The sequence below is a fragment of the Photobacterium aquae genome, assembly GCF_001029445.1.
GTDB lineage: Bacteria > Pseudomonadota > Gammaproteobacteria > Enterobacterales > Vibrionaceae > Photobacterium > Photobacterium aquae.
On the sequence record NZ_LDOT01000002.1, the window covers coordinates 1 to 230,686 of the forward strand.

At 47.0% G+C, this 230,686-nt stretch carries 168 protein-coding genes, 5 tRNA genes and 2 pseudogenes (1 of these 175 cut by a window edge); 68 read left to right on the forward strand and 107 right to left on the reverse strand.

Annotated elements, in window-relative coordinates:
* The first annotated feature begins 13 nt into the window (after positions 1 to 13).
* Positions 14 to 89, forward strand: a tRNA-Val gene (locus ABT56_RS00830).
* 64 nt (positions 90 to 153) lie between these two features.
* Here the strand turns inward: ABT56_RS00830 and ABT56_RS00835 are convergent.
* The gene (locus tag ABT56_RS00835; protein ID WP_047876968.1) at positions 154 to 2,700 is read right to left on the reverse strand and encodes an Ig-like domain-containing protein; all 2,547 of its coding nucleotides are present in this window, start codon (positions 2,698 to 2,700) and stop codon (positions 154 to 156) included.
* A 521-nt stretch (positions 2,701 to 3,221) separates the two neighbouring features.
* Here ABT56_RS00835 and ABT56_RS00840 point away from each other — a divergent pair.
* Positions 3,222 to 4,304 carry a hypothetical protein gene (locus ABT56_RS00840; RefSeq protein WP_047876969.1) on the forward strand — a complete coding sequence of 361 codons (1,083 nt, stop codon included), beginning with the start codon at positions 3,222 to 3,224 and terminating at the stop codon, positions 4,302 to 4,304.
* Positions 4,305 to 4,341: 37 nt separating this feature from the next.
* Entirely contained in the window at positions 4,342 to 6,987 is a 2,646-nt protein-coding gene (locus tag ABT56_RS00845) for an ExeM/NucH family extracellular endonuclease (protein WP_053062344.1), read from the forward strand.
* 31 nt (positions 6,988 to 7,018) lie between these two features.
* Here ABT56_RS00845 and deoR read toward each other — a convergent pair whose 3' ends face one another.
* Positions 7,019 to 7,768: a DNA-binding transcriptional repressor DeoR gene (gene deoR / locus ABT56_RS00850; protein WP_047876970.1), complete on the reverse strand. Its 750-nt coding sequence runs from the start codon at positions 7,766 to 7,768 to the stop codon at positions 7,019 to 7,021.
* A gap of 277 nt (positions 7,769 to 8,045) precedes the next feature.
* On the opposite strand from deoR, the gene ABT56_RS00855 reads away from it, so the two are divergent.
* From ABT56_RS00855 to ABT56_RS00865, 3 genes and pseudogenes are all read left to right on the forward strand, one after another.
* The gene (locus tag ABT56_RS00855) at positions 8,046 to 9,155 is read left to right on the forward strand and encodes an efflux RND transporter periplasmic adaptor subunit (RefSeq protein WP_047876971.1); all 1,110 of its coding nucleotides are present in this window, start codon (positions 8,046 to 8,048) and stop codon (positions 9,153 to 9,155) included.
* A pseudogene (locus ABT56_RS00860) lies at positions 9,155 to 12,235 on the forward strand (efflux RND transporter permease subunit); the annotation flags it as partial. The gene ABT56_RS00855 and the pseudogene ABT56_RS00860, both read left to right, overlap by 1 nt.
* Positions 12,236 to 12,648: 413 nt before the next feature.
* Complete coding sequence (locus ABT56_RS00865) at positions 12,649 to 13,896, forward strand: NADH:ubiquinone reductase (Na(+)-transporting) subunit B (protein ID WP_047876972.1); 1,248 nt, start codon at positions 12,649 to 12,651, stop codon at positions 13,894 to 13,896.
* 98 nt (positions 13,897 to 13,994) lie between these two features.
* Here ABT56_RS00865 and ABT56_RS00870 read toward each other — a convergent pair whose 3' ends face one another.
* Both ABT56_RS00870 and ABT56_RS00875 read right to left on the reverse strand, forming a co-directional pair.
* Positions 13,995 to 14,876 carry a GNAT family N-acetyltransferase gene (locus tag ABT56_RS00870; protein ID WP_047876973.1) on the reverse strand — a complete coding sequence of 294 codons (882 nt, stop codon included), beginning with the start codon at positions 14,874 to 14,876 and terminating at the stop codon, positions 13,995 to 13,997.
* 165 nt (positions 14,877 to 15,041) lie between these two features.
* Positions 15,042 to 16,928 carry a tetratricopeptide repeat-containing diguanylate cyclase gene (locus tag ABT56_RS00875; protein ID WP_169753869.1) on the reverse strand — a complete coding sequence of 629 codons (1,887 nt, stop codon included), beginning with the start codon at positions 16,926 to 16,928 and terminating at the stop codon, positions 15,042 to 15,044.
* A 931-nt stretch (positions 16,929 to 17,859) separates the two neighbouring features.
* Between ABT56_RS00875 and ABT56_RS00880 the strand changes: the two genes are divergently transcribed.
* Positions 17,860 to 18,789 (forward strand): carbamate kinase, encoded by a 930-nt coding sequence (locus tag ABT56_RS00880; protein WP_047876975.1) that lies wholly within the window; start codon positions 17,860 to 17,862, stop codon positions 18,787 to 18,789.
* 89 nt (positions 18,790 to 18,878) lie between these two features.
* On the opposite strand, the gene ABT56_RS00885 is transcribed toward ABT56_RS00880, so the two are convergent.
* On the reverse strand, positions 18,879 to 21,239 hold the full coding sequence (locus tag ABT56_RS00885; RefSeq protein ID WP_047876976.1) for an ATP-dependent helicase: 2,361 nt from the start codon (positions 21,237 to 21,239) through the stop codon (positions 18,879 to 18,881).
* 269 nt (positions 21,240 to 21,508) lie between these two features.
* Here ABT56_RS00885 and ABT56_RS00890 point away from each other — a divergent pair, with 269 nt between their 5' ends.
* Positions 21,509 to 22,612 carry a phosphoribosylaminoimidazolesuccinocarboxamide synthase gene (locus ABT56_RS00890; protein WP_047876977.1) on the forward strand — a complete coding sequence of 368 codons (1,104 nt, stop codon included), beginning with the start codon at positions 21,509 to 21,511 and terminating at the stop codon, positions 22,610 to 22,612.
* 78 nt (positions 22,613 to 22,690) lie between these two features.
* Here the strand turns inward: ABT56_RS00890 and ABT56_RS00895 are convergent, their stop codons facing one another.
* Both ABT56_RS00895 and katG (ABT56_RS00900) read right to left on the reverse strand, forming a co-directional pair.
* Positions 22,691 to 23,080, reverse strand: coding sequence for a hypothetical protein (locus ABT56_RS00895; protein ID WP_047876978.1), 390 nt, complete (start codon positions 23,078 to 23,080; stop codon positions 22,691 to 22,693).
* A 357-nt stretch (positions 23,081 to 23,437) separates the two neighbouring features.
* Positions 23,438 to 25,612 carry a catalase/peroxidase HPI gene (katG, locus tag ABT56_RS00900; RefSeq protein WP_047876979.1) on the reverse strand — a complete coding sequence of 725 codons (2,175 nt, stop codon included), beginning with the start codon at positions 25,610 to 25,612 and terminating at the stop codon, positions 23,438 to 23,440.
* 618 nt (positions 25,613 to 26,230) lie between these two features.
* On the opposite strand from katG (ABT56_RS00900), the gene ABT56_RS00905 reads away from it, so the two are divergent.
* The gene (locus tag ABT56_RS00905) at positions 26,231 to 26,833 is read left to right on the forward strand and encodes a hypothetical protein (RefSeq protein ID WP_047876980.1); all 603 of its coding nucleotides are present in this window, start codon (positions 26,231 to 26,233) and stop codon (positions 26,831 to 26,833) included.
* A 248-nt stretch (positions 26,834 to 27,081) separates the two neighbouring features.
* On the opposite strand, the gene ABT56_RS00910 is transcribed toward ABT56_RS00905, so the two are convergent.
* The 3 genes from ABT56_RS00910 to ABT56_RS00920 all read right to left on the reverse strand — a co-directional run bounded on the left by ABT56_RS00910 (position 27,082) and on the right by ABT56_RS00920 (position 31,797).
* Complete coding sequence (locus ABT56_RS00910) at positions 27,082 to 27,480, reverse strand: NUDIX hydrolase (protein WP_047876981.1); 399 nt, start codon at positions 27,478 to 27,480, stop codon at positions 27,082 to 27,084.
* Between the two features lie 82 nt (positions 27,481 to 27,562).
* Positions 27,563 to 28,660, reverse strand: a complete 1,098-nt coding sequence (locus tag ABT56_RS00915) for an efflux RND transporter periplasmic adaptor subunit (RefSeq protein WP_053062345.1) — start codon at positions 28,658 to 28,660, stop codon at positions 27,563 to 27,565.
* A 92-nt stretch (positions 28,661 to 28,752) separates the two neighbouring features.
* Positions 28,753 to 31,797: an efflux RND transporter permease subunit gene (locus ABT56_RS00920; RefSeq protein WP_047876982.1), complete on the reverse strand. Its 3,045-nt coding sequence runs from the start codon at positions 31,795 to 31,797 to the stop codon at positions 28,753 to 28,755.
* Positions 31,798 to 32,298: 501 nt separating this feature from the next.
* On the opposite strand from ABT56_RS00920, the gene ABT56_RS00925 reads away from it, so the two are divergent.
* A complete protein-coding gene (locus tag ABT56_RS00925; protein WP_047876983.1) occupies positions 32,299 to 34,752 on the forward strand; it encodes a hybrid sensor histidine kinase/response regulator in 2,454 nt (817 codons plus the stop codon).
* 90 nt (positions 34,753 to 34,842) lie between these two features.
* Here the strand turns inward: ABT56_RS00925 and gnd are convergent, their stop codons facing one another.
* The 7 genes from gnd to ABT56_RS00960 form a co-directional block, all read right to left on the reverse strand.
* Positions 34,843 to 36,291 (reverse strand): decarboxylating NADP(+)-dependent phosphogluconate dehydrogenase, encoded by a 1,449-nt coding sequence (gnd, locus tag ABT56_RS00930; RefSeq protein ID WP_047876984.1) that lies wholly within the window; start codon positions 36,289 to 36,291, stop codon positions 34,843 to 34,845.
* Between the two features lie 10 nt (positions 36,292 to 36,301).
* Positions 36,302 to 37,024, reverse strand: coding sequence for a 6-phosphogluconolactonase (gene pgl, locus ABT56_RS00935; RefSeq protein WP_047876985.1), 723 nt, complete (start codon positions 37,022 to 37,024; stop codon positions 36,302 to 36,304).
* A complete protein-coding gene (gene zwf, locus ABT56_RS00940; protein ID WP_047877475.1) occupies positions 37,021 to 38,520 on the reverse strand; it encodes a glucose-6-phosphate dehydrogenase in 1,500 nt (499 codons plus the stop codon). Before zwf ends, pgl begins: the two co-directional genes overlap by 4 nt.
* A gap of 329 nt (positions 38,521 to 38,849) precedes the next feature.
* Positions 38,850 to 40,442 carry an ABC transporter ATP-binding protein gene (locus ABT56_RS00945; RefSeq protein ID WP_047876986.1) on the reverse strand — a complete coding sequence of 531 codons (1,593 nt, stop codon included), beginning with the start codon at positions 40,440 to 40,442 and terminating at the stop codon, positions 38,850 to 38,852.
* A 30-nt stretch (positions 40,443 to 40,472) separates the two neighbouring features.
* A complete protein-coding gene (locus tag ABT56_RS00950; protein WP_047876987.1) occupies positions 40,473 to 41,489 on the reverse strand; it encodes an ABC transporter permease in 1,017 nt (338 codons plus the stop codon).
* A gap of 2 nt (positions 41,490 to 41,491) precedes the next feature.
* Positions 41,492 to 42,577, reverse strand: a complete 1,086-nt coding sequence (locus tag ABT56_RS00955) for a microcin C ABC transporter permease YejB (protein ID WP_047876988.1) — start codon at positions 42,575 to 42,577, stop codon at positions 41,492 to 41,494.
* A gap of 2 nt (positions 42,578 to 42,579) precedes the next feature.
* Positions 42,580 to 44,514 (reverse strand): extracellular solute-binding protein, encoded by a 1,935-nt coding sequence (locus tag ABT56_RS00960; RefSeq protein ID WP_084722123.1) that lies wholly within the window; start codon positions 44,512 to 44,514, stop codon positions 42,580 to 42,582.
* 161 nt (positions 44,515 to 44,675) lie between these two features.
* Between ABT56_RS00960 and ABT56_RS00965 the strand changes: the two genes are divergently transcribed.
* Both ABT56_RS00965 and fusA read left to right on the forward strand, forming a co-directional pair.
* Positions 44,676 to 44,993 carry a c-type cytochrome gene (locus ABT56_RS00965; protein WP_047876989.1) on the forward strand — a complete coding sequence of 106 codons (318 nt, stop codon included), beginning with the start codon at positions 44,676 to 44,678 and terminating at the stop codon, positions 44,991 to 44,993.
* A 623-nt stretch (positions 44,994 to 45,616) separates the two neighbouring features.
* Positions 45,617 to 47,704 carry an elongation factor G gene (gene fusA / locus ABT56_RS00970; RefSeq protein ID WP_047876990.1) on the forward strand — a complete coding sequence of 696 codons (2,088 nt, stop codon included), beginning with the start codon at positions 45,617 to 45,619 and terminating at the stop codon, positions 47,702 to 47,704.
* Positions 47,705 to 47,815: 111 nt separating this feature from the next.
* Here the strand turns inward: fusA and ABT56_RS00975 are convergent, their stop codons facing one another.
* The 4 genes from ABT56_RS00975 to ABT56_RS00990 all read right to left on the reverse strand — a co-directional run bounded on the left by ABT56_RS00975 (position 47,816) and on the right by ABT56_RS00990 (position 51,435).
* Positions 47,816 to 48,598: a DUF4922 domain-containing protein gene (locus ABT56_RS00975; protein ID WP_047876991.1), complete on the reverse strand. Its 783-nt coding sequence runs from the start codon at positions 48,596 to 48,598 to the stop codon at positions 47,816 to 47,818.
* Positions 48,599 to 48,932: 334 nt separating this feature from the next.
* Positions 48,933 to 50,108 carry an amino acid permease gene (locus ABT56_RS00980; protein ID WP_047876992.1) on the reverse strand — a complete coding sequence of 392 codons (1,176 nt, stop codon included), beginning with the start codon at positions 50,106 to 50,108 and terminating at the stop codon, positions 48,933 to 48,935.
* A gap of 450 nt (positions 50,109 to 50,558) precedes the next feature.
* A complete protein-coding gene (locus ABT56_RS00985; protein ID WP_047876993.1) occupies positions 50,559 to 50,999 on the reverse strand; it encodes a YeeE/YedE family protein in 441 nt (146 codons plus the stop codon).
* Between the two features lie 10 nt (positions 51,000 to 51,009).
* The gene (locus ABT56_RS00990; RefSeq protein WP_047876994.1) at positions 51,010 to 51,435 is read right to left on the reverse strand and encodes a YeeE/YedE family protein; all 426 of its coding nucleotides are present in this window, start codon (positions 51,433 to 51,435) and stop codon (positions 51,010 to 51,012) included.
* 224 nt (positions 51,436 to 51,659) lie between these two features.
* Between ABT56_RS00990 and ABT56_RS00995 the strand changes: the two genes are divergently transcribed.
* On the forward strand, positions 51,660 to 53,333 hold the full coding sequence (locus tag ABT56_RS00995) for an FAD-dependent oxidoreductase (RefSeq protein ID WP_047876995.1): 1,674 nt from the start codon (positions 51,660 to 51,662) through the stop codon (positions 53,331 to 53,333).
* 73 nt (positions 53,334 to 53,406) lie between these two features.
* On the opposite strand, the gene ABT56_RS23820 is transcribed toward ABT56_RS00995, so the two are convergent.
* Together ABT56_RS23820 and ABT56_RS01005 are read right to left on the reverse strand one after the other, a co-directional pair.
* Positions 53,407 to 54,303 carry a hypothetical protein gene (locus ABT56_RS23820; protein WP_157037757.1) on the reverse strand — a complete coding sequence of 299 codons (897 nt, stop codon included), beginning with the start codon at positions 54,301 to 54,303 and terminating at the stop codon, positions 53,407 to 53,409.
* 289 nt (positions 54,304 to 54,592) lie between these two features.
* A complete protein-coding gene (locus ABT56_RS01005) occupies positions 54,593 to 54,994 on the reverse strand; it encodes a DUF805 domain-containing protein (RefSeq protein ID WP_047876996.1) in 402 nt (133 codons plus the stop codon).
* Positions 54,995 to 55,174: 180 nt separating this feature from the next.
* Between ABT56_RS01005 and ABT56_RS01010 the strand changes: the two genes are divergently transcribed.
* Positions 55,175 to 55,549 (forward strand): YcgJ family protein, encoded by a 375-nt coding sequence (locus ABT56_RS01010; RefSeq protein ID WP_240478228.1) that lies wholly within the window; start codon positions 55,175 to 55,177, stop codon positions 55,547 to 55,549.
* A 48-nt stretch (positions 55,550 to 55,597) separates the two neighbouring features.
* Here the strand turns inward: ABT56_RS01010 and ABT56_RS01015 are convergent, their stop codons facing one another.
* From ABT56_RS01015 to ABT56_RS01070, 12 genes are all read right to left on the reverse strand, one after another.
* Positions 55,598 to 56,875: a glycosyltransferase family protein gene (locus tag ABT56_RS01015; RefSeq protein ID WP_047876997.1), complete on the reverse strand. Its 1,278-nt coding sequence runs from the start codon at positions 56,873 to 56,875 to the stop codon at positions 55,598 to 55,600.
* A gap of 183 nt (positions 56,876 to 57,058) precedes the next feature.
* The gene (locus ABT56_RS01020) at positions 57,059 to 58,240 is read right to left on the reverse strand and encodes a hypothetical protein (RefSeq protein WP_157037758.1); all 1,182 of its coding nucleotides are present in this window, start codon (positions 58,238 to 58,240) and stop codon (positions 57,059 to 57,061) included.
* On the reverse strand, positions 58,237 to 59,631 hold the full coding sequence (locus ABT56_RS01025) for a DUF3131 domain-containing protein (RefSeq protein WP_240478229.1): 1,395 nt from the start codon (positions 59,629 to 59,631) through the stop codon (positions 58,237 to 58,239). Before ABT56_RS01025 ends, ABT56_RS01020 begins: the two co-directional genes overlap by 4 nt.
* A gap of 24 nt (positions 59,632 to 59,655) precedes the next feature.
* Positions 59,656 to 61,053 carry a DUF3131 domain-containing protein gene (locus tag ABT56_RS01030; RefSeq protein ID WP_047876999.1) on the reverse strand — a complete coding sequence of 466 codons (1,398 nt, stop codon included), beginning with the start codon at positions 61,051 to 61,053 and terminating at the stop codon, positions 59,656 to 59,658.
* A gap of 26 nt (positions 61,054 to 61,079) precedes the next feature.
* Entirely contained in the window at positions 61,080 to 62,399 is a 1,320-nt protein-coding gene (locus ABT56_RS01035; RefSeq protein ID WP_047877000.1) for a DUF3131 domain-containing protein, read from the reverse strand.
* Positions 62,389 to 64,254, reverse strand: coding sequence for a glycosyltransferase family 2 protein (locus ABT56_RS01040; RefSeq protein WP_047877001.1), 1,866 nt, complete (start codon positions 64,252 to 64,254; stop codon positions 62,389 to 62,391). The genes ABT56_RS01035 and ABT56_RS01040 overlap by 11 nt, the downstream gene beginning before the upstream one ends.
* A 14-nt stretch (positions 64,255 to 64,268) precedes the next feature.
* Positions 64,269 to 65,966 carry a glycoside hydrolase family 9 protein gene (locus ABT56_RS01045; protein WP_240478230.1) on the reverse strand — a complete coding sequence of 566 codons (1,698 nt, stop codon included), beginning with the start codon at positions 65,964 to 65,966 and terminating at the stop codon, positions 64,269 to 64,271.
* Positions 65,967 to 65,976: 10 nt separating this feature from the next.
* Positions 65,977 to 68,115: a glycoside hydrolase family 2 protein gene (locus tag ABT56_RS01050; protein WP_053062347.1), complete on the reverse strand. Its 2,139-nt coding sequence runs from the start codon at positions 68,113 to 68,115 to the stop codon at positions 65,977 to 65,979.
* A gap of 77 nt (positions 68,116 to 68,192) precedes the next feature.
* A complete protein-coding gene (locus tag ABT56_RS01055; protein ID WP_047877003.1) occupies positions 68,193 to 68,639 on the reverse strand; it encodes an ATP-binding protein in 447 nt (148 codons plus the stop codon).
* A 14-nt stretch (positions 68,640 to 68,653) separates the two neighbouring features.
* The gene (locus tag ABT56_RS01060; protein WP_047877004.1) at positions 68,654 to 69,841 is read right to left on the reverse strand and encodes a nucleotidyltransferase family protein; all 1,188 of its coding nucleotides are present in this window, start codon (positions 69,839 to 69,841) and stop codon (positions 68,654 to 68,656) included.
* Positions 69,842 to 69,854: 13 nt separating this feature from the next.
* A complete protein-coding gene (locus ABT56_RS01065; RefSeq protein ID WP_047877005.1) occupies positions 69,855 to 70,187 on the reverse strand; it encodes an STAS domain-containing protein in 333 nt (110 codons plus the stop codon).
* The gene (locus ABT56_RS01070; RefSeq protein ID WP_047877480.1) at positions 70,139 to 71,398 is read right to left on the reverse strand and encodes a PP2C family protein-serine/threonine phosphatase; all 1,260 of its coding nucleotides are present in this window, start codon (positions 71,396 to 71,398) and stop codon (positions 70,139 to 70,141) included. Before ABT56_RS01070 ends, ABT56_RS01065 begins: the two co-directional genes overlap by 49 nt.
* Before the next feature lie 244 nt (positions 71,399 to 71,642).
* On the opposite strand from ABT56_RS01070, the gene ABT56_RS01075 reads away from it, so the two are divergent.
* Positions 71,643 to 72,647 (forward strand): hypothetical protein, encoded by a 1,005-nt coding sequence (locus tag ABT56_RS01075; protein ID WP_047877006.1) that lies wholly within the window; start codon positions 71,643 to 71,645, stop codon positions 72,645 to 72,647.
* A 238-nt stretch (positions 72,648 to 72,885) separates the two neighbouring features.
* Positions 72,886 to 78,228: a beta strand repeat-containing protein gene (locus ABT56_RS01080; RefSeq protein WP_047877007.1), complete on the forward strand. Its 5,343-nt coding sequence runs from the start codon at positions 72,886 to 72,888 to the stop codon at positions 78,226 to 78,228.
* 162 nt (positions 78,229 to 78,390) lie between these two features.
* Here ABT56_RS01080 and ABT56_RS23170 read toward each other — a convergent pair whose 3' ends face one another.
* The 3 genes from ABT56_RS23170 to ABT56_RS01095 all read right to left on the reverse strand — a co-directional run bounded on the left by ABT56_RS23170 (position 78,391) and on the right by ABT56_RS01095 (position 82,465).
* On the reverse strand, positions 78,391 to 79,167 hold the full coding sequence (locus ABT56_RS23170) for a hypothetical protein (RefSeq protein ID WP_053062348.1): 777 nt from the start codon (positions 79,165 to 79,167) through the stop codon (positions 78,391 to 78,393).
* A gap of 291 nt (positions 79,168 to 79,458) precedes the next feature.
* A complete protein-coding gene (locus tag ABT56_RS01090) occupies positions 79,459 to 80,757 on the reverse strand; it encodes an HlyD family type I secretion periplasmic adaptor subunit (RefSeq protein ID WP_047877008.1) in 1,299 nt (432 codons plus the stop codon).
* Positions 80,750 to 82,465 carry a type I secretion system permease/ATPase gene (locus tag ABT56_RS01095; RefSeq protein WP_157037759.1) on the reverse strand — a complete coding sequence of 572 codons (1,716 nt, stop codon included), beginning with the start codon at positions 82,463 to 82,465 and terminating at the stop codon, positions 80,750 to 80,752. Before ABT56_RS01095 ends, ABT56_RS01090 begins: the two co-directional genes overlap by 8 nt.
* A gap of 165 nt (positions 82,466 to 82,630) precedes the next feature.
* Here ABT56_RS01095 and ABT56_RS01100 point away from each other — a divergent pair, with 165 nt between their 5' ends.
* Both ABT56_RS01100 and ABT56_RS01105 read left to right on the forward strand, forming a co-directional pair.
* The gene (locus ABT56_RS01100) at positions 82,631 to 84,079 is read left to right on the forward strand and encodes a DUF3131 domain-containing protein (protein ID WP_047877010.1); all 1,449 of its coding nucleotides are present in this window, start codon (positions 82,631 to 82,633) and stop codon (positions 84,077 to 84,079) included.
* A gap of 193 nt (positions 84,080 to 84,272) precedes the next feature.
* On the forward strand, positions 84,273 to 85,067 hold the full coding sequence (locus ABT56_RS01105) for a family 16 glycosylhydrolase (protein WP_053062349.1): 795 nt from the start codon (positions 84,273 to 84,275) through the stop codon (positions 85,065 to 85,067).
* A gap of 157 nt (positions 85,068 to 85,224) precedes the next feature.
* On the opposite strand, the gene ABT56_RS01110 is transcribed toward ABT56_RS01105, so the two are convergent.
* From ABT56_RS01110 to ABT56_RS01140, 7 genes are all read right to left on the reverse strand, one after another.
* Positions 85,225 to 86,442 (reverse strand): NupC/NupG family nucleoside CNT transporter, encoded by a 1,218-nt coding sequence (locus ABT56_RS01110; protein WP_047877011.1) that lies wholly within the window; start codon positions 86,440 to 86,442, stop codon positions 85,225 to 85,227.
* A 253-nt stretch (positions 86,443 to 86,695) separates the two neighbouring features.
* Entirely contained in the window at positions 86,696 to 87,616 is a 921-nt protein-coding gene (locus ABT56_RS01115) for a LysR family transcriptional regulator (RefSeq protein WP_047877483.1), read from the reverse strand.
* Between the two features lie 117 nt (positions 87,617 to 87,733).
* Complete coding sequence (locus tag ABT56_RS01120) at positions 87,734 to 89,362, reverse strand: methyl-accepting chemotaxis protein (RefSeq protein WP_047877012.1); 1,629 nt, start codon at positions 89,360 to 89,362, stop codon at positions 87,734 to 87,736.
* A gap of 346 nt (positions 89,363 to 89,708) precedes the next feature.
* Complete coding sequence (locus ABT56_RS01125; protein ID WP_047877013.1) at positions 89,709 to 91,337, reverse strand: methyl-accepting chemotaxis protein; 1,629 nt, start codon at positions 91,335 to 91,337, stop codon at positions 89,709 to 89,711.
* A gap of 702 nt (positions 91,338 to 92,039) precedes the next feature.
* Positions 92,040 to 93,668: a methyl-accepting chemotaxis protein gene (locus ABT56_RS01130; protein WP_047877014.1), complete on the reverse strand. Its 1,629-nt coding sequence runs from the start codon at positions 93,666 to 93,668 to the stop codon at positions 92,040 to 92,042.
* 545 nt (positions 93,669 to 94,213) lie between these two features.
* Positions 94,214 to 95,842: a methyl-accepting chemotaxis protein gene (locus ABT56_RS01135; RefSeq protein WP_047877015.1), complete on the reverse strand. Its 1,629-nt coding sequence runs from the start codon at positions 95,840 to 95,842 to the stop codon at positions 94,214 to 94,216.
* Positions 95,843 to 96,599: 757 nt separating this feature from the next.
* Positions 96,600 to 98,228, reverse strand: coding sequence for a methyl-accepting chemotaxis protein (locus tag ABT56_RS01140; RefSeq protein ID WP_047877016.1), 1,629 nt, complete (start codon positions 98,226 to 98,228; stop codon positions 96,600 to 96,602).
* 368 nt (positions 98,229 to 98,596) lie between these two features.
* On the opposite strand from ABT56_RS01140, the gene ABT56_RS01145 reads away from it, so the two are divergent.
* From ABT56_RS01145 to ABT56_RS01170, 6 genes are all read left to right on the forward strand, one after another.
* Positions 98,597 to 99,415, forward strand: a complete 819-nt coding sequence (locus ABT56_RS01145; protein WP_047877017.1) for a phosphate ABC transporter substrate-binding protein — start codon at positions 98,597 to 98,599, stop codon at positions 99,413 to 99,415.
* 100 nt (positions 99,416 to 99,515) lie between these two features.
* Complete coding sequence (pstC, locus tag ABT56_RS01150) at positions 99,516 to 100,427, forward strand: phosphate ABC transporter permease subunit PstC (protein ID WP_047877018.1); 912 nt, start codon at positions 99,516 to 99,518, stop codon at positions 100,425 to 100,427.
* Between the two features lie 5 nt (positions 100,428 to 100,432).
* Entirely contained in the window at positions 100,433 to 101,299 is an 867-nt protein-coding gene (gene pstA / locus ABT56_RS01155) for a phosphate ABC transporter permease PstA (protein WP_047877019.1), read from the forward strand.
* A gap of 16 nt (positions 101,300 to 101,315) precedes the next feature.
* Positions 101,316 to 102,065 (forward strand): phosphate ABC transporter ATP-binding protein PstB, encoded by a 750-nt coding sequence (gene pstB / locus ABT56_RS01160; RefSeq protein ID WP_047877020.1) that lies wholly within the window; start codon positions 101,316 to 101,318, stop codon positions 102,063 to 102,065.
* A gap of 227 nt (positions 102,066 to 102,292) precedes the next feature.
* Positions 102,293 to 103,984: a mechanosensitive ion channel family protein gene (locus ABT56_RS01165; protein WP_047877021.1), complete on the forward strand. Its 1,692-nt coding sequence runs from the start codon at positions 102,293 to 102,295 to the stop codon at positions 103,982 to 103,984.
* A 261-nt stretch (positions 103,985 to 104,245) separates the two neighbouring features.
* The gene (locus tag ABT56_RS01170; RefSeq protein ID WP_047877484.1) at positions 104,246 to 104,689 is read left to right on the forward strand and encodes an META domain-containing protein; all 444 of its coding nucleotides are present in this window, start codon (positions 104,246 to 104,248) and stop codon (positions 104,687 to 104,689) included.
* Between the two features lie 73 nt (positions 104,690 to 104,762).
* Here ABT56_RS01170 and metE read toward each other — a convergent pair whose 3' ends face one another.
* Positions 104,763 to 107,054: a 5-methyltetrahydropteroyltriglutamate--homocysteine S-methyltransferase gene (metE, locus tag ABT56_RS01175; protein WP_047877022.1), complete on the reverse strand. Its 2,292-nt coding sequence runs from the start codon at positions 107,052 to 107,054 to the stop codon at positions 104,763 to 104,765.
* A gap of 213 nt (positions 107,055 to 107,267) precedes the next feature.
* Between metE and metR the strand changes: the two genes are divergently transcribed.
* Positions 107,268 to 108,179, forward strand: a complete 912-nt coding sequence (gene metR / locus ABT56_RS01180) for an HTH-type transcriptional regulator MetR (protein ID WP_047877023.1) — start codon at positions 107,268 to 107,270, stop codon at positions 108,177 to 108,179.
* Between the two features lie 48 nt (positions 108,180 to 108,227).
* On the opposite strand, the gene ABT56_RS01185 is transcribed toward metR, so the two are convergent.
* Both ABT56_RS01185 and ABT56_RS01190 read right to left on the reverse strand, forming a co-directional pair.
* The gene (locus ABT56_RS01185; RefSeq protein ID WP_047877024.1) at positions 108,228 to 108,416 is read right to left on the reverse strand and encodes a DUF4250 domain-containing protein; all 189 of its coding nucleotides are present in this window, start codon (positions 108,414 to 108,416) and stop codon (positions 108,228 to 108,230) included.
* A gap of 223 nt (positions 108,417 to 108,639) precedes the next feature.
* A complete protein-coding gene (locus tag ABT56_RS01190) occupies positions 108,640 to 109,308 on the reverse strand; it encodes a hypothetical protein (RefSeq protein WP_047877025.1) in 669 nt (222 codons plus the stop codon).
* Between the two features lie 192 nt (positions 109,309 to 109,500).
* Here ABT56_RS01190 and ABT56_RS01195 point away from each other — a divergent pair, with 192 nt between their 5' ends.
* The 4 genes from ABT56_RS01195 to glpC all read left to right on the forward strand — a co-directional run bounded on the left by ABT56_RS01195 (position 109,501) and on the right by glpC (position 115,204).
* A complete protein-coding gene (locus tag ABT56_RS01195) occupies positions 109,501 to 110,670 on the forward strand; it encodes a GGDEF domain-containing protein (protein ID WP_047877026.1) in 1,170 nt (389 codons plus the stop codon).
* Between the two features lie 316 nt (positions 110,671 to 110,986).
* Complete coding sequence (glpA, locus tag ABT56_RS01200) at positions 110,987 to 112,645, forward strand: anaerobic glycerol-3-phosphate dehydrogenase subunit A (RefSeq protein ID WP_047877027.1); 1,659 nt, start codon at positions 110,987 to 110,989, stop codon at positions 112,643 to 112,645.
* Entirely contained in the window at positions 112,642 to 113,979 is a 1,338-nt protein-coding gene (gene glpB / locus ABT56_RS01205) for a glycerol-3-phosphate dehydrogenase subunit GlpB (RefSeq protein WP_047877028.1), read from the forward strand. Before glpA ends, glpB begins: the two co-directional genes overlap by 4 nt.
* A gap of 13 nt (positions 113,980 to 113,992) precedes the next feature.
* The gene (gene glpC / locus ABT56_RS01210) at positions 113,993 to 115,204 is read left to right on the forward strand and encodes an anaerobic glycerol-3-phosphate dehydrogenase subunit GlpC (protein WP_047877029.1); all 1,212 of its coding nucleotides are present in this window, start codon (positions 113,993 to 113,995) and stop codon (positions 115,202 to 115,204) included.
* Between the two features lie 77 nt (positions 115,205 to 115,281).
* Here glpC and ABT56_RS01215 read toward each other — a convergent pair whose 3' ends face one another.
* The 4 genes from ABT56_RS01215 to ABT56_RS01230 form a co-directional block, all read right to left on the reverse strand.
* Entirely contained in the window at positions 115,282 to 116,484 is a 1,203-nt protein-coding gene (locus ABT56_RS01215; protein WP_047877030.1) for an MFS transporter, read from the reverse strand.
* Positions 116,485 to 116,551: 67 nt separating this feature from the next.
* A complete protein-coding gene (locus ABT56_RS01220; RefSeq protein ID WP_047877031.1) occupies positions 116,552 to 117,196 on the reverse strand; it encodes a lysophospholipid acyltransferase family protein in 645 nt (214 codons plus the stop codon).
* Between the two features lie 9 nt (positions 117,197 to 117,205).
* Positions 117,206 to 118,138 carry a phosphatidate cytidylyltransferase gene (locus tag ABT56_RS01225; protein WP_047877485.1) on the reverse strand — a complete coding sequence of 311 codons (933 nt, stop codon included), beginning with the start codon at positions 118,136 to 118,138 and terminating at the stop codon, positions 117,206 to 117,208.
* A complete protein-coding gene (locus ABT56_RS01230; protein WP_047877032.1) occupies positions 118,135 to 118,821 on the reverse strand; it encodes a CDP-alcohol phosphatidyltransferase family protein in 687 nt (228 codons plus the stop codon). Before ABT56_RS01230 ends, ABT56_RS01225 begins: the two co-directional genes overlap by 4 nt.
* Positions 118,822 to 119,146: 325 nt before the next feature.
* Here ABT56_RS01230 and ABT56_RS01235 point away from each other — a divergent pair, with 325 nt between their 5' ends.
* Positions 119,147 to 119,848 carry a hypothetical protein gene (locus ABT56_RS01235; RefSeq protein WP_047877033.1) on the forward strand — a complete coding sequence of 234 codons (702 nt, stop codon included), beginning with the start codon at positions 119,147 to 119,149 and terminating at the stop codon, positions 119,846 to 119,848.
* Positions 119,849 to 120,314: 466 nt separating this feature from the next.
* On the forward strand, positions 120,315 to 121,682 hold the full coding sequence (dcuC, locus tag ABT56_RS01240) for an anaerobic C4-dicarboxylate transporter DcuC (protein ID WP_047877034.1): 1,368 nt from the start codon (positions 120,315 to 120,317) through the stop codon (positions 121,680 to 121,682).
* Positions 121,683 to 122,347: 665 nt separating this feature from the next.
* Here dcuC and ABT56_RS01250 read toward each other — a convergent pair.
* The gene (locus ABT56_RS01250; RefSeq protein WP_047877036.1) at positions 122,348 to 122,803 is read right to left on the reverse strand and encodes a putative periplasmic lipoprotein; all 456 of its coding nucleotides are present in this window, start codon (positions 122,801 to 122,803) and stop codon (positions 122,348 to 122,350) included.
* A 617-nt stretch (positions 122,804 to 123,420) separates the two neighbouring features.
* On the opposite strand from ABT56_RS01250, the gene ABT56_RS01255 reads away from it, so the two are divergent.
* Positions 123,421 to 125,772: a YgiQ family radical SAM protein gene (locus ABT56_RS01255; protein ID WP_047877037.1), complete on the forward strand. Its 2,352-nt coding sequence runs from the start codon at positions 123,421 to 123,423 to the stop codon at positions 125,770 to 125,772.
* Between the two features lie 54 nt (positions 125,773 to 125,826).
* Here the strand turns inward: ABT56_RS01255 and ABT56_RS23825 are convergent, their stop codons facing one another.
* The 3 genes from ABT56_RS23825 to ABT56_RS01265 all read right to left on the reverse strand — a co-directional run bounded on the left by ABT56_RS23825 (position 125,827) and on the right by ABT56_RS01265 (position 129,253).
* Entirely contained in the window at positions 125,827 to 125,982 is a 156-nt protein-coding gene (locus ABT56_RS23825; protein WP_157037761.1) for a hypothetical protein, read from the reverse strand.
* Positions 125,983 to 126,049: 67 nt separating this feature from the next.
* Positions 126,050 to 127,852, reverse strand: coding sequence for a diguanylate cyclase (locus ABT56_RS01260; protein ID WP_047877038.1), 1,803 nt, complete (start codon positions 127,850 to 127,852; stop codon positions 126,050 to 126,052).
* 639 nt (positions 127,853 to 128,491) lie between these two features.
* Positions 128,492 to 129,253: a DUF2884 family protein gene (locus tag ABT56_RS01265; protein ID WP_047877039.1), complete on the reverse strand. Its 762-nt coding sequence runs from the start codon at positions 129,251 to 129,253 to the stop codon at positions 128,492 to 128,494.
* Positions 129,254 to 129,439: 186 nt separating this feature from the next.
* Here ABT56_RS01265 and ABT56_RS01270 point away from each other — a divergent pair, with 186 nt between their 5' ends.
* Positions 129,440 to 129,919 carry a LabA-like NYN domain-containing protein gene (locus tag ABT56_RS01270; protein WP_047877486.1) on the forward strand — a complete coding sequence of 160 codons (480 nt, stop codon included), beginning with the start codon at positions 129,440 to 129,442 and terminating at the stop codon, positions 129,917 to 129,919.
* Positions 129,920 to 130,001: 82 nt separating this feature from the next.
* Here the strand turns inward: ABT56_RS01270 and ABT56_RS01275 are convergent, their stop codons facing one another.
* The gene (locus ABT56_RS01275) at positions 130,002 to 130,664 is read right to left on the reverse strand and encodes a cation efflux transmembrane domain-containing protein (protein WP_047877040.1); all 663 of its coding nucleotides are present in this window, start codon (positions 130,662 to 130,664) and stop codon (positions 130,002 to 130,004) included.
* Between the two features lie 183 nt (positions 130,665 to 130,847).
* Between ABT56_RS01275 and ABT56_RS01280 the strand changes: the two genes are divergently transcribed.
* Together ABT56_RS01280 and aqpZ are read left to right on the forward strand one after the other, a co-directional pair.
* Positions 130,848 to 131,732, forward strand: coding sequence for a LysR family transcriptional regulator (locus tag ABT56_RS01280; protein ID WP_047877041.1), 885 nt, complete (start codon positions 130,848 to 130,850; stop codon positions 131,730 to 131,732).
* Positions 131,733 to 131,884: 152 nt separating this feature from the next.
* Positions 131,885 to 132,577, forward strand: a complete 693-nt coding sequence (gene aqpZ, locus ABT56_RS01285; RefSeq protein ID WP_047877042.1) for an aquaporin Z — start codon at positions 131,885 to 131,887, stop codon at positions 132,575 to 132,577.
* 108 nt (positions 132,578 to 132,685) lie between these two features.
* On the opposite strand, the gene ydiJ is transcribed toward aqpZ, so the two are convergent.
* Together ydiJ and ABT56_RS01295 are read right to left on the reverse strand one after the other, a co-directional pair.
* Complete coding sequence (ydiJ, locus tag ABT56_RS01290) at positions 132,686 to 135,766, reverse strand: D-2-hydroxyglutarate dehydrogenase YdiJ (protein ID WP_047877043.1); 3,081 nt, start codon at positions 135,764 to 135,766, stop codon at positions 132,686 to 132,688.
* Positions 135,767 to 135,870: 104 nt separating this feature from the next.
* Entirely contained in the window at positions 135,871 to 137,337 is a 1,467-nt protein-coding gene (locus ABT56_RS01295; protein ID WP_053062350.1) for a phosphatase PAP2 family protein, read from the reverse strand.
* A gap of 165 nt (positions 137,338 to 137,502) precedes the next feature.
* Between ABT56_RS01295 and ABT56_RS01300 the strand changes: the two genes are divergently transcribed.
* The 5 genes from ABT56_RS01300 (at position 137,503) to ABT56_RS01320 (ending at position 145,220) form a co-directional block, all read left to right on the forward strand.
* Entirely contained in the window at positions 137,503 to 139,182 is a 1,680-nt protein-coding gene (locus ABT56_RS01300; RefSeq protein WP_047877044.1) for a VRR-NUC domain-containing protein, read from the forward strand.
* A gap of 158 nt (positions 139,183 to 139,340) precedes the next feature.
* Positions 139,341 to 140,183, forward strand: a complete 843-nt coding sequence (locus ABT56_RS01305) for a pirin family protein (protein WP_240478231.1) — start codon at positions 139,341 to 139,343, stop codon at positions 140,181 to 140,183.
* Between the two features lie 411 nt (positions 140,184 to 140,594).
* Positions 140,595 to 142,646: a TonB-dependent receptor plug domain-containing protein gene (locus ABT56_RS01310; RefSeq protein ID WP_240478232.1), complete on the forward strand. Its 2,052-nt coding sequence runs from the start codon at positions 140,595 to 140,597 to the stop codon at positions 142,644 to 142,646.
* Positions 142,646 to 143,212, forward strand: coding sequence for a YfiR family protein (locus ABT56_RS01315; protein ID WP_047877045.1), 567 nt, complete (start codon positions 142,646 to 142,648; stop codon positions 143,210 to 143,212). Before ABT56_RS01310 ends, ABT56_RS01315 begins: the two co-directional genes overlap by 1 nt.
* Positions 143,205 to 145,220: a sensor domain-containing diguanylate cyclase gene (locus ABT56_RS01320; RefSeq protein WP_053062351.1), complete on the forward strand. Its 2,016-nt coding sequence runs from the start codon at positions 143,205 to 143,207 to the stop codon at positions 145,218 to 145,220. Before ABT56_RS01315 ends, ABT56_RS01320 begins: the two co-directional genes overlap by 8 nt.
* 63 nt (positions 145,221 to 145,283) lie before the next feature.
* On the opposite strand, the gene ABT56_RS01325 is transcribed toward ABT56_RS01320, so the two are convergent.
* The gene (locus ABT56_RS01325) at positions 145,284 to 145,757 is read right to left on the reverse strand and encodes a DUF2947 domain-containing protein (protein ID WP_047877047.1); all 474 of its coding nucleotides are present in this window, start codon (positions 145,755 to 145,757) and stop codon (positions 145,284 to 145,286) included.
* A gap of 136 nt (positions 145,758 to 145,893) precedes the next feature.
* Positions 145,894 to 146,112 (reverse strand): hypothetical protein, encoded by a 219-nt coding sequence (locus ABT56_RS23475; RefSeq protein ID WP_084722126.1) that lies wholly within the window; start codon positions 146,110 to 146,112, stop codon positions 145,894 to 145,896.
* A gap of 307 nt (positions 146,113 to 146,419) precedes the next feature.
* Between ABT56_RS23475 and ABT56_RS01330 the strand changes: the two genes are divergently transcribed.
* Both ABT56_RS01330 and ABT56_RS01335 read left to right on the forward strand, forming a co-directional pair.
* The gene (locus tag ABT56_RS01330; protein WP_047877048.1) at positions 146,420 to 147,964 is read left to right on the forward strand and encodes a long-chain-fatty-acid--CoA ligase; all 1,545 of its coding nucleotides are present in this window, start codon (positions 146,420 to 146,422) and stop codon (positions 147,962 to 147,964) included.
* Positions 147,965 to 148,117: 153 nt separating this feature from the next.
* On the forward strand, positions 148,118 to 148,828 hold the full coding sequence (locus ABT56_RS01335; protein WP_047877490.1) for a DUF3108 domain-containing protein: 711 nt from the start codon (positions 148,118 to 148,120) through the stop codon (positions 148,826 to 148,828).
* Positions 148,829 to 148,866: 38 nt separating this feature from the next.
* On the opposite strand, the gene ABT56_RS01340 is transcribed toward ABT56_RS01335, so the two are convergent.
* The 11 genes from ABT56_RS01340 to ABT56_RS01390 all read right to left on the reverse strand — a co-directional run bounded on the left by ABT56_RS01340 (position 148,867) and on the right by ABT56_RS01390 (position 156,767).
* A complete protein-coding gene (locus ABT56_RS01340) occupies positions 148,867 to 149,466 on the reverse strand; it encodes a gamma-glutamylcyclotransferase family protein (RefSeq protein ID WP_047877049.1) in 600 nt (199 codons plus the stop codon).
* Between the two features lie 93 nt (positions 149,467 to 149,559).
* Positions 149,560 to 150,495 carry a 5-oxoprolinase subunit C family protein gene (locus tag ABT56_RS01345; protein ID WP_047877050.1) on the reverse strand — a complete coding sequence of 312 codons (936 nt, stop codon included), beginning with the start codon at positions 150,493 to 150,495 and terminating at the stop codon, positions 149,560 to 149,562.
* Positions 150,477 to 151,166 carry a 5-oxoprolinase subunit PxpB gene (gene pxpB, locus ABT56_RS01350; RefSeq protein ID WP_047877051.1) on the reverse strand — a complete coding sequence of 230 codons (690 nt, stop codon included), beginning with the start codon at positions 151,164 to 151,166 and terminating at the stop codon, positions 150,477 to 150,479. Before pxpB ends, ABT56_RS01345 begins: the two co-directional genes overlap by 19 nt.
* Positions 151,163 to 151,903: a 5-oxoprolinase subunit PxpA gene (locus tag ABT56_RS01355; protein WP_047877052.1), complete on the reverse strand. Its 741-nt coding sequence runs from the start codon at positions 151,901 to 151,903 to the stop codon at positions 151,163 to 151,165. Before ABT56_RS01355 ends, pxpB begins: the two co-directional genes overlap by 4 nt.
* A 115-nt stretch (positions 151,904 to 152,018) precedes the next feature.
* On the reverse strand, positions 152,019 to 154,064 hold the full coding sequence (locus ABT56_RS01360) for an EAL domain-containing protein (protein ID WP_047877053.1): 2,046 nt from the start codon (positions 154,062 to 154,064) through the stop codon (positions 152,019 to 152,021).
* 461 nt (positions 154,065 to 154,525) lie between these two features.
* Entirely contained in the window at positions 154,526 to 155,110 is a 585-nt protein-coding gene (locus tag ABT56_RS01365; protein ID WP_047877054.1) for an HdeD family acid-resistance protein, read from the reverse strand.
* Positions 155,111 to 155,263: 153 nt separating this feature from the next.
* Positions 155,264 to 155,339: transfer RNA gene (locus ABT56_RS01370), tRNA-Gly, on the reverse strand.
* Between the two features lie 3 nt (positions 155,340 to 155,342).
* Positions 155,343 to 155,429, reverse strand: a tRNA-Leu gene (locus tag ABT56_RS01375).
* 72 nt (positions 155,430 to 155,501) lie between these two features.
* Positions 155,502 to 155,577, reverse strand: a tRNA-Gly gene (locus ABT56_RS01380).
* Between the two features lie 3 nt (positions 155,578 to 155,580).
* A tRNA-Cys gene (locus ABT56_RS01385) sits at positions 155,581 to 155,654 on the reverse strand.
* Positions 155,655 to 155,825: 171 nt separating this feature from the next.
* Entirely contained in the window at positions 155,826 to 156,767 is a 942-nt protein-coding gene (locus ABT56_RS01390) for a sugar kinase (protein WP_205626046.1), read from the reverse strand.
* Between the two features lie 326 nt (positions 156,768 to 157,093).
* Here ABT56_RS01390 and ABT56_RS01395 point away from each other — a divergent pair, with 326 nt between their 5' ends.
* Positions 157,094 to 157,294 (forward strand): hypothetical protein, encoded by a 201-nt coding sequence (locus tag ABT56_RS01395; RefSeq protein WP_047877055.1) that lies wholly within the window; start codon positions 157,094 to 157,096, stop codon positions 157,292 to 157,294.
* Positions 157,295 to 157,307: 13 nt separating this feature from the next.
* Here the strand turns inward: ABT56_RS01395 and gloA2 are convergent, their stop codons facing one another.
* Positions 157,308 to 157,697 (reverse strand): SMU1112c/YaeR family gloxylase I-like metalloprotein, encoded by a 390-nt coding sequence (gene gloA2 / locus ABT56_RS01400; RefSeq protein ID WP_047877056.1) that lies wholly within the window; start codon positions 157,695 to 157,697, stop codon positions 157,308 to 157,310.
* 390 nt (positions 157,698 to 158,087) lie between these two features.
* Between gloA2 and brnQ (ABT56_RS01405) the strand changes: the two genes are divergently transcribed.
* The 3 genes from brnQ (ABT56_RS01405) to brnQ (ABT56_RS01410) all read left to right on the forward strand — a co-directional run bounded on the left by brnQ (ABT56_RS01405) (position 158,088) and on the right by brnQ (ABT56_RS01410) (position 161,130).
* Positions 158,088 to 159,416, forward strand: a complete 1,329-nt coding sequence (brnQ, locus tag ABT56_RS01405; RefSeq protein ID WP_084722127.1) for a branched-chain amino acid transport system II carrier protein — start codon at positions 158,088 to 158,090, stop codon at positions 159,414 to 159,416.
* Between the two features lie 178 nt (positions 159,417 to 159,594).
* Positions 159,595 to 159,717, forward strand: coding sequence for a hypothetical protein (locus ABT56_RS24565; RefSeq protein ID WP_276203175.1), 123 nt, complete (start codon positions 159,595 to 159,597; stop codon positions 159,715 to 159,717).
* A 117-nt stretch (positions 159,718 to 159,834) separates the two neighbouring features.
* Positions 159,835 to 161,130: a branched-chain amino acid transport system II carrier protein gene (gene brnQ, locus ABT56_RS01410; protein WP_047877057.1), complete on the forward strand. Its 1,296-nt coding sequence runs from the start codon at positions 159,835 to 159,837 to the stop codon at positions 161,128 to 161,130.
* Positions 161,131 to 161,229: 99 nt separating this feature from the next.
* On the opposite strand, the gene ABT56_RS23175 is transcribed toward brnQ (ABT56_RS01410), so the two are convergent.
* The 4 genes from ABT56_RS23175 to ABT56_RS01435 all read right to left on the reverse strand — a co-directional run bounded on the left by ABT56_RS23175 (position 161,230) and on the right by ABT56_RS01435 (position 169,828).
* Positions 161,230 to 163,014 (reverse strand): methyl-accepting chemotaxis protein, encoded by a 1,785-nt coding sequence (locus ABT56_RS23175; protein WP_240478233.1) that lies wholly within the window; start codon positions 163,012 to 163,014, stop codon positions 161,230 to 161,232.
* A gap of 527 nt (positions 163,015 to 163,541) precedes the next feature.
* Entirely contained in the window at positions 163,542 to 165,476 is a 1,935-nt protein-coding gene (locus ABT56_RS01425; protein ID WP_240478234.1) for a methyl-accepting chemotaxis protein, read from the reverse strand.
* Positions 165,477 to 165,646: 170 nt separating this feature from the next.
* Positions 165,647 to 168,700, reverse strand: coding sequence for an efflux RND transporter permease subunit (locus tag ABT56_RS01430; protein ID WP_047877059.1), 3,054 nt, complete (start codon positions 168,698 to 168,700; stop codon positions 165,647 to 165,649).
* Positions 168,701 to 168,703: 3 nt separating this feature from the next.
* Complete coding sequence (locus tag ABT56_RS01435; protein WP_047877495.1) at positions 168,704 to 169,828, reverse strand: efflux RND transporter periplasmic adaptor subunit; 1,125 nt, start codon at positions 169,826 to 169,828, stop codon at positions 168,704 to 168,706.
* Between the two features lie 200 nt (positions 169,829 to 170,028).
* Here ABT56_RS01435 and ABT56_RS01440 point away from each other — a divergent pair, with 200 nt between their 5' ends.
* Complete coding sequence (locus ABT56_RS01440; RefSeq protein WP_047877060.1) at positions 170,029 to 170,640, forward strand: TetR/AcrR family transcriptional regulator; 612 nt, start codon at positions 170,029 to 170,031, stop codon at positions 170,638 to 170,640.
* A 118-nt stretch (positions 170,641 to 170,758) separates the two neighbouring features.
* Here the strand turns inward: ABT56_RS01440 and ABT56_RS01445 are convergent, their stop codons facing one another.
* Positions 170,759 to 171,067 carry a glutaredoxin domain-containing protein gene (locus ABT56_RS01445; protein ID WP_047877061.1) on the reverse strand — a complete coding sequence of 103 codons (309 nt, stop codon included), beginning with the start codon at positions 171,065 to 171,067 and terminating at the stop codon, positions 170,759 to 170,761.
* Positions 171,068 to 171,167: 100 nt separating this feature from the next.
* Positions 171,168 to 172,253 carry an AmmeMemoRadiSam system radical SAM enzyme gene (amrS, locus tag ABT56_RS01450; RefSeq protein WP_047877062.1) on the reverse strand — a complete coding sequence of 362 codons (1,086 nt, stop codon included), beginning with the start codon at positions 172,251 to 172,253 and terminating at the stop codon, positions 171,168 to 171,170.
* 93 nt (positions 172,254 to 172,346) lie between these two features.
* On the opposite strand from amrS, the gene amrB reads away from it, so the two are divergent.
* Positions 172,347 to 173,141, forward strand: a complete 795-nt coding sequence (gene amrB, locus ABT56_RS01455) for an AmmeMemoRadiSam system protein B (protein WP_047877063.1) — start codon at positions 172,347 to 172,349, stop codon at positions 173,139 to 173,141.
* A complete protein-coding gene (gene amrA / locus ABT56_RS01460; RefSeq protein ID WP_047877064.1) occupies positions 173,110 to 173,700 on the forward strand; it encodes an AmmeMemoRadiSam system protein A in 591 nt (196 codons plus the stop codon). Before amrB ends, amrA begins: the two co-directional genes overlap by 32 nt.
* 70 nt (positions 173,701 to 173,770) lie before the next feature.
* On the opposite strand, the gene ABT56_RS01465 is transcribed toward amrA, so the two are convergent.
* Complete coding sequence (locus tag ABT56_RS01465; RefSeq protein ID WP_047877065.1) at positions 173,771 to 174,061, reverse strand: putative quinol monooxygenase; 291 nt, start codon at positions 174,059 to 174,061, stop codon at positions 173,771 to 173,773.
* 361 nt (positions 174,062 to 174,422) lie between these two features.
* On the opposite strand from ABT56_RS01465, the gene katG (ABT56_RS01470) reads away from it, so the two are divergent.
* Entirely contained in the window at positions 174,423 to 176,630 is a 2,208-nt protein-coding gene (gene katG / locus ABT56_RS01470; RefSeq protein WP_047877066.1) for a catalase/peroxidase HPI, read from the forward strand.
* A gap of 178 nt (positions 176,631 to 176,808) precedes the next feature.
* On the forward strand, positions 176,809 to 177,462 hold the full coding sequence (gene nfsB / locus ABT56_RS01475) for an oxygen-insensitive NAD(P)H nitroreductase (protein ID WP_047877067.1): 654 nt from the start codon (positions 176,809 to 176,811) through the stop codon (positions 177,460 to 177,462).
* Between the two features lie 59 nt (positions 177,463 to 177,521).
* On the opposite strand, the gene ABT56_RS01480 is transcribed toward nfsB, so the two are convergent.
* The 5 genes from ABT56_RS01480 to ABT56_RS01500 all read right to left on the reverse strand — a co-directional run bounded on the left by ABT56_RS01480 (position 177,522) and on the right by ABT56_RS01500 (position 182,404).
* Positions 177,522 to 178,667 carry a DUF3541 domain-containing protein gene (locus ABT56_RS01480; RefSeq protein WP_047877068.1) on the reverse strand — a complete coding sequence of 382 codons (1,146 nt, stop codon included), beginning with the start codon at positions 178,665 to 178,667 and terminating at the stop codon, positions 177,522 to 177,524.
* 155 nt (positions 178,668 to 178,822) lie between these two features.
* On the reverse strand, positions 178,823 to 179,443 hold the full coding sequence (locus ABT56_RS01485) for an alpha-ketoglutarate-dependent dioxygenase AlkB family protein (RefSeq protein ID WP_047877069.1): 621 nt from the start codon (positions 179,441 to 179,443) through the stop codon (positions 178,823 to 178,825).
* Complete coding sequence (gene prpC, locus ABT56_RS01490; protein WP_047877496.1) at positions 179,433 to 180,605, reverse strand: bifunctional 2-methylcitrate synthase/citrate synthase; 1,173 nt, start codon at positions 180,603 to 180,605, stop codon at positions 179,433 to 179,435. The genes ABT56_RS01485 and prpC overlap by 11 nt, the downstream gene beginning before the upstream one ends.
* A 76-nt stretch (positions 180,606 to 180,681) precedes the next feature.
* Positions 180,682 to 181,809, reverse strand: coding sequence for an endonuclease/exonuclease/phosphatase family protein (locus tag ABT56_RS01495; protein ID WP_338048454.1), 1,128 nt, complete (start codon positions 181,807 to 181,809; stop codon positions 180,682 to 180,684).
* Positions 181,810 to 181,918: 109 nt separating this feature from the next.
* Positions 181,919 to 182,404, reverse strand: a complete 486-nt coding sequence (locus ABT56_RS01500; protein WP_047877071.1) for a hypothetical protein — start codon at positions 182,402 to 182,404, stop codon at positions 181,919 to 181,921.
* A gap of 298 nt (positions 182,405 to 182,702) precedes the next feature.
* On the opposite strand from ABT56_RS01500, the gene mobB reads away from it, so the two are divergent.
* Positions 182,703 to 183,233, forward strand: a complete 531-nt coding sequence (gene mobB / locus ABT56_RS01505; protein WP_047877072.1) for a molybdopterin-guanine dinucleotide biosynthesis protein B — start codon at positions 182,703 to 182,705, stop codon at positions 183,231 to 183,233.
* A 178-nt stretch (positions 183,234 to 183,411) separates the two neighbouring features.
* Positions 183,412 to 183,891: a hypothetical protein gene (locus tag ABT56_RS01510; protein ID WP_047877073.1), complete on the forward strand. Its 480-nt coding sequence runs from the start codon at positions 183,412 to 183,414 to the stop codon at positions 183,889 to 183,891.
* Positions 183,892 to 183,905: 14 nt separating this feature from the next.
* On the opposite strand, the gene ABT56_RS01515 is transcribed toward ABT56_RS01510, so the two are convergent.
* The 4 genes from ABT56_RS01515 to ABT56_RS01530 form a co-directional block, all read right to left on the reverse strand.
* The gene (locus tag ABT56_RS01515) at positions 183,906 to 184,562 is read right to left on the reverse strand and encodes a DUF3157 family protein (protein ID WP_047877074.1); all 657 of its coding nucleotides are present in this window, start codon (positions 184,560 to 184,562) and stop codon (positions 183,906 to 183,908) included.
* Between the two features lie 161 nt (positions 184,563 to 184,723).
* Positions 184,724 to 185,308, reverse strand: coding sequence for an MliC family protein (locus ABT56_RS01520; protein ID WP_047877075.1), 585 nt, complete (start codon positions 185,306 to 185,308; stop codon positions 184,724 to 184,726).
* A 176-nt stretch (positions 185,309 to 185,484) separates the two neighbouring features.
* Complete coding sequence (locus ABT56_RS01525; RefSeq protein WP_053062353.1) at positions 185,485 to 186,471, reverse strand: arginase family protein; 987 nt, start codon at positions 186,469 to 186,471, stop codon at positions 185,485 to 185,487.
* Between the two features lie 22 nt (positions 186,472 to 186,493).
* Positions 186,494 to 187,228, reverse strand: a complete 735-nt coding sequence (locus ABT56_RS01530) for an IclR family transcriptional regulator (protein ID WP_047877076.1) — start codon at positions 187,226 to 187,228, stop codon at positions 186,494 to 186,496.
* 710 nt (positions 187,229 to 187,938) lie between these two features.
* Between ABT56_RS01530 and ABT56_RS01535 the strand changes: the two genes are divergently transcribed.
* Both ABT56_RS01535 and ABT56_RS01540 read left to right on the forward strand, forming a co-directional pair.
* On the forward strand, positions 187,939 to 189,567 hold the full coding sequence (locus ABT56_RS01535; protein ID WP_047877077.1) for a methyl-accepting chemotaxis protein: 1,629 nt from the start codon (positions 187,939 to 187,941) through the stop codon (positions 189,565 to 189,567).
* A gap of 231 nt (positions 189,568 to 189,798) precedes the next feature.
* Complete coding sequence (locus ABT56_RS01540; protein ID WP_047877078.1) at positions 189,799 to 190,926, forward strand: M28 family metallopeptidase; 1,128 nt, start codon at positions 189,799 to 189,801, stop codon at positions 190,924 to 190,926.
* Positions 190,927 to 191,017: 91 nt separating this feature from the next.
* Here the strand turns inward: ABT56_RS01540 and ABT56_RS01545 are convergent, their stop codons facing one another.
* Together ABT56_RS01545 and ABT56_RS01550 are read right to left on the reverse strand one after the other, a co-directional pair.
* Positions 191,018 to 193,114, reverse strand: a complete 2,097-nt coding sequence (locus tag ABT56_RS01545; RefSeq protein WP_047877079.1) for a methyl-accepting chemotaxis protein — start codon at positions 193,112 to 193,114, stop codon at positions 191,018 to 191,020.
* Positions 193,115 to 193,708: 594 nt separating this feature from the next.
* The gene (locus ABT56_RS01550; protein WP_047877080.1) at positions 193,709 to 194,185 is read right to left on the reverse strand and encodes an RNA-binding S4 domain-containing protein; all 477 of its coding nucleotides are present in this window, start codon (positions 194,183 to 194,185) and stop codon (positions 193,709 to 193,711) included.
* Between the two features lie 167 nt (positions 194,186 to 194,352).
* Here ABT56_RS01550 and ABT56_RS01555 point away from each other — a divergent pair, with 167 nt between their 5' ends.
* The 4 genes from ABT56_RS01555 to ABT56_RS01565 all read left to right on the forward strand — a co-directional run bounded on the left by ABT56_RS01555 (position 194,353) and on the right by ABT56_RS01565 (position 197,673).
* A complete protein-coding gene (locus ABT56_RS01555) occupies positions 194,353 to 194,850 on the forward strand; it encodes an NUDIX hydrolase (RefSeq protein WP_047877081.1) in 498 nt (165 codons plus the stop codon).
* A gap of 205 nt (positions 194,851 to 195,055) precedes the next feature.
* Positions 195,056 to 195,217 (forward strand): hypothetical protein, encoded by a 162-nt coding sequence (locus tag ABT56_RS23830; RefSeq protein WP_157037763.1) that lies wholly within the window; start codon positions 195,056 to 195,058, stop codon positions 195,215 to 195,217.
* 220 nt (positions 195,218 to 195,437) lie between these two features.
* Positions 195,438 to 196,286, forward strand: coding sequence for a TPR end-of-group domain-containing protein (locus ABT56_RS01560; protein ID WP_047877082.1), 849 nt, complete (start codon positions 195,438 to 195,440; stop codon positions 196,284 to 196,286).
* A gap of 79 nt (positions 196,287 to 196,365) precedes the next feature.
* The gene (locus tag ABT56_RS01565) at positions 196,366 to 197,673 is read left to right on the forward strand and encodes a rhodanese-like domain-containing protein (protein WP_047877083.1); all 1,308 of its coding nucleotides are present in this window, start codon (positions 196,366 to 196,368) and stop codon (positions 197,671 to 197,673) included.
* Between the two features lie 90 nt (positions 197,674 to 197,763).
* Here the strand turns inward: ABT56_RS01565 and torS are convergent, their stop codons facing one another.
* Positions 197,764 to 200,712, reverse strand: coding sequence for a TMAO reductase system sensor histidine kinase/response regulator TorS (gene torS / locus ABT56_RS01570; protein ID WP_047877084.1), 2,949 nt, complete (start codon positions 200,710 to 200,712; stop codon positions 197,764 to 197,766).
* 132 nt (positions 200,713 to 200,844) lie between these two features.
* On the opposite strand from torS, the gene torT reads away from it, so the two are divergent.
* From torT to ABT56_RS01585, 3 genes are all read left to right on the forward strand, one after another.
* The gene (torT, locus tag ABT56_RS01575; RefSeq protein WP_047877085.1) at positions 200,845 to 201,912 is read left to right on the forward strand and encodes a TMAO reductase system periplasmic protein TorT; all 1,068 of its coding nucleotides are present in this window, start codon (positions 200,845 to 200,847) and stop codon (positions 201,910 to 201,912) included.
* Positions 201,913 to 202,055: 143 nt separating this feature from the next.
* A complete protein-coding gene (locus ABT56_RS01580; protein ID WP_047877086.1) occupies positions 202,056 to 202,514 on the forward strand; it encodes a methylglyoxal synthase in 459 nt (152 codons plus the stop codon).
* 152 nt (positions 202,515 to 202,666) lie between these two features.
* Positions 202,667 to 203,653: a zinc-binding dehydrogenase gene (locus ABT56_RS01585; RefSeq protein ID WP_047877087.1), complete on the forward strand. Its 987-nt coding sequence runs from the start codon at positions 202,667 to 202,669 to the stop codon at positions 203,651 to 203,653.
* A gap of 55 nt (positions 203,654 to 203,708) precedes the next feature.
* On the opposite strand, the gene helD is transcribed toward ABT56_RS01585, so the two are convergent.
* The gene (gene helD, locus ABT56_RS01590; RefSeq protein ID WP_047877088.1) at positions 203,709 to 205,802 is read right to left on the reverse strand and encodes a DNA helicase IV; all 2,094 of its coding nucleotides are present in this window, start codon (positions 205,800 to 205,802) and stop codon (positions 203,709 to 203,711) included.
* A 357-nt stretch (positions 205,803 to 206,159) separates the two neighbouring features.
* Between helD and yccS the strand changes: the two genes are divergently transcribed.
* From yccS to ABT56_RS01605, 3 genes are all read left to right on the forward strand, one after another.
* Positions 206,160 to 208,337: a YccS family putative transporter gene (yccS, locus tag ABT56_RS01595; RefSeq protein ID WP_047877089.1), complete on the forward strand. Its 2,178-nt coding sequence runs from the start codon at positions 206,160 to 206,162 to the stop codon at positions 208,335 to 208,337.
* Positions 208,338 to 208,634: 297 nt separating this feature from the next.
* Complete coding sequence (locus tag ABT56_RS01600; RefSeq protein ID WP_047877090.1) at positions 208,635 to 210,248, forward strand: methyl-accepting chemotaxis protein; 1,614 nt, start codon at positions 208,635 to 208,637, stop codon at positions 210,246 to 210,248.
* A gap of 92 nt (positions 210,249 to 210,340) precedes the next feature.
* Entirely contained in the window at positions 210,341 to 211,117 is a 777-nt protein-coding gene (locus ABT56_RS01605) for a hypothetical protein (protein ID WP_047877091.1), read from the forward strand.
* Positions 211,118 to 211,186: 69 nt separating this feature from the next.
* Here ABT56_RS01605 and ABT56_RS01610 read toward each other — a convergent pair whose 3' ends face one another.
* The gene (locus ABT56_RS01610) at positions 211,187 to 212,248 is read right to left on the reverse strand and encodes a succinylglutamate desuccinylase/aspartoacylase family protein (RefSeq protein ID WP_047877092.1); all 1,062 of its coding nucleotides are present in this window, start codon (positions 212,246 to 212,248) and stop codon (positions 211,187 to 211,189) included.
* 281 nt (positions 212,249 to 212,529) lie between these two features.
* On the opposite strand from ABT56_RS01610, the gene mltC reads away from it, so the two are divergent.
* Both mltC and ABT56_RS01620 read left to right on the forward strand, forming a co-directional pair.
* On the forward strand, positions 212,530 to 213,687 hold the full coding sequence (gene mltC / locus ABT56_RS01615) for a membrane-bound lytic murein transglycosylase MltC (protein ID WP_047877498.1): 1,158 nt from the start codon (positions 212,530 to 212,532) through the stop codon (positions 213,685 to 213,687).
* Between the two features lie 264 nt (positions 213,688 to 213,951).
* Complete coding sequence (locus ABT56_RS01620; RefSeq protein ID WP_047877093.1) at positions 213,952 to 214,593, forward strand: LysE family translocator; 642 nt, start codon at positions 213,952 to 213,954, stop codon at positions 214,591 to 214,593.
* A 100-nt stretch (positions 214,594 to 214,693) separates the two neighbouring features.
* On the opposite strand, the gene ABT56_RS01625 is transcribed toward ABT56_RS01620, so the two are convergent.
* The 6 genes and pseudogenes from ABT56_RS01625 to ABT56_RS01645 form a co-directional block, all read right to left on the reverse strand.
* A complete protein-coding gene (locus tag ABT56_RS01625) occupies positions 214,694 to 215,755 on the reverse strand; it encodes a toxic anion resistance protein (protein WP_047877499.1) in 1,062 nt (353 codons plus the stop codon).
* A 29-nt stretch (positions 215,756 to 215,784) separates the two neighbouring features.
* Positions 215,785 to 216,510 (reverse strand): phospholipase D-like domain-containing protein, encoded by a 726-nt coding sequence (locus tag ABT56_RS01630; protein ID WP_047877094.1) that lies wholly within the window; start codon positions 216,508 to 216,510, stop codon positions 215,785 to 215,787.
* The gene (locus ABT56_RS24630) at positions 216,491 to 218,371 is read right to left on the reverse strand and encodes an AAA family ATPase (protein ID WP_420835116.1); all 1,881 of its coding nucleotides are present in this window, start codon (positions 218,369 to 218,371) and stop codon (positions 216,491 to 216,493) included. The genes ABT56_RS01630 and ABT56_RS24630 overlap by 20 nt, the downstream gene beginning before the upstream one ends.
* A gap of 1,065 nt (positions 218,372 to 219,436) precedes the next feature.
* A pseudogene (locus tag ABT56_RS24635) lies at positions 219,437 to 221,473 on the reverse strand (DNA repair ATPase); the annotation flags it as partial.
* Positions 221,474 to 221,546: 73 nt separating this feature from the next.
* Positions 221,547 to 223,643 (reverse strand): flotillin family protein, encoded by a 2,097-nt coding sequence (locus tag ABT56_RS01640; RefSeq protein ID WP_047877095.1) that lies wholly within the window; start codon positions 223,641 to 223,643, stop codon positions 221,547 to 221,549.
* A 79-nt stretch (positions 223,644 to 223,722) separates the two neighbouring features.
* Complete coding sequence (locus tag ABT56_RS01645; protein ID WP_047877096.1) at positions 223,723 to 224,334, reverse strand: hypothetical protein; 612 nt, start codon at positions 224,332 to 224,334, stop codon at positions 223,723 to 223,725.
* Positions 224,335 to 224,904: 570 nt separating this feature from the next.
* On the opposite strand from ABT56_RS01645, the gene ABT56_RS01650 reads away from it, so the two are divergent.
* On the forward strand, positions 224,905 to 226,071 hold the full coding sequence (locus ABT56_RS01650) for a Card1-like endonuclease domain-containing protein (protein ID WP_047877097.1): 1,167 nt from the start codon (positions 224,905 to 224,907) through the stop codon (positions 226,069 to 226,071).
* Between the two features lie 643 nt (positions 226,072 to 226,714).
* On the opposite strand, the gene ABT56_RS01660 is transcribed toward ABT56_RS01650, so the two are convergent.
* From ABT56_RS01660 to ABT56_RS01690, 7 genes are all read right to left on the reverse strand, one after another.
* Complete coding sequence (locus ABT56_RS01660) at positions 226,715 to 227,362, reverse strand: OmpA family protein (protein WP_047877099.1); 648 nt, start codon at positions 227,360 to 227,362, stop codon at positions 226,715 to 226,717.
* A gap of 57 nt (positions 227,363 to 227,419) precedes the next feature.
* Positions 227,420 to 227,791 carry a hypothetical protein gene (locus ABT56_RS01665; RefSeq protein WP_169753871.1) on the reverse strand — a complete coding sequence of 124 codons (372 nt, stop codon included), beginning with the start codon at positions 227,789 to 227,791 and terminating at the stop codon, positions 227,420 to 227,422.
* Between the two features lie 100 nt (positions 227,792 to 227,891).
* Positions 227,892 to 228,440 carry a tight adherence pilus pseudopilin TadF gene (gene tadF / locus ABT56_RS01670; RefSeq protein ID WP_047877101.1) on the reverse strand — a complete coding sequence of 183 codons (549 nt, stop codon included), beginning with the start codon at positions 228,438 to 228,440 and terminating at the stop codon, positions 227,892 to 227,894.
* A complete protein-coding gene (locus ABT56_RS01675; RefSeq protein WP_047877102.1) occupies positions 228,440 to 228,940 on the reverse strand; it encodes a TadE/TadG family type IV pilus assembly protein in 501 nt (166 codons plus the stop codon). The genes tadF and ABT56_RS01675 overlap by 1 nt, the downstream gene beginning before the upstream one ends.
* A gap of 36 nt (positions 228,941 to 228,976) precedes the next feature.
* Positions 228,977 to 229,687: a tetratricopeptide repeat protein gene (locus ABT56_RS01680; protein WP_047877103.1), complete on the reverse strand. Its 711-nt coding sequence runs from the start codon at positions 229,685 to 229,687 to the stop codon at positions 228,977 to 228,979.
* A 3-nt stretch (positions 229,688 to 229,690) separates the two neighbouring features.
* Positions 229,691 to 230,539, reverse strand: a complete 849-nt coding sequence (locus ABT56_RS01685; RefSeq protein WP_047877104.1) for a type II secretion system F family protein — start codon at positions 230,537 to 230,539, stop codon at positions 229,691 to 229,693.
* Positions 230,539 to 230,686, reverse strand: partial view of a type II secretion system F family protein gene (locus ABT56_RS01690; RefSeq protein ID WP_047877105.1) — the final stretch only. Its footprint extends 764 nt past the window's final position; the window shows 148 of its 912 coding nt (coding positions 765-912); its start codon lies off the right edge, out of view; the stop codon is at positions 230,539 to 230,541. Before ABT56_RS01690 ends, ABT56_RS01685 begins: the two co-directional genes overlap by 1 nt.

The window sequence follows — 230,686 nt, forward strand, 5'->3', positions numbered from 1 at the left end:
CGTGACGGTTTTAGGGCGATTAGCTCAGTTGGGAGAGCACCTGCCTTACAAGCAGGGGGTCACTGGTTCGAGCCCGGTATCGCCCACCATTTTCTTCTGAAAAGAAATAAAAAAGCCTGCACTTAGTGCAGGCTTTTTTGTTATCGACCAATATTACTGGCCAGCATTCATCGCCTTCAACTTGTCCCCAACTGGACCAGAGAAGTTATAACCGTCATGCTTATCCCAGTTGATAGACCAAGTCATTACCCCACCGTAATTCGGGTAATTAAACGCCGGTTTTACCGCCCCACACTTCGTCCCTTTTGTCAGGCAGTCCAATGCATCCAAAATATTCTGAGTTGGAGCCTGTCCAGAGTTAGCAGAGCTAGGGCCTGAAGGCAAACCAATCGCAACCTGATCATCACGCAATGGTGCGAAGCGCTGGCCATTTGCAAGCTCAAAGCCCTCGATCAGCATTTTCGATTGAGCAACCATCATATCCACAGATCCTTCCGGAGCAGAACCTGGCAGGTATGGGTTAGGCAAGCCCCCGTTGTTATATAGCTGTACGTGTAACAGATCCAATGTATCGCGCAGCTCGTCAATCAACGGAATGTACGCCCCCCAAATGCCGCTGTAGGCAATCATACCACCGTGTACATAAGGGTGCTCAGGAGCCATAGTCAGGTACATGTCCCCGCCCATGTTCGCTTCAATCTTCTTCAGGGCTCGCGGCAAACGAGCTTGGATCTGAGTGCCGTGCAATAAGTTTGAACCGCTCTCAAGGTCGATATCCAACCCATCGAAGCCCCACTCTTTCACGATATCCGTCAAGCTGCTTACAAAGTTCGCTTCATCCGTATCGGTATTTAGCGTGATTGTACCTTCCGCACCGCCCAGAGACAGAACGAACACTTTGCCTTCTGCTTGAAGCGCAGCCATATCTTGCTTGAACGTCTGAGGATCCAACGCCGGACAGTCGCTGTAGATATCACCGCTGTACAGGTTGAAATGTACCGTACCATCACTATTACGGTCATTTTCTGCAAACGCAATATCAATGATGTCCCATGCTTTGGACATTTCGCTCAAGTTGATCGGGCATCCAGCACCATTGACAAAGTTATGCCAGTAACCAATCAATTTGTGCTTCACTGCCGATTGCTCGAATACCTTAACAGTCGCCCCGGCTGTCGTTGCCGTCAAACCGCTGCTGTCAGTTGCCATCGCAGAAACGGTATAGCTGCCCACAGCACCCGGCGTCCAGCTGACACTATATGGCGCTGTCGTATCGGTAGCCTGTACCGCACCATTGACCAAGAAATCAACTTTGCTGACACTGCCGTTCAACGACGAAGCTTCGGCTGCCAGAGTAACCGCCTTACCTAAACCGACCGTCGTACCACTTGACGGTGATGTTAGCGAAGCAACAAGTGGCTGATCGCTCACTTTGACCAAGACACCAGCATCACCGGTATTGCCTTCATTGTCAGTCGCAACCGCAGTTAGGCTTACAGAGCCTGCCCCAGCAGCCAACCAGTTCATACTGTACGGTGCCTGAGTATCCGTCCCCAAACTCTGCCCAGAGGCAAAGAATTCGACCCCAGCAATCGAACCGTCGGCATCAGTAGCATTGACAGCCAAAGCAACAGTCTCACCAGCCAGAACCGTGGCATTATCAGCTGGCGACGTGAAGTTAACTACGGGAACAATGGCGCAAATACCCAATTCGGTCCATGCATCGCTCCAATACAATCCCGTATTAGGCTCATAAGCCCAGGCTGCATCAGACGAACACCAACCGGCCACGTCACACTCATATTTGTAATTACCGTTTTGAACAATGTCACCGACACCATATTTCGTACCGGCTACATACTGTGGAACACCGGCACAACCGCCACCAACAGAAGCCCCCGTAACGGCAACGCTCACTTCCTGAGACCAGACTTCAAGATTGTCATTATCTTTGGCTTTTACTTTGAAGGTATGGTTGCCTTCAGCTGCAAGCCATTGACTTGTATAAGGGGCGGTATCGTCCGTACCGACCAAGGTATTATCAACATAGAATTCCACCAATGCCACGTTGCCGTCTTTGTCTGAGGCATCGGCCTTCAATGTGACTTGATCGCCTTCTTTAAGTTGAGCGGTCGCGGTTGGGTATACCAGATCCACCACCGGAGGAAGCGCCCCACCAGCAGCTACCACTTTTACAACGACGCTATTCTGGCTTGCCGCACCTTGATTATCGGTAACAACCGCTTTGATCGTGTGTTGACCAGCGACAGCCGTCCACGAGATTTGATACGGAGTCTTTGTCACCACCCCTTCGCTCACACCGTCGACAAAAAATTCGACATCGGCAACTGTGCCATCGCTATCCGTAGCCTGAGCCGAAAGCGTAATCACATCACCATCATTAAACTGGGCATTATTCAACGGAGAGGTAACCGTAACTGCAGGAGGTTCATTGCCACCAGCGGTATCACATACGCCAAGTCTCTCCCACTCTTGCCATTGGCCTGAATGTGCTTCTGGCGCATTGCCCGTTGTCCACCAGTTCGCCTTAAATGCCTCGCCATTCTGTTGGACTTTAGAACCGGTGTTATAAACTGCATCACCTTGCCATTGCGGTAATGACGAGCAATCAACAGCCAACGCCGGATACGCATAAGCAATACTTAGCGCTATCGCTGATCGCAAAAAGATTTTATGCATCATGAATTTCCTTACTCATAGGTAAAAGTACAGAGGATTTTTGCTTTTTTCTCTCGGCAAAATATCCAACTGATATCATGAGCAATAATTCTCAAAGCAGCCATAAAATCACAGCTGTATCTATAAAGTCTTAATAGAGCTTCGCAATGTTCATCCCGCTGTTACTTTCTATTCATTACGAGTGGTATTGCTATCACTTTTTACGCCCCTCATTGCAGGATCCTTCCTCTTCGACTCTCACCGAAGAAGTCATCAAACATCCCCCATTGATACACACTGCGCACCACGAAATAACGCTATTCAGCGCACAGCTGTTCACTCAAATGCTTTGTTTCGATTCTAACATTGGGTCACTTGTAACCCATGACATCTTTGATATTTCACATTTTTAACGAGTAGCCCCCTCGATAATTGATAGGTGTCTCATTAGTAAAAGACAATATTTGCTCATATAAGCTCTTAAATGTGACCATTTGAACAAATCTACATCAGTATGTTTCAATACTAACAAAGGTCGCATAATGGACGTTGCAACTCCTAACAAAACAGTTTTAGCTTCTCTCGTAGCAGCCCTTTTACTTGCTCCCGCAGCACACGCCGCTTCCGTTTACAAACATGAAAATGGTGACTACCTCGATCTCTACGGTGAGGTCGGTGTCGGTGGCCATTTCGGTGCAAATTACAACTCAGGCGAGTTCTACAAAGACCAATACTACATTGACGACTCTTTTGCGACGATGGGTGTAAAAGGCCGCAACGGTGGTTTGCTTTACCGTTTGGAGCTTGACTACGAACGCGAAAACTGGAAATACGGCTCTGGGGATATGGTCCTGAGCATCGATAAAGTCTATCTTGGCTATGAGTTCAACGATCACCATTATGTTGAAGTCGGCTTAACCGACACGGCCTTTGACGACTATGACAAATACGGTGACTTCACCTTCGACACAACCGTAGAAACCGGAGAGGCTGGCGACCAAGATGGTACCGTCAAGTACGAAGGCCGCTATGGTGATTTCAAAGCTGGTGTTTCTTACAGCTACGATACACAGTCAAGTTCTGGTGCCGTACTGGGTAACATCGTCAACGGCTACACCGGCTACTTCGGCAAGCGTTTCTCCGTTGTTGTAGGTCTGGAAGGCCGTAGCGGCTCGGAAGGTGAATCTAAATACGGTGAACAACGCCTATTGGGGCTAGGTATGCGCCTGGCTGTGACGGATCAACTAACTCTTGGTTTCAACGGTTTCCTTGAGCACGAAGATATTGCCCAAGATAAAACAACTGTTGATGTGACTGACCCGAACAACAAACAATACGTCTATAACAATTACCAAACTCTTGAACATGAAGGCGCCTTGCTTTCTGCCAAGTACGCACTGACTCCGCAGTGGGAAATTGTTGGCTCAGCAAACTACGAAGCCTACGAGCACTGGGATAGCGAAAGTGAATTCTGGGATGAGAAAGATACTGAATGGGGCAGCAGCCGCACATGGGGAACATTAGGCATTAACTACAAGCCAACCCGCTCATCGGTAATCGCCGTCGAAGGCAGTATTGGCGAAGCGGCCCAAGATTTCTACGTCTACTCTCGCGTTTACTTCTAAACCACCAGAAGAACTTATTTAGATTTAAGGATATAGAATGAATAACACACTTTCTCTGGTGGCCGTTGCTATCGCGGCCGCCTTGTCAGCCCCTGTCATGGCGGGCACTACCGATACCCTCGCTTCTAACAATAACGATGCTGTCGTATCTGCATCCATTATTGATACCACGGTAGGCCAAATCCAAGGCGAAGGATTCCGCTCGCCGCTACTGGCCAACGGGGAATACCTATCATCTGAAAGCTACCGTGTCAGCGGTGTAGTGACCGCTGTCACCACCAGTTTGGTTAAGGGCTTCTATATTCATGATGCCGACGGCAACGAGAAAACATCTGATGGCCTGTTCATCAAAACAAATGATAAGCCAGCTGCCGATCTCGTTGGTAAAGAAGTCACGGTTACCGGTAAAATCAAAGAAGATTACGGTCTGACTCTACTGATGGCTGACAATATTGAGATTGGCGCTCACGTCGGCACACCTGCTGCAACACCACTACACAAAATCGCAACCGATGGCGACAACTTTGATCTGACCCTAGAGCGCCATGAAGGTATGCTTGTTGCCCTGCCTGCCGATATTGACCCAGCAACACCGACAGTCAGCGAAAGCATGCGCGTAGCCCGTACGTTCAGCTACGATTACGCCGCACGTCGTAATAACATGGTATTGGCGTACAAGCGCCCTAATATGCAACCAAACCAAGAGCATATTGCCGGCAGTGAAGCCTCTTTGGCCCAATCCAAGCAAAATGCTAATTACCGTTTGGTTGTTGAAAGCGATAACAAGCCAGATAACGGTGAGATCCCTTACTACCCGGCATTTAAGACAGATCCACAAAACAACTATATTCGAATTAATGACAGCATTATCGGCCTAGAAGGTGTGATTCACTACTCGTATGGTGAATACCGTTTTATCCCAACCAACCAGATCGATGATTCTAACGTCATTCACAATACCGATCGAACCAAATCACCAGCACTAAACGACAAGGCGGCCGATGGTCATTTTGCCATTCGCCTGGCTACCCAGAACGTGCTGAACTACTTCAACTCACCTTATGGTGGCTCGGCCAACCAGCACGGCGACAACCGTGGTGCAGAAAGCCAAATTGAGTTCGAACAGCAGCAAGCCAAGATCGTCAAAGCGATCTACGGCCTGAACGCTGACATCATCGGCTTGATGGAAATTGAAAATAACGGTTTTGGCGATTTCGGTGCAATCAAACAGCTTCTGAACGCAATCAACAGCGAATACTACGACGAAGACTACGCTGACCGTAACAAGGAGCGTTCAATTCACAACCGTTATGTCTTCGTCGGCTTTGACTCCAATGGCGATGTCGTCATCAATGAGCACGACAGCATTGGCGGCGATGCTATTACTTCAGGCATGCTCTACCGTCCAAGCAAAGTATCTCTAGAATCATCGCGCATCATCGAAATGCCGCGCCAAGACGCGCCAACAATTACCGATGAGAGCGGCGCCGCCATTGTCGACAACAAAGGGGAAGTGCGAGAAAGCGGCAAGAACTACCAACGTAATACCGTTATGGCAACCTTCCGCCTTAACAATACAGGTAAATCACTCTCTGTTGCGGTTAACCACTTCAAATCAAAAGGCTCAACCTGTTGGGAAGACTGGCAAGGCTGGGAAGAGTGGAAAGGTTTTGACCCAGTTAAAGACCGTGTAAAAGATCTTGATTTCCAAGGTTCATGCGAAAACTTCCGCGTTGCCGCTGCCGTTCAACTTGGCGAGCAAATGGGCAAAGTTGGCGGTGACCAAGTGCTGATGGGCGACTTCAACTCTTATGCGCAAGAAGACCCTATGCTGGTGTTGACCGACATCCCAGCGACATTGCCTGAAAACAAAACTATCCGTGCGGCACGCGATACCTTTATCGGCAAGAAGCAACAATTTGGGTCAAGTGGTGCGGAAATCACCCAATCATTCGGCTATATCAATGCCGTTAGCTTGAAAGATGCTGAAAAGCAACAGTCTAGCTGGAGCTATTCATATAATGATGAAATCGGCTCGCTGGACCATATGCTGATCACCCCATCGCTGAAATCACGCCTTCTTGATGCCGGTGACTGGCATATCAATGCGGCAGAATCACCACTGTTTGACTACAGCAACAAGTACAAAGACACGGTTTGGGGCAACAACCCATTCTATGCTGAAACCGCGTACCGTTCTTCCGACCATGATTCTGCAATCATCGCTCTGAACTATGGCTACGGTGAAACAGACGGCAACCGCGTACTGCTCTCATCAAAGAGCAACCGATTTGAAGTCGCCTACCCAATCACGTTCGCCGGTGCGAAAAAAGGCGACATCGCCTCGATCCAATTCTCGCCGATGCCTGAAGACCTAAGCCAGATCGCACTGCCGAAAGTCACGTTGGAAAAAGACGGCACCCAGACCGTATTCTTCGATGTAAACGGTATTCCTGAAGGCCGTTACACCGTCAAGATGTCACTGACCCAAGCCGATACATCAGTAAAAGCAACAACCATGTTCAGTGATTCTGTGGTGAAAATGGATGTTACAGTCCAAAAACGCGACGGTGTGAAAACAGAAGTTACCGTTCCACCGTATGATGGCAGCGGCGGCTCTACCGGCCTATGGGGACTCCTTTCCCTACTAGGTTTGGGGTTCATTCGTCGAAACCGTAAGTAAACAAACAGCCACCGCCCAAGGGCGGTGGCTGTTATTTTTTCCTACCGATTAGCGCATACCACTCTTGCGGTAGTTCTTCATCACAAAGCACATCATCCACCCCTTCCAATCCACATATTGCCGCCCGCCTTACACGCCCCAATTTACTGCTATCAACCACAAGAACTCGATGCCGCGATTGCCGCAAGGCGCGATGTTTATATGGTAATTCAGTTAATTCATGGCATGTTAGGCCCTGTATTGCATCAACTCCAGCAGCAGAACAAAACATCAGGTCAAAGCGAATGTGGTCTAAATCTGTTTGTGCCGACAGCGGATAAAAATGGTTAGTTCTTGGCTCAAACTGACCGCCGCATAATATCGCTTGGCAGTTACTTTTATTTCTCAATGCCGTCAACACATTCAAAGAAAAACACACCCCTGTAAACGGCATATCATCAGGAATAGCATGAATGATATGGACTATCGTGGTGCCGTTATCAAAAAAAACCGTATCATTAGGCTTAACCAGCTTCGCGGCTTGCTTACCTATGAAACTCTTCTCCCTAACGTTATTCTCACTCTGAACATACAGCTCATATTCAGTATCATTACGCGACTGCTTATTAATGATATAGCCACCAATAACAGCCAACGTCGGATGCGGGGAATATAAATCACGCCGTAATGTCATCTCTGACACTTCCAGGGAATCGGCAGCCTGACGAAGATGCACTTTATCAATTCCCTGCATCAATTCTACCAATTGTCTAAGGCGTTTTTCTTGTTTCGTTTCCGTCATCGAAATCCTATCGAAATGGCTAATACAACAATCAATTATAAACTAAGCCCATTCGCAACGGCTTTTGTTCGACAATCTCTGTGATATTAATCATTCGAATAATCAAAGATATATAGTAGTACGTATGGTCTTGAAACATATAGACAAAGCACCACTATAATTTAACGATAGATGTCATGACAAAAAACCTTAAGACAATCATGTGTTAACATCCATTTTCAACACTGTTACACTCACCATATATATTCAGTGATTAACTGTCACAAGGATCGTGGTAATGGTTAAATTCAAAAACCCTTTTTCGCGCAGACCGTGGATTCTATCGGTAATAATATTTATTGCCATCGGGCTCTGGCTGCTCAGTGGCATATCCAAACCCGATCCTTCAATAAATGACAATACCGACACCCCTTCTCAAGATCTCGCTCCCAACACTCCCCCATTAGCCAAAGTTGTCGTTACCTCATTTACCACCCAACCAATTACCCGCACCATTTCACTCTATGGGCGAACAGCCCCGAGTAGAACGACAACCCTAGGGGCAGAAGTCGCAGGCAAAGTTGAGAGTCTCTTGATTAAAAAAGGACAACATGTCAAAGCAGGGATGCCGTTGATCCAACTGGATAAAGCAGATAGAGAGCTACAGCTAGCCCGAGCAAATGCTCTTCTGAAAGTAAGAAACCAAGAATTCAACGCAGCTAAATCACTCAAGAAAAAAGGCCTCCAAGGCGAAGTCGCTTTCACTCGGGCAGAAGCTGCTCTGATTGAAGCCAAAGCCTCGGTTAGAAGTCTACAAATAGCCCTCGACAACACGGTAATCAACGCCCCCTTCGATGGTATTATTGATACACTTCATGTCGAAAAAGGGGATTATCTAGGCATCGGCGACCCGATACTCTCCGTTGTCGATCTTGACCCCTTGGTGATTGCAGCAGATGTCAGCGAACGCCATATTGGTAAGGTATACCAAGACCAACCTGCAAATATAGATTTGGTCACAGGGTTTAAGACCACGGGTAAGCTGACCTTCCGTGGCTCAGTCGCAGACCCCGCTACCAACACCTACCCCATTGAAGTTGAAATCAATAACCCCGACATGACCTTACCCGCAGGGACAAGCGCCAACCTTGATCTCATATTGGCGACCGAGCCCGCCATCAAAATAACCCCCTCGATGCTCGCCCTGGACGAACTAGGCAACCTCGGCATCAAAACGCTTGATAATGCAGACAAGGTCAAGTTCATCCCCATCTCTATCGTCAAAGTCGAACCTGATGGTGTATGGCTGGGCGGAACCAATGACAAGGTTGAAGTGATCACGGTCGGCCAAGGATTTGTCCGCAATGGCGATACCGTTATTCCTGTACGGCTTGATGAGGAGCAATAATGTTTGCCTTAATTGATGCCGCAATCCATCGCTCTCGTACCATACTGACATTGTTGGTGCTCATTCTCGCTGCAGGACTTATCACCTACAAGTTAATCCCAAAAGAATCGAACCCCGATATTACGATTCCTATTATTTATGTATCTGTCAGCCATCAGGGCATCAGCCCCAGTGATGCCGAACGTTTGCTCGTCCGTCCGCTTGAAAAAGAACTGCGGTCGATAGAAAACGTAAAAGAAATGACGTCAACAGCATCCGAAGGACACGCCTCGGTGACGCTTGAGTTCAATGCGGGTTCGGATATCAATATTGCCCTTACCGATGTCAGAGAAGCCGTCGATTTAGCCAAAAGCCGTTTGCCCGAAGACTCAGACGAACCAACCGTCAATGAGGTCTCTCTGGCCAGTGTCTCACCTGTCCTTTCGATGGTGCTCTACGGTACAGTCCCTGAACGCACAACGATTCAAATTGCCCGTGAACTCAAAGACCAGCTCGAAGCCTTCAAACAAATCCTGGAAGTTGATATTGCCGGCGACCGTACCGATGTCGTCGAGGTTATCGTCGAGCCGCTCCTTATGGAAAGCTATGGTCTCGACCAACAGGATGTGTTCAATTTGGTCGCCCGCAATAACCGGGTTGTTGCAGCAGGGTTTATCGATACAGGTTATGGGCGTTTTTCCGTTAAAGTGCCGTCTGTTTTCGAATCGCTCAAAGATATTCTTGAGCTTCCGATTAAAGTAGAAGGCAGCACGGTGGTCACTTTCGGTGATGTTGCAACAATCCGAAGGGCTTACCGTGATCCCGACTCTTTTGCTCGGCTCAACGGTGAAACAGCGGTCGTACTCGATATCAAAAAACGAGCTGGCGAAAACATTATTGAAACCGTCGATATCGTGAAAAAAGTGGTTGCCGAAGCCCAGAAACTCAACCAATGGCCCGCCAACCTGCTGGTTGAATACACCTGGGACGAATCAAAAGATGTCAACACCATGCTCAACGACCTGCAGAATAATATTCTGTCAGCCGTGATTTTAGTTGTTATCGTGATATTGGCCATACTCGGCACACGTACAGCCTTTCTGGTCGGCGTATCGATACCCGGCGCTTTTCTTACCGGCCTGTTAATGCTGGCCGTCGGCGGGATAACGATAAACATGATCGTGCTTTTCGCGCTGATCATGGCTGTCGGTATGTTGGTTGACGGGGCCATCGTCGTTACCGAATATGCCGATAGGAAAATGCAAGAAGGCATCGAACGCAAACGGGCTTACCAAGAAGCAGCCAAACGGATGGCTTGCCCCATAACGGCCTCTACAGCTACCACCCTTGCTGCCTTCGCCCCAATGTTATTCTGGCCTGATACCACGGGCGAATTCATGCGATACCTGCCCTTAACCCTTATTGCGACCCTCTCAGCATCGTTAATTATGGCGCTAATATTTGTACCTGTCCTTGGCAGCGTTATAGGCAAACCCCAATACCTCACAGATAAAAAGAAAGCCCAGATAACCGCGCTGGAAAAAGGCGACTTTAGCCAGACCAACGGGATAACCAAGATTTATCTTGCCAGTTTGGCGGGCGCAATCAAACACCCACTCAAAATCCTTTTTGCCGCTCTGATCTTTTCGGTTTTCGTGGCTTTTGCCTATGCCCAAGCCGGCCTTGGGGTCGTATTTTTCCCGGACGTTGATCCCCCACAATTTACGATCAAAGCGCGCTCACACGGTGACTTGTCTATTTATGAAAAAGACCAACTGATGCAAGAGATCGAACAACGGGTTATAGACACTCCGGGGATCAAAAGCGTTTACACCCGGACTGGCGGAGACGATCAAATCGGCCAAATACAAATTAACCCGCTAGATTGGCAAGAGCGGCAACCCGTCAAAGAGATCATCGCTCAAATGCGGGAAAAGACCGCTGATATTGCCGGTGTTGAACTGGAGTTCAAAGCCCCCAATGCTGGCCCCCCTAGCGAACACGATCTCATTATTGAAATATCAGGCAAAAGCAGTTCGGATATGAATGATGCCGTAGATAAACTTCGGGCATGGATGGAAAGCCAAGCGGCGTTTACCAATATTTCAGACTCAGCTAACAAGCAAGGAATTGATTGGAAAATCAATATTAACCGTGACGACGCAGCACGATTCGGCGGTGATGCCACCTTGGTAGGAAATACCGTCCAGTTCGTTACCAACGGTTTGAAAATCGGTGATTTCCTACCTGACGATACCGATGACGAAGTGGACATTCTGGTTCGTTACCCAGAAGACAAACGTGATATCGGCCGTTTTGACGAACTACGCGTGAAAACACTCTATGGCATGGTGCCAATCACCAATTTCGCCAGTATCACGCCCTCCCCCAAACAGGACACCATCAACAGAATCAACGGCAAACGTGTTCTTGAAGTTATGGCTGATATGGCAACGGGGTATAACCTTAGTCTCCAACTGCCCATTGTCGAAAATGCTATTGCTAACTTGGATTTTGCCGATGGCATCAATGTCAAAGTAAGGGGGCAAAATGAAGATCAAAACAAATCCTCGGCTTTCCTCCAGCTGGCATTTCTCGTGGCATTGGCAGTAATGGGGCTGATCCTTATTACTCAGTTCAACAGTTTTTATCAGGCATTGTTAATATTGAGTGCGGTGCTGTTCTCTACAGTTGGGGTGTTTCTCGGCCTGTTAATTTTCCAACGCCCATTCGGCATCATCATGTCTGGTATTGGCGTCATTTCGCTTGCCGGTATTGTGGTTAATAACAATATCGTGTTAATCGATACCTATAACCAGCTCCGCCAAAATGGTTTAGACAAAATAACGGCAATTATGCACACCGGCGCGCAACGACTGCGACCCGTGATGCTCACAACCATCACAACAATCCTCGGGCTCATGCCGATGGTTCTGGAAATGAACGTTGACTTAATCAACCGCAACGTCGAGTTTGGTGCGCCAAGCACCCAGTGGTGGTCCCAACTAGCAACAGCTGTAGCTGGTGGCTTGGCATTTGCCACATTATTAACACTGATCCTTACTCCTTGCCTGCTGATGCTAGGTCGCGACAAAATATCTTATCAACCGGAGATCCCTCAACAAAAGCCACGATTTGATAATCACGATAATATCTCCGACATACAGCGTGAATATTGGTCAAACTACAACAGCGATTATGGCGCACACCCCGACGATCCTGCCGTAGTCGCACGCAAAGAGATAGCCAGAGTCATGGGTAACCAGCCCGATGATACTGTTTCCTCCTCCGATTCTGAACATAAGCCTTGACCGAACTTCCATACTCCAACCCTTCCCTCTCCCTAAATGAGCCCCATTAAAAGAGACCAAATAAATACTTGCGGTTTTTGGGGAGAGGTACTCCATCGCTCGCTCATATCGACTATATTTAACGTACAACCACTCAGCCGTCACCAAGCATATTGGCGCACACTGTTGCCAGTAGGTATCCATGCGATCGTGAGGGCACAAGCATGAGTTTAAAATCGACACTGGAAAAGTTGGAACCCGCCTTCGAACCTGGCGGAAAATACCAAAAATGGCACGCACTCTACGAAGCCATCGCAACCTTGCTCTATACACCCGGCCAAGTAACCCGCACCCATACCCATGTCCGCGATAGTATTGATCTGAAACGTATCATGATCATGGTATGGCTGGCTGTCTTTCCGGCGCTTTTTTGGGGTATGTACAATGTTGGCCATCAAGCTATCCCCGCCCTTCATTCACTTTATGATATTTCTCAAATCAATCAATTAGCGAGTGAGAACTGGCGCTACAGTACGGTCTTAACTCTAGGTGGAAGCCTGGCTGAAGATGCAGGCTGGGGCAGTAAAATGTTACTAGGGGCAACGTACTTCCTACCCATCTACCTTACCGTATTTATTGTGGGGGGCTTCTGGGAGGTGCTCTTTGCGATGGTAAGGAAACACGAAATCAATGAAGGCTTTTTCGTTTCCTCTATGCTTTTTGCTCTGATCGTTCCCCCAACTCTTCCCCTGTGGCAAGCTGCGTTAGGGATCACATTCGGTGTGGTCGTCGCCAAGGAAATTTTCGGGGGGACAGGGCGTAACTTCCTCAACCCGGCTCTGGCTGGCCGGGCATTTCTCTACTTTGCCTACCCAGCCCAAATATCCGGCGCACAAGTATGGACAGCCGCTGACGGCTATAGCGGAGCTACCCCGCTTAGCCAATGGGCTGAAAATGGGCAAAGTGCAATGGCACACAACCTTACGGGGCAACCCATTAGCTGGATGGACGCTTTTATCGGCAATATTCCCGGCTCTATTGGTGAAGTCTCCACAGCCTTCCTCTTGCTTGGCGGATTCGCCATTATCTTTATGAAAATTGCGTCGTGGCGAATTGTTACCGGGGTAATGGTAGGGATGATGCTGACATCCACCATGCTGAATGTCATCGGCTCTGAGACCAACCCAATGTTCTCCATGCCATTCTGGTGGCACTTGGTACTTGGCGGTTTTGCGTTCGGGATGTTATTTATGGCTACAGACCCCGTCTCAGCCGCCTTCACCAATAAAGGGAAATGGGCTTACGGAATACTGATCGGCGTCATGACCGTCTTTATCAGGGTCGTCAACCCCGCCTACCCTGAAGGGATCATGCTGGCGATTCTCTTTGCCAACCTATTTGCCCCGCTATTCGACAACCTAGTCACCAGAGGAAACATAAAACGCCGCCAAAATCGGGCGGCTTCGCCGTAGCCTCTCGCCAGCCTGTTGTCATAAAAAAGAACGCCCCAAGCAAAATACATTGCTTGGGGCGACTATCTGAACAGTATCAAATTGCTTAAGGGATAACGTCAATAAGCCGTATCGACCGCAATCATCGGTTCGTTATAAGAAACTGCAACGCCGTCATCGATCAGAATATCGACCAAATCATCGTTCATGTCGACAATCGCCTCACTCATGGCATCACATAGCGCCTCGCCGCCAAGAGAAATGGCCAGAGCCGAAAACCATATCTTCAAATTGATCCCGTATTCGGACAAACTACGATATAAACTCTCGCAATCTCTTTGCACAATCTCCACGATCACCTGAGTCAGCAACGTGGCAATCCCCAATCCTCGATACTCGGGGATGACATACACCGTATGAAGCGACAATTCATAATAGAGGTCGCCTTGCTTTAGCGGAAACCGGTGATCCTCCAAATGACGACTGAATGTCGCCACCGCGATAGCTTCTCCCTCGGAATATAGCTGCAAAGCCAGATCATATTCGCCATCATGAGAGCGCTTGCCTCCCAAGAAAGCGGGCAGTACCTGCTTTTCAATCACTTGAAGATCTTTTCTTTCACCAAAATCACAGTGACTATAGTCAGCCAGTGGTTTGGCTATCAAATTAACGCACCCCAATGCCAACGTTTCCGCGAGCTGGGATTGGAAGTCCACCAGCAACGGGTCAAAGGCCAGCTGGCTTGCTGATATCAGGCGTAATGAATCAAGCTGCTTGCAGGCCCTATGGCTCGTGGCGACCCATTGGCCCATCGTATCGATCTTATAAACATCTGGCTCGCCTTCACTCGCCTGCTGATCGTAGATCCAAAGTTTCTCTTTATAAGAACGGGTTCCGATAAAACGTCCGCATTCCAACTGTTGCCGGACTTCAACCCAGCTTGAATAGCATTCTTGTTGAAATATGCCATCGTCTTTTTTTACAAATACTTGAAAGCGCAATGACCTCACCCTGTCCATGTCATAACGGAGGTGCGGTCAGTGTAGCAAAGGGATGCCGGACACTATACTGATAACAACAATAATGTGATAAGCATGACATTATGTAGGTGTAGCAAGCAGCATTAACTGCCTAAATGGCCTATTCATGCCTAATTGCGGTCAAAGTCACACCTCTTGATAGTATGAAAAATCAACATTGTTACGCCCGGATGATTTGACGCGATACAACGCTTTATCCGCCTCGCGAAAAACAAGCCGCCAGTTCTCGCTAAACGTCTCGGCATCCGCCACACTCACCCCACCAACAGAAATCGTTGCCCGTAACGGACGTTTGGCTAATTGAAAAGCATCACGGCAAATAACGTCGCAAAAACACCGTAATCGCTCTTCGCATTGAGTCCCAGATAGGATGGCGACAAACTCTTCCCCTCCCCAGCGGATCAAATGCTCATCTTCACCAAGAACCTGTCTCAGTCTATTCGCCAGTATCTTCAATACCTCATCCCCAGTATCATGGCCAAAGTGATCATTGATCTTCTTGAAATGGTCTACGTCAATAACCGCCAATGTCAGTCCATCCGGGTATATCTCCTGCAATGGCAACGATAACCACCATTCAAAATAACGACGGTTATTCAAGCCGGTCAGAGGATCTTGTGTAGACTGATTAACCAGCATCTTATTCGATGTAAGCAGCCATGCCTGTTCTTTCTTCAGTTTGTTATAGCGCCGAAACAAAAAATATAGCATGACAACAGAAAGCAGCCCCAAAAGACGAACCGTATTTTCCATCGCCTTACGTTCGGCTAATCTGGCACGGGCCAGCGCATTTTCTGCTTTCAATAACTTAATTTCTTTTTCATTTACGCTATTATCAAATACTTCTTGGATATCAATAAGCTTCTGACTACGCACATCAAAAAGAAGATCCCGGCCCTCTTCAGTAAAGCGCTTATAATACTGGAGTGCCTTTTCATAGAGATGCTTCGCTTCATAGATTTTGGCCATCAACTCATACATATATACGACACGAGCCTTTTCCTTCGTTTCCTGATAAATCCCCATCGCTTTATCAGCATGCTCAAGTGCACCATCAATCCACCCGGAACCCAAATATGCCTCGGACAGACTCTCGTGACAGCTCGCGACACTATGACCATTGATCCCACCAAACTGCTTTGCTATGACCAAACACTGGTTTGCCGCATCCACCGCCTTATCTTCTTTTCCAACATCAAGGTAATAAGCAGACAAGTTAACTAAAGCCGCTATTTTTACCCTGAGCACACTCGACTGCTTGGCCAATGCCATCGCGGTTGTAATATGTTTTTCACGCTCTTCACGGTTACCGATATATTTTGCAATAACCGCCGCATTGATATGAATATAAGACTCGATATAGGGATTATTCAATTTATACTTGCTATATAAATCTAATGCCTCGCGACTGTAGTGCAGAGCTATATTCCACTCTTGCATATCAATATAAACAGAAGCAATATTGGACATGACCCTAACCAACTGTTGATAATTATTACACTTAGCAAAAATATCATACGACTGGTTATACTTGTTCAAAGCAGCTTTATATTCAGAACGGTCGGCATCTAAGTTTCCTAACCATTTCAGCGTACGTCCAAGCAACATATTGTAATCCATCTCCTCGGCTTGCTCTTTCAAATTCTCCAGTTGAAATTGAGCCAAGGCGTACTCCCGTTGATCCATCAACTCAAAGGCTTCAATAAATTTGATCTCTGCAGATAGCCACACTGATTTATGTTCCTTGGCTATTTGCTTCATTTTCTCAAGGTACGGGCGAGCACGGCCAACATTTCGCCCCTGCCCTATCTGTATATAATACTGTGCAAGATATACTAATGCCTGCTCATCAACAGAGAGCATATTTGATTGTGACTCCAAGACATTCACTATATCCCTCTTCGCTGTAAAAGGATCACTAAGTGCCTGAAGATACAAATTGAAATAACGATCTGTGCCAGGATCTAATGAATTACCATGATATTCACTACAAGAAAGTGACTTAAATGCCATATCTTTCTCAGATGCATTAGCACTAGAATAAAAAAAGATATTTAAAATAAAAAATATCAACAAATACAAAAATCGGTTATGTCGAGCTAGCAGCATTTTACTCTTAATTACATGTAATATGCTTCCATGCACTTACTCGTTTCCCAATATAAATTCTGTCAATACTAAATGATCGACAACGACACTCTCTGGCTATCATCCGCAAGAATAAACAGGTTTAATATAATTAAAACAATAATATATATAATTATACTATTATATTTCAGTCATCAAACCAGGCATTACCATGGTTATAGACCACCATCATTCGAAACATCGCACTATCGATAGCATGTATAGCTAGGAGTAAGTCTCCTATTTTCCCAGAGTCATCCTCAGAAATACAGCACTATTGCGTTCTCATCGACCGCTCTAGCCCTGTGGGGCGAGACTCAGCCGCGATGATGTGAGTGTATAGGTTTGGTCACACAACCTTCTGTCACCCAGCGACTCTCCAACTGCAGGCCCCATATGGCCACCTCTAAAATAAAAACTGTGATCTACCATGAATTATTTATATTCTAAACACGTGGAACTCTATTCACTTTTATAGAATCGCTATCTAAATAGTTCATTGATTCCTGATAAAATCATTACAATTTTCGCTATTAGCAAGCATCCATCTAACGTCTGACAGCCCCCGTCATCCTGTTTTTCATTATCAATAATCTAATATGGAAACCGAGAATAATAATCTAAAAATGACACGCTATATTCACGCTGCGAATTAAGCAATTAGTATTATGATTTGAATAATGTCACATTTATTAATGTATTTTTCCCCTAATCTAGCGCCACCTAATAATAGTGAACATATAGACCCAAGAAACTTTATAAAGCTCGTTTCAACGAGCATGTAACTTGGGCATAAAAATATAATGGAGATACGATCATGCGCATAGTACTAGCTCTAGGCGGGAATGCCTTATTAGCTCGCGGACAAGCCCTAACTGCAGAAAACCAACGCGAAAATATTGTAAAAGCAGCAGCAAGCATTGCCGCTATTGCCCAAAAACACGAAATCGTGATTGTACACGGCAACGGCCCACAGGTTGGCCTGCTAATGGAACAGAATGCGGCTTACCAAGAGTACTCACCACAGACTACACCATACCCAATGGATGTACTGGGTTCTCAAACCTGCGGCATGGTTGGCTACATGCTTCAGCAAGAGCTACGCAACATTGACCCTACACTATCAATCGCAACACTGGTAACCCAAACAGAAGTCAGCACCGATGACCCTGCATTTGCCAACCCAACGAAATTTGTAGGCCCTGTTTATACTAAAGAGCGCGCTGAAGAGATCATGGCTGAAAGCGACAAGATCTTCAAAGCAGATGGTGAGTACTACCGTCGTGTTGTACCGTCACCACTACCAAAATCCATCATTGAAAAACAGCAGATCGAAACCTTGCTTGATGCCGGTGATGTGGTTATTGCTTGCGGTGGTGGCGGCGTACCTGTATGCAAGAACGGCAATCATCTAACTGGCGTTGAGTGTGTGATCGACAAAGATCTTACTGCCGAACTTCTGTCTGAAGTGATCGACGCGGATCTATTCATCATCCTGACTGACGGATCAATCTACCGCAACTACGGCAAACCGGATCAGGCAGAAATGAAGGTAGCAACACCAGCAGGTCTGTCACAGTTCCAGTTCCCTGCGGGCTCTATGGGACCGAAGATCGACGCTGTATGCAAATTCGTGAACTCTGGTCGCGGCAATGCTGCTATCGGCTCCCTATTTGATCTAGACCGTATCATCACTAACGAAGCGGGTACGCTAATCAAAGAAGGCGAAGGGATCGAGTACTACTGATTTCCAGGTCTTGAATAACACCTCTTGCTAACACCACAAAGCCCCTTTACGGGGCTTTGTTCATTCTCGACACAATATAACGGGATACTTTATCGCCTGACTTGGCTTCTGGCATACGAGGTGGCGATTAAGCGGTTGACCAACACCGACTGCTTAGCCTTATCCGCTGTTTTTAGCTCACGCAAAATACGGCTGATTTCCCCATCGAGATATTTCGCCGTTTTGCTACGGGTCATTGCTTGAACGACCTTCAGGCCATTTTCCGGCAAGGGTTGCCGCAGTGCCCACTGGTAACTGTATTCATCAGGCTCATCACCTGTTTGCCCAACACCGCGCTTGGCGCTTTTCCGCTCACCCTTATCGACCCTTGTCTTTTTCGCCAATGGCGAACGTTCATCTATTTTGATATCCCCTTCCCGTCCCAGGTGGCGACAATATGCTTCGGCGACAGGGCTTGAATAAGAGGGCAAGTCCCCTACCTGATACAAGGCAGGCCCCAACTCGGCGGCAATTGCCAACTTGGTTTCAGCAACAAAGCGGCTCGCATTCGTCGCCTTGCCGGCAGGCCTCTCGGGTTCAGTGTGGTAAATAACCGCTTGCCTCTTGGCGCGCGTCAACGCCACGTAAGCCAAACGCCTTTCTTCTTCGATATCGGCACCGACACTGTTACCCCCCATTCTGATATAGGGGAAAGCATCCTTATCCCAAAACGGTAAATGAACATGCTCATACTCACATCCCTTTGCTAGAAATATGGTTGTCAGCTGCACGCCATTTTGCCGCTGCGTGTCATCCTGCTGAGCCGAATGCACCCCTGACTGATAGGTATAATACTCAAAATATTGCAGTGCCTGTTTACAGTTCTGATCCATATTGTCGAGCACCGTTTCAACGCTATCCAACCGCTCGATGGCTTCTTCTATCTCACTGGCCGTCGCTTCGGTTTTCCAGATCCAACTATCTAGGCCGCTTTCGTTCCTGTACTGACGGAAAACCTCATGGGCCTTGAAACTGCCTTTTTTCTTGAGCCTCAACAACAAATCCAAACGCTCTACAAACGTTTCCAATTTCAATGAGGGGTTGGCTTTCTCATAACGACGGATAAACGTCAGCCACTGGCCAGGCTCCATGCCAGCCAACTGCTCACATAGCGGTTTCAGGGTCTTGTTCGGCACATAGCAATGAGGGTAACTATTGAAATTGAATAACATGACGGAACGCTTACCCGAATCGGCTTCGTCATAGCCCCCCGTCGCCCACGACATCAATGCCATAAGCATCGACACTTCTTTACTATGGGCCAGCACGGATGGCACCGGCATATGATAAGGCAACTGCTTGCTGAGGAAGGCCAGTTCGAACAACAGCGTCTGCGACCAGCGACGAACCAGTATCGCAATCTCCGACGGATTACCACCTTGATCGATATAGTCTTTGACTGACTGAAGAATCTCGCCAACCTGACGAGACGAGCCACAGCCAACCACTTTGGTATCACGGCTTTCAGGTGTCGCGGTGGTTATAAAATCACTGAATCGTTGCTTATTATTGGCAATAAGGTGGCTGGCAGCCAATGCCAGACTATGGCCAAAGCGAAAAGTCTGCGACAAGGTATAAACCGTTGCCGGCGCAAAATCCTGCTCAAAATTAAGCATGAACTGCGGGGCACTTCCCCGCCACTTGTAGATACACTGATCCACATCACCCACGGCCAATATCTGAGCCTGAGGGCCTAATAATTGTTTTAGCAACCGGTATTGGGCAGTATTGATATCCTGAAACTCATCCACCACGATTAATTTGCATCGTTGGTGCAGGCGCGCGCGAATAGCCTCGTTGCTTTCGAGCAACTTCACGCTCTCCACCAGCCAGTCATCAAAGAACAATAATTTGAGTTCCTTTCGGCGACGCTCGAACTCCTCGTAACAATCGATAATAAACAGGTAGTCCCGATTGATATCAGCCAGTTTGAAAACCTCGTAAGGCGGCAACATATAGGCCTTTACCAAACCGATGAAGCTAAGCAGCAACTCAATGGTCTTTGGATCTTTGATCATTTGCTGGCGGGTATAGGTCGTTTCCTTGCCGGAAAATTCGCGCAAGATCAACTTAACCAGCGACTTGTCACTTTCCCCGCTCTGAAAATCAACCCTGAAACCCGTTTCCCTGAAAAATCCCGATTGATTGAGAAACTTCAGGCAAAAACTATGGAACGTGTGTACTGACACCGGTTGGTTGATCCCGCTACTGCGGAGTTTTTCCTGAAAATCCCCGCGGATATCCCGGTTGAACATCAAGACCAGCATCTCTTGTGCAGGAAGTTGCTGTAGCTTCTGGCCAATTAAGCCCACCAGGGTTGTCGTCTTACCCGTTCCAGCACCAGCAATGCAAAGTGCATTACCGGCCCCGTGGTGAATAAATTCGGTTTGTTCAGGTGTATAGCGGGTCATTGTTTGCCAATCACTGTCAAAGAGCCGTTTATTTTGCCATAAACCCACAGCGCTCACCGAATAGAAAATAGCCTTTTGAACATTCCGCTGGAGCCATTATCCCGAACTTGGAAAATAAATTTACGCAAACGTTTGCTTTTCTGGCTGCAAGCCGAATTAGCTTCTGATATTATCGCAGGCATCGAAAGGCTGCGGAGCAACACTTCCGCATGAATAAGCCCGACTGACACCGGTTTACCTTCGTCCACTTACCGAAATAGGAATTCGCCATGAGCCTTGCTGATCAAGTTCTCGCCGTTAATGATGACCTGCCAATCCGTACCGACAAACCCGTTCATAGCGGCAAAGTGCGCTCTGTGTACTGGCTGACAGAAAAAGACAGTCGTCGTCTGATCAAAGAAAAAGGCTACAACGTCCAACCGGATGCCCCTCTCGCTATCATGGTCATCAGCGATCGTATATCAGCATTCGACTGTATCTGGCATGCCGAGGGCGGCTTAAATGGCGTTCCGGGCAAAGGAGCCGCGCTCAACGCAATCTCCAACCACTGGTTCAAACTGTTCCGAGACAATAACCTAGCTGATAGCCATATTCTGGATATCCCCCACCCGTTTGTATGGATTGTTCAAAAAGCCAAGCCGGTGATGGTTGAAGCCATCTGCCGTCAATACATCACCGGCTCCATGTGGCGTGCATACAGCCAAGGTGAACGCCATTTCTGCGGCATCGAACTACCGGATGGCTTGAAAAAAGATCAAAAACTCCCATCGCTTTTGATGACCCCCTCTACAAAAGGGATCCTCAAAAATATCCCGGGCGTCCCGGAAGTTGACGATGTCAACGTATCCCGACAAGATCTAGAAAACAACTTCAGCGCCTTCAATTTCAGCCACCCAGACGATATCAGCCATTACGAGAAACTCCTGCAAGATGGCTTCGAGGTGATCAGCAATGCGCTGTCCCAAATTGACCAGATTTTTGTTGATACAAAATTCGAATTTGGCTACGTGACCGATGCAGCCGGGCAGGAAAAACTCATTTATATGGATGAAGTCGGCACGCCAGATTCATCGCGTATTTGGGATGGCGCGGCCTATCGTGATGGTGAGATTGTTGAGAACTCCAAAGAAGATTTCCGCCAGTTCCTACTCAACTACTTCCCTGACCCTGATATCCTATTAAACAAAGACCGTATGGATGAGCGATTTGCCCTCGCTCGTGACAATGACTTACCAGTCAGCGCACTTATGGATATTTCTAAAACATATACTGCAATAGCCGAAAAGATCACTGGGCAAAAAATCGAACTTAGTGATAATCCCAAAGCTGAAATCATTGCCATATTACGTGATGAATACTCGCTGATCGACTAACTATTGCCCCCCATTGGCTTAGGTTATTGCTTTCAACCAAGCGGCGCCTAAGCCAATCAGAGCTATGCCCAAATAAACCTATCCGCGACGGAGGCTTTCTATTTTGGCAGGCAGCATTTTAAACCCTTCAAAATGCGTAGAAATAGAAAACAATAATTCCATCGCCTGAGTCTTCTGCTCTAAATCATAGAGTCCCTCGCGCTGCTTGAGCCTAAACTGCTTCGTTGTAGTCTCAAGGTGCTCACGCAAAACAGCCCCTTCTTTAGTTGCCATTTCTTTGTAGTTTTCACATGCTGGCGTTTCCCAACCATCTTGCTTGAGTAACGTCATTTGAACATAACACTTAACAGCCGTTATACGCAGTTCCGATGATCGTTGTTCCAAACTCACTAAATTATCTAATACAGCATCAGCACGAGCGGGCATGGATAACATCATCAATACCAGGGGAATAATATACAGCTTCATTCAATAGCTCCAAAATATAGAAGACTCTCTACAGCCAATATTATTCAACCCCTTTAATATGTCATAATTCAAAATCAATCTTTTCAATTAACTCATTGACTTAGTAACACTTTTTCGATGGCCTTCACAGCTAAGCCCTTACATTTCATGCCATTACATATTATTCAGAAGCATCTCATTCATGAAGCAAAGCACTTCAAACTCACCTCAGATCAATAAAGACAACCCTATGATGTAATTTCACAAATAGTCTTTTGACAACCGATTAATACGCGCTGATTGACAGACAGGTCATAGCATAAAACATAAAAAAACCCCGCAATGGCTCAGCCATTACGGGGTTTTTTATTGGGATGATTATACTAGATCGAATCGGTCTGCATTCATCACTTTGGTCCAAGCGGCAACAAAGTCTTTCACGAATTTTTCTTTGTTGTCATCTTGTGCATACACTTCGGCGTAAGCACGCAAGATAGAGTTAGAACCGAACACCAAGTCAACACGGGTTGCCGTCCATTTTACGTCACCGGTTTGACGAGAAACGATGTCGTAAGAATTACGGCCAGTTGGCTTCCAGTTGTAATTCATGTCTGTCAGGTTAACGAAGAAGTCATTCGTCAATGCACCGACACGGTCAGTGAACACACCATGAGTGCTATTGCCATAGTTGGCACCGATAACGCGCATACCACCTAGCAGTACTGTCATTTCAGGCGCAGTTAGACCCATCAATTGCGCGCGGTCTAGCAGCATTTCTTCTGGTGCTGATGCGTAGTGCTGTTTCTGCCAGTTACGGAAACCATCTGCTAGTGGTTCAAGTACCGCAAATGACTCAACATCGGTTTGCTCTGCCGTTGCATCACCACGACCAGGTGCAAACGGTACCTCGATATCAAAACCAGCTTCTTTCGCCGCCAATTCAACGCCTAGGTTACCGGCCAGTACAATCACATCGGCAACGCTTACGTTGCTTTCAGCGGCAATACCTTCAAGAACAGACAATACATTGGCCAGTTTTTCTGGTTCGTTACCTGCCCACTCGTTTTGTGGCGCTAGGCGAATACGCGCACCGTTGGCACCACCACGTTTGTCAGAACCACGGAATGTACGTGCACTATCCCAAGCAGTCGATACCAAATCGCTAATGCTCAAATCAGTTGATGCAATTTTCGCTTTCACAGCAGCCACATCGTAATCGGTACGACCAGCAGGAACAGGATCTTGCCAGATTAGCTCTTCAGCCGGTACATCTGGACCTAGGTAACGAGCCTTAGGCCCCATATCACGGTGTGTCAGTTTGAACCAAGCACGAGCGAACACATCAGAGAAATGCTCAGGATCATTGTAAAAACGCTCTGAAATCACACGGTAGTCTGGGTCCATTTTCAGGGCCATATCCGCATCAGTCATCATTGGGTTACAACGCAGGCTGGCATCTTCTACGTCAGCTGGCTTGTCTTGCTCTTCGATAGACACAGGTTCCCACTGCCATGCACCCGCTGGACTCTTGGTCAGCTGCCAGTCGTGGTTCAGTAGCATCTCAAAGAAACCGTTATCCCATTGTGTTGGGTTGGTTGTCCATGCGCCTTCAATACCACTGGTTACCGTATCACGACCAATACCGCGAGAGGTGTGGTTGTTCCAGCCAAGGCCCTGCTCAGTCACGTCTGCACCTTCTGGATCTTTACCTAGGTGCGCCGCATTACCGTTACCGTGTGCCTTACCCACTGTATGGCCACCGGCAGTCAATGCCACGGTCTCTTCGTCATCCATACCCATACGGGCAAATGTTACGCGCATGTCTTCGGCTGTTTTTAGCGGATCTGGGTTGCCGTCAACACCTTCTGGGTTCACATAGATAAGGCCCATCATTACCGCGGCCAATGGATCTTCAAGATCACGGCCATTTGAATAACGGCTGTTTTCTGCATCACTAGTGGCTAGCCATTGTTTTTCAGAACCCCAGTACACGTCTTTTTCTGGCGCCCAGATATCTTCACGACCAAAGCCGAAACCGAACGTTTTCAGGCCCATTGACTCGTAAGCCATAGTACCGGCAAGCACGATCAAGTCAGCCCAGCTGATTTTGTTACCGTATTTTTGCTTGATAGGCCAAAGCAGACGACGAGCCTTATCAAGGTTCGCGTTATCTGGCCATGAGTTAAGCGGCGCAAAACGTTGGTTACCAGTATTAGCACCACCACGGCCATCGTAAGTACGGTAAGAACCGGCTGAGTGCCATGCCATACGCACCATCAAACCGCCGTAATGACCCCAGTCTGCAGGCCACCACTCTTGGCTGTTTGTCATTAGCGCTTTCACATCATTTTTAAGCGCTTCTACATCCAGTTTCTGTACTTCTTCGCGATAGTTAAAATCAGCACCTAGTGGATTGGTTTTTGTATCATGCTGATGAAGAATGTCGAGATTCAGAGCATTGGGCCACCATGCAACATTGGATGCTTCAGATGATGTCATTGCGCCGTGCATTACAGGACATTTGCCGCCTGTGTGGTTGTCATGTTGATTCATGTTCACTCCATTCCCTATGTGGGTTTTATTCAGCGAAATACAAACAAAGTAAAAATTCGCTTATTATTTTGATTAGATTTATCGAAGATTCTTGCATTCTTGGTAGCGTCTATGCGGGGCACTATCCACCACACGCTATAGCTACCTGAACTTATGGAATGAACAATACGCCTACTTTTACCCATCAGAAACGTGCTAGTACCTATTAATTTGATAGTTATAATTGATTAGTCACACAAATTAATCGCTGTATAGTAGTCTAGCCATACCTTGTAGGGACATGATGACGATTTTTTACTCACAAACAACAAATGGGATTGCTTCCATCATGAAGAGTTGCCTCTGTCCTCTTTCCACAACATAACTCTCGTAACTGGAGAATAAAATTCAGAACCATCTGAACATTCGCTTTGATTTCACCAGTCAATCCGGCGGTATAATCATCGAGATCAATGATGACTCTTAGTTGATTCATTAGATTTTCCCTGATCTATTTTAACGATTTGAGTCTCTAGCATGTTTCGTATTTTCACATGAAAGTAGTACAAACATAAGAATTTAAATGATAAAATTTTAACAAATAAAAAGCTTAAACAAATAAATACTCTAGAGATTTTCATGGCCCCACAAGAGTTTGTAGAAAAATACCAAAATAAACAAATCGAGAGTAACATTACATACAACCACTCATCAATTGTTTATTCTATTTTCAATCGTGAGCGTTTAAAGCCTATCCCTTTTATATTTTCAGCATCTACAATAGTATATCTACTTATTACGATCGCTATATTTATTGATAGCGGATTTAAACTTAATTTTGATACCACATTCATGGCATTACTTTTTGCATCTAATTACTTACCAGCAATATTCGCCGCCTATCTCCAATACAGATATACCCTACCTATCATCATCAACTTTCAAAATAACACCATCCGGCAAGGAAAAAAGCCAAAGCTATTTCGTAACATTGTCTATATAGAAGTAGAGCGAGACAACATTAAAAGTAAATTAAGTAAGAGTTATGTAAAAAGACATCCTGACGAGGATTTACCCAAGATAACTGTTAATATTCATATGGGTATGTTTCGTCATTATTGCGTAGGAAGCTTTAAGTCAACGGAACTTGCCTATGAATATGCGACTGATTTAGCCTTGCTATTAGAACACAAATCTAGCGTCACAATTAGCAACCCATATATTCCATACACACAACTATGAATATTAATTTCATATTCAGCATATAGACTGATACCCTTTTGTTATGGAGGAGGATGGCTTTTGGACACATCATCCTCCTCTCAATGGTCGGGTTCTCTTCTTGATGCAGTTACCACTCACCAATGTGTTTAACTTAAGAGCTTCCAACGCTTTTTAATGCCGCTGCTTCGTTGTATCACATTTACGCAATATGCATATTAATCACATCACTCATATTGCAAAAAACAAGCAGTACATACGAATAAGTATTAAATAAGTTGTTTTTGGTTCAATTCCACAAAGAGTTTTTGAACAACCACGGAACACTTTTCAATATCATCAAAACCAAGCCATGCTAACTCTTCAATTTCAGAATCAGGTGCCAGATCTCCGATATAATCCGCTTGATAACAACGTACCTGTACTACCGTTCCTTCAGGTTTGCCATCAGCAGGAGCAACAAATTCACCATAGAATGCCAATGACTCTGGATTAAGCTCAACGGTCAGTTCTTCCTTGATTTCTCTCACCAATGCCTGCGCATCTGTCTCGCCCGGATCACGCTTGCCGCCAGGAATATAATAGGTCGATTTGCCTTTTGAGCGAGCACATAACACCTTGCCATTTTCAATCTGAAGCCATGCCAATTTATCAATAACTGTTTTCATTACTATTCCAATACATAGTTTGCTAATCGAGCATAACGTATAGTCAACGCCCTAATATGGCAAGGTTACATTAACCAATATATTATGACCGTGTCGCTGTCACTTCTACTTTCTGTCCATCTGACAGGCCCGTCGCACCACGTATCACAATCTCCTTACCGATAGCCACATCGGCCTTGACTACGACATGGCCGTCTACGCCGTATAATATTTCAACCGGGATAGCCTTAACCCTGGCTTGCTCTGATTCATCACGGTTTACGACAAACATCACCTTTCCTTGAGCATTAGTCACTATCGCGTCATGGGGAACCATTACCCCCTCCACGGTATAGCGTTCAGGGATTGCCACTCTTACAGGCTGGCCAATAACCAACGTCTGCCCTTGCGGCAGCAACCTAAGTTCGAGCAAACGCGATTTAACATCTGCACTGGCCCCGACTGTCGATAACGTCGCTTCAAATTCCAATGCACCGGCGGTGATCACAAAACTTGAATTTCTCTCCAATTTCGCCGCAATGCTAATGGGGGCTTGCAACCGGATCTCCTGCTGACGGGTATTAACCAAATGCAGCATAGCCTCACCACGACTTACATATTCCCCTTCGCGCAGGTAGACTGTATTGACCGTTCCATCAAACGGTGCTCTCAATGTCGTTCTTGCTAATTGATCTTTTAACAAGCTGACCTGCAATCTGGCATTTTCCAATTCATACCGACGTACCGCCAATTCATGGCTGGCCTTGTCGCGGTCAGTCTCCGATACATTCATGTTGCGTCCGAGTTGTTCCAGACGATTTAGCTCCACAGCATAGTGCTCAACGTATGCCTTGGCTTTTTTTAGCTTCAACTGTTCAATTTTCAGCTGCAGTACCAACGCCTCGGCATCGACTTTCGCCAATACATCCCCTTTTTTAACCACTTGACCAAAATCAGCGACGGTTATTAGACGCCCCGTCGCTTCCATACTCAATTTGGCTTGCTGCGGACTATGCACTGTGCCGCTGTACCAACTTACCGGTGCCGTTGTTACCTGCTCGACAATACCCAGCGTCACCGGTTTTGCCGCCATAGCAGGAAAAGCGAGCCATATAATGGCCGCGCCCCATATCCTCAGCCATGATGAAGATATCCCTTTCTTTGCCCATAGACTTGTAAAAGTCATTGTCTTTTCAGTCATTTCGTCATCCTTTATCGCTCTACCGGCAGTGTAGTTTCCGCCAGTGCATCTGATTTCGGAATGTGCGGCTCATCTTTTTCTACGGTACAGGATCATCGCTGGCCCATCCGCAATAGTGCTGGCAGCAAAATAAGCGAGAACAATGTGCTTACTAGCATGCCTCCAACAATAACGGCGGCAAGGCCACGGTATATTTCACTGCCCGTTGCCGGACTCAACAATAGCGGCAACATACCGAAGACACTGGTAAATGTTGTCATGAATATCGGTCGTATCCGTTGCGCTAACGCACTGCTCACAGCATCATCACGCGCCATCCCCTCACGCTCGTTACTCCGGGTTTGATGAACCAACAATATGGCGTTGTTCACCACTAACCCCAACAGGATCACAAAACCGATCATGGTCAGCAAATCCACTGGCTGCCCGACAAATCGGTGCATAATTTGAATCGCGATAATTCCACCTACCGTCGCCAGAGGCAGCGTCAATATAACGAGCAACGCATCTCGAAGCCTACCGAATACCCCCCATAACAACAGCAGCAAAATCATCAAGGCAAAACCAAAGATCGACAGCATATTGCTAATTGCCTGCTTTAAGCTATCCGCATTACCAAATAGCTGTACCGTACCACCAGCCGGCATGATTCCCTCAAGATCTTCCAATACGTGAGATTGCAAATGCTCCATCGCTTCTTCAAGCGTCATGTCATCGCTGGGCTGAACAGAAATCACAAACGAACGTTTGCCATCTGTCCTCTCTATTTCCTTGGGGCCAAGTACCGTTTCAACCGTCAGCAATTCCCCCAACGGGACAATCGCCCCCGATGGGGTTGCCAATGGCACCGAACGAAGTTCGTCAGCAGAACGAGCCCCTGTCGTCATCAGCATCATGTCTAACTGCTGATTGCCATCAAAGAAATTCCCCAGATACCGCCCTGACCCCAACGCACTGATCACTGACGGCAACTCGCCTCTGCTCCAGCCAACTTCGGCCAAGCGTCGGTCATTGGGGATCAAACGTAACTCAGGGGCGGTAAATTCCAATGAACCATTCGGCCATACTTGCGCATCCGGCAGAGCCTCTTCCACCATCGCCTTGGCCTTCTTCGCACTCTCGAACAGACTGGGCAAATCATTGGCTTTGAGCATGATCGAAATTTCTTTCCCTGTACCCAAACTGCCAAACAAAGAGCCCTGCCGAGCGAACGCTGTCACATCCGGTAAACCGACCGCAATTTCATCTCGGACAATGGCCTCTAGTTCCTTGATTTTACTTTGATCCTTAGCCCTAACTCCCATCGTGGCACCACCCGGCCACATAATAAAATAATAGTTACGCAACGCAGGCTCGCGCTCGCCATCCATATAGGGCTGCAAACGATCAACCATGGTCTCCATCACTTCATCGCGAACCGTATCAATACCTATCCCCGGCGCAATACGAAACCACACATCGACAGCATCACGCTTTACGTCAGGCAGGTAATCCATATTTGGAAATCCCATGCGTGTCACACCGAGCGGCAAGGCCAACAACACAATGATCACTATCAGTCGCCGTAGCGACGTAGCCGACAATGCCATGCTCATTCGGGTAATGCGCGGCCATAATCCGGCATGCTTATCTTGCAGCTTTTCATCTTTTAGCCAGCGAGATGCCGCCACCGGCAATACGGTAATGGCGACAATTAACGACATGGTTACCGCAACCGCAATCGTGATCGCCAAGTCAGCAAACAGCTGGCCTTCTACATCATTGAGCATCAAAATCGGTAAAAAAATAGCCACCGTCGTCATGGTCGATGCCAGCAAGGCGCTCCATACCTGAGCCGTTCCTTTCTCGGCCAACAGGGCTGATGTTGCAGGCCTATCGCTGCTACCCTTCTGCTCTTTGAGCCGGATAATATTCTCCAGAACCACAATAGCAGCATCCAACACCATGCCCACCGCGAACGCGAGACCCGCCAGTGAAATCACATTCAATGTGCGGCCCGTCAGTTTCAGTACGCAGATAGTGAGCAAGATACTGATCGGAATCGACATGGCGATAATTAACGTGGCCCGTGCTTTTCGGATGAAACACCAGAGCACAGCCACCGCCAGCAACACGCCAAATAAGAGGTTACCGGTCACCATATTGAGCGCACGCATGATGAAGACCGAAGCATCATAGGACATTTCCAAATGCACCCCATTTCGGGCTAATACACTGCTATTCAGTTGCTCAATGGTTTCTTTAACCGAAAGGAGGGATTCCAGTGCATTCGCACCGCTTTCTTTCATCACACTGATATTGATGGCGGGATTTCCATTTTGCACCCGCAATGTACGAGGTACTGCACGTTGTACGCCCACTTCGGCCAAATCGCGCAAGTAAACAGGTAAGCCATCACGCCACGCAACCACCATGTCACCAAACTCATTCAGCTCATAACGTCCCGCATAACGCAGCTTGTATTCTTTACGACCGATATCTAATCGCCCCGCTGACGCATCACGCCCCGCAGAAATACGCCCCACCAGTTCAGGAATGGTGATCCCCAACTCCGCCAACCGGTAAGGGTCAAAGCGAATTTCAACTTGACGATCGCTTTCCCCACGCACATTAATTCGGGAGACCCCATCCACGGCAGTTAACGCCGGTTCAATTTGCGCTTCCACCAGATCCTGATAGGCCTGAATCGGCGTATCATTGCCCGGTAGCTGTTGCAAAAACAAGGAAGTCAGTTGATCGTTATTGGAACCACGGTGAATAAAAGGCCCATCAATATCGGAAGGTAAGTTCGTCGCCTGATTCACCCGGCTAATCACCTCCAACATGGCTTTTTCCATATCAGTCCCGATTTCGAACTCGAGATCAATCTCTGCCCGTCCATTACCCGCTTCGGTGTATATGGCCTTCGTGCCAGAGATCCCTTGTAAAACCTGCTCCAACGGTTCAGCCACTTCCGATTCCATCTCTTCGGCTGCCGCCGCACGCCAATGCACAGTGAGTGACAAACTCGGTCGGGTAATGTCTGGAAACAATTGAATCGGAAGGGTTTTGATACTGAGCAGCCCAAACAAAGCCGTCAGTGCAACAGCCACCGCAATCACAGCGGGACGAGAAATGGCATAGCGTGTAAGAAACATAACATCCTTTGTCTTTGTGCTTCGTGTACTGCGCGTGTCTACAGCCTACCGCTGCCGACGGGTGCTAATGAAAGCACCTCCTTCGCTTTCATCAGGCGAACAATTGTCGTCTTCCTCAGCGCGATAAGTTGGCACACCCGCCTCCACAAAGAGCCGACAACAATTTAGCAACACACCTTAGCAAAATCGACTGGTTTTTACAGAGCCTTGTTATATTTTAGTTACAAATCCATCTCTCACGCAGTCTATCTCGCCGTAGCATCTGTATTTTGGGTCAGAAACGTAAACTTCCCGGAAAACATAAAGATTGATTGACCAGTTCAATGTATATGAAAAGACTGACTCCGAGCGTCACCACCCTCATCTTTTCACTCACCCGCGAAAGATGTCCAACATCGCATATTTGAAAAATACTCTATCTAAACAGGCACTAAGTCTCACTAAATCGGAATAGTTTAGTACGTTAAAAGATAGGATATTTTATGTTCAAGGATGACATCAATGAGCACGAAAAAAACGCACTCCATACAAACGCTCCTCTACTGGGGGACGGGCATTATCATGTCTTTTCTTCTCATTTTCTTTTATGCCGACAACCAAGTAGATAAAAAAGAAAATGCGCTTCACCTTTTGCAACTCGACATCGCCCTCTCCTCTCAGCAAATGCTCATGATGCGCAGGCATGAAAAAGATTTTCTTGCTCGCCACGATAATAAATACATAGAAAAAATGATGGATGAAGCAAACGCCATCAAAGCACGTTTGAACACAATCAATGACAATATGACCGTGTATGGACTCGCCACCGATTTTGATTACAAAGAGACGGTTTCTGCCATTGATGCTTACCTTGCACAATTCAACCGCTTAACCAAGACCGTTTATCTTATCCATGGCGACAGCCAAAACAAAGGCGCGATTGATGACCTAAAACAATCGACACTGGGCTTTGAACGCGTCGCTTTTGTCGCCAATGATGCGCAGTTAACGAACCAGTTAATCGACCTACAATCGTTACTGATCTCGTTTTTCAAAGATTTTGATACCGCGCTTATCCCACAGATAAATACCGCCTTAGATGCACTTCAACAACAAGTGAATACCCATTCAGAGAACACACTGCTCGCCACACAGTTCACACGTTTTTCTGATCATTACTCTGCCCTCAAAAATGACTTTGAAAAACTGGGCTATAGCCATAATGAAGGACAATTGGGGCTGTTACGTTCCACCATCCATCGTGTTGAAACGAGCTTAAAAACACTCTACGACGATATGCCTACATTAATAGAAAGCAAGCTATCTGCGTATATGTTTTATCACAACCTGTTAGCGGGTTTGCTTGGCGCATCTATTCTTGCCGTCCTCTTTTTTGTGATTCGCTCCGTCTCAAGTTTGGAAGCGGCGCTGCTTGCTTCCAAAGAAAAAGCCACCCGCGCTAACCGTGCGAAAAGTTCGTTTTTGGCCAATATGTCACATGAAATCCGTACCCCACTAAATGGCATTATCGGGATGACGGAAATACTGGCTGACTCTAAATTATCAGCCATTCAGAAAGACTATCTCACCACCATCAATTCATCATCGCAGACATTGCTGATGTTGATTAATGATGTCCTCGATTTGTCTAAGATTGAATCCGGTCACTTGGAAGTGAACGCCCATACCTGTGATATTCGTGAAATCATATACGACACCGCCGCGCTTATAGCCCCGAAAGCACAGCAAAAGAACGTTGATTTACGCATTAACATGGATGCAAACATTCCTGATTATGTACGTGCTGATGAACAAAAAATCCGCCAAGTCATGATGAATCTTGCCTCCAATGCCATCAAATTCACGCAAACGGGCTCTGTCACTTTTACCCTTCATCTTGTTCAACAAGACGATCAGAGTTGTGATTTCTACTTTGCGGTGAAAGACACCGGGATCGGTATTGATAGCAGCAAGCATGACCAAGTGTTTGAAGAGTTTAAACAGGAAAGTAATAGCACCTCGACAACGTATGGCGGTACCGGACTTGGGTTGGCGATTTCATCCAAAATGATAAAAATGATGGGGGGTGAGATTCAAATTACGTCCGAGAAAGGGCAAGGCTGTGAGTTCTACTTTACGATTCGCCTAGCTCAAGACCCAGAACAAAGAGTGCGTAAAGGTGAGCCGAAATCTGTCATTTATTGCACTCCCAAACCAGATAGCTTGTTGCTTCAAAATCTAGCGGCAATGCACTACCCCGTTTCACATATCGCCTCACCGGAGGAAATCGCTAGAACCTTGGATAATCCTAGCGCGAGCAACCCACACGCTGTGCTGATTCTGGATGTACCCTGTTTTGATAGCCAGGTTGAGACGGTCCATCAACAATATCCTCACCTGCCACTTCTACTGTCACGCCCTAACAATGCTGATAAAGTGGATTATGGTGACATCATTGCTGGTTACATCACGCTACCACTACTGGGCAGCCGATTAGATGCGTTGATTAAATCCGCCAAAGCCCACAATGCGGACACAAAAGAAGGTGATGAGGCATCAGCAGCAGACGCAACTGAAGATTCAGCCACAAACGGTATGGTATTGGTGGTCGAAGACAACACCGTGAATCAGAAAGTGGTTTCCATTAACCTGAAGAAACTCGGCTTCCAATATGAAATTGCCAATAACGGTGCTGAAGCCCTTGAACTCTTCAAGCAACATCATGATAAAACACGTTTAATACTCATGGACTGTATGATGCCGATTATGGATGGCTTTGAAGCCACCACAGAAATTCGGAAATTTGAACACCAAGAGAAACTCAATGAGACGCACATTATTGCCCTTACTGCGTCCATTCTCGATGACGATATTCAGCGTTGTTTTGATTCAGGGATGAATGATTACCTACCCAAGCCGTTTCGCCGGGAAGTGTTAATCGAAAAGCTGGAAAAACATGCGGTATGTGAAAGCTAGCATACCGTTTATAGCGAGTACGCCTCTCTAGCAAACATAAAAAACGCGGGTCAAAGCCCGCGTTTTTCTGTTCAGCAACGGTAAGTGAATTTACACATCGTAAGTGGTCGATGAAATGTCGCCACCTTTACCTGTCCAGTTTGTATGGAAGAACTCGCCACGAGGCTTGTCAGTACGCTCGTAAGTGTGCGCACCAAAGTAGTCACGCTGTGCTTGCAGCATGTTTGCAGGCAGACGAGCTGTGGTGTAACCGTTCAGGAATGTCAGTGCAGAAGACATACATGGCATTGGTAGACCTGTCTCGAACGACTTCGCTACCACTTTACGCCATGCAGGCAAGCAGCTTTGCAGAATATCTTTGAAGTAGTTATCCAAACCTAGGAACGCTAGCTCTGGGTTGGCTTCAAACGCATCACGGATGTTGCCTAGGAACGCACTACGGATGATACAACCACCACGCCACATTAGCGCTACGTTACCGTAGTTCAGTGACCAATCGTTCTCTTCAGACGCTTCACGGATCAACATGAAGCCTTGTGCGTAAGAGATGATTTTAGACGCTAGCAGTGCCTGACGCAGTGCATCAACCCACTGTGCCTTGTCGCCCTCAATCGCTAGGATTGGGTTGTTGAAGGCTTTTTCTGCTTCAACGCGCTGATCTTTCAGAGAAGACAGGCAACGAGCAAATACAGAGTCAGTGATCAGGGTCAGCGGAATACCATGATCCAGCGCATTGATACCGGTCCACTTACCTGTACCTTTCTGGCCTGCGGTATCAAGGATTTTCTCAACCAGAGCTTCACCGTCTTCATCTTTATAACCCAAGATGTCAGCAGTAATCTCCACTAGGTAGCTATCCAACTCTGTTTTGTTCCACTCGGTGAAAATCGCCTGCATCTCATCGGCAGACAAACCCAAGCCTTCTTTCATGAAGTGGTATGCTTCGCTGATCAGCTGCATGTCACCGTATTCGATACCGTTGTGTACCATCTTAACGAAGTGACCTGCACCTTCTTTACCTACCCAGTCGCAGCACGCTTCACCTTGCTCGGTTTTCGCGGCAATGCCTTGGAAGATAGGCTTCACAAATGGCCATGCTTCTGGATCGCCACCTGGCATGATTGAAGGCCCGAAACGCGCCCCTTCTTCACCGCCAGACACGCCAGCACCGATAAAACGGATGCCTTTTTCACGCAGTGACGCGTAACGACGGTTGGTGTCTGGGTAGTTTGTGTTACCACCATCAATGATGATGTCGCCTTCTTCTAGTAGCGGAACCAAGCTGTCAATAAACTGATCAACAACATCACCGGCGCGTACCATCAGCATCACTTTGCGTGGCGTCGCCAATTTGCTGACCAAATCTTCAAGAGAAGTTGCACCGACAATGTTAGTGCCTTTAGCCGGGCCTTCTAGGAACTCGTCCACTTTGGCAACAGTACGGTTAAAAGCGACTACTTTGAATCCGTTATCGTTCATGTTAAGGATCAGGTTCTGACCCATTACTGCCAATCCGATAACACCAATATCAGCTTTCATTTTCTTCTCCTTATACCAGCTCTTTGGCTGCTTCTAAATCTAGATACCACTCGGTTGTGCCAGCAACTGCGCTAACATTAGCAGCAGGATATGCCTGTGCCGCAGGGGCACTATCAGCAATCTCTTTCAAGACCGAAGCCTTGCTTGCACCCAATACCAAGTAAGTAATACGTTTTGCGTGTGCCAATAGATGGGCGGTTTTAGACACCCGGATCTGACGCGTTTCAGGATGGGCGGCGATCACGGCCAACTCAGTTGTCTGGTAATCAGTTTGCCCCGGGAACAAGGAAGCCGTATGGCCATCAGTCCCCATGCCCAGCAAAATCCAGTCGAATACCGGCGTGCCATCCTGTTCAGGAATCTCTGTTCGCATATCTTCAGTGAAGCGAATCACTTCCATTGCTGCGAATTCTTCACCACGGATACGGTGAATGTTCTCGGCCGGGATATTGATATGGTCAAACAACAGTGCCTTAGCCTGGCCGTAGTTGCTCTGCTCATCGTCCGGTGCAACGCAACGCTCATCACCCCACCAGAAATGCAGGTTTTGCCACTGAATGCGCGTGGCATAATCTGAACCGGCCAAGAAAGAAAAGAGTTGCGAAGGCGTGCTCCCGCCAGATAGCGAGATATGAACCGGACGCCCTAGCTCACTATACTCAAGCATACTGTTCGCCAACGCCTCAACCACCAGCTGGGCATTATCGAAAACGTGATAGTTCATTTTGCTCATAGCTCGCAGTAATCCGTATTGGTCAAATTTTTACATGGGAATCGCCAATGACGACCATCCCGTGATAGCAATTCGTCAGCTTCCTTCGGTCCCCATGTCCCCGCTGCGTAACCGTACAGGTGCTCAGGCTCTTCTTTGTAATCGAGAATTGGCTGAACAAACTCCCAACATGCTTTCACGGCATCGGTACGAGCAAACAAGGTTGCGTCACCCTTCATCGAATCCAGCAATAGGCGCTCGTAGGCTGTCAGCATATGGGTTTCTTCCAAACTTTCGTAATGGAAATCCATAGTGACTTCTTTGGCTTCAAAACCGGCACCCGGCTTTTTCAGACCGAAGCTCATCAAAATTCCTTCATCTGGCTGAATACGGATAATGAGCTTGTTTTCTGGCGCGTGGGCACCAAATACAGGGTGAGGAGTCTTCTTGAAATGGATAACCACTTCGGTCACCCGTGTTGGCAAACGCTTACCGGTGCGGACATAGAACGGCACGCCGTTCCAACGCCAGTTGTCGATAAACATCTTCAAACCCACATAGGTTTCAGTGCGAGAGTCTTCTGCCACACCGGGCTCATCACGGTAACCTTTGAGCGGCTCGCCGCGTACGTCCGATTCGGTGTACTGACCCAAAACCAGGTTATTCTTGAGATCACTTTCAGACAGTGGTTGCAGGCTGTTTAGCACCTTCACCACTTCGTTTCGCATGGAATCAGCATTGATTGCGGCTGGTGGCTCCATACCTACCATTGCCAAAACCTGAAGCAAATGGTTTTGGAACATATCTCGAACTGCACCGGCGCCGTCATAATAACCACCACGTTCTTCAACACCCAAGAACTCTGCTGCCGTAATTTCAACATAATCAATAAAATTACGGTTCCAAAGAGGCTCGAACATGCCATTGGCGAAACGGAAAACCAGTAGGTTCTGAACCGTTTCTTTGCCTAGGTAGTGGTCGATACGGTAGATTTGGTGTTCCTGAAAAGAAGCATGGAGATCTTTATCCAGCTGCTCGGCCGTTGCCAGATCATAGCCAAATGGCTTTTCGACAATCAGGCGTTTCCAGCCGTTATCTTCTGTATTGAGGCCATGGGCTGCAAGGCAGCTAGGGATAACACTGTATAGACTTGGCGGTGTCGCCAAATAGAAAGTTGTATTACCGTTAGTCTGGTAAGCCTGTTCGATCTCAACCAAACGATCTTTCAACTTGCTGTAATCTTCTACGTCAGCGGTATCAAGCGCCTGATAATGTAGACGTTCACAGAAAGCATCCAGCACTTGCGGATCAACTTTTTCATTGGCAGTCAAAGAGGCTTTCAACTTTTGCTGGAATTCAGCATCACTGTAATGCGTACGGCTTACACCAAGAATGGCAAACTCTTCTGACAGTAATCCGTTAGCAAAAAGATGATAAAAGGCGGGAATCAATTTGCGATGGGTCAAATCACCCGACGCCCCGAAGATGACGATACAATTATTTTCAGGCTTAACCATAATGCTTTCCCACTCGCCTGAATCCATCAGGACAAGTATTCATATTATTAGTGTTGCGAATGTTATCACTTAGGAAAAAAAGTGACAGACGGTTTTATCTATAATCTCGATAGGCAAAACCGATAGCATCACAGCCAACACTCTGTACCGCAATGCTGCTGCTCACATTTTAGTCGCTCGTAACAAAGTCGCCGCTTTCGCGTCTCATTATGCGGCACTAATGATAATACTCATAATAGAAATATCTGGTTGTACCAGAGCAGTAAGTCCCTACTATTCATGGGGAATATATAAAAGTGGGAACTAAACAACGCAGATATCCAACGTTGCTAGATTTGAGACAGCGTCACCAATTGCTGGGTATAGCTATGTTGCGGTGAGGCAAACAGGCTCTGCGTATCGCCCTGCTCGACAATCTCTCCTTGGCGCAAGACCACGGTATAATGGCAAAGCGATTTCACGACGGCCAAATCATGGCTGATAAACAGATACGTCAGTTGATACTTGCGCTGGAGATCCTTGAGCAATGTCAGCACTTGATATTGAACGGTTCTGTCCAGCGATGACGTTGGTTCATCCAACAAAACAAAACGCGGCCTGAGTACTAACGCCCGCGCAATCGCAATACGCTGGCGCTGCCCGCCTGAAAATTCATTGGGATAACGATGACGGGTAGCCGGATCCAACTCTACGTCAGACATCACTTCGCAAATCAGGGCATCTTCCTGCTCAGGTGTCAGCGCTTGATGTACCTTCAAGCCTTCGCCAATAATTTGTGCTACCGACATTCTTGGGTTTAATGCTGAGAACGGGTCTTGGAAAACAACTTGCAGTTTGCTTCTGTATGGCAGCATCTGGCCCCGGTTAAATGTGGAAATATCCTCGCCGTCAAAACAGATTTTCCCCTCGCTATCGAGCAACCGCAATATCGCCATTCCGATAGTGGATTTGCCCGAACCACTCTCGCCGACCAACCCCACGCTCTGACCGGTACGCAGCATAAAACTCACATCGGTCACCGCCTTGATATGACTCTTAACCCGCTTGAGTATGCCGCCCTTAATCGGAAACCACACCCGCAAACGATCGATATCAAACATCGGGGACGCCCCAGCGGGAACCGCAACCGGCTCCCCGGACGGGTCAGCATTGATTAGCGTCTGGGTATAGCGCTCTTGGGGATCAGTAAAAATAGCGTCTTTCTCACCCACCTCGACCAACCGCCCCTGCTGCATCACCGCAACCCGATCCGCCACCCTGCGGACAATGCTCAAATCATGGGTGATAAACAGCATCGCCATCCCCAGCTCTTGTTGAAGTTGGCTGAGCAAATCCAAGATCTGCGCCTGTACAGAAACATCTAACGCTGTGGTCGGCTCATCGGCTATCAACAATTCGGGTTCGTTGATCAGTGCCATTGCAATCATCACCCGCTGACGCTCCCCGCCTGACAGTTCATGCGGGTAAGACTCCAGCCGGGCCGCAGGATTACGGATCCCCACCTTCCCCAACCACTCCAATGCTTTTTGCTGGGCAGCCTGCTGCCGTGTCCCGCGATGAATGGCTAGCGTCTCGCAAAGTTGGCGGCCTATCTTATGCAATGGGTTCAGTGACATCATCGGCTCTTGAAAAATCATGCCGATACGATCCCCTCGGATCCGCCGCATCTCTCGCTCGCTGCAACGCAGCATATCGATGCCATCGTAATCCACCGTCCCTTCTAAATAGCGGGTCGACGATACGGGCAGCAGCCGCAATACGGCATTGGCCGTCACTGATTTGCCCGACCCGCTCTCCCCAACCAATGCCAACGTCTCCCCCTTGGCCACATAGAGAGATACCTTTTCCGTAACCTGACTGACCGTCTTCCCGTCATGAAAGCCGATCGAAAGGTTCTTGATTGTCAGCAAAGGGGTCGCCATCCTGTCACTCCTCGCATTCTCTTTTTTGATTTACCGCTGCCGATGCGGGTCAAAGGCATCGCGTACGGCCTCACCAACAAACACCAACAGGCTTAGCATGATTGACAGCACTACAAAGGCAGACAAACCAAGCCAAGGAGCCTGCAGGTTACTCTTTCCCTGTGCCAGCAATTCCCCCAACGATGGTGAACCCGCAGGCAAACCAAACCCCAAAAAATCCAGCGAAGTCAGCGTTGTCACTGAACCGCTCAAAATAAAGGGCATCATGGTCAGTGATGCCACCATCGCATTTGGCAGCATATGGCGCAGCATAATACGCCCGTCACCAACCCCCAGAGCCTGAGCAGCACGGACATAATCTAAATTTCGACAGCGCAGGAATTCCGCCCGCACCACCCCAACCAGCCCCATCCAGCTAAACAACACCATGATCCCAAGCAACCACCAAAAATTCGGTTCGACAAAACTCGACAGGATGATCAGCAAAAATAGCGTCGGCATTCCAGACCAGACCTCAATAAAGCGCTGGCCAAACAAATCGACCCAACCGCCATAATAGCCCTGGCACGCGCCAACAATGACACCGACAACAGAGGAAATGACGGTCAACGCAAAACCAAACAACACCGAAATCCGAAAACCATAAATGATCCTTGCCAACACATCCCGTCCCTTGTCATCCGTACCGAGCCAATTCACGCTATCAGGGGGAGAAGGCGCAGGGCCATTAAGGTTGAAGTTAATCGTGTTATAGCTAAAGGGGATCAGCGGCCAAACCATAAAACCGTCTTGGTTGATAAGATCCGCGACATAAGGGTCGGTGTAGTCGGCTTCTGCATCAAACTCACCACCAAAGGTGGTTTCGGCATATTGAACCCATATAGGGAAATACCATTGGCCGCTGTATTTCACCAACAGCGGCTTGTCATTGGCGATAAGCTCGGCAAACAGGCTGATCACAAACAAAGCAGAAAAAAGCCACATCGACCAATAGCCACGTTTATGAGCTCGAAACCTCGCCCAGCGCTCCTTCGTAATTGGTGTCATCCTTAGCGCGCCTCAAAGTCAATCCTCGGATCAACCAAGGTATAGGTAATATCCGAGATGATATTCAACAACAGCCCCAACAGAGTCATGATATACAACGAGCTAAACACCACCGGATAGTCACGCTGTATCGTCGATTCAAACCCAAGCAGCCCAATTCCCTCTAACGAGAACATCACCTCAATTAACATCGCACCGGTAAAAAAAATACTGATAAAGGCAGCGGGAAAACCTGCGATGATAATCAGCATCGCATTGCGAAACACATGCCGATACAAAATACTGCGCTCATCCAGCCCCTTGGCTCTCGCCGTGACCACGTACTGCTTGTTAATCTCATCCAAGAACGAATTTTTGGTCAACATGGTCAACGTGGCGAAGCCGCCAATGACCATCGCGAGGATCGGCAATGCCAAATGCCAGAAGTAATCGACAACCTGCTCAATACGACTCAACTCATCAAAATTAGACGAAACCAGCCCGCGAAGAGGAAACCAACTAAAGTAGTTACCGCTGGCAAAGAAGATGATCAAAATAATGGCAAACAAAAAACCGGGGATAGCATACCCAACTATCACCAAAGCACTGCTCCAAACGTCAAACCGAGAGCCGTGTCGAATTGCTTTTGCTATGCCGAGTGGGATTGAGACCAAATAAATGATCAACGTGCTCCAAAGACCAAGGGATATCGACACCGGCAGGCGATCAACAATCAAATCAATGACGTTCCCACCTTTGAACAAACTCTCGCCAAAATTAAAGGTGGCGTAGTTTTTGAGCATTTCCCAGTAACGTTCCAGCAACGGTTTATCAAACCCAAACTGTGCCTTAATTGCATCGACAACCTCCGGGTCTAATCCCCTCGAGCCTCGATAGCCACTCTGCTGCTCGGCCACATCCTGACCGCTCACTTCACTGCCACCGCCAACAAAACGTTCCATGATCCCAGAGCCGTGACCTTCAAGCTGGGCGACAGCCTGCTCAACTGGCCCTCCGGGGGCAATCTGAATCACGAAGAAGTTAATAGTGATAATGGCCCATAGGGTCGGAATAACCAGCAACAGGCGCCGGATAATATATGCCCCCATAGCTAACGCCTCTTCACTGGCAGTTTGCTGACCTTATCCTTATCAACCCACCATGTATCCTTCCCCAATGAATACTTGGGCCTGATCTCCGGTCGGGCAAACTTATCCCACATTGCCACCCTGAACATGCTGATATGCCACTGGGGGATCACATAGAAATTCCATTGCAATACGCGATCGAGCGAACGCCCCAAACTCAGGAGCTTGTCCGGATGTTTCTGGTTGTCTGCGATTTGATCGGTCAAGTAATCAATCGCAGGATCACTCACCCCTGCCGTGTTGTAGGTACTGTCTATAAAATGGCTGTTCCATGCGATAAGCAAATTCGGGCTCGGATAGGGATTGGCGGAATACCCTGAAGAAACCATCTCAAAATCTCGGTCACGAAGCCGTTTAATATATTGGGTGGTATCCACCGTCCTCAAGCGCATATCGATACCCATTAGCTTGAGGTTCTTTTGCATCGGAATAGCAATACGCTCCGTGGTAGGGCTGTACATCAGTAGCTCGAAACGGAAAGGCTCACCGGTTTCGATATTGGTCATGACTTTATTTTTGACCTGCCACCCAGCCTCTTTCATTAACGCCAAAGCCGTCCGCAACTGTGAGCGGATCCTGCCACTACCATCACTGACCGGAGGCTGGTACTCTTCAGTAAATACTCTGGGTGGGATCTGGTCTTTTATCGGTTGAAGCACAGCGATCTCATCAGATGAAGGAAGCCCTTTGGCCTCGTAGTCTGTATTTTGAAAATAGCTGCGGGTACGGGTGTACTGATTGTAGAAAAGGGACTTGTTCATCCAGGCGAAGTCCATGGCGTATGCCAATGCCTCACGAACCTTGGGATCTGCAAACATCGGTGACTGAGTATTGAATACGAATGCCTGCATGCTCTGGGGAATTTGGTGGGGGATCTCCTCCTTAATAATGTAGCCTTTATCAAAATTAGCGCCCTGATAGAGAGTGGCCCAGAACTTGGCGACATTTTCCTCCCTGATATCGTATTCGCCCGCCTTAAAGGCTTCTAGCGTCACCGTCTCATCACGATAGTAGTCATAGCGGATAGTATCGAAGTTGTGACGGCCGATATTAACAGGCAACTCTTTGGCCCAGTAATCCTCAACCCGCGAATATGTCACACTCTGCCCGGACTTGTAGCGGGTAATTTTATAGGCGCTACTCCCCACTGGCGGACTATTGAGGGGCTCAGACAAATCAAGGTCTCGCCAAATGTGTTCAGGCAGTACACTCATCCCCTGCACTAACGCCAACAACACTTCGCGATTAGGCTCTGCCATTTCAATCTTTGCCGTCAAAGCAGCGGTTGCAGTGACTGACTTGACCGCCTTGAAATACACCTTGTATTGGGCAACCCCTTCTTTCATAAACTTGTCGTAGGTAAAGGCAACATCTTTTGCGGTAATCGGCATCCCGTCGTGAAAACGGGCCTTAGGGTTGATATCAACCTCCATCCAGCTATATGTTTCGTCATAGCGGACCTTTTCCGCAATCAATGGGTAAAAACTATCAATTTCATCTTCCGAGGAAACAAATAAGGTATCGTAAATAGCATCGCTGCCTACCGCCGACACCCCTCGTGACGCATAGCGATTGAAGCTATCAAAAGTACCAACCTGAGCATAAGTAACCTGCCCCCCTTTGGGCGCATCAGGGTTAACATAATCAAAATGCTTAAAATCCGATGGATATTTGGCAGTACCAAAACCAACCAGTGACGTAGACTCAATCACTGAAGGGAGGGCTGCATTATCGCTGGTCGGTTGGCTTGTGGATAAAGACTTGGCGTCTTGCTCTACAGCATAAGCGGATGAGGTCGAGAAGATTACGCCAGAAAATGACAAAAAAATCACTGCGGCTGTGGAAAGCGCCAGCCTGCCATGTGGTGCGACGCTAACTGCGGTAGTCCATAACGCCATAATTTTACTCCCAACCCAACTGTGTTCCTCATCTTTTTACGATAGGTCAGGAATAGGAAATCACCAAACCGCAAACATATACCACAAAATATGCTTCCGAATTGGTCAGGATATAGGTATAACCTAACCTGCTATCCCATACACACCTTTTATTTTACCTTATGAACAAGCTATTTATCCCTTGCCTACTTGTTGCCTTGATGAGCACACCAAGTATTGCTATGCCCAACGGCAATGCCGAAACAGGCAAAACCAAAGCATTCTCTTGTCAGTTCTGCCACGGTGCGACCGGCAAAGCAACTCAAACCACTTACCCTAATCTCAACGGACAAGATGCCCTTTACCTCTTCCGTTCCATGCAAGACTACCAACAAGATCGGCGGACTGGCCCATTGAGCGCGATGATGAAACAGCAATTATCTGCACTCAATGAACAAGATCTGGCTGACGTCGCTGCCTTCTATGCCGAACAGAACTAACGAAAGCCCAAAGCAAAAATGAAACCAGCGGCATATCGGTATTCTTGACTCACTCAGCCTACCGCTGTGCCCTGCTCTACCTTTGAGTCTAAATACGGCAAAATAAGGGCAAACACGCCTTATCGTAATAAAAACAATAATCTCAACGCGTTAATCAGCGCACTTTCACTGCTCACCCATACACTGAAAGCATATTTTTGAAGCATCAAAAAATATTAGACCATTGAAATAGCAAAAATATGAGGTTTGTAGCCCTCTAGAAATGGCTTTATTGTCTCTGCCACTGGTATGCCGTGTTAATAACGTCTAAAATTAACCCGACCTGATGGCAGCAGCCATCTACCTTTTCTGGTGCAAGGCGCCAGTAATAGCGAAGTCAACAGCTATGGTTGCTGTGTTCTGGTTATCTGAACACCAGTGTTCAGACTCGAGAATCTACCGCCGCCATGGTTTCTTGCATCGTGCTTGTGGGAATATTGACCATTTACGCCTTTTAATACAAAAAGGCGGAGCAAAAACAAGCAAATGTTCATTTTATCGTAAATGAACTATGTAATATTTGTCTAAATCAGTGATATACTCCCCGACCGAATAGTGACAGTAATTGTTTATAGAGAAAAACAATGACAGATTTATCTAAATACAGAAACATTGGTATTTTCGCGCACGTTGATGCGGGTAAAACCACTACTACTGAGCGTATCCTTAAGCTTACTGGTAAAATCCACAAGATCGGCGACACGCACGACGGCTCTACTACTACTGACTTCATGGAGCAGGAAGCTGAGCGTGGTATCACAATCCAGTCTGCAGCAGTTAGCTGTTTCTGGAACGACCACCGTCTAAACGTTATCGATACTCCAGGACACGTTGACTTCACAGTTGAAGTATACCGTTCTCTGAAAGTACTTGACGGCGGTATCGGTGTATTCTGTGGTTCTGGCGGTGTTGAACCTCAGTCAGAAACTAACTGGCGTTACGCTAACGAATCAAACGTATCTCGTCTGATCTTCGTTAACAAACTGGACCGTATGGGTGCAGATTTCTTCAACGTTGTAGAACAAGTTAAGAAAGTACTTGGCGCAACTCCACTTGTTATGACTCTACCAATCGGCCGCGAAGAAGACTTCGTAGGTGTTGTAGACGTTCTAACTCGTAAAGCATACGTATGGGATGACTCAGGTCTTCCAGAGAACTACGAAGTTCTAGACGTACCTGCTGACATGGTTGACGATGTTGAAGCTTACCGTGAAGAGATGATCGAAACTGCTGTTGAGCAAGACGACGATCTAATGGAAGCTTACATGGAAGGTGAAGAGCCTTCTATCGAAGACATCAAGCGTTGTATCCGTAAGGGTACTCGTGACCTAGCGTTCTTCCCAACTTTCTGTGGTTCTGCATACAAGAACAAAGGCATCCAGCTTGTTCTTGACGCTGTTGTAGATTACCTACCATCACCAACAGAAGTTGACCCACAGCCGCTAACTAACCCAGAAACTGGTGAGCCAACTGGCGAAGTAGCTACTGTATCTGCAGACGAGCCACTACGTGCTCTTGCATTTAAGATCATGGACGACCGTTTCGGCGCCCTAACTTTCGTACGTATCTACTCTGGTAAGCTAAACAAGGGTGACACCATCCTTAACGCTGCTACTGGTAAGACTGAGCGTATCGGCCGTATGGTTGAGATGCAGGCTGACGAGCGTAACGAATTGACTTCTGCACAAGCGGGCGACATCATCGCTATCGTTGGTATGAAGAACGTTCAAACTGGTCACACTCTATGTGATGTTAAGCACGAGTGTACTCTTGAGCCAATGATCTTCCCAGTTCCAGTAATCTCTATCGCTGTTGCTCCTAAGGACAAAGGCGGTTCTGAGAAGATGGGTATCGCGATCGGTAAGATGGTTGCAGAAGATCCATCATTCCAGGTTGAGACTGACGAAGAAACTGGCGAAACTATCCTGAAAGGTATGGGTGAACTTCACCTAGACATCAAGGTAGACATCCTTAAGCGTACTTACGGCGTAGACCTAATCGTTGGTCAGCCACAGGTTGCTTACCGTGAAACTATCACTCAGCCAGTTGAAGACAGCTACACTCACAAGAAGCAGTCTGGTGGTTCAGGTCAGTTCGGTAAGATCGACTACCGCATCAAGCCTGGCGAGCAAGGTTCTGGCTTCAAGTTCACATCAACAGTTGTTGGTGGTAACGTGCCTAAAGAATTCTGGCCTGCAGTAGAAAAAGGCTTCGAAGGCATGATGAACACTGGTCCTCTAGCAGGCTTCCCAGTGCTTGACGTTGAAGTAGAGCTATTCGACGGTGGCTTCCACGCAGTTGACTCATCTGCAATCGCATTTGAAATCGCAGCGAAAGGCGCATTCCGTCAGTCTATGCCTAAAGCAGGTCCTCAGCTTCTTGAGCCAATCATGCACGTTGACGTGTTCACTCCAGAAGACCACGTTGGTGACGTAATCGGTGACCTTAACCGTCGTCGCGGTATGATCAAAGATCAGCAAGCTGGTGTAACTGGCGTACGTATCAAGGGTGATGTACCTCTATCAGAAATGTTTGGTTACATCGGTACTCTACGTACTATGACTTCTGGTCGTGGTCAGTTCTCTATGGAGTTCGCACACTACGCACCATGTCCTGCAAACGTTGCTGAAAAAGTAATCGCTGAGCAGAAAGAAAAGAACGCTAAGAAGTAATTTTTAATTACGACTAACGTTTAAAAAACCCGGTTGCTTCGGCAACCGGGTTTTCTTTTATTCGTATGTTCTTGTGATAAGCCTTCTCGCCAATAACATCACCAGAAACGACTATTCATTCGTCCCTACACTGCATTCAGCCAAGAACCGCAGCAGACCATACTGCTTCAACCATTCGAGCTGCTCTTTTCGCTTAACCAAAAAACGACCGCTGTAATTCATTCCGTTAGCAAACACACCTGCGATATTGTTCACCGCACGAGGCAAGACCAAGAGCCAGTCCTTACTCAGCAGAACATTGTGCGGACTACACTCTCCATGCTCATCAGGGCCAAGCTGTAACTTTGCCAAGGCAGCCAGATAGTTACCATAAATGGATTCAGCATCTAAGTTATTTGAGCGACTAACCACATGCTCAAACGGTAAAGCACCCAGCCCGATCAACTCAGACAATGGGACTGCCGTTTTTACCAACTGCATATGCCGATGTGGCTGGCTGGCCCCCGCTACCGGGCCGCAATTATAAAAGCCCAGCACATCGTCAGCATCGAAACCAAGCAGCCAAGCCTTGAAGTCAGCAAGACTTAAGACCTGCGTTTGCGATACAAAATCCTTGGAACAAATAAGTAGATGTGGCGAAATGACCGGAAACTTATTAAGCAGACAAACGTGGCTTTCACCCGCCTCAGCAACATACATGGCAGATTCATATGGCAAAAAAGGATTTGCATGGCTACTTGATGAGATGAGTTTCTTACCCGCATTTTCCGTCACCACATGACCCAAATAACACACCCCGTCTTGCTCAATCGTCACCGCCTGAGTCGCAATTGGCATCAGATCCCTAGATGCCATCGACTTTTCCGTAACCCGTTCCGCCATTTTCCAAAACATTATTGATATCCCATTGAATTACATACAAACACTATACGCCCGCAGTATATAACGCATCAAGTGTACTAGAATATTTACACTCCACTCCTTCTAAGTAATCTATATATTTCTGCTATCTATGGCTCGAATTATCAAAACTTTGTATCATCGAAGCCATTGGAAACAACTGCTTTACCCTATTTATTAGCGTACTCCAAAGCAGTATGAGATCTTTGTTTGGTCACTGAGATTTCACCGGTAATCTTGTTTGGTCGCAAATTACCACTCCAACCCAATAAAAAAGGCGCTTACCCTAAGGTAAACGCCTTTTTGCCGTGCCTGATTATCTGATTGTTCAAATCAACTCAGCGGCTAACATAAAGCAACCGAACAGGAAGCTCAGCCCTAGAGCCAACTGGCCGCCACCAACACGGTATAGCGCACCAGAAGCATCAACCTCAAACTGCGAATCATCTTGACCACGCAGCTTCATTGTCATTGCCATCGGAATAAATACGGCAAGGAAAACCAAGATAATACCGGCATAGCCCAGTACCGATAGGAACTGGTCAGCCGCGACAACCGCACCAACCAATGGCAGGATAAAGGTCAATACATAGGTCACTGCACGGTTCTGGCGGAACATATCGACATTCTGATCAAACAATGCCATCGCCACACCCAAGAATGACGTTAATAGCGCCAAGCCAGTAAAAATCGACAATACCGCATTAATCATGCTGTGCTTGGCACCCAATGCCGCAATCAGCTCAGAGACATTCGAGAAACCCACCATTTGATCAGCATTCAGATTACCCATTGCAGCATATAGCCACAGTAGGTAGCTAACCAACGGGATCATCGAACCCACGATAACCATATTACGCAATTGCTTATGGCTGGCCCCCTCGTTGTATGTCACCAGTGAAGGAATCACAACCATAAAGCCGAAACTGGTGAACAGCACCGAACTTGTCTTGATCAACGCAACCTTACTGTCGCTTGTCGCCAACATCAAGTTATCCACCGTCATGGTCGGTACCAATGACATTAGAGTAACCGCCAGCATCAGCACCATGATGGCAAATAGGATACGGTTAATCTTATCCACAGTTGCCGTCCCGGCTGCGACCACCAAACCTGCCAGTACAGTGAAGACAATCTGGCTTTGCAGCATAGTAAACTCAAGGCCGATTCCTGATAGCAATTTCTTCAGCAAATCACCCGCACCAATGATATAAGCCATCAGCAGACAAACTAGCAAGGCGTACAAAAGGCCATTTGTCACAACCTGACCACCTTTACCCAGTGTCTTACGTGCGATGGTATTCATACCCAAGCCACCACCTGCTTTGATACTGGCTTCAAGCAGCAATAATGCCGCATAGGTGGTACCCAACCAGATAAAGAGCATCAATAGCGTGCCCCACACCAAGCCAAATTGAGCCAGCACCATAGGAATGGCCAACATACCGGCACCTAATGCGGTACCCGCGATAATTAAAGAACTTCCAACTAATTTCAGGTTCACGATTTAAATCTCAACAGTTATCGCAATGCCCATCGCATCCGCAATGTACAAAGCATTAAAAAAGGACAGTGAAGAAGACCACCATGCCAAACGGCAAGCTATAGCTATGGATTAATAGCTAAAGTGGCTAAATCGAAATGCGGTGATAAAACCGTAAAACTGAAAATGCTCAGAAGTCTTATGGGCAAGACTCTGCTTGATAGAGGGGGTTATAGAATGTATAGGGGCAGAATTATGCCGCCCAGTGGGGTGCGTGTTCATGTATCGTACTCCAAAAAACGATATTTCCCTGAGTATCAGGTAATCATCCTATGATTAGCCTGTCTTTGTTTGGTCATTAAGCAACTTATCCGGCTATCTGTCCTACATCAACAGGCATTTGGCATTTTTTTGCAGCACGTTACATAAACTTGATATAGATCACAAAAACACAGCTATCATCACTAGCATTCAGGTGGTTTGTTTAACCATTAACCGCTCCCCCAATGGCGCTATTTTCATCCCTAGCAGCAGTGCTGCCAAAAATATAATCATGGCCGGATTCAGACCCGAGATGGAGGTAACCGCAGGCCCAGGACAAATGCCCGCCATCCCCCAACCCACACCGAACATTGTCGCGCCAAGCAACAGCTTTTTGTCCAGTATTGTGGAGGTTGGTAAGTTAAATGCTCCACCCAAGACTGGCTGTTGCCGCCTGCGTACGAGCAACCAGTAACCCGGAGCAAAAACCAACAGCGCTCCCCCCATGACGAAGGCTAAGCGAGGATCCCATTGACCGGATATATCCAGAAAACCGATTACCTTCGCGGGATCAACCATTCCGGACAGCATCATCCCAAATCCAAACAACAATCCCGACACCAATGAAACCATCATAACTCTAAACGACATAGCCCACTCCTCAGACAATGTATAAACGCAGGTAGGTTGTAATCACAGCCACGGCCATAAATACCCCGGTAGCAACCACTGAACGCTTCGACAAACGCCCAAGACCACAAATTCCGTGGCCGCTGGTACAGCCATTGCCCAAACGTGTCCCCATCCCCACCAATAATCCCGCTATGACTATGACCAAGGGGTTACTAACAGGCAAACTCTCCGGCAACGAAACACCAAAATAAGGCGTCACCAATCCGGCCAACACCATACCCAACAAAAACAACCAGCGCCAACTACGCTCGGCCTGAGGTGATTCCGTATTCATTGCTCCGGAGACTATCCCACTAATCCCAGCTATACGACCGCTAAACAAAAGCAGCAGCAATGCCGATGTACCCAACAGCATCCCTCCCACTAAGGCCAACCACGGAATTTCAATACTCATCACGGTTCCTCCACCAAAATGCCTGCCTGTATCTATCCACATTTTTCCACAGTACCACTCCAAGGTATCGTGTTTTGGATGACTCTTTTTACAGAGTTACTCAGGGCATATAATTAGTCAACACTAAATTAGAAAAAACTAAATTAGACAAGTGCAATGAATGTTTTTATAGTAGCCCTAATATTGTCATTGCCAACTTGGCGATCTGTGAAAAAGGGAATCGTATGACCAAGATTTTAATTATCGGCGGTGTTGCAGGTGGGGCGTCGGCAGCAGCTCGAGCACGACGACTAAGCGAAGATGCCGAAATCATCATGTTCGAAAGAGGCCACTTTGTTTCATTTGCTAATTGTGGATTGCCTTACCATATCAGCGGAGATATTAAGGATAGAAGCAAATTACTCCTGCAAACGCCAGAGAGCTTCTTGGCGCGTTTCAATGTTGACGTTCGGGTAATGAATGAGGTTATTGCCATCGATCGTCAGAACAAGACCGTAACGGTTAAAAATCTTGTTGATGGCAGTGAGTATTCCGAGACCTACGATTTTCTATTACTCAGCCCTGGAGCCGGACCTGTCATCCCGCCGATTCCGGGAATCTATAACCCGCTGACACATTCGCTGCGTAACATTCCTGATATGGATCGCATCATTCAAACGCTCCAGTCAAATAAACCCAAGCATGCTACTGTCGTGGGCGGTGGCTTTATCGGCCTAGAAATGATGGAAGCGTTCCACCAGCTAGGTATAAACACCACACTCATCGAGATGGCAGACCAAGTAATGACGCCTGTCGATAGGGAGATGGCGGGGTTTGCCCACGCTGAAATCCGCGACAAAGGTGTAGATCTTAAATTAGGGACTGCACTTACGGCCGTTGAGTATCAGATATCAGATCAAGACAGCCAACCTGATAACACAGGCCATTTAAGCCTGACATTAAGCAATGGTGAAACACTCATTACCGATATTCTAATCATGGCTGTTGGTGTTCGTCCCGAGACCAAGTTGGCACAGGATGCCGGTCTGCAGATTGGCGAACTAGGTGGCATTTATACCAACGACATGATGCAGACCAGTGATCCTGCTATTTATGCCGTGGGTGATGCCGTCGAAGAGAAGGACTTTGTGACGGGCGCACAAACACTTGTTCCGCTTGCTGGCCCTGCCAACCGTCAAGGCCGTATGGCGGCAGATAATATGCTTGGCCGCAGTGAGACCTATCAAGGTACTCAGGGCACGGCAATCTGCAAGATCTTCGACTTAGCTGTTGCCTCTACGGGCAAAAACGAAAAGCAGCTTAAACGTGATGGTATTGCGTACGAGAAAGTATACGTCCACACCGCCAGCCACGCGAGCTACTATCCCGGAGCAGAAACTGTGTCGTTCAAGATGCTGTTTGACCCACAAAGTGGCAAGATTTTCGGGGCACAAGCAGTCGGTAAAGATGGCGTCGACAAACGTATCGATGTCATGGCGGTGGCACAACGTGCAGGAATGACGGTCGAGCAGCTGCAACATCTAGAACTGACATACGCACCACCCTATGGCAGTGCCAAGGACGTGATAAACCAAGCAGCTTTCGTCGCCACCAATATTATCAAAGGTGACAGCACCCCGATTCACTTTGATGAAATAGACAAGCTCAATGACAATCAACTGCTGCTCGATGTTCGCAATCCTGGTGAGCTCAAAAATATGGGCTTTATCGACGGAGCCATCAACATCCCGGTAGACCAATTACGCCAATGCATGGACGAATTGCCGAAAGACAAAGAGATCATCATCTACTGTGCTGTCGGCCTGCGTGGCAACGTCGCATACCGCCAGTTAGTCAACAATGGCTACAAAGCCCGTAACCTTATTGGCGGATACCGTACTTACACATACGCCCAATAAGCCACTCTTTCCAAAAGCAACCAAGAAATACCATCTGCCTACACGCCGTCATGATGTAGGCAGATGGCGCAACTCAGTAATCTGATGACTTATCTTTGTCCCTATACCCTACGTCCTTGCCACTGTCGTCATGATGATATCGACGATCATAACTGTCATCTTGATAGTGTTGATGTCGGTACCAGTTATACCAATATGGCCATTTCACACTTTTTTCTTGAATATTAAGAACAAACAGGCAATCAAAAAACATCGGATCACCGACATTACCGGCAAAATTGGTAAGATCAACCATCCCCGAAAGCCTTACTGTCCCTTTGTGCCGCCAGTACTCACCATACCCCTTGAGGATACTATTTTTATCACTGGCCGCCCCTGTGATATGGGTCACCGTATTGCCTTCAGGCGTCACCGTTTCTTGCAAAGCAGGTTGAACCGTCGTTAATCCCCGACTCACGATTAGGCCATCAGGAAGATAAAAGAAAGTCGTACCAATGAGCTTAAGGCCATCACCTTCTGGCGTGATTTCAGATAAGCAATCAGTCGCCGAACCAATAAACTCTCCAGTTGCATGATCCTTTAATCCAACATCAAAACATATGGCAGGATCTGGCACCTCATCTCCGTCGATGTCTGGAACCTCACCTTCATACATTTTCCCTGTACCCACCAGATTCAAGACAAGCCGCTTTGATGATCCAGAATCACTGTCTGATGAGTCATCATAACTATGACTATGATAAGTGTTGCTAGAATGCGTATATGAGGATGTATAGTGTGAAGAATACGAACCTTTGTCATCATCGTCGTCATCATACTTACTGTCTGTCTCATCACTATCCGAATAACTCTGATGATAATACCGATCATCATCATCGTCATCGCGATCATATTTGCCCGAAGCCACACTCACTCCAGACAACCCCACACACATTGCTGTGAGCAAAAGGGTTAGAGTTTTCTTTTTCATCTTGATACTCCACGTATATCGCTGGCATCATTCATTTGTTACCCGCCAACTTTGAATCTGTGTTACTTGTTGCACCTCGACAACAAGATGCACCAAACAGACATTTATACTGTAGATGAATTAAGAATTAGCTTCAGATGTGAGGCCTTAGCTCAATATTGAAATACAATGCCAAATCAAATCATTGCCGTTTAATACGGAACCTTACGCATATCAAATAACATCGATATTCTTAAATTTAAGACAAGCGAGCCAGTGCGAAATACAATGAAATCGCACTATCAGCAAGCTATATAGCAATATTGGAAGCGTGCGAATCTTTGGGATTCGGCCCATACTCGTTCGCCTCAGGATGGCTATCCTGAACGAAGAAATACACCAATACCAAAACACCAATTAGCGGGATCAAACTAATCAGCAGCCACCATCCACTCTTTCCTATATCATGCAAGCGACGTACGCCCACGGCAATGCTCGGTACCAACACCGCTAGAGAATAGACTGAACTCAATAATCCCCCCTCTTCGGTACCAGCCGGTATACCCAGCAATGGATTGATAATGTAGGTATCGATCAGTGACAAACAAACAGCAATAAGTACATTAAACAGAAGGAAATACCAATACTCTTGACGCCTAGCCCTACCATTAAAGACCGCATATTTCTTCAATACAGCGATATACCAATTCATACCCTATCCTTCTCTTACTGCACTATTGATAGATTCAAGTATATCTAAGCTAATTCAAGATGCGTTTTCACAACCTCACAAAAAACATCGGGTGTATAATTCCCTAAAGGAATTTCACACAGCTTAACACGGCACGATTTTCGTACCGAAGCCCTTACTCACCGTCCTAGAGAGCGAACTATGAAAAAAATGTCAGGTCTACTTATTCTACCTGCGGCCTTACTAATGGTATCAAGCATAACCAGTGCATCAACACAGCTATCTGAAAATGTTTACTCACCTGATCAGGGTGTTATATGTGACAAAAAAGCAGGATTTTGTGCCGATAGCTATGGAATCTCCATGGAATTTACCAAAGAGTTTCTCGGTCAAGCCGCACAAGACAAAATGATGGCGATGGTTGATAAAGTGGGAAGCAGTAACTTTGACACAACTCGCTATTCAATGAGCAACAAAGTGTACTGTGATGCGGAAAAACAGAGTTGTTATACCGACCGTTTCTCCGATACAAAAGCCGAGGCTTATAACGCTATTTTATACCCTACTCAACATTAACAGCAGGGCTTAATACCCTGCTGCTGTTTAAGTCAACCAAGCGGTTGCTTAGGATACCAGAGCTTGCGGTGATTGCTTTACTTCCCTCAGCCACTGCTCAATTTCAGAGGGTGGGAACAAGAGGGGATCACCCAGCTCATCATCATCAACCTCCATCAACTGCGGCGGTAAGAGATCAATAATCTTTTCTAAGTCTTCATGGCTATGAATATGATTTTCGAAAACAGCCACCATCTGATGGTTATGGTCAATACCTCGTGCCTGAGCCGCTTTGGCCAAGCCGCTGAGCAAGGTATACCATGTTGTCATAGGCCCCTGGATCACAGATGCGGACTCAGCGACAGAATCAATAAACGCAAAGGGTACGGTTTCCATCAAATATTCCGCTTTCATCGCCGCAAAAATCCAATCAGTATCAAATGAGAAATCATAAACCGTTGGGTTGGCGAGTATATCGGCAATAACATGCCTGTCATATAATTTAAATGCAGCTTGAGTATCGCAGATATTATTACGGAAAATTTCTCGACCAATCATTCGTTGCATATGGCGCAACGTTTTAATGCCTACCCCCCAACGTTCTTCCTGCTTAATCAGTATTGAATCCGGATGCTTTCTATTGCCCAAGACCACTTTGGCCCGATCGACGATATAAGGTCGTAAAAGCAATCCAAGCTGTCCTAAATGTACCGAATTATCCGCATCGGTATATATAACACAATCTCGCTTATCGTTTAGCGCCTGCTGACAACCATAAATAATCGCGCCCCCCTTACGAGAGTCATCCACATTGGAGAGATTCAATAATGGCCCGACTCTCGCCGGTAGAGCCTCGGCCAAGCGTAGCACCGTAACTTTCTGCTTATCAGGGTGTGATTCAAGCAACGACTCGGCAATCCCTGCACTATCATAAGGGCAGCCATCATCGACGGGATAGAGATGCCAATCAACAACCGAGCCTTGAGTGATCCAATTGAGCTGGTTGATTTTCACCCGCAACGAATCTTCACCATTAGGGTTTTCAGTCGATTTCGGAAGCAGACGATTTTGTTCCCCCCACATCGCGAAGACAACCCCGACAGAAATAGGGCGAGTTAATTTCAGTACATATCTTTTCGATTCAACCAACTTCACAGCCAATCGAAATTCTAAAGGACAATCTCGCTCAAGCAGCAATTGATGGTAATAAGCCGTAGGGACATCGGTAAGGCAATACAGTGTATTGGCCAAGGCCAACAGGCGTTTCTGGTGACGGCTATCCGTCAAATCAAATTTATCCTGTGCTTGCGCTAACGCGTCCAAAACTATTTTTTTTGCTGCTGTCATCACGAGTCCCTCATGGCAATTCCACTTACACTTCTCACCCAGACAACACCAACAGGGTTTAAATTAAGGGTAGTAATCGCGATTTAGAACTCAAAATTTATTAAGCAAATAATTGCATTAAGTTACGATTTTGTGATGGCAATTCCTTTAAGGAATAACAAACTCCGTACCCGTCTCTTATTTTTACTGGACCGGATAAAAACTACGCCGCTGATTAGACTCAACAGGCGGAGGATCGTTGGCACTCACGTTGGCTTTGGGAATCAATTGCGGTGCTGGGGATTTTATCTGTTCTACCTTCTCACTTTTGAAAGACGATTTCACTTCCCCTGCGGGTTGCTCTTTGAACTCTAAAGGTTCAACCACCAACTGTACGGTCGTCGGCGCCACTTCAGTATTCTCTTGGGCTTGGGCTTGGGCTTGGGCTTGGGCTTGGGCTTGGGCTTGGGCTTGGGCATCATGCTTTGCTGCAGACGACGGGCTATTATTATCAATCAATCCAGCTGCACGGCTTCTTGTCTCTTTTTCGGGTGTCACAATAAAACCTTTACTCATCACCGGAGCGGTTTCGACAATAATGGATGACTCGCCTGTCGATAATTGACGACTAACCTTATTTGGCTCAATATCTTTTGTGCTTTTTTGCTCCGATAACGGAGCAACCTCTGTCTGTTTCGCACTGGGGCTATCTGCCTCAACGTTAGTTGGAGCAAATTGCTGCTCATGACTAAAAGCGTTACTCATACCACTGAGTTTCTTTTTGCCCTGAATAGAAACGGCTGCGGGTTGATATGCCGGTACTGATGGCACTGACTGTGGCATAACTCGATCCGCTTGCGTATGATCACTCAATCCTAACTTCGGACTCTGAAAGTGAAAGACCCCAAGTTTTTGTTCCCATGTTTGCAAAACAACATAATCCTGCTCCCACTGGCTATCCATTCCCGAGGCCAAATCGGCAACTTGCAACTGGGTTGAAAGCAACGTGCTTGCATGCTCATAACGTCGATGGAGGGACTTGCGGACACGTTCCCACGTTGTTCCCCCTGTCATCAAATAGCGAGTACTATCAGCCCAATATTGATAGGCGACGGCATCATTAGCCTTATCCGCAGCAATGGCTGCCAGTGCTTCAGACAATCCAGCATATTGCCACATCCGCTTGCGTCCCAATTTCGCCTCAGAACTCAAAATTACAATCGTCAACCGATGCCACTGTTCGGCAGCTTGGTGGTATTTACCGGCATTGGCCAAATGGCTGGCCTTGGAAAAATAACTAAGTTCAACTTCCATCGGCGAAGCCAGTAAAACCGCAGACCATAACATCCAACAACTACAATAAAACAAGGTACGAAGCCGTCTCATCGAAATGTCTCCACCAAACATTTGCCAGGATGATAAAAGCGAGAGTCGAACTGCACATCGCGGTATTCCCTGCTGCCCTTTGGCTGATACAACTTACCATTTGCTTTATACAACAAAGCTTGGAGTACCCCGGCATTTGTCTGCAAACTGATGCTTTTCTCATAACTACTAGTAAGCTCATAACGCCCTTCGTACCAACCACGCTCAGGGTCGTATAACTCCTGCACCAACGTCAGCAATTTATCGGTATAGTCGGTTTTCCACAGCACCCACATCTGAAAAGCAACCCGGGTCGAGACCAACGCCTTTTCGTCATGATCACTGCCATCCTCAGCCACACTGATCCACGGGGTACCCAATGCATAAATGCTGTCATAAACAAAATAAGGAGGACCGCTTACAACATGCTCGCCCCGCGCGGTATAGATCCTGTCTTGTTCCCAGCGAGATTGCTGAAGCCTATAAACTGAATCCGCCATAGCAGAAAGTGTATGGTTGGTATGCTCAGCATCGCTACTTCGAGTATCGTCAATATTGTCCCAGTTGAATTCCATCCCCATCAATAAATAAGGCGTGCTGTAAACCGGGCGCAATACGTCGTAATGCCGGGGATCACGACCATCAAACAACAAATCAATACCATTGATTGTCACAACCTCGTAAGGCTCTAGCATCATGGCTTTTTGCGGTACCACATGCCAATCCAGATAACCATACGAGGTATACTCTTCGATGCCCAATCGGCCTTCTTTATACCGGTGAACCTGCCCTTCATGAACCGTACCACCGTACAACTCACCATCTTGCGTCACCAGTTCACAGAAGTTCCAGCGCAACACAGCCTTATCGACATATTCCGAAAACTCTGGATAACGTTGTTTTGTCATTGCCAGCACAATTAACAAACGGCCAATATCAATAGAAGACCACCCCAACTCGGCAGGCTGATTTGCATAATTGACCATTTGGGACGTATTGGTGCTATAGACCTTGTTGGGCACTCCAGTTAAGCCAAGTGGCATTTCATTGAGAAAACCAAGCACCAATGTCAGGCGCTCGTCATGCTCTTTGCTGGTAATAAATTCGAATTCACGAGCCGCCATCAACGCGACAAGATAGTCGGCAAGATTGGACATGTTTATGGTGGGGTAATTATCCAGCGCATTCACCAACCCGGTTGTCAAATTGGTATTATTCTCAACGTACTTCCATGCGATTCTTGCCCACTCTAGCTCCTGTTCACTCAAGCCACCGTAACGGCCCTGCCTGAATATCTGTGATTCATTGACCGTGGTGATCCCATCTTGCACACCGTTATAAACCACGCCGCACGCAGACACAGACAGCGCCAAAGCAACAGATAATAACGAATGCACCTTCCATCGGCTCAAAAGCACTACTCCCACCAGCGACAACTAGCCCTGATTAGGCTTCTTACGAGGCAAACACTGCCCCTCATAACCAAACGGTGACTCCAGCGCTTTTTCCCACAGACTTGGGGCAACATTATCTTGATACTGCAATAACTTGCCTTGTTGCTTATAAAGCAGGATTTCCAACGTTATACCGTTATTATTCGATGTGAAGGTATTGATAAGGCCCGTACCGTTTTCAAAAATCCCCTCGTAAAATCCTTTTTCTCGATCGTACAAGTGCGACACATGATCAAACAGCAAATCAGTATAATCGGTGTCCCATAATACCCACATCCCCATCGCGCCCTTGATGGCAACAGCCGCAAACTGGGGTAGGAACTCTCCATTTTCCGCAATCGTATTCCATGCAAAACCATCGGTATAAATCGTGTCATACACAAAATACGGCGCGCCGGCCAACTGGTGCTCTGTTCTTGCCGTAATGATACCTGTTTGCTTGTAACGCTCTTCCTGAACCCGGTAAATCTGGAGGGCAAACTCCGCTATCCAATCATTGGAGTAGTTATGGTCGTGACCACTGCGGTCCTCGGTGAGATCCCAGCCCATTTCAATACCATCAAGCACATAGCTTTCTGTCACAACATAGCTATGCGCCTTCAGCTTACGAGGGTCTCGGGTATCATAAGGCACATCGTATCCATAAAGGTTAATGGTGCTATAGGGCTCGGGCATTGATGCTTGTGTTGTATCAAAGCCCCACAGTTGAAAACCTTTCGCGGCATACTCCTCATAACCAAGTCGCCCTTCCTGCAAATACTGCACAGGCTTATCCTTTTCCTGCAACGCACCAAACATCGTGCCGTTTTCGTCCACCACATTGCAGAAGTTCCAACGCAGCACAGCCGAATCAATCCCGGTGGCGTATTCAGGATAACGGTGTTTAATAATGTGCAGCCAAATCAACAACCGTCCAAGATCCAATGCCGAATAACCGATTTCACCGGGCTGGTTGGCATAGTCTACCTTCGCCGCCGTTTGCGTGTTATAGGCCTTGTTCGGCAATTCCCCCTTAAACAAATCCAAAGTATTCAGGGTTGTCAGCATCCGGATAAAACGTCTGTCAAACTCCTCTTTTTCTATAATCCCCAACTCGTATGCGCTAACCATACCGGCCATATAGGAAGCCGCATCCCACCACGTAACTGACGGATAATTATTTACTGCATTAACCAGACCTGTTGATTCCTGATAATTATTTTCAAAATACTTCCAGGCAATCCTGGCCATATCCATTTCTTTTTCAGTCAGCTGTCCAGAACGTGCTTTCGGTATACTCCAGTGACTCTTTCGCTCAATAACATCGTCCGAAAAACTGTTGTATTTATTTCCGCAACCAGTGGCCAGCAAGCCCAATAAGCACACGGTGATATAACGCATACGATACTCCCTACCCTGATTGCGCCTTACCTAACACCTACGTTCAGTAATGAACCGTTTTCGATATATGCCAATGACTCCAAAACAATCCCGTTTGTATTGGCAGTCACCGCTTTATTCACACGCCCATCCAGCTCGTAACGGCCTGAATACCATCCCTTGTCTTTAGAAAACAAATCTTTGGCATCATCGATCAACAATTCGGTATAAGGGGTGTCATACAGCGCATACCAACCGAATGCCGCTTTGGTCGACAGTGTCTTCAAATGGGAGGCATCATCCCCCTGATCAGAGATCGCATTCCATTCCTTACCGTCTGAAAACACGGTGTTATAGACAAAATACGGTGCCTCATCGACGTTATCTTCGCTGACAGCCGTCAATATCCCCGTACGCTCATAGCGATTTTCCTGCGCCTTATAAACACGGTGAGCAAAAATCTTAGAAACGCTGTCGGCACCGAACTCCAAACTGTCAAGAATATAGGACTCACTCACGACATAGTTGTGTGCATGGTATTTGGCGGGATCACGCAAATCCGTCGGAATATCAACGCCATCGATTTGTCGCATTTCAAGATAATCAATGTATTTCATTGCATTGAAAACATCTCGCCCCATCAATGACATGGCTTTCGACGCATACTCTTCATAGCCAATTCGACCTTCCTGAACCAGTTCCATACCGGAACCATCAGAGTTGGGACGCGAGCCGTACAGATAACCATCGATAATCATGGCACTCACATCCCAATGATTGAGCACATCATTAACCTGCTGGTTAAACTGCGGGTATTGCCAAACCATGATATTAAGCGGCACCAAAATCCGGCCGATATCGATTGCCGACCAGCCAATGCCATTTTCGACAGGTTGGTTTGTATAATCGACCATTTGCAACGTTTGGGTATTGTAGGCCTTGTTCGGTAACTTACCGTCAATAAGAGGTAAACGGGCCAGCGTATCCAACACCTTCTCCATGCGTAACTCAAACTTGCCCTGACTAATAATATTCAGCCGCTCGGCAGATAGCAGCCCCATCATATACGAAGCCGTATCCCACATCGTCGTAGACGGATAACCATCGACCGAATTAACCAACCCAGTATTTTCTTGGTAATTATTTTCAAAATAAGTCCAAGCCGTTCCAGCCCAAATATATTCGTCCTCAGTCAATACGCGGCTATCCCTGACCGGGATTTCTTCCGTTGCCTCAAAAGTAATGTTGCCTAAAATCCGGCCATAATCACGATTTTCAATGGTCAATGCGATAGCCAACGCCGTAAACAGGCCTAGCAAGAACACAATATGGTGCCTAGCATTCACCACAGCTTGTTTAAATTCCATATTCCAACTCCTCTGAGCCTTGCTCTTGCTTCTTGGCTGACGGTGGTGGTGTCCAATAGGCTGCGGCAATCATGCCCCACATCGCCATCATATTATTGATTGTCCAAAAACTATTGAATATCAGACCGCCAAGTGAGTAACTGCCAAACATCCCAGTGAAATAGCAGAACCACGCAAAGGCCATGCTAATTAAACTCAGGCCAAAAATGATCTTCTGCGGAATCACCAAATGGCCAAATGTCCCGTCTTGCCTCTCCTTCGGCGTTGCAGGGAAACTAATTTTCTGCCCCCTGAGCACCGTCCACAAAGCCCGCATATTCACCGGGAAGAAAGAAAGGAAGTTGGTTTTCCCCTTGTAGCCCGCTACCCCCCACGTCCCTATCATCATGGCCAATTCGGCCGTCAAGACATAAGGAATAAAATGCAAGTAGAAGGTCACATCATAGGCGCTGACTGGCGCAATACTGGTAAAGAAGTAAATGATTGGACAGGTCAGGAAAATGATGTTCCAGATAGCCGACAAGTTCGACCAGAAACTCGCCCCATACATAAGCTTTTGTTTTAACCCCATACCCTTACGGAACAGTGGGTTATCATTCATAAAGATATCTATCGAACCGCCTGAGTACTTGAAACGCTGCACCGTCCATGTCTGGAGATCCTGAGGGGAAAGCATCTTGCTCTCGACCTGCGGGTGCATAACGGAACGCCAATTACGCTCAGTATCCGAGTGGAGCACAATCGAGGTATAGATATCCTCAGAGACGTGGAATTTGTATGGCGTGAACTCCGTATCGAAAATAATTTCCTGCCGTAAATTGTCAGAAACGGATTTCTCAACATGCTTTTCCTTGGTGATCTTGCGGATCTGTTTCTCAATTTCTGACTGCTCTTTACTGATTTGCTCGCTGTAACTCCGCAAGGCGGCTTCCATCACCGCCTCGCGACGGTGGATGGAACCCGCCCCACAGCAAAACGATGCATTCACCCAGTTACGGCGGCGTTGGATCACGTCATAAAACATTTGCGGATCATTCACAAACGGGTCTTCGCCAATTTTTATCGGCCCATATAAGCGCTCAACCCCGCGACCAAGGCCAGATGCCCAGCGACCTAACTTACGCCCTAACCACTGAGGCAGGCGCTCACCTTCCGGCAAGTCGAAAAACCACTGCGGTGTTTGTACCCAAGCAACGTCAGGATCACGGAAATACCCCATGGTATGTTCAAGAATGGTCGGAAATGGTCGTGTATCAGCATCACAAATCACAATAAAATCACCGTAGGTCTGCTCGAGGGCATTTCTCAAATTCCCCGCCTTGAAACCCACGTTGTTGTCTCGGGTAATGTACTCAACCCCCATTTCAGTAGCCAAAGCCTGCATTGTCGGCCGCCGGCCGTCATCCAAGATAAAGATCTTCATTTCAATATCATGTGGATAGCGGATTTTTTGAGCATCCTCGATACTCAGCTTAACTAACTCGGGCTCTTCATCGTAAGTGGGGAAAAATACGTCAATACTAATTGGCCGCTTTTCCCCCGCTTCCGGACTATCGGCCGCGACACACTCGTTGATAGTATGGGGCGGCGATTTTCGAGGCTCATCCTTGGTCTTCCACAGGTTAAATGTGAACAAAACCGATCCAATAAAGGCACAGGACTCCGCAAATACCAGCGGAAACGAAAACCACATCGCATCGTAGTTAAGCGCAAAACTCCAGCGCCACCATAAATACCAAATCCCAAGAGTCAGATTGCAGGTTGCCAAGTACTGATATAACAACTCTCTTGGCATACTATGTGGCACGGGCTCTGGCGGCTTACGGTGCTCAAATTCCTTGAAATAAAAATCCATCCGTATTGCTCCCGTTATCGACGGTTAAAATAAGCTTGGTGAACTGCAATCAAGCCAATCAGGCTGGCGTTGTAATCTATCGCGAACTCATTAACCGCATACGAACGATCGCTGTCGATATAACTCAGCATGCCTAAATTCTTTGGTGCAACACCCGCCTGAGCCATTTCATTTGGCCCCCCAACCATAAAGCCCGGCAGAGAAACGCCTGTCGCTATTTGGTATAAGTGGTGCAGGTTTTTAACGGCATACGTTCCGCTTGCCGTGACGTAGCTCATATTGAACGGGTTAGCACCCAATACGTAATCCATTTGAGACTGAACGCTCTGACGCCGTTCCACTTTACCCGTCGCCAGATCGGCCCAAGCCATCAAAATGCCAGCTTCAGCCGTCATCTTGTTCGAGCCCCAAATAAAACGTTGGTTGGCAACATAAAATGGTGATTGCAATGCCTGTTGGTGATAACGCTCGGCCACCGCATCAAGGTCAGTCACTAATTGGGCTGTAAATGGTGAGTCCACCGCTTCAACAAGGTGCCATACCCCCATCAGTGCAGGGTTTTTCCATTCGAAAATTTCCAGAAGATCTGATTGGTACAGATTTTCAAACTGCTGCAAATATTTATCTTGGCCGGTCGTTAAATAAAGCTCGGCATAGGCCCACAGCCGATCATCGGCGTCGGTCTCCAAGGAAGGCTCCATATCATGCTTGTTTTTAACATAGGGGCCAGAACCACTGTCGTCGCCAGGCTGCCAATCAATATATTGCTCGGGATGCTGTGACAAGTAATTGGCTGCATGAATGGCCGCGGAGAGATACTGACGAGACAAATCATGGTTAAACGGCTTTATAACCCTTGCAGCAAATGCCATTGTTGCCGCAAATTTGGCTGTTTCAGGCGTGCTCACACCGTAGATATAACGAGGTTGAAGATCTTGCCAAGGCGCAATTTTAGCTGGCCATTGCGCACCTGAAACCTTCCGGTACACAGCACCATCTACACGTTGCATTTTCCTCAGCCATTCTAGTGCATAAATAGACTCATCAAGCACTGCGGGTAACTGACTGCCACGATAATGATAGCCAGAGAACAACGCCGGTGACTGGCGGTAAGCTTCCAATAAACGAGCAACAGTTACCGTTGTTGTCGCGACATATTTACCGAAATCGCCAGCATCATACCAACCGCCTGTCGTATCTTGGCGACTCCCTGATTTGTTAAATGCATCACTACGATAAATGACACCATCGTTCATATGGCTCGGCGGGCGCATCATCCCGGTAACCGCTTCTCTTACCTCAGTTCCTGAACGCTGTAAATACAGGGCATGTACCAGCCTCTGGTTCAAATCACGATAGTTATCCGACCCTATTGCAAACGGAACTGATGAAATATCCCCAGACTCAAGCTGATACCAGCCGGGATGTTCAACTTTACTAAAATCAACAAGGCTCACATGGCGCCCATCGGCCAATTTCGGCATTGCCTTTATAGGCAGTGATGCTAAACCCGGCTCTCCAGATAGGGAACGCAATGCTACAGGAGGCAGAGACTCATCAGAGCGACTAATGATATATCCCGATTTGTCAGCTGATTCCAGATAACCGACCTGATTCACCACAATAGATTCCACACTGGCATGAGCACCAGACACCAGCACTACGCCAGCCAATATCATTGATAACCGTGAGTAAACCGTCGAGCTGTCCATGAATCGTCCCTCAAAAATCTTCTGCCCGGTATTGGTTAACAGCCAAAACCTCTCCACTGCTGTCTAATAGCACTATTTCCATTGCGGCAGACAATCCAGCAAGCACCTTGTTCTCTACCAATATCTGGATCTGGTTAGGGGCTAGAGTCAACCCCTCAAACCGCCATTGCTCCTTCCCATAACGATTGCGAACAACGAGGCTAATATTGTCCCAAGCCTGCAATGTATCGTTGATTGCCATGATCGTGACTTTGGGAACCAAATCCCGAGGATTGAAAACGACAACAGGCAACACAGGCTGATAGGCAATGGCCAACTCGGTATATGCTGGTTTCACCTGCCGCTCCACATCCACCACAGACCAAGTAATCGCAGGCCAGCTATCGACAAACATGAACTGATAAATCGCCGCAATGCCCTTATCCTTTCTCAACCTTAGATGCTCGGCTGCAAATTTGGTTACTACCCTTTGATATTCCTGAGAATTATTCCAAAACTGTGACAGGGATTCACCTTGTTGAATATGGGCTATGTTGAGTGTTTCATGGGATTGATAATTGTGATACGCGAGCGTCGCCAACGCTTCCTCACTCAAAGGCCATGGTGGTGGAGACGATGAGCCAATCAAGGATTGCACCATGAGCCAATTGGGCATGGCCTGAGCACCGAATTCACTCACAATCATTGGGGGGGAAAAATCAGCATAATCCCGGTACGAGCCCGAATACCAGCCTAGCCAGGGGTGCTCATGGGTGTAAGAGGCTTTTCGAACAACCCTGCCGTCCTTGGCATCACGCAGGGTTTGGTAGACCTCATCGGTCAGGACGACATTTTGCTCTGGACGATAGCTGGAATACTTATACTGCATCCAACTTGCGTCCCAAGGCGGTTCATTATGGCCACACCAGATAACAATCGATGGATGGTTTGACAGCAACTGTGTCATAGCCTTCGCTTGCTTCGTCGCTGCATTCTTCAATTGAGGAGTATCCGCATAGCCCCACTGCAAGGGAAAATCCTGCCAAACCAAGATCCCTTGTTCATCAGCCAAGTCATAAAATACCCTGCCTGCGACATGGGCATGCACGCGAACGCTGTTGATATTTGCCTCTTTCATCAAGCCAAGGTCGGCTTGATATTGTTTAGGTGATACCTCACCTAGCCACTGGCTAGCAATGTAGTTGGTCCCCCGAATGAAGTAAGGATGACTGTTTATTCGAAATTTCTTCTCATCGCTATCCAATACAATCTGGCGAAACCCGGCCGATGTCGTATGCTGATCGGAAACTTGGCCTGCAACAACAACGTCGACCCTCAAATCATACAGGTTGGGTTTCCCCCAATCCCAAGGCCACCATAATAGGCGATCCTTAATAGGTACCGTTGCCAATACCGTATTGTCACCTATCTCTAATTGCTGCCGGCTAGTCCACTGCTCAACCTCTCCGGTCTCGCGCTCTGTCAAGGTGAATGTCAATTCCGTTGCAATTGGCTGCAAGCTATTTAATTCAATCGTAATATCAGCCGCTGTTGGCCAGCGTCTTCCCGGCTTGGGAAGCCGAGCATTTTGTTCTAGCAGTTGAGGAACTATCGCTAATTGATTTATTACAACAGGCCCCGTTTGCCTAATAGAGACATCTCCCCATATGCCCCCTGAATTCCAATCCTGACCATGATCTGACCACGCTCCGCCAGGACGGGTATCATGATGATTAAGCACCCCTTTAATCAGATGCTTATTCAAGGACCAATCTTCGCCAAGGGGCTCATTAGGGCTATGAACCAATATGTCGACTTGGTTATCACCAGCAAAAATCGCCGACGTTATTTCTGTTCGATGCGGGAGAAAATACCCTTCCTGTCGAGAAAGAACTTGATTGTTAACCGTTATATCAGATGCGTAATCAGCAGCCCCCACGATCAGCCAATATCGGCTATTTGCAGAGAGCGGGGCCAATTCGACTTGCCGAGAGTATTTCACGGTTCCCGCATAATCCAAACCGACCGTTTTCCAATGACCCGGTACAATCATCGAGCTAATAGCAGAAGGTTCAATGTCAGAACGTCCCTGTTCCCCATTGACTAGTTGGAATTGCCATACTCCGTTTAATGACTTTTCTGTTACTATCCAACTATTATCTTCTTGCATAACCACACACGAAGATAATGAGAATAATAAGCACAATAGGATTATTCTCATAACTTCCCTGCTGTATTTATTAACAACTATGTCCGTTTAAGTAATTTAAACGTGTTTCTTTTTTCTGTATTAAAGTACTCAAATTCATCCGTTAACTGCACGACAATAATGAACCCCCTACCTGATGTAGTCCATGTTTCCGGATCATCAGGATCAGGCTCAATAAATTCACCTTTTACCGCGCGGTTAAACTCATCTTGTGACATGGATTGACCATAATCAGAAATTTCAATAACTAACTCTGATTGAGAATTCACAAAACAAGTTAATTCTATCGGCAAGTTATCGGAATACTTATAAGCATGCTCATAGGAATTATTAACAACTTCAACCATGCATAGTTCGACTTGATCTATTGTTTCTTGAACAACATTATTTTTGCGTAAATAACTTATCAGATCATCAGCAATACAACGGGAGACATCTGGTGAAGAATGATATTTACGGGTAAAACGTTCAGTGACCACTTCCATTTATAGTCCCTTACTTATTTAGTTAGTATTTCTTCATTTTCACTTTCTGGCGTTGATTCTACGTATGCAGCCAGTGAACCCATTGACCCCATCATTGGCGATGACTGACGTCGATCTTTCAACATATGAACAGCATCTAGCTCAACAAGTGACTGGGTAAATCCGTCATGACTAATAAAATAATCACCAAAAACGGTTTTATTTTCAATATATGCAGGTGCTGCGATATGAATATAATCACTAACCAAACTATGCTTCACAACCGCGCCACTTTCTACTCGACAATTCGCACCAATAACTGCCGGCCCTTCAATAATTGCTCCTGGTTCTATTTCACAACCGCTACTTATAATAACAGGTGGTGTGATCTGACATTTCTCATAATCAAAAACCGTATTAATCCCAACCCATACACTGGGTTTAACCTGCGTACCAGGAATAGGATAACCCGGTACTTTCCCATATAAAATATCGCTAGTAACCGTCCAAATATCGCTAATATTACCAACATCCAACCATTGGAAGTCCATACTCGTCGCGTAGAAATTGATCCCGGCATCAACTAAACTCGGGAAAAGCTCGCTACCAATATCGAACTCTTTACCCTCTGGAATAAAATCAAAGATTGCCGGTTCAAAGATATAGATACCCGTATTGATCTCATTAGAAAGCGCATCTTCGATTGCAGGTTTTTCTTGGAAACTAGTCACCTTACCGTAAGTATCTGTTACAACAACGCCATATTTAGATACTTCATCATTGGCGACCTGGCGGGTAATAATAGTCGCTATTCCACCTTTTTCCTTATGGCGGCGAACAGCTTCGGTCAAATCCAAATCGATCCACGCATCACCACATACAACCACAAACGTCTCATCGAAAAAGCCCGAGAAATCCTGAATCTTCCTCATCCCACCAGCAGATCCAAGCGCCTTACTTACGAACTTCCCATCAACCATTTCGCCTTCATAGGAATATGATAGCTGTACTTTAAAATGGTGACCGTCACCAAAATAGTTTTCGATGACTTCGGCAAGATGACTGGTATTTACAACAATTTTATCAATACCGTGTTGAGCAAACAGCTGAATCATGGACTCCATGACCGGTTTACCTAATATAGGGATCATCGGCTTAGGAATAATATGGGTAATCGGTTTTACACGGGTCCCTTTACCTGCGGCAAGAATCATTCCTTTCATTTGTTTTTCTCCTTTACACCGCTGTCGCAACTGCATCTTCAATAGAATCATAACTGGTGATCAGCTTGTCCATACGGGTAAGCTTCAGCAGTTCTTGCACAGGCCTTTGAGGATTTACCACACTGATCTTCTTACCTTTAAGTATTTTATAAACAGCCATTATTGCCCCTAGGCCACTGCTATCCATAAACCGAACGTGTGTCAGATCTAAAATCATATGTTCGCCGATATTGCCAACAAGATTTTCTACTTCGCGCCTAAAACTCGGTGCCATCTTGGCATCAAAGCGCTCTTCGTTTATTTGAAGAATTGTGCATTGACCTTGGTTGATAATCTCGTATTGCATGGTTGTTCCCCTTCTAGATATCCAGTCCATTCCACAACAAGCACACTGACATCGTCCTCAAACTGTTCAGCTTGCTGCCAATCTCTCACGCGATTTACTAGTAATTCTGTTTGTAACGTTGTTGGTTGCCCATTCAATTCCATTACCGCTTTTCTAAAGCCCTCTTCAGAGAATTGCTGCGCCCCTTTTTCTGCTTCAGTAATACCGTCGGAATAGAGCCATAGCTTATCCCCAGGCTCAAGCTGCAAATAAGATGTCTCATACTCAACGAAATCAAACGCCCCCACCACAAAGCTATCTTGCCCAACAAATTCAGCATCGCCTTTGATGCCATGAAGCCATACCAATGGTGGATGACCTGCAACGGCAAAAGCCATTTTTCCTGTTTTGATATTCAACACGGCGTAGACCATGGTGAAATAAAGCATATTTTCATCGGTACTGATGTAACGCTGATTCAACTGATGGAGCACTTCATGGGGTTCATTAAGCCGATAATAAGGAGGCGTGTCCGTTGCCGATTTCACAATCGAGCCCCGCTCATTGCTGGCATTGATACTCTGCTGGACAGAGAAAGACATTAGTGCGGAAGAGACGCCGTGCCCGGCAACATCGAGCAAGTAGAAAGCAACATGGTCTTCGTCCAACTGCATGTACCCCAGCATATCACCACCAATTTGGGCACTAGGAATAGATACATAGCTCAACTCGACACCATTTAGCTTACGGTCTGAAGGAAGTAAGCGCTTAAGCAATTCCCCCGCCGATTCTAAATCCTTCTTAATGGTGGCGTACGCTTCATCCAACTGCGTATTTTTCAACGTGACTTCATTGTGCAGCGCAAGATTTCGGAACCCCGCTTCTATCCTGGCCACCAGCTCATCGACATGGGTGTCTTTAACAACAAAATCATCAGCCCCGGCATTTATACCGTGGATAATAGATTCCTGATCATCCTTTCCCGAAAGCAATACGAAAAACAAGTAACGGCCAAAATCCGCCCTTTTCACTCGGCGGCAAAGCTCGACACCATCCATTTCGGGCATCATCCAATCGCTCAGGACAAACTGGATATCCTCGCTGGCCTCTAAGATTTCCAACGCCTGCATCCCATTTTGCGCCGTTGTGACAATAAAGCCCCGCTTAGAGAGCACTTTCTCCATGAACAGCAACATTGTACGGTTGTCATCGACAAGGAGTATTTTTTTCATCGTTGCTGCCCCAATTTTATGCTTTTTATGTATAAACAACATGTTGCATTTGTTTTATATGCCTGTCAATTTATATACAACCATTCCCTTATACCAAACATTCTAGTAACCTTTATTGGGCACAACAAAAATTGGTTGGCAATTTTGTTCGTGACATCAAATATTTGCTCTGCAAGCATTGCAGTATTGAATTTATCAACTAACGAATATCTCAGCATTAACGCAAGAGGCTAAAAAGAGGATTATGGCCAAGAGTTATTTCCGTTCTCTATGTATTACCCTCTTGATGCCTTCTTTATCTATTGCGGGTGAGTACCTCACCGAAACCCAAAAGCATGCACCATCCCCCCAATCCCCCTCGCTCACCTCTTCAAGCAAAACCTCAGAACAGGAGAATGACAGCGAAAACGAATCTGAGAGCTCATTAATTTGGAAAGGGGTTTCTAGCTCTTTTGCTTTGCCTTTCGAGGAATGGGATGACAACAAAGACCAATCGATTTTCCACGGCCTGAGCAGTAACCTCGGTTTGGGCTATCCGTTACTGGAAACGCCTGCGGCAAACATCCCGCCCAACACCACCAATGGCCCGAGCAACACCAACATCACGGGCACGCTCTCTTTGAAATACACCATTTTGGGCAATTGGTTTATTTCAGGAACCCTTTATTACTACCACGACAGTGAGCAGCAACAACCTTGGAACCCAGACTTCACGTATGTTTTTGGCTATAGCGATTGGCGCCCCTATACCCTGAGCTTGATGTATGCCAATTACGGGGGGAATAGGTTTAAGGCCACTGACGAACAACCTGTCACCAATTTTGATCAAGGTACTTGGTCGCTGGGCTGGAAATTCCCTATTGTTGATCCGGTAAAAAGTTGGCTGACCTTTACCGATGAAGGCGCGATTGGATGCCAGATTGATTTCAACTATACCCATGAATATTTTGACCTTGCGTCCACCAGTTACAAGAATGGCCACAAAACCCTGAGTCTAGGTTGCAAGTACGCCATCAGCGGCAACTGGTACGTTAACGGCACAGCCTTTTACTATTTTGATGAAAGCCAAAAACAGCCTTGGAATCCTGACTTCACGTATGGATTTGGCTATTTCGATTGGCGACCTGGCACTATCACCATTCAATACAACAATTACTCTGGCAACCGCTGGCATCCCTCTGAACGTGGTGAGAACACAGGCCGATTTAAAGACGGTGCTATCACCATTGCATATTCATTCCCGTTTTGAGACCCCCATCCCCTTCGTTGTGCAAAATGCTCACAAAAGCAAACTGTAATGTCTGAAATTCCGTCTACTCTAAATGACAAACAAAGAGAAACATGGTGCATATTTACTCGTACTTCTATTACCGCACTGCTAACAATGCCCAATAACAGATAAAATAGGACATGGCATATATTTTGCCGCTCTCTATTCAACCAATGGATAACATAACTCTGCAAACCGGAGAGTAAGCGAGGTCAGCATGGAAGGAACTAAACACAACGATAAAGTCACCGGCACAGAATTAGACGACAGCATTGATGTTCTCTCTGGCAGTGATCAGGTTGATGCCAAAGGCGGTGATGACTTTGTCGTCGGTGGTGAGGGAAGTGATAAGCTCTCCGGTGACAGCGGAGATGACACCATCTTTGGCGATGTACAATACGGTGATAATCCCCCTGCAGAACCAGCCGTTGATGACAGTTGGGGCAATGCACAAACCGTTTACAGCTACTCGGCTTCCGGCGAACCCGAAGAGTCAGTCTCCCATACCGCTCGCCTTGGCAACTACCTTGTTGACGGAACTGGCTCTATCAACACCCGCTTCACAACAACTGAGACATATGCCGCAGTGCTTGTCGAACTGGTTGATAGCTCCGGCACCGTGATTGATCGCGTTCCGGCAATGGTTTCTGAAACGGGTGAAATCTCCCTTGATTACACCTATTCCCAAGACAAATTCAATAACACAGACGAAATTGCGTTTCGCCTAACGACCTCCGAAGGTGACCCCATCTCCGATATAGAGAGCGTGGATATTATTGCCAATAATATCTACGACGACACCATCAGCGGAGGCGATGGCAATGACACGATTTTCGGCCAACAAGGTGCCGATACACTAAGTGGCGGAGCTGGAAACGATTTCCTTGATGGTGACATCAACAACGACATCCTATCAGGCGGCAGCGGCGATGACGTTAGTATTGGCGGCAGCGGCGATGATGTCCTTTATGGTGATGAAGGAAATGACACGCTATTGGGCAGTGATGACAACGATACCCTCTATGGGGGTGATGGAGACGACCTGTTACTCGGCGAGTTGGGGGACGATGTTCTCTTCGGCGGTGAAGGTGCTGATATTCTCGTGGGGGATGACGGTGACGATACCCTAAGCGGAGATGCCGGTGATGACAAACTGTTCGGCGGGCTTGGTACCGATACCCTATCAGGCGGTGAAGGCAAAGATGAAATTCACGGTGATGCTGGCAACGATATTATCAAGGGCGATGCCGGTGATGATTTCATCATGGGCGGAACTGGGGATGATCTCATTGAAGGCGGTGATGACAATGACCTTATCCTCGGTGGAGACGATAACGACACCCTCTACGGCGGGGACGGCAACGATCTCGTTTTAGGTGAGGTCGGTGACGATATTGTTGATGGTGGTGAAGGCGATGACAAACTCTTCGGCGGTATAGGCAACGATACCCTCACCGGTGGCAGCGGCCACGATGAGCTCTATGGTGGCGAAGGTAACGATCATCTTTCTGGGGGCGATGGTAGCGACCAACTCCATGCCAATGAAGGGGACGATGTCATCGATGCGGGTGCCGGAGATGATTTTATCTTTGCAGGAGATGGCAACGATGTAATCGATGGCGGCAGCGGCAATGACACGATTTTTGGAGAGACCGGTAACAACACCATCAATGCAGGTGATGGCGACGACATGGTCTACAGCGATAGCGGCGACGATACCATTGTAACCGGTGACGGGCATGACAGTGTGTTTGCCGGTTCAGGGAATAACATCATAGATACAGGCTTGGATAACGATACCATCTATGCCGAAGATGGCGACGATAAGATCGATGCTGGCGAAGGTCATAATGTGGTGTATGCCGGTGATGGTGACAATACCGTCATCACAGACAGCGGCGACGACGATATATTCTCCGGAGAAGGTGTCGATACCATCACGGCAGGTTCTGGTAATGATGAGGTCTTCTCAGGTGGCGGTAACGACAATATCGATGCTGGCAGCGGCAACGACAGTGTCTATGCCGGTGCTGGTGACGATAATATCGATGGTGTGAGCGGGTTTAACCAACTCTTTGGTGAAGACGGCAACGACAATATCTCTGCCGGACTGAATGCATCAACGCTTTACGGCGGTGCAGGTGAAGACACACTCATCGGCTCCAATGAGAGCGATTATCTCCACGGCGGACAAGATAATGATCTGCTGACTGGTAATGAGGGCGATGACACCTTGGAAGGCGCTGCAGGTGATGATGTACTGGACGGTGGCGAAGGCGACGACATCCTGTTGGCGGGCACCGGGGATGACTCCCTCACCGGTGGCATCGGCAACGATACCCTCGTCGGAGGAACTGGCAACGATACGCTATCTGGCGGCGAAGGCAAAGATGTGCTGGTCGGCGGTGCTGGCAACGACAAACTTGATGGTGGAAGCGGCATCTCTGAGCTCTACGGTGACGATGGTGATGACACCCTGATCAGCCAAGACGAGAATGACTTGCTCAGTGGCGGAAGCGGCAATGATACCCTCCTCTCCTCTGGCGGTGACGACACCGTTTTTGCAGGTAGCGGTGACGATACTATCGATACCGGGGACGGAAATGATACTGTTTTTGGCGATGCCGGCACCAACACCATTTCAACAGGAACCGGCGATGACGCTGTGTACGGTGGTGTTGATACCGATATTATCCAAACTGGCATCGGTGATGACACCGTACTTGCGGGGCAAGGGAACGACACCGTCGATACCGGAACAGGCAATGATTACGTTGAAGCCGGAGACGGTGATGACCATATCACAGCCGGTACAGGTGACGACATTGTTCTTGGTGACGATGGCGATGATACCCTCCTCGGCGGCGAAGGGGATGACTTATTAATTGGTGGTGCAGGCAACGATCTCCTTGATGGCGGCACTGGCGTGTCTGAGCTATACGGCGAAGGCGGCAACGATACGCTCATAAGTGGCGAACAAGACGATATTCTTGGCGGCGGAGCGGGTAACGACACCATCGTTGCCAATGCCGGTAATGACACTGTCTACGCTGGGGCTGGTGATGACAATATCGACACCGGTAGCGGTGACGACATGGTTTACGGCGAATCAGGCCAAAATACCATTCAGACTGGCAGTGGGATGGATACCGTTTATGGCGGCACAGATGCCGATACTGTCGACACCGGTGACGGCAACGACCAAATTTTCTCAGGAGCGGGTGATGACAACCTCTCTGCCGGTGATGGTATCGACCAGATTGATGCTGGTGACGGCAATGATATCGTCGATGGTGGCGCTGGTGACGATAGCCTATTTGGCGGCGGTGGCGATGATATTCTGATTGGCGGCGCAGGGGCCGACTATCTTGCTGGTGGCGAAGGTAATGACACGATTACCGATGATGGTACTGATACGGTATTAGGCGAAGGCGGTGACGACACCCTTACAGCCGCGACCGGTGGTAGTCACCTTATCTTCGGCGGCGCTGGGGATGATACCCTAATAGGTAGTGAGGCCAGCGATACGCTATATGGCGGTGCCGATGAAGATACGATCACTGGCGGTGGTGGTGATGACATTCTCTATGCTGGCGACGGCAACGATAATATTGATGCCGGTGAAGGTAATGACATCGTATATGGCGAAGCTGGTGACAATACCATTGATCTTGGCGAAGGTGCCAACATCCTATATGGCGGTGCGGGTAACGACTCAGCTATCTCAGGTAGCGATAATGATACCCTCTATGGAGCCGGGGGAAATGACAACCTGGATGGCGGACTTGGCGATGATCTGATCGAAGGGGGGGAAGGTGACGATACCCTACTTGGCAATGACGGCAATGATACCCTGGTAGGCGGTGATGACGACGATACGCTCAGCGGTGGTATCGGCGATGACAAACTCTTTGCCGGTGAAGGCAATGACAACCTCGATGGTGGCCAAGGAGATGATGAGCTTCACGGTAATGCGGGCAACAACCAACTTATCGGGGGCGATGGACAGGATACAATTTATGGTGGCTCTGGTAACGATACCGCTAGCGGTGGCGAGGGCGATGATAAGATAGAAACCTTTGCTGGCAACGATAACATTAGTGGCGGCGAAGGCGATGATATTATCAAAGCCGGAGAAGGCAATAACGTCATTGATGGTGGTGCCGGTGACGACATCATTACCGCGGACGACGGAGACAACATGATCAACGAGCTCAGCGGTGGCGATAACACTATTACCCTTGGTGACGGTAACAATACAGTCCAAGGCGGTAGTGGCAATGACAGCATAACAACTGGCAGTGGGAATGACACCATCAATACCGGTGATGGCCATAACAATGTTAATGCGGGTGCTGGCACCAATACCATCGTTGCAGGCTCAGGCAATGACACCATCATATCAGGGGCTGGCGACGACAATATTGATGGCGGAGCGGGCAATGACACCATCAATGCCGGTGATGGTCTCAATACATTAACGGGTGGCCAAGGCGATGATAGCCTTGTGGCTGGAAGCGGAAACGATTCACTTTCCGGCGGGGACGGTAACGATACCCTTACAGGGGGGAGCGGTGACGATATCCTCAAGGGCGATTTAGGTAACGACAAACTCTACGGTGGCGCGGGTAATGATACCCTCGAAGGTAGTGATGGCACCGACAAGTTATACGGTGGCACCGGTGAAGATATTCTTCGTGGCGAAGACGGTGATGACTTCCTTAAAGGCGATAGTGGTAACGATACCCTCTACGGCGGTGAAGGAAATGATACCCTAAAAGGTAGCGGCAACGACGATACCCTCTTCGGAGAGATGGGTAACGATAAACTCTACGGTGACAGCGGTACGGACACTCTCTTTGGTGCGGAAGGAGATGACAAACTTTACGGTGGCTCAGGCAATGATTCACTCTCCGGCGCCGAGGGTAATGATTCTCTGGATGGCGGCAGCAATGATGATGTTCTTGACGGTGGTATCGGTAACGATACGCTAAGTGGTGGTTCTGGCTCAGATATACTCTTTGGCCAAGACGGTGATGATATCCTTGACGGAGGAGATGGACTGGATCAAATCTTCGCGGGTAGCGGCAACGATATATTAATCTTCGACAAGGAGGATATCGATAGCACGGATGGTTCTACAGTCCACTTTAGCGGAGGTGAGGGTTTCGACCTCATGCAGGTAGGCAGTGATGCTAATGGGCAGATCATTGATATGACTGCCACCGCTTACCAAGAGCTGGAAGCTGTGGTGATCAATGCCACCGACGCTGAACTCAAAGTTGGGCTAGACAAAATACTGGCAAACACAACGGCAGAATCAAGTAACGGGCAGTTTGTCTGTACAGGAGCAGGGAAACTTGACTTGGAAGGTTTCGGTTGGCAACTTTCTGATACCACAACCAGTATGTCCCAAGATCTGCAAACTGCCTACGAAGCAAATAGCATTGATACATCCTCATTAACCGGCTATACCTTTACCAATAACGAAGGCAAAGCCGTAACAATCTGGAGCGATAACGACTCTGAAGAGATCAGCTTCAACGGTGCCGATATTTAACCGATAGACCCCCTAAAACAAAAACCTCCCAATGGGAGGTTTTTTTATTCCACAACATCCAAAGTACAATCAGGGTATGCCGTGTACAGGTATCACTTTTTTCCACTGTCACTGTTTACCCGCAAAGTGACTAATATCGTTTCCGTCCTATGTACACAGTAACTACTTAGTTAAACATAAACGCCGATTTTGCTGAATAATAGAGCTTTCATTGGAGATAACAAAATAATAAAACTCTTCTTTCATCTCGTATTTTTGAATGAATGTACGAATATGGCTCAACAAGCTCTTGGCTTCATTATAACGATAGAGATAATCCTTATCGCATACATTTATAACACCAAGATCAACCTGCAATTGATTAAATTGCTTCATCAGTGCATCGACCCGTTTTTCATTTTCAACCTCACGGGCAGAATTTGCGTACAGGCCTTCTAGTTCTTTTCGCTTCTTTTCCCAATCTTCAGATACTTTCGCCGTCAGTTCATTTTCCTTTAACTCCAACAATTCACGCTCTCTCTCAAAACGAGCAACCGTATCATTGGCTTTTCTACGTTCTCGGCTAATGACTGAGTTCATTCTTTGCTGGTAGCGCTTTTCAGCCTCTGCCTGCGCCGTTTGGCTAGCAAACAATGTTGCCTGAAAATACGTAATTTCCGCCTCAAACTTACCAATATCAGCTTGATACTGCTTCAATAATTGATTCTGTCTTTCTGTCTCAATCTCAAATTTTTCAATTACCGAACCCAGCTCCGCACGATAGAGATCAAGTTCATCAATCACCATTTGTTGAGCATCAAACTGAGCGTTATTTACGGTTCTATCGTGACTGTAATGCTGACTCTGGATATACAAAAAAGCAGCTTGCGCGATAACAACTAGAGTTAATCCGACCATGGCCGGCTTATACCAATAGCGACCCTCTCTTATGCCTTTCATACCCGCACCTCAATTCCATAAGTTACGAATGCAGAACTTTGATACCCACTTTAGAACGGCAATGCGGACATATATACGCATTCTTTTCAATTAATTGTTGGCAAGATGGGCACGTAACATGCCGGCGATCCTTACTAAAGTACATCAATAAAGCACCAATAGGCCCCAAGACATAACCCAATAAGATACCGGCAATCAGGTTCCCTTTTTTCTTGCCAAGATAAACAGACAAAACAAAAAATAACAAATAAAAACAGAACCAGAATATGATATTAAATTCCATTTTTACCTCTACGATTCTCTAAAGGCTCGGTAATACGAATTGAACAATGGCGCAGTGAAATATTCCCACATCGTTTGCTCTTCGAGCAAAATAAACACTTCGGTGGGCATCCCAGGGTACAGTTCAATACCCTGTAATCTAGCAACCTCTTGATGATCCAAACGCACTCTTACCAGATACCCTGCTAGCTGATCACGAGATTGAGGTTGTAGACGATCAGCCGCAACATAGATCACCTCACCAGTAACAGGAGGTGTTCGTCGCACATTGTATGCACTCAACCTTACCTTGGCAGCAAGGCCATTATGCACAACATCAATATCTTCAGGCTTGATCAGCGCCTCAACAAGCAGCGCATCACTCTCAGGTACGATTTCCATAATTACGTCACCTGGGTTAATCACCCCACCAATACTATGGACGTTCATCCCTACCACTGTACCCGTGTGTTCACTCCGAATTGTCACTCTCGAGCGTACATCCGTCGCGGCATCAAGCGCCTGCTTAACATCACGCCACTCTCTTTCTACATTAGACAACTCTTCTGTCAGGCGCTGTTCGCGCTCAACAGCCTCCGCCCGATAATCTTGTTCCAACGTTAACAACTGACCATTGACTTGCTCAGTTTCCGCAGTTAATTCTGCTACTTGTGCTTCAATTCCCGCCTGATAACGTTGCAGCTCCAGCATTCGAGTCTTGGAAACATAGCCTTTTTCCACTAGCCCAACCGTCATCTGAATCTCTTGGTTAACTAACTGAAGCTGCCGTGCTATCGCCTTCAACTGAAATTTAGCGCCTCGTAATTGCTCATCCAAAACCAAACGCTGCTGCTTATATTGCCCCTCACGCAAATCACGCCGTAAGACAGATTGGTCAAACTGTAACTTCTGGGTACTATAAATACTGGCTAATTCAACGGAATCAACGCCTCCTATTGGCTGTTGGCTCCATTCTATACTTCTAAACAGAGAAAGATCGGCATTGAGGCGATCACGTTTAGCCCCCAAGGAAACCGAACGTAAAAACAACCGCTGATAATCCGTTTCAGCTTTCGTATTGGAAAGCTCTAACAGCACATCACCAGCTTTTACATACTGCCCTTCCTGAACATAAATCGCCTTTACCCAGCCACCTTGCAGGTGTTGCACCTTCTTGCGCTGTGATTCAACCACCAAGGTACCTTGGGCAATAGATGCCGAGCTCAGTGGCGTCGTCAGAGCCCACAAACCAAAAGCCCCGATGGTGAGAGTCAGGAACAGACAACCAAAAATAATAATATTCCGGGTACTAAAGGGTTGATTATCCATGCTTCACTCCTTGCTCCGCCGTATTGCTTTGTGTGCTTTGTGGTTGATCAACCTCAGACATTAACCCCAAGAACTTATCGCAAGTTCCTGCTTTTTCTATACGCCCCTCTTTAAGTACGATCACCCAGTCCATCTGACGTAAAAAACCAGGCCGATGGCTAATCATCACGACAGTAATACGGTTTTCCTTGCAGTACTGGAGCACAATAGCAAGCGCCACTTCACCTTCAGGATCTAAATTCGAGTTTGGCTCATCCAGCACCAGAATACTGGGCGTTGAAAATACGGCCCTGGCCAAACCAATTCTTTGCTTCTGCCCACCGGATAACTGTACCCCTCCTTCGCCCAAGTATGTGTCATACCCCTGCGGGAGCGACACGATTAGCTCATGGATACAGGCCAATCGGGCTGCATGGATAATTTCCTCTGCGGGCGCATTGGAAAAACGACAGATATTTTCAGCGACTGTCCCTGCCAGCAGTCCCACTTCTTGCGGAAGATAACCGATATGCTTACCGAATTGCTCTTCAGGCCATAGTTCAATGGAAGCGCCGTCAATTTTTATATTTCCCGTACTGGGCTTATGAATCCCCATAATGAGCTGGGCTAGCGTCGATTTCCCCGAGCCGCTATTACCCATAATCGCCAGCGCATTTCCGGCCCCAAGTTTAAAACTGATATTTTGTAAAACAGGTTGATTTTGATGCGGTAGTTTAAGGCCGACATGGTGAAGCAGTAACTCACCTCTCGGCTCGGGAAGCGCCGTTTTGGTCCTTGTGGGGCCACTCTCCCCATAGCGGGCTAAACGTTGTAGTGCCTGATAGGCGCTGAACCAACTCTTCCAACCACTAACAGCCTGTTCGAACGGTGACAGTACCCTCGCCATGATAATAGAACTTGCAATGATTGCCCCAGCACCAAGCGAATTTTGGAGAACAAGCACCACCCCGACCGTCAATACTGCTGCCTGTAACAAGGTACGGAAATAACGGCTTATCGATAACAACTGTCCCGTTCTTGCATTTAGCCGCCACTGCAAATCCATTAGCTCAACATTGCGCTTATTCCACACTCGACCAATGCTGTCTGACATCCCCATCGCTCTTAGCATCGGCGCATTACGGAGAAAATCATTCAACTCCATGGAGGTCTTCACACCTAGCGACTGAGCTTTTTCATTAGGCTGCTTTGCTGAAACCAGCATCACCACAGACAAAAAACAAAAAACCAAACAGCCAATCAAGGCCACAACCCCTATATAAGGGTGAAGCAAGAACAAAATAAATAAGAAGAGTGGCACCCAAGGGATGTCGAACACTGCTGACGTTGAAGGCGTTACCAAAAACTGGCGTAGCTCAGCTAAGTCTTGCAATCCTTGTTTTTCAATACGGCTACATTTTGAAGAACAACGAATACTTTCAGCCAATAAATCTGAACTCAATGCCGAATCTAGCTTCAACCCCGTTCGCTGCAACAGCAAAGTTCGTGTATGTTCCAATATAGCTTGGGCGGTTAATAGAATAAGAGCAATAGCGGCTAACGCCATAAGCGTATCCATACTTCCGCTGCTGAGCACCCTATCAAACAACTGCAAACTGTATATTGGCAGTGTTAGTACTAAAAAATTGATCGCAAAACTAAACAAAGCAACAAAGTACAGATCCCGCTTGCATGCCTTGAATGCCTGATTGAGTATATGCTGCAACAAAGCGCCTCCCAATACTCCACTTGATGTATATAAAAGTATAGGACAGCACTTGAAAAAATAAGCGCTAAGATTAATTATATTTCTTTAACATCAGAGACTTAAAACATGAGGCATCGATCACACTTTTAAACATTCATTCCGCAGCACCAAGGGTATTGAGAATATATGGCACACAGATACGGACAATTTAACTGCTTATTAAAATGGCTGGTGACATATACCCTATTGGTGATAACCAATACCTCCTCAGCTACGGACACTAAAGAAGACGAAGCGCCTAGTTTCTACGGTAACCGTACGATTGCCATTGAGATAACCCAACCAACTAAACAAGACATCCAGTTCCAAAGGCGATCAATCGCCCCTGCAATTACAGGAGACGATACCAACAGATCATTGTCGCCCAATACGGAATTTCACCATCCGCACATTATCGTCCCTGTCAAAGCAGATACGGTGAAAAATACGCTTGATTTAAATCGCAATGAAATGCTGCTGGCAAAAAAAGCCTTTTATTATTTTGAAAGAAACTGGCAGGAAACAACAGGGTTAGTCGACTCAGTACAAGGTTACCCACATACGACGATGTGGGATATTGCCAGTGTGCTTGCCGCGACCATATCAGCAGAAGGCCTTGGCATCATAGCACTAGACCAATCACACCAACGCATCGAGCTCCTCCTTGAGACCTTAGCGACCTTGCCTCTTTATGACAATCGGCTCCCGAACCGCGAATACAATACACGCACAGCCCAACCATCCGGCAGATATAGCACAAGCCCCAGCAAGGGAAACGGCTGGTCAGCGCTGGATATAGGCAGGCTATTGCTATGGCTCGATATAACACGCCGCTATCATCCAGAGCATCAGAAAAAAATTGAACATATTAAAAAACGCTGGGCGTTAGATGCATCAATAAAAGACACAAATTTGTACGGTGAACTGAAAACCGGATCAACCGTCAAGTACAGGCAAGAAGGACGACTTGGATATTTACAATATGCAGCAACTGGCTTCAAGCTGTCAGGGTTCGATGTTTCAAATGCCTTTGATAAAGGCGATACCCTAACCGTTAACGTCGATGGCATAGATTTACTGGCAGATAATCGTAATCTTCCTTATTTCACATCCGATCCTTATGTCCTCTATGCGATCGAAATAGGCCAAAACAACGCATGGTGGGATCAATTGGATCCGCTATTTACCCTCCAAAAACAAAAATCAAACAAAGAGCAGTCGTTATGGATCTTCGCAGAAGATGCCTTAAACCGTGCTCCCTGGTTTAGTTACAACAATATCTTTATCTATGGAAAATCATGGTTAAGTACTGCACCTGGCGGGAAAACCATAGAGAACCCGCAAATATTCAGCAACAAGGTGGGGTTTGGATTTAGCGTCCTGTTCCCTGATGATCCCTTCAGCCAAATCTTATCTGAAGCTGTTATTAGCCACAGTCTGGCACACCGCTCTATCCCTACCGGCATATATCAAAACGGAGGACCCAACACTGCATATAATATCAATACTAACTCTCTTATCCTTGCCGCCCTTTGGTATAAGCACCGCCATTATCGGCCTCTCATTGAACAAGGCACTGTCTCTGCGCGCCCATAAAAATACACGAGGTCTCTGCCAATCTATTTTGTCATCCTGGTCTAGTTTCTTCCTTCCACCATTGCCCTATTTCCCCAGAGTTCACGCTTATCTCATAAATGCGACAGGTTTCTGTACTGAAAAAAAAACTAAGATTCACAACAGCTATGGTTGATTTATCCGTAGCACAATTTTGTGTAACTAGGACGTTTTTATGAAACCCACATTAACAACCAACGCGATATTCACATTGTTTATTATGGGCTTATCACTACCGGCAAGCGCTCAGAATAGTATTGATGACTTATTAACGGATTTTGACCAAACCATCTGGTGGAAATCCGATGGCTGGAGCAACGGTTTCCCTTTTCTTAATCGCTGGGAAGGTGAAGCTATCGAACACAGTGACAATGGAATGACCATTATTCTGTCACATCAACCTAGTACAGAAAGTAATTACGCTTTTCAATCGGGGGAACTACGTAGCCATAATTTTTATGGCTATGGCTGTTATGAGGTGGAGATGAAGGCCGCCGCGGTGCCTGGTGTGATTAGTTCTTTTTTCCTCTTTGCCGGACCTTATGACAAACCCGTTAATGGAAACGGTATGCACAATGAAATCGACATTGAATTTTTAGGTAACAATACCAACGCCGTCCAGTTTAATTTCTGGACCAACGACGATCGATATGCACGAAGCCATGAACATCTCCACTACCTCAGTTTTGACGCTTCACAGAAATATCACCGCTACGCGATTCAGTGGACCGCCGACGGCATTGAATGGTACATAGATGGCGTGCGAGTTTACCGTGTCGATAATTTACCCTCGGATCCAACCCCGACCATCGATGACAATCGACTACGAATCATGGCTAATTTATGGGCAACGGATCCTCGTATTTCCAATTGGGCTGGTGAATTTGATACCTCTCCCTCAAACCAGGCCACGGCACAATATAAAGCCATCCGATTTATCCCTAATGGCCAGTGCTCAACACCACTGTAAGACAGGCAAAGATCCTCAAGGCGCACTATACTCCTATAGTCCTTAGGTCTTACAGCAACAAATGAACAACAAAGTACACTTGCCATAACGTACTCGGTGTAAAAAAAACGGCGTGCTAAGCACGCCGTTTTCATATCTGCTATTTATCACATTCCCATCAGAATGATAGGAATACACCTGCAATAGTCGCACTCATCAAGTTAGCAAGCGTCGCTGCGAAAATTGCTTTAAAGCCCAGACGGGCAATATCCGGACGACGGCTTGGAACAACCCCGCCTAAACCACCCATAAGCATCGCAATGGAAGTCAGGTTTGCAAAACCACACAAAGCAAAGGTCACTACCGCTTGAGAATGCGTACTTAGCTGATCTTTTACTGCCATCAAATCGGCAAAAGCAACAAATTCGTTTACCGCAATCTTTTTACCAATCAGGCTAGCGGCAACTGTCGCTTCAGACCATGGCACACCAATCAACCATGCCACAGGAGCAAACAGGTAACCAAAGATCATTTCTAGGCTGAAGTTCTCAATGCCAATCCAGCTACCCACATGGGCAAGACCACCATTGATCAGGGCAATCAAACTGATAATAGCAAGCAAGCTCGCACCTACAGCCATCACAATTTGCAAACCGCTTAAAGCGCCCTGAGTTGCTGCATCGATAATATTTACCGGTGCATCATCATCTTCGTCTTCGTTGCCTTGGTCTTCAGAGATTTGTTCTGTTTGCGGCACCAGAATTTTAGCCATCATCAAACCCGCAGGGGCAGACATGAAGCTTGCAGCAATCAGGTAACTGATATCTACACCCAAGCCAGCGTAACCAACCAATGTGCCGCCTGCAACCGATGCCAAACCGCCAACCATAACGGCAAAAAGCTCTGAACGTGACATTTTGGCTAGATATGGACGTACCACAAGCGGTGCTTCAACTGAGCCCACAAAAATATTGGCCGTTGCAGACATAGATTCAGTGCGGGTTGTACCTAGCAGGCGCTGCAGCATGCCGCCGATACTACGGATGATGAAGCCCATCACACCAAGGTAGTAAAGCACAGAAATCAACGCTGAGAAGAAAACGATTGTTGGCAGTACATTGACTGCAAAAATGAAGCCCAGCTTGAATTGTGCCAATTGGCCAAACAGGAACTCGGTACCGATACGGCCGTAGTCAATAATGCCAGATACCGCATTGGACACGCTGTTCAAAATTTCGCGGCCAACAGGTACGTATAGAATGAAACCGGCAAAAACTAACTGGATGGCAAAAGCCCCGCCAACAGTGCGCCAGTTAATCTCACGTCGATTTTCAGAAAACAGAATTGCAATCGCAAAAAGCGTTATTACGCCAAGTGCGCTGACCAAGTAGTGCACGGCCAACTCCCAGAAAGTTATTTAGTAAACGATTGCGGAGGCATTCTATTCATAACTAAAAGTGTGACAAGCATCAAATTGTTGCGCTTTTTTACACTTAAAAAACATATGAAAGTAAAACGATTAAATCACAGACGATATCAGCGATTTAGCAGGGATTGGTGCAAATAGGGGATACTATTGTCACCCTGAGTGATAATTAGGGCGAGAAATCATTATATCTATAACCTCTTTCGCCCAAATAACAACCGCCTCAGTTGAGTACTTTATCCCAATAAGCCGGCTCACCAATATGAGATTTAGCAAATTCAATGAAGGCCTGAACCTTCTTTGGTAGGAACTTGTGGCGAGGATAAACAGCATACAGTGGCATATGCTGTGAGAGTTCCCAGTCAGGCAAAAGCCGCACCAACTTCCCTTCCTGAAACTCTTTGTCCAGCAAATAAGTCGCAAGATACCCGATCCCATGTCCTGCAAGTGCCGCATCCAAAATAGCATCTGCAGAATCGACCCGGTAATTTCCCTTCACTTTTATCGCCCTATCCTCTCCCTCTTGGCTGAAACACCACACATTATCTTTACGCTCACGACTGTAATAAATAATGCAGTTATGTTGCTCTAACGCCTCAGGCGTATAAGGCACGCCTTCTTGGGCCAAATATTCAGGGCTAGCAGCCAAAATAAAATGACAGTCGGTCAAATGTCGTGCGACAAAACCTTCCGGCGGCGAGTCTGTCATCCCTATCCACAGATCAAATTGCTCGGCAATTAAATCCACCCGGTGGTCAAACAAACTCATCTCAACATCTATATTGGGGTAAAGTGCATGAAATGACTTAATGTATGGGGCAATATGATGCTTTGCAAAAGACTGGGCGATCCCCACCCGAAGTCGGCCCTGCATCGAGTCCGATGCGGTAACTAACTCGCTCTCAGCCTCATTAATTTCGTCTACGACATTATTACAATGTACAGCAAACCGCTCCCCAGCTTCAGTCAATGAAAATGAGCGCGTAGTCCGCTGAACCAGCTGAACACCAAGACGCTCTTCTAGCTGCTGGACTTGCTTGCTCACCTGAGTCCGAGAAATATCCAACAGCTGCGCTGCTTTGGTAAAACTGCGCTGCTTAGTCAACGCATTGAATACCACCATTTGCTGGGCTTTTTTGATCACCATTCAGCTAATCCGATTCATTTATTTTTCTATCACCCACTATACCAAACCCCCTTACAATGAAAAACGGCTGGTCTTTCGACCAGCCGTTTCATCAACCAAACCGACTTAGAATGCTTAAATTTTGAATACGGACAACTGCTGCTTCTGCTGCTCTGCCAAACGTGACAACTCATTGCTCGCCAAGGCACTTTGACTGATCCCAGCCACGTTCTGATTCACAATCGCAGACATATTCGTGATATTTCGGCTGATATCCTGAGTCACCTGTGATTGTTGTTCCGCCGCCGTCGCTACCTGCGTGTTCATATCACTAATCTGCATCACCGAATCAGTAATACCCAACAAAGCGTCATTGGCCTGAGTTGACAACAACTGATTACGCTCAAGCATCTCAAGGCTGCTCTGCATACTACTGTTGGCATTCACTGACTGTGACTGTAGCTCTTCAATAATTGACTGAATTTCGATGGTCGAGTCTTGGGTCCGAGCCGCAAGCATCCGCACCTCATCAGCAACAACGGCAAAACCGCGTCCCAATTCACCCGCTCGCGCCGCTTCAATGGCCGCGTTTAACGCCAACAAGTTTGTTTGCTCAGAAATACCGCGAATCACTTCAATCACTTTGTTGATCTGATCTGACTGGTCTTTCAACTGAGTAACCACACCTGCCGCTTCCCTCAATTGATGAGACATCTCTCGGCTCGCAGCATTGCTTTGTTCAAAAATGCTTAACCCCTGTCGAGCTAGCTCATCTGTTTGCTTAGCTGTTGAATCTGCCAAGGTCGCATTATCGCTCACATTATCAGCCGTACTCGACAGTTCATTCACCGCTGAGGCAACCTGATCAATCTCATTAAGCTCTGATTGCGCATTAACTTCAGACTGCGTCATTACCGTTGCCAGCTCCGTCGCTGCCGCTGCAACGTCTTCACTGATGCGAATCAAAGACTCAACTGTACCGTTCAATTGGCTCACTGTCGCATTCACATCACTGCTCAGCTTAGACAGCTCGTTGTCACCCTCAGAGTCGGCGCGTATCGTTAGATTACCCTTAGCTACTTCACGCATAACCATTTGAATATTGATAATAGGCTTAACGATCAAACCAGAGAGAACCCAAGCCAAAATAATGGCAACCACAAACACCGCCATAATCCCGAAAGCAACGGAACTCATCAAATCCGTGTTAGCAATTTTGCTCTGATCCATGCTGTTCTTCGAGTAAGTATTGACCTTTTGTGACAACGCATCGATAGCCTTAACCATCTCATTGCCTGACTGACGATACTGACTAATAAAGCTGTCGAATTCACTCTTGCTCTTAACACCTGAATCAACCTCGGCAAAAAAAACTATTGCCGCTCTTGAAAGATCAATATAACGCTGGATCGCCAGCTCAACCTTGACCGCATCCTCTCGCAAAGCATCGACATCTTCCAACACTTGAAGATCATCATTAAGCGACTTAATCTGGCCCGATATTTCATCTAAAAATAATGCGCGACGAGACGGATCGTAGATAGCGTAAACCGCTGAAATACGCAGTGGGTAAACGGCATTAGTGATATGAGATAACGTATCCTTATATGAGACTAAGTCATTGGTATTATTAAAAATAACACCTTGCTCTGTCTCAAGCTTTGACTTCGTTGTTGTTAAAGCGGCAAGTAAAAGAACAACTAAAATCATTACAGGCAGCAATACCTGATAACGAACAGATAAGTGGCTCAATGAAAAATGCATGTAGACGACCTTACATATTAGAATAATAGAAGCGCCACAACGGCTATGGTTTTAGCGCGCGCGCAATATATTCAAAGTCAAAAATGCTGTCTACATTCATTTTATGAAGTATTTGTTTCACATAGTCACTGATGACTAGTATTTAGACCTAAAACAAATGATAAATTAAATAATATCAACACTATAGATAAAACAAAAACATCACTAATATCTAAACAAGAGAGTCATTACTAGCACAAGTAACTATACTTTTTTAATCAATAGATGCCATCTAAATAAATTAGGTGACTAATTAAACAAAAAAAGCCGATCTTACGATCGGCTCTTCATCAACACACTATCTAGACTAGATTCTAAAGAATGACAGTTGCTGCTTCTGTTGTTCCGCCAAACGTGACAACTCATTACTTGCCGTCGCACTCTGGCTAATACCTGTTACGTTTTGATTTACAATCTCCGACATATTAGAGACGTTACGGTTAATATCTTGAGTAACTTGAGACTGTTGCTCTGCCGCTGTAGCCACTTGGGTATTCATATCGCTGATCTGTACCACAGATTCCGTAATCCCCAGCAAAGCATCATTGGCCTGATTGGCCAACTGTTGATTGCGCTCCAGCATCTCAAGGCTACTTTGCATGCTGTCGTTGGCATTAAGCGACTGAGACTGTAATTCTTCAATAATGGTTTGAATTTCTTTAGTTGAATCCTGCGTACGAGCAGCCAACATCCGAACCTCATCGGCAACCACCGCAAAACCACGGCCTGATTCACCGGCACGCGCCGCTTCAATGGCCGCATTCAGCGCCAACAGGTTAGTCTGCTCTGAAATACTGCGGATAACCTCAATAACCTTGCTAATTTGATCCGACTGCTCTTTCAATCGAGTTACAACATCTGCCGCTTGACCCAATGTCTCAGACATTTGTCGACTCGCCGCACTGCTTTCCTCAAAGACTCTCAAACCCTGCCGTGCCAATTCATCCGTTTGTTTGGCTGTTGAATCGGCTACCGTCGCGTTATCACTGACATTATCGGCTGTACTTGACAGTTCATTCACCGCTGAGGCGATCTGATCAATCTCACTCTGCTCCGCTTGGGCATTCGACTCCGATTGCGTCAACACTGCAGCCAACTCTGTCGATGCCGCTGCTACGTCTTCGCTGATGCGCATCAAAGATTCAACTGTCGTATTCAATTGGCTAACCGTGAGATTCACGTCACCGCTAAGTTTAGCTAACTCGTTCGTGCCATCTTGCTCAGCACGTACTGTCAGATTACCGGCCGCAACATCACGCATCACAGTCTGCAACTTCACGATAGGGTTCACAATCAAACCAGATAGCCACCAAGCTGTCAGCATAACCGAAATGAATACAACAAAAATGACAATCGATGACCAGTACATCAAGCTCGCATTATTTGCTTGGCTTTCTTTCATGCTCTGAGAAGAAAAGTCATTAACTTTTTGAGACAACATATTGATGGCCTCAACCATCTCATTACCCACTTTAATATATTCAGCGGTATAACGGTTGAGGTCTCGCTGCTCTACGTCACCAGAACTCAATTGCTCCAGCATTTTCATCGCATTTCGCGAATAATCGACATATTTTTGAATCGCAGCTTCTACTTTCTTGGTATCAGCCAAGAACACCGGTTCGCTCTCCAGCAATTCTAAATTGTCATTTAGAGTACTGATTTGCTTATTAACTTCATTTAAAAAACTTTCACGCTTGTTTGCATCAAAGATTGCATAAGCAGCTGAAATTCTGAGGGGGTAAACCGTATCATCAATACCGGCCAATGCATCTTTGTATTTCACCAAATTGGCCGTATTAGAAAAAATTACGCCTTGCTCCGTTTCTAATTTAGACTTTGTGGTTAACAAAGCAACAAGCAACACAACAACCATAATCATCACAGGTAATAATACCTGGAACCGCACTGATAAATTTTTCAGTGAAAACTGCATGACACGTGATCCTTACTAACATCGAATTTTGGCATACCTAAGCCTCTTCTCAACCATCAATTGTATAGGTAGCATCAGTAGCTCCCCATAAAAATACAATCTAACGATTACAATAGTTATATCTCTAATACTTATTTACATTGAGAAATTATATTAAACACGATTCATTACGTATCTTATAGAAGGAGCTTAGGTATACTTAGAGTAAATTAATAATACTATCAGGAATATAAGACTCAATCTGGGTCTTGTCTATAAAAAAAGGATATTTCAACAAAAAAAGAATATATAACTCACCTCACTTTCGTGATATTCCTCACATAAAGAAATCCTATTTGGAATAAAATATAATTTTCCATTTTTGTTAATACAAAAAGGTATATTTTATTCCACTTACATTGAAACATTCGCACCAATGACCTGTCCAACAACTTAGGCAATAAAAACGCACAAAGCAACATTGTAGAAGCAAATCGGAAACAACATAGGTTAACTTAACTTACACTTACCGATCGCTTATAAATATTTTGATGTAATGAAACATTCAGACTGAATTAAGCTCTGCTCTATAAATGGAGCTGTCTGATTATTTATACTATTTCAGCAGATATTTATTTTGCATTCCATTGCGGGTATTTATCACTTGTGACATTAAAAAGGCAGGTTATTAAACCTGCCTTTGATGCTTATTTTAATTATTATTTAAATTCGGAAAAATGAAAGCTGCTCTTTCTGCTGTTCAGCTAAACGGGACAACTCATTACTTGCTGTCGCACTCTGACTAATACCCGCAACATTCTGATTGACGATTTCTGACATATTGGAGACATTTCGGTTTATGTCTTGCGTCACCTGGGACTGTTGCTCTGCCGCTGTAGCCACTTGAGTATTCATATCACTGATCTGTACCACAGATTCCGTAATCCCCATCAATGCATCATTGGCCTGATTAGCTAGCAACTGATTTTTCTCTAGCATTTCAAGGCTACTCTGCATACTGTCATTGGCATTTACTGACTGGGACTGTAGCTCTTCAATAATGGTTTGAATTTCTTTGGTTGAGTCCTGCGTGCGCGCCGCAAGCATACGTACTTCATCAGCCACCACAGCAAAACCACGTCCCGATTCTCCGGCACGTGCCGCTTCAATAGCAGCATTCAACGCTAACAAGTTGGTTTGCTCAGAAATGCTACGGATCACTTCGATCACTTTACTGATCTGATCAGACTGTTCCTTCAAGCACGTCACCACATCCGCTGCTTGTGACAAAGTCTGAGTCATTTGGTGGCTAGCCGTATTGCTTTGCTCAAAAATTTCCAAACCTTTGCGTGCAAGTTCATCTGTTTGCTTGGCGGTAGAATCGGCTGTTGTTGCATTGTCACTCACATTATCTGCAGTACTCGACAGTTCATTTACAGCTGAAGCGATCTGATCGATTTCACTTTGTTCCGACTGCGCATTCGCTTCAGATTGCGTCATAACAGAAGCCAACTCTGTTGCCGAAGCCGCAACATTTTCACTAATTCGAATCATCGCGCCAATTGTCGTTTTCAATTGATTGACAGTAATGTTGACATCCGTCCCTAGCTTAGCCAATTCATTGCTGCCATCTTGTTCAGCCTTAACAGTAAGATCACCAATAGCAACTTCGCGCATCACTCTTTGGATCTGAAGAATTGGCGTTACAATTAATCCTGATAGCCACCATGCCACAAATGTTACAGTGAAAAACACTACACTCAGCACCACTGTCACTTTCTTCATCAAAGCGGCATTGATAGATTGGCTGTCATTCATACTTTGTGTGCTGAACTCACTCACTGCTAGTGAAAGCGAATTAATTGCACCAACCATATCATCACCCGCCTTGCGATACTGCGAGATAAATCGAGCGAACTCCTTAGCTGTAACCTCTCCATTTTCTTGGCCTCTGGTCATTTCAACCATTTGCTTTGCCATTTCAAGATACTTATGTACTGAGGATTCAACATGAGAAATTTCATCACTGAACGTTGACTGCTTTTTTAGTAATGTAAATTCATCATTCAAACTGCCGATCTTAGAGTTAATTTCATTTAAAAGTGTGTCTCGGCGAGACGAATCATACATTGCATAAATTGCCGATATCCTTAATGGGTACACCGTATCCAATATAGTCGCTAGCGTGTCTTTATAACCGACTAATGAAATTGTGTTTGAATATAAATTTTCTTGTTCCTCTTCTAAACTTATCTTTGTTGCTGATAGTGCAATAAATAATACTATAACCATTAATAGAACAGGCATCAGTATTTGATAACGTACCGAGATATTCTTTAATGAAAATACCATTTTATTTAACCCTTATTATTCTTTTTAGTACCTAGGTTATTCCTAAAACCGAGGCTTCGACAGGAAGATATGTCCTAAATGCCGCATTGTCTAGCGTTAAAATCAGCAAAAAACAACAAGATGACAACAACCCCCTCCTTTTTACACATACTTATATTCACTATAAAACTCCAAACAAAGAACAAAATGCAAAGCTTTATCGTGAATTTATTGTGTTTTTAGAACATGCATCCTTAGGTGATTACTAATATCTCCCATATTTGTAGAAATATAATGTTCAATAAACATAAGTAATCAAATTAATTGCACACGATGCAATTAAAAAAAACAGTTAATACAACACATTGCACTCACTAGTGACTGCAATGTGGAAGTACAACATGATTCATAGCGAATGCGAGAGTTTGTTCTCCAATAAATAATCGGCATTGCAGAGTTTTGATGTATAAAAAATACATATTTATTAAAGCTTTTCTAGAGTAAATAAAAAGCCACCGATATTATTCGGTGGCTTTTCTTAATGGATGCTCAGATAAAATCAGCAATTAAATTCTAAAAAATGACAATTGTTCTTTCTGCTGTTCAGCTAAACGGGACAACTCATTACTTGCTGTCGCACTCTGACTAATACCCGCAACATTCTGATTGACGATTTCCGACATATTGGAGACATTTCGGTTTATGTCTTGCGTCACCTGAGATTGTTGCTCTGCCGCTGTAGCCACTTGAGTATTCATATCACTGATCTGTACCACAGATTCCGTAATCCCCAGCAAAGCATCATTGGCCTGATTGGCCAACAACTGATTGCGCTCCAGCATCTCAAGGCTACTTTGCATGCTGTCATTGGCATTTACTGACTGGGACTGTAGCTCTTCAATAATGGTCTGAATTTCTTCGGTTGAGTCCTGTGTACGAGCAGCCAGCATACGTACTTCATCCGCCACCACAGCAAAACCACGTCCCGATTCGCCGGCACGTGCCGCTTCGATGGCTGCATTTAATGCCAGCAAATTAGTTTGTTCAGAAATGCTACGGATCACTTCGATCACCTTGCTGATCTGATCAGATTGCTCCTTCAAGCACGTCACCACATCCGCCGCTTTCGCCAACGTTTCAGACATCTGCTGACTAGCCGTATTACTTTGTTCAAAAATATCTAAACCCTGACGAGCAAGATCATCCGTTTGCTTGGCCGTAGAGTCAGCAGCGGTCGCGTTATCACTCACGTTATCTGCAGTGCTCGACAACTCATTCACAGCAGAAACGATCTGATCAATTTCACTTTGTTCCGACTGCGCATTCGCTTCAGATTGAGTCATTACCGACGCGAGTTCTGTTGAAGCTGCAGCCACGTCATCGCTAATTCGCATCATAGAATCAACCATTGCATTTAGCTTACAGACCGTGAGGTTAACATCACTACTCAAATTAGCGATTTCATTCGTTCCATCTTGTTCAGCTTTAGTCGTTAGGTTACCAGTAGCCACTTCACGCATCACAAGTTGCAATTGCACAATTGGATGAACGATTAAACCAGACAACCACCATGCCCCCAGCATTACCACAACGAATATGAAAAGAATCACCATCGTTACAGACGACATTAAACTTGCACTGGCTGCTGCACTGTTTTTCATGCTCCGCGTAGAATATTGATTGACCTTTTGTGACAAGTCATTGATAGCATCAACCATCTCACTACCAACTTCAAGGTACTTAACGATATGCTCATCAAAAGCCTGTTTACTGATATCAACAACTCTTCTTTCACCTAAAGACTTAATCGTATCACGTGAATAATTTATATACTTTTGAATAGAGGATTCAACTAATAAAGTTTCACCTTTAAACTCAGGATGAGAACCCAAAAACTCTAACTCTTTATTTATTGAATCAATATTATTATTCATCTCAACTAAAAAAGAATCACGCTTACTGATATCATATATTGCGTATACAGCTGATATCCTTATCGGATACATCATATCATCAATACTCGCTAGTGAGTCTTTATATTTAATAAGATCTATTGTATCCTTATAGGTAATGCTTTGTTCTTCATCCAATTTTGATTTTGTAATCCATAGAGCTATAAATAAAACAATAGCCATCAAGATTACAGGTAGTAATACTTGTTTGCGCACTGATACGTTTTTCAGTGAAAAAGGCATAATACATATTCCTTGATATATAACATTATTCCATATCTAAATATCTATTAAAGTTATAGTTAAGGCAAATAACAGTGTTATTTATTGCAAAGGTGTATTTTAAAAATGTTCTATAACAGCAATAAGACAAGCACTATCATTTATTTAAATGAAATATTAGATACGAATTCATAAAGCGTTAGCTCAGCTAAAGTATAATTTCACAAAAAACCGCTGTCCATGCGCAAAAGGTATTATAAATCAATAAAATGCTTTGAAAGCAAACTTTTGGATGTTCAATAATTACAAACAGAATATTGCACGGTATAACCTATTTTACATATAGGCTAGTTACCAGATTCCACCTGTTCACAAATACGTCATGTTTGTAAACATTACCCTTCTATTTATTACCTATTTCCAATTACAATATTAATCGAGACTTTTAAATTTAATGACCTATCAATCCACTCATTAATATTTACCAAAATTAAAAAATAAGAAACCAAAAATAAATTTCGCATTATACATATATTATAAGACCATATACCAATAATAAGAATCATTTCATCTTATCAAAACAGCGAATCCTAGTTTCCCTTAAACATCCCAATGAAAAGCAACATCGTTTACCCACTTACTTATGTAATAACTATATTTATATAAGATTAATGAAAACATATTATAATCCACTGTAATACATATAATAAAAAAGGCCCTTTTATTAAGGGCCTTTTATTAAAAATCTATTCGATAAAGATTAGCAGAGATAATACAATTAAATTCTAAAGAATGACAATTGTTCTTTTTGCTGCTCAGCCAAACGTGATAGCTCCGTACTTGCCGTTGCACTTTGGCTTATTCCGGAAACATTCTGGTTCACAATTTCCGACATATTGGAGACATTTCGGTTTATATCTTGTGTAACCTGAGACTGTTCCTCTGCGGCCGTTGCAACTTGAGTGTTCATATCGCTAATCTGTACTACAGATTCCGTAATACCCAACAGTGCATCATTCGCCTGATTAGCTAGCAACTGATTTTTCTCTAGCATTTCAAGGCTACTCTGCATACTGTCATTGGCAGTTACTGACTGGGACTGTAGCTCTTCAATAATCGTCTGGATCTCTTTGGTTGAGTCCTGCGTGCGCGCCGCAAGCATACGAACCTCATCAGCAACGACAGCAAACCCTCGGCCAGATTCACCGGCACGCGCCGCTTCAATAGCCGCATTCAATGCCAGCAAGTTTGTTTGCTCAGAGATACCGCGAATCACCTCAATCACTTTGCTGATCTGCTCAGACTGATCTTTCAGGCAAGTCACAACACCTGCCGCATCTGACAACGTCTGTGACATTTGACGGCTCGCGGCATTGCTTTGTTCAAAAATCTCTAAACCTTGGCGTGCAAGATCATCGGTCTGCTTGGCCGTAGAATCAGCCGCTGTGGCATTATCACTTACGTTATCTGCTGTGCTCGACAATTCGTTTACCGCCGAAGCAATTTGATCAATCTCGTTATGCTCTAGCTGGGCATTGGCTTCTGACTGTGTCATCACCGCCGCCAACTCCGTTGCAGCCGCGGCCACATCCTCACTGATCCGGATCATCGACTCAACAGTACGACTTAATTGATCAATAGTGCTGTTTACATCCTCACTCAATGCCGCCAGTTCATTATCTCCGTCGTGCTCAGCACGCACGGTCAAATTACCACTGGCAACTTCACGCATAACCGTTTGCAACTTCACGATCGGTGTGACGATAAGCCCTGTCAGCCACCAAGCAATCATGATAACAACCGCAAACACTGCAATAATTGCCAACGATGCATTTCTCATCAACGTTGCATTATTTGCATCGCTCTCTGCCATACTCTTGGCGCTGAAGTTGTTTACCTCTGACGACAGAGTATTAATCGCTTCAACCATTGTGTTACCGATAACACGGTACTTAGCTGTATATTCATTGAACACCTTATCGGTGATCTTGCCTGTTTCATGATCAGCAAAGACCCCCATCGCACGGCGTGAGTAGTCGATATAATCCTGAATCGCTTTTTCTACTTTCATCGTCTCATCGCGAAACGCTGGCTCTTTTTCCAAAGAATTAAGCGATTGAATGATAACGCCCGCATTACTATCAAGTTCACGCAAAAACGTTTCACGCTTGCTCTGATCATAGATGGCATACACTGCAGAAATACGCAGTGGGTAAATACTATCATCTACATTCGCTAGTGCGTCTTTGTAGGTGACCAAATCTTGTGTATTGCTATAAATGATATTCTGCTCTGAATCTAATTTTACTTTTGTGGTGTATAGAGCAGCAAATAGAACCACGACCATCAGCATTACTGGTAGCAAAACCTGATAACGCACTGATAGGTTCTTTAGTGAAAATTGCATGTGCGGACCTTACTTATATACGCAAATTGAATCAAAACCCCATCCCTAAGGTTAAGTTAACGGCGCAAATATAGGTTTTGAAGCCCTGCTTGTCCATATTAAACAATGAAAAAAATCAACATCATAAGATTTTTTTGATGTCAAAAAAATGACACTTATGAATAAATTTTTTTAGACTTAAGAAACAGCGTTCTATTTCAATAAGATAGCAGTTATCAATCAAGAACTGGTCAATTGTTAAACATTTATTGCTAACGTCATAGAGTGTTCAATTTTCTGAAACATGACTGTCATATTTCCTGCTTAACCTTTATTTCGTTCATTCGACACCTACTGGCAATAACGCCAAACGCTTAAGGATTAGGAAAATGAAAACACAGGTTATTGGTGCACTAGCCCTCGCTGGTTCTATGGCATTTAACTCAGCGTTCGCAAATGAAACGGTCTCTGTTGTTGGTTCAAGCTCCGTATCACCAATCATGGAAGTTCTCGGTGAAACCTATGCACAATCTCGCAATGTAACGGTTGAAGTACAAGGTCCTGGTTCATCCGCTGGTGTGCGAGCAGCTCATGATGGCTCATCAGATTTCGGTATGAGTTCTCGCGAATTAAAAGAGTCAGAAAAGTCAAATGAAATCAAAGAAGTAGTAATAGCAAGGGATGGTATAGCCGTTGTAGTTCATAACAATAATCCTGTTACGGATCTGTCCAAGGATGAAGTGTCTAAGATCTATAAAGGTGAAATCACTAACTGGAAGCAAGTCGGTGGTGAAGACAAGCCTATCGTTGTTGCAACTCGTGATACCGCATCCGGCACACGCGGTGCTTTTGAAGACATCATGAACCTCAAGAAAAAAATTAATGGCATTAGTGTGTCAGCAATTTCACAGCGCGCACAAGTTGCCAGCGGTAACGGACAGCTAAAAACCATTGTTGCCAACAACCCATTTTCTATCGGCTATATTTCATTAGGATCAGTCGATGCTTCCGTTAAAGCCTTGTCGATCGATAACCACAAACCATCGGTTGAGGCTATCAAGGCCGGTGACTACGGCGTGCAACGTCCATTCTTGGTTGTTTACAAAGAAGGTCGCCCGTCTCCTGCTGCCCTTGATTTTCTAACATGGGTGAAAGGCCCTGAAGGCCAAAAAATTGTCGCTGATAAAGGCTTTATCTCTGTTAAGTAACTGTTGATTCTTTACCTGTCGCGGCCACGTGCCAGCGGCAGGTTTTTAATGATTCCTTGGTATGAACAACAACCTGTTGTCTGTATCTGGAGTAATATGTATGACCATCGCAAACAATATAGAAAACACAGCAAAACAGCCTACGCTGAAAGCCAAAGCAAAAACTGACTGGCGTGAGTTGTTCTTTAAATACCTATTTCTAACCAGTGCCGCGCTAGGTATTCTCTCACTAGTAACTATTGGTTACTTTATTTTCCGTGAAGGTTACGCCGCTTTTGCCGAAGCAGGCGTCACTAACATCGTTCTGGGCAACGACTGGTTACCACCCGCCCTTTACGGTATTGCCCCAATGATTGTCGCCTCGCTGGTATCCACTGCCGGTGCCGTTATTCTGGGTGTACCTGTTGGGGTACTTACGGCCATTTTTATTGCCGAAGTTGCGCCGAAACGACTCGCTAATCTGATCCGCCCGATGATCGAACTGCTTGCCGGTATCCCTTCTGTGGTTTATGGCTTCTTTGGTCTGGTGATCATTGTTCCTCTAATTCAGGATGTATTCTCTGTACCTGCTGGTAACACCATTCTTGCCGGTATCATCGTTCTGTCAGTGATGATCCTGCCAACGGTAATTACCGTTTCGGAAACCTCAATCAGAGCCGTACCACGCAGCTATAAAGAAGGCTCCTATGCGTTGGGCGCATCGCAGATGTTCACCGTCTTCAAGCTACTGGTGCCCGCAGCCCGATCCGGCATTATGACAGGCGTTATCTTAGGGGTTGCCCGCGCCTTGGGTGAAACCATGGCTATCATCATGGTAATGGGTAACTCGCCAGCCATGCCGCAGGGTCTACTGGAATCAGCCCGAACCTTGACTGCCAATATCGCGATTGAAATGTCGTACGCAACCGGCATCCACGCCAGTGCGTTGTATGCCACCGGTATTGTTCTTTTGGTCTTTATCATGATGCTAAACGGCGCGCTTCTTTATCTAAACCGTGAGCGTGCGAGGTAACCACAATGGCTCTACAAGCAACCAATACAAGTAGACAGAAACTCAAAGACAACATTTCCCTCGGCCTTATTTGGACGGCAGCATCTATCACCGTCGGTTTCTTGGTCTGGGTAGTCTGGTACATTCTGAGCAACGGTCTCTCACACGTTAACTGGGAGTTCATTTCTAGCAATTACACCACCATCGGCCAAGAATCAGGTATTTGGCCAATGATTGTTTCAACCCTGTATATGGTAGCCGCCTCAATCGGTGTTGCTGCCCCGCTCGGCATCATGACGGCTATCTACCTGACCGAATATGCAAAAGTTGGTAGCCGTTTGGTAAAAGTGATTCGTTTCTGTACCGAATCGCTGGCCGGTATTCCGTCGATTATCTACGGTCTATTCGGTATGACGTTCTTTGTTGTTGTCATGGGCTTTGGTTACTCAATTTTGTCAGGTGCCCTGACCCTGAGTATCCTGATCCTGCCGGTTATCATCCGTACAACCGAAGAAGCACTAATGGCAGTACCGCAAACTTACCGTGAAGGTTCATACGGTTTGGGTGCATCGAAAATTTACACCATTTGGAGACTGATCCTACCAAGCGCCATGCCGGGTATTGTCACCTCCATCATCCTCAGCGTAGGTCGTGTTATCGGTGAATCAGCACCGGTATTTCTGACCGCAGGTATGGTTGCCCGTATTCCAGAAAGCATGTTCGATTCTGGCCGTACGCTAACCGTCCACCTGTACAAGTTAACTCAGGAGCTTTACACCGTTCACGAATGGAACCAAGCCTATGCAACGGCCACTGTTCTGATCGTTGTCGTGCTCGTGATTAACCTGATTACCAAACTGATTGCAAACCGTTTCAACACTGCGACTTACTAATTGAGGAAGGCTTACCATGAATAAATTCAACATTGAAAATCTGGATCTTTATTACGGCCAGAACCAAGCTCTAAAACAAATTAACCTACCAATCCCTAGCCGTCAGGTTACCGCGCTTATCGGTCCGTCAGGCTGTGGCAAATCAACCCTGCTACGCTGCCTGAACCGAATGAACGATTTGATCGAAGGGGTCAAAATAAACGGCAAGCTAACAATGGATGGCGAAAACGTCTATGGCAATATCGACGTCGCCCAGCTTCGAATCAAAGTCGGGATGGTTTTCCAGAAACCGAACCCGTTCCCGATGAGCATCTACGAGAACATCGCGTATGGTCTGCGCGCTCAGGGCGTCAAGGACAAAAAGGTACTCGATGAGGTTGTTGAGAAATCTCTGCGCGGCGCAGCCCTTTGGGACGAGGTGAAAGATCGCCTGAAATCACACGCCTTTGGGCTTTCTGGCGGTCAGCAGCAACGTCTGTGTATCGCCCGTACAATCGCCATGCAACCCGATGTTATCTTGATGGACGAACCAACATCGGCGCTTGACCCGATTGCGACAAAGAAAATTGAAGATCTGATGGAAAGCCTGAAAAAAGACTTCACCATCGTGATCGTCACCCACTCCATGCAGCAGGCGCGTCGTATCTCGGATCGCACCGCGTTCTTCCTGATGGGCGAGCTTGTCGAACACGACGATACTAATACGCTGTTCAACTCACCGCGTGATGATCGCACCCGTGGCTATGTGAACGGTGACTTTGGCTAACAGTATCACGACGAAGAGCATCCTCAATAACTCACTCGCAGCTTTATACGGATAATAACAGCGATGGTAAACCTTGCCCCCACGTGTTGGGGGCTTTTTTTATTACGGTATTTTCATACCTCTTTTATGCGCTTTTATTTTTGGGTGTGTTATCAACAAAAAACACCAACAATTGATCTATCATTCACTAAAATTAATGATTATTTTGCCAGTTATAGAGGTATACAATGCGCTGGTCTTTACTCTTCCTGCTCCTCTTCTCCCTCACCTGTTTCGCTGAAAACTCTCCAACAGAAACACCCAGCCCAACAGAAACCACCAGCACTGAAGCACCGAAGCCTCTCTCTGAAACAGAGCGTATCATCGGCAACATCGACCAGCTCGATGCCGACCTTGGCGAACTCCTCAGCCAATCCCAGGGCAAAACTGGCACGGAAAAAAATGTCATCGACATGCAGATGCTCAAAAAAAATGAGGAAATCAGAGCAGAACTGCAAAAACTCATTGGGTTGGAAAATGATGAAAACCGGCCTCTAATCATCGAGCTGGTCAATGAACAAGTCGGCTACCTCAATGAAGCCGCCGACTTTCTCTCAAAGCAGATCACGACCAAACAGGCACAGATCGACAGCGCAGAGCCCGAACAAAGGCTGTTGATGGAAAAATCCCTGCAAGAAACCACCAACTTCTACCATCGCATGCTCAAAGAGCAATGGATCAACTTTCAGTGGCTTAACCGTCTTGACGTTCCCAAGCCCAAAGAACAAGCTCAATTGGTTGAAACCGTCCGTCAACGATTGGATTTCATGTCGGCAATGCTCAGTTTTGACAGCCAACAAGAGAGTACGCTGTCAAGCCAGCTGAAAACCGCAGCGGAAGGCGAAAAAGCCACCTTGCAGCTTCAGCAAATTCTTACCCAACGCAAAGTGACCGGGGATATAGAGTCCGTTCAATTTCTTGCTGATCTTGGCAAGGACATGGGGCTAGAGACCACCGAGTACACCAAGCAGCTATTTGAAACCACAGGTAATCTAACCAACGAACTACTTGATGTAAAAGTGATCTTTTCAATCCTGACGGGATGGGTGGGTACAGTAAAAATCTGGCTGGCTGAAAATACGCCGCAGATGCTGTTCAAGCTGTTTATATTCCTGCTGATCGTCTTTATTTTCAAAATCCTCAAAAATATCACCCGCCGTATTGTCACTCGAGCTGTGAGCTCGCCCACCCTGCGCATGTCGCAGCTAATGAAGGACTTCTTCATCTCGATTACAGGCAATATCGTTTTGTGTGTCGGGTTGCTTTTCGCATTGGCCCAAATCGGGTTGGATTTAACCCCCATCCTTACCGGTTTTGGTGTCGCGGGTGTAATTATCGGCTTCGCCTTGCAAGATACCCTGTCTAACTTCGCCTCCGGTATGATGCTGCTTATCTACCGCCCATTCGATGTGGACGACTTTGTCGAGGCAGGCGGCACATCAGGGAAAGTAAGCCATATGAGCCTGGTCAGTACCACTATCAAAACATTCGACAACCAAATCCTCATCGTGCCAAACAGCAAAATCTGGGGCGACACCATCAAGAATATTACCCATGAGCGTGTTCGCCGAGTCGATATGATCTTCGGTATTGGCTATAGCGATGATGTCGAGAAAACCGAAAAAGTACTGAACGAGATCGTCACCGAACACCCTATGGTACTGCGCTCTCCCGAGCCAATGATCAAACTGCATACCCTCAATACCTCATCGGTCGACTTTATCGTCCGCCCTTGGGTAAAAACGGAAGACTACTGGGACGTATACTGGGATGTTACCCGCGAGGTAAAAATGCGCTTCGACCGAGAAGGGATCTCTATCCCATTCCCGCAGCAAGATGTGCATCTGCATATGATTAATACCGACATAGACAAAAAATGACAACCAGCTAACAATATTTTGGTCAGTAAGGTGTAGCATACTATGCTGAATTAAAACGCTTTTCATCGCAGTGCTACCTGTCGTCTTGTGCGCAGAATATCAGCCAGAAAAAAAACTGATATCCAAGAAAGTACAAAGCTGGTATAACTAGCTGAAAGGCATTAAAAACAATGTACAATTAAAATGTGCTTTGCCCAGTTCACATTCAGCATTGCTGTGGTTTACTGGTCTACAAAGCTATTATTCGGGGAATCATACACCATGAAAAAACGTTTTCTTGCTGCCGCTCTTGCGCTTCCAGTAATGCTTGCGGCTTGTTCTACTAACAGTGAGACGACTTCTGTGACTTCAGCATCTGATCTAGCGAGCCACAACTGGGTTCTAACCAAAGTTGATAACAAAGCTCTTGACCTACCAGAACCATTCACTGCACCAAACCTAGAGCTTTCAAACGATCTTGGTGCCAATGGCCATGCGGGTTGTAACCGCTACTTCGGTCAGGCTGAATTTAAAGACGGTCAGCTACGTATTGAAAAAATGGGTATGACGATGATGGCTTGCCCTGAGCCAGCAATGAACATGGAGCAGGTAATGAGCTCTACTCTGCAAACTTGGAGCAAAGCTAGCATCAACGGTAACGAGCTAACGCTTACCGGTGCTGACCACACGCTAACATTCAACCGTGCTCCGGCTACGGCACAATAACGATTACCCATTATCGTTACGAAATTCAAAACGCCTGCGCATGCAGGCGTTTTTGTTTTTGCTGCCAGCAAAGTTAGCTAACTTTTGCCTGCCACTGTTCACGCAACTGTTTAGCCGCTTCCACCATATTGGCCAAAGCTGCTTCTGTTTCTTGCCAGTTCCGTGTTTTTAACCCACAGTCAGGGTTCACCCATAACCGCTCGGCAGGAACTAGATTCTTAGCTTTTTCCACCAGCTGAATAATCTGCTCCACATCCGGAATATTTGGCGAGTGGATATCGTAAACACCAGGGCCAACCTCATTCGGGTAATCAAATGCCTCGAATGCTTTAAGCAGTTCCATATCCGACCGTGACGTCTCAATGGTGATCACATCAGCATCCAAAGCGGCAACTGACTTGATAATGTCATTGAACTCGCTATAACACATATGGGTATGGATTTGTGTTTCTGGCTCGGCACTGGCCGCTGAGATCTTGAAGGCTCTCACAGCCCAATCCAGATACGACTGCCACTGGCTGGCCTTGAGCGGCAACCCTTCACGAATTGCTGGCTCATCAATCTGAATGATGTTGATTCCGTTATTTTGCAAATCCGCTACTTCGTCGCGCAATGCCAATGCTATCTGATTGGCTATCTCTTCACGGGTTAAATCCTCACGAGGGAAAGTCCAGCCCAAAATCGTTACGGGACCGGTCAACATCCCTTTCACATGCTTGTCAGTCAGCGATTGGGCATACTTGGCCCATTCCACCGTCATCGGCGCTGAACGGTAAATATCTGACACAATCACCGCCGGCTTCACACAGCGTGACCCATAACTTTGTACCCAGCCAAAACGAGTGACGGCAAATCCTTCGAGCAATTCAGCAAAATACTCCACCATATCATTGCGCTCAGGCTCACCATGAACCAGCACATCCAGTCCGAGCTTATTTTGACGCTCAATGGCATCGGCAATATGCTCTTGCATGGCGGTCACATAATCATTCTCGGCCAATCGGCCAGCTTTAAAATCACGGCGCTGGGTACGGATCTCGCCCGTCTGTGGAAATGAGCCAATCGTGGTCGTCGGTAATAAAGGCAGCCCCAATGCACTGCGCTGCAATCTCGCACGTTCCTGATAAGGCAGCTTACGTTCAGCCAGACTATCCGTTATCGCAGCAAGGCGCTGGCGTACCTGAGGATTATTAACCCGTTCACTGGTCGCTCGGGCTTTAATCGGCGCACTGTATTGTTCAATCTCGCTAAGCGCAGCCTCATTACCGTCGAGCGCCTTGGCAAGCAAAGTCACCTCACGGCATTTTTGCTTGGCAAACGCCAGCCATTGGCGCACTTCCGGATCAAGCTCTGTTTCCAGATCAAGATCGATAGGGCTATGCAGCAATGAACATGAGCTGGCAACCCAAAGTCTTTCTCCCAGATCAGCCTTCACTGACGATAGACGCTTAAGCCATGCACTCAGATCCGCCCGCCAAACATTTCGACCGTTAATCACACCAGCAGAGAGTACCCAAGACGAAGGCAACGCCGCCAGCACCGGCTCCAACTGTTCAGGAGCCGTGGCCAAATCAATGTGCAGACCATCGACCTTCAATCCGGTTATCCGGTCAAGATTATGGGTAATGGTGTCAAAGTAGGTGGTCAGCAACAGCTTTGGTTTTCCATGCAAAACCTGGTAGGCAAGCTTGTACGCATCCAACCATTGTACGGGCAACTCCAGAGCAAGCGCCGGCTCGTCTATTTGCACCCACTCTACACCCAGCTTGGCCAGCTTGGTCAGTATTTGCTGATAGGCCGTAAGCAGACGAGGCAACAGAGAAAGGCGGTCAAAACCGGCTTCTTTTTCCTTGCCCAACCACAAGTAGGAAACTGGCCCTAACAACACCGGCTTCACCTCGTGGCCTGCTTTTTTCGCTTCCGCTACTTCCTCGAACAATTGGGGCCAGCTGACATTAAACGCATCATCGGCACTGAACTCAGGCACGATATAATGATAATTGGTATTGAACCATTTGGTCATATCCGATGCGGCACAGGCACAGCCTGAAGGAGCTTTGCCGCGTGCAACACGAAACAAGGTATCTAGGTCAGGAAAACCGCTGCGATGACGTGCTGGTAGATGCCCAAGTAACATGCTTGTTCCCAATACATGATCGTACCAGGCGAAATCACCGACAGATACGCAATCCAATCCCGCACCGACCTGATCCCCCCAATGACGATGGCGCAACAGACGACCAACTTGCTTCAACTCTTCCTGCGACGACTCACCTCGCCAATATTTTTCCTGCGCAAATTTCAGTTCGCGCTGGCTGCCGACCCGCGGATAACCCAAAATGTGCGTTTGTGTTTTATTCGTCATTGTTCTTCCATCCATGCCTATTCAAGATGTTTTTACAATGAAGTAAGGCACCGAAATGAACAATTTCTAATGTTTAATGTTTAACTTGAGCAAATCTCATGTTAAATCACTTGATTTTTCATATAGACGTCTAGATGTTTACACTTCTGCGAAATATACGTAAAGTGTGTGAACCTCCAACTTGGTACAGACATCAGCATAAGGATTAATGCTTTGATTGAAATTAAACATCTGCGCACCCTAACCGTCCTGCGTGATACCGGTTCGTTGACTGCAACGGCCAACACCCTCTGTTTAACTCAATCAGCACTATCGCACCAATTAAAAGATCTCGAGCTACGGCTTGGCAACCAACTGTTTCTCCGGAAAACCCGTCCGGTAAAATTCACTGCTGAAGGGGAAGTACTGCTCAAGCTGGCCGATGATGTGATTCCGCGTATTGCCCGTGCCGAGCATGAGTTGGCAAGCCTCAAAGAAGATACCAACGGCCGCCTGCATATGGCTATCGAATGCCATTCCTGCTTCCAGTGGCTGATGCCTGCCCTCAAGGAATACCAAGTACACTGGCCAAATGTCACCCTCGATTTCTCTTCCGGATTCGGATTCGAGCCACTGCCCGCTCTCGGGGCCGGCGAGCTTGACTTGGTGATTACATCCGATATTCAACCCCGCAACGAAATCCACTTCGAGCCATTGTTTGATTTTGAAATGCGTCTTATTGTTTCGCCGCAATCACCGTTGGCGCAGAAAGAAACCATCGAACCTGAAGACTTGGCACAACAAACATTGATGAGCTACCCGGTCCAAAAAAACCGACTTGATGTTATCAAGCATTTCTTACAGCCAGCGGGCATCGAACCGGCAAATTGGAAACAAGCCGACAATACCCTAATGCTCATTCAGATGGTCTCGGCGGGACTAGGCGTATCTGCACTACCTAACTGGGCGATTTATGATTTTGCGCGGCAAGGCTTAGTGGTCAGCAAGCCGCTCGGAAAAGGATTATGGCGAAGATTGTTTGCTGCTATTCGAGCACAAGAGAAAGATCGCCACTACCTGTCGGCTTTTTTTGCTACTGCCAAGCAGCAATGCCAGACCCATTTGGAAGGGATAAGAGCCACCTGATACCTAATACCCCGTACTTAATATCAGATGGCCTAAAATACAACGGGGTTACTTGAACTGGTTGTTGATCGGATCGTAGTGGTAACCCAGTGATTCCATTTTTGCATTTAATTCATCGAAATCTAACTCATAGCGGCTTACCAGCTCTTCGACTGTTGAGCACTCCAAGCGCAGTCGCTCATTGACGATACCCAGCACGATATTGCCGTCCATGCGAAGTAAATTATCAATCTCCATACCTACCCCCTTGATGACCTTGCAGTGTATATCCAAGCGATGCCGTTAGCGTGCGTACATATTGACGCTGCTTGGATTAAGCCTTGGATTAAGCATAGTCACTCGGCCCCAGAAAGAAAAAGAGCGAACTCACACTCTGGCATCCTGCATTCGCAATGGCTCAAACAATAAAGGCCAGCTCTTTTACAGGCTGGCCTTTGTTTGTTAACGGTTATCGCTTACATCAGAACAGTACTGTTTGCAGCTGCGCCGATCCAATCAGCAACACTGCCGCCGCCAGCAACTGCCAACGATTCACCGCTTTACCTGTTAGCAAGTGCATTGCCCATACCAAAACGCCAACCACCAGCAGCATTAGCGCAGCCACAACATGCTTGGTCGCGACGGTCAATGATTCTGGATCCATTCCCGATGCCAACCACAGCACACACAATGCACTTAGCATGGCCCCAGCAAAACCAGCAAACGGCAATAGACGGTGAAAAGCCTGTAAGCGAGTTCTTGCCTGCGTAAGCAATAAGTGGGCGATCAGTGCGCCAAACATCACCACTGCTACCAAACTCATACCAATTTTAGGCAAAGTCTCACCCTGTAGACTGGCAACTAAAGCCACCACAGCCAAACCAATGGCCAAGTAAAACACACGCAGTGGCCCGGCATCACGGGTTTTACCCGTTTTAACCTTCAGGGTGAAATAACCCAAGGCCGCCAATGGCAGCAATGCCGCAGGGGTGATCATGAGCGAAATCGCCCATCCCACTAATAACACAGGCAATGTTTTATGCACCCGGCCGCGCTGTCCAGGGCAAATCTCACCTTTCGTGAGCACCAAAGACAACACCAGCTGAGCACCCAATAAGGCAGGGATCAGAAAAGTGGTTACAACATCCATAACGAAAACGCCCGCAAAAATTAAACTGCCGCGATGATACCAACTCCCTAGAGATATACCAACTCTCGACCAAAGCTAAACTCAAAATTATCAATATCACGGTCACGACAATAACATTTTTTACTTTATCCCTATAATTCATGGATTTATAATTGAAACCTTCTCAAAACAACATACTTTTCAGGCATATCCATGCATGAGTCTCCCGCCCATAGCCTTCGTAAGTTCGCCTTGTATATCCCTGATCTATTCAGTGCCCGCCACCACTCTACAAATTTCAGGAATACGCGAAGCAGCTATCTGCGTAGTCGGTTGACCCTGCTCGCCTCGCTCTGGGGAGGGTTAGTGCTACTGTGGATACCTTTTGACCTTATGCACCTGCCGAGTAATGAGGGGCCGACCATTGCGATTTCACGGGTATTTCTCGCGCTTAGCCTATTCGTTATCGCGCATTGCAACTATCATCGGATCGGGTTAAAGAAAGTACTGCACGCCCTACTACTGGTTATGCTCTGCATCAATGCGTTCTATTTTCATGCCGTATGGGTACTGGGATTTCCCACGGTATATAGCGGGTATATCTATGGCTATACTCTGCTGCCTATCATTCATATTGCGATGTTGACTATTTTACCTCTCACCCTCAAAGAGAGCCTGTTCTTACTGATCATCACCGCCATACCTCAATGGATTTCAGATACCCAGTCTCAACGCTGGCTAACCCCAGAAAATCTGGCTGACTATTGGCTTCAGTTACTGCTGGCTCTTATCGTGATTTGGTCTCAGCTGTCCAAGCTCTATATGCTAATGCGTCTCTACCGGCAAGCATCACTTGATCCACTAACTGGCGTTTTCAATCGCCGGGTATTACTGCAGCTGGCCTTAAAATCACTCCATACGACTCAGCTCGAAGGTAAGCCTTTTTCAGTTCTGTTGTTTGATCTCGACAAATTCAAACGCATCAACGACAACTGGGGGCACACTGCGGGGGATCATATCCTTCAGGCATTTGCTCAACATATCCAACAATACAGCCCCAAAGGGGGGCTTTTCGGACGTTATGGCGGCGAGGAATTTATCCTGTTCGTTCCGGGGTACTCGCCCAAAGAGGCGATTGATTTAGCAAACCAGTACCTAACGGGTATTCGTCAGCTTCAAATCCATATCGACAAATATTCACAGCCACTATCAATTACCACCAGTATCGGCATCGCAACCTATTCACATTTTGAATCGATCAGCACCCTAATTGATCGTGCAGATAACGCCTTGTATGAATGCAAGAAAAATGGTCGAGATTGCTGTCTCTATCAATCGTCGTGCAATAACCACATCACAGAGCAAAAACCTATACCGGCATAAGCACTGCAACCACGTCCCTTCTGACCTCTCAAAGTGCGCATTTATACGTAAACGAACCCGTGAATATAAATGCGCAACTTTTCACCACAAACAAACCACAACGCCCATAATACAGGCGACAGAAACGCGCTTAGTTTCGAAAATCATTACTCTACATCGATAAACACGGCACATTTATGCGCGATCGAATGCGCGAACGCTCATAAGTGTGGAGGTGATCAATAAATACCCCCACAAAAAATGGCATATTTACACCATACCGAGAAGGAACTCATCAATTCCTGATCCACACCTATAAGAATAAGCGAAAACGAACATGACTAGCTGGTTTGAAACAGATGTTGTGATTATTGGCGGAGGCGCCACAGGAACAGGCATCATGAGGGATTGTGCCCTACGCGGGATCCCTTGTATCTTGATTGAACGCGATGACCTGGCATCCGGCACCACTGGACGCAACCACGGCCTACTCCACTCAGGCGCCCGATACGCTGTCACCGATCAGGAATCTGCCCGGGAATGTATCCAAGAAAACCGAATCCTGAAAAAAATTGCCCGTCACTGCGTTGAAGACACGCAGGGTCTGTTCATCTCCCTGCCTGATGACGACCTCGATTTCCAGAAAAATTTTATCGATGCCTGCCAGCAAGCAGATATCGACGTAGAACAGCTAACTCCTGAAGAAGCCCTTCGCCTTGAGCCAAACTGTAACCCTGCACTGATTGGCGCGGTGAAAGTCCCTGACGGTACGCTCGACCCGTTCCGCCTCTCGGCATCCAACGTACTTGATGCCGTCGAACACGGTGCACGCCTTTTCAACCACACCATGGTGACAGGGCTGATCCGAGAAGGGGCTACCGTAAAAGGCGTAAATTGCCTATGCCTGAAAACCGGCAAACACTTCGAAGTCCGAGCCAAGCAAGTCGTCAACGCTGCCGGTATCTGGGGACAGCAGATTTGTGAATACGGCGATCTGTCAATCAAGATGTTCCCGGCCAAAGGATCCCTACTGATCCTTGACTACCGCATCAACAACCTGGTGATCAACCGCTGCCGCAAGCCATCTGATGCCGACATCCTTGTTCCGGGTGACACCATCTCGCTGATCGGCACCACCTCCGAGCGGATCGACTACGACAAGATCGATGATCTTCATGTCACCAGCAAAGAAATTGATATTCTGCTGGAGGAAGGCACCAAGCTGGCGCCTATCATGGCCAACACCCGCGTCCTGCGTGCCTACGCAGGTGTCCGCCCTCTCGTTGCCGTCGATGGTGATACCAGCGGCCGTAACATCAGCCGCGGCATTGTTCTACTTGACCACGCAGAACGCGACGGTCTTGACGGCTTTGTGACCATTACCGGCGGTAAGCTGATGACCTACCGCATGATGGCAGAGTGGACCACGGATCTGGTTGCCAAGAAGCTGGGCAATACCCAGCCATGTATTACCCACACCAAGCCGCTACCGGGTTCTGAGCAAGCTGCTCCGAAAAAGCAGCCAACCGCAAGCCTTGCCAAACCAGTGTACCAATCGGCCTACTACCGTCACGGCGAGCGTGCCGAGAAGTTCCTCAGCAACAACCTCAAGAGCCAGGCCGTGATCTGCGAATGCGAAATGGTCACCTGCGGTGAGGTGGAATACGCAATTAAGGATCTCAACGTCCACAACCTTGTCGACCTGCGCCGCCGTACCCGAATCGGCATGGGCCCATGCCAAGGCGAACTCTGCTCGTACCGCGCCGCTGGTCTCTTCTCCGAGTACGGCAACAAGAGCGGTAACGAAGCCAGCCACCTACTGGAAGACTTTCTGGAAGAACGCTGGAAAGGGATCAAACCCGTATTCTGGGGCGATGCCCTGCGCGAAGGTGAATTTACCTACTGGATTTACGAAGGCCTGTTTGGCGTCAGTGACCTGCCAGACAATCAGCAGCCGCAGGTTGCCGCGACCCACGCCGACGAGGAAACACTATGAAATTTGACAGCATTATCATCGGTGGCGGTGTCGCCGGCCTAAGCTGTGCCATCCGCTGTGCCGAGGCTGGCCTGAAAACCGCCGTTATCGCAGCAGGCCAGAGCGCACTCCATTTTTCGTCGGGTTCTATTGATGTACTGAGCAACCTACCATCGGGTCAAGCCGTCAGCCATCCTTTCGATGCATTTGATGCATTGGCAGAGCAAAGCCCTCACCACCCCTATGCCAAGCTAGGCAATAAAGCGTGCCGCGAAGCTATCGACTGGTATCAGGGCATGATGGAGGATTGCGGGGTTTACCTCTCAGCCCAAGCTGACGAACAAAACCATTACCGAGTGACACCGATGGGGACATTCCGCTCCACTTGGCTATCACAACAAACCGTCCACCAGTTTCCGGCACACCAGCTATCAGACGGCCTAGCCAGCATTGCACTGGTTACCCTTGACGGCTTCCGCGACTTCCAGCCTCAGCTTGCCGCCGACAACTTGGCACGCCTACCTGCATTTGCCGATGTCAGCATCAAGACAGCAACCGTTCAACTGCCCGACTTTGATGAGATGCCGCGTAACCCTTGTGAGTTCCGTTCTATTGACATCTCACGGGTACTGCGTGACGAAACCAAACTCCATGCCTTTGCCAAGCGCCTAATTCAAGCTGTGGGCAAAGCCGATTTGGTGGTATTGCCTGCTATTTTCGGTAACGGTGACGGGGCTGCAACCATCAAACTGCTCGAAGGGCTGACCGGATTCAAGATCTGCGAACTGCCAACCATGCCGCCATCCCTGCTGGGCATTCGCTTAGAAGAAGCGATGAAATCCCATTACAAAAAACTGGGCGGCCTATTGCTAACCGGTGATGAAGTCAAAGGCGGGGATATCGAGAACGGCAAGCTGTGCCGGATCTACACCCGTAACCACGAAGATATCGCCCTAAGTGCGGAGCATTTCCTAATCGCCACGGGCAGTTTCTTCAGCAAAGGACTGAGCGCTGAGCGCCATCAAATTAACGAGCCTATTTTCGGATTGGATATGGTTGAACCAGCACACCGTGATCACTGGTATCAACCTCAGTTTTTCAGCAAACAAAGCCACCCATTTATGAAGATGGGCGTGACTTGCAATACTGACCTGAACCCTAGCATCGCAGGTTCGACAATCAGCAACCTATTCTGTGCTGGTGCCATTCTGGCCCACTATGATCCGGTACAGGAAGGTTCCGGCTCAGGCGTTGCAATCTCTACCGGCTACTATGTCGCCCAACAAATAATCCGGGCACAGCAGCACTCCACTGAACATGAAACAACTGCGTCTGAACTGACGGCAGCACTATAAGAAGGGGCAAACGATGAGCCTTCCAAAAAAAGACACCAGTTTCGACCAATGCATTAAGTGTACGGTCTGTACCGTATACTGCCCGGTAGCCAAAGCTAACCCTCAATACCCGGGTCCTAAACAGTGTGGCCCTGATGGCGAGCGACTACGAATCAAGAGCCCGGATTTCTACGATGAAACCCTGAAGCTATGCACCAACTGCAAGCGCTGTGAAACCGCTTGTCCTTCTGGGGTAAAAATCGGGGATATGATTGCCGTCGCCCGTGACGAACATGCCAAACTGGCTTTCAATATCAAAACGATCCGTGACTTTGTGCTGAGCCATACCGACCTAATGGGAACGGCTGCCACTCCGTTTGCGCCAATTATCAATACCATCACTGGTATGAAGACGGTCAAAAAAGTGATGCACAAGACCATTGGTGTCCACAATCACAAGAGCCTGCCTAAATACTCGCATGGTACTTTCCGTCGCTGGTACAAGCAAAACTGCACCAGCCAGGCACTGTATCCAAAACAGGTACACTATTTCCACGGTTGTTTCGTTAACTATAACCACCCGCAACAAGGCAAGGACTTCATCAAGGTCATGAATGCCATGAGTGTGGGCGTCCAGCTTATGGACAAGGAAAAGTGCTGCGGCGTGCCACTGATCGCCAACGGTTTCTTCGACAAGGCCAAGAAAAACGCCCAGCTCAATATCAAGAACTTTGCCGCTGCCGTCGAAAAGCACAACGCACCGATCATTTCGACCTCGTCAACCTGTGCATTCACTCTAAAAGAAGAGTACCCAAATGTGCTTAAGGTGGATAACAGCCAAGTTGCCAACAGAATCGAATACGTGACACGCTACTTGCTCAAAGAGTTCATGAACGGCAATGCGCCGAAGATGAAACCGTTGAACATGAAAGTGGTATACCACACACCGTGTCACCTCGACCGTGTCGGCGGCAGCCTTTATACCATTGAACTACTGAAGATGATCCCTGGACTGGAAGTCGAGGTGTTGGACAGCCAATGCTGCGGTCTGGCGGGAACTTATGGTTTCAAAACAGAAAACTACGATACCTCGATGGCAATCGGCAGCAACCTGTTCAAGCAAATTAACCAATCAGGGGCCGATTTTGCAGTCACCGACTGTGAAACCTGCAAGTGGCAAATTGAGGAAAACACCCACCTCGAGGCCCTTCACCCTATTTCGCTGTTGGCTATGGCAATCGCCTAACCCATAGCACAATTTACCCTCCCATCCCGGATACGTTCCCCAACATTTCGATGTGTATCCGGGATTTTCCCACCTCGCTATTGCGATGCAAGATCCGTCGGTGCCTCATGCTCTTGGCGAGACAAACAATAACACAGCAGACACAGAACGACATAAAGCACAGTACCTGCGACAATTACCCCGCCCCAGCCCCAATGCTGCCAACAGTAGATCAGGTAAAAGCCACCCAAGCTCCCCCCAGCGTAGTAATGTACGAGATACAAGGCAGTGGCCGTCGCCTTGGCCGTCTGGGCTTTCTGGCTGACCCAGCCATAGGCAAGTGAATGGGTGAAAAACGAACCCGAACTGATCAACAACAGTCCTATCACCATCGCAGGAATCGACTCGAACCAAGCGACCCATAGCCCACAAGCACTGACCATCGCCCCCAATACCATGCCGGAAACACTGCTGAATCGTAGGGTCCAAACCCCGCTCAGTTTAGCGGTAACGGTTCCGGTCAGATAACAAAGGAAAATCATTGACGCCCAGCTGACAGGCACTAGATAGGGTTCAGCCACTAACCGGAAGCCCATCACGGTATAGAGGTTAACGAACAACGCAAAATTGACGCCACCGATCAACATCGCCGTCCATAGAACCGGATTACGCAAATGGCGTAACACACCGCGGATCTGGTGGCGCAATTGCCCATGTGATGGCTTGAAATACCGTTGCGGCGGCAACAGCTTATATACCAACAGCGCAACGGCGAGGCTGAACAATGCCATCACAATCACCGCGACCTGCCAGCCATAAGTTTCGGAAAGAAAGCCTCCGCTGATCCGGCCTGCTATCCCCCCGAGGGAGTTGGCGCTGATATATCCCCCCACGGCCAGCATCAAGGCCGCGGGGGTAAACTCCTCGGCCATATAAGCCACGGCCACGGCAGCAAACCCAGCCAAAGCAACCCCCATCATCGCCCGGGCGACACTGAGCATCAGCAGCGACTGGGCAAACACCGTCAGCAAACCGACCAGCGGCATCAGCATCAGGCTGATCATCATTATCTTCCTGCGCCCCACCCGTTCTGACCATACGGCCCAAGGCACCAACGACAACGCCAATGCCAACGTGGCGGCGGCTACCAACCAGTTAACCCGCGTTGCCGAAGCCTCAAATGTCACAGCCATCAGCGGCAGCATCGGCTGGAACAGATACAAGTTGCAAAAAATCAAAAAGGAGCCCAGACAGAGGGCAAAGCTAGCCCGGCGATACTCGGCGGTACGAACATCTATCATCGTTCAATCCTACGAAGGGAGGTACATCGAACGCCCCCAACCTCAAGCAAATCAAAAGATGGGGCTATCAATCATCACATACTGTAACGATACAGTATTCACTCAACGCATCATACTGGGTTTGCATCGTAACCAGAAAGTCATCAGCATCAACAAACTGTTCAATACCCTGACCAATAACAACATCGCAGTTAAACGGAACCAGCATCGCTGTGCCCTTCGGCAATGCCCGCCCCAACCCTCGCATCACGACAGGCACAACCGGGCAGTGGTCATGATCTTTCACCAAATGATAAATACCCTTCTTCAAGCCACTCATCACTTCCGGCTCGCCCCGGCTTCCCTCGGGAAAAACCAGTAAAATATCGCCATTATCGAGGGCCTGATGACACTCGTCGAATACGGCGCTGCGCTCGCTTTGGGACGGGGAGCGACGGATAGGAATAATGCCAAGAACATTCAGCGACAACCACGCCGATAGCCTGTTCTTCAAAAAGTAGTCAGCGGCAGCTACAGGACGGATTTTATGGACCATGCTAATAGGAAAAAGAGCCAGCAGCACCAAGGTATCGAGATGGCTATTATGGTTGGCGGCCACCACCGCCGGGCCATGCAACGGCAAGTGCTGCCGCTGAATGATATTCAGCCCCAAACCGATAAACACCAGCGGCTTTACCAACAGCAATACAAAAAGAAATTTGAATAATTTCATTTGCGTCACCTAATAGTAAAGATAATAGATGTAGTGGAAGAACAACGGAGCCGTGAACATCAAACTATCAATACGATCCAATATGCCGCCGTGGCCGGGGATAAACTGGCTGGTATCTTTTATCTGCAAGTCACGCTTAACCGAGGAAATCACCAAATCACCGATAAAACCACTGAATGCGATGATCATCCCGGCCACCATCCCCTGCAGCGATGTTAACGGCGTCAGGTAAGGCGCTGCAAAGTAGCTGATCGCAATAATAGTGACCGCGCCGCCGACAAAACCCTCCCATGTTTTATTCGGGCTCACCTTAGGCACAATCTTATGCTTTCCGAAAGTTTTCCCCCACACGTACTGGCAGACATCATTGAACTGGGTAAAGACAAGCAGGAACAGCAGCATCCCCATCGAGCCGGCTTCGAGATTTTTGCTTGGTAATACCAACAGATAAGCCATATGGCTTACACAGAAAACCGTCAGCATCAGAGCCCAATGAATAATACCGGCAGATCGGATAAACCCTTTGGTTTCGCCAATCAATACCGCAACCATTGGCAAGTACAGGAACATATATACCGGAATAAAGATAATATACATGCCGTACCAACCAATCGATAACCAGTAATACTGGAACGGAATGGACAGATAGGCCCAGAAAATCACCCGGCGATCAGCCATCCGAGTCGGTACAATCGACAGGAATTCTTTTAACGCCAAGAAACTCAAAAACCCAACAAAGACCAGCGTATAGTTAAGCGGTAGGTACAGCACCACAAAAACAATGGCTATCATCCACCACCATGAGCGGATCCGCAGCTTGAGTTCGTGGTAATCCTTATCAGGATGACGCCGCGATAGGTACAGATAGGCCAGCGTGCCGGCAATCAATACCATGAGGATCACGGCCATCATATGTAACGAATGAATCGGGATACTCGTCATTGGCTGCATCCCTCACCTTTTTGCGCTTGCTCCGCTTTGGCAGCATAAATACCGCTCAAACGCCGCCATACGGTTATCACACAGCCGACAGCCATCGCCACCAAAGCCATATCCATTGCATAGAAAGAATAGGCAGGCAGCAAAACAAATAACTGATCGACAAACATCAGCAACGACACAAAGGTCAACAATGCCATCCGATGTTGTTTGGCCATCGGCCCTCGAAAATCTGCCTCACAACCCATACTGACCCCCAGCACACGAACATAGGCGGTTAATACAGCAAGCAAAGCCGAAACCCAAGCAAGAGGCATCGCAAATTGAGACTGAGCAATCAAGCCAGCAGCAATAATCAGTAGGGGATCAGCAATACGATCCGGCACATCATTAAAAAGCTCACCTGCCGGTGTCTTTTTGCCCCCCTCAACGGCGACCATGCCATCAAACAAATTACACAAAAGGCGCAGTTGTATCGCCAATGGAAATAAGATCAACCATATCGGTGATGGAAAATAATAATAACCCGCAGCAAAAGCCAAACCACTCCCGGCAAAGACCATGCTCATCAATGAAATTTGGTTCGGGGTTATATTTTTTTTGCTAAGCCAAACGGCTATACGTTTAGTTACTGATAAACTGCGCACCGCAAGTGGACGGCGATTTGCTTCATCTTCATGTTCCATAAGAGCTTTTATCCATTAATATCATTAACGGCATTATATACACAAGTTACTTAAATATGCAGGAGCCAAGGTGTTATCCTGCAAATACAACACGAAAAGATGACATTTCAGATCTAATACCCATCCCCTCTTTGGGTATATACCTGTTATTACTATGCTCACCTGAATCCTGTATATTGGGCAATTAGGGAATATTCCATCACGCACACTCCATCACGTATGGGTAACATTCATGATATTTAAACGAAACACTCTAAAACGATCTGGACTCTACTTTAACCTTCGCTCTCACAGGCACGATGCATTGAATCTACTATTGTCTTCAATGAAAGAAGATAAAATAAAAATGAGCACAGACCTACTTGAAGACATTTTTGAGATTGCAGAGCAAGATTACCAAAAAAATGAACTCCAGTGTCTTGGCGCACACCTTGAGCCATTTCTGAAAAAAACACGTTCCGACATGGATATTTCTGATGATGTAGTTTGTCAGTTTTACCGTTACCTATTGAGCGGCGGTTGCATACCCAAAGTCACCAACCAACACGACCTTGACCTACTGACATCAACATACAAAGAAATCGACCACAATAACAAGCTTGTCAATAAGTTCATGTTCTTACTGATCTTTGGTTATCATGGCAAATATAAAATTGATGAAAGCAACGCTCTCAATATCCATGATTTCAAGCTGTATTTCAGTGCATGGTCACAGTTCAACAAATACACTAACATGCGCAATATGGGGACAAAAAAAGACAAATTTATTCCGTTTGCAGAGTGCAACTCTCTCACAAAACATTTAACAAAAATATTGAAAGTCACAGAGGGAAACTGCACGTTTACTGAGACACTTTCTTATTGGGCAATGATATTTACTGTTTTGTTAAATGACACTCAGGCATTGGATTTTTTAGACTATCTTATTGAAAATGAAAGTGATATTGAGTCTCTTGATTTCTTTGTCTCTGCGACAAATAATCCCCAGTTAAAATTACATTTCAATCAAATACAAACCAATAGCTAATCACATACCAAGCTACGTCTTAGAGCATTACCTCATGTAGCTTGGTGACTCAATGGCTTGGTTCTCTCCTCCTCAATAAAGACCGGTTGAGCAAATTCCATACAACAACCTCAAATTTACACCACTAGACATACATTAACATTTAATTTACACCTAACTGGTTGTTGTAAATGGAATTTTTTTAACAACGCTTAGATTACAATAAATTAAAATCAAAACGCTCAAATAACGAGCAATCTATACATTTAACTCACAACAAACAATTGAAAAAACATTAAACACCATTGTTGTAGCGCAAAATTAACAGGTTACTTAAAATACTGTCTGAGATCATAAAGTCGCTGAATTGTTAATGTCCTATTACCTCTTTTTATGTAAATTAGCCACAAACAATCTGTAAGAAAAAACCCAACTTATTCATATTTTTTCTTATTTTATGCAAACAATGGATTAAGAGGATTATTCCATGCTGGAGCTATTGATTGGCCTTGCAGTTACGATTGCTGTTGGCTATTTCATAATTAAAGGATACAAACCTGCAGGCGTTCTACTAACAGCAGGTTTGACACTGCTTCTTATCACTGGCCTATTAGGCTATAAAGTTCTTCCTGCCAAAGTAGAAGCAACAGGCAACTTCGTCACCGACTCACTCGAATACGTGAAGTACATGCTGCAGTATCGTGGCGGCGGCCTAGGTATGCAAATCATGCTGCTTTGCGGTTTTGCCTCTTACATGACGCATATCGGCGCAAACAACGTTGTTGTTAAGCAATTCTCCAAGCCTTTGTCTGTCATCAAATCCCCTTACGTACTGTTGGTTGCGGCATACATTGTTGCCTGTTTGATGTCACTAGCGGTGAGCTCGGCCACAGGCCTTGGCGTACTACTGATGGCGACCCTCTTCCCTATGATGACAGCCATGGGGATTTCTCGCCCAGCGGCTGTTGCCATCTGTGCATCACCGGCAGCAATTATTCTATCGCCAACATCCGGCGATGTTATCGTCGCAGCTGAAAAATCAGGCTTGCCACTGCACGTGTTTGCCGTAGAAACCGTACTGCCGGTATCTATCTGTGCAATCATCGTGATGGCCGGTGCCGCGTTCTTCTGGAACAAGTACCTTGATAAGAAAGAGAATATCGTGATGGAAAAAATCGATATTTCTGAAATCGAAGTCAAGGCGCCATCCTACTACGCTATTTTGCCATTCCTGCCAATCATCGGTGTCTTCGCTTTCAACGGCGAAACTATCCCTGGCCTTACCCTAGACATCTACACTATCGTCGTTATGTCTATTGTTATTGGTGCTCTGGTTGATTTCGTGACCAAGCGATTCAAAGGCAAGGAAACACTTGAAGATCTTGAATCGTGCTACCAAGGTATGGCGGAAGCATTTAAAGGCGTGGTCATGCTGCTGGTTGCCGCAGGCGTATTTGCCCAGGGCCTAATGTCTATCGGTGCTATCGATAACTTGATTGGTCTGGCTGAATCAGCCGGTGCAGGTGGTTTTGCTCTGATGCTGCTACTAACCGGCCTTACTGTTGCGGCAGCTATCGCGACAGGTTCAGGTAACGCACCGTTCTATGCTTTTGTCGAACTCGCACCAGCTCTTGCGGGCAAGATGGGTCTAAGCCCTGCATTCCTGATCATCCCTATGCTTCAGGCATCGAACCTTGGTCGTACTATCTCGCCAGTATCTGGTGTTATTGTTGCCACATCTGGTATGGGTAACGTCAGCCCGTTCGAAGTCGTGAAACGTACTTCAGTACCGGTTCTGTGCGGCCTACTAACCGTAATCATCGGTACTATGGTATTGGTACCTATGCACGTTTAATTGAAAACGATTAGCGTAAGCATCAAAGCCCTGCTTCGGCAGGGCTTTATATATCAATAGATAATATCTGCAACATAGAGCTCCCTAAGCGAATACCCATCCCCCCTGCCGTTGGCGATCAAATCAACCGATTCAATTGCATAAATGCCCAAGGCGGTATGCAGCAGTAACATTGAGGCTAAGCTCTGCGTAAATTTCTTGAACCTCGTCAAGGTCGCAGGCTTCATTCGTCCCGTTTTCACCAAATAAATCAATACGATCCATTTAAGCAGGGAAAATATCGTATACATACTCTCTCGCTATCAAGATATTATATTATTGCTATGCCTGCGATCCTAACAATACCGTACGGCATCCTCAAGTATACGAAAGCCGTTATACCGAATCGTTATTCTTATTGCTAAAAGAAGCGAAAAGAGGAATAGAGCCCAACACCGTACTAAGTGCTAAACGGGGAAAGCACAGACTAACGGTGCAAAGATTTGCAGATAAATAAGACTATTATTTTTAAGACCGGAAAGATTGAAACTAACTTAGCTGCTTACAAAATGACCTTGCAGAGGCGTTGAGCCTCAATCACTTAATCACTTAATCACTTAAACACTTAAACAATTAAAACAATAGGTTATATACAGAAAGAGCCGCTATTGCGGCTCTGCTAACAATTACAGATTACTCTCTCTTTTCGAGAAGTAATGCTTGGCACTATTAACTTCATCCTCTGAAGGTACATAGATCCGCCAAGCGTCTCCCTCATGCTTTTTATATTTCACCTCACCCGTTACAGCATTAAACTCATAGTAAGGGTAGAATTCACGCAGATTGAAAAACATGGCTGGTGCAAAAAATAGAATATCTGCTGCTAAATACCCACCATTAAATTTCAATGGAACCAATCCATATTTGGTTTCATTGGTTGTAGAGTCAGTGATTTTATAACGATAATTGCCAAAACTCGTTGTTGAATATGTCTCCTCAATGCCCGTTCCCGGTTCCAAAACGATAGGAGAAAATTCGTTAATCATAATGCTTGTTTGGTTATCTGCCGCTGTCATTGACGTCGTCGCACTACAACCCGCCATCACAGTGCAGAAAGCAAACAATGCAATTTTATTTTTCATTTTTTATTACATCCATAATAATATGTTGATTGGCACATCGTAACAATTAATAAAACACAGTTCAATAATTGACTCGATGATATACCTGTTTATTCCTGCAATCTTATCGATATAACCTACATACACACTTTTCAGATAGAAATATATACCTACAATACTTCGTCAGATACAGCGTCCAACGTATTTCCTGTACGCGCGATTCAAAGAGAGACATAACGAAATAACCAGGCCTCTCAAGGAAACTCAATTCCGAATTGCAGAGATTAAAAACGTCAACCCGCCCTCTCTGGCCCACCTATCAGCCTCTTTACAAGCCTGTTAACGTCACTGTAATGAGAAATTGATGTTTTACTGCCTGTTCATGGTAAACTCTGTCCCCTTTTATACGCCCTATACTATCGCTTAGAGTCGTGCTGGCATATTGCCTGCCTCTGCTAAGGTTATCAGCGCCGATAGGCGGCCGGGGCAACGAACAGAATGACGTACAATTTGGATGGGCATTTGAATGTAACCCTTCAAAGATAAGGGGTATCTTCTTTTATAAGAGTGCTATTTTATCTTTATCCATTACGGATGCCCCACTGCGCCCCGAACTTTAAGAATTTTACTGTAAGCCAATGAATGTAAATAAAATTAACGAATATCCAAAATACTGGGCTGAATGCTACGGCACGTCGCCTTTCCTGCCAACCTCACGCAAAGAGATGGAAGCACTAGGCTGGGACAGCTGCGACATCATCATTGTTACCGGTGATGCCTATGTCGATCACCCAAGTTTTGGTATGGCGGTCATTGGTCGTTTGCTCGAATCACAGGGTTTCCGTGTCGGTATCATTGCCCAGCCAGACTGGAATAACAAAGATGCCTTCATGCAACTAGGCAAGCCAAACTTATTTTTCGGTATCACCGCCGGCAACATGGACTCGATGATCAACCGTTATACGGCCGATCGTAAACTACGCCATGATGATGCCTACACACCGAATAACGAAGGAGGCAAACGTCCTGACCGTGCTGTACTGGTATATTCACAGCGCTGCCGCGAAGCTTACAAAGAAACCCCTATCGTACTGGGTGGTATTGAAGCGAGCCTCCGCCGCCTTGCCCATTACGATTACTGGTCAGACAAAGTTCGCCGCTCAGTGCTGTTCGATGCCAAAGGCGATATCCTACTGTTCGGTAATGCTGAACGTGCATTGGTCGAAGTTGCCCACCGCCTGGCTGATGGCGAAGACATCGCGAACCTAACCAATATTGCCGGTACCGCAGTGATCCTCAAGGAAATTCCTGCTGGTTACAAAGAGATTGATTCTAGCCGCATCGAAAAACCAGGCAAAGCGATGCCGATGCCTAACCCATATGCGACAGAAGAAACCTGTAGCACCAACCAGAAAGAAAATGCCCAGCCAGCAGCGGCACAACCGGTCCAAATCCAACCTTCGCGTCATGATGCCACCAGCACGGTAGTGCGCCTGCCATCATACGAGAAACTGCGTAATGACCGTATTCTGTACGCCCATGCCAGCCGTGTCATGCACTTGGAAACCAACCCGTATTCTGCCCGCGCATTGGTTCAGACCCACGGTGACCGTGAGCTGTGGATCAACCGCCCGCCTATCCCGCTAAGTACGGAAGAAATGGATTTTGTGTTCGGCCTGCCCTATGCACGCGTACCGCACCCTTGCTACGGCAAAGCTAAGATTCCGGCTTACGACATGATCAAAACCAGCGTTAACATCATGCGTGGCTGTTTTGGCGGTTGTTCTTTCTGCTCGATTACCGAGCACGAAGGGCGGATCATCCAGAACCGTTCCAAGGAATCCATTCTTAACGAGCTTGAAGAGATCCGCGACAAAGTTCCGGGCTTTACCGGTACAATCTCCGATCTTGGAGGCCCAACTGCCAACATGTACCGTTTGGGCTGCTCGGATCCACGCGCTGAGGCCAACTGTCGTCGCCCGTCTTGTATTTTCCCAGAGATCTGCAAGAAGTTGGACACCGACCATAAACATACCATTGATCTTTACCGTAAGGCTCGTCAGGTGAAAGGGATCAAGAAGATCATGATTGCCTCTGGGGTACGTTATGATCTGGCTATCGAATCGCCTGAATATATCCGTGAGCTTGTCACCCACCACGTAGGTGGCTACCTGAAAATTGCCCCTGAGCACACAGAGAAAGGCACGCTTGACCTGATGATGAAGCCGGGAATGGGTACCTATGACCGCTTCAAGGCGCTATTTGAGAAATACAGCAAAGAAGCAGGCAAGAAGCAGTACCTGATCCCTTACTTCATTTCAGCGCACCCAGGCTCGACAGACGAAGACATGCTGAATTTGGCATTGTGGCTCAAAAAGAATGAGTTCCAGTGTGATCAGGTTCAGAACTTCTACCCGTCACCGATGTGTAACGCGACCGCGATGTACCATTCGGAAACTAACCCGCTTAAGCGTGTTAAATACAAAAAACGTGAAGACCTGTTTGTAGCCAAAGGTGAGCGCCAACGCCGCCTGCACAAAGCACTGCTGCGTTACCATGATCCAGCCAACTGGCCATTGCTTCGCGAAGCACTGATCAACATGGGCAAAAAGCACCTGATTGGTGATGCGCCGCACTGCTTGATCCCGCATGAAGGATCAGATGCCGAACTGACACAGGCCGACCGCCGCAAGTCGGGACGCCATAGTGCGAAACGCTTTGCAACCAAGCACCCAAACCAGCCGGATATCCGCAAGGATGGTCAGCGCGGTAACCGAGGAGCTAACGGCCAAAACAACAAGGGAGGCAAACCAGGCAGCCGCAATGGCACTTCCGCTAGTGGCCGCAGTACTCCAGCTAACGGTAACAAGCCAGCATCTGGCAAGCCGGGGGCAAACAAAGCCGGTAGCAAACCTGGACAGCGCCCTGCAAAAGCCTCGAATGGCGGGCAGCGCCAAGGCGGCAAACCGCAACGCACTCGCCAGCGCTAATCGCCAGCGATTATCAGACTCACCATAATCAAAAGGCCCGCACAAGCGGGCCTTTTAACGCATCAATTCCATTGCCATAAAAACAATCACCGCGATGACAACCAGCCCCCCGAATACCATCAGAGCCCGTAGCTGCGTGCGCTCATCCAAACGTTTAGCCGCCAAACCACCAATAATCAGCAGCAGCACAATAACGGCCACTTTAATCATTGCTAACCACCTATAATGAGAAATATCTTATAGTATCAATAAATTAGTCGACTTAATGCAATACTGCTCATACTTTAACCAAATTCATCACTCCAACGTCACCATAGAGACGCTCTTGATAATACAGCACTTGATTCTTGCCTTGTGACTTAACCCTGTACAAAACAAGATCTGCCCGTGCAATGGTACTATCAACCGAGTCTTCCACTGCGGCGACACCAATACTAACAGTGACCACACAGCGTTTCTTATCGTCACTAATAACCGTTTGATTTAGCCGCTGTCGCACCTTATTCATTATCGAAGCGGCCTGTTTGCCGCAACTAGCAGGAAACAGTACCGCAAACTCCTCCCCGCCATAGCGCGCCACCACACACTGCTGATCACAAGACTCCTTGAGTATGGTTGCCACCTCGAGGATCACCTTGTCACCAAACAGATGCCCGTGAGTGTCGTTGATCCGTTTGAAATCATCAATATCGAGCATCGCCAGATAGTGACGACTATCGCGCGTCAATTGAGCCTCTACCCGACAGCACAAGTACCGTTTGTTCATCAAGCCTGTCATCGCATCGGTATTCTTGATACGCTGAGTAAGACGAACATGGTTCAATGCACTTTGCGTATAATTGCGCAGGATATTAGCGAACTGTGGCAACAACAACTGAGATGTACGAATATATAGAATACCGATTAGTTTATTTTGGTTAGTCAACGGTACCCTGAGGCAAGACTGACAAGCGAACAATCTCGTGACAAAAGGATCATCATTGAGTGCAGGTAGCCGCTGAATTCGATATTGACTATCGGCAAACAATCCCCTTACCGTCTTCTTATCTATCGCACAATCACTCTGGTATACCTGATAGGTCTGGGTATTCTCATCATATCGTACCAACGCAATTTGAGATGACCCTAACACTTCCCGGACCATTGTCTGAAGCTGGGTATACAATTTATCCATGCTTCGCACTTCATTGAGCTCGCTGCCATATTGGTGGATCCGACGAGAAATCAAAGACAAAAAGAGTGCAAGAAGAATCATTGCAACCAGAGCAACCGTCGAGACCCCCATCCCCAATGTCTGCCACAAAATTTCAGACTGGGCCGTTCCGGAGAAAACAACCCACCCATAGCGCGAAACAGGGTGAAAAACACTGAATTTATCGTTCCCCTGATAGCTATAATTCAGTAACTTAGCCGGGTGATCTTTTTTCCCCGGTAGCGGCAATTGCTCTCCTGTCAGATAACTGACCGACGACGAGGCAATACGTGAGGGGTCGGGATGCATAATAATACGGTTGGTTGCTGCTTCTACGGCATAGAAATAGCCATTTGCCGATGTTTTTAAACCTGCCAGATTGGCGTAAATTTGATTGACATTAATTTCAAGGACAAAACGGATATCACGATGCCGATCATTGAGTACCTTCACAATCGAAACCGTCCAGCTCTCCATACTCTTACTGTAGTAGAGCCGACTCACGTAATACTGCCCTAACGGCGCATCCTTGATATACCAAGGGCGCTCAGAGACTCCCCCATTCACTTGATAGCGGGAGAATCCCCCCGTTGCGACATAATTCCCGTCAGCTAACAGCGCAATTTCCAAGTAGGTATTCTGGCCTTGTAATATTCGTTCTGCAGCCTTAATCACCAATTGTGGATCTTCTTCGGCCAACCACAATTGCTCCAGCAAATATAAATGCCCAGCCGCCGATGAATAATGGTGGCCAAGATACGCACTAGCAATCGTGACATTGTCAGTCGCATGACTAATTTCACGGCCTTTTAAGGTTTGGTATTCATATACAGCCATGTATATCAACGCGGTCATCACCAATGTGACTAGCGGGACGATACATCGCATAAACAATCGAGGTTGAATAAAATTTCGCCTCAATAAGCGAAACATTGATTGATAGTCCATTATAATCAAATTACCTTATTTGCTCTCTTATTGGCATAACTCGAACCAAAAGTTTCAATTGCGAATATCAACGTTAATCCTGATATCCACAGAAAGTAGAGCAAAATACAATACCACTGCATAACTAATGTTTATCTGGGTGGTGTTTCAAGCAGAATGCCTCAATATACCATAAAGACAGGTATACTGTGCAACTTCATTCATTTAGTTGATAATAGAGCATCTAAAACAGCCTACATAAACTCATAGGCTATAAAAAATATCATTTTTTATTCACTTTATAGGAACGTAAAACACAAAAAGGTAGCCAGAAGGTAAATGAAGGGTTAGGCAAATGCACCGACCAGACTACAAATAATATACATCCCCCACCCCAAAAGCAGGAAGCTCTAATAACAACAACCGGTAGTTAGCCTATGAAAGTGATTCAGCGTACTCACTTCTATCTTAAATACCTTTTATTCATTCAAGTATTTGCCTTAATTTGAGTACGCTGAAATCAATCTGAGCTCTGAATTAAATTAGATATACTCAGTATTTCTAAAACGAGAAATTTAATACTAACCCAATATCCAAGATTTATATTTCGAACATTGGATAATTTTTCAACTCAGGGATCATTTCATGTAATGCTTTTTCTTCCTGAGCCAACGACTGCATTGAACCACAAACAGATTCGGCTTCTTTTTTTACCTGTTCAGTATTGGCTTTAAAATCATTATTCAATGTTTTCTCTAACTCAGACATCTTCCCTTTAAAATCACCGAAACTAAGCTCACCTTTCTTCATCTCATTCGTCAATGCCGAAAAAATAGCCGAGGCAGAAGCCAAACTAACATTATCCATCGCAGCCTCAAACTCCTGCCGCCAATCTTTATCCATCACTGAAAATGTATCGGCAGGCATCACAAATTCACCATCTTGGTAGAATTTCGCTTTTGCTTTTGTACTGTATTCATTAATCAGCTGATTAACCGATGCAAACGCCTCTGTCTCTCCGAATGCCTGCCCCAAAGCATTAATTGCAGAATGTGCAAGTTCCGCCCCCTTCTGCGTCAACTCCGGAAGTTTTGGTAGCTCACTCTGTACATGCAAGCTGTAGGCTTCTATGGCCTCCTGCTGCAACGCCGTTAAGTCAACTTTCTCGCCATTGACAAACAATTGGTATTCATCGTCAATTTGCCAGATCGGTTTGCCGTTTTGATATACTTCTACCGTTTTACCTACAATATGAATGTCATTTTGCACATCTATCGGGCATGTCTGAGTTTGTGCATTGGCTGATGCCGATAGAGAAAACAAGTTTGCGCCGATAAGCGCCGAGAGTAGATATTTTTTCATGACTGACCCATTTCCTTTTTATTAAGGCTACTGTCACACTTTTTTACGCTGACGACAAGTCAGGTTCAAACGGACAAAAGCGGTTATGAGTCATTTTTGAACATTGAGAAGCAAGTTGCAGCATACTTGCTCCTGCTAACCTGTTATAATTTTACCGATATCTTAAACAAAACTATCTGGTTTATTGTGGAAAAAGTCGCTATTTTCGTGGATGTACAAAACATCTACTATACCGTTCGAGACACCTACCACTGTAATTTCGATTACAACGCTTTCTGGGCAGAGGCGACTGAGGGTAAGCAGGTTGTGGCTGCCTATGCCTATGCCATCCATCGGGGTGACGAAAAACAACGGCAATTTCAAAATATCCTGAGGGGAATAGGTTTTGAGGTTAAGCTCAAGCCTTTCATCCAACGTAGCGATGGCTCGGCAAAAGGTGACTGGGATGTGGGGATTACACTTGATGTTATCGAACACGCCAACGATGTTGACCGTGTCATATTACTCTCTGGTGACGGCGACTTTTCCTTACTGGTCGATAAGGTACAATCAAAATTTCATACGCCCGTTGAAATTTATGGTGTACCGGAATTAACGGCAAGTTCACTCATTAATGCCGCCGCTTTTTTCCGCGAAATTGACCACAGCTTATTGCTGCAGCGCTAGAGCATCCCTCAAGAAAACTCAGATCTAAAAAATCACAACCGTCTTTCTGTCGATAGAAACTGAAAGACGGTTGTGATTCTTCTTATACAGCCATCGCCTGTTGATCTCGCAACTGACCTATGGCATTTCGAACCATTTTAATTGGAACGATACCGAAATAGAGTGACGCAATAACAACCATTGCAGGGTCAGCATAAACGGCATATTCCGAATAACCCGCATAGGTCATCACACTCGAGGTAATAAAACCAAGCATAACCGCAGCACTGATAACTGTATCCATCATCCACTGTTTAGCCTCAGCTTCCACTAACAACGAACGTGTCCGCTGGCTAAACTTATGCATTAGGGTAAAGGTTGCCAAACAGCCTGCTACGTTGACCACACCAAATAAAAGGGCCATACCACCATCGACTTCACGGCCGCCACTCAAAATGGCATTCACCGCAGAAACCAGTGACAAACCACACATCAGGGTAATCACCATGCCTTTGAAAGCGATAACCATCGGCTCTAGTTTGCCTGATATCTCTTTGTTACGCTTACCAACGGCGGAATGCATATAAGCCGCTGCGCCTAGTGATACTAGGGTCAATGCCAGACTCACCAATGAATAGGCACCGTCGAAAACAATAACTAGCGACCCCATCCATAGACCAAGTCCGATACCCATCAGGGCAAACAGCAACGCAGAAAAAGTAGAAACCGAAAGTAATTTGCGTTCTAAAGCTATATTGATACTCATAATAATCTTTGAGCTGACCGTTTTGTTGTCAGCTTCCTCTTTGTATTTTGATTACAGAATCATAATAACGCTTTATCTAGCATGCAGTGAGTCGCCCAGCGTCGTGTTTTTCGTCGCTGAACTTGCCTCGCTTCCTCGGCCGGATTAATCTATGTTGGCAATATATTTAGATGGCGAATAAAAATGAAAATTCACCAATTGGAAATGTTTCTAGAAACCTGCATCTACGGCTCCATTGCTGAGGCCGCGCGCCGCCTAGGCAAAAGCCGTACCACCGTGAGTGCCTCTATTAACGCATTGGAAGACCAGCTCGGAGTAACGCTACTCCACCGGACTGGCAATCAGGTCATACTGACGGAAATTGGCGAGGCGATCAAAAACGACTGTGAGAGAATGGTAATGATAGCCGGAGATATCCGGGCTAAATGCAGCCAGTCAATGGCCGGTATCGAATCGGCAATCCGCATAGCCAGAGACGATGCGCTACCGGAGCCTTTCTGGCGCCAGCTAATCACTGAAATGAGTTTGCAGTTCCCCACAACGAACGTTTCGGTATATGTCGCACCGCCCCCTGAGCTGCATGAAATGGTCAGCGACAATATGGTCGATGTCGCCTATTGCCTGCTACCAATGACCGATACCCTGCCACACAACCATCACCATATCCTCGGTCAAATCCGAATGATGTCCGTGGTACACAGCAGCCATCCCCTCAGCAAGCTCAGTCGTATCATCAGTGCGGATCTGGCTCGCTACACCGAATTTACCCTGTCCGCCATCGAGGATGACAACCTGGTTGCCGTTGCGCCTGCATCAAGCAACTATATTGCCCTGCCTTTTTACGAACACCTGCGCAATGCCGTTCTTGATGGTACCGGCTGGTCCACAGTCCCTTCCGTGCTTATCAATCCCTATTTGCGCAGCGGCGAGCTGAAAGTGCTCAACCACTACCGGGCGATGAAGTGGCAACCTTATGGCATGATCGTGGGTCAAAATACCAACCTAGGCACACTCAACCAATGGCTCAGTGGCCGTCTGGAGCAGTATCTCAACGAAGCCTCGCTATAACACCTATTATCTAATGCTATTTATTTTGATGGATACGGCAATTTGTTGCAGCTATGAGCCACCTTGCGGGTAAGCGTCTGGCTAGACTATTTGGATAGTGTGGTCTTACTTTGCGCATGATGCGCAACACAAACGCTCGAGGAGGCACTGGCATGCTCAAAAAACTGGTTGCGGAATTTATAGGCACATTTTGGCTGGTACTGGGTGGGTGCGGAAGCGCTGTACTTGCCGCCGCCTTCCCTGACGTAGGTATTGGCCTACTGGGTGTGTCGCTCGCTTTCGGCCTTACCGTTGTCACGATGGCCTATGCGATCGGCCATATTTCAGGCTGCCACCTCAACCCAGCAGTGACAGTCGGACTATGGTCAGGCGGACGCTTCCCTACATCGGAAGTCATTCCGTATATTTTCTTCCAAGTTCTTGGCGCGATTGTCGGTGCTTTCGTACTGTACGTTATCGCCAGCGGACAAGCAGGGTTCTCTTTAGCCGGCGGGCTGGCATCTAATGGTTATGGCGAGCATTCTCCCGGAAACTACAACCTTGTCTCAGGGTTCATCACAGAGTTTGTTATGACCTTTATGTTTTTAATTGTCATCCTTGGGGCAACCCATAAGCTGGCTACGCCAGCAATGGCAGGCTTGGCTATCGGCTTGGCACTAACGCTCATTCACCTTATCAGCATTCCTGTTACCAACACATCGGTTAACCCCGCACGAAGTACCGGCCCAGCCCTCTTAGTCGGTGATTGGGCAATGTCGCAGCTATGGCTATTTTGGCTAGCACCTCTACTAGGAGCCGTTGTTGCCGGATGGGTATACCGCTGGCTTAGCCCGCAGACAGACTAAGCTACATTTTCCTTGCTCCCCCCATTCAAACTCTCTGCCTATTCACATTCAAAAAGGGGCTCGCGCCCCTTCCGTTCGTTTCACCCAAATGACGTCAATAAGCTAGAGTCACATTGCCCGCAAAACCTGAAGCAAAACCTGCACGGGGTGTTTCATCTTGATGTGCTCAAGCCGTTTTACTTGGCTACGGCAGGAATAACCCGTCACCATACAGCGCTCAGGATCCAGCTTGGCAATATTCGGCTGCCAGCTTAATCCATAGACCGACTTAGAGAGTTCAAGCTTATCTTGTTCATGGCCGAATGTCCCTGCCATACCGCAACAGCCAACAGCAACAGGCCGTAACTTGGCACCAAAGTGGGCAAATATTTGTCCCCACTCTTTTTCAGCATTTGGCAGTTTTGTTTTCTCGGTGCAATGGGCAAACAGATACCATTCCTCACCCTGTACAGGCAAAGGCTCACTGCTACCAAGTTCTTCCAGCAGCCATTCATGGGCTGTCAGGACTTGGAAATCCCCCCGCCCGTCACCGAGGATCTCGTTGTACTCATCGCGATAACAGAGCACCAGCGCCGGATCCACCCCGATCATCGGGATCCCAAGCTGGGCCAGCTGATTCAAAAACGCGGCCGTATTCTGAGCCGTCTTGGCAAACTGACGCAAAAAACCCTTGATATGCTGAGCCTTACCATTGGGTTTGAACGGCACCAACATCGGCTTCTTACCCAGTTTGTCAGCCAGCAGCACCAAGTCCTTTACCACATCGGCGTCATAGTAACTGGTGAATGGGTCCTGAACGATCAATAGGTACTTCTCACGCTCCGCAGGCGACAATGCTTCCAGCCACTGCTGATCGAAACGCAAAGCATGATGACCATCGAGACTCTCCATCAACGTCGGTACTGACAACAACGGCATATCAACATATCCGATCGTCTTTGCCGTCAGTTTCTGCGACCAAGATGGCCTCATCAGTGCATTGAAGGTCGCCGGTGCTTTCGCCATCAACGGCAAGTAGCTCTCAACATAGGCAACCAGATAGTCTTTTACCGGTCGCTGGTAACGGCTGTAATACATATGCATAAAGCGTGAACGGAAACTGGGCACATCCACTTTTATCGGACATTGACTGGCGCAAGCCTTACAGGCCAGACAGCCATTCATTGCCTCCATCACCTCATGGGAAAAATCATATTCATCGCGATGTTTACCGAATGTATTGCGAAAACGGTCAATAATGTGCTTAACACTGGGTGCGGTAAGCATCAGCTCCTTTTCCAGCACAACCGGATCGATACCTTGTGCAGCAAGCTGCCGTAACCATTCTCGTACCAGTCCCGCCCGGCCTTTCGGTGAATGGCGACGGTCAGCCGTTACCTTCATCGACGGGCACATTGGCGAGCTATTATCGTAGTTAAAACACAGCCCGTTACCGTTACACTCCATTGCCTGTTTGAAACTATCACGGACTTTCACTGGGATCTGGCGGTCGTAAAATCCGCGCTTGATACTGTCTACCTTCACCAGTTCGGCATCACTGCCAAGCGGGGTGCACACTTTTCCCGGGTTCATCCTATTATCCGGATCAAAAGCCGCTTTTATCCGCCGTAATTCCGTGAATAGCTCATCCCCGAAGAATGCAGGGCCGTACTCGGAACGGTACCCTTTGCCATGCTCACCCCACATCAGGCCGCCGTACTTGGCCACCAGCGCAACCACCTGATCAGACAATGATTTCATCAGACGCTCTTGCTCGGGATCACAAAGATCCAATGCTGGCCTGACGTGTAACACACCCGCGTCGACATGGCCGAACATGCCGTAATCAAGGTGTTTGTCATCAAGTAACTGGCGAAACTCGGCGATGAAATCAGCCAGGTTTTTCGGCGGTACGCAGGTATCCTCAGCGAAAGCGATCGGTTTTTTGCGCCCTTTCGCCGCACCCAGTAAACCCACCGCTTTCTTACGCATGTTATAGATCTTCTGGATCCCAGCCAGATCATCACAAATCTGATAACCAATAATGCCGTTTTGCTGACTGGCCAGCATCTCATCCAAACGCTGGCACAACCCGGATACCAAACTGCTGTTCTCGTCTGCATTGTTACCCGCAAACTCGACCATATTGATGCCCAGCATTTCCTGTCCCGGCACGTCTTCCAACAGATCACTGACCGTGTGCCAGACAATATCCTGCTTGGCCAAGTTCAACACTCGCGAATCCACCGTCTCGACAGACAGGGCCTGTGCTTCAACCATCATAGGTGCATTGCGCAAGGCCGAATCAAAACTGTCGTATTTGATATTAACGAGGGTGCGCGCCTTGGGGATAGGGGTAATATTGAGTTTGGCTTCGGTGATAAATGCCAGTGAACCTTCAGCCCCGCATAACAAACGAGTGACATCAAATTGCTCAAGGCGTTCATCAAATACATTTTTGAGATCATAACCGGTAAGAAAACGGTTAAGAGGAGGAAACTTGGCAAGGATCTGAGAGCGTTTCTGGTGGCATACCCGAGCTGCAGCCTGTACGGCATGAACGGCCAGCTCGCCGCTATCCGATACTACCGCAGGATCCGCCTCTTCCAACAGGTCACCAAAAGGCTGAGGGCCGCTGTACAAAACAGACCCGTCAACCAGAACGGCTTCGAGCCCCAATACATGATCAGAGGTCTTGCCATATTTTAATGACCCCTGCCCCGATGCATCGGTATTGATCATGCCACCGATAGTCGCTCGGTTGCTGGTCGAAAGATCAGGAGAGAAAAAATAGCCGAAGGGACGGAGCGCATCATTAAGCTGATCCTTAACGACCCCCGTCTGTACCCGAACCCACCCCTGCTCGACGTTGATCTCAAGCACCTTGTTCATGTGGCGCGACAAATCAACAACTATGCCCGGGGTCAGCGACTGGCCATTGGTACCCGTGCCGCCCCCCCGAGCAGAAAACGTTATCGTCTTGAAAGCCTGATCTCGGCCAACAGTACCGATAAGAATCACATCAGCGGTATTCTTTGGCAACACAACGGCTTGTGGCAACTGTTGATAAACGCTGTTATCTGTCGCAACGGCCAGTCGGCTGGCATAGCTAATTTCAATATCGCCCTCGAACCCCGCCAGCTCAAGGGCAGTGAGGTAAGACAATACGCGCTCATCGGTACTGTCTCGGTAAGTCAGTGCAGGTAACATTGCTCTCCTTGTCCAGTATCTCGTCGTATCCTACGACTACTGGCCTCCTAAATCTTATTGTCCTGACACTTTACCCTACCGCTACAGGGAAAAAAAGTGTGACCTCAACGACACTTGCCCCTTACCCACGATGCGCCGGCAACAAACCACAAACTCATCAGGAAACAGCCAAATGCATTGATCCCTAAAACAATCAAACTAACGGTTTGTACGGCCGCCAATTCCTCCGTGCCACACCAGATTACAGCTGCACCACCCCCGAGCATCAGCAATGCCAAGATTCGCCCCTTAAGGGTCTCGGGGGCGGGTTGATCAAACCGAACTGCGGTTTCCATCGCAACCATCACTCCCAACATTGCAGAGAATGCATAGGCATGTAATGGATCCAAGGTATAGCTGGCTCCCACACCAACAGCAAACGTCATGCAGAGCCAGAATGTTTTGCTCGTCATACAACGCTGCAAACTGTCTGGATTCATCTCTCGCCATACCGCCCAAGCAGAAACAATAACTAACCCCAACATGATACTCAGCACAGTATCGCTGATAAATTGCACGCCATACCACACACGGACCATCCCTTGTGCCAGTATCAGCATCAACATCGAAGCCATTAACACCCTTTTGTATCGCCCTTTGGTTAGCCTATTTAACCCATACCATGCACCACCCAAAACCATCGTTGCGGTCATCGTATGAGAACTCGGAAAACCAAATCCGTAGGCCTCGATTCTTTGCAATTCAGGCAGGACAAAAAAAGGCCTTGGCGATGCAAACCAATATTTAAGAGTCGACGAGGCCACCAGCATGACCAAAGAAAACAAAAGACATTCAAGCAATACAGAAGTACGGCAGCTTACCGCCACTAATAACCCCAAGCACAGTAATACCCATAATTCACCCGGCTGATTGGCGATAAACATCACCCCATCGAAACCCGCTTGCAGCCAGTGTGGCCAGTTCTCAGTGACTGCTTGGAAGTTAATGACGAACGGTAACTCAATACGATGCAGCATAGATAGTTGATGAGTAAGCGAATCATAGTACTGAATCTGACTTTCAGGCGTTCTTGCCAGCCACTTCGGCAACAAGTTCACATCTTCAGGATAACGATAGTTACTAATATCCAATTGCCGAGGGTCAAGAAGATAGACACGTTCAACTTCAGTGGCAAAATGCTTGGAAAACCATGAAGCAACGATCATGAAGCCATTATGATCCCGAAAATTTGACACAGGAATCGGGCTAGTTGCCACGCACGCATAAACGGCTGCCCGAGAGCGGTATTGCAATAGTTCAACAACCTCAACATCTACGCCCGTTTCTTCCAATACTTCCCTGACAGCAGCTTCTGGTGCTGTATTACCATCATCAATATACCCCCCAGGAAGGGAGTATTTCTGGGTAATCACTTCCGAGAGCATCAACATTTTGTCTTGGTGGCGTATGACACAGACAGAGCCGACAATATGCTTAGGCAATTTAATGCTTGATTCTAATTTAGGATTAGCTGATATCTGACCGCTGATCAGCAAACAACAAATAAAGCCAAGCCAGTAGACAAATTTCATCTTAGTTATATGCTTCCAATGTCAAGCCACCCATTTAGAGGGAAAGATGTGAAAATAAACACAAAATGTATAATATCAATAGCTAGCCCCATAAACCATTGAGAATAATAATGATTCTTTTATGCTCATAATAAAAACCATTTCTATTCCCAAGGCAAATAAATTATGAACAATTCACACCCTCAGAAAATATCAAATCCGCTGCGACCTGAGTTGCCTTCCGATTACTACCACACAAACTTTCTCGAACTTATTCATACCGTCTCAGAACAATATGCAGATTTACTTCGCGAAGAAGAGCAACATTGGGTTGATACCTTTAATCAACTAACGCACACCGCTCAACAACTCTACATCCGCTTGCTTTCTCGCAAAGGAGACATATACCGGCAGGGCAAACTTCACTACACCGAAATTAACAATATTCCAAAAGCTTGCCAGCAACTGGCTAATGCAGAACTCATCTCCGTTATCTCTGAGCATTCACCACATATCGATACATTACGACCAAGGGTTTTCAATCTATTTACCAAGCCCGAGCTTGTCAGCAAATTCCCCCATATTTTAGTGAAAAAAGATCTTCCAAAACCAAAAATAATTGACCTTTTATGCAAGGAAAATATAGAGATAAACGCATGTGGGGAATCTATTATTCAAGTTAGCCATCCACAGTTTCTCACTACCTTTTTACTGTGTTTTTTTGGTAATACCCACCAAACGCTCAGTCAATTTGTTATTTCAGATCTGGGGATCCAGCAGTTTGAAACTTACACGATTGACCGCAATACCCGTTTTTTCAAACATCGACGTGATATGGAGTCCTGGCTGTTATTAAGCTCACTCAACGAGGCGTATTGGCAGGCTAAACAAGAAAAAAATACCGAGCAGTTCAACAAACTCCTGACACAACTTCCGCCACCATTCAGCTGGGCCAAACTTGAAAGGAAGCGCTGTCGGCTGCTCAATCACCTAGCCAGAGAGCTGGAACGCCAAGCGGGCTCTGACTCAACCAAGCTCAAAGCAGCATTGGCACTGTACAAGCAGAACGATTTACCCCCGTCCCGCGAACGGCAGGTACGCATTCTAGATAAACTTGGCGAACACGCAGAGGCTGACTCGATCGCCAAAGAAATGCTCGCCAGCCCACAAAATGAAGAAGAGCGGGATACCGCCACCCGTTTATGCCGCAACCTTGCTCGCCAGCTCAAGCGCCCTTTCACTCCAGCCACAAAACCGCCTATCACTCAGAGTAAACTATCCATCCCCAACACAGATCTTCGGGTCGAACGGGCCGTCGCCGACTATTATGAACAGCAAGGATGGCAAGCCTATTATGTTGAAAATACACTATTTACGGCATTATTCGGTTTGTTATTCTGGGACATCATATTTTCACCCGTAGAAGGCGCGTTTCAGAATCGTTTTCAACGCTCCCCCTACGATATGTTTTCATCAGAGTTCTACCCAACACGCCAGAAAGCAATTGATCATCGTCTAGACATGCTTGAGACTGGTCAATGGCAAAATTGGTCTGTGGTCTACCAATCCAAATATGGTATCAGCAACGACTGGGTTGCCTGGCATTTGGTTTCATCGACTTTGGTCGACCAAGCCACAGCTCTTCTTTCTCCACAAGCATTAAGTGGTATATTCCGCCGTATCCTGTTCGATCCGCGCAATAACCGAAGCGGCTTTCCCGACCTCATTCTTATAAGCACAGATAACATCAAACTTGTTGAAGTCAAAGGACCTGGCGACAAACTTCAACACAACCAAATCCGATGGTTTGAGACATTTACTGAGCTTGGAATTCCGGCTGAAGTGGCTTACGTTGAATGGATATAATGCCACTCAAGATTCCTAGGGTCTCAATCTTCAGTGGCACCAAAGAATAAGCCCTCTCTTTCGTGCCATAACATCCACATGAAGAAGATATTCATGGTTAAAACCGAGACTTCGGTCTAATCTTTTAGAAAAACAGAGGCAATAGCCCAAGAGCTTTCATGATGTTGGTGGCAATCATGAGTGAAACCCGGCAAATACAGAACGTTCGATTCGGCATCAAACACGGCCCGCGAACCGCTTTCATCTCACCGCGAGATCACAATCAATGCAACCCATTCATGTCATGGGATCATTTCGAAGCATCCAAAATCACGGCCAAGCGTCCCTTGCAATACCACGGATATTCTGGCGTTGAAACCCTATGTTACCCCGTATCCGGTAGCTTGCTTCAAAATGACTCTATCGGATCAAGAATCTTAAGAAGCGGTGATATCAATGTCATGAATTCAGGCTCTGGGATGATCCAACGTAATACCTTACTCCCACACAATGGACATATTGAAACCTTTAGCCTGTGGACCGCTCTACCTGCAGGCAAAGAAGAAATGGCAAACGCAGCCAGCCAGTCATTCCCGACTCAATCCCTACCACTTGTTGAAGAAAAAGACAGTACAACGAAAGTACTGCTTGGCAACTACCATGCTGCGACAAGTCCTGGAAGCTGCCGCACTCCCGTCACATTACTCGATATTATTATTTCCCCGTATGGAAATTGGCACTTTGCCCCACCGGAAAACCTCACCCATGGATTCATCTATATCCGTTCGGGTTCTGTCTACATTTCAGGACATCAACTACACCCTAGTCAAATGGCAACGCTTAAACCTTCTCACCTCGAAATTTTACTAAAAACAGGAAAAATCGGGGCGAGGCTTTTTGTTGCATTAGGTAAGCCTCTGCAGCAACCATTTTTTACTAATCGAAACTCAGTGCATTCAAGCCCAGAAAACGAGTCAAAATCAACCCAAAACATTATGCAACTTTTAGCAAAGAGGCCGTGACGATTGCAGCCTTTTCAACATATATGGTATCCGGATCACAAATCTCACCATTCAATTTTTTGACACCACCCACGTCACCTTCAATCATTTTTGAGTCAAATAAGCAACAAAATAAGAGAAAATATATCAACCTCGAGCAAAACACGTTCCATAAACAACACCAGCGTCAAATTCACAAACACAGACCTCGCAACAACATACCCAAAAAGCCCAAACAAATAAGTATCCATCCCTATTTGGAATTTTCGGACATTTTTTAATCCATGAAAAATCTTTTTAAAAATAAGGCATTAGTGACTTTTTTGGTAATATATAGTGGTCTTTTTTATTTTGATTTCATTGAATATGTCTACACCGACACCGCAGCAGAAAGCCCTATTTATACAGCCATCCTTTCTGGCTAGTGTACTTATGCTGACAATGTCTTGTTACGTTAATGCTAACGACTTGGATATTCTGCTGGCAATGAGCCTTGAGGATCTCAGTAACACCGACATTAGCGTCACTTCGGCTGCCAAAAAGCCACAGAATATCGAAGATATCCCAGCCGCTGTTTATGTCATCACCAATGAACAAATTCGCCGCAGTGGCGTTCGTTCGGTTGCCGAAGCCCTTGCCTTGGCTCCCGGGGTACAAGTTACCCGTATTTCAGAATTTAACTGGCAAGTTTCATTACGCAGCCTTAATGAAGTCCTTTTCAATAAACTGCTGGTAATGATTGATGGACGAAGCGTCTACAGCCCGCTGATGTCCGGCACCTTCTGGCATACTATTGACGCCCTCTTTCAAGATATCGACCGAATCGAAGTTATACGCGGTACGGCAGGCACCATGTGGGGAGGTAATGCCGCTAACGGTGTGGTCAATATCATCACAAAAAGCAGTACAGACACGCAGGGACATTACGCCGAAGTTGCTGCTGGTGAAAAAGATTATCAAGAATTCAATTATCGCTATGGTTTCAGCCTCGACGATAACACCACTGCCCGTTTCTATATGAAAGGGGTAACAAGTGATTACTATCTGGTTAATGATGATTCATGGCGTAATCTCAGCGGGGGATTCCGAGCCGATCATAACGTTGATAATCGGAATATTTCCGTACAGGCTGGCGGCTACCAAACACGATCGCAACACTATTGGTTCTACGGTAACTTCTACTTACCGCCAGAAGATGTCTTTACCAATACGACCTTAAATGTCTTCGCGCGCGGGGCCTATGCTAGCTTTGACTGGATAGAGCAATATAACGACAAAACAACCTACGAATTACACTTGTGGGCAGATGCCAACAGCACTAACGAACCCTCGGCCCAAGGTGAATTCTATACCTTGGACCTTGATACACTCGCTCATCACGCCTTATCGGAAAAACATCAATTAACTGCCGGTGGTGGTGTCCGTGTTATTCATCGCCGTACTGAATCCTATCCCGATGACTTCTACTCGCATGTCGAACCGTGGGGGCGTTATAGTCACGACCCGATCGGTACCGATTTCATCGTCAATGGCTATGGCCAGATCGAATCTCAGCTAAATGACCAATGGTTTTCGACCATTGGTGCCAAAATCGAATATTTCAGCCTCAACGACAGCGTAGAGTTTCAGCCTCAAGCACGCTTTCTTTACCGTCATAATGACCAGCAGCAATTTTGGTTCGGTGCAGGCCGGGCAGCCGTCACGCCATCATTTGTCGAAAGCAAAACAGACAGCTACATACTCGGTACTGTTGGCATTACCGATGGTAATGGCAACATCATAGATTCAAGGCCGACGGTGGTATATACCGTAAATAATCAGAACCTGAAAAATGAAACGGTACGTACCATCGATGCGGGTTACCGCTATTCACCAACCCATTCCCTGTCTATCGACAACACAATTTTTTACAGTAAATACAAAAATTTAAGAATGGAAGGTGACAGAGCTTGGGCATGTGTCTACGGTGAATGCATCGACGGCAGCACCCTGCCTTATGAAATCTTCACTCTAATCAATACATTCTCAGACGGATTAAATGCCGATAGCTACGGTTTTGAAACCGCCATTCAATGGCAGCCATTATCAGCACTTAAGCTCAACACCAGTTACAGCTATATGAAAACAAACGCTGAATGCAGTGGTTCTGCAGGATGTGATGCGAATGCGACATCCGGCTACCGGCTAATGTATGACCATCAACCAGCCCATTTCGCGTCGATACAAAGTCTTTGGCAGATCACCCCTGCCTGGCAATTGGATCTCTGGCTCAAATACAAAAGCAAAGTTGAAGCCGATGTTCCAGCCTTCTCAGCACCGTCAATCACCACGCTGGATGTCCGCCTAGCTTGGCAGCAAAAACCATGCTGGCCAAGAATTGAATGGATCATCGATGGTATTGGTAAAGATCCCTATGAAGATTTACCGGGTAAGAGCCTGATTGAAGAAACCTTTTTCATGCGGGCGGCTTGGGATCTACCATAATGAACAAACCATTATTACCGACATTCTTGATTGTGCCGCTAACCGGTCTAATTCTGATGCTAATCTCAGCATGGGCCAAAGCAGGCAGTGAGCCCGCAGCTGGATTTGCAGCACACCAAATCAAGGCCGTTTATATCTACCGACTCGCCAGCTTTATTCGCTGGCCGGGCGACACTGTGCTTCCGAAACGCTTTTGCGTAATAGGAAGAAACAGTATCACCCTCACTTTGGGCACCTTACTTGATAAAAATAAGCTGCAATTACTCAGCCCGACGAGCATGACCGAGGCCAGCAAGAAGTGTGACCTGCTATACATTACAGAACAAAAATTGTCAGCATTTCAAAGCTTGCCGCAATATCCGGGGCTTCTCACGATCAGTGATAACCCTAATACCCTAGCCATTGGTGGGATGATTGAGCTTCGCACAATTAACAATCAAGTTAAGCCTGCGATTTCGAGCCAACATATACACAATGCCAATCTATCGGTCAGTTCCATGTTAATGCGAATCGCTATTACCGATGATGAACAAACCGCCCTCCAGCAGGAGGATGCTAATGAATAACTGGATAAGTAAACTATCGCTCAACCAACGCCTCTCTTTCCCAATTATGGCGTTTATATTAGCGGTCTTTGCCTGCTTCCAATTTACCAGCTACCGAAGCTACCTCAATATTGAGCGAGACAACCTGCTTACCCGGACCCAGATTCTGGCTACCGGGGTCGGAGCGAACCTAACCGCCGCGATTCAGTTCAATGACTTCTATGCCGCCGAAGAGATATTAGCGTCATTCAATGCCGACAACCTCATTACCATGGCCAGCCTTGAACTACCCAACCACACTGTTTTTGCTCAATACCATAATGAAAACAACGTATATGTAGCCCCAACTCAAAAACAAGAGACCAGAATTCGTGACAATGGCTACTATTTCAGCCACGAATTACTGTACATGATTGTACCTGTCACTATTAATAGCTCAGAAATAGGCCATATCCACTTAGCTGTTTCTTTAAACAAACTCCATCAAATACGAGTAAATCACCTACAAGTCAGTTTGTTTCTGCTGATTTTGATCTCAGCTACCGGTGTTTATATTATTAATCGCCTCCAGCTTTGGGTGGTCACCCCCATCACCAAGTTGAACGACGGTATCAAGCGGATAATCAATGACAAACAATATCTGCCGATCCTAGAACAAAAACACAGCAATGATGAGTTCTATGAGCTGACACGTAGCTTTAATAACATGGTCTCAACCATCAGCCAGCGAGACAATGAATTGCAAGCGGCAATGAAACATCTTTCTGATGAAAAGTCCTTCGCAATGAACATCATTGAAACAGTGCAACATGCCCTTCTTGTCGTTGACCAGCAAGGTAATATCACATTAGCCAATAATACCTGCCACAGTGTTTTTGGCCGTCCCGTCGCCATGATGATGTACCAGCCACTGACTGACATCCTACAGCCTGTCGACAAAGACGCATTCACTCTGCTGTTTAACCAGGCCCTAAAACAAAACCACCAATTAGATAATTTGCTAATTGAAGGCCTTAATAACAAAGGGGAAGTTCGTACCTACCAGATCATCAGCCGACCATTGCACCAACAATACCAAATATTGTTTGCAATCAGTGACGTCACTATCAGTCATCAGGCGGCAAGGCAATTGCAACTAGCGGCAAAAGTCTTCGACAACAGTCAGGATTCTATCTTGGTGCTGGACAGTAAGGGGGTCATCTCTATGGTCAACTCCACTTACCTGAATATTACGGGATTCACCGAAGAACAAATCAACGGCCAGCATTACAGTTTTTTGGTCGATATTAATGAATTTAATCAGGTCAGCCCCGTTCTCCGTCGAGAGTTGTCGGCCAACAACCAATGGCACGGTGAGATTAATTCTCATACTGCCAACGGCGAAGTACTGCCACTGTTTGTACGTACCCATCGTATAACAGACCCTTATACCCAAGAAGTACAGACTGTTGTAGTTGCCTCTGACCAGCGTTCGTTGCATGAGATGCAGCGTCTCGAACATATGGCGAACCACGATCCTCTGACCAGCTTGCCTAACAGGGTCAAGCTAATGCAAACACTGGACAGCTTTCTCAGTCATCAAGTATTAACTTTTGAATCATTTGCGGTTTTGTTTATCGATCTTGATGGGTTTAAATCGGTAAATGATACCTATGGCCATAACATCGGTGATGAAGTACTAAAGATCATTGCCAAGCGCCTCAACGATTCTGTCCGCAAATGCGATATGGTCTCTCGTCTGGCGGGTGATGAGTTTGTTATCCTACTGTCACCGACAATCAGCGAGGAAGGCGTGAACGTAACTAGCGAACGCATTCTCTCTTTGCTTCGTGAACCGTTGCACATTCCAAAGATAAAAAACCATATCGAGCTAGGCGCCAGTATTGGTTGCTACTATGTCAATGCTACCGATTTTCAGAACAGTGATGACATTTTAAGACGGGCCGATAAAGCAATGTATGAAGCGAAAATGAAGGGAAAAGGCCAGGTAGCTCATTTCAACAGCCTGAATAATGACTTAATTCTATGAAAAAACAGCCTAAACGGCTGTTTTTTCATATCCAGTATGACCTAGATTTGAGCAATTCAACGACTATGGGCGATTGGCCAACTTGAATTGTCCGTCAGAGCTAAACCATATTGCTTGTGTTTTCTTGCGACCAAGTAAGATAGGACCGTCATCAAAGAACAAGAAGTTTTTCCAATTGCGCTTGAACACCGACCATTTCGTTTCAATAACGTTGTACTTTTCATAACAGAAAAATACCGTCGTATTATCTTCCCAATCAATAAAATTCAAAATAGCCTCTGGCAATTCAGGCTCATCGCCATCCCAAGCCAATTGCCAATCTTGTGGTTCAGACCAAATTTTATCGTCAAAGGCCCAATCACCAACACCAAAATGATCGGCATCTGAACTTTGGCTGCTAACATGCTCACGCCAAATTTGAGATGCACGGGCTTGAGTAAACGGTTTGATCAATGCCAAATCGGTTTCTGCCACCGGCATTGAAGCATGAGTGAAAATCCACTTGCGGTTATAGCTATCTAAATCAACGTAGTTCATTGGGTGACCTAATCATCTTTGACCTGAGGAATTTACCTGAGACAACCTTGAAGTGCCAGCGGAAATGGTAAAATTACCGATGATTAAGTCCGGGATTTCGGGGGGCACTGCACAAAGGCCCCCTGAGCGGTCAGTGCTATTTTTTCACGTCCCATAAATTACTTACCCACCCCCCTATATCAGGATCATAGTGGCAATTGGTGAACCTCTGCTCTGAACGCTGCTCGACATGATTTCGGGATTCCAGTAACTGAGAAATGTGGCAAGCCATAGGATCGCCATCGCTTGTCAAACGGCGACGCATCGCGACCTCTTTGATGATTTGTAATCGATATGCCGAGTTCATCTTCTTCATCTTTCCACGCCTCTGTCAGTGAAACCCAGATAAAAATAGAACCTGGTTAAAAAAACGTCAAACAGCTCACACGATACTGTCATATTCTTCATGTAAGGCTCGTAACTAACATCTCCTTACTTTTCATGTTGTTATTAAACAATGATTTAACACGCCTACGAATTAGCCGATCTATACAAAGATAAAATAATGATTTTGAAGTAAAATATATTTATCGATCTAACGCACATAATTTACCGAGCAACCTAAAACCTAACCGGGCTGCCTATATTAGAATTGTCATAAACGCCAGAAGATAAAAAATAGAATGTATAATTTAGCTACCAATCTCGAACGCAATGCCGAATTTCGCAGTAAAGACACCGCCATTATCTTCAACGAAGACAAAATTGATTACGCCACCCTCAACCAACAAGTCAACAAAGTAGCCAACCAGTTGGTAAGACTCGGGCTGCAAGCCGATGATAAAATCGCCCTTTCCTGCCCCAATACACCCGCATTCGTTATCGGATACTATGCAATCCAAAAAATTGGAGCCATTACTGTTCCACTAAACGTCATGCTCAAAGGCCCAGAAGTCGCTTATCATCTTGCCGATTCTGATGCTGTTGCTCTTATCTGCTTTGAAGGCAATAGCACACTGCCAACGGGTGAATACGGTTTTGAGGGCTTTAGCCAAACCCCTAGCTGCAAACACTTTATCCGCATTGAATCAGGAGCAGAAACCCCTGCCCCCGAAGGATCCCACAGTTTCCAGCAATGGCTTGCAGGTGCCTCCGTCCATTTCGATGCGGTTTATCGTCGAGCCGAAGACAGTTGCGTCATTCTCTACACATCAGGCACCACCGGTCGCGCCAAAGGGGCGGAACTCAGTCAAAGCAATATGCTGTGTAATGCTCAGGCATGTCAGGCATTAACCAATCAAAAAGGCACGGATGTCAGCATGGCGATTCTGCCGCTCTTTCACACCTTCGGCCAGTCATTGATCATGAACACTTCAATCCTTGCCGGTAGCGCATTGGTTCTAGTGCCGCGTTTTGTTCCTAAAAACGTCATGCACTTAATGCAGGCACATAAGGTGACACACTTAGCAGGCGTACCAACAATGTTTATTGGCCTGCTCGCCTTTGCCGAAAAACATGGTGGCGACTATATAGAGGACATTGCGGCCAACCTGAAAGTAGCCATCTCTGGCGGCGCATCAATGCCCGTTGAAGTACTCAAACAATTCGAGAAAAAACTCAACGTACCGGTCATTGAAGGCTATGGCCTGTCTGAATCCTCGCCTGTCGCAGCGTTCAACCATCTGGAGTATCAGCGTAAGCCAGGCAGTATTGGCCAACCCCTGCCGGGTGTGACCATGAAAGTCGTGGACAACGAAGGCAACGAGGTACCCCGGGGCAAGGAAGGCGAGTTGCTGATCCGTGGCCACAATGTAATGAAGGGCTACTATAAAAAACCGGAAGAGACAGCGAAAACTGTCGTTGATGGCTGGCTCCATACCGGCGATATCGTACGTATGGATGACGACGGTTATGTCTTTGTGGTCGATCGCCTCAAAGAAGTGATTATCAGAGGTGGGTTCAATATTTATCCTCGCGATATCGAAGAAACCTTCATGGCTCATCCAGCCGTGCACATGATCGCGGTGATCGGTGTACCCCATAAAACCTACGGCGAAGAAGCCAAAGCCTTCATACTTCTCAAGGAAGGGGCTAACGTATCAAGCAAAGAACTGGCGGCATGGGGCAAAGAACGTTTGGCTGATTATAAATACCCTCGCCTAATTGAGATCGTGGCCGAGTTGCCAATGACAGCAACGGGAAAGATCCTCAAACGCCTGCTGAAATAATCACATCTGGAATAAAAGAAAGCGGTCTGGCCGGCCGCTTTCGTCTACCCTTAACTATGAGCTTGTCGGCTGACAATCTGCTTTTTATTGGTTCAGGATGTGGATGTTATAGTGCTACGATTATCAACACTGTGTTACCTGATCGGCTTTTTGATGATGAAGCCGACATCAGTACTCGCCCAACCTTCAACGGCTTTCCACCAGTGCAACAAAACCTTTAATTATCAACTGTATTTCAATAATCTCAAAATCGGGCAGTTTACCCGAACCCTCAACTGGAAAGACTCTCAGGCCAACATTAATTCCTACAGTACTGTCAACGTATTAGCGACCAAAACACGCTTTCGCCAACAATCAATAATATACTGGTCGGCACAGCAACAAAGTTTTCTGACCAAAAGCTTTAAGCGAGATATCAATGGGCTGCTTGGCGGTTCAACCCAAGCGACGTTCAGTAATCACGGATTACAATCTGAAGTCAGCGTCGATGGTACAAAAAACAGTTACACCAGTAATAAACAACCCTTACTCGATGCCGATGCCATTGGCAGCCAAATTCGACTGATGTTAATCGAAGGTAAGACGCAATTTAATTTCAAAATGCAAGATACCGATGAAGTGAATCATTACTATTTCCAAGTAAAAGGGAAAGAGACTATCAATTCAAACTTCGGAAAAATCAGAACTATCCGTGTTGAGCAGATCAAGAAAAATGACCGCAAATTTGTTATGTGGTTTTCTCCGGATATTGACTACCAACTAGTACGTGCGACCTACCAAAGAAAGATCCTCGACTTAAAAGCCGTCATGCTCAGCAAACGAATTTCCTGCCCACCCCAGCAGGTCGTGGTTAAAACACCTTAGGCATTTATTTTCTTCATTTCACTATGACAATCGCCTTATCAGCCCTTATCAAATCTTGCTGTTGTTCTTGGTATCTGTGCCAGAAGTTGGTCAATATGCGCTAAATGCTCACGTTCAACCCCTGCATGCTTGCCATACTTTGGCTGATGGCGATCATTTTCCCTTGGGTAATGCCAACCATTTGTCGTTTCGACAAAAGTTTTGGCAAAAATTGGAGAGATAGATAAACATCCGGCCAGCACTGTATCAACGTAAGTTTGCATGATTGGCCAGTGCTGGCATGGAGGTTCCGTTTCATCCTTGGTATACACCCACAATGGCAACTCCCGATTAAAGCAATTTAGCGCGCTTTGGGCGCGATCGAAAGTTTCAATTTGTCCTGGTTCTAGCGCTACACGCGTATAGCCCTTTTCCCTTAAATCAAACTGAGCCAAGGCAGCCTCATCCACTTCGACCAATACCCCATTACAGTGCCCCTTACCCATCCTCGCCACCAAGGGAGCGATTTGGTAACTCCCATTCACTTTTCCCCAATGACGCTCAAGGCCATGAACGGTTACGGGTATCGCCGCTTGGGTATTCCCCGTCATCTGGCGAGAATATTGATTAATCAAGCTGCCGTAGCCAAAGATATACATACCATTGCTCCCTTGTTACCACGCTATCTCACTATGTTCAGTTCGGCGCATTCGCAGTGACACTGCGATCTAAAGTTGAAAAGGATTGTATCCCTACACGCCAAAAAAGCGCCCAAAAGCCAACCATTCCTTTTGCAACAGCGGCAAATCCCCTTTCTCAAACCGGATCTCTGTGCCGGGCCGAGCCTGTGCCAATAGCGACAAATCAACCTTAGCCACGCAGCCAATCTTCGGGTAGCCACCCAAGGTTTGCCGATCGTTGAGTAAAATAATCGGTTGCCCGTCGGGAGGAAACTGAATCGCCCCCAGCGCAATCCCTTCAGAGACCATTTCAGGTACTTCCACAGAGATTGCAGAACCACTGAGCCTGCATCCCATCCGATCACTTTCCTGCCTCACAGTATAAACGGAATGGTAGAAGCGCTCTTTATCATCAAAAGAAAATAGATGGGACTGGTAAGACTCGATAACCCGCAGCATAATCGGCTGAGAGTAGTCAGGAATAAAACGAAACGACGTCATCCTCCCCACAAAGCCTTGCCATTGTGTCGGGTCGGCTTCGCCTAACGGAATAATGTCACCAGCCTCTAATGCCTGCCCATCGACAAGACCACCGAGTTGATTGCGAGGTACTGTCGAGCGACTTCCCAGCACCTCTGGTGTTGCTATGCCGCCACGAATTGCAATATATGCCCTGATTCCCGTGCGAGCATAACCGAACGTTAGCACCTGACCCTTTTTGACCTCGAAGCTCTGCCACAAGGGGCACACATCACCATCCAATTGCGGACTCATATCAGCACCGGTAATCGCCACCAGTAAATCACTGCGCGCGTACAATTGCGTCTGGCCAATAGTCACCTCGATGACAGCACTCGACGATGTGTTACCAACCAAGTGATTGGCCCAGCAGGCCGCATGCAGATCCAAAACTCCTCCTTGGCTCAATCCCTGCTGAGCAACGCCAAAACGCCCTAGATCCTGCACTAACGCCAACATCCCGGGACGGATCACTTCCAATGCCGGCATAGCCTCCCCCCTTTGGCAAGAAACACCGCTTTTGTCACAGGCTCAAAACAAACTTCATCTCCCACTTCGACAGGTGAAACTGGATCGGCATGGGGATCAAACAGCGATACGGGACAATTACCGATAATCTGCCAGCCACCCGGAGAGTCCAGCGGATAAACGGCTGTTTGCTGCCCTGCAATCCCAACACTGCCTGCCGGGACTAACTTTCGAGGTGTCGCATGGCGAGGCATGGCAATGCGCTTGTCAACGGGAGCCAAAAAAGCAAATCCCGGGGCGAAACCTATCGCGCATACCCTGTATGTTTGTCCACAATGAATATCAATGACCTCTTGCTCGCTGAGACCGCACAGGGAAGCAAGCATGGGCAGATCTGGGCCAGCCTCGCCACCATAAAATACCGGTAATACTATCTGCCTCCCCAATAACGGGCTGCCATTATTTTCCCAACAAGCCAAAGCGCTTTGAATCATAGAATCAATCATTTCGATAGTGAGTACATCAGCACGGTACTCTATTAGCAGCGAGGTATAGGAAGGAATGCGTTCAATAATGGCCGGGTGATTGAGCGAATCAGCAACATGCCGTATTAGAGGGATCAGTGACTGATCAATATGGTTACCGAAATAAACAATCGCTGTCGTTTCAGAAACAGGCTGCAATTGAATCATCGCCGAAGATCCTCGTGCAGCTGTTTGACCAGCATGACAGACTCTTCGTTGTCACCATGCACACAGACCGTGTCCGCATATAGCTTCAAGCACTGATTGTCGATAGTCGTCACCCAGCCGCCGGCCAGTTCAGCAACCTGCTGGCGAATACGCTCGGTATCATGATACACAGAGCCAGCTTGTGATCGCGGTACGAGCAAGCCCGTTGATTGGTAGGCGCGATCGGCAAATGCTTCAAATAACAACGGCACCGCATACTTGGCCGCTTGTGCTATATATTGGCGATTATCAGTACGAGCAAGGATCATCAACGATAATGATGATGGACGTTGCATATTAAGCAAAGATACCGCAGACAAAATCGCCTCGTAAACCGAGGGATCTGCCATCATATCGTTATACAGCGCACCATGTGGCTTAACATAATTCAGCGTTGCGCCATATAAACGACAAATGGCATCTAACGCACCAACCTGATAGGCCACGAGCTGGGTAATTTCTTGTGATGTATGAGGAATATGCCGACGCCCAAATCCTTGCTTGTCGTCGTAGCCGGGATGCGCACCTATCTCAACGCCATGCACTAACGCCAATTCGACTGTCTTCGCCATATGAGACGGATCTGAGGCATGAAAACCACAAGCCACGTTTGCCATGTCGATCCAAGGCATCGCCGCCGCATCATTCCCCATCTCCCAACTGCCGAAACTTTCCCCCATATCACAGTTAAGTTTCATCGCTATCCCTGCCTTTGTGCTTAGTCATGCTCACAAACCTTGATATCATTCTATTACCATAGCTGACATCAGGCCGCAACATCCTCACAACACAAGAATAGCGATGTGACTAATCTTATTCGGCACGCAGCGCTTCAAGCACATCCTCAAGCGGCTGTGGTCGTGCAATCAGAAACCCCTGTACGATATCCACACCACTGTTGGCGACAAACTCATACTCCTGATCGGTTTCAACACCCTCAGCCACAATCTTACAGTTAGCTATTTCACCAATTTGAGCAACCAGCGGATAGAGTGCCCGCCCCTTGTCCGTAACGGCATCAAGCAACAGTGAACGATCAATTTTCACTTTATCGAACGGGTACTTCAGCAAATGCGGAAACGAGGCATAACCCGTACCAAAGTCGTCCATTGCGACCTTAATACCCTGAGACTGTAGAGCTTCCATCGTCCGACTCAAATGCACATTATCACTGAGTATGGCTTCTTCGGTAATTTCAATCTCTAACCATTGGGGCGAGATCTGGTAATGCTGCAAACGTGAAAGTAAATGATCAACAAAATCAGGCTGCTCAATCGATGCAACCGAAATATTGATTGCCACCCGTCGCTCGGATGATAGAGGCATCTGTTGCATATCAGCCAATACCTGTTCGATAACGGCTTTATCCAGCATCGGCATTGCATTGAGTAACTGAAAATCACCAATAAACGTAGGTGGATATAGCTTACCCGCAGCATTCTTATAACGAATCAACGCCTCGAACGAGCAGATTTTTTTATCACTAACCGACTGCAACATTTGATAATGCATAACAAGTCCACCATCTCGCAACATATTTGCCAATCGCTGCTGTGCCGAAGACTTATTAATACTTGTCGCCGCTGAACTTCTTACCCCATCAAGCAAGTTCTTGAACATGGTTTGTTCCATACTCGTATATTGCGCAACAGACTTGAAGTGTACTGAATATTTCCCTGCAAATTCCTGATAAAATGGTCGATATATAAAAACACCCACGCCAATAATAAATAGTTGCAACAATGCCCCTTCAATATTATTACCCATAGCAACGTAACCACTAAATAATGGCGGAGTCATCCAATTTACAATATTTTCGACTGGCGAGACTAAACCAGATGCAATGCAGGCATAGGTTATTATAAAGCTCACCAAGGGTACCGTAACAAATGGAATAATCATTACAGGGTTAAAAATTATAGGCAGGCCAAACAACAAAACTTCATTAATATTAAATATTACAAGCGGTAATGCAGCTAAAGCCAGCATGATATGGTTGCGGGTTTTAGAAAATAGTAAAATACAAAGCAGCAGACTAATACTATTGCCCGATCCGCCCATAGACATAAAGGCATCATAAAAACCCTGGCTAATGACATTTAGCGAGGCTTCTCCCGCATGCCAGGCAGCCACATTCAGCTCCGTTGCGGCAAACAATTGCTGCTTTGTCGCAAATAGCATGTTGTGCCCATTGATACCAATCGCGCCAAGCAAACCTAGCAGCGTCTGGTAAACCAAACCACCAGTAAATGTCAAAGGATCTGGCTCTACTGTACTGATCTGTTGAGACAAGAAATTGATAGACTCAGCACTGAATTTTGAGAGTATTAATGCAACACACACAAATACAAATAAATGGAGGACCTGCTTCGCCAACTTAGTTGCAAAATCAAGAGACTGCGGTTCAGTTAGTTGTACATTAAATCGAGCACAATAAGCAAATGTAAGTAACGCACTCAATAGCGCTAACAATGGGTTGTTGGGCAAATAATAAGCGACGGATAATGAATCTGTTTCTAATGAAACTAAATATAGCATCACAACAGAGTATATAATTACAATGACGCTACTTGTATTGGTTTTATGTGAAAAATAATAAGCAGAAATAATACAAAAAGATAATGGGTAAATATTAATGAGCAAGTTAGATAGATGGAAAAATAATTTTGCCAACTCACCGTAATGAATAATATTAAGCCCATGGCCCAATAACATAGCTAAAGCATTTGCCAATGTAATTGGTAATAATAGCAATGCAATTGATGATAGATCATATAGATAAGAACGAGCATTATTTTTATTAAATACCGATTCCAAAAAGAGCTTATATGAATTATTGAATCTAATACTAATTGTCATAAATTATTAACTACAGAAATAACCTTCAAATAGAAAAACAATCATTATGATGGCTATGTACTTTATTCTTTCTCTCGTACTTAAACCATACTCACAGCTTGCCGATCCATCCTTGAACTTGGTTCTACTGTAAAATGACACCAAAATTGCGAAGATAGTTATTTTATTAATACAAATCAGTATATTATTTATACTAAAAAAGTTCCAGTACAGAATTTTATCATCGCCATGAAAAATACAAATATACCCTCAGAGACTAAGCCAAGCAACGCTTAGCCTCTCACGGCAGCATTAATTTATTAGCATAAGATATTAAAAAAGCAGAAACACAAGAACAAAACAGAGCCGTCTAGAGGGAAAACTCAGCGCACTCACTCCATCCATTTGAACGAATAAAGCCATTATTGCTTCAAACATCTTGGTTGAGCGAAATGCGCTGATATGGTGCGATACTGACTTCACTACCCGCGTTGAGATACCACTTTCTTTAATTGCAATCCCAAAAATACAAAGCTTACCCCTTCGAACAATAGAGATACGCCGACAAACACACCGAGCAGAGACAAGGAAAACTCAGGATCATTTAACAATGAGAAGAAGTAAAAACCGATCAAGGTCGAAATCAAACCACTGACAATTACCCAACCGCTTCCGGATAGCGAACGATGGCTAATCCCAAAAACCATACGGGTAATACCATTGAAAATCATTACTAGCACCATCAGCATAGTAATTGTCACGAGTCCAGCTAATGGCTTAAACAAAATAAACAAGCCACCAACAATATAAAACACAGCCCCCAGCACATACCACAGCTTGATACTCCAAGGGGTTATGCTAAAAGTATGATATGCCTGTACCAATCCGCTAAATAAAAAAATGGCCCCTACTATTGTCGTAATCGTCACTCCTGCCATCACAGGTAGACTCATAGCAGCAATACCAGCTAACGATACAAGGATGCCGACAATAACAAACCACTTCCAGCTTTTAGACAGAAAGGATGAATTGCCAGATTGAGCAGGCTCTTGAATAGAATTAGACATTTTATACCCCAGGGTTTTATAGAATACCCCTGAAGTCTAGAACAGTTATGGAATAAATCGTAATTCGATGTATTAAAAGTAAAATTACAAAAATAGCAGGTACTGAGAAAGAGATATTAAAAAGCCCCGTCATTACTGACGGGGCTTATAATTTGGAGCGACACACGAGGTTCGAACTCGTGACCTCAACCTTGGCAAGGTTGCGCTCTACCAACTGAGCTAGTGTCGCAAATGGTGCCCCGGGCCGGACTTGAACCGGCACGACGCGAACGTCGAGGGATTTTAAATCCCTTGTGTCTACCAATTTCACCACCAGGGCACGCAAATTCTTTGCGGTGCCTGAAAGGATGCACCATTTGATACCGCCGATTTCGGCCATATCTTAATTATTTGGAGCGACACACGAGGTTCGAACTCGTGACCTCAACCTTGGCAAGGTTGCGCTCTACCAACTGAGCTAGTGTCGCAAATGGAGGCGCGTCCCGGAGTCGAACCGAGGTACACGGATTTGCAATCCGCTGCATAGCCACTCTGCCAACGCGCCTCTGAATAACCTAGCGAGCCATTGCCGCTGGGGTATGCCGTGCATTCTACGCAATGCTGCTTATGAGTCAATAAAAATTTTATTTAATTATCGCCAACTGACTGATATATGAACAATTGATCGTGAAGAGTACGCATTTTGCCCATGCAACCTCCCCCTTTCAAAGATCAATCACAGTAAAGATGTCATCGCTGTAGCAGGAATAATCGCGCCAGGATGCTGGATAACTATCGATGCCAACCGATGTCCCAATTCTGCAGACTGTTTTTCATCCACCCCACTCAGACGTCCTGCTAAATAACCCGCAGCAAAGGAGTCACCAGCGGCGCAAGTATCAACAACATTGCCAATATCATTAGCATCAACATAAATACGCCGAGGTTTAGGCGACTGCAAATGGCTAACAACTTCACAAGGATCACTGCCACGCTTGATAACCACTTCATTGCAACCAAAACGGCAACAGCGGGCGACTATATCGTTATCACCCCAAACCCGTTGATCATCCTCTTCCGTCATCAAAGCGATATCAACAAATGGCAGTACCTGCGAATACCAGTACTGAGCTTGTTTCTCCGTCCATAGCTGGGGCCGGAAATTATTATCAAAAAGAACTTTACCGCCAAGCTGACGATGCCTATCCAGTAACGTCACTAACGTCGCTTTGGCATCTTCAGCCAAAATAGCCAGGCTTATGCCGCTAATATACAGAGCATCGAACTCGTTACGGTCAATCGCCTGCTCCAGTGGAGTCGCGGCTGCCGTTGAAAAATAAAACTTAGCGGCGCTGTCATTCCTCCAATAATGGAAATGACGTTCACCATTAGGTTCTGTTTCAACTAAATACAATCCCGGCAGCTTGTTTTCTAATTTCCGCACCATATGGGTATCAATCCGTTCCCGCTGCCAAGCCGCCAGCATTTCCGCACTAATATTATCAACCCCTAAGGCCGTAGCGTAGCTCACTGATATGTTGCGACTAATACCTAATCTCGCCAAATAAAGCGCGGTATTAAGCGTATCGCCACCGAAAGTGCGCTGTAGCGGCTGCCCGCTGAGCTCAACCATACACTCACCAAAAAAAGCCACTTTCACATAATCACCTTCATTCATTCGATTATCTTTAAAGCGTAATGGATTATCCGCACCTTACATCACCACAAGTCTCTGCAATTCGATGACTTTTAGAAGATTATTTTGCATTACATTTTAACAAGTTGAAAAATACATCGGCATGTAATAGTCCACCAAGATTATTTTCATACTACCCCCGATTTTTCTCACTTGTCGTATTAATCACCCACAAAATTTCATTATTTATCATTGCTCATTAACACTCTGTTTTTATTGCGTTTTAGTGTCGAAATTCCTTCCTATCGTGCAATTCGATGTGTATGATCCAGCCATCATTTTCGTGCCACAATGGATTAGGCCTGTTTATGAACTTTACCTACCTCATTGAGGGGACGTTATTTGCCCTGATCGTTCTGTTGGTATGCCTTTCCATCGGTGCGTTTTTTATCATGGCAACCCTAAAACCCCAAGATGGTGATAACGTGACAGAATCACGTATCGAGTTTGGTTTTTATGGTGTGGCAAGTCTGGCATTTGCCGCCTTGCTGGCAGGTATAATCTACTAAAGCAAGTCACTTCTCAGTGGCCATATTGATAAAGCTCTAGTGGCAGCCCGTCTGGGTCTTGGAAAAAGGTGAACGCCTTCCCCGTGTACTCATCCACCCTAACGGGCTCAACCCCTATCCCTTTCGATGACAGGTACTGCGCTACCCGTTCAACATCCTCCACGGCAAAAGCCAAATGCCGTAACCCACAAGCCTCCGGATAGGAAGGCCGCTCGACGGGTGAGGGGAAAGAAAACAACTCCAATTGACTACCATCAGGCAGTTGCAAGTCTAACTTCCAAGAATCTCTAGCCTCTCGATAATGTTCAGTAATAATCTCCAATCCCAAAATATCAACATAAAACGTTTTTGAACGCGCATAATCAGAACAGATCACGGCAACATGGTGAATGGCTTTCAACACAACTTGCAACCTCTTAAAACGTCACTTACTACCTCAAAATACTCATTTCGGCGAAAATGTCTTTGGCTTAATGCAAATTTAATCACCATTAAGTGTTTACATTTCGAAATATAATTTATATGTTAAATAGGAATCCGATACTTATGTCTAGGAAATGACCATGCTCAACCGCCAATGCCGACAATCTGTTTGCGCAACTGTCTTCAGGACAGGCGGGACATCTGTATCACATAACATTATTGCTGCTATTCTAGTGATTATTAACTAGGCTGGCGGCTATACCCGTCAGCCTAGCTGACGGGAGAATCATCATATCCATCCTATTCTTTCATCAGCTTATCTGACGGTCCAAAACAAAACTGAATACATTCAGTAAGAGGACTAGTCCGAATGAACAAACACAACACACTCGCCATAGGTCTTATGACCTTTGCACTGTTTCTCGGTGCGGGCAATATCATCTTTCCCCCATTCCTCGGCCTTCAAGCGGGTACCCACTTTTTACCGGCCATGCTCGGTTTCTTAATTACAGCCGTTGGCCTACCTGCCCTGACACTGATCGTTCTAGGACGCCTAAGCAACAGCCAACAGCTTACTGCCGCACTACCTGCACCAGTGGCCACATTATTTTGGGTATTGCTGTTTACTGCCATTGGTCCGGCTTTTGGTATGCCCCGCGCCGTTACCGTCGCCTACGAAATGGGTATAGCGCCATTCGTTGGCTCAAACATGTTGCTACCGTTTTCCATTGCGTTTGTCAGCTTGACCCTGATACTGGCTTTTCAACGTGGGAAACTCGTCGATTACATCGGAAAAATTATGACTCCGTTGTTAGTCACTTTACTCGCTATACTGGCTATCGCTGCTTTTACCCACCCAATCAGCCCAATGGCTGCACCAACAGGTGACTACCAACATCAAGCACTGACCCAAGGCTTAATTCAAGGCTATATGACAATGGATGCCATCGCCGCGGTTGGCTTTGGCTGGGTCATCATCAAAACTATCCGCGACAAAGGAGTCGCATCTCGCCAAGGCCTGTTTCGTTCTACGATTCAAGTTACCATGATCTATGCGGTACTGATGTCAGCCTGCTACCTTGCAATGGGGTACGTTGGCGCAACGTCCTCCGGTGTGGCTGGCGGCGCTGAAAATGGCGGAACAATCCTATCGCTGTACGTCGCCAAGCTTTTCGGTATCTATGGCCAATACCTACTTGCTGGCATTATCGTCATGGCCTGCCTAACGACAACTGTTGGCCTAACCAATGCCTGTGCCGAGTACTACCAGCAAACATTCAATGCCCCATTCTCATTTACATCGTTTATCGTATGCCTTCTTACAGGCATTATTGCCAACTTCGGCCTCAACCAAATTCTCGCAGTCAGCCTGCCTGCCATTCTGATACTCTGCCCTGTCGCTATCGCGCTTGTCATAACGGCACTATTCATCAAAGCGGAGCGCAATATGCGCAGTGTTTACCTTGCCACCGTTACCGTGACTCTATTTTTCGGTATGCTTGATACCCTGCATATCCTCGACAAACTGCCAGAAAGCCTCAACACATTATTTAGCCAATATTTACCGCTTTATGGCGCTCATGCCAGCTGGTTCTTACCTTGTCTCGCATCCCTGTTCTTTGCCCGGCTATACCGACACAAATTACCTTGCGTAGCCCTCAAAAAAAATAAAGCAGAATACAGCACTACCGAGCAGTAACCCCCTTCTACCACATGCCGCTGGCTATTGCTGGCGGCCCATTCATTTGATCCCTCGGTATATCGCCCACTTAACCAGCACAAAACTCTCGCTTTGATAAATTTCTCAGTTTGCGGTTTACAGCACCCGTAAATACTTATATGTTGTATCCGTTGTTCGCAGAAGGAATAAAAGCATCATGCTTATTCATACTAAATCAAATGCATTTCTTGCCCATTCGGCACTGGCACAAGCCCAGAATGCACTTATGCGTGCAACACAGACAGTCGTCGCTGTCGTCGTCCTAGTCATCGTTATCTAGGCTGGCGGCCATTTCCGTCAGCCGGGCTGACGGAAAGTAAGTATCCCTTCTCTTATCTCTCCTTTAGCCACTGACGGTCCTAACCCAAATTTTTGGAATGCAAATACAGGACTTGTAATGAAAACAAATGACATCTTGGCTATCGGCCTCATGACGTTTGCCATGTTCCTCGGGGCTGGCAATATCATATTTCCCCCGTTTCTCGGCCTTGAAGCTGGAACCCAGCTATTGCCGGCTATGGCAGGTTTTTTAATCACGGCCGTTGGCCTGCCCGCATTAACCCTCATTGTTTTTGGCCGCTTGAGCAGCAGCAATCAATTGACTAACCCGCTACCTAAGTGGCTGGCTACGCTAATTTGGGTTTCGCTACTCACTGCTGTTGGACCGGCCTTTAGCATGCCTCGAGCCGTCACCGTGGCCTACGAAATGGGGATCAAGCCTTTTGTTACTGATAACCACCTTGCCCTGTTTTCAACACTTTTTTGCCTACTCACTCTATTGCTAGCCTTCTACCCAGGCAGACTTGTCGACTACATTGGCAAAATCATGACACCAATGCTGATCCTAATGCTGTTTGCTTTAGCTATCACAGCGGTAATCAATCCCCTTGCGCCACCTTCTGTTCCGCGCGGTGATTTTGCCGATATGGCTCTTACCCAAGGGTTGGTTCAGGGCTATATGACAATGGATGCTATCGCAGCTGTGGGGTTTGGCTGGGTGGTTATCCGAGCCATTAACGACAAAGGCGTAACCGCAGAAAAAACCGTTCGCCGTATTACCTTCAAGGTCGCGCTTATCTACGCTTTCTTGATGAGCCTATGCTACTTGGCAATGGGTTATGTAGGGGCAACGTCATCACCTATTGCAGCAGGTGCCAGCAACGGTGGCGAATTGCTAAGCCTCTACGTAGCTCACGCATTCGGTGGCTATGGGCAGCTACTACTGGCTGCAATTATTATCATGGCATGTTTGACAACGACTGTTGGCCTTACAAACGCCTGTACCGAATACTACCAGCAAACATTCAATGTACCGTTCCGTCGCAGTGCCACTATCGTCGTTGTGATTACAGGTCTTATTGCCAATGTTGGTCTTGACCAGATCCTCGCTTTGAGCCTGCCTGCCATCCTGATTCTATGCCCGGTGGCCATTGCCCTGATCCTTGCAGCCCTGTTCTACCCAGGGGACAAGAAATTTAAGCGAACTTATGTCGCAACAATCGTAACCGCCTTTGTTTTCGGTAGCTTAGATGCCATTAGCATTCTTGATAAAATGCCACCGTCACTCAACGAAACATTTAACCAATGGCTACCGCTCTATAGCGCCCACGCCAGCTGGTTGCTGCCATGCTGCATCGTGCTGCTAAGCCAGAAAAAGTGGTTGGTTCCGAGTATGAAAAAACACACCGCATAAAAATAAAAACAAACACAACAAAAAAAGCCTGCCATTTAACATGGCAGGCTTTTTTAAGTGTCACCCCATATCTGGGCGGGTTAATGAAAATAACCGTTATTACTTAGGTAATTGAAATACGTCCAATTGGCTATTTTGATTTTCAGCCTGCAGCGAAAGATGGCTGCTTGCCTCAGCGGCTTGCCCAATGCCTGCTACATTCTGAATAATAATGTCATTGATACCATTAATCGTCGCCGTAATGTCAGAAATCGCCGTATTTTGCACTTCAACAGCTTGACTCACAGCAGCATTGACCTGACTAATATTGGCAATAACCTCACTGATCTTCAGCAACTGCTGATCGGCTTGCTCGCTCATTTGACGATTGCGACTAACCTTATCCAACGTACAGTTAACCACCTCAACAACCTCTGAAGATTTATGTTGAAGCTGTTCAATAATCGATTGTATCTGCTGGGTTGATGCTTGTGTTTTTCCCGCCAAGGTCCGAACTTCCTCAGCAACAACGGCAAAACCACGTCCGCTTTCTCCCGCCCGCGCGGCTTCAATCGCTGCGTTTAGAGCCAGCAAATTCGTCTGCTCCGAAATGCTGTCAATAACCGTCACAACTTCGCTGATTTTGATCGTCTGCTCGTTGAGCCCCATAACTTGAGCTGACATTTCATTTAACTGAGCTTGTAATTCATCCGTCATCTGGCGGGCCTGCTGGGCGACCTGGGCACTGCTTTGTCCCAAATCAAAAGCACGTCGCGCTTCTGTCTCAGCCAATTGTACGTGGCCATCCACTTGTGTTGCTGTCTGAGCCAACTCGTTAACGGCTGAGGTAATCAATGACACCTGATGCTGCTGCTCCTTGCCATTGACTTCGCTTTGCGTCATTACCGCGGCCAACTCAGTGGAAGAAGCCGCAACCTCCTCACTGATCCCACGCAAAGCGGCAAGGGTAGCGGCTAATTTATCAATGGCATTATCTAAACTTTGTCCTAACTTGCCTAGCTCGTTATAGCCATCTATCCCTGTCATAGCATCGAGCCTGCCATCTGCCAATTGACGTGTCGCGTCAGACAGAGTGGCAATAATCTTGCTGATACCAGCCGCCATCAGCACACTCAGGCTGAGGGCCAATAATGCAGCCACCGCTGTCGCAGCCCACTGACTGGCCGTTACAGATTCTAACAATGACGTCGTTTGTTGTCCCAATGCTTGGCTAGAACGAATAGACTGCGCCAATAGTTCCGTAACCATTGCCGTATTTTCTGAACCTAGTTTTGCCATTTCACCTGAAATAACAATAACTTGATTTTGAAGCAGGATAATATCACTGATTTTTCGGCACCAATCATGGGCATGTTGTAACAGCAATCCAACTTCTGGCCATGACTTAAATGCCTTCAGATCTTCTAGCAGAGACTCTGTCATAGTCAGTGTTTTCTGACTATCGTCGAGGCTTCGTCCCTTCACACCTTCGGCAATATGATGAAGCATCAACGCCCCGGTATCAGAGATTGCCGCTAAATTACGGTTCCACTGCGCAATATCATCTGCATTGCGATTGGCCCCAATGGCGAGATCGACCTGAGTAATCGTTGAAGTGATCCAACTTAATGACGCATAAGTCTCATTCATCGCCATTCGTTTATCACGCATAACGACTGACAGCTCAACATAGCGAGCGTAATTATCAAAAAATTGAGCCAGAGTCTGCCGAATATCAGATGTCAGCACTATATTGCCAGATTGCAAGATAGTGTTGTAACGTTCTTGCAACGATTCAAGATTGGCACGATTCGCTTCCACCATTGGATTAAGGCGGCTATCAAAACCTAATCCATAAATCGTTTCAACACGACTGCTATCTATGCTCTCCTGAAATGCACGCATATGACGGTTAAATTCAATATAATCGTTTACATGATTAGTGTTATCCCTAACACCAGCAAGCATGTTTTGATTTACCAATATCACTATGATGAAACACAGGATGGCAAAACAGGATGAAAGCGAAAGCAATACTTTAAGCGGGATGTTTTTTATGGCTTTATTTACTTTTTTTATCATTATCATTTACTGCACAAATCAACATATGAGTCTGTTTTTTTGGGCAGCGGATTATATTCACAAAAAGCATAAATGGCTACAAATAATAACCACGATGGAATAACTTAAAGCCAAAACAATAAAAAACCCTTTTAATCATAAACATAGAAACAAGATAGCACTCTGCACATAACGTAACTGCCATTTTCCAACCAATAAAAACAGTCACTAGCGAATAACAACCTCGAGAGAACTTAAAAAGGTTCTAAATATATAGGCACGATAGGCTTTTTTAATTTTTAAACAAATACAAAAAAGCCCACCACATTCCTGCGGCGGGCTCACTTACCGATCTTTATTGGGATATACGATTATCTTGGTTCAGCTACCGTTACTTTAAAGTAACTCACTTCGCCTTTTAGTTCGTCCACCAATTGGGCCATTTCAGAGTTAGATTCTATTGCTTCTTTGGCCCCCATAAGGTTATCGCCAACCATCACTTTAATCTCATCAACACTGCGGGATACTTCTTGGTTAACGATATATTGCTCTTCAGAAGCCCGAGCCATCGCTGAGTTGATATCTGACAGCTGAGAAACTTTTAACGATATTTCATTAAATGCCACTTCAATTTCTTCAGAATTGCTAGATAGTCGGCTTGCCAGCTGTAAATTGCCGTTCATCGCTTCAACCGCACTCTGCGTACTCGCCTGCAAGGTCGTTATAATACTCTGAATACTGACTGTTGATTCTTGAGTTTTTACCGCCAGTGCTCTGACTTCATCCGCAACTACCGCAAAACCACGCCCCTGCTCACCGGCTCGCGCGGCTTCAATCGCTGCATTCAGTGCTAACAAATTCGTTTGGTCTGAAATATTACCAATGACTTCAACTACCGAGCTAATATTGTCTGAAAGCCCTTTTAACTCGTTTAGAACCCTTGATGACTCTTTAATCGATAGAGTTACCTGATCTACGATGCTTGTAGAGCGCTTCAATGTCTCAAGACTGGCTGAAGATAGCTTCAGTGTTGATGATGTTTCTACATCAGCAGCTTGTGCACTTTCTGCAATATCATTGGCTGTTGAAGCCATTTGAGAGATAGCATTGGCAACTTGTTCAATATTCGCCAATTCAGATTCTGAACGAGTAACATGCTGCGATGAAATATCCGAAATCTGTTGCTGATGCTCAGATAGGCTTTTCATTATTACCTGTGCTGAATTCAGCACATTACTAATACGCGCCTGCATGGTAACCAGCGACCCAGATATGTTATCAAGTTCATTGCTGGCCTTTGGTATATTAACTAAATGAAATTCGCCCTCAGCCATATTACCGATCGTACTCACGACTCTCGGAATATTTGCCAACTCACGTCGTACGATCATATAGATTGTTGCTGTCAGCACCAATCCAATCGTGACCAGCAAGACGATCAACGCAGATAAGATATTTTGCGCATTTTCGACTGTTTGTTTTTGATTAGTAAACACATACGCATAATAATCATCACCAATTGATTCTCGAGACATACTAAAGACACTTCCTGCTGGGCTGACGATAATCGACGGCTCTTCAGTAATGCTTCTGTATGTCGGACGTACATCGAAAAGATTTTGGTTCAACCAGTCAATCGACTGACTATCAACCGCAACAATCATCCCGTCTTTCGTTGTAATCGCAAACTCCACACCGAGTTCTGGCATAATCTGATTTAAATCAACATCGATTGCCACAACACCCACCGTCCTACCGTTAAAGGTCAGCGGTGCGCTCACTGTAATCGTCGTTGTCCCATCAATTGACTGGTACGGTGCGGTAGCATGCCCGACTTTATGATCCACAATAATCGCCGTAAACCATTCGCGACCACTTTCTTTGGCATTCAGATCTTTCGACCAACCATTAGTGGCTGTAGAAAAGAAACGTCCATCAGGGGCGGCTACTGTCATCGCCTTATATGTATCGTTTGTATTAACGATATTCATCATATTTTGTAAAACAGATTTCTCATCAAATGGCTTAACGGGATCCAATAGCATTGCATGACCCAGCGATTCAGTAGAAGAAATCAATTCATTAATGGCAGCATTAAAACTACCTGTGATGGTTTTAGTGGCGAAATTATCTGCATATAGGATATTTTCATGTCGAAACTTATCCAAAAAATGATTCGAAACTAAAACAGTAATAGCGAGAATAGAAAGAATAACAAGTAAAAATACGAGACTGATTTTCTTTAGCATGTGAGAAAGTACAGGTAATAATTTGCGCCAATTATATTCACAATTAGAATTCAGCATGATGAAATTTATTTATTACATGCATTTACAATACACTATAAACATAGAGTCACTATTGCATAATTCGCAAACCTACCCGAGACCGACTCCGGAAATAGAAAACCAATTTCAAACAAAAAGCCCGCCGCTTTTCAGCGGCGGGCTTTTACAGCAAATAAACATGCTTTGCTTTAGTTTACGGCGTCCAATTTGACCCTGAAGAACATCGCATAAAACAATGGAATCACTACCAATGTCAGGATTGTGGCAAACAACAAACCAAACATGATGGTTACAGCCATGCTCTTGAAGAAGGGATCAATCAAAAGCGGGGCAACCCCCAGTATCGTAGTCAATGCCCCAAGCAGAACCGGACGAGCTCGACTCAAAGCCGCGTCAATAATAGCTTGATACGGCGATTTACCGTCTCTAATTTCAACATCGGCCTGATCCACCAGCACGATGGCGTTTTTCACCATCATCCCGATCAAACTGAGGAAACCGAGAATTGCCATGAACTCGAACGGGGTCTGGAAAATAATCAACCCCACGGTTACCCCGATCAACGCCAATGGTGCCGTCAACCAAATCACCAAAGGCTGGCGCAACGCATTGAACATGAAGATCACCGACAATATCATCGCCGCAAAACCGTATGGCGCAGAAATCACCAGCCCTTCGTTGGCGTCCTTCGAAGCTTTGTATTCTCCGTACCAAATCAGTTCGTACCCTGCTGGCAAGTCAATCGCCTCAATCTTGCTACGCACAGAGGCAAATGCATCGGCGGTTAGCACACCAGGGGCCGGATCGGCTTGAACCAAAATCGTCGGCATCCGGTCGATACGACGTAAAATCGCATCTTCCCATACCACGTCGACCGACTCGACCAATTGACTTACCGGAATGAAACCGCCCACGGTGTGGCTGTACACTTCAGTATTCTCAATGGCGCGTTGATGGTTGCGCTCATTTTCCGGCGAACGAACCACAATCGGGATAAGATCATCACCTTCACGGTAAACGCCCACATTACGCCCCGAGAGTGTCTGGGCAATCGCCTGATTGATCTCCTGAGTAGTCAAACCAAAACGCTGGGCTTCCTGCGCCGAGTATACTGGACGTAGTACCGGCACTTGCTGGCGCCAATCGTCCTGTACCGCAATCAGTTGATCGTCACTGAGCATGATGGCCTTAGCCTGCTCAGCCAACTGGCGCAAAACATGGCTATCCGGCCCTTTAAAGCCAGCTTCAATCTTCTTGCCGCCCCCACGGCCTAGCATGAACTTCCACACTTTAATTGAAGCATCGGGGTACTTGGCATCCAACTCAGCCTGCAACTCACCCAGTAATGGGGCGATCTTGGTGTAGTCATCAATATCAATCAATAACTGGCCATAGCTTGGGTTACGCGCTTCCGGTGAATAGGTCAGCATGAAACGAAGGCCGCCACCACCAATAAAGCTAGCAATATTCGTTACCCCTTCTTTGGCTTTCACATCCTGCTCGATGCTGGCGACAACCTGCTCAGTACGCTTGATGTCCGAACCTTGCGGCAAGTAAACATCCACCACAAACTGCGGGCGTTGCGAATCTGGCATGAAGCCCGGCGGGACAAACTTAACTCCCCACATGGCGGTCGCCAAAGTCGCTAGCAGCAGACCACAGCTAATAAGGCGGTACTTCAGAACCCAAGTCAGCAGGCCTTTGTACGCCGTCACCATAAAACCAGGTTTGCGATCGGCTGGTACCGCTTTAACTTTCATAAAGTCATAGCAGAGCATCGGGGTGACAGTAACCGCAAATACCCAGCTCAAGAACATCGAGTACAAGATCACCCAGAACAGCGAACCAGCATATTCCCCCATGTCCGAAGGCGAAAGACCGATAGCACTGAATGCACAGATCCCCACCACTGTACCGCCCAGCAATGGCCACTTGGTAGCATTCACCACCTCAGAGACAATCACTTCGCGATCTTCCTCTGGGTTAGTCTGCATCCTGACCAAAATGCCATCAGTTACCACAATGGCATTATCCACCAGCATGCCGAGCGCGATGATCAGCGCCCCCAGAGAAATCCGCTGCATGGCAATGTCTTCAATCAGCATGATGCATAACGTACCAGCAACGGTCAGCAGCAACACAAAGCCGATAATTACCCCGGAGCGGACACCCATAAACAGCAGCAAGACCACGAAAACAATAGCAACAGCGGCAATCAGGTTATCAATGAAGTTCGCCACCGATGCTCGCACCGAATCTGACTGCATCGAAATAACATGGAGCTCAATACCCAAAGGACGCTGGCCTTCCAGCTCGGCAATCCGCGCCTTGACCGCATCCCCCATATCCACCACGTTGCCGCCAGTGACATTGGATATACCAAAACCAATTGCCCGCTCACCGTTATAACGCATCATCATGGACGCCGGTTCTTGATAACCGCGGGTCACGTTGGCTATATCACCCAACCGCAAAACAGTATTGTTGCTGCCAACCCCCACCTGCAGGTTCTTCAGATCATTGAACGAACGGATGCTCGCACTCGGAATAACAGGGATCCTCATAGCATCAGTTTCAATGCTCCCCGCCACCGTTACCAAGTTCTGCTTTTGCAGTACTTTGAACACGTTCTCTGCTGAAACACCAAACTTGGCTAGCTTCTCACTGGAGATTTCAACAAAGATTGTCTCTTGCTGTTCAGCCAATGTTGCTGTCTTCGCCACACCCGATACAAGAACCAGATCGCGCCGCAAGCTATCGACATAGTCTTGCAGCTGCTTATCGGTAAACCCTTCTCCGGTTACCGCAAAGAACAACGCATAAACATCCGAAAAGTCATCATTGACAATCGACGGACCCGCCCCCGGTGGCAATTGGCGCTGAACATCACTGATTTTACGCCGCAGTTTGTCCCAAACTTGCTGGAGATCGGCCGAGCTTTTCGCAAACTCCAGCTTGATCTCCACAGTAACCTCAGACATTCCCTGCTTCGAAACCGACTTCACTTCCTTAAGCTCTTGCAGCGACTGGACAGCTCCTTCAATCACATCGGTCACTTCGTCCGACACTTCCTGAGCCGTCGCACCGGCATAAGGGGTGTTGATCACCGCCTGGCGGATCACAAACTCCGGGTCTTCAAAGCGCCCCAACTTCAGGTAACTGATATAGCCACCTAACAGTACCAACGCGATCATCACCCAAACACTGGTTCGCTTGGCGATTGTATAACGTGCAATATCCATCGATTATGCTCCGTTGTTATCGCTATAAGGACGCACTTCCATGCCCTCACGCACACTCGACACGCCAGCAATGATCACTCGCTCACCCGGCTTAAGGTGCTGTTCAATCACAATACGATTCTTCACCAACGCACCAACTTCAACGTAGCGTTTCTCCGCCTTGTTCCCTGCACCAATCACCCAAACAAACTGCTTGCCTTGGTTATCAGGGACAATGGCAGTCAACGGCACAGTAATTGTCGACGATGATGCCATTTGCTCATTCTCTGCATGTGCGGCAACAGGCAGCACTTTCACAGCCATACCCGGCAGAACACGAAAACCCTTCAGGTCATCAAAACCCAGCACCACCGCATACGTCTGAGTCACCGGATCGGCTTGGGTGGCATAGGTCCGCAATGCCAACGGAAACAGCTGCCCCGGAATAGCCGACAGTTCGGCCTGTGCCTGAGTACCACGCAGCGGTGACAGCATCACGCTGTCCGGGATATTAATCACGACCTCGAGATCACTAAGATCATGCAAGGTAAGCACAGGGGAATTAGCTTGGATCTGAACGTGGTTATCCACCATTTTTCGACCAATGATGCCATCGAACGGTGCTTTTAGCTGGGTATACTCCAGCTGGCGCTTGGCCTCTGCCAAACGGTTTTTTGCCAAGTTATAACGCGTTGCCAACGTATCGAGATCGCTCTTGGCTATAGCCTGGCTCTTCTCATAAATCGCCTTTGCCCTTGAATACTCTGCTTTGGTGTTATCCAACTCCAACGAAGCAGACGCAAGGGCAGTTTGAGCATCGCGAGGATCCAGCTTGGCAAGCAACTGCCCCTGTTTCACTTCATCCCCTTCTTTGACAAGGATCTCAGTGAGGCGCCCCCCAACCCGAAATGCCAAATCAGCACGTTCCGCCGCGCGAACCACACCGTTGAAACTCAAATCGGCACTGGTTTGGGTTGATACCACCTCCGTTAATGCCGGTTTCACAACTGGCGCCACGGTTTGCTGCGGCTGCTCTTCACCACAACCACTCAGCAGCAACACGGCCACAGACAGGCTGGCAGCAATGGCGCTTTGTTTAAATGACGCAAATGCAGGCTTGCTCGAATACGTTTTCACCTTGTTCTCCATTAAAAGATTGGTCAGGCGCGACCCGTGTTGTTCAGACATGGCATGGGTGCCGGTTCATTGCTAATACGTGCGGGGATGCATAAAGTAAACTCGCAAGTTTATTTTATAGCAGCGCAAAACCGAAAGTAAACTCGCGCGTGTACTTTTTGACAGAGATTTGATAAAGTTCAAACAAGGCAAATAGAAAAGAACGAACACCGATGACACGTTCAGAAAGAAAACGCTTGGCAATCATCGAAGCCGCAAAAGAAGAATTCATTCAGCACGGCTTTATTGCCGCCAATATGGATAGAGTCAGTGCTACCGCCGAAGTCTCCAAACGGACGCTCTACCGCCACTTCGAAAGCAAAGAGTGCCTGTTCGAATCCGTCCTGACGATCATCCAGCAATCTGTCGACAGCCACGTTCAGTATCCCTTTGACGAAAAACGCAGTCTCCACGAACAACTGACAGACATCACCTACCAAGAAGTCGATGTGCTATATAACACTTACGGTATCGACCTATCTCGCACCATCGTCATGGAATTTCTCCGCCAACCAGAAATGGCACAGAACTTAATAACCACCCTATACAGCACCAAGGCGGTTACCCAATGGTTCAAAGCAGCTATGGAGGCAGGAAAACTCAAACACACCGATCTCAAAACACTGACCAATATCTATGTCAGCCTTTTCCAAGGATTATTGTTTTGGCCGCAAGTCATGCACCTTGCCCCAACGTTTGATGGGAAGATTCTTGAAGAAAAGATTGAAACTGTCGTCTCGGTACTACTGGCATCCTACGGACAAGCAAACCAACCGGCAGCCTAAGTCCCTGCAGACTCAAGACTGATACCCCCATAATGAATAACGGGTCATTCTAGCCAGTTAAAAAACACGCATAAAAAAAGCAACCAACAGGCTGCTTTTTCTATGCATTAACAAGACATTATAGCTCGAAGTCACCGAACGCATCGTTCTCGACCTGACGCTCGATAAATGCGACAAGATCGTCATGCCCACCAATGTACTGGCCATCAAGGATAATTTGCGGCACCGTACGTACTTGGTTGCCCGTCGCTTGCTCAATGAAATCAACCATTGTTGTCTTCGCAAGATCAGTACCCAACACCAAAGTGGTGTATTCCGTACCACGCTCGTCCAAAATCGCCTTGGCCTTTACGCAATATGGGCAATTAGGCTGGGTAATTACAAGGTTCTGGTAGCTTGCCAACTGTTCCATTGTCATATCAGACATGTTTTCTATCTCATGGTATCAAAATCACTCAGGCCGCTAAGATATCGGATCGCCCTTATCCCTGACAAGGACTGTCTGTCATAATCGCCCGCAGCCAATCCTAGGCGCTGGTAATTTGCACGGGAATGCGACGCCGGCCAAAGGCATGCGCTATACGCTTAAAATGTCCAGCCAATTGGTAGCCGCAATAATGGCAAGCTCCCTTGGCAGTTAAATGGCACTCCCCAAGCTGGTACCAGTTGCGCGATAACACCTTGTGACCGCACCCCGGGCAGTAAGTGCTATCTCCCGCTTCATCGAATACATTACCGACATAGGCATAGTGCAGACCGTTGGCGATGGCAATCTCCCTAGCCTTAATCACTGTCTCCGACGGCGTGCGGGGCTTGTCCAACATTTTGAAATCCGGGTGAAACGCACTGAAATGAATAGGGATATCTGGGCCAAGTTGGGTATAGATCCAACGTGTCATCGCATCCAGCTCGCGATGGCTATCATTCTCCCCAGGGATCAACAAGGTGGTAATCTCAAACCACACCGTCGTCTCATGGCGCAAATAGAGCAAAGTATCGAGCACCGGTGCCAAATGACCACTGCAAACCTTGCGATAAAAACGCTCGGTAAACGCCTTGAGATCAATATTGGCGGCATCCATATGATGGAAAAACGCGCGCCGGGGCGCATCACACAAATAACCGGCACTAACCGCAACACTTTTTATCCCCTCAGCCCGACAGGCGATTGCGGCATCAATGGCGTACTCCATGAATATCACCGGATCATTATAAGTGAAGGCAATACTGTCACAGCCATAACGCTTGGCCGCTGCTGCCAATTGCTCGGGCATGGCTACCGCTCCCAAGGTATCAATTTCGCGAGATTTGCTAATGTCCCAGTTCTGGCAAAACTTACACCCCAAATTACAACCCGCAGTTCCAAATGAAAGCACCGATGAACCGGGATAGAAATGATTAAGCGGTTTCTTTTCAATAGGATCGATGCAAAATCCGCTCGATCGTCCGTAACTGGTAAGCACAATCTCGCCGTCTTTCGCCATACGAATGAAGCAAGCTCCTAATTTCCCGTCCCGTAACTGACAGTGGCGCGGACAGACATCACACTGCACCCGCCCGTCATCGAGTTGATGCCAGTAGCGAGTGGGATAATACCGAGGAGGCTTTTCCATCATAGTCACCTGAGTGAGTATTTATTCCTATAATGAGTATATAAGCTCGTATTCGGCAAGGCTTGCCGATTACACGACCTCAGGGAAATAGTTATGAACATCCGACCGCCGGCCGTTGCCGGGCGCTTCTACCCCCATTCTCCAGAACAACTACAAGGCCAACTCAATCAATGGCTGGATACACCCGTTCCGTCTTGCCGATCTAGCATTCGCGCTATTATTGTCCCCCATGCCGGCTATATATTTTCCGGCGAGGTAGCGGCTCAAGCCTACCGCGAAATCAAAATGCAGGCTGCGCATATCCGCAAAGTGATCCTCATAGGACCAAGCCACCGCTACTATTTCAAAGGCTGCGCCGTACCTGATGCTGAATATTTCGCCACTCCGCTAGGCAAGATAAAAATTGACCGACAATCTATTGAAATACTCAGGGAAATGAATGATATTGAGGTATCAGATCAGGTACATGCTCAGGAACACAGTCTTGAAGTCCAGCTGCCTTTTCTGCAGTCATGCCTGCATGACTTCACCCTGTTACCGCTCTTAACCAGTAATGTATCCTCAGGTACTGTCGCCACGCTGCTCGACCAGCTGTGGCGCGATGAAGACTGCCTGCTTGTCATCAGTAGTGATCTCAGCCATTTTCACAACTATGACCAAGCCTGCAGCCTCGATAATGCAACCTGTTCGCTTATCGAAAGCTTCGAACCAGTCCTGACCCCCGAACAAGCCTGCGGCTCAACCGGTATCAATACATTACTTTTGCTAGCCAAACAGAGGGGATACCAACTTACCCGTAAAACACTAATAAATTCCGGCGATACCCAAGCCGGAGATAAGGAGAGAGTCGTAGGATATGTCAGTTACCTCGTGTCAGAGCCTCAATAAAGGCGAATTAACCCAACTACTGGATGTGGCACGTGATGCTATTCATGGCCATTTTTCGTCAGGCTGCCCTCAGCCTCCACAGCTCGATCTTTATACACGCCGCCTTCTTCAGCCAGGCGCTTGTTTTGTTACCCTTACCGTCAACGGCCAACTGCAAGGCTGTCTGGGTACGATCATCGCACGCTCACCGTTAGTGATGGAGGTGTACAACCGTGCCCGTGCCAGTGCATACCAAGATCGCCGCTTCATGCCATTGACAGAAGACCAGTTGGACGACCTGCAAATCGAGGTCTCCGTTCTGTGCCAACCAGAAACCTTAACGGTCAGCTCAGAGCAGGAGCTCATCAATTATCTCGGCAATAACAAAGTGGGCCTAATCTTATCTGATGGTCACCAACAGGCACTATTCCTCCCGCAAGTGTGGCAAAGCCTGCCAAAAGCCGAACATTTTGTTCGCCAATTAAAACTCAAAGCAGGCTGGAATGCGTCTTACTGGTCGCCGACCATGAAAGTGCAAACCTTCACGGTCAATAGCATCAAGGGCAAGTACTACTTCTAAATCCCATTACCGTTCTCAAAAAAAAACGGCAAGCGATACATCGCCTGCCGTTTTTATAGATACCTGTATTTCAGCTATTCAATGGCGCCAAATCAACTATCTCGATAGGCGCAGCCAGCACATCCGGCAGCATCGCCAACATGGCTTGGGTATAAGGCTGTGCCATATGGGCCTCGAATGCTATCTGATCCTGCCAGTGCTCAATAGCAATAAAGGTATCCGGATGCTCACCATCTGTATAAAGATGCATTCCACAACTGCCCGGCTCCGACTGTGTTCCCTCAAAATTACGCTGCAATGCGTCTTTAAACGCTTCTTTCTGCTCTGGCTTCACTGTGAATTTGACAATTTTACTGATCATTTCCAACCCATATCGTTATATGCGGCAAACACAGGTTAGGTACCTGCGGCTCACAACTCACTGTTCAATATGTATTATCATGACACCCCTTCCTTCGCCGAAACATCCCCCTAGCCTCCATGCATTATGGAGCTATTCGTCCATAATCAGTGTCGCAATCAGGGGGCATTTATCTCATGCACGCTCACTACTCTCTTCCCTACAACACCGACAAAATCAAAAAATCGATAAATAAACACACAATCAACCGAAAAATACGATTGTAGATATTGATAAATCCATCGGTGAAAGCCTGCAAGCCCGTCTATATTCATAACGTGTCCATTTTCTGCGATAACGCATGACCTGATAGGAGTGATCCATGAGCAATGACAGTAACTCTGCAGGAAAATGTCCGTTTCTGCACGGCAGCCATACCCACCTCGGTGGCAGCGGGACCAAGAATGTTGACTGGTGGCCAAACCAACTCAATCTAAAAATCCTTCACCAGAACGACACCAAAGCCAATCCAATGGCAAGCGACTTCAACTATAAAGACGCTTTCAACAAACTGGACCTCACCGCCGTCAAGAATGATATCGAACATGTATTAACCCATTCCCAAGACTGGTGGCCCGCCGACTACGGCCATTACGGACCGTTAATGATCAGGATGGCTTGGCATGTTGCCGGCACCTACCGTACCGGTGACGGGCGCGGTGGCGCAGGCACAGGCAACCAACGTTTTGCCCCCCTCAATAGTTGGCCCGATAACGGCAACCTCGATAAGGCACGTCGCTTATTGTGGCCGGTGAAACAAAAATACGGCGACAACCTGTCATGGGCCGATCTCTTTATGCTCACGGGCAACGTCGCTCTTGAATCAATGGGCTTCAAGACATTCGGATTCGGTGGCGGCCGTGCGGATATCTGGGAGCCAGAAGAGGATATCTACTGGGGCGCGGAAGACGAATGGCTCGGCAACAACCGTTATTCCAGCGAGCGCGATCTTGAAAACCCATTAGCGGCAGTACAAATGGGGCTGATATACGTCAATCCCGAAGGCCCAGATGGCAACCCCGACCCGTTGGCATCTGGCCGCGACGTCCGCGAAACATTCGCAAGAATGGCAATGAATGACTACGAAACCGTTGCTTTAACCGCGGGGGGACATACTTTCGGTAAATGCCACGGTGCCGGAGATGCCGCCCTTGTAGGGGCCGAGCCCGAAGCGGCTCCGATCGAACAGATGGGGCTTGGTTGGAAAAGTAGCTATGGCAGCGGTAAAGGGCGTGATGCGATTACCAGTGGACTGGAAGGCGCATGGACCCCGACACCAACGCAGTGGGATGACAGTTATTTCAACATGCTACTGGGCTATGAGTGGGAACTAACTAAAAGTCCGGCTGGCGCCCACCAGTGGGCTCCGAAAAATCTGGCGGGCGAGAACCATGCCCCGGATCCAGAAGACAGCGCCAAACGGGTTAGCATTATGATGACCACCGCTGACATGTCGATGCGCGAGGATCCCGAATACCGCAAAATCTCAGAGCACTTTCGAGCCAATCCCGATGAGTTTGCCGATGCCTTTGCCCGTGCATGGTTCAAACTGACCCACCGTGATATGGGGCCAAAATCCCGTTACCTTGGGCCTGAAGTACCCGACGAAGATCTGATCTGGCAAGATCCCGTTCCCCCAGTAAATCATGATTTAATCGATAGCAACGATGCCGATGATCTCAAACGTATCATTTTGGCATCAGATCTCAGCGTCTCTGAACTGGTCTACACCGCATGGTCTTCGGCGGCGACCTTCCGTGGCTCTGATAACCGGGGGGGCGCTAACGGTGCGCGAATAAGGCTTGCGCCGCAAAACAGCTGGGAGGTCAACCAACCCGATCAATTACGTGCGGTATTGAGTACCCTTGAAGGCATCAAAAATGACTTCAATAACGGTCAATCGAGTAACAAGCGCGTTTCCCTTGCCGATGTTATCGTCCTCGGCGGCTGTGCTGCCATAGAAAAAGCCTCCAACGATGCTGGCCTCTCGGTAGATGTGCCATTCTCGCCAGGCCGAACCGATGCGACCAACGAACAGACCGATGCCAACTCTTTCGGGGTACTGGAACCCCTTGCTGACGGCTTCCGTAACTACAGCAAGCAAACCTATGCCGTATCCGCCGAGGAAATGCTCATTGACCGCGCCCAACTACTCACCCTAACCGCACCGGAAATGACCGTGCTTATCGGTGGGATGCGGGCACTCAACGCCAATTTCGGCCAATCGCAACATGGTGTATTTACAGACAAACCCGGTACATTGAGCAACGACTTCTTCGTCAACCTGCTCGATATGGGAATAGAATGGTCCCCAACCTCGCCAGAAGCCCAGACCTTTGAAGGCCGCGACCGCAACAGCGGCGCCGTAAAATGGACCGCAACGCGGGTTGATTTGGTCTTCGGCTCCAATTCCCAATTACGGGCAATCGCCGAGGTATACGGCGGCAATGATGCCAAAGAAAAATTCGTCCATGACTTTGTCGCCGCATGGTCGAAAGTAATGCATGCGGACCGCTTTGATCTCTCATGATTTTGCGGTGATCAACCTACCACCGACTCATCGAGGATTCAGAAAATTCGAGACTTCAGTCTGATAGCACCCCTCGGGGTGCTATCTATCGCTAAGGCCATCGGGCTATCCCCCCTTGCCATCTTCCACCAGCGTTCTATGATACCTTCAGCCTTTGCATTCCATGGAGACGCCTGCAATGAACCTGACTGATATTGCACAAACTCGTTATTCCACCAAAGAGTTTGATGCAACCAAAACCATTCCTGCCGAGTTGTTCGAGCAAATAAAAGCCCTACTGCGTTTTAGCCCGTCCAGTGTCAACTCCCAGCCTTGGCATTTTATTCTGGCTGATAACGACGAAGCCAAACAACGAATCGCCACAGGAACTCAGGGACTTTTTATCTTCAACACTCCCAAGGTACTCAATGCCTCCCATGTGATCCTGTTCTGCGCCAAAACCGACATCAACGAAGACTACATCCGCCATTTGCTTGAAACCGAAGAGCAAGATGGCCGCTTCCCGGATCCGGCATTCAAAGAGACGGTCAACAAAGGACGGACGATGTTCGTCAACATGCACCGCTTTGATCTCAAAGATGCTCAACATTGGATGGAAAAACAGCTCTATCTCAATATGGGTACGGTACTGCTCGGAGCCGGAGCGCTAGGAATTGATGCAGTGCCGATCGAAGGGATTGATACCAAGGCTCTTAACCAAGAATTTGGTCTACTTGAAAAAGGTTACAGCGCAGTAGCCCTCGTGGCCTTGGGCTATCGCAAAGAGACGGATTTCAACGCCTCCCTGCCCAAGTCCCGCCTGCGTGAAGAAGAGATTTTCACGATTCTCTAACCCTAGAAACAGAACAAGGCTACATGATGTAGCCCTGTTCTGTCATTGGTATCGTGCGCCTATTGGCTTACCAAACCATATGGCAAGTTATCGAATATTTCAGGATCTTGCTGAATAGTCGGCCCCTCTTTGGCGCCCCGCCAATCAAGCAGCATCACAGCCAAAACATTACGGTGCTCACCATCGAGTAGATCTGTACTTCCTGTCGTTGATGGCACCAAGCCAGCTTTGCGATCCATTGCTTGCTGAATATCCTTGCGAGCCATGCCCACAACAGGATCGTGCTCAAGCCCTGCCAATAAAAAGTTAATGCCCACCTCAGCAACCACATCCTCTTTCGCTCGGGTCAATATCATATTGATATTTTTACGGTAATAATCGTAAATCCACTGAAAATCAGATTCTTTTACCGGGTGCTGGTAGTACTCCGCCGCAGCAAAGATAATATGGGTCATCCCATAAATCTTATTCATGAACTGCTGGTCAGTCAGCTCTCCATCCTTACTGTCGGGATATGTTTTACGAAATGCCTCAATAAAATTATCAACAACATCTTGCTCGCCCAATTGGCGCAACCAATATACTTGGTTTGCCAACTGCGCGGCCCATGCGCGAATCATAGCAGGATTGGTTGCATAGATATTAAAGTCATAACGGCGTAACACATCGCGCAATTTACTATCTTCTCGATGCTTTAGGCCGTACTCGTTGGCACGAGCCATCGATCCGAGCAAATCCACCCCAAGGTAAAAGTACTCAGGGGTAGCCTTGGTTGCCTCATAGCGCAAATCGCTACGAATATCGTCTTTGTGATCGTAGCGAGACAAGCGGTCGGCTGAATATACTTGTATCTGCGCAGGTGTATAGACTTCAGTTGCGAAATAATTCAGACGGCTGGCAACCCGCGCCATATCAGACCATATCGCTGCATGATATTTAGGATCGTGTGTTTGACGATACATGCGCAGGCCATAATGGCCCATCTTGAAAGCCGGCAGGGTAAAAAGTTGACTCTCGTATGTATGACGGATAGTTGCCGCGTCTTGCTGGTAACTCGTAACAGCAACAGCCAAAGATGGCAGTGCTGTTTTTGATGCCGCTTGCGATGACGACTGATCAGGCAATGGCTCTCCCAGTAATGGGGCGGACAACAACAAGCTGGCAACCAAAGCGGATGTACCAAAGCCTTTCCAAACCCTTATCATTCCTTACTCCATGTGGTTGGCTATCACATGCTAGATACGTCAGCGTATTTAGCGATTGCGGGGGTATATCATACTCCTGAATATGCCACCACATTAACAAAAGCAACTATACGCTCAGTCAAATTACAGTAAGAAAGCCAACCGCCCCAGACTATCTAGCTCTGCGGCCCTCCACCATCAATCCAACGATACGTCAGGTTGATACGAGGTTGCTTATCTTGCAGGGTCTTAGGAATAGTGTGCTGCCAGTATTGCTGCAAATCCCCCGCCATTACTAACAACGATCCGTGGGTCAACTCAAATTCACGTTTCTGCCTGGAATGTAAATGCCTCAGCACAAACCGACGCGTTTCCCCCAAGCTAACCGATGCGATGATCGGCTGGTGGCCAAGCTCCGTTTCGTTATCTTGGTGCCATCCCATATAGTCGCTCCCATCGCGGTATTTATTGACCAATACAGTATTGAAGCGACAGCTCAACAAGCGATACAGCTTGTCCCTTATCTGTTTTAAGCCCGGTGTCCAAGGTGCAGGTTCCATTCTCAGGCCTGAATAGGTGTATGCCTCCTCGCCGCACCAAGCCTGAAGACGGGGTTGCAGCACCTTGCGACCATACATGAAAATAGCCTTTTGCTGCCAGTTTAGCTCTACTTCCAATTGGTCGTAGAGCCTATCCGCCTCATCGCGACTCAGAAAATTAGGCAACCAACACAACTGTCCTTGGGGGATACTCTCCCAAGCATTGCTCTCAATTGTCGGTACGATATTAACGTTCATCAATGGGCAGCCACTCCTGATGTTCAGGCCCGATATAATCGGCACTCGGACGAATAATTCGATTATGCTCTCGCTGCTCGAAGACATGGGCCGCCCAACCTGTCAGGCGACTCATCACAAAGATCGGAGTAAACAACTTGGTCGGAATTCCCATGAAATGATAGGCAGAAGCATGGAAAAAATCAGCGTTGCAAAACAGGTTCTTCTCCCGCTTCATCACAGCCTCAACCCGTTCTGATATCGCGTAGAGCATGGGGTCATCAGCCTGCTCGGCCAACTTTGCCGACCAGTTCTTTATAAGCGCATTACGAGGATCTGACTCGCGGTACACTGCATGGCCAAACCCCATGATCTTCTCCTTGTCGGCCAACATCTTCAATATGCCCGCTTCCGCTTCATCGGGGGTTTGCCATTGTTCAATCATCTCCATTGCCGCCTCATTGGCGCCACCATGCAGCGGCCCGCGCAGCGTTCCGATCGCCGCACAAACACAAGAGTAGATATCAGAGAGCGTAGAGGCACAGACTCTAGCGGCGAATGTCGAGGCATTGAACTCATGCTCGGCATAGAGGATCAAAGAGCAGTGCATCACTTGCTTATGCAGTTCGCAAGGCGGACTGCCCGTGAGCATATGCAGGAAATAACCGCCTATTGTGTCTTCCTCACAATAAGTTTCAATACGAACGCCATGATGGCTGTATCGGTACCAATAGCAAATAATGGCAGGAAACAAAGCCAGCAGGCGATCGGCTTTGTCATATTCCTCGGAGAACCCCTGCTCCTGCTCCAAATTGCCCAGCATAGAACAGGCCGTACGCATCACATCCATAGGATGAGCATCCGCAGGGATTTGCTCCAGCATCATCTTCAAAGCTAAAGGCAGCCCACGAAACGAAACCAATTTATCTTTGTAGGCTGACAGTTCGGCCTGCGTCGGCAACTTGCCCTTGAGCAACAGGTAAGCGACTTCTTCAAACTCAGCATGATAGGCAAGATCCGAAATGTCGTAACCTCTATAGGTCAGCCCTGTTCCGGATTTTCCCACCGTACACAGCGCCGTTGTGCCTGCCGACTGTCCTCGCAAACCCTCCCCACCCAGTGGTTTGGGATTTGAATGATGATCATGTTGAGGGGGATTGAGCTCTGGGGCTGTTATTTTCATCTCAGGCATCTTGCCTTCTCCATATTGCGTCCTGTTCTACAAGCGTAGGACACAAAAGGCCAGATACCCAAGCACCTCAATTCACGGCGATATCAACCCATACTAGGCGGTGATCCGATCCCGCCTGCGCACGCTCGCGGCCACGCTCATCGGTAATCAGCATGCGCAGTGGATCCTTCCTGTCTGGCCAAAATACACCGCTTCCCACGACATTCAGACTGGCCGAAGGCAACACATAATCTAACCGCAAACCGGCAATATGAGTCCATTCCGATGCTCTGCCTGTCCTCGTCTGCCACGGGCGTACAAATCGCCCCCCTAGACTTTTGGGGGTCTTACGGCCACTGGCAACCGCACGGTTGATCCTAGAATCCAGCAATAACTGGGAAATGGCCGATTTCATGCCGTCACCGTCAACCCGGTCAGCATTGAGATCCCCCATCACCACAAAATCAGAGCCCGACTTGAGCCCACCTCGGCATCCCGTATCGTCATACAACCAATCGGCGTCATCAATAATGCCGCGCACCATTCTCAGCTCATCGTGGTTACGACGGGCATTGCGTTTTTCTTCACCATCAAACACCGGAGGGGTCGGATGACAACCAATCACATGCAAGGTTTTTCCTTGCAACCGGATCGGTACAAGCACATGATTTTTCGATGACAACCTGAGAACTTGACGGGCTTGAGGCGAAAAATACCCTTCGGGCAACAAATTGTCTGGCATGTCCTGCCATAAAAACTGCTGCCAAGAACGAATACCAGCCGTATCAATCGGATATCGAGAGAGCAACACGAAACCAAACTGCCCATGATGAGACCCAAAGCCCTGGGCATCGCCCGGCAGGCTGACCACACCATCACCATCGAGATCATGCTCTACCACCAAACCGGTATTGGATGGCGGACAATAACGGTATGGATAATCAATCGGCGGCTGACCATGCTGTGAGTTAGCTAAATAGTATTCACAAAAACGGGCAAGAGCACCATCATCACCACCCTCGCCAGGGTGGTCAAACTCACACAACATCAAAATATCAGGAGCGGCCTGCTGGATAATGGCTGCCAGCTTAGAAAAACGGGTATTTTCATCTTTCATTAACTGATGAAAAATAGCGCAAGACTCAGGCTCAGACATAGAAATATTGAACATTGCCAAACGCGCAGTATTACCAGATGGTAATGAAGGTGAAGTCAAATGAGGTTCCGGACGGCATTCAGAAAAAGGCAAGGTCTTGACCGGTAGAGAAAACAAGCTGCAAGTATACCACATCACGGGGACTCGCAGCCTGAATATATACAGCAGGCTATTCCATCAACTGATTGAGTGCCTTGCGAATTTGACGTGCATCTGACTCTGCGCGGTGCTTAACAGGGCCTAGTGCGTCCATTGTCTGGTGAAAGTGCGCCCGCTCCATTCCGTTTTCCTGTACCAGCCAAGAGCCGATCTCGGTCAACATAAACGATGGCCGCATATGGGCGGCGTGGTACAACCGACCAAGCCAAAACAAATCCCACTGGCTATCGCAAAATACCCGCTCAAATTTACCCAATACCGCATTGAGATGCTGGCAGACCTCAACGACTGGGATACCGTGAGTACACAGTTCCTGTCGGGTGATCTGATGGATTTCATTCTCTGCAAATTCATCCCAATACTGCCAGACATCACTGGCGGTTAGAGGATTAATCAACAAGCTGTTTCCGGTTCCATCGGGTAATGAATACCCAACTTCAATAGGATAAGACTGATCAGATAAACCTGATGCTTCAAAATCTAACGTTGCCCACATTGTACTCTCCCTGCTGTGGTTATAGGGTGCCCTCTTTCGGAACAACGACTTCCTGTCAAACTTCACCGAAAGTGGAATGCGATATATTCATATGTACATACTGGTAGTAACAGATACCGTTGGTACACACAATAAATGTAGTCGGAAACATGACCTTGGTGGGGAAAATATCCTCTCCCCTCAGTTTTAATACAAATAGACCTCGGCAAGATCCCCCTATCCTTAGGGACTCATTTCTTTGACAATCAAAGCGCAGGTATAATACGACACCTCAATCCCCCAATAGGATCAGCCTCCAATGACACATCTTCATATGCCCGCAATGCTAGGGTTTGCAGGTTACAGCGGTTCCGGCAAAACCACCTTGCTAGAACAGGTTATTCCACGCCTCAAAGCTCACGGATTACGACTCGGCATCATTAAGCACAGCCACCATTCCATCGATCCCGACAAACCGGGCAAGGATAGCTATCGTTTAAGGCATGCAGGCTGCGCCCAAACCTTGCTGGCAACCAAAGAACGCCACATGCTTTATTTCGAATACGATCACGTCGAACGTCAAGAACCCACACTGGATGAGTGCCTAGAGCAACTGAAGCTCAACGAATTAGATCTTGTATTAGTAGAAGGGTTTCGTGACCAGCCTTTTTCAAAAATTGAAGTTTTCCGCCCTAGTTATGGCAAACCACTGCTTTTTCCCAATGATCCCCATATCATTGCCATCGCCACTGACGGTGAACTAAATCAAGAGCATTCACTCCCGCAGCTGGATCTTAACCAACCGGAGGCTATTACCCGTTACATTTTAGACTGGATGGATAACCAATAATCACAGGAATGAAAAAGGCCAACTACTGAAGGATTGATATCTTAGATACAAGATAAAATTATGCGAGCTAGTCGTGGTATCAGCTTAGAAAAAGGTGATATTTCGCACTGAATATTATCTCTGGGTCTCATAGCATGACGATGCAAGCAACTGGATGCATTTTCTAGGAATACAACGGATGAAGACCCAAGGCCCTATTCACCATTTCAGCACCTACTTGGTATTCGCCTACTCCGGCACGCTGATGTTCAAAGGGTTAGTTTTCCCTGAACAGCATAGCCGCTTGCTCAATGATACCAACCTCGCGCCTTGCTATATCATTGAACCTCTGGCCTTTTTACTACCAATGATGCTGGGCGTAACTCTTTTACTTAACGGATTGGCATTGACCAGCTTACGTCCTGTGATTGCCAGCCTAGCCTGCCACCTACTGCTGCCTGGTATCGCCCTCACCCAAGGCTTGCACCTCGACCGTGCAAACCTCTTGCCCGGCTCTCTATCATCCAATCTCTACAGCACCATAGAACCACAATTTTTCATCATGTTAACCGTGTTTATTATTGCCAACATGCTGCACATCAATAATAAAAGCCGCGCAACTACATGTGCTCATAATTCAGCAACGGTTCCCCCCATAAAACGGCGTAATCCCCAATAACCACCTCTTTGAACTTAACGGTGCTCAACCTCTGATATTTCCATTTGGAGATAATATTTATCGCTGGGTGGAACCGTAAAGGCGATGTCTTTACCTTCTTTCTCTACACCTGAACGCAGATAGGTTTCAGGCATCCGCTTAATTGACGTCCATACCGTTTGATTGTCATTAAGCAGCAAGTGACCGTTATGATCATAGAGTGATAGCTTTAACGAAACCAAAATAACCGCTTCACTGCCATTGTTACTCATTCTGGTTGGTAACCTAAGCTGACCAGCAACAAACTGCGGAGCCAATACTGTTAGCGTTACCCCACCGTATTCGTACATACCCACATCCTGCTGTTGCCCCATTTCAATCACATCACTAGCAGGTACAAGCAATGTTGGCTTGGCTTGCTGAGTTGAAACAATATTCGAGGACACATCAGCAGGTGCCGGCAAGGGAGCAGCAGGAAGGATAGATTGAGAATGGGTAGAAGGAGTAACAGGTTGGCGATGTTTGAGATCTGCAGGCCCATCGACTGGCTGCCAAGTCATGTCATCATTCAAAATGGCTTTGCGCCCGTCTGGCAGGATGACTTCAACAGGTTTGGCCTGAACAAATTGAATAAAGCCAAACACCATCCCCACAATGATCACATGGATCACCGTCTCTTTGTTTACTTGCATAACCAACCCCTAGCGTGATGGCCAAGTACACCCCAAATGCTTGTGTCAGCACAGCTCTATATCAAATACGTTTAAAATACGTATCATTTCATCAGGTAATTCCCATCTCCTAAACATACTGATGTCACTGTGCATCCTGCATATGAAAACTTGGCCTTATATTATTGCCTCGTCCGGCATAGTAATTTACGATCCTGCCATGTGATCGTGATCTCCCCTTGATGCTCAATAAACCTGACATTTTGGCCCAAATATTTACTGCCACTTGCCGTCGGTTTAGCCAACGTAATTTGTTGTTGGTTTCCCCATGTCAATACCATACTCGCCGGATCTGTTTGGTTATAAAATACCGCGGTAACGGGCTCTTTATTGTCTTGGCAATCAAGAGAAACCGGCTGTGGTACTTCAAGCTGCCCACTGATAATCTGTAATTCAGCAATCCGGCTTTTATAGGCAAACTCCGTACACTTCCTCACATCATTGGCTTTCCAACAATCATTTCGCCCCTTTATCCACCCTCGCTGGATAGCCTTTTGTAGCTTAGCATCATCAAATGGCAACGCTGGCAAGGCTGTTTCAAACACCCGTTGCATCTCATGATCCAGTGCCGCCAAACCACTATCATTACAAATTAATTTTTCAACTTCTCCTTGGGCTTTTTTGCAATCAAACGCGGGTTTTCCAGCACTGGCAACCGTTGATAAGCCAATCAATCCGATAGCGACTATCCATGTATAATTGGGCATTGCCTGTCTCCTTTACATTAGTCCACCCCACCCCTTACTTCTTTTTCAAATGTAAGAGGCAACATCGCAATTATAGTCAAGTAATTGGTTTCGATGTGTTTTTACTAAATAGCAGGCAAAAATGAAAAAGGCCTCATAACGAGGCCATAGGCATGATAATAAGGAAGACGCGGGGATCAGATATTTTTGAGGCTGTGCTGAATCAGCTTCGCGGCGAGTCTTGCAGTCTGGCCTTGATAATCATATTCGGTATAAAGACCAGCAACATCCATAATTCTCACTTTTCCGCTAGCCATTAACTGTTTGAGAACCATCTCAATCACCGGCAGGCTAACACCATAGACTCGCGACATATTGACCCCTTCGGCTACCGCTGATGAAAACACGGCCAAGTCCAAACTTAAATGAATATGATCAACCTGCTCAACAAAGGCATCAACCGTAGCTTGAATTTTCCGCCGATATTTCATCTTCATTTCGCTATCTAGCAACCACTTTGCCCCTAATTCGCTGGCATAGGCAAAACTGGATTGAGAATTAGTATGGTCACAAATTCCCAACCCCAAATAGCGAAATTCACGCTGCTGTGACTGACAAAAGCTAGCAACAGAATGAAATGCCGATCCTGATCTTACGGCAAGAGAACGGCGTAACTGGAAATTAGCGTCAATATTGACAATACCCACACGTGACGCGCAAGGGTTAGGAAGTGGCGCAATCACTTCAGGCTGAGCGGCATCATTTACCCGGTTTACCGTATCAGACAACGCCCGGTAACTCGCAATTGCCACTTCGTGGCCTCCCCCTAATACCACGGGGAAATGACCTGCTTGCAAAATTTCACGTACTTTCTGGTACTGCATCGACTGCAACACATCAAACGATGACCATTCCATCGATTGCTCATCGATAACACCAGCATCATAGAGCGGTACATTAAGCGTCAACGGATACTTGGCTAACATCCGACGAATACTGTCTGGCCCTTCCTTCGCGCCAATTTGTACATCATAGGCATTGAGACTCAAATCTGTCGCTACGCCAACCAATACCGCCCCTGATTTACGCTGTTCGGCGTAAGGCTCAATCATTGCTGGAAGCGGATTGATTTCATTCTGTGTGGTTAGGCGGGTAAATGAAAACCAACGTTTGAAATCCAGCATGCTTGCTCCTTATCTATCAAAATCAGGCAGCGGGTGGTAACCCTCGAGCCGCCTGCAGAACACTAAAAATAATGGCGTGTTTACGCTTTTGAACCCGGTCTTCCGGCGCCATAATACTCACGGCTCCGACAATTTTATTGCCGGAAAAAACAGGTGCTGCAACCCCAGACACACCTGGGTCATACTCAGAAGTACTGATGGCATAGCCCTCTTCTTTTATCTGGGCAAGCTCTTTCAACCACTGCTCAACAGCATCGGGCTCGGTGATCCCAAAATGATAGAGAGTACCGAGAATCCGAGACTCGGGCAGATGCGCCAAAATAACCTTGGCTGACGCCCCTCGCACCAACGGCTGGCTTTGGCCTTCTTCATAGGCACAACGCAAGGCATGGGGACTATCAATCCTAGCCATACACAGCGCCCTAAAACCTACTGGCACCAAATAAGCCGCCATTTCTCCCGTCTGCTGTTGTAAACGCTGCAAGACTTGATGGACACCACTTGATAATGGCGAAAAACGCTGAAAATTACGAAGCAACTGCAATGCGGCAGGTCCGATGGAATAGCAGCTTTGACGAGGGCTTTCTTCAATTAAGTTCCAGTTTTTCAAAATGACCAAGTAACGATAAACACTGCTTGACGGCATTCCTGTTTGCTCGCTGAGCACATGCGCTGTCAGTGGCTCGTCTGCCGATGCGATGTGCATCAATAACTGAATCAGCTTTTCATTCGCATTGGGTTTAAATTTCGTTGTCATGCTTTCATCCTCTGCTGCCCCTATTTACCCACTAAGCGTCAATACACACAAGGGCAATTTCCATAATGTGATAACAACCGCAAATTAAAACACATTAATTATCACATTACGAGAATCAAAAGGAGAATACTGAGAATCAAGGACTTTCTTTCGGTAACATTTTTCACCAAAATAACGAACTTAAACATACACAAAATAAGACAACACCTACATTAAACCTCTACTTTTTCGGATAAATCCCCATTGAATCAGAGAGTTATTCTGTATTGATTTTCAGACTAATCATAAATGATGCAGATAGATAAATATTTCTTGTAAAAACAAAGATTACCAACCCAAATGCGTATAAAGAAGTCGTCAATAAAATGGCGGGGAATTATTATTGCTGTCATAAAAACACCAGTGTTGATATATATCCTAAAGAATAAATATTGCTTTTAAATAATGTTTTTAATTGAAGACTGTTCTTTTAGATAAAGATCTTCACCTGCCTAACCAATGAGTCAAAACCCACCCAAAAATAGACAAACAACACGTACCGTTTAGAAAAAATGCTTAAATGGCACTCGTTTTTCAGTAAAAATGTGCCATAAACGGATAATTTTGCATGGAACCAGCCACATCTCGCTTAAATAATAATATTGTTAATTTATAAATTTAATAGTACATTACTACCCTACCGTTTTTCTTTAGTGATTGAATACCTCGCCATGTTTAAAAATCTTTCTGTCGGAAAGAAAATCGCTTTTATATTTTCTATTATTGCCGCTCTACTGATCGCATTTGCTATATTCCTACGTTCAGAAGTGCAAGTAGTTAGAAGCACCATCTATAACCTGACCGACTCAACAATTCCAAGTGTGTTGCAAGTTGAAGACATGCGTTACGAAATGTCGTACGCTCGACGCACCCTGTATGCGCTGATTACCTACGCTGATATTGAGAAAATCCGCTCTCGAATCGACAAAGTAGATCGTCAACACCAAAGCATAAAATCAATGCTAGATGCCTACGGCGCAACCGTCGCATCACCAAGTGAACAGCAGGTATTTGACCGCGTTAATAACGGTTGGAATAAATATATCCAAGACCTTAAAGCTTTTGAGCAGGCTGCATATCAAGGCGATATGAAAACAGCTCAGCCAATTCTGGTTCGTACACTTGGCGTGTACACCCAAATTGAAACGGCGCTGGATGACCTGCGCAAAATGAATACGGGTTTTGTTACCAAGAACCGTACTGACATTCTGAGCAGCGTATCCATCATGATGGACATGGCGATTGGAGCTATCGTTGCAATCATTGCCTTTATGATTGCGATGACCGTCTTCCTGACCAATCAGATCTGCCGTCCGCTTAATCTGGTAATGGAACAATCTGTTCAAATTGCTGCCGGTAACCTGACTCACTACTTAGACCGTGATCAAATCGGCAATGACGAACTAGGTAAACTGGCTGACAGCAGCATCACCATGCAATCTGACCTGCGTGCATTGATCGAACAGATTATTGCTGCGGTAACTCAGTTGAGCTCCGCTGTTGAAGAAGTCAGTGCCGTTGCAAACCAGACATCGGGTGGTATGGAAATCCAACAGTCGGAAATCACTACCGTTGCAACCGCTATGGACCAAATGCGAGCAACCGTTGCTGAAGTCGCCAACAATACCGAGACAGCGTCAACTGCGGCGCAAGAGGCCAACCAAGAGGCACAGCAAGGCGCACAGGAAGTCAACCAGACGATTGACCAGATCCAGCGAGCTTCCAACGAAATCGAAAATGCCGGTGTATTGGTTGCCCAACTTGAAAAAGAATCCGCTAACATCAGCATGGTTGTAGATGTGATCCGCGATATCGCAGAGCAAACAAACCTGTTGGCGCTAAACGCGGCGATCGAAGCAGCCCGTGCCGGCGAGCAAGGCCGAGGATTTGCCGTTGTTGCTGATGAAGTTCGCACATTGGCAGGTCGTACCCAGCACTCAACAGGCGAAATCATCACTATCATCGACAAGCTACAGCAAAGTGCCAACGAAGCACGCGAGGCGACCACGGTCAGCTGCAGCTTGATTAACTCCTGTGTTCAGCAGAGCCAAGAGACGGGTGAAAAAATCCGTTCGATCGAATCGACGGTTAGCCAAATTGCCGATATGAGTGTGCAAATTGCCAGCGCATGCAGCGAGCAGGATTCGGTTACCGAAGAACTGCAATGCAGCGTAACGCGTATCAACGAATCATCAACTGAAGTTGCACAAGGCTCGAACCATACCACTCAGGCTTGTAATGAGCTAAGTCAATTGGCGGCGAACCTACAGCAAACCATGATGCAGTTCCGCCTGACCTAAAACGGCGTGCAATCAACATCATTTAAATGAAAAGCCAGCATACCCATGCTGGCTTTTTTATGCTTCATCAATCCCCTGCCCTTCTTCATCTCTATTGATCCTTGCCGCAAAATCACCCGAAATAAAACGCCCATCACCTTATCTAGATATAGATCACTGTTCCAATCCCTCCTTGTTCGATACAAAAGACCGGAAATAAACTCATCATTAACAAATACGCAGGATGTTTTAATGAAACACGGAATTTTCCACCTCGGGCTAGCCGTTACGCTTACGCTCACAGGATGCAACATAAACATAGGTGGCAGTGACGACGATGAAAACCAAGGAACCAGCGGTAAGGCAACACAATATTTAGTCGAAATAGCCAGCGCCACCGAAGGAATTGGCGCACGTGAAGCAAGCACAGAACAAGAAGTGAGAGCCGGAAACTGGATCTACGACAAACTAACCGGATTTGGCTACGACGTCACTGTTCAGCCATTTTCATACCAACAGAATGGCATGATGCTGTCATCAAAAAACTACATCATCGAGAAAAAAGGCAAGATAGATAAAACTATCATCCTCGCGGCACATTATGACTCTACCGGTTCCGAACATGATTCACTGGGCGCAACAGATAATGGGGCCGGGCTTGCTGCGGCAATTTCTCTTGCCGAGCAATTAAAAGGGAAATCCCTACCGTACAATGTTCGTATCCTATTGCCGGGGGCCGAAGAAAACGGACTAAACGGCTCTCTCCATTACGTGAAACAAGCACTGAAAACAGGCGAACTTGAAAATGTCATCGGAATGATCAATTACGATACCATCGGTGGGGGGGACATTGTTTACGTTCATGCTGCCCACTCTGATTATGATGAATATGATGGTATCTGTAAAAAACTCTCACTAGATAAAACCGATTACAGTGCGGCAACAACAATGCGAGATGCCATGCTAGAAGCCTCTATCGCAGTCAAAGGTGAATCGGGCAAGTTTGTAGTTCATCCCGCTTTTCCTGGCTACCCTGAGGGAGAAACGGGTTCTTGGTCCGACCATGCTGGCTTCGCTTGTGCCGGGATCCCGATTGCCTATGTCGAAGCCACCAACTTCAATATCAACGGCAAAGGGGGATATGACGGCTATTCTCAAACCACCCATCCTGACACATGGGATTGCTATGAAACCTGGACAGCTTCAGCCTGTGATAGAAAGACCGAAACACAATGGGGACGCATTTGGCATACTGGCTATGACCGCCTCGAAAAACTCGAAGAACTCTTCCCTGGCCGAGTAAACGAGCAACTAAATAACAATGTGGCTATCGCCCTTGAGTTACTCACCAACGAGAAATACATCAAGACCGCCCCATAATCTAAACTTCCTTCGATCGAGACATAGATAGATACATAAAAAAAGGGGCGGAATATATCCGCCCCCTACTGACTCTATTTAGGATTATCGCCTATCGTGTTTTGAACTGTTCCAGTTCATCACGCAACTGAGCAGCCTGACCGGCAAGCTCATCGCTCATAGCGACAGATGCCTGCATGGTTTGCATCACACCGTTAGTCGCTTCATTAATATTCACGACATTGCGGTTAACCTCTTCGGTCACCGAACTCTGTTCTTCTGCAGCGGAAGCAATCTGATTGTTCATGTCATTGATCACATTAATCGCTTCGTTTACCTCTTCCAGTGCCAGCTGAGCAGCCTGCGTTTCCTCACAAGTATCGCGAGCCTGTTGCTGACTCTGGGCCATCAATGCAACGATAGACTGTGTTTCTTCCTCTAGTCGACTCAGCATGTTACGGATTTCCTCCGTTGAGCTCTGGGTCCGGTTTGCCAGATTACGTACCTCGTCGGCAACAACGGCAAAACCACGTCCCTGCTCACCAGCGCGCGCCGCCTCGATGGCCGCATTCAGCGCCAGCAAATTGGTTTGCTCTGCGATACCGCCAATTTCAGAGAGGATCCCCTGAATTGCCGCACTTGAATCAACAAGCGTCTGAGTCTGTGCTTGAGCCGAGTTGATCTGTCCTGCAAGCTCCGTCACAGCCTTGGCGGCATGGCCCATCTTTTCGGTACCATCCAGGCTACTATTTTGCACCTGAGCAGCAGCGGCTGCAGCCTGCACTGCCGAACTGGCCACCTCTTGAGCCGTAGCGCTCATCTCGTTAATCGCGGTTGCCAGCGAGCTCACTTCATTTAACTGCCCCAGCAATTGGTTAGACACATCCTCTGCCTGCCCACGACCAGCCGTCGCATGGCTGTCGACCTGCTCAGCCGCATCAGTCGCGGTACGCAATGTCCCCTGAATACGTTCCAAGAAAGTATTGAACCAAAATGCAAGCTGACCCGTTTCGTCTTGGCTATCCAGTTGGATACGGCGAGTCAGATCACCCTCTCCTTGTGCGATATCCTGCATGCGATCGACCAATTGTTTTAACGATGCGCCAATACGGGCCGCGAGTAGGAACATTGCAGCAAGGCCGGCCAACGCGGCAAACAAGCCCGCCATGATCCCTTCACCAATCGCTTCCTCGCTGAGTGATTCACTCCATTGCGTAAAGTCTGTCACGTCTTTTGTCACAACAGCTGATGGAATAGAAACCAATACTACCCAAGGCTTACCGCTTGTTTCTACCGTAGACACGGCAACCATCTCTGAACCAATAGTCAACAAACGCTGGTTGTCACCGCGAGCCATCGACACAATCTCAGACCAACGGCTCGACAGTTCACCTGTCACCTTCTTGCCGATATTGGCACCGTTACGGCTGTCAGCCATCACCATTCCACTACTGGTTAGGATCATGACATGGCCTTGACCATTGTACAGTTGACGGGCCAATTGTTCCGACTGCCCCTGAAATGCCACCAACGACCAGTCAAAACCCAACGAACCAACAATTTTGCCATTCACTTTCAATGGCTGGCTAATCGTTGTAATCAGCTCCTGATTACCCCTAACGTTGTAGTAATAAGGCTCCATAACGAAGGTACGTCCGTTTTCGAACGGCGCAAGATGCCATTCATCAATGCGCTCACCATTATTGTTGAGGTTTTGATTTCGAAATGAGGCCATCGCCGTTGGATCAAACGAACCATTTGGCAGTGGGGAGAAAAACGGAGCCAAGATCCCCTCAGGGGTCACAGACTTAATCCCATTGGCCGTTACTGGCGTTGTCCACGGCGAGGATTCCCACACCATATAACCCGCAAATACCGTTTTATCTTGGATTTCCAGCGCATTGATAAACTGCTGTACCAGTACATCCGCACTGACATGCTGCTCGCCGCCCAGTTCCAAGATTGAACGCAACAAGGAAAGGTTTGCTAGTACTGGGGCTAATTGCCCATTTAACTGTTGGCTCTGCTCGTTGGCAACTGCCAGCAAGTTCTGTGTCGTAGATTCTTTCAACTGTGCAGACACCTCTTGGGCTGTCATGGTCTGCACCTGAGTAAACGAATTAGTCGTAAACCCCATTGCGATTACTAATGTGAATACCAGTGCGACCCCTGCACTTAAGGCAATTCTGGTCTTAATCGTTTTGAACACGCCACCCTCTCTACAGATAAAATTTTAATATGTTACACGTTGCTATGACTTTTTTAATTCTATTAACAACATCCATTTTCAGAATCAGAGTCAAATAAAATCGACTTGTTCTAGCCGGTTGCAATCATCACCCTCGACCTAAGTACAACCTTATCAACGTAACATTATCTAGTTATGTCATTTAATTATCGGTCAAACCCGACCTAGACTTAAACAGATTTCAAAAGATTTTAACTTGTGAAATATAGTGAACAAAAAATAGCACTTATTTACTTCTGAACTGTTACTAATTAATCAACAAGGGGAAATGAAAGCTATTTAATATGACTGAGGCCCTATAAAACAATAATAAGATTAAGTAAAAGAATATCGAAAGCCAGGGTAGCCTTCACTTAATAATGAAATATGAAACGGGCACATTCTCAATTGTCTTTATTTTTAGTGATCGATTTAATATATATTCACAAGCGCATACACCAATGTTACCTCAAGATACAATATTCAGATGGATTCAATCCAAGATCATTACAAATAAAAAACCGCTGTTTTTTACAACAGCGGTTTTCTTTTCAAAGGATTCTATCTTTAACGACATTAGAAGCTAAGCAGTTTACGGCCTGTCGTTTTATCTGCTGGCCCAGAAACAGGCTTACCCTGTTTATTCCCACCTCGGGATTTGGCCGGTTTCGCCGCTTTGTTCGTATTCTTATTCTTTGCCTTATTCGTCGCAGAACCTTTTGCCCCACCCTTCGCTTTATTTGACGCTTTAGGCTGTGGGCTGACCGATGGTTTCACCGTTGGTTTTTCTACTGCTTCAGTAACGGGCTTATCGCAGATGACCAAATAATACTCTTCGTTGAACTCAATAACATCGCCATCATACACCTTACGGCGCTTACGCTGTTCAAGCTCACCATTAACCGCGACATAACCCTCGGCAATGGCAAGCTTTGCTTCCCCACCGCCGCTCACTGCATTGGCAATTTTCAGCACCTTGTACAACTCAATCGGCTGACAATCTACCTCAATACCCAGTGCTTCTACTTCATACTCTTCGTGTTCTTGCGACATCTTGTACCCACCACGGGTTATATAATATTACCGTGATTTTAACCCAATGCCCGAGAGTATTCACCATATAGCCTCGTTATCCCCTTCTCGGAGGTTTTATCTACCTTGAGGCCACCTGAGTAACAGTATATTCTCGCAAGCATTATTCACCGAGATGCTTAATAACCATGACAACTATCCAATATTGCCCATCATGTGGGTCATCAGCACTAAGGCATTATGAAAAACACATCAAATGCGACCAGTGTGATTTTGTCTACTACCACAATACCGCCTCTGCCGTAATGGCAATTATTCGTTGTAACGATGAAGTGCTCATTGCTATTCGTGGACGAGAACCCGGTTTAGGGATGTGGGATTTCCCCGGAGGCTTTGTCGACTACGATGAATCACTTGAACAAGCCCTATACCGCGAACTTAACGAAGAACTGAGCTTCACACCGCCCCACTGCCGTTATGTCGGCTCATCGCCAAATACCTACTTATACGAAAATATCACTTATAAAACATGCGATTGCATTTTTATCATCGATCTTGTGAACAAGCCTAACCTTGTTGCCGCCGATGACGTTGCCGAAATTTTGTGGGTACCGGTTACTGACATTTCCCCTGATCGTTTTGCATTTGACTCTACCCGTCAAGCTCTTAACTTCTTACAAAAATAACCAATCTTATTTTTCGCACCGTGACATTCATAATGAACCAAGAGACAATGCACCAATATTGATATCAATTCCAACGGAGGGGAGTAGCCAGATCTACGCCTTAGCACTCCGCCCTAAATTACCACACCAAGGATGATGATTTTTTAACCGACCCGATACAGGATGTCCTCTAGAAACGACATGATGACTTCGAGGGTATAACGTCATGCTTATTTTTGATAAAGACTATGCTTTTAGCGCTGAATCACAGTGGGTTACCGAAAATTCGGCACCAACAACCCATGCTGACACTGACAACGAATATGCACAAAAACGCAAGGCACTTGTCGCAGCAGCCCAAAAGAACGGTGGCCTAGTCGCCGACTAATCGCCTCTCCGCACTGGTGGAACAAGGGGCCGGGCCGCCAACTCGCCCCCTCCTAGTACATCACTAAGCAATCATTAGATGTACTAGGCCATCAGTGCACCTTTTATTCTTCTTGCCATCGTTCAACCCAACCAAATAACACTTGTTCTTCGTGCAATGCCTTTTCTTCTGCTATCTCTTAATGGGTAACCATAATTGACTTGTCAATAAGGATGATGCCATGTTCAAACGCCTGCTCACCCTACTCATTGTCCTGCTCCCCTTGCAACTTGTCGCCGAAGAACCACCATACAGCCGAATGGATATGTTCGACAGGCCCCTGATGGAGCGCTATGTCCTCGACGAACTCAAAGCCCTGCGAACAGAACAGCAAGATCTCGAACGCAGAATGACAGTCGTAATCACCGACCGAGAACTGTCGGTCGCCGACAAATCAATGAATTATGCCAATGTCACCGTCACCTACTTCTTCTACTTAATTGCCGGTGCTGCCTCGCTTTTTGCCCTAATTGGCTGGCAGTCATTGCGTGAACTGCGTGACAACACAAAAAAAATGGCAGACCAACAGCTCCAGGAAATTACCGATCAATACGAAAGTAAATTCCGCCAACTAGAACAAGACCTCAAGCGCAAGACCCGGATCATCGCCCAAAATAACCGCGAAATTGAAACGATTAACGAAATCCACAACCTTTGGCTACGTTCGCAGAGCCTGCAAACCCCAGAGCAGCGGATCGAAGTGTACGATGAAATATTAAAAATCCGCCCCGGTGATTTAGAAGCACTGACCTACAAAGCCGATGCGGCAATGGAAATCCGCGAGTTCCATTGGTCACTGAGCCTCTGCAACCGAGTCCTTGAACTGGATGTCAATAACGCTCATGCCCTCTACCAACGCGCCTGTGCCTATGCCTGTTTAGGCTCTGAAGAGTTAGCCATCAATGATCTTGAACAAGCGATTGCAGGCAGTGCCTCGCTAAGAGAGCTAGCCGCCGAAGAGAACGACTTCGAATCACTATGGGGTAATGACCGTTTCGAAGCGCTAATCACCCAAAACGAACAACTATAGGCATTACACATTTAAATCAAGGAAAAGATATGCAAGTGATATACAATGCCGTGCAATAATCACATAAGCTAGTAATCAAATGAAAACACTACTAAATGCAGCTTTTTGTACTGCAATCGCCTTTACTCCCAAACTTTCGGCGGCTACCTTTGATCAGTTAGTCGCCGATAAACAACCCGACCGACAGATCATTGACTGCCGCTCGAGCAATTATTACAACGGCTGGCCAGAGGCCGGACAGCACAAGGGTGGGCATATCCCAGGAGCGATCAATTTCGATAGCGACTGGCTCAGCACACTCCGACCGCAAGTCGTACGAAGCGAGCTCGAAAGCCGTGGCATTGATTTCAAGCAACGAACAACCCTTTACTGCAGCACCACCAAAGCTGCAGCCTTAAAATCTCAGCTCAATGCACTCGGCAAATATGATGTCGAGGTGATCACCCAGCCGGTTGAACAGTACCCTGACAAACTGGCTGCCCTCGAGAACTACCAACAACTGGTTCCGGCCAGCTGGTTACATCAGCTTATTGAAGGCCAATCCGTAAGCCACGCCCCCGCCAAAGGGTTCAAAGTCGTGGAAGTCGCATGGGGGCCACCAGCAAAATACCTCGCCTCACACATACCGACAGCCTTGTATCTCAATACAAACAATATTGAGTCAGAGCCATGGTGGAATCACGTTGATAACGATCAACTCGGCGAATTACTGCGTGAGCTAGGCATTAGCCACGACACCACCGTGATCCTGTACGGTCGTGACAATACCGCAGCAGCACGAGCAGCCAATATCATGATGTACGCTGGCGTCGAAGATGTTCGCCTGCTCAATGGTGGGTGGAAATCTTGGATCAATGCTGGCTACCCAACCCAAGCCTTGCTGAACAGCACCGAGCCTGTCGATTTCGGGCGCCCGATCCCGGCTCATCCGGAATATATTATTGATATACAGGGAGCCAAAGAGATTCTGGCTGATCAGGATAACCAGTCACTGGTCAGCATCCGCAGTTGGGCCGAATACATCGGCGAAACCAGCGGATATAAATATATCGATCCCAAAGGTCGCATAAGCGGTTCAAAATGGGGACACGCAGGCTCTGATGCCTACAGCCTAGAAGACTTCCGCAATCCGGACGACACCATGATCAGCGAAGATTTGATCACCAAATTCTGGAAAGATTGGAATATCCATAAAAACCAAAATGTCTCATTTTATTGTGGCACCGGCTGGCGAGCCTCTGAAGTCTTCTTTTATGCCCATGTCATGGGCTGGAAGCACATCAGCGTATTTGATGGCGGCTGGTTTGAATGGAGCGGAGACCCTGCCAACCCAGTAGAACACGGCGAGATCCCTAATGCGCCAATCTCAACGCATCATACTCGCTAACCCATACTGTACATCCTCTACTTGAGTGTGAGATATAAAAAAGGCTGCGATTAACGCAGCCTTTTTACCGAATATATAACCTCTTCGTGTCTATGCGTCTGAACCACCAAAAGACTGGTTCAGGGCCTCAATTGACGCACGATAGACAGACTCCAGCTGCTCAACGGAAAGATCGCCAATATCACCCTCTTTGGCTGATTTCTCAAATGCCTGACAAACCTGATGAAGTCTCGTCAACCCCATTGTACCCGCAGCCCCCTTCAGGGTATGTGCCAAGTTGGCAACATCAGCCAACTGCACTTCCTCAATCGCCGGGAGCAACTTCGCCATCGTGTCTGCCGACGAGTCGCTGAACAGACCGATCATCTTATTGACCAGTTCCGCACCCAGTACCTGCAAATCACTGCCCAGCACCTTTTCATCCAAAATCGGCATATCACTATTCACCACTTTCTGCTCCGCATTATCAATAGCTTGTTCCAAATCGACGTTCTCATCACCACACGCAAGGCATGATAGATTCACCCTTTCTCGCCCAGCCAGAACCTTGGCTATGGTATCAACCAACTGATGCTCCACCAGCGGTTTCGGCAAGAAACCAGAGAATCCCGCATTGAGGTAAAGCTCCACCTCTTCATTAAAGACATGGGCCGAAAATGCCACCATCGGGGTCTCATGGGATGTTGAGCTATCCCGTTCTATCTGCTTGAGGTCCCCAAGCAAGGTCACCCCATCGGTATCTGGCAAGTTAATATCCAACAAGGCCACATCAAAACGCTGCTCAGCAAACACGACCTTGGCCTGCGCGCCATCCTCTGCCACTATGACCCGATGGCCCAGACGACGCAAAAAGCCCTCAGCAACCAAGCTATTAACCGGATTATCTTCGACCAGTAACACACAGGCCGAAGGAATGTCATCTTGAGCCACGGCTTCGGCGGCGACTTCGCATTCACCAGAGGCCAAGTTCAGACTGAACCAGAAACAGCTCCCTTCACCCGGCGTAGAGTCCAGCCCAATCTCACCGCCCATTGCTTCCACAATTCGTCGGCTAATCGCCAGGCCAAGCCCGGTTCCGCCCATGGTCTGGCGGCCATCGCTAGACTGCTGGAAAGCATCGAACATACTGTCCTGCTCATCGTACGGAATACCGATGCCAGTATCTTCAACCTGAAAATCCAAGCGTCCAGGATGCAACGGGGAAGAGGATACCCAGACACTGACTTGGCCCTCATTGGTAAACTTGATTGCGTTACCCACTAAATTCACAAGTATCTGGCGAATACGGGTCGCATCACCTACCCAGAACTCCTCCAGTTGCTCGTCAATTTCAGTGACCAAGGCAATTCCCTTGGTGGCGGCCCGATTATTCAACAAGCTGTAGACATCCTGGACCAACTCACGCAACGAGAAATTGGAAGGGCGAATATCCAAATGCCCAGCTTCAATTTTCGAATAATCCAAAACATCATTGAGGATATCAAGCAGCGTTTCGCCACTACGGTTAATCACCGCAAGGTACTCAGCCTGCTGCTTGTTCAGACCAGTATCGGCCAGCAGCGAAGCTGTACCCAATACCCCATTCATTGGCGTCCTAATTTCATGACTCATTGTCGCCAGGAAGGCAGACTTGGCGCGGTTGGCTCGCTCGGCTTCAGTACGCGCCTCTGCGTGCTTTTTCACCTCTTGGTTCAGTTGGCTGTTAGCCTCTTTCAACTGGCTGGTACGTTCTGCGACCAAGCGTTCAAGACTGGTCTTATGCTGTTGCAACTCTGAACGGATTTTCGATTCAACCTGTGCCAAGCGGTGACGCTCATAGGCGGTGTCGCGAGCCACCATGATCGCCCGCCCCATCTGTGCCAGTTCATCGTCGCCATGAGAAATTAGGCGAATTTCCAAATCCCCTCTTGCCAGCGACATCAGCGCCTGACTGTAGTCGTTAATCCTGCGAATAACCCTCGCGTAGACGAAACGCCACATGATCAGCACCAAAGCGATCATCCCCAATGCAGAAATCGCAATCAGGCTATTACGGGCTACGGTCAGTGTTTGATCAACCTGCGTCACGGCCTGCTGGGTACCAAGGTTGGCAGCTTGGATAATTTCATCCACTGTCTGATTCAGTTGCTGGAACATCACCAAGTTCTGTTGTTCCATCCGCTCAACGTCCTGCCGCGCATGGATCAATGCCTCCAACTTATGGAAAAAGTCCCCGCTTTGGTTGAGTACCTCGCCCAATTCAACCAATTGCGCCGAACGACTCGGATCCTCAACCGACTTGACCCGTTGCTGGATCACGGTCACCGCATAGGTATAGCGCTTTTTTAAATTATGAAGTTCATCAATTCGGTTTATCTGGATACTGTCATCCAGCATGTTGATCACTTGCAATGACAGAAAACGAAGCTCGAACAAGCGCTCGCTCAAATCCATGTCCACTTCAACCAAGCTATCAAGGGCCTTGAACACCGCACTGGTATTGCCCTTCTCAACCAAGTCATAAATGCGTGACACATTCGCCACCGCAATAGTATTGGCGTTGGAAACCTGCGATTGCGACAGTGAGTCAATCTGCATCGTCGCCGATGTCATCTGCTCATTCATTGACTCAACCTTATCGGTCAACTCTAATTTTCGCCCAACCAAAATACCGAGCATGGCCAAATTATTAATGATGTTTTCAACATCTTTGGTCAACTGCTTAACCAATGCCGGCTTAAAGGAGTACCGCTCAAGTGATTTAAGGCTGCTGTGCAGAGCCTGAATATGAATCGTCAGTGACTTACCTTGCCGTTCACGCTCCTGCTCGTCCTTGGACTTTGCCAAAACCTGGGCATTGAAAATAATACGGGAGCTAAGATCCGACAGCTGCCGAGCCTCAACCAGGGCAGGTACTGCCGAATTGATCACATTGCGCTCGGTTTTGGCAACCAACGAAAAACCTGCAACGCCAATCACAACCGCGATAATCATCAAACCGGCCATCATCGAGAAGGCAATCAGCAGCTTTTGGCCAATTCCACTGGGGGTAAACGTCATAATTTATCAACCATCGTGCAGGCTTTAGCTATATATAAAGAGAAAACAGCCTGATAGACGCAAAAAATGGTATTATACCCAAACACCATATTTTCACCCAGCCTTAAGCAGGCGAATCAGTACAGATTGAACATGATAAATAAATGGCTCCTCCCTTTGCTGCTTTGCGCCAGCGTCACCCAGCCGGTACAGGCCATCGACGTATTAGCAGGCAAACCCGGCCAGAGCATGGAAAAAATAAATTATCAGCCCCTGAGCCATGCAACAAAGCCGTGGAAACTCTGTACTGTTTATCCCCACCTCAAAGACTCCTACTGGCTCTCCATTGACTATGGAATGGTCGAGCACGCCCGCAAACTAGGGGTTCAGCTCAAAGTCCTTGAGGCAGGCGGCTACCCCAACCTTGCAAAACAAAAAGCACAACTGACCGATTGCCGAGAATGGGGAGCAGACGCCATTATCCTCGGCACTGTGGATAGCCATGCCTATGAAAACCAGCTCACTGAGCTTACCGGTAATATCCCGGTATTCGCGACGATCAATGAACTGGATACATCCACGGCCGACAGCGCCAAGAAGATCATTGCCCGAGTAGGCATAGACTGGTATTACATGGGTCAGGCCGCTGGCGAGTATCTTGCCAAGCGTCATCCAAGGGGCAGTGGCATCGTCAATATTGCGCTACTGCCAGGCCCGCTAAAACGCGGTGGGACAAAACCGGTTGTCCAAGGCTTCATGGATGCCATTGCCGATAGTGATATCAATGTCGTCACCAAACTCTGGGCCGACAACAGCAAAGAACTGCAACGCAATCTTATCCAGCAACTGTTCACCAGCGGCCACCATATTGATTACATCGTTGGCGGAGCCGTGGCGGCAGAAGTGGCTATCAGCGAATTGCGCACCAATGGCAAGAGCAACGACATTAAGCTCGTCTCGACCTATCTCAGTCATGGCGTATACCGTGGATTGCTACGCAACAAAATCCTGTTTGCCCCTACCGACAAAATGGCTCAGCAGGCAATGTTGTCTGTCGATCAGGCCGTTCGCTACTTGGAACATAAACCGATCGAGTTGGAACTGGCCCCTATTGTTGAAGGCCTGACCCCGACACACCTGCCCGACAACGTGATTATGGAATCGCTCTCTCCGGCGGAGTTTCGTCCTGTATTCAACGTACCGGCGCCGCCCCGCCCGTAATACGTACAAACCATGTTGATTGTTTAACCTAAGCAAATGAAATGGGGTGACTTACTTACAAGTTTCACCATTTTCCTTTGTACATCATGCTGCGGCTCTGGTTTGATATAGCCAGCTTCGTTCTCACCTTTTTGGAGCATGACATGCACGCAACAACTCGTACTATGGTTAAGGCCAAACATATCGCCCTTGTTGCCCACGACAACTGCAAGCAGCAACTGTTACGATGGGTAATGGAACACAAGGAAAAACTGGCAGGCCATATTCTGTATGCCACAGGAACTACCGGTCATATGATCGCCAAGGCCTCTGGCCTTGAAGTCAATTGCCTACTAAGCGGCCCAATGGGGGGCGACCAACAGCTTGGTGCTCAGATCTCCGAAGGCAATATCGACATGATGATCTTCTTCTGGGATCCACTCAATGCCGTTCCGCACGATCCTGATGTCAAGGCCCTACTGCGGATCTCAGCGGTATGGAATATACCGGTAGCCACCAACCGTGCCAGTGCCAATTTTATGATTTCATCTCCGATGCTCGATGAAGAGGTGGAAATCGAAATCCCCGATTATGACGCCTATATCAAAGAACGTTTAGGCTGACAGAAAGAACCTAGCCCCCAAGCCACCGCGCAGGGGGTTAGGTTGTCCAGAATCCAACAATGCAACATTCCCTTCCCCTTACCACTTGGGTATAAATCGCAACTTGGGTATATAGTTATCTAAAAATAACGATAATTTACTCGGTGGCGATAATGAAAGCATGGAAACTGACACAAGCAGAGGGCATAGACAGCCTCTCTCTGAGCAAGGCTGCCAAGCCAACACCAGCAGCAGATGAAATCTGTATCCGCGTCCATGCCGTTGGTCTAAATCCCATCGATTACAAACTCGCTCACTGGGGGTATGCCACCTGGCACTATCCGCAGATTATCGGGCTGGATGTCGCAGGCACCGTCTCGTTCGTCGGCAAAGATGTCAAACATTTCCACCCCGGAGACCGGGTCATGGTCTTTGTCGATCCCCGCTATGCCGGTGGATTTGCCGAATATGCCGTTGCCAAAGCCTACGCCGTCAGCCGCCTCCCGGATAATGTCAGCTTCACCGATGCTGCCGCCCTTCCTTGCGCAGGCTATTCGGCCTGGATAGCCCTGTACGACAAACTGAGGGTAACCGCAGGACAAAGCATAGCGATCACCGGCGCAGGAGGTGGTGTCGGTGGCTATGCGGTCCAGTTGGCAAAATTAGCCGGGGCGACCGTCTATGCGATTGCCCACCAGCAACACCATGAACGGCTTCGGCGCTACGGGGCCGACGCGGTCATCGATCCCGAACGCGATAATCCGGCAATGCGCCTTATCGAACTGACTGAGGACAAATTGGTCGACGCCGCCATCGACTGTGTGTCGGCCAAATCCGGCAGTATTCTTAGTGCCTTAATCCGCTACAACGGCCATATCGTAATGGTTGCCGACCAGTTCAATCAGGTTCCCCTGCTTGCTTCAACCAAAGCCATCAGCATCCACGAGGTCGCATTGCACGGCACCTATGCCCACGGACACATCGAGCATATTCAGCACCTCGCCGATATCGGCAACCAACTGGCAACGTTAGTCAGCGAAGGCCGCCTCGACCCGATGGTCGAACAGGTACTCCCTTTTGCGCAGTTAACCGAGGGATTGCGAATTCTCAAGGCCGGGACCCACAGCGGCAAAATTGTCAGCAGCATAAAAGAAGAATAAAAAAGCCCAGCCAATAAACAGGGCTGGGCTTGGGTGGTAGCGTTACCAAGGTCGTTTATTTTGCCTTGGCCTTGCTCTTAACTCGCTTAATCTTATTCATAACCGGGTACGCCTCATCGATGAGCTCATTGACAAACGGCGAGGTCTTCTCAGGATCAGCACACACCCATACATGCTGCTTGGCACGCGTCAAAGCGACATAAAACAAACGGCGCTCCTCGGCATCGGCGTATGATTCCGTTTTAGCCTGCAAGGCCGCAGCCAGCCCTGTATCACGATCAGGCGCAGGGAAGACACCACGGTTTACGTCCAATATAAACACGTAATCTGCTTCGCGTCCCTTGCTGGCATGGCAAGTCATAAACGTTAAACCCAACTGTGGCCATTTATCCTGCCACTGCTTGAGTTTCTCTGGTCGCTGGTTGTTATTACGCCCCAACAATAGCGTTGTCGACGAATCCTTTACCTGTGCCGCCAACTGCGCCAACTCTTGATCGATTAAATCCTGACACAACAAAGTAACGGCTTTGCGCTTTTGTTTTTTGAAGCTATTAAGCGTTTTCGGTAACTGTGCCGGGTTTTGCTGAATAAAGTGATTGGCAACCTCACCAATCATACTGTTGAAACGGTAAGTCGTGTCTAGCTCGGTGATATGACAAGCGCCGAACCGCTGTTCAAAGCCCGTCGTCAAATTCAAATCCGCACCGGCGAAACGGTATATCGCCTGCCAATCATCACCCACGGCAAACAAAGTCGGGCGCACCCCATCCTTGCCATCTCGACATAATGCCTCTATCAATGCCAAACGATGCGGTGAGATATCCTGATATTCGTCGACCATCACGAAGCGCCACGGCGATACGAATTTATTCTCCCTCACGTACTCGGTCGCTCGCTGGATCATCGAATTGAAATCGATATGCTTACTGGCTTTGAGATGCTGTTCATACGCTCGGTAACACGGCCAAAGCAACGCGAGTTCGCTCTTCATCCGAGCCTTTGCCGTATCCAGATGGTAGCTCTCAATACTGGCAACTAATTGCAACTTATTGCCGCCCCGCTGCCCGATCAATTCAATATGTCGCCATACCCAACTGGCCAGTTGTTCGTTACGGGCCTGTTTTTCCTGCGAGTTATCGGTTTTAACGCCGGGGATCCGCCACTGGGACAAATGCCGCTGCCAACGCTTGGCCGATGCTTCATTGCTCCACTGCTCAGTCAACACGGTAGCAATCCAATCAGCCCGGGCCTTTTCATCCAAGGTCAATGGCGATACGCTGGGCATTTCGCCCTCAACCGCTTTAATAATCTGGGTGCCAAGGCTATGGAACGTTGCCACCTTGATTTGACGGCTCACTTTTTCAGCCATCCGCTCGCTCATTTCCTGCGCCGCTTTTCGACCAAACGCCAACATCAGGATCTGCTCGGGTTGAGCCGTCTGGCTCGATAACAGATAACCGGCGCGAGCCACAAGTACGCTGGTCTTACCGCTACCTGCACCGGCAAGCACCAGATTATGATCCTGATTGAGCAAAATAGATTCCCGCTGGGAGGTATTCAGTGGCGATGACTCAAACGTATCGAACCAGGAGGCCCACTTTTCCTTTTCCTTCTCGAGCCAAAGCTGGTTGGCATTATCAATCCACTCGCTATTGTCACCCAGCCACGGGGTGATCTGCTCAAATGCCATCGGACGGAATGATGCGGCCAATTCGTTCGTCAACCCAGTAGAGACCAGCGACTGCTCAAGATAATGGCACAGATCCCGGTGATCGGATTCTCGCAAGTATGCGTCTTTTTCGGTCAGAGTTCGAATCTGGCCCAGCATCTCTGGCAACAGACCATCGAGTTTCTCTACCCGTCCCTGCGCCCAGCTCCGGTAAGCGTCAAGCAATACATTGGCAAAAGCCTTGCACTGCTGCCAAGGCAGGCCGTGAACCGTCCAGCAATACTTCTGATCTGCCGATGTCAGCTCAAAGCTGCCCCAAAGGACACCCCGTTGCACATTGATCGCACCGTCCCAGTCATCAAAGGGGATCTCTTCTGTCTCAAGCTGACTATCCAAAATCAGGGCGTTGTCACCAAGCGCAATACTGCAATAATCACCTTGGGCAAGCCACTGGGCCAACCACCCCGCTGTCAAACGCATCACATCACCAAATAAAAATTAAACGCTGTATAGAGCCAAGTTGCCTAACAATACAAGATTCATGCCTGTATATATACCCAGTCATATAGAGAAACTGGATACAAAAAGTGCATTCTCGCTCAAACAAGCTGCTCGAAGCGGCTTGGGTATCAAAATCACTGTCGCCCAAAGAGTATCAAGAACTGTATTTTGACCATAGCGGCAACGACCTATTTTGCGTAAAATTTCTGCTAAAAAATTCCTATACGTGTCATTTTTAAAGGGTTTTATATCCAACAGGTAACGAGTTTGTTATCTTTGGTGGCTAACGCATATTTTCTGTATTTCTGTTGATCCCCTCGGAACAGACTTTTCATCATGCAAACCAATCGACTTATGCTTCGCCGTTACTGGGCCAACGACCGTATCAACTACAGTATTCGTGTATTCATCGCTTTAGTTGGTGTCGCCCTGCCTTGCTGGTATCTCGATGCCAAATCAGAAATCACCCCCTTGGTTCTTGGTATCATTGCTTCTGCCTTGGCCGAAACCGATGACAGCTTCAGCGGCCGAATAAAAGCCCTGCTCATGACCCTGCTCTGCTTCTTTATTGCTGCATTGTCCATTGAGTTGCTGTTCCCCTATCCGCCGCTGTTCGCCATCGGGCTGTTTGTCTCGACATTCGGCTTTATCATGCTCGGTGCCATGGGGGCCCGTTACGCCAGCATCGCTTTCGCCTCACTCTTGCTGGCGGTCTATACCATGCTGGGAGCGGCAGAAAGCCCGAATCTATGGTACCAACCGACACTGTTACTGGGCGGAGCCGCTTGGTACGGGCTGCTATCGCTAACCTGGCACTTACTGTGGCCAAATCAGCCGGTTCAGCAGAGCCTTGCTGCCGTGTTTACGGAATTCGCCTGCTACCTCGATTGCAAAAGCCAGTTATTTGAGCCCGTTGCCAACCTCAACCCGCAACCATTGCGACTGGCTGCGGCGAGTCAAAATGCCCGAGTGGTCAACGCATTGAATAATGCAAAATCGACGTTGCTGCACCGTGCCCGACGCGGCCACCCAAACCATACTGGCGACAAATTCCTCAAAATTTATTTCCTCGCCCAAGATATCCATGAACGAGCAAGCTCGTCACATTACCGCTACCAAATTTTGGCCAAGGAATTCCAACGCAGCGATGTTCTGTTCCGGTTCCAGCGCCTCCTTGCCCGTCAGGCTAATGCCTGCCGAGAAATTTCACACGCACTGGCCATGGGCAAGCCCTATCAACACGGTGCCCAAAGCGTACTCGCTCTGGATGAACTTCAAGAATCACTGCTGTATCTTAAAACCCAAAGTAATCCGCAGCTTCGTAGTTATGTCAGCCAGCTGGAATACCTATTCAACAACCTCGCGACTGTTGAAAGGCAACTGTCCAACGTCAGCAACCCCGACGTCGCCGCCACCAGCAACGAAACCGAACTGGCCGACAACGAGGCACGCAGCATCAAAGACCATTGGCAGCGTATAGCCAGCCAATTTACGCCGCAATCGATCCTCTTCCGCCACGCTTTGCGCATGGCTATTGCCCTGACTGCCGGCTACGGCTGTATCCAAGCGCTGGATCTCGAGCGGGGATTCTGGATACTGCTGACCACCCTGTTTGTCTGCCAACCTAACTATAGTGCGACCCGCCAGCGCCTAAAGCAGCGCGTGATCGGCACATTGGCAGGCCTGCTCATCGGGATGCCGCTACTCTACCTATTTCCCGGACAAGAAGGGCAACTGGTGTTGATGGTACTGGCAGGCGTCTTGTTCTTTGCCTTTCGGATGGCTAACTACGGTTTGGCAACCATGTTCATTACCTTGCTGGTTCTATTTTGTTTCAACCAGCTCGGCGAGGGCTTCGCGGTGATCCTGCCTCGGCTGGGCGATACACTTTTAGGCTGCCTGCTGGCAGTATTGGCCGTTAGCTATATTCTTCCCGACTGGCAGGCAAAACGTCTCCACAAAGTGATGGCAGCAGCCATTCAAACCAACCGCGACTATCTGGCTCAAATTATCGGCCAGTACCGCATCGGCAAAAGAGACAGCCTGAGCTATCGTATTGCCCGGCGCGAAGCACACAATACCGATGCCCAACTCAGTACCGCCATCAGTAACATGCTGTCGGAACCTGGTCGCTACCGAATGGCAACAGATGAATGCTTCCGCTTTCTAACCATCAACCACGCCATGCTAGGCTATATCTCGGCCTTGGGGGCACACCGTACCCAACTAGACGATGAATATACCCACCATCTGGTCGCTCAAGCCCATAGGCTGATCCACAGCCATCTCGATTGTCTGGCCGCTCAGCTCGATGGCAATCAGTGCGCTCAAGCACCGGAGTCTGACAGTGAACTGGAGCAGCGCTTGGCCCAATGGCGAGACGAAGACTGTACCTCTGCCAAAATGGTGCTCCAACAGCTCCATCTGATCCAACGGATGCTGCCAGAACTACACTCGCTAGCCAACAAACTGGCAGCCCGTACCAACCGTCCGCAACCATCATCGGCGCAATAGCCTTCCAGCAGAGAACAAAAAGGCCAACGCAGTGCGTTGGCCTTTGTTTTTCTGACAACTGAAAAACACTTAATACAGAGTGTTTTATCACCACCTGAGAGGGAATCTGCTCAAACTGCGCCCACCAAACATACGCAAAAGGAATTAATTAAAATCTATTAATGACAACAATGAATAAATTTAATTAAATTTTTCAAGCATATGGTCGCATTAATACATATTGCATGTGCGCATATTTACAACCAAAAAGCACATAGCAATACCTCTAACTCTCTTTTATCAGCCTTCGGAGCGTCAATGAAAACCAAAACCACAGCACGGTATATCCAGGTTTACCTACTGTTTGTGCTTATCATGACTGGTGCCGCCTTCTTTTCAGCACAAAGCGTTAAAAACACGATGGAAATCAAGAACATCGACCGCTTAACCAACCTTCTTACTAATGCACTGGCCACCGTCACTTACTTCGAAAAGCAAGCCCAAGAAGGCAAACTGCCTCTGGCTGTTGCCCAGCAACATGCGATGGATGTCTTGCAAAGCTACAACTACGCCCCTGATGAATATATTTGGGCAACCAATGCACAAATGACCTTTGTCGCCGCCCCACTTGATCCGCAAATCATCGGACAAGAGTTCGCAGCAGTGGTCGGCCAGCAAGCTCTTAGTGCCGTCAAATCTGAACTGCAGGGGAAAAGTGGCCAAGTCGTACATTACATCTGGTCCACAACCCGTGGTGACGTAACAACCGACGTTCAATCCATTGCCGTAAAAAGTCCGGATTGGGGCTGGTATCTGGGAAGCGGTGTACAAAATCGCAAAGTTGAACAAGCTTTCTACCAAATTCTTATCGAAAACCTCTCTGTTGCCTTGTTCGCCTGCCTTTTTGTCGGCGTGGGGATGTTCATCGCGCTGAAGCGCTACCAGCAGATCGTTGGCCATGAGCCATCAGAAATCCTGACTATCCTCGAACAGCTGTCAAGAGGCGATCTTAACCGAAGCTTCGAGCTAAACGGCAAAGAAACGGGGATCTACAAAGGCGTGTTGGAAACTGGTGGTGCATTGAAACACATGGTCGCCGAAATCAAGCAAGTCACTGTCGAGCTCAACAACAGCTGCGCCCAGATGGCCCAGTCAACGGAAACGGTATCGGGCAATACTGCGGTACAGGCCGACAAACTCAGCCAAGCCGCAACCGCTATGTCGCAAATTATGACCAGCGTCGAAGAAGTTGCGGAAAAGGCCAACTCCACCTCAAGCAATACCCAGGATGTAGAGGAAAATACCCAAACCTGCGCGGCAACAATGAGCCACGTCAATGAACAAATGGGGCTACTGACCGTTAACCTTGCCGAAAACCAGCAGCAGCTTGACCACCTACAAACTCAAGCAAACCGAATCTCCTCTCTGGTCGAAGAAATTCGGGCGATTTCAGAGCAGACCAACCTATTGGCACTCAATGCTGCCATCGAAGCGGCACGAGCGGGCGAAGTAGGACGCGGGTTTGCCGTCGTTGCCGACGAAGTGCGGGCACTGGCCGATAGAACCCAAAAGAGCACCGTTGAAATCGATAATCTCGTTTCGTCGCTGCGCAACGATACCCAGCTATCGGTCAAAATGCTGCAGGCAAACAATGACAATATCAGCCAGATCCACCAGCAGAACAGCCAGAGCCTGAACGATGTTAACTCCGTTTTCTCAACACTGGGCAACATCAATCATGACTGCGAACAAATTGCCGTGGTGACGGAAGAACAATTCGCAGCAACCGTATCGATGAACACCATCATCGAGAACTTGCTCGTCACGGCCGAAAGTACCAATCAGGAGATGGCATCAGCCAATGCGGTCCGCCATGATTTACTGCTAAAAGCCAACGGGCTATCAGAAATTGTTGCCGGTTTTAAGATCTAAGGCACAGGAAGCGAACCGCACACCGCGGTTCGCTTCACCTTCATCTGCAGTTGCTGTATACCTGCCTCATCAATCAGATTCGGGTATGCCTCATGGATGACTATTGTGACAAACGCAGCCTCGCCGCCTATTTCGAAGCACAGTGGCTAGACAAAATCAGGGAAATGGGTGATTCCACCCTCCTAAATTCAGCTTCACGTACGATTCCCGATAATTTCGTACAGTCCCCTTTCTACCTTCAGGTATGTGATTTTATCCATAGCTGCATTGCACAAACAGGCTCTTCTCCACGCAGTTTCCTTGAGGTCGGCCCAGCACTTGGCCGAGTGAGTTACGAGCTCTCCCGCAGCTATCCTAGCCTAGAAGAGGGATGGGTGGTCGAACCCTCTCACCGACTGATGACCCACTTTCGCCGACTGCTGCTAAATGCAGAGGGCTATTATTTCCCGTTTATCGAAAGCCTCCACCGACAAGGAAGCATCCACCTCAACACTGCCCCCTTGGTTCGTGATTGTCAGCACGTTTCCTTCCATTGCATCGAATCTCGCTATGATCACAACAGCATTCCAACGCCTGTTGATATAACCATTTGCCTCAATGTGATCGACCAATGCGAATCACCCTCTCTCATTGTCGATGCCCTCAAAGAGGATACCCGGCATGGCGGCATTGTTTTTCTGGCCAATACCTACCAGTGGCAGAAGAAACACCTCAAAGAGGCCAGCGAAGCCGTCAACGATATCAACCAGTATTTCACCGAAGATGGCTGGCAACCGTTGGAAGAAGCCGAAATACCCTATCACTTCCGTTTCAACGAACGCTTCTCCAAGCTCTTCCTATCACACGTCGTTGCCTACCGTAAGCGATGACCTCCCCCGATTTTGGGATAAAAAAACGGGTAGCCAAGCTACCCGTTTGTATTCGGTCTCAAACCAATATTATGACGAAGCCATGCCCCACTTAAGGTCATCATCAAGCACTTCGATCGCATCATCCAGATAAGATTCAACATGCTCTTCGACCAAATCATCCGGTTCTTCAAAGAAGGCAATATGGAAAATGGCATCCCCTTCATTTACCAACGGCAACGTCTGCTGGCCGATCACAATCCCCCCTTGGGGAGCGACCACGCTTTGCTCGGCGCTACCGGATGGGTCACTGATTGTCGCGATAACCTGATTTTTGGACACTTTCGCCCCCAATGCGACATGGGAGCGCAGCAAACCATCAAAATCAGCTCGTACCCAGCGTGTTGCTCTTGGCACCATTGGCTCAGGCAGTTTCTTGCTATGGCCAGTACGCAACATTTCGAGATGGCGCATCACACGCAGCACGCCGCTAACCCCAGCCCCAACAGCATGAGGATCAAGGCGCAGAGCCTCACCGGCTTCCATCGTGATTACCGGAATATCAAATTCCTCAGCGGCCGCGCGCAGCGATCCGTCACGCAGGGTCGCGTCAACGACCACCGGCGAACCAAATGCCATCGCCATCTCTCTAGCGGCAGGATTCTCCAAATTCGCCCGGATTTGCGGCAAATTGGTGCGATAGATTGCTGCAGTGTGCAAATCAACCACATGAGTACAGCGGCGCACAACCTGATTGAAATACTGATAAGCCATTCGCCCGGCAATCGAACCACGCTCAGATCCCGGGAAACAACGGTTAAGATCCCGACGATCAGGAAGATAACGTGATTTATGGATAAAGCCGAATACGTTAACCACCGGCACAGCAACCACAGTGCCATGCAGCTTCTTAAGATCAATCTTGTCAATCACCTGACGGGTAATTTCAATCCCGTTGAGCTCATCACCATGAATGGCTGCATTCACCAGCAATACCGGCCCGGGATGCTTGCCGTGAAGGATTTCCACCGTTACCGATAATGGCGAGTGAGTGTACAAACGGGCAATCTCAAGCTCGCAGCTTTTGCGTTCACCCGGACTAACCGTCACACCGCCTAGCTCAAAATCGACATTCATTGATTTCTTAGGCATGTAAAAATCCTTTTGTCATCGTTCTATTGGTTCGCAGGGTATGAAAAAAAACGTTGCCAAAACCCAACCTACATCACAAAATCACAGTCACTAACGTGAGTTAAACCAGAAAGCCACGATTTTCCACAACGTATTGATTAAATTATTAAAAACAATAAAATACTCTCATCGTCACCATGAAAACATTGGTTTCTAACGCTTAAACGCATCTCTTATTATCAGTGCTATCAGCAAAACCGCACCCATTCATGGTTTACTCACGCAGCACTTTCTGGTTCATTATGAAAACTATACCGCTTTTGTTCGTCAGCTTGTTGCTAACGGCATGTTCCATCGCTCCGCCGCCACCGCCGCCGCCATGCGATTGCAGCACGGTTAACCGCCCGCCTGTGGTTACTTTGCCACCAGCAGTGGTTATCCCACCACCGTCCACTGGCTCATCTAACACCCAGAACGAAAACCTCAACAAGCTGTTTGTCCTTCTCGCCCAGCACGTTAAAAAGCAATGGGGGGATGACGAATACCTCGAGGCCGGCAAGCACCGTTACGTAAAATACCTTGATGGCTATAAAACTCGCGCCCATATCGACTTCGATACCGGCAAGATTTATGTTTCCACCATTGCCCGTAACCTGCCGATGGAAAAACTCCAGCACGGTATCGTACAAACCTTGCTAATGCCTGCCGATCCACAGCATGCAGAGCTCTTCAGTGACAAAGAAGCGGTACTGAATGGAAAACCCTTCCTACTTGGCCAGGTTTTAGATCAAGATGGCAAACCAATAGAGTGGCAATGGCGTGCCAACCGCTATGCCGAGTACCTGATTGAGAACAAGCTTCAGAAAAAAGCACTCAAACGTGGAACGGCCTACTATGTTGAAATCAACATGGCAAAGGATCACCTTAGCCAGCGTGAATACCAGTATGCCCACTTAATCCGTGACGCGGCAAAACGCTACGATCTACCAGAAGATTTACTCTACTCGATAATCAAGACCGAAAGTAGCTTCAACCCTTATGCTGTCAGCCATGCCGGCGCCTACGGCTTGATGCAGGTGATCCCAAAAACCGCAGGGGCCGATGTCTTTAAACTCGTTAAAAACAAACCGGGAATTCCGACAAAAGACTACCTATTTGATCCGGCAAACAATATCGATACCGGTGCGGCCTATTTCTATATTTTGAAAAACCGCTACCTGCGGGAAGTTAAGAATCCAACATCCTTGCATTTCAGTATGGTGTCGGCCTACAACGGTGGTACAGGGGGCGTATTAAGCACCTTTGACTCTGATCGCAAACGCGCCATGACAAAACTGAACAGTCTGAAGCCGACTCAGGTCTACGATGCTCTGACCACTAAACACCCGAAAGCAGAAGCCCGACGCTACCTGCAAAAAGTGCTTTATTTCCAAAAGGACTTCAACAACGGCAAACTATAGCCATTTCAGGTTGTAGTCTGGCAAAGGTGGGATCTGAACACCACCTTTGCCAACCGCGTCATCTTTAGCAGCTCTTCTTCTACCAGAAGCAGCTGCTACATTAATTCAACAATCCCCTTAAAACAGAAACATTACGCCATGAATCACCCACAACTTGGCGTAAGTTATCGCCACAAGCACAAATTTAAGTTCAACTTACCAACAAGAACCGCTAGAATCCGCCCCTCTATAGACATTTCCACCCGAATTCAATAGCCAAACATCATGATTGATCTATCCATATTGCCTGTTTACCTTACTGCCGTACTGGCCCTGTTGTTGATCCCTGGTCCAGACATGTTGCTGATTGCCAGTTCTAGCTTAAGCTATGGAAAAAAAGTAGGGGTTTTTGCTAGTCTCGGCAACGCTACATCTGGCCTGATCCTGACAATGCTCGCAGCTATGGGTGTATCTGCGCTGATTGCAATGAATCCAATCGCACTAGAGGTACTCCGTATTATGGGCGGTGCCTATTTGCTGAAAATGGGCTGGGACTGCATGCGCACCAAACCTTCCGATGCGCCAGAAGTCGAGCAGAGCAACAGCCTTGCCGCAACACTCTACCGCCGTGCCGTAATCAGTAACTTGCTCAATCCCAAAGCTCTGATCTTCTTTGTTCTGTTCCTGCCACAATTTGTCTCTACCCAGATACAAGCCACTTCTGGCGAGCAAATGCTGGTACTTGGCCTACTATTGAACGTTCTAGGACTTCTGTTCAACCTATTTCTAGTCACAACTGTCGGTAGTCTGGGGCAATCGCTACTGAAGAACGAAAAGTTCCGTACCAACCAGCACAAATTCATGGGCTTGGTGTTTTTCCTACTGGCTATCTGGCTATTGGCCTCGCAAGTACCCAGCGTAAACTAACAGATAAAAAAGGCCGCAGTTCTCTGCGGCCTTTTCGTTATTGTCCTCTATATCGCCAACCAGTGCTTTTTTTGCACGCACAGCAGCACGAATATCACAGCTAACTATCAAATGTGTCCTGCAACGCAAGCTTGAGCTCCTGCTCGGCCTGTGCCAGTGCTTTGTCAGCCTGCTGGCGCTTAAGGCGACCTTCCTTAACATGCTTGAGCGTATTGTTGAGCGTCTCGATCGTTAGCTGGTTCACTGTCTGAAGAGACTCAACATCCAGAATACCCCGTTGATAGTTTTCGGCGATCTGCTCTTCCAATGCCTTGAGCTTCTCGGCATTTTGCACATACTGCTTGTTGGTGTAGTCCTTCACCGCGCGCGTGACTTTCAATGCCTTTTCTTTCTCGTAATTGGAAATCGCAATCAGGAACTGGCGTTTCCATAGCGGCAAAGTGTTGTGCACAATATCTTGAATGTCCTCCATCAACATCTTGTTGCCTTCTTGCGACAACCGGATCTGCGGAGCGGCCTGAATTGCCGCCATTCTAGCCAAAGCCAAATTATGCACCCGCTTTTCCAAGCGCCCCATTACCTGCACCGCATCGCGGTAAGCCTGGCTATCAAGCGGATCATCGCTTTGCTCGGCCTTCAATCTCAACGCCACCAGCTCCTGATCCTTCAGCACCGCCAGCCGCAACTGCCCCGCATAAATATAGATATCCAGCTGTTGCAGCAACGTCAGGTTTTCCTCATACAGCCCATCAAGCTGTTGGATATCTATGGCGAGTTTTACCTCTTGGGCTTCAAGCCTGCTCGCCAGCTCATCCAAATGGCTTTTGACTGAATCAAACCCTTTTACAAATTTTCCAAAGGACTGAAACAGCTCACCGATCAACGGCAGCCGCGATAAAAAGCTCGATTTACCCAGCTCATCAAAGCTGGCGCTGCTCATATTAGAGACCATCGCGTGGAGTATATCCCCGGCCTCCCCTGTGTCTTTCGCCCTAACACCGGCGAGTACCCGATCCGAAAAATCGGTAATGCCCTGCAGTGCCTCCTTGCCGAAAACCAACGTCGACACGGTATCAAACGGATTGAACGCCTCGGCAATCTGCTTTGCCTGCGCCTGCTCGCTCTCACTAAGACGGCTGGCGACGTTCAGTTCTTCCGACATTTGTCTTTCTGGTATGCTGACATCCTGTTTCATAACGTCTCTCCCAAAGCGGACTCTCGACCATAAAGCGGGAAATCCCGCCAAAGTTGGTCAAAATGCTGGGTAAACGCCGCCAAGTGGCGGCTGTCATTAGTCATGGTCAAATCTTCAGAATTGAATTTAGATGCACTACGGGTCCAGTTGAAACTACCGTTTATCAATCGGGAATTGTCAAAAATCGCAAACTTGTGGTGCATGTGATACTGCGTTTCATCAACCTTCACCATCACACCGTGACGAGCCAGATAATCAATATCACTCCCCGAGTCATTCACCTTATCGTTATCGGTAATAATCCTGACTTTAACCCCGCGGTGATGAGCGGCAAGAATAGCGTCGGTCAAGTTGTCATCGGCAATAGTAAACACGCAGATATCCACGCTATTACGGGCAAATTTCAACTGATTACGAATTCCATCAATACAGCAGTTACCCGGCGAAAACCATGACTCGGCAACCACAACCTCATTCCCTCCTCGAGCCTTGTCTAACTGCTTCATGACCTGCTCAAGCCACTTGAGTCCTTTCTGCCCGTCATCCCCATCACGGATGCTCTGCTGTACCAGCGAAAAGGCCCGGTTGCGCAGGTAAGAAATACCATCAGCCTTGAGATCCGCCTCTTCGAGAGCGTCGGCCAAATCGCGACGCTCGTGGTTATCAAGTTTGGCATCATCAAAACTGCGTACCAGCAACGTTTCAATATCCCTTTTTGCCATTATTACTCTCCTTGTCTGGCTCTGTATGCCCTTCGTTAGAGATCGCATACCTGTGTCCCTGGGTTAAGCTCTGTGCTACCGACGCGACGCTCTGGTTCAGTACCAGCATCTGCTGGACAACCTGTCCAGCCCGGTCTTCCCCATCGCCCAGTTGCTGGCGACGGCGGTAGCCCTCGGTAATTTCATGCCACCTCGCTTGCTGATCGCTATCCATCGCATTGCGCAACTGTGACAGTTTGAGCAGGTTCTCCTCGGTACCGGCCGTCAAGGTCTGGGCCTCCCCTTGGTAATGGTCAACTAGCAAGGTCTGGATCTCATCGTCTGTCATTACCGGCGAGATCTTCTCACAGAGCTTATTCATGTTCCGGTAAGAACCTTGCAGCTTGAACGGCGGCTCAACCCGGTATTCGTCGGCCATCGCTGCCGAGGCAATATATTGCTGGTTGACCCTGAGCACTGTCTGTTGGACCTTCATCAACTTATCGAGGGTTGCGGTGATCTCCCCCGCTTCAGTGGCCGAATAAGGGTGGGTCAAATCACTGAGCGCAATCTCTTCGCCGCGAGCCATAGCAATCAACTTGTACAAATCACCGAGGTCACGGGTTGCCAGAGGAGCCAGTACCGGATTAGACGTCAACGAGTTCTCAATAAATGACAATTCGAAGGCCTCTCGCTGGTCCGACAGCATATCGCCCAAGTTGTAGATATCCGCACGGTTGGCCAGCATATCCGGGATCTTGAACACTTCGCCAGACTCGGTATACGGGTTACCCGCCATCACGATGGCAAACTTCTTGCCCCGCATATCGTAGGTCTTGCTCTTGCCTTTCCAGCTACCCTCAACGCGACGAGTACCGTCACAGAGTGATATGAACTTCTGCAAGAACTCCGGATGGGTATGCTGGATATCATCAAGGTAAAGCAACACGTTGTTGCCCATCTCAAAGGCCAGGTTGATCTTCTCTACTTCGCGGGCAGCATTCTGGTCCGGCGCATCTGCCGGATCAAGCGAGGTCACCTCATGACCAATCGACGGCCCATTGATCTTCATAAAGACCAAGCCGAGTTTATGGGCAACGTATTCGATCAGCGTCGTTTTACCGTAACCCGGAGGTGATATCAGCAATAGCATCCCCATCAAGTCGGTACGCTTGGCATCCCCCATCGCGCCCATTTGCTTCGCCAAGTTATCACCGATTAACGGCAAGTAGCTCTCGGAGATCAGCTTGTTCCGCACAAATGATGTCAATGGCCGAGCTTTGAAATCGCCCAAGCGCAACGTTTGCTTGGCCTGCTCCAGCAAGGACGCACGCTGAGTAATGTACGCCTCATAATTCGGCAAGGTATGGTTATTATGGTGATACCCTCGCAGCAAGAAGGTATCTAGCGTCAGCGTCAGGCTGCCCTGCTCAACAAGCGGGTGCTCCCCCAACAAGCCATTAACCGTTAACTGCAGAGAAAAATCCACCGGATTGAGCAATAACATGCCGTTATCCCGCATTGTCGCCAAAGCCGCCGCCTCGATCACAAATGGCTGCCCCTCTCCCTGCTTGGCCGTATATGCCCCCAGCCAGAGCAGATGATCCGTGAATTGGGCTCGCCACTCCTCCCCTTCCGGCTGCCAGCCCAAGCTGCGCCGGAAGCTCAGGTAACTGTCACATAATTCAACGGCATCTCGGCTGGTTTCTGCCTGCAAACGTTCCTGTCCGAGCAAATGAATCGCATATTCGGCACAAACATCGGCAGCTTCATCACCGCCCAGCAAGCTCTCGCCCCCTTCAAGGCTCACACTCTCTATTTGCAGAGCAAGCTGCTGCTTTAGGGCATCAAAAGAAACCTGCGAAGCCAAATGCTGCAACATAAGCAATGCATTACGAGCCTGTTTGCGCCATTGTTCCAATATATCTTGCGGCTGAACTATCAACCATAACCACACACTGGCCCGTACTGCCTGCGAATAACGCAACAACCCAGCCTGTTCGAAACACGGTAAGAGTGCCTTCAATAACCGCTCGGCATCATGGTCATGAACCCCTTTTACATAGCCCTCGCGGTATTTCGGGGCGGCGTAGTCCTGAATCAACTTGAGCAAGGTTCCCTTTTGACTCGCGTCAACAAGTGCTGCCAGCGTGATCCCCTCCCGCTGCTGCTCAGCGGCATGCAATAAGCTGAAGGCCAAGTATTCAGCGCGGTATAGGGTGTCGGTTTCCGAGGCGACATCAAGCCGGGAGGCACTTTGCAAAGCCAGAAATTCATCATCTGTTACTGGTTCGTAAAAGTCCGTCCCACCAATGTGCAAACTCAACTGGCTGGCGTGTTCAACCAGACTGACCTCCAACGGCTGCTGGTTGACGCTGAAACGGTGCTTGCCAAGACGCAGTACTTTGCCGCCCTGCTCAAAAATATCCTGATTGTCACGCAATGCGCGCAATGCCTGATCCTGAGCAGCTTTGATCCGACCGTCTAGGGCATCAGCCTTGACGCTATCCCCCAGCTCACGAATCGTACCCGACAGCTTTTTGAGTTTGTGCACCATATTGTCGGTAGCAAAATAGCTGTTGAGCTCAGCGACATTCTCAAACCGGGCCACCCGCTTTTCGATACTCTTGAATGTCACATCGGCCGCTTGGTACAGATTCTGGATCCGTCGCTGCTGGGCGGTGACCAATTGCTGCTTGTGACCTTCAAGGGTCGACTGTATTTCTTCCCGCTTGGCATAGATCTCAGCAAGGAACTCGTCGTAATCGGCAAACCTGGATTCCAACTTCTCCAACTGCCCAATCAGCTTGGCCAGCTGCTCATCGCACTGTTCGGGGGTTGTGGCCTGCTCCATCGCACTGTTAACCGACTGGGCCAACAACTTGAACTGGGCGCTGAACTCGGCCTTTGCCTCGCCCCCACGCAGGGACTGGAACTGCTGCCGCAGCCTTGCCGACAATGCATTGAGCTTGGCGGTAACCTCAGTGGTCAGATCGAGAATACGTGTCGACATCGTCGGATCGTCTGTCTCGATATCCGCCACTTCCTCAGTAACCAGCGCAATCGCTGTACGCACCGACTCGGCTTTGTTCTGCAACAACGCCAAATCGGTCGTTTTCTCTATCGAGCCTAACTGCTCTTCGATGGCCGCGATATCTTGCTTGTAAGGCAAATAGGCTTTTTCGTTCTGCAATAAATTAAGCAATACTCTGTTAAGCTCAACCCGCTGCTCATCGAGTGATTGCTGAAGCGTATCGACCGCAGCCTCTTCCATGTAACGGTACTGACGAAGCGCCATCACATTACCGATCTCAGCCTTCACCTTGGCCAGTAACGACAGCAATACGGTCGCATCATCCTTCGATGCGAGTTTCAGCTCGCTTACCACCGCCTGAACAACACTCTGCTGCTGCTCTAACGCACTTTCTGCATGCAGTTGAAGCTGGCGAACCTTGGCGAACTCATCGATGATCAGGTTGGCCGTTTCCATCAACTGATTAACGGCAGCCCCCATCTTCAATGCCGATGGATGCATCAGCCAATCATAATGATCAAGCGTGGTTTGGCATGTTTTCAGCAAGGACTCGTAGATCGCTTGGCTTACTTCTTCGGTACGAGACAACTGGCAAATAGACAACAAGGCCGACAACGCCCTGACCAGCTCGGTATTGCCTAAATTAGAAAGAAATGAATCTGCCCCGGGCCTATCTTGCCGGGCATAGTGCTCCGCATCGGTAAACGGGGTCTGCCAAATGCGTAGAGGGTGGATTGTTGCTGCTTCGGCATTTTCCGACACCCGGAAAATCAGCATTCGGCCATCAGGATACAGGCTATAGCCATGGCTATGAATTGGGGCAGAAAAGGCCTTGTCGATCAAGTTGTAGGTGTAGATGACATAGGAGCCTTTATCGACATCAAAAAAGAAATAAAGCTGGTCTTCACCGTTTGGCGATGATACCTGTTTGAAAAAACGCAGCCCCTGCCAAGGCTCATCAAATTGTTTGTCCTCACCATGAGCCAACACATAACCATGCGAGTATAAGATACCGTGCTCTTCAGGCAACAGCTTGGCACAATGACCAATAGCATCAGCACGAACAACCTGATCATTCAGTGAGTTATAGATAAAATAACGATACTGCTTCTCGCGATTCGGCAGTACCTTCAGCACAATTAAATCCCCAAGATCGGCATAGGCAATCTCAGCGTCAATAATGGTCTGGTAGGGGTCATCGACTAACTCCCGGTAAATACCCAGTCCTTCATCGGTATTGTTTTCGACCTTGATCGTGAGATCACCGCCGATACATTCAACAAACAGGCGATCTTTCACCGAGACGTGTGAATGGGTACCGATAACATGGTCGGCGCGCGTGGTCGACACCCACTCAAAGTCATGCTGGACGGCACCGATGAGATCCTGATTACCCAGGGCGTCGAGATAGCGAACGGAGGCCTTGCCAATATCAAACCGGAATACCTTTCGGTCCTCGGCACGCATGCCGATCTGAAAAGCGATATAAAGCATGCTTTCGCGTCGGGAAATCTGCGAGAGACGCGCATCTTTATAATATGTAAACAGCTCATTGAATTCATGCACGAACTGAGGGTCATTAAGGAACGAACCTTCCAAGCCCACTGGATCCATGCGATAAGTCCCGTCATTTTCTGACAGGCTGTACAAGCCAAACACATCATCAAGCGACGGCTGGCTCTTTAATCCGATATAGACCTGATAGCCAAACAGCAGCTGGCCGTTGACCTGGGCCATATCAACAGGCATACACCGAGTATCTGTCTGGACATTCGCTTTGCCAATCAGGGTAAACTCACTGCCGCCGAATGTCTCCTTGCGTGACTGGTTAAAAGTATCTGCCAGTCCTCTCAGGGCTTCACCCTGCTGGTAAAGCCGAGACTTGAGAACCTCATAGGCTCCACCCTCGCTGACTGCTTTGTCGACCGTATTTTCTGTAATCTCTGTCATTCTATGCCCTCCTCAATCAAACACCCCCGTGCCAATGCAATGACACAGGGGTGCTTAATGGTTTACCTATCCATCAACTATCCAGCGTTTCGCTATCATCACCAGACAGTGTCCGTTTCAGTTTGGAAAGCACATCATTGCCAGATCCCGCCGCTGAATTCAGCAAGTTGGCCAGTGCAATATTGCTAACGTCCCCTGATTTAAGATCCGTTTTCTCTAAAATATCCTTGATATCCTGTGGCAGGCTGCGACTACCATTGCGGTACTCATTGACCAGCGGTGCTAGGATCTCCGAATCAGTAAAGCGGCTATCCAGCATCTCGGTATTCAGAACAGTACGGCGCAACTGCTCCATACCCTCACCACCAAATAGTTTGATATCCGCAGCCGCCAGTGCCTGGGCCAACGCCTTAGCACTTTCGCTATTCACTGTACGCTGGGCGTCAATACGGGCAATCTCCAGCTCTTTCTGCTGCTGAAGCTGCATAACCCACTTATCGTGCTCTCGTGTTTGGTCATCGTACTGACGGGCAGCTTCAAAGCGTGCTGTTTGTGCTTCAGCTTCCGCCAGCCCCTTGGCACGCATTGCATTGGCTTCAGCTTCACCGGCAGCCTGCAACGTGAAGGCTTCGGCCTCACCACGCTCGCGAATCACTTGAGTCTGCTCGCGGTCCACTTCTATCTGAGCCAAGCCAGTTGCACTGATGTGCTCTTTCTCAGCCTGAGCCATCCGCTCTTTCGCTGCCGCCTCACGCTCAAGACGGAAAAATTCAGCCTCAGCTTCCTTGGATTTCTGCGCATATTCTGCTTCGGCCAAACGACTCTTCACTGCAAGCTCGTTCTCGGCATCTCGAGTACGCACCTTCATCTGCGCTTCATTCTCAATCAGCATTCTCTCGGCACGCTCTTTGGCTGCTTCTTTCTCAGCCTTGGCCGCAACAATCAATTCAAGCTGCTTGGCTTCCGCATCTGCCTCGGCCTCGATCATCCGAACTTTCTTGGCACGGTTTACTTGCTCGGCCGTACGCAGGTTCTCGGTTTCTTCTTCTTCGCGCGCAATCTTACGCTCAATTTCCACCCGCTGAGAGCGGCTTTCAGCCAACGATTTACGTGAATCTTCAATCGTGGTTTCTTTTGCCATATCACGCTGGGCAACTTCAGAAGCCGTACGTACTTTCTCAATCTCGATACTGCGAGTAAGCTCTTCATCCTGAATTGCAATCTGGCGCTGGTTGGCAATTCGGATCAGCTCAACTTCCATATTGACGCTTTCTTGCTTCTTACGAACCTCTTCTTCTGTCTCCAACTCAGCCAGACGGGCCACTCGCTCATACTCATGGCGCTTCTCTTCAGACAGGGCATGCTCTTGTGCCTTGATGATAGAGACTTCACGTTCAGTACGCGCGATACTTTCCTGCTCTTGCTTCTCTAGCTGCAGGCGGTTGGCTTCAGCTTCGACATTTTTCTTCTTGATAGACGTCTGCTCATCCTGGCGGATTGCATTAGTCTCGGTATTTTTCAGCGAAGTAATTGAGGAAATTTTACGGATCCCCTCAACGTCGAGGATGTTGTTCGGATCGTGGGCATCAAGCTGTGTTTGATCAACTTTATCGATAACCACATCGTAGATCTTGAAGCCATCCATCTCGCTGCCAATAACATCAACGACAGCATCACGGAAAGCACGGCGATTAGTCAGCAACTCTTCAAAATCAAATTGCTTTACAGCCGTCTTCAATGCTTCTGAAAATTTTGGCTGGAAGTGTTCACGAAGGCGCTCCTGATCCGAAGCCCCTAACGTTGTGAATAACTTTGCAACCCTGACAATATCGTCTTCTTCATGGTTCACCCCGATATAGAAATCAACCTTGAGGTCAGCTCGGATATTATCCTTGCAGTGCAGACCCTCGTACTCTTCACCCTCCTGATCCTTGCGGCCACTGCGAATAACTGAAATCTTTTTACGGGTGATATCCATGTATTCGGCGCGGTTAACAATCGGCCATACAAACGTACCGGTTAAGGAAGCACGGGTTCGGTCAACGCCATTAACAATCAGCGCCTCACCTTCATTTCTTACTTTTTTATACCGAGATGTCAGGAACAACAAAATAATCAACGAAATTCCGACACCCGCAAGAATAAATATCATGCTTGGTGATATAGCCATTACATAACTCCTTAACGTTTAAATAGCAGAAGTGACGTTGATAGCCACTCTGCAAAATCTGATAAACAATGCGTATTTTTTATAACTTGGCAACAAGAAACTTATTTTCATCGGGATGTTTGGCTACAATAATTACCTCATCGCCATAATTAATATCTTCATCCCCACAACTATATACATCCAGTTGTATTTCACTCGCGCCTTGATATAAAACGACTTCCCCTTTCTCTGAAGAAACCTTACTGCTCCTGACTGTAGCTCGCATTCCTTCATAGTTAATCGTCACAAAGGCTTTATTGGTATCGAAAACGACGGCGAGTGGCTTCAATGTCAATGCCGCTATATATAAAGCACTATAGAAAACGACAAAAAGAGAAGGAATCGTCACAAGATAGGAAAAACTTTCAGGAAGAATGCCAAATAGGTATATTTCCAGATAATAGGCAATTATTGTGGCAAAAAACGTGGTAATAGTCAGTGCAATAAAGATAGGAACCTGAGAGACAATCGGGGGCAAAAACAACCTTGTCGCCCAACCTGCATCGACATCAACAGCATCCGTATCTCCTAAACTTCCATCAGAAAGATCAAACATTAAATCGATGATCATCAATAGAGAAAATATACAAAACGGAGCAAAAAAAACAATAACCGGAAATCCGGTCAATACCGCAAAAAAATCAATCAACATTGACATCCTTGATTATATTTACAGCTTGATGTTAAGCCATATTAATATGATTCCTTTTGTAACATAACGCCTAAAATAAAACAATTGAACAATTGCGGTTCACATCACACCCATAATGCTATGGATAAACAAAATAAACCTATACTCTTTCACTGAAGCTCCTTTGATATTGAGTTGATTTCATTGAAAACAATGCAAGCGACGCATAATTACTCAAAACAAGCCACTAGTGTTGTTTTTTGAACCACCTGATACATGCTTAACCCTCTCGAGGGGAACATTTGTCTTGTTATGCTGACAAAGTATGACAGAACACAGACATTCACACGGGCAGATTAGTGTTATATATCCAAGTTGCTTCAAAAAATGGATTAAGCATGTGAACAGCATACTGAAGTCCAACCGTTATCAGTGATAACTGTAATCGGAACCTTGAATTACAATTTCACTGTCCATATATAGTTATAAAGACAACTGACAGCGTGTACACAAAGACGTTGTTGCCCGGGCCCGACTTTTGAATACACTTTTAATGAGCTGGCACGAGTCACACACACGCTAAGGATAATTATGATTACTCATGTTGGCATCATCGATCAGGACCCAGTAAGACTGATCACCCCGCTTCTTGACCATGGTATCCCTGCGGACAAGATGATTTTTCTAGGTACAGAATCACAGCGCGAGCAATACGATCGACTGGCATCCATTCTGACCCCCCGCGATATTGACGCAGAATTCTTCGTTATTCCGGATTCAATCAATATCAGCTGTATTCGTAGCAAAGTCATGGCGCTAGCTGAAGACCTTAAGCAACAAGAAGGTGACGTGTGGTTCAATGCCAGCTGTGGCCTTCGCCACCGTCTGCTCTCTGCCTACGAAATTTTCCGAACCTACCACTGGCCGATTTACGTCATTGAGCCGTTTAGCGACGAGATGTGCTGGCTTTACCCGGCTGACCGCAAACAACAACAGGTTGAAGACCGCATCCAACTGACTGACTATCTCACCATCTTCGGTGCGCGCTGCGAGTTCCCGGAATCAGAAGTCCCTGAATCACTCAACGATCAGCTTTGGGAACTAGGACAACGCTGGGCAAGCTCCGCGCTTGAACTTGGCCCTGGCCTTGCGACGCTCAACTACCTTGCTACAACCTGCCGCAAAGAACAAAAACTCGATGTCGAACTAAGTGACAAGCAGCAAGGCTACAAAGAGCTTGCAATGCTAATCAATGATCTCGAGGAGACTGGCCTAGCCACCTACAACAACGGGGTGCTTACCTTCAAACATGAAGAAGCCCGCCGTTTTGCCAATGGTGAATGGTTGGAAAACCTTGTCCACAGTACGGTTCGAGCTATTCAAAATGACCTACCGACAATTCAGGACCACTCTCTAGGCGTTCAGGTCTACCGAAAAATTGGTGACCGTGAGGTGCGCAACGAGCTTGATGTGGCAACGGTGGTAAACAACAAGCTCCATATCATTGAATGCAAAACCAAAGGTATGAGAGACGATGGCGATGACACTCTGTACAAGCTCGAATCTCTGCGAGACCTTCTGGGCGGACTGCAGGCACGTGCTATGCTCGTTAGTTTCCGCCCTCTACGCCATCACGACCTGATGCGGGCACAAGATCTTGGACTCGCCATCATCGGCCCAGATCAACTTGGGGAACTGCAATCCTACCTACACGATTGGTTTATTGGTGCCGGCGGCCAAAGTCATAATATTGCATAAACAATAAACTAACCATCTAGAAACAGGAGCTGCTTTATGGCTCCTGTTTATTATTCCAAAGACCTTCTTACACCACATTTCCACTCTCATCTATAAACCAAGAAAATAATAAATTTATCAACTATTGCCCTTTACCCTGTTAACCTTCGCTGACCGTTACATTGTCATTATTTATCCGTCGCATTTTCACCATATCTCGCTACCATACATATGACACTCATTACCACTACATGTAAGATGATCTAATTCCCCCCTCTCTTTGGAATATGTAATGACAACAAGGATGATTATATTTCTGTTATTCCTATCTATAAATTACACCATCGTTCAAGTGATATTGAATACCAATGGCGAAGTCGTATCAGATACATCTGATAGCCTCTGGGGATTTATATTCGCTATCAGTATCGCGATATGGGCGAAAAAAGAGGCCGCTATAAAGAATTATGGGCCTCCATTCAATTTTGGTGCTTTTATGTTTTTTGTATGGCCAATAATTTTGCCACACTACTTGATAAAAACCAGAGGCAGCGATGGCATTATTATGTACCTCGGTTTTTTAGGCATATACTTAATGCCATTCCTCTCCGGCCTTGTCGCATATGTTTATCTCGCACATTAGCGTATTCTTATACCCTTATTGCTACTTATCGTTCCCAAATGAAACATCAACACGCCGATTTAACTGCCGTCCTTGCTCACTAGAGTTAGTTGCAATGGGATGAGTCTCGCCATAGCTTTCAATATGTAACTGCGGCCCATTAACACCCGCTTTCTTCAAATAGATCGCAGCACTGTTCGCTCGCCTTAGACCTAGTGCATAGTTATACTGTAATGATCCCACGCTATCGGTATGTCCATCTAGCGAAATAATCCTCGGGGACTGTCGTAACCTTTCAGCGACTCGGGAAAGAATGGTTTTTGAAGCCGGAGTTAAGCTTGCCCTATCAAAATCAAAATATATACGAGCCAATAGTGATGCAGGAATTCCATCCTGATCAATAGTCAAAAGCTGTTTGCCATTAAGATATTCAAGGCATTTATTCGGCAATCCAAGCTCTTCAGATAAAGATAATAAGTATACAGCAATATCGGGATCATCAGATTCTTGGCTTACTAACAAAAAGCCATTGCGATGATGACCTAATCCCACCACATCATCAATCATTACTTCGTGCTGAACGGAATAAGTGGATGTGTTGCAGTATTCAACCAACGTTTTCTCCATGCTCTCTTCAGCAAAAGCAGAGAGAGCAAAGCAAGTTGTCAATATCAATATTAATGTCTTCATCGTACTGTCATCCCTATTATTAAGTTTTACAGTTTTGTACCCTCATACCTATCTTATTCATTCCTGTTTGGTTATGGATACGCTCTTTATGGCTTGTGAAGACCCTTTCACGGTTTGTTTTTCCGGAAAAGATGGAATGATGTCACTATGAAACCACGACTGGTGCATCGTTTGTGCTGTCACTGTATATCGCACCCTTGAAGATGCTTGCAATCCAGGATTAGCCGGCAACACATCACGCTCTATCACCACCTTCAGATCATCAATATCGCGTACATAAGCTCGAATATATTCCTGAGCCATTTTCGGAGCAGATTGCACGTTATCTTCAAGAATCAGCGCAAATGCTGCCATTTCCGTAGCATCTTCAATACGACTTTTTTCATGAATATACCTTGTGCCCTCCACCGCTAAAATCACAAATCCCATAATGGGTACTAACAACAAGATTAACCATATAACCGCAATACCCCGTTGATAACACCTTAATGGTCGGCTAATCCTCTGTTTATGAATGTATATTTTCATTTCACCATCCTGCACTAACCGCACTTGAGGTAATAATCATCGAATCCTTTTGGCCACTGACAAAAGGCAGGTACCACCCATCATGGCGCACACATAAAGTTAGCTGATACAGCGGAAAGTAAGAGCCATCATCTTTTCGAGGTCTTAGTGCATCATGTTCATTGATCAAGATTGCTGGCTGACACCCCCAACGATCAAAAACATCATTACTTAGCTGCTGAATATCATTATCAACGTTGGATTCAAGGCTTAATGCAACGTTTTGCTCGGGAACATGCAGTACTCGTGATGCTAATAACTGCATTTCTTTCAAATCATTGTTATTCAATATGTAACGAACAAATTGAGTATTACCTGAAACAACCGAATAATAACGCGTCCGTTCTTTTAATATATTGACTAAAGAAAAAGCCGCACTATCTAACTGCGAGCGTAGTAAGAGCCGTTGACTCAAATCGGTAGCAAAAAAGCATATCGAGCACAGAGCTATCAAGACAAAAACAAACTCGATGACAAAAGATCCTCGTGCTCGATAGTTATGACGATTCATCACTTCCCCCTTCCACTGTCGGCTAAATTCACAACCACTGTACGCATAATGGAAGATGGTGAACTTTCTGATAGCGATAACATGGGTTGATATTGATACGTTAATGTTACCTCAGCTAAAGGAGAACTTAGGTTTTGAGATTGGTAATCATTAATAAAATCTGGATACGAATAAAAATAGTCAATCTGGATGTCATAATTATTTTTATCAATCATGAAGTGCCAAAGGCTACTTTCATCTAAAAAGATTTTTTTGATGCTATCATGAAAGAGATTATTTTCATTATATGGTTCTCCTTTTTGTATTGGCTCTAATATATTCTGCTTTGCTTCCCTGACCGTTTCACGTAATGCATGTTCGGTTAGTGTTGTAATAAAAATTTGATAGCATACTTCAAAGATAAAAAAAGTTGTAAAAACAAGGATAAGAAAACACAAAGAAACCTCTATGGCAATAACTCCCTTCTGTAGTGCCCGTTTCTTCGCGACTTCCTTAACCATAACTACTAACCTCATTATTAAAATGACATTATTTGATCACACATTTTTCATCTCTTTAATCATACGAAATAGTACTCGCAATTGCTCGTCACTATATAATGGCTTTAATATATCGTATGCTTGCTTGTCTTGTCCTTGCTTAATCAAAGCAATAGACAAATTAATTTTCACTTTGTTATTGTCTCTAGCTTGAGACAGCAATGGCAACAATATCTCGATAGCATCCTGGTATTTCGCTTGCATCAAATACAGTACAGCAAGATTATTCTTTATTGTAATGTCATCATCCCCTCGTAATCTAGCAATATTAAATTGCTTCTCTGCTTCGGAATACTTACCAAATTTACTTAAAACTATACCATAGCGAATATAGAATTCGGGTGTTCCCTCTCCCAATGCCTCTGCTTGCTCAAAAAACCTAATGGACGTCGAATAATCACCTAAGTCATCATGAATTCTCCCTTTCAAATACAGGATATCTTTATCTTCCTTTACAATACTGTCATAATGGTTGGCATAAAACATCGAAGATTCGAGGTCGTCTGCTTTATAATAGAGTTCTGCCAACATTTTCAATAAATGATAATTATCCGGTTGAGATTGCAACTGCTCTTTATAAGAGGCTATCATGCCCGTCACATTCCCGGCCTTTTCCATTTTTTCTAAGAATAACTGATTATCACTCACTCCCGATTGACTACATCCAGACAAAAAAACGAACAACATAATTAAAATTTGTTTTTTCATTTTTCATTGTCCTATACCAAGAGATAATTGCATCACTTCCGGAGCTAATATAATGATCACAATTGGAAACATAATCAGCAAGATAAGTGGTATACTGATTTTAGCCGAAAGTTTTCCCATCTTTTCTTCTAATGTCAGCAATTGCATTTTCCGCATATCTTCTGCAAGATCGCCTAATATCATTGCTATTGATGTACCATGCTGCAGATTCTGTATAAGGGTTAGCGCAAAGCTACGCACTTCGGGAGTCGGAAGCCGGTGGCTAAAATCATTTAATGCTTTTTCTAATCCATGAACTTTGGCTGAATCAGATGTTTTTCTGATATGAAAGCATAAATCTCGGTCAAATGCCTCTAGCTCCTCACCCAGAAAACCTAATGCAGCCTCTAATGTCATACCGGTTTGCACACACACTGCCATCATGTCCAACATGTATGGTAACTGACGAGACGTTTTCTTTACCAACGCCCTTTTCCTTGCTGTTAGGTACATATCTGGAATAATAATAACGGCAATCAATATACAGAGTGCTACTATCATTTTAGTCATCATGACGTAGTCACTAAATACAATCATCAACCAACATATACATACAACACCAACTTTAAATGGGAAATAAAAACGTACTAATTGTGTATTGTATATACCTGCATCTAGCATTTTATCTTTAAGGTCTTTATGATAACGCCTTCCAAACCCCATTAACATTTTGTTTATCTTATCAAATTGTGTGCTGTATTTCTTATTGAGTAAATTGGCAATAGTTTTTTCTCTGCGCTTATAATTATAATGGATCATAATTAACGCAGACAGTAAAATACAACATAATAAAAGAGATAATAATGCCAACATTAGCGAACCCCTCTCATTATCAGCCAAATAATAATAAACCCCAAACATTCACTCCCCAACGCATAATAGAGAATGAATCTACCATCTGGATGATTAAGAATGAAATCCACATTCTGTGGTTTAATTTCATTAATAATAATCAAAAAT

Coding starts and splice junctions, on each gene's coding strand:
- ABT56_RS00835 (WP_047876968.1), bottom strand. CDS start 2,700: ATGCATAAAATCTTTTTGCGATCAGCGATAGCGCTAAGTATTGCTTAT.
- ABT56_RS00840 (WP_047876969.1), top strand. CDS start 3,222: ATGGACGTTGCAACTCCTAACAAAACAGTTTTAGCTTCTCTCGTAGCA.
- ABT56_RS00845 (WP_053062344.1), top strand. CDS start 4,342: ATGAATAACACACTTTCTCTGGTGGCCGTTGCTATCGCGGCCGCCTTG.
- deoR (WP_047876970.1), bottom strand. CDS start 7,768: ATGACGGAAACGAAACAAGAAAAACGCCTTAGACAATTGGTAGAATTG.
- ABT56_RS00855 (WP_047876971.1), top strand. CDS start 8,046: ATGGTTAAATTCAAAAACCCTTTTTCGCGCAGACCGTGGATTCTATCG.
- ABT56_RS00865 (WP_047876972.1), top strand. CDS start 12,649: ATGAGTTTAAAATCGACACTGGAAAAGTTGGAACCCGCCTTCGAACCT.
- ABT56_RS00875 (WP_169753869.1), bottom strand. CDS start 16,928: ATGGCATTTAAGTCACTTTCTTGTAGTGAATATCATGGTAATTCATTA.
- ABT56_RS00880 (WP_047876975.1), top strand. CDS start 17,860: ATGCGCATAGTACTAGCTCTAGGCGGGAATGCCTTATTAGCTCGCGGA.
- ABT56_RS00885 (WP_047876976.1), bottom strand. CDS start 21,239: ATGACCCGCTATACACCTGAACAAACCGAATTTATTCACCACGGGGCC.
- ABT56_RS00890 (WP_047876977.1), top strand. CDS start 21,509: ATGAGCCTTGCTGATCAAGTTCTCGCCGTTAATGATGACCTGCCAATC.
- ABT56_RS00895 (WP_047876978.1), bottom strand. CDS start 23,080: ATGAAGCTGTATATTATTCCCCTGGTATTGATGATGTTATCCATGCCC.
- katG (WP_047876979.1), bottom strand. CDS start 25,612: ATGAATCAACATGACAACCACACAGGCGGCAAATGTCCTGTAATGCAC.
- ABT56_RS00905 (WP_047876980.1), top strand. CDS start 26,231: ATGGCCCCACAAGAGTTTGTAGAAAAATACCAAAATAAACAAATCGAG.
- ABT56_RS00910 (WP_047876981.1), bottom strand. CDS start 27,480: ATGAAAACAGTTATTGATAAATTGGCATGGCTTCAGATTGAAAATGGC.
- ABT56_RS00915 (WP_053062345.1), bottom strand. CDS start 28,660: ATGACTGAAAAGACAATGACTTTTACAAGTCTATGGGCAAAGAAAGGG.
- ABT56_RS00920 (WP_047876982.1), bottom strand. CDS start 31,797: ATGTTTCTTACACGCTATGCCATTTCTCGTCCCGCTGTGATTGCGGTG.
- ABT56_RS00925 (WP_047876983.1), top strand. CDS start 32,299: ATGAGCACGAAAAAAACGCACTCCATACAAACGCTCCTCTACTGGGGG.
- gnd (WP_047876984.1), bottom strand. CDS start 36,291: ATGAAAGCTGATATTGGTGTTATCGGATTGGCAGTAATGGGTCAGAAC.
- pgl (WP_047876985.1), bottom strand. CDS start 37,024: ATGAGCAAAATGAACTATCACGTTTTCGATAATGCCCAGCTGGTGGTT.
- zwf (WP_047877475.1), bottom strand. CDS start 38,520: ATGGTTAAGCCTGAAAATAATTGTATCGTCATCTTCGGGGCGTCGGGT.
- ABT56_RS00945 (WP_047876986.1), bottom strand. CDS start 40,442: ATGGCGACCCCTTTGCTGACAATCAAGAACCTTTCGATCGGCTTTCAT.
- ABT56_RS00950 (WP_047876987.1), bottom strand. CDS start 41,489: ATGACACCAATTACGAAGGAGCGCTGGGCGAGGTTTCGAGCTCATAAA.
- ABT56_RS00955 (WP_047876988.1), bottom strand. CDS start 42,577: ATGGGGGCATATATTATCCGGCGCCTGTTGCTGGTTATTCCGACCCTA.
- ABT56_RS00960 (WP_084722123.1), bottom strand. CDS start 44,514: ATGGCGTTATGGACTACCGCAGTTAGCGTCGCACCACATGGCAGGCTG.
- ABT56_RS00965 (WP_047876989.1), top strand. CDS start 44,676: ATGAACAAGCTATTTATCCCTTGCCTACTTGTTGCCTTGATGAGCACA.
- fusA (WP_047876990.1), top strand. CDS start 45,617: ATGACAGATTTATCTAAATACAGAAACATTGGTATTTTCGCGCACGTT.
- ABT56_RS00975 (WP_047876991.1), bottom strand. CDS start 48,598: ATGTTTTGGAAAATGGCGGAACGGGTTACGGAAAAGTCGATGGCATCT.
- ABT56_RS00985 (WP_047876993.1), bottom strand. CDS start 50,999: ATGTCGTTTAGAGTTATGATGGTTTCATTGGTGTCGGGATTGTTGTTT.
- ABT56_RS00990 (WP_047876994.1), bottom strand. CDS start 51,435: ATGAGTATTGAAATTCCGTGGTTGGCCTTAGTGGGAGGGATGCTGTTG.
- ABT56_RS00995 (WP_047876995.1), top strand. CDS start 51,660: ATGACCAAGATTTTAATTATCGGCGGTGTTGCAGGTGGGGCGTCGGCA.
- ABT56_RS23820 (WP_157037757.1), bottom strand. CDS start 54,303: ATGAAAAAGAAAACTCTAACCCTTTTGCTCACAGCAATGTGTGTGGGG.
- ABT56_RS01005 (WP_047876996.1), bottom strand. CDS start 54,994: ATGAATTGGTATATCGCTGTATTGAAGAAATATGCGGTCTTTAATGGT.
- ABT56_RS01010 (WP_240478228.1), top strand. CDS start 55,175: ATGAAAAAAATGTCAGGTCTACTTATTCTACCTGCGGCCTTACTAATG.
- ABT56_RS01015 (WP_047876997.1), bottom strand. CDS start 56,875: ATGACAGCAGCAAAAAAAATAGTTTTGGACGCGTTAGCGCAAGCACAG.
- ABT56_RS01020 (WP_157037758.1), bottom strand. CDS start 58,240: ATGAGACGGCTTCGTACCTTGTTTTATTGTAGTTGTTGGATGTTATGG.
- ABT56_RS01030 (WP_047876999.1), bottom strand. CDS start 61,053: ATGCGTTATATCACCGTGTGCTTATTGGGCTTGCTGGCCACTGGTTGC.
- ABT56_RS01035 (WP_047877000.1), bottom strand. CDS start 62,399: ATGGAATTTAAACAAGCTGTGGTGAATGCTAGGCACCATATTGTGTTC.
- ABT56_RS01040 (WP_047877001.1), bottom strand. CDS start 64,254: ATGGATTTTTATTTCAAGGAATTTGAGCACCGTAAGCCGCCAGAGCCC.
- ABT56_RS01045 (WP_240478230.1), bottom strand. CDS start 65,966: ATGGACAGCTCGACGGTTTACTCACGGTTATCAATGATATTGGCTGGC.
- ABT56_RS01050 (WP_053062347.1), bottom strand. CDS start 68,115: ATGCAAGAAGATAATAGTTGGATAGTAACAGAAAAGTCATTAAACGGA.
- ABT56_RS01055 (WP_047877003.1), bottom strand. CDS start 68,639: ATGGAAGTGGTCACTGAACGTTTTACCCGTAAATATCATTCTTCACCA.
- ABT56_RS01060 (WP_047877004.1), bottom strand. CDS start 69,841: ATGAAAGGAATGATTCTTGCCGCAGGTAAAGGGACCCGTGTAAAACCG.
- ABT56_RS01065 (WP_047877005.1), bottom strand. CDS start 70,187: ATGCAATACGAGATTATCAACCAAGGTCAATGCACAATTCTTCAAATA.
- ABT56_RS01070 (WP_047877480.1), bottom strand. CDS start 71,398: ATGAAAAAAATACTCCTTGTCGATGACAACCGTACAATGTTGCTGTTC.
- ABT56_RS01075 (WP_047877006.1), top strand. CDS start 71,643: ATGGCCAAGAGTTATTTCCGTTCTCTATGTATTACCCTCTTGATGCCT.
- ABT56_RS01080 (WP_047877007.1), top strand. CDS start 72,886: ATGGAAGGAACTAAACACAACGATAAAGTCACCGGCACAGAATTAGAC.
- ABT56_RS23170 (WP_053062348.1), bottom strand. CDS start 79,167: ATGAAAGGCATAAGAGAGGGTCGCTATTGGTATAAGCCGGCCATGGTC.
- ABT56_RS01090 (WP_047877008.1), bottom strand. CDS start 80,757: ATGGATAATCAACCCTTTAGTACCCGGAATATTATTATTTTTGGTTGT.
- ABT56_RS01100 (WP_047877010.1), top strand. CDS start 82,631: ATGGCACACAGATACGGACAATTTAACTGCTTATTAAAATGGCTGGTG.
- ABT56_RS01105 (WP_053062349.1), top strand. CDS start 84,273: ATGAAACCCACATTAACAACCAACGCGATATTCACATTGTTTATTATG.
- ABT56_RS01120 (WP_047877012.1), bottom strand. CDS start 89,362: ATGCATTTTTCATTGAGCCACTTATCTGTTCGTTATCAGGTATTGCTG.
- ABT56_RS01125 (WP_047877013.1), bottom strand. CDS start 91,337: ATGCAGTTTTCACTGAAAAATTTATCAGTGCGGTTCCAGGTATTATTA.
- ABT56_RS01130 (WP_047877014.1), bottom strand. CDS start 93,668: ATGGTATTTTCATTAAAGAATATCTCGGTACGTTATCAAATACTGATG.
- ABT56_RS01135 (WP_047877015.1), bottom strand. CDS start 95,842: ATGCCTTTTTCACTGAAAAACGTATCAGTGCGCAAACAAGTATTACTA.
- ABT56_RS01140 (WP_047877016.1), bottom strand. CDS start 98,228: ATGCAATTTTCACTAAAGAACCTATCAGTGCGTTATCAGGTTTTGCTA.
- ABT56_RS01145 (WP_047877017.1), top strand. CDS start 98,597: ATGAAAACACAGGTTATTGGTGCACTAGCCCTCGCTGGTTCTATGGCA.
- pstC (WP_047877018.1), top strand. CDS start 99,516: ATGACCATCGCAAACAATATAGAAAACACAGCAAAACAGCCTACGCTG.
- pstA (WP_047877019.1), top strand. CDS start 100,433: ATGGCTCTACAAGCAACCAATACAAGTAGACAGAAACTCAAAGACAAC.
- pstB (WP_047877020.1), top strand. CDS start 101,316: ATGAATAAATTCAACATTGAAAATCTGGATCTTTATTACGGCCAGAAC.
- ABT56_RS01165 (WP_047877021.1), top strand. CDS start 102,293: ATGCGCTGGTCTTTACTCTTCCTGCTCCTCTTCTCCCTCACCTGTTTC.
- ABT56_RS01170 (WP_047877484.1), top strand. CDS start 104,246: ATGAAAAAACGTTTTCTTGCTGCCGCTCTTGCGCTTCCAGTAATGCTT.
- metE (WP_047877022.1), bottom strand. CDS start 107,054: ATGACGAATAAAACACAAACGCACATTTTGGGTTATCCGCGGGTCGGC.
- ABT56_RS01185 (WP_047877024.1), bottom strand. CDS start 108,416: ATGGAGATTGATAATTTACTTCGCATGGACGGCAATATCGTGCTGGGT.
- ABT56_RS01190 (WP_047877025.1), bottom strand. CDS start 109,308: ATGGATGTTGTAACCACTTTTCTGATCCCTGCCTTATTGGGTGCTCAG.
- ABT56_RS01195 (WP_047877026.1), top strand. CDS start 109,501: ATGCATGAGTCTCCCGCCCATAGCCTTCGTAAGTTCGCCTTGTATATC.
- glpA (WP_047877027.1), top strand. CDS start 110,987: ATGACTAGCTGGTTTGAAACAGATGTTGTGATTATTGGCGGAGGCGCC.
- glpB (WP_047877028.1), top strand. CDS start 112,642: ATGAAATTTGACAGCATTATCATCGGTGGCGGTGTCGCCGGCCTAAGC.
- glpC (WP_047877029.1), top strand. CDS start 113,993: ATGAGCCTTCCAAAAAAAGACACCAGTTTCGACCAATGCATTAAGTGT.
- ABT56_RS01215 (WP_047877030.1), bottom strand. CDS start 116,484: ATGATAGATGTTCGTACCGCCGAGTATCGCCGGGCTAGCTTTGCCCTC.
- ABT56_RS01220 (WP_047877031.1), bottom strand. CDS start 117,196: ATGAAATTATTCAAATTTCTTTTTGTATTGCTGTTGGTAAAGCCGCTG.
- ABT56_RS01225 (WP_047877485.1), bottom strand. CDS start 118,138: ATGACGAGTATCCCGATTCATTCGTTACATATGATGGCCGTGATCCTC.
- ABT56_RS01230 (WP_047877032.1), bottom strand. CDS start 118,821: ATGGAACATGAAGATGAAGCAAATCGCCGTCCACTTGCGGTGCGCAGT.
- ABT56_RS01235 (WP_047877033.1), top strand. CDS start 119,147: ATGAAAGAAGATAAAATAAAAATGAGCACAGACCTACTTGAAGACATT.
- dcuC (WP_047877034.1), top strand. CDS start 120,315: ATGCTGGAGCTATTGATTGGCCTTGCAGTTACGATTGCTGTTGGCTAT.
- ABT56_RS01250 (WP_047877036.1), bottom strand. CDS start 122,803: ATGAAAAATAAAATTGCATTGTTTGCTTTCTGCACTGTGATGGCGGGT.
- ABT56_RS01255 (WP_047877037.1), top strand. CDS start 123,421: ATGAATGTAAATAAAATTAACGAATATCCAAAATACTGGGCTGAATGC.
- ABT56_RS23825 (WP_157037761.1), bottom strand. CDS start 125,982: ATGATTAAAGTGGCCGTTATTGTGCTGCTGCTGATTATTGGTGGTTTG.
- ABT56_RS01260 (WP_047877038.1), bottom strand. CDS start 127,852: ATGCGATGTATCGTCCCGCTAGTCACATTGGTGATGACCGCGTTGATA.
- ABT56_RS01265 (WP_047877039.1), bottom strand. CDS start 129,253: ATGAAAAAATATCTACTCTCGGCGCTTATCGGCGCAAACTTGTTTTCT.
- ABT56_RS01275 (WP_047877040.1), bottom strand. CDS start 130,664: ATGAGTATCAATATAGCTTTAGAACGCAAATTACTTTCGGTTTCTACT.
- ABT56_RS01280 (WP_047877041.1), top strand. CDS start 130,848: ATGAAAATTCACCAATTGGAAATGTTTCTAGAAACCTGCATCTACGGC.
- aqpZ (WP_047877042.1), top strand. CDS start 131,885: ATGCTCAAAAAACTGGTTGCGGAATTTATAGGCACATTTTGGCTGGTA.
- ydiJ (WP_047877043.1), bottom strand. CDS start 135,766: ATGTTACCTGCACTGACTTACCGAGACAGTACCGATGAGCGCGTATTG.
- ABT56_RS01295 (WP_053062350.1), bottom strand. CDS start 137,337: ATGAAATTTGTCTACTGGCTTGGCTTTATTTGTTGTTTGCTGATCAGC.
- ABT56_RS01300 (WP_047877044.1), top strand. CDS start 137,503: ATGAACAATTCACACCCTCAGAAAATATCAAATCCGCTGCGACCTGAG.
- ABT56_RS01305 (WP_240478231.1), top strand. CDS start 139,341: ATGATGTTGGTGGCAATCATGAGTGAAACCCGGCAAATACAGAACGTT.
- ABT56_RS01310 (WP_240478232.1), top strand. CDS start 140,595: ATGCTGACAATGTCTTGTTACGTTAATGCTAACGACTTGGATATTCTG.
- ABT56_RS01315 (WP_047877045.1), top strand. CDS start 142,646: ATGAACAAACCATTATTACCGACATTCTTGATTGTGCCGCTAACCGGT.
- ABT56_RS01320 (WP_053062351.1), top strand. CDS start 143,205: ATGAATAACTGGATAAGTAAACTATCGCTCAACCAACGCCTCTCTTTC.
- ABT56_RS01325 (WP_047877047.1), bottom strand. CDS start 145,757: ATGAACTACGTTGATTTAGATAGCTATAACCGCAAGTGGATTTTCACT.
- ABT56_RS23475 (WP_084722126.1), bottom strand. CDS start 146,112: ATGAAGAAGATGAACTCGGCATATCGATTACAAATCATCAAAGAGGTC.
- ABT56_RS01330 (WP_047877048.1), top strand. CDS start 146,420: ATGTATAATTTAGCTACCAATCTCGAACGCAATGCCGAATTTCGCAGT.
- ABT56_RS01335 (WP_047877490.1), top strand. CDS start 148,118: ATGATGAAGCCGACATCAGTACTCGCCCAACCTTCAACGGCTTTCCAC.
- ABT56_RS01340 (WP_047877049.1), bottom strand. CDS start 149,466: ATGTATATCTTTGGCTACGGCAGCTTGATTAATCAATATTCTCGCCAG.
- ABT56_RS01345 (WP_047877050.1), bottom strand. CDS start 150,495: ATGCCGGCATTGGAAGTGATCCGTCCCGGGATGTTGGCGTTAGTGCAG.
- pxpB (WP_047877051.1), bottom strand. CDS start 151,166: ATGATTCAATTGCAGCCTGTTTCTGAAACGACAGCGATTGTTTATTTC.
- ABT56_RS01355 (WP_047877052.1), bottom strand. CDS start 151,903: ATGAAACTTAACTGTGATATGGGGGAAAGTTTCGGCAGTTGGGAGATG.
- ABT56_RS01360 (WP_047877053.1), bottom strand. CDS start 154,064: ATGACAATTAGTATTAGATTCAATAATTCATATAAGCTCTTTTTGGAA.
- ABT56_RS01365 (WP_047877054.1), bottom strand. CDS start 155,110: ATGTCTAATTCTATTCAAGAGCCTGCTCAATCTGGCAATTCATCCTTT.
- ABT56_RS01390 (WP_205626046.1), bottom strand. CDS start 156,767: ATGAATGAAGGTGATTATGTGAAAGTGGCTTTTTTTGGTGAGTGTATG.
- ABT56_RS01395 (WP_047877055.1), top strand. CDS start 157,094: ATGAACTTTACCTACCTCATTGAGGGGACGTTATTTGCCCTGATCGTT.
- brnQ (WP_084722127.1), top strand. CDS start 158,088: ATGAACAAACACAACACACTCGCCATAGGTCTTATGACCTTTGCACTG.
- ABT56_RS24565 (WP_276203175.1), top strand. CDS start 159,595: ATGCTTATTCATACTAAATCAAATGCATTTCTTGCCCATTCGGCACTG.
- brnQ (WP_047877057.1), top strand. CDS start 159,835: ATGAAAACAAATGACATCTTGGCTATCGGCCTCATGACGTTTGCCATG.
- ABT56_RS23175 (WP_240478233.1), bottom strand. CDS start 163,014: ATGCGTGCATTTCAGGAGAGCATAGATAGCAGTCGTGTTGAAACGATT.
- ABT56_RS01425 (WP_240478234.1), bottom strand. CDS start 165,476: ATGCTGAATTCTAATTGTGAATATAATTGGCGCAAATTATTACCTGTA.
- ABT56_RS01430 (WP_047877059.1), bottom strand. CDS start 168,700: ATGGATATTGCACGTTATACAATCGCCAAGCGAACCAGTGTTTGGGTG.
- ABT56_RS01435 (WP_047877495.1), bottom strand. CDS start 169,828: ATGGAGAACAAGGTGAAAACGTATTCGAGCAAGCCTGCATTTGCGTCA.
- ABT56_RS01440 (WP_047877060.1), top strand. CDS start 170,029: ATGACACGTTCAGAAAGAAAACGCTTGGCAATCATCGAAGCCGCAAAA.
- ABT56_RS01445 (WP_047877061.1), bottom strand. CDS start 171,067: ATGTCTGATATGACAATGGAACAGTTGGCAAGCTACCAGAACCTTGTA.
- amrS (WP_047877062.1), bottom strand. CDS start 172,253: ATGGAAAAGCCTCCTCGGTATTATCCCACTCGCTACTGGCATCAACTC.
- amrB (WP_047877063.1), top strand. CDS start 172,347: ATGAACATCCGACCGCCGGCCGTTGCCGGGCGCTTCTACCCCCATTCT.
- amrA (WP_047877064.1), top strand. CDS start 173,110: ATGTCAGTTACCTCGTGTCAGAGCCTCAATAAAGGCGAATTAACCCAA.
- ABT56_RS01465 (WP_047877065.1), bottom strand. CDS start 174,061: ATGATCAGTAAAATTGTCAAATTCACAGTGAAGCCAGAGCAGAAAGAA.
- katG (WP_047877066.1), top strand. CDS start 174,423: ATGAGCAATGACAGTAACTCTGCAGGAAAATGTCCGTTTCTGCACGGC.
- nfsB (WP_047877067.1), top strand. CDS start 176,809: ATGAACCTGACTGATATTGCACAAACTCGTTATTCCACCAAAGAGTTT.
- ABT56_RS01480 (WP_047877068.1), bottom strand. CDS start 178,667: ATGATAAGGGTTTGGAAAGGCTTTGGTACATCCGCTTTGGTTGCCAGC.
- ABT56_RS01485 (WP_047877069.1), bottom strand. CDS start 179,443: ATGAACGTTAATATCGTACCGACAATTGAGAGCAATGCTTGGGAGAGT.
- prpC (WP_047877496.1), bottom strand. CDS start 180,605: ATGAAAATAACAGCCCCAGAGCTCAATCCCCCTCAACATGATCATCAT.
- ABT56_RS01500 (WP_047877071.1), bottom strand. CDS start 182,404: ATGTGGGCAACGTTAGATTTTGAAGCATCAGGTTTATCTGATCAGTCT.
- mobB (WP_047877072.1), top strand. CDS start 182,703: ATGACACATCTTCATATGCCCGCAATGCTAGGGTTTGCAGGTTACAGC.
- ABT56_RS01510 (WP_047877073.1), top strand. CDS start 183,412: ATGAAGACCCAAGGCCCTATTCACCATTTCAGCACCTACTTGGTATTC.
- ABT56_RS01515 (WP_047877074.1), bottom strand. CDS start 184,562: ATGCAAGTAAACAAAGAGACGGTGATCCATGTGATCATTGTGGGGATG.
- ABT56_RS01520 (WP_047877075.1), bottom strand. CDS start 185,308: ATGCCCAATTATACATGGATAGTCGCTATCGGATTGATTGGCTTATCA.
- ABT56_RS01525 (WP_053062353.1), bottom strand. CDS start 186,471: ATGCTGGATTTCAAACGTTGGTTTTCATTTACCCGCCTAACCACACAG.
- ABT56_RS01530 (WP_047877076.1), bottom strand. CDS start 187,228: ATGACAACGAAATTTAAACCCAATGCGAATGAAAAGCTGATTCAGTTA.
- ABT56_RS01535 (WP_047877077.1), top strand. CDS start 187,939: ATGTTTAAAAATCTTTCTGTCGGAAAGAAAATCGCTTTTATATTTTCT.
- ABT56_RS01540 (WP_047877078.1), top strand. CDS start 189,799: ATGAAACACGGAATTTTCCACCTCGGGCTAGCCGTTACGCTTACGCTC.
- ABT56_RS01550 (WP_047877080.1), bottom strand. CDS start 194,185: ATGTCGCAAGAACACGAAGAGTATGAAGTAGAAGCACTGGGTATTGAG.
- ABT56_RS01555 (WP_047877081.1), top strand. CDS start 194,353: ATGACAACTATCCAATATTGCCCATCATGTGGGTCATCAGCACTAAGG.
- ABT56_RS23830 (WP_157037763.1), top strand. CDS start 195,056: ATGCTTATTTTTGATAAAGACTATGCTTTTAGCGCTGAATCACAGTGG.
- ABT56_RS01560 (WP_047877082.1), top strand. CDS start 195,438: ATGTTCAAACGCCTGCTCACCCTACTCATTGTCCTGCTCCCCTTGCAA.
- ABT56_RS01565 (WP_047877083.1), top strand. CDS start 196,366: ATGAAAACACTACTAAATGCAGCTTTTTGTACTGCAATCGCCTTTACT.
- torS (WP_047877084.1), bottom strand. CDS start 200,712: ATGACGTTTACCCCCAGTGGAATTGGCCAAAAGCTGCTGATTGCCTTC.
- torT (WP_047877085.1), top strand. CDS start 200,845: ATGATAAATAAATGGCTCCTCCCTTTGCTGCTTTGCGCCAGCGTCACC.
- ABT56_RS01580 (WP_047877086.1), top strand. CDS start 202,056: ATGCACGCAACAACTCGTACTATGGTTAAGGCCAAACATATCGCCCTT.
- ABT56_RS01585 (WP_047877087.1), top strand. CDS start 202,667: ATGAAAGCATGGAAACTGACACAAGCAGAGGGCATAGACAGCCTCTCT.
- helD (WP_047877088.1), bottom strand. CDS start 205,802: ATGCGTTTGACAGCGGGGTGGTTGGCCCAGTGGCTTGCCCAAGGTGAT.
- yccS (WP_047877089.1), top strand. CDS start 206,160: ATGCAAACCAATCGACTTATGCTTCGCCGTTACTGGGCCAACGACCGT.
- ABT56_RS01600 (WP_047877090.1), top strand. CDS start 208,635: ATGAAAACCAAAACCACAGCACGGTATATCCAGGTTTACCTACTGTTT.
- ABT56_RS01605 (WP_047877091.1), top strand. CDS start 210,341: ATGGATGACTATTGTGACAAACGCAGCCTCGCCGCCTATTTCGAAGCA.
- ABT56_RS01610 (WP_047877092.1), bottom strand. CDS start 212,248: ATGCCTAAGAAATCAATGAATGTCGATTTTGAGCTAGGCGGTGTGACG.
- mltC (WP_047877498.1), top strand. CDS start 212,530: ATGAAAACTATACCGCTTTTGTTCGTCAGCTTGTTGCTAACGGCATGT.
- ABT56_RS01620 (WP_047877093.1), top strand. CDS start 213,952: ATGATTGATCTATCCATATTGCCTGTTTACCTTACTGCCGTACTGGCC.
- ABT56_RS01625 (WP_047877499.1), bottom strand. CDS start 215,755: ATGTCGGAAGAACTGAACGTCGCCAGCCGTCTTAGTGAGAGCGAGCAG.
- ABT56_RS01630 (WP_047877094.1), bottom strand. CDS start 216,510: ATGGCAAAAAGGGATATTGAAACGTTGCTGGTACGCAGTTTTGATGAT.
- ABT56_RS24630 (WP_420835116.1), bottom strand. CDS start 218,371: ATGTTGCAGCATTTGGCTTCGCAGGTTTCTTTTGATGCCCTAAAGCAG.
- ABT56_RS01640 (WP_047877095.1), bottom strand. CDS start 223,643: ATGGCTATATCACCAAGCATGATATTTATTCTTGCGGGTGTCGGAATT.
- ABT56_RS01645 (WP_047877096.1), bottom strand. CDS start 224,334: ATGTTGATTGATTTTTTTGCGGTATTGACCGGATTTCCGGTTATTGTT.
- ABT56_RS01650 (WP_047877097.1), top strand. CDS start 224,905: ATGATTACTCATGTTGGCATCATCGATCAGGACCCAGTAAGACTGATC.
- ABT56_RS01660 (WP_047877099.1), bottom strand. CDS start 227,362: ATGAAGACATTAATATTGATATTGACAACTTGCTTTGCTCTCTCTGCT.
- ABT56_RS01665 (WP_169753871.1), bottom strand. CDS start 227,791: ATGGGATTTGTGATTTTAGCGGTGGAGGGCACAAGGTATATTCATGAA.
- tadF (WP_047877101.1), bottom strand. CDS start 228,440: ATGAATCGTCATAACTATCGAGCACGAGGATCTTTTGTCATCGAGTTT.
- ABT56_RS01675 (WP_047877102.1), bottom strand. CDS start 228,940: ATGGTTAAGGAAGTCGCGAAGAAACGGGCACTACAGAAGGGAGTTATT.
- ABT56_RS01680 (WP_047877103.1), bottom strand. CDS start 229,687: ATGAAAAAACAAATTTTAATTATGTTGTTCGTTTTTTTGTCTGGATGT.
- ABT56_RS01685 (WP_047877104.1), bottom strand. CDS start 230,539: ATGTTGGCATTATTATCTCTTTTATTATGTTGTATTTTACTGTCTGCG.